The organism is Acinetobacter sp. IK23 (genome assembly GCF_035615275.1).
In the GTDB taxonomy this organism is placed as follows: domain Bacteria; phylum Pseudomonadota; class Gammaproteobacteria; order Pseudomonadales; family Moraxellaceae; genus Acinetobacter; species Acinetobacter seifertii.
The window spans coordinates 57,672-246,025 of sequence record NZ_JANBNX010000002.1 but is presented as its reverse complement, the minus strand read 5'-3'; the positions used below and the strand labels follow the sequence as shown (position 1 = coordinate 246,025).

The following is a 188,354-nucleotide window of genomic DNA, read 5'->3' as shown; positions in this document are numbered from 1 at the left end:
ATATTGAGATTTATTACAATCGGGTCAGAAGACATTCTGCAAATGGCTGGTTAAGCCCTGAAGCCTTTGAGAAGAAATATTTTAAGAATTTAGAGGGATTTGTTGTCCACGATACTGTCTAGGATCAAATTTCAATTTTTAAATCACGAATAAGAGTAGGAAATTTCTTTAAAAATGTTGTTAAAAAACCAGAAGCTAGTGAGTGAACAACACAAAAACGAATGGTAGATTCAGTTTCATTTTTAATATTTTTAATGAGTTTTGCGGTCTCCTCGACCTGCTTTTCAATGTTTTTAGACATTACCAACAAAATTCGTCCAATGTCTGTAAATTCGATATTGTTCTTATTGTTTCTAATAATAACTTCAGCACCAATCATTTCTTCAATTTGCTGAATTCTTCGAGTAAAGGCAGATTGGCTAATGAACCTTTTCTCTGCTGCTTTTGAAATTGAGCGTTCACGCTCTAGAGTGAGGAGATCCTCTACCCAGCGAACTTCTAAATTCATCTTATCTATTCCCTTTTAGATTTATAATTTTATTAATTGATATTTTTGGGAAGTCGTATGAATAAATGTAGAGATGAATAAAAATGGTAAAACATAGGGAGTACCTGCAAAAATGCGAGAAAAGATTGGACAATGCCAAACTATGAAAATGAAGTATTTAATAATTCTGACATAGAAAACAAGATAAGAGAATAATAGGTTTTGTTTTAACACGTTAAGAGATGAACATAAGTACGATCTAATAAAAAAATTTTTTGAAATCAATGAATAAAAGAACATCAGAAAAATAAATTATTCAGTTCAACCAAATAAGTTTTAGAAATAACTATTGGCTTTTATTTAATCATTTTTTATAAAAAATATAGCTTCAGGAATCAAGTAAAAATTGGATAAAAAAAGTCCGCACCTTGGGGAAGAATGCGGACTATGAACTGTTTCAATAACCCATTGTTAAGTTATTGACTAAATTTTGATGCTATTAAATTAATACACTATTCAACTTTAAAAGCAATCATAAAATCTGATTAAACAACTTTTTCCATTTTCATTTCACCAAGAAATAAGAATGTTTTATTTACTCTTACAATAGCTTATAAAGTAAAAATAAATTTAATGAATAATTACTACAACTTATTTTCAAGTTCTATGTAGTGATAATAATTAATTGTATTTCATACAATATTTATAATGAGTATAAGGTGAAAATTCAATTCCGACTATTATACTAAAGTATCGTTTGCTTATTTTGAACTTATAAAGTCATCATTCACAATAATGACTTTATGGAAAAAGGCGATATTCAAAGCAAACTAATACTCTCCAATTAAGTAGTATAATTTTCTTGAAATTTCAACCATCATATTTGCAGTATATTGACTAATTTCAAATATTTGTTTTTTTTGTGGATTAAATACCATGTTGTCTTTTTCATCGCTAAAAAAAACATAAGTTGTATATTTATCCATGTGATGAACATGCTCTTTTAAGCTTAATTTTTCACCAGAATTAGGGTCATATGCAATAAACTTCATTCTCATGCATTTGTCTCTTACAGCGCTTACATCTCAATAATTTTGAATCAAGAGATTATTTAATAGACAACAATCTCAAGCTATAACTCATCGATACGATGCAGTTGGAATATTTTGCTTTGCTTTTTGAATGGATAGCTCAGCATTTTTTATTGATTGCTCAGCCTCTTTAAGCATGTGTGAACTTTTGGTTTCAGCTTTTTCTTCAGTGCCCCAAAGAAGATAGCAAGCGAAACTTCCCAATATTAATAATCCAGCAGTTACTTTTAACATAAACTTAATAAATCAAAATTTTCTGTATTATATGTATTTTTATGTGAAATGCATCACAATTTTATTAAAATTTATTAAACAAAGCTCATTATTTATTCTTTAAAATTAATATTCACATGAAATTTCAAATAATTTAATAGTCTTTGTGAATAGAAATCATTGTTTAGCTTGCTGGAGAATTTTTAATTTATTTAATCTTTAGTGACTTATTCTTCATCAAAAAAAGACATAAATTATTGAATGTATTTAATTTTATTAAAATTATGTTTTCTAGATATTCACTACTATTCCATATCCATTTTAGTAAAGCTCAATTCTAATTATGCAAAAAATGCATAATTGCTTTAATAAATGCATTAGAAGTGAAGCATTTCGAATTCTAAGATGAATCATCTTTAATGAATCGAAGTTTAATGATGAACGCTGATATTACTACCCGTATTGAGAAGGATCTTATTGGTCATCGAGAAATCAACAATGACCATTATTACGGAGTTCAAACATTACGTGCTTTAGAAAATTTCAACTTAACAAATAGCAAAGTTGGAAATTTTCCTAATTTAATTAAAGCATTAGCTATGGTTAAACTAGCTTGTGCTGAAGCAAACTATAATCTTAAAAACCTAGATCAAACTAAATTCGAAGCAATTGAATACAGCTGTAATCAGCTTATTCGTGGTAATTTCCATGACCAGTTCCCAATCGACATGATGCAAGGCGGTGCTGGTACTTCAACTAATATGAATGCAAATGAAGTATTAGCAAATGTTGCTTTGGAATATATGGGCCATTCTAAAGGGCAATATCAATACTTGCATCCAAATAACGACATTAATATGTCGCAGTCAACAAATGACGTATACCCTACTGCAATCCGTTTAGGTCTGTTATTAAGCTTAGATGAGTTAAATCTTCCATTTAACAATTTAATTTTAAGTTTTCTTAACAAATCTCAAGAGTTTGCGCACATTTTAAAAATGGGCCGTACTCAATTACAAGACGCTGTACCTATGACTTTAGGTCAAGAGTTTGGTGCATTTGCAGTTACCTTGCAGAAAGATCTTGAGCAAATTAATACGCTTATTCCAAATGTTTTAGCTTATATGAACCTTGGTGGTACAGCAATTGGTACGGGAATTACGACTGAATATAATTACCGTGAACTGGCTATTCAGGCACTTGCAAAAATCTCTGATAAGAAAATTAAGTCAGCTCCAGATTTAATTGAAGCAACTTCAGACATGGGTGATTTTGTTCTTTTATCTGGTTTATTAAAACGTACTGCTACAAAACTTTCAAAAATTGCTAATGACTTGCGTTTACTTTCAAGTGGCCCACGTACTGGCATTAATGAAATTAACTTAGAAGCGCGTCAACCTGGTAGTTCAATTATGCCGGGTAAAGTAAACCCTGTTATTCCTGAAGCGATGAACCTTGCTTGCTTCCAAATTATTGCAAACGATTTGGCTGTAACTTTAGCTGCTGAAGCAGGCCAACTACAGTTAAATGCAATGGAACCGCTTATTGCATTCAAACTATTTGAGTCTATGGACTTACTTGGTAGAGCAATGGCAATGTTCCAAAGCAAGTGTATTGATACGATTACAGCGAATCCTGAACACTGTAAAGCTTTAGTTGAAAACTCAATTGGTATTGTGACTGCACTCAACCCATACCTAGGTTATGAAACTACAACTCGTATTGCTAAAACTGCAAACGAAACTGGACAAAGTGTATTGGCTTTAGTTCAAAAAGAAGGTTTATTATCAACTCAAGTGCTTGATGATATCTTGTCGATTAATAATATGGTTAAACCAAAAATGTCGGCTTAATTCCTGAAAAATAAAAAGGAGCTTTTAAAGCTCCTTTTTATTTTTCCATAATTTTTAAAAACTAAACGTTGTAGAGAACTGGGCTGTACGTGGATTACCTAAGAATAAATAGTCATCACCCATAAATGCCCCTACATCACGCCAATACTTCTTATTAAATAAGTTATCAATATTGAGTCTAAAAGTTGTTTCATGCCCAGCAAAATTTGTTTTATAGGCAGCACCAATATTAAAGACACTGTACCCACTTACTTTTGCCGTTGCATCTTTATTTGCATATTTACTGCTGCTGTATTGCATACCAGTCAGTAATCTTAAACCTTCGACTGACGGAACTTTATAAGATAGTTGCGCAGTTGCGCGGATTTTCGGCACATTTTGAGTCTGATGGCCTTTGTAGCTGTCAGTATCAATATCAACAAGACGAGATTTGGTATAGGTAACACCTGAACTTACATCGAGTGTATCGGTTAAAGCGCCCGTTAAACCTAATTCAATACCTTGATTGTGTTGCTCACCTTGTTCAACAAAATCGAAAGTTCCATCTGCATTTACTTTGCTATATTGATTATCTTGTTTTAAATCAAAAATAGCTGCTGTTACCAAGAAGTTGCGTATTTGTTGTTTAACACCAATTTCATATTGTTCAGAATTTTTAGGTGATAGAACTTCTAAAGCATTATTAGCAAACCAAGGTGCTTCACCACCATCCGATAAACCTTTGGCATATGAAGCATAAAGATTAGTCGTAAGAGTTGGGCTATACATGAGTGCTAATTGCGGTAAAAATTTATTTAAATCGGTATCTCGGCTTTGCTGACCATTTGGATCATAAGCTTGCTCATCAAGGTGAATAAGTTTTCCACCAAGTAGAGTTGACCACTGATCATTAAATTGAACTCGGTCAGATACAGTAAATGCAGTCTGATCACTTTCTAAAGCTTTAAAGCGATTACCTAATTTTTCAGTTGGCATTGGAAAGTCTGGTTTATCAACATAAATATTGCCAATTTCATTCTCAATAAGTTGATTGCTCGGATCATAACGCTTTAAGTTTTTACGTGTATTTTGCAATTCAAACGCTATTTGGTGCTGAAAATTGCCAGTATTGAACTGACCATTTAACCCAGCAGCAAACTGATTAGTTATACGTGTGTCATCTGGGCTACGATAGTCATAAAGGTCATAATTTCCATCTTTGTCAAATACTGCAAGTGGATTACCCGATGAATAATAACTTCCATAAGGAAACACAATATAATCATCAATCACAACACGGCTTTGAGACGCACTTAAGCTACCATTCCATTGATCATTAAAAGCGTATTGATATTTTAAACTCGCATTTACACTGTTATTTACAACAGGCTTACTCCAAGACTGATAACCCAATAAACGGTCTTGATCTACATTTGTTGGTACTTCCTGCCCATCAAGCAGTTGATAGCCTGGTACTGAGCGTTCGCTTTGACGCTGAGCTTCAATATCAAACAGTAATTTAGAGCGATCATTAATTTTCCAGTCTAAAGCAACTGAACCAAACTCACGTTTACCATTTGCGTGATCAACGTTTGGGTGGATACTTTCATGCGCTAAATTAACGCGATAACCAAAATTGTCATTAACAAAGCCGCCTACATCCGTTGCCAGTGTATAGCCGCCTTCTGAATTTGCATCGACCGTAATAGTTTTAATATCGGCAGGTCTTTTGGTCACGTAGTTAACCACACCACCGGGTGTCGACATTCCACTTTGAATCGCAGAAATGCCTTTTAAAATCTCAACTTGTTCTTTATTTTCTAAAGCTACATTTTGCTCGCCACGTATACTATGACCATTAATGAGATAACTTGAACCTAAATCGAGTGCGAAACCACGAGCGACAAAGTTTGGATAATAGCCAATAGCAGCGTAGCCATCGCCTAGCGATGAATCATTTTTAATAACATCGGTGAGTGTTTTTGCGTGCTGATCTGCTAGACGCTCAGAAGTAATGGTTGTAATGGAGGCAGGAACTTTCTTTACATCGCCAGTTTGAAAACCAGATAGATTAACTTTCTTTGAGGTGTATAGCGCATCACTATTTTGTGTGGCATTCACAGTAATGGTTGGGAGCTGCGAAACCTCCGCTTCATTTGCATAAACTACAGAGCTTATAAGTGCAATAGATGAAGCCAATGCTGTTTTAGAGCATGTCATGAAGTGAAGATTTAACGCGCGTCTTTCCATTGAATAGTTACCTGCCATAGCGAGCATAATTTATAAAGCTAAAAAACGGTTATGTGCCCTATTTTTCAGCCACGCAAGAATACAGGCACCCATATTGAGAAACAACACATTCTGTATTTTTTCGATTAAGTGAATTTGATGCAACTTTTATGTACTTACTTATCAATATATAAATTTCTTTTATTTTCTTGGAAATTGAGGTTATAACTTTTTAAGTATTACAAGATAGCAAAAATGAAACTAAGCTCAAAACTAGAGGAGTCAGGAGAAATTTAACAATAGATATATTTTTAAAATTAGCTCAATGATTTTAAATGCAATTCATTATCAAATTGAATGAAAGGAAATGTTCGATCATTGGTTAATTTATCTTTAAATCGAACAAAAGGACGTAATTTTACTAGAATCGAATTTTAAAATTAGAAAAAATGAAGGGTTAGGAATTTTAAGGAAGTGCTCAAGGTCGAGTGATTTTTATTGTTTCATTCTATTTTCTGTATAGCATACCTAAAAAATTCCTAGTTTTTGTCTACAAAACGATGGAATAAATATGACATATACTCAGGAAGAAAAACGTAGCCGGATACGTGGGATTGTAGGCGCAGCCTCTGGTAATTTAGTTGAATGGTTCGACTTTTATATCTATGCAGTATTTGCTGCCTACTTTACTCAAGCCCTAACTGCACCAGATATGGATAGTACGACTAAGTCTATTTATGTTTGGGGTGTGTTTGCTGCAAGTTTCTTTATGCGTCCGATTGGTAGTTGGGTATTTGGACGCATCGCAGACCGACATGGTCGAAAAAAGTCGATGATTATCTCAATCTGTCTGATGGCCCTAAGCTCATTTTTGTTTGCAGCTTTGCCAACTTATGACCAAGTTGGTTTATTTGCACCCTTTCTTTTACTTGTAGTGCGATTACTTCAAGGCTTATCTGTGGGTGGCGAGTATGGTGCAGTTGCAACTTATATGAGTGAACTAGGCTTAAAAGGTCAGCGTGGTTTTTACTCGTCTTTCCAATATGTCACCCTCTCTGGTGGTCAGTTACTCGCAAGCTTACTTGGCGTTATTTTGTTGGCATTTTTAAGTGAGCAACAATTACATGACGGCGGTTGGCGTATTCCATTTGTGATTGGTGGTATCGCGGCAATTTTATCTTTACTTGCCCGTAGTCGTTTAGAAGAAACGCTTTCTCATCAAGACAGCGAACGTAAAGAGTCTGGTAGTTTAAGAGAACTCTTTAAAAAGCATTGGAAAACCTTTTTATTGGTGGTCGGATACACTTCTGCCGGTTCCTTAACATTTTATGTAGAAACTGTTTACTCAAAAACTTATTTGACTAATTTAGGGATGGATGGAAAAACTGTTGGTTATATCATGACCTTCGCGCTATTTGTCTATATGTGTGCTCAACCTGTATTTGGTGCAATATCCGATCGTATTGGGCGCCGCTCTTCAATGTTGGCATTCAGCTTATTGTCCGCCATATTTATCTATCCAGTCATGGTGGTCGGGATGCGAGCCAATATTGACTCTCCGATTATTATTGCCCTGCTACTCATCTTTATGATGATGTTACTCAGTTTCTATACCTCTATTAGTGGTTTGGTAAAAGCTGAAATGTTCCCACCTCATGTACGAGCTTTAGGCGTAGGTTTTTCGTATGCAGTAGGTAATGCGCTGTTTGGTGGTTCTGCACCTTCAGTTGCCTTACAGTTCAAAGCTGCTGGAATTGAAAATACTTTCTTTATTTACGTCATTGTCATGCTGATTATCTGTTTCTTATGTAGCCTTGCGCTTCCGAAAAATCCAGATTATTTAGAACATGATCACTAAAAACTAAAAGTTAGATATTCTTCTAGAGCTTTTTTTAGAAGAATATCTTTTTAAAATAATAAGAAATTCATTTTTGTTCTGTATCTTATAACTACATAGTACAACGCACCTGCTTAATTCATTAGCAATTTTGAGTTTGATGCTGCTGATCAATATAAATTAATTTTTTGATGGGATAAAAATGGAAAACGAAAAATCCCCTTTACCTGAAAGTATTATTCAAGTCACCTTCTGGCAAGCCTTTTTATTTTGGCTCAAGCTTGGCTTTATTAGCTTTGGCGGGCCAGCTGGACAAATCGCTGTGATGCATCAGGAACTCGTTGAACAAAAGCGCTGGATATCTGAAAAAAGATTTCTCCATGCACTTAACTACTGCATGCTGTTACCCGGCCCTGAAGCGCAGCAATTAGCAACCTACATTGGTTGGCTTATGCACAGAACTGCGGGAGGATTAGTCGCAGGCATTCTATTTGTCCTACCGTCTTTATTTATTTTAATTGGGTTGTCTTGGGTTTATATAAAATTTGGAGATGTTCCCGTTATCGCAGGTATTTTTTACGGGATCAAGCCTGCCGTCACCGCAATTGTTTTCCATGCAACTTACCGTATAGGCAGTCGTTCACTTAAAAATAGATTTTTATGGTTCGTCGCAATAGCTGCGTTTTTTGCCATCTTTGTCTTAAAACTTCCTTTCCCGCTTATTGTGCTATCTGCTGGTATTGCAGGTTATTTAGTTAGTAAAAAGTACCCTGAGCTACTTTCCTCAGCAGCTGGACATAAAACTAGTCAGAAAGATTATGGTCCAGCATTTATTGATGATGATACCCCGACACCAGAGCATGCTAAATTCCATTGGTCACGATTAGCTAAACTTATTTTTGTGGCCATTGCGTTATGGTTATTGCCAATTTTAGCTTTAGGCGCATATTTTGGATGGCATCATTCTTATACGCAAATGGCGTGGTTTTTCACTAAAGCTGCGCTGCTTACGTTTGGGGGCGCTTACGCAGTTTTACCTTACGTCTATCAAGGGGCTGTGAATCATTTTGGCTGGCTTTCACCTACGCAAATGATTGATGGATTGGCACTTGGGGAAACTACCCCCGGTCCACTGATTATGGTCGTTGCCTTTGTTGGTTTTTTAGGAGGCGTCAATCATTCATTACTTGGGCCTGAACATCTATTTTTTGCTGGAGCACTCGGTGCTGTCATTGTGACTTGGTTTACCTTTCTTTTTTCATTTGTATTTATTTTTGCTGGTGGTCCTTTTATTGAATCTACCCACAATGAAATTAAGTTTACCGCACCACTCACTGCAATTACCGCGGCTGTGGTCGGTGTCATTTTAAATCTAGCATTATTTTTTAGTTATCACGTGCTATGGCCGCACGGTTTTTCCGGTCACTTTGATGTTATCTCGGCGATCATTACTGTGGCTGCATTTATTGCCTTATTCCGCTTTAACATTAATGTACTCTATGTCATTTTTGCATCAGCACTAATTGGTTTAAGTATTTATCTTTTATAAAAATGAGCCATGAGTCCTTTAACGTAACTGCGAAGGACTCATGCCATAAAATTGTTTAAAGCGATGGCTTAAATGGCTTGCTGAACTAAAACCACATACCAAAGCAATATCTTGTAAAGAAAGCTGAGATGACTGAATTAACCCTTTTGCCTTAGTTAAGCGTCTTTGCATGACATATTGATGAGGCGCCATATTCATGGATTGCTTAAACATTTGAGCAAAATGGTATTCGCTTAAATTCACAACATTTGCCAAGTCTGACAAAGTGAGTGCTTGGTCTAAATGCCCTTCAATCCATTCCTGAATATATTTAAGTTTATGAGGAGCAAGGCCTCCTTTAATGGCAGGCTGTTGCCATTGAACACTACTGTATCTTCGAATTAAATGATTCAACAATAAACTGGCTGTAGTACTCATTTGTAAGTGGTTTGCTGAATCGCTCCAGTCACAATCTAATAGGAAAAACTGATATAACGCTCGAATCTTTTCGTCATCGTTAAAAACAACTTCGTTTAGTTCAATTTGATTGGGTTCTTTGTCCCATATTTTTTCGGCGACATCACGCAAATGTTGGTCGGTATAATACAAATGGACAAATTTAAGCCCACCACGTATATCCCAAGTCGACTCCTGATGTTCAGGCAACAAACAAAAACGACCCGGCCCGCCACCATTTTTCCAGCCTACAGGGGTTTTTTGATAGCTTTCATAGCCATCTTGAATATAGAGACTTAAAGTGTGGTGATCGCTACAGACACTTACACGATCTTGCTGATTAGACCAAAATGCAAGTTGCATATTCTCATCAAGCACCACAGTTTCGTGGAGCTTGGCTTTAGATTGCTGTAGCTGTTCTAAAGTTTGATAGGCCATGCAAAATTAAAACGAATATCATTGAGCTTAAGTTAAACATATTCAGCAAAATTCAGCTAGTTTAGATCTATAAAAAACGCAAGATCTTGCATGTACAACACAAGAATATATACGTGAAAAATGAAGCAATCCTAGATACTTAAGTTTGGTAATCGAGGATGAAGTTATGAATATTTTACTCTATGTTGCGGTGGTGTTGATTTGGGGAACAACATGGATTGGAATTGCCGTTCAGAGCCATTATGCAACACCCATCGTCGCAATTTTATGGCGTTTTGCTATTTCAGCCTTATTACTTTGGGTTGTTTTACTATTTTCAGGAAAATTACAGCGAATTGCTTTAAAAGATCACTTGTTTTGTATGCTACAAGGACTCTGTGTTTTCGGCCTAAACTTTATTTGTTTTTATACCGCCGTTAAATATGTAAATAGCGGTTTAGAGTCTGTCATTTTTTCAATGGCCGTTTTCTTTAATGCCATTAATGCGCTTATCTTTTTTAAACAGAAACCTTCTCCAAACTTTGCGCCAGCTGCAATTTTAGGACTCATAGGTATTGTTTTACTGTTTTGGCATGACCTGATTAATAGCCAGTTTAATGCACAGTTATTAATGGGTATTGGGCTATGTGCAATAGGCACTTACGGTTTTTCTTTAGGAAATATGATTAGTGTTAGACACCAAAAACGTGGTCTAAATATCTTTTCAACAAACTGTTATGCCATGAGCTATGGGGTATTGGTAATGTTAAGCCTAGCTTTATTTACAGGACAAGATTTAATGCCGCCGATGAATTTCCCATTTTTAAGTTCGGTACTTTACTTGGCTGTATTTGGTACGGTTATTGGGTTTTCTGCTTATTTTTCTCTGGTTGGGCGAATTGGCGCAGCCAAAGCAGCTTATAGCACGTTGCTCTTCCCTTTAGTTGCTCTAACAGTTTCTACTTTCTTTGAAGGATATGAGTGGACCTTAAATGCTGCATTTGGAATTTTATTAATTTTACTTGGCAATTACTTGATGTTTAGTAAGTTAGAAATTGGAAAAAAGTTATTTAACAACCAAAAAAGTTGTGAGAAGCAGGCTTAATAGCCTGCTTTTTTTATAAATCATAATTAATTTTAGTAACCCGTTTTTAACATCAGCTCAAAATCTTTTAAAGCTGCGGCTGCTGTGGCTAAAGGCGCAGAAGCCCCTCCACTGACCACAAACTCACCCATCTCTTGCGTTAACACTCGTATGCATTTATTAGAACCTTGCAGATGAGCAAAAGGATGATTTGCTGCAACTAGTCTTAACTCAACACCCGTTTGAATTTGCTGATTTTTAATATGAATAAAACCGACCAGACGAGGAATTACATTTTCATTTTTCCAATCACGAATATGATCGGCAGTTACATGACTGATTCCTTGTTTTGGAATATCTTTAATTTTTACATCAGCTCCCAAAACAGTATTGGCTAGTATGGTAATTTTAGCAGCGGTATCCCATCCATCTATATCGAAAGAACTGTCAGGTTCCGCAATACCTTTTGCTTGAGCTTTTTCAAGAGATTCTGCAAACGCACATTCATGTTGCAACATATCGTTTAAAATGAAATTTGTAGTGCCAGTAAAAACACCTTCTATTTCTAAAATCTGACAGCCAGCTAAGTTATATTCAAACAAATCAACAGTTGGTAAGGCAGCAGCAGTCGCACCGCTAAAAAATAGTTTTTTATTGTGCTGATGCGCCAAGTTAATTAATTTTTTGCCTTCTACGACTAACGCACCTTTAGATACTGCTATCGCATTCATGCTATGTGTTAAAGCATAATTTAAATAAAATAGGCCCTTTCCACCTGTCACATAGTCACTTGGCCCTGCCTCAATAATGACATCCGCCTGAACCTGTTCTAAAAACTTTTGTTCAGTGAGACCTGCTTGATATTGTGCTTTATCTAGCCACTTTGAAGCTTGTAAACCATCTTGGTCAATTAAACCTGAAGATGAATTACACACACCGACTAAACGGGCATCAACTTGATATTTTTGTTTATAGTAGGCCGATCGACTTAAAAGAAGCTCTGCAATTTGTTGCCCAATCCGTCCAAAACCACAAATTGCCACGTTAACTCGCTTCATATCGCTTTCTCAAAAATTTATATGATTTAAATCAAAAAGTTTCCATAGACAATTTCAATGCATCATCTCTGGAAACTTTGTATTTATATAGATAAGTTAAAATACTATATCGCTCAGATATTTGTTAGATTAACAATCTTAATAACCATATAAATTGCGACAGCAAAAACCATTAAAGCAAAGACTTTTTGTACAATCGCAGGTGGAATAAAGCGAATGGCTCGGCGACCTAATAGCATGCCTGCTACACATGCGAGAGCAAATGTACTGGTAATGGCGACTGGATAATGAAAACCCTCTGCAATATGCATTACAATACTTATGCCACTAATGAGAAAAATAATCATAAGTGAAGTTGCAACAATGCTATGCATATCCAAATTTGTGACTTTTCTAAGCGCTGGTACAATTACAAAGCCACCACCAACACCTAGCATACCAGTTAAAAGCCCCGCAATAATTCCAATGCCGGCAAGTACACCTCTAGTTTTAAAATTCCAGATAAATCGCCCTGTACTTGGGTTGACCTGACACGGCGGGTTATGGAAATCTGAAACTCGGTTACTGATGAGTCGATAACCCACTGTAAACATAACCAAGCTAAACATTAACATGAGCCAAACAGGTGAAATCGTATTGGATATTAAGATTCCAATATGGGCCATTGGAGTACCAATAATTGCTATCCAGATTGCAGCGCGATAGCGCACAATCTTTTTAAATAAGCCTTCAATGGTCCCAATCAGGGTAGATAGCGCGACAGCCAGCAAACCAATAGGCGCTGCTTGAGCCACTGTCCAGCCTTGACTTGTCATGAGTGCGGGTACAGCGAGAATACCGCCACCCGCACCAGTAAGACCAAGTAAAAAGCCAATCACAATGCCTTCAACGACAAGTAGTAACATATCAAAAGCCTAAAATTGCATATATTTCATTTGCTGTGAGCTGCCATTTGATGAGTAAGCAAATTCTCATCTTCTTGCGAAGCTTCACAGGGTAAGGCGCTGCTTTGTTTATCCTCTTAACTCGAACATAGCTTTCGCTTTCTTGCGAAGCTTTAGCCGCTTCTCAGGGCAAAGCTTTCCTTTGTTTATCCTCTTAACTCGAACATAGCTTTCTTGCGAAGCTTCAACCGCTTCTCAGGACAAAGCGTTGCTTTACTTATCCTCTTCCGCTCAAGCACAGCTTTCGTCTTCTTACGAAGCTTCAACCGCTTCTCAGGATAAAGCGTTGCTTTACTTATCCTCTTTCGCTCAAGCACAGCTTTCGCCTTGCGCTCGGGTAAAGCGTTGCTTTACTTATCCTCTTTCGCTCAAGCACAGCTTTCGCCTTGCGCTCGGGTAAAGCGTTGCTTTACTTATCCTCGCTCAGGTTTGACCATCCACTCACGGCCTTTGAGCATGCCTTGCCAGTAAATCGGTGGCAAAATCTGTTCTTTAAGTAACCAAGCCAAACGAGATGGCTTTTGTCCATCAATCACCCATTTTGGAAAACTAGGAAGCAATTTACCGCCGTAACCAAACTCGGCTAGAACGATTTTTCCACGCTCTACTGTGAGTGGACATGAGCCATACCCATTGTATTCACAGAAGTTTTGTTCACCCTTGAGCTGCGTTATCACATTCACAGCGACGATCGGAGCTTGTGCGCGTGCAGCAGCAGCCGTTTTGGCATTAGGCGCATTCATCACATCACCTAAAGCGAAAATATTGGCATGCTGTATGTGTTGTAAGGTTTGAGGATTCACACTTACCCAGCCTGCGTCATCAGTGAGTGTGCTAGCACGAATAAAATCTGGGGCTTGTTGGGGTGGAACAACATGCAACATATCGAAATCGGTCTCGACTAATGCTGCATTTTCATCGTTTACTAACTTAAACCATGCTTTTTTTGCAGGCCCATCTACTTTGACCAGTTGATGATTAAAATGAAGTTCAGCGCCATATTTTTCGACGTATTGCATGAGTGCAGGCACATATTCTTTCACGCCAAATAAAACACCGCCGGTGTTATAAAAATGTATAGAGATATCTTTGAGTTTGCCTTGCTTTAACCAGTAATCGGCTGAAAGGTACATTGCTTTTTGAGGAGCACCAGCACATTTAATCGGCATAGGCGGCTGAGTAAAGATTGCCTTTCCACCGTTTAGCTGTTGCACCAGTTCCCATGTATACGGTGCTAAATCATAACGATAGTTAGACGTTACCCCATTTTTACCTAAGGTTTCGACTAAACCTTCAATTCCATGCCAATTCAGTTTTAAACCGGGACAGACGACTAAAGCTTTATATTGAATGGGCTGACATCCTTCCAAAATAACCTGATTATGCTCAGGGTCGAATCCAGCAACCGCAGCTTTCATCCATTTCACTTTTGAAGGAATCACACTTGCCATGGAGCGTGCAGTAACTTGCGGTTTAAAAATGCCGCCTCCCACCATGGTCCAACCCGGTTGATAATAATGGGTATCTGCCGGATCAATAATGACAATATCCAAATGAGGTTCACGAGACAGTAAACTCGATGCTACAGAAATTCCAGCTGCTCCAGCTCCTACAATTACAACGCTATAGCAAGGAACTGAGCTTGGTTCATGATCTCTTTTTAAAATACGTGGAACTAGGCCTTTTAAGTTAAAACCAAGTTTATTACCAGATTCAACTAACAGTGCTGCATCTTTTGGAGCAACTTCGGCCAAAGCCCATAAACTGATTGCACGCATACCAGAACGGCAATACGCTAAAACAGGTTTTTGGGCATTCTGATAAAGCTGTTTAAACTCGGCAACTTGTTGATCGGTAATTTTGCCACTGCTAACAGGTTGATAAATTACCTTTAGGCCATGTCGCTGAGCTGCTTCTTCAATTTCAATCACATTGGGTTGGTCTGCACCTTCTCCATCTGGACGGTTACATATCAGAGTTTTTACCCCCTGATCTGCAATTTTTACGACATCATCAGCGGTGATTTGAGCAGCAACATAAAATTCTTGATTAACTCGTTTAATTTCCATATTGCCACCTTATGATTGTGAAATTGAGCCGCAGGCCTGATTAGCAGGAAGTGCTTTATCGATCTGCTTTGGATATGGAAGATTTAAATTATTCATTAATTTAATAAAATCTTCACGCGAACGATTCTGGCCTAAACGTGAGTTATTTAAACGTTCATTGCCAATGGTTGAAGATAAACGACCTTTATAATCGTGTCCCGGATACACAATAGTGTCGTCAGGCAAGCTAAAAAGTTGTTTATGAATACTGTCATAAAGTGTGCCCGCATTTCCCTGCTGGAAGTCGGTTCGACCGCATCCATCAATTAATAATGCATCGCCAGTGAAAACCATATTTCCCACCAAATAACTCGTACAAGCATTGGTATGACCTGGTGTATAGCGTGCTTCAATACTAAGTTTGCCTAGTTTCAGCGTACAACCATCTGTAATAAGAATATCTCCGCAACTTACATCTGAGTTTCTATGTAAAACCGATTTACAATGAAAACGTTCACGCAGTAAATTTGCAGCAGTAATATGATCTGCATGAACATGTGTATCTAAGGTATAGATGAGCGTAAATTGATGCTTTTCTAATTCTTTTGCATAGATTTCTATATCTGATGCAACTGGGTCAATTAAAATAGCCTCTCGTGTTTCTTCGCATCCAAGCATATATGTATAAGTCGAACTTTCTTGTTCAAAAAATTGCTTAAAGAACATGATTTATACCCCGATAATTTATTTCTATCCTATATTTTGCAAATACAATGCCAATTATTTTTATTTAAATAATAAGCTTAAAAATCATATAGTTAATTAAAAATTTAAAATTAAAATGAGAATATAAACTTTTCTTGATGTTTCTGTGAAACTCAAGTATGTTTCAATGAAACGATTGTGAAACATATAAAATGGCAAAGCTAAATTTTGAGTCAGAACAAGATTTTTATATTTTATTTGAGCAACTTAAGGCTTTATTCCCAAATGCGAGTCTGTTTTTAGCAGACACAACGACTCACGCAATTTACTATAAATTTAACACAGATGATATTTCTGTCGAGAGCATGGGAGCGCTTACTCAAGATCATCACAATCAATATCTCGAAATTAATACTCCTAAAGTTAGAAAGCGATTTATCTATCAAGAACATGATATTTATATTGCCGAGCATCGGATTATTGGGAAGCTACATATTTTACAGCCGATAAGCAATGAAAATGACATTACAGAACCGTTAGAAATAACAGAGCAATTGAAAGACTTAGCCAAAGTTTTTAATAGCTGCTCACCAGAAATGGCTCGTATGTTTTCGATTATTCAAAGAGTAGCTATAACTGAGTTTCCAGTGCTTGTCCGCGGTGAATCTGGCAGTGGTAAAGAATTGGTAGCAAAAGCCATTCACGATTATAGCCAGCGCAAAAACAAAATTTTTGTGGCGATTAACTGTGCTGCTCTTAATGCCAACATTTTAGAAAGTGAGCTGTTTGGACATGTTAAAGGTGCTTTCACAGGAGCAATTCGTGACCATAAAGGCGTGTTTGAACGTGCCGCTGGCGGAACACTGTTTCTGGATGAAATTGCCGAGATTCCTTTAGAGCTTCAAGCTAAATTATTACGAGTGTTAGAAACAGGTGAATTTACGCCTGTAGGTGGTGAAAAACCGATTCAAGCAAATGTCCGAATTATTACTGCAACACATAAAGCTTTACGCGAAGAAGCTAAAGCCGGACGGTTCCGTCATGATTTACTCTACCGTTTACGCGTAATTCCAATTTTTATACCACCACTCAGAGAACGAAAAGTCGATATTCCACTCATTGTCGATCAGATTTTAAAAGAAAGCTCAACTCAACTCGACACCATGCCTCATCATGTCAATCAAAAAGCTATGCAAGTTCTTTTAAATTATGACTGGCCAGGAAATGTTCGTGAGCTTAAAAACACCCTACTTTATGCGTTAACGATGGCAAATGGTAAGGATGAGATTGAAGTTGAAGATTTACCAAATGAACTTTTAAATGCTGACGATTACGTTAAATTGCCTGAGACAAATACCGAGCTTAGTCCAGAAAATGTGCAAGCTGCTTTAGAAAAATATGACCATAACCTAAATATGGTTGCTAATATTTTTGGCATTAGCCGTACAACGCTTTGGCGATATAGACAAAAACATAAGCTTTAGCTAGGTATTTGTTAGATCTAAGGCGTATCATATTGCAGTTGGTTAGTTCCATTAAATTCAAAGGCTTTCTATGATTGTTCGCGATAAAAGCAACGTTTTTAAACTCTTATTTGCATGGAAAGGAACAGTTCTGCCCAAGGTCTTGCCAGCATTGAGTTTTGTTGTATTTATTTCAGCATGTGTAGTTTGGCTTTCTTATTATCATTGGATTCAAATTCCTACTGTACCCGCAATTGGATTTACAATCTTTGGTGTGATTCTTTCCATTTGTACGGGTTTTAGAAATAACGCCTGTTATGACCGTTGGTGGGAAGGCCGCAAACTTTGGGGTGCATTAATTGCTAATGCCAGACATATTGTTAGAGACAGCCATGTTCTATCTAATGAACAACGTGAACATTTAATTCATCAGGTCTTAATTTTTAGTAATTTACTACGTGATCGACTGCGCCAGCAAACCGCTGAGCCGACCAAATTTCTTGAACATGCTTATTTAAATAACTCTTCACTCGATTATTTAAATGATCATATTAATGCACCGCAGTTTGTACTCGAAAACATTCAAAAAGATTTAGTTAAAATACTAAAAGACGGCGAAATTAGTGACATTATCTATAGCACGCTAAATCGACATATTATTGAGCTAGGCAATATTCAAGCGGGTTGTGACCGTATTGCTGGTACACCTTTACCCTACTCTTATTCTGTACTTTTACATCGCGCTGTTTATTGTTTCTGTTTCATATTACCGTTTAGCCTTGAAGCAGCTTTAGGTATTTGGACACCGCTTATTGTTGGCTTAATCGCTTATATGTTTTTAGGGCTAGATGCTTTAAGTGCTCAAATTGAAGAACCTTTTGGTTTGCAAGAAAATGATTTACCGCTCGATTCTATTGTACGTTTGATTGAACGTGAGTCTCTAAGCTCTTTAGGACAGCCATTACCTCCTATTATTGAAGCCAAAAACAATAATTTACTTTAATAAAAAAGAGCGATGATTCGCTCTTTTTTACAGCCTTAAGTTTCTATTTAGGGTTGTACAATAATCTTAACTGCCGACTCATTGTTATGAATTAAGGTTTCAAAACCTTGTGAAATCAAATCATCCAGTTGAATACGCTGCGTAATAAAAGGTTCAAGATTTATTTTACCTTCTTCAACGAGTTTAATCGTCTCCTGATGGTCATTTACGTAGGCAATTGTGCCTCGTACATCAAGCTCTTTCATTACTATACTATGCACATTAATTGATGCTGGGTGGCTCCAAATGGAAACAATAACGATAACGCCTGTTGATTTGACTGCTGCAACCAAAGTATCTAAAACTTTGTTAACGCTACTACATTCAAACGCAACATCGACGCCATCGCCATTAGTAATTTTCATGACCTCAGAAACAACATCAACTTCAGATGGGTCTAAAATATAATCTGCGACTCCCGACTCTTTGGCTTTTTCTTTACGTTTGGCACTTAATTCGGTAATGATGACTTTAAGACCTTTCGCTTTTAAAATTGCCGAAAGCAATAAACCAATTGGCCCAGCACCGCCAACCAGTGCAATATCACCAGCCTTTGCACCACTACGTACGTAAGCATGATGACCTACCGATAACGGTTCAATTAAGGCTGCCTGATCCAGTGGAATTTTATTGGAAATTGGGTGTACCCAACGGCGTTTAACCGCAATTTTTTCCGATAAACCACCACCACGACCACCTAAACCAATAAAGTTCATATTTTTGGAAAGATGATAATTATCGCCCGGTCCAGTCGGTACATCATCGGCCACAATATAAGGCTCTACCACCACATGATGACCAATTTCAATGTCATCAACACCGTCACCTACAGCATAGACAACACCTGAAAACTCATGGCCCATGGTAATCGGTGCAGATTCACCTGAAATAGGATGTGGATGTCCACATGGTGGAATAAAAATTGGCCCTTCCATAAATTCGTGCAAATCTGTACCACAGATTCCACACCAAGCTACCTTAATGCCTACAGTGCCGGGACTGACTTCTGGTTCAGGGATATCTTCAATACGAATATCGCCTCTGTCATAAAAACGCGCTGCTTTCATTATTATCTCCCTCAAATCAGGATGTTGTTTTAGCGATAGACTATTCCGCCGTCTGTTAAAATGGATTGACCCGTAATATAGTCCGAATCTTCACTTGCCAGAAAAGCAACTAATGCAGCTACATCATCTGGTGTTTGGGCTCTACCTAAGGCAATGCCTTCCACATATTTTTTATAAGTTTCACCGATTGCTGCACCGGTAATTTCAGCAAAACGTTTATCGATTTCAACCCACATGTCTGTTCCGACAATTCCGGGGCAATATCCATTTACCGTAATACCATGACTGGCATATTCTTTTGCCGCAGCTTGCGTAAGTGCCCGTACTGCAAATTTGGTTGCCGAGTAAATACCGAGTAAAGCAAAACCATCATGGCCTGCAATTGAACAGGCATTAATGATTTTACCTTTATGTTGGCGTTGCTTAAATTTTGCAGCAGCCGCCTGAATACCCCACAGTACGCCACCAATATTGATATCGACTATTTTTTGAAATTCATCAGGTGTGATTTCCGCAATCGCCTGAACTTGAGTAATTCCAGCGTTATTAATCATGACATCAAACCCACCAAGGCTTTGCTCAGCATGATTGATAGCGGCGTATACTTGCTCGCGGTCACTTACGTCAGCAATAAATGTGCTCGCATTTACACCTAAAGCGTGAATTTCCTGCTGCACATCGTTCAGTCGATCTTGTTTCATATCAACTAATGCAATATGTGCCCCTTCTTGCGCCAAGCGTAGGGCAATCCCACGGCCAATGCCTTGGGCTGCCCCAGTCACTAAAGCGACTTTATTTTTTAATCCCTTAACCATGTTCAACTCCTGTAAATGCAGAATTTCTACATATGAATCGCTCGTTGCATTGAAGCTAGAATGGATTCATGCATAGCTTCTGATAATGTTGGATGCGGGAAAATCACTTGAGCTAAACTTTCATCAGTTGCTTCAAGATATTTGGCAATCGCAAAGCCTTGGATATGTTCGGTTACTTCATGGCCTACCATGTGTGCACCAAGTAATTCACCCGTTTCAGCATGTATCACCGTTTTAACGAAACCTGACGCATCTCCAATTGCCAAAGCTTTGCCATTTGCAGTTAAAGAAAACTTTCCGATTCGTATAGGTAAATTCTGAGCTTTTGCTGCATTTTCCGTTAAACCAACACTCGCCACTTGTGGATGTGTAAAAATGCAACCCGGTATCTGACTACGGTCGAGTGAATGGACGTTTAGCACACCAGCGATTTTCTCGACACATATCATGGCTTCATGGCTTGCTTTGTGGGCAAGACACGGTACTCCAGCCACATCGCCAATCGCATAAAGCCCTGCTACATTGGTTTTACAATAGTCATCAATTGCCACAAAACCTTGTGGATTCAGTTCTACACCTAAACGTTCTAGTCCTAACCCTGTGGTATTCGGCTGTACACCAATTGCCGAAAGCACACGGCCAAAAACAAGCGTTTGAACGTCATTTGCCGTTTCAATTACACAGTGGACTTGCTCATTTTCAATTTGAATACTTTGAACGACAGCATCGGTTAAGACCTTCATTCCTTTTTGTTCAAACTGTTTTCTGACAAATTGAGCTACTTCCGCATCTTCAGTCGGTAAAATTTGCTTGGCTAAATCAATAAGCGTGACCTGACATCCCAAATCTTGGTAAAGGCTAGCAAACTCACTACCAATTGCACCTGAACCTACAACCAGTAAACTTTTCGGTAATTGCTCTGGTACAAGCGCTTCTTTATAACTCCACACATACTTTCCATCGACAGCAAGCTGAGGAACATGTCTAGCTTTAGCTCCAGTTGCCAAAATAATATGCGGTGCACTTAAAGCTTGACTGTTCCCTTGAGCATCAGTCACTTCAAGTTTTTCTTTTGCCGTAAGCTGAGCACGACCATTAAATACAGTCACCTGATTCTTTTTCAGTAAGTAATCGATGCCTTGTACTAACTGAGCTGACACTTGTCGACTATGTTGCACAAGCTTTTGAATATCAAAATCGAGTTGGGATACTTTAAAACCAAATTGTCCAGCATGTTTAAACTGGTTTGCAAGCTCTGCCCCTGCAAGCAAAGCTTTAGTTGGAATACAGCCCCAATTTAGACAAATTCCACCTAAATGTTGCTCTTCTACAATTGCGGTTTTTAACCCGAGCTGGGCTGCACGAATTGCAGCCACATACCCACCCGGTCCCGCGCCAATCACAATTAAATCAAATTGAGCTTCTGACATGCGGGTTCTCCTACACCAAAATTAAAGCAGGGTTTTCAACAAACTGCTTAAAGCTGGCCAAGAATTTCGCCCCAACTGCACCATCAATGACTCGGTGATCACATGACAATGTCGCTGTGACAATCTCACGAACCACTACATTGCCATTTTCAACAACAGCACGTGATTCAGAAGCACCTAATGCCATAATTGCACCTTGCGGTGGATTAATAATGGCGTCGAACTGTTTAATACCTAACATTCCTAAGTTTGAAATGCTAAAGCTACCGCCCTGAAACTCATCAGGCTGTAACTTGCCAGTCTTAGCACGGGTTGCCAAATCACGCATGTCATCGGAAATCTGTGCTAACGACTTCTGATTTGCTGCTTTTACAATCGGTGTAATTAAACCGTTTGGAATCGCTACAGCCACTGAAATATCCGCTTGAGAGAACTGTAAAATTGATTGAGTTGCCTCATCAAATTGAACATTCACCTCAGGTACTTTAATCAGCGCCGCTGCTGCTGCCTTAATGAGCATGTCATTAATAGAAAGTTTCACTTGTGGAACAGTCTCATTAATCTGCTTACGTAAATTTTGCAAAGCTTCTACGTTTAGATCGACCACTAAGCGAAAATGTGGTGCATTACGTTTTGCAGCCTGTAGCCTTGAAGCAATCGCCTTACGCATCCCATTCATCGCTACAGTAGTAACGGTCGATTGTTGTTGAACAGCACATTGAGTAGATTGTTCATTTACCGATGCAGGGTTATCACGATAGTAAACCGCTTCAACATCTTCTTTACAGACACGGCCACGAGTACCTGAAACACGGCAGTCATTTAGATTGATGCCCCATTGCTTTGCTAAACGGCGTGCTACAGGTGTCGCTAAAACTTGGCTATCATCGGCAGTAGATTTAACCACTTTAGCTTGAGTTTGCTGCTTAACATCAGGCCATTGACCACCAGCAGCTTGTACAGCCTTCTGGATGTCTTGAACACTAATACGTCCTTCACGACCAGAACCTGTGACTTTTGCCAAGTTTACATTGTGCTTTTCTGCAAGCTTTAACGCATGTGGTGTTGCAAACAAATCATCAGATGTTTGATAGCCTTGTAATGGCTCTGGTACAGCGTAGTCACCTTTAGCAGCCTTTACTGGAGCTGAAGCACTTGCAGCTACAGACTGTGGTTGTTCTGTTTTTTCAACAACAGGTGCAGATGTTTCCGCCTTACTTTGCTCCGAAGGTGCTTCCGGGGCTTTAGGTGCTGAACCACCTAGTGATGCAATAAACTTTTCAACTTCTGCATCAGAAACTTCACTTTCAGCACATACAGCAATAAGTCCACCAACAGGTAAAGTATCACCATCTTTCGCTAAAATTTTACGGAGCGTTCCAGCAAAAGGCGCTTCTAATACATTGACGATTTTTGTGGTTTCAATTTCACAAATTTCATCGCCTTTATTAAAGCTATCGCCTTCTTTAATCAACCATTGGGCAATCGTGCCTTCTTCCATGGATAATCCCCATTTCGGGATCTCCAGCGTTTTAATTTCGCTCATCCTAAGCCTCCAATGTTTTTCGTACAGCTTGCTCAATACGCTCTACACTTGGAATCCATTCTTTTTCTAAAACTGGAGAGAATGGAACAGGCGTATGTGGTGGCGTTACGAGTTCAACAGGTGCTTTCAAATAGTGGAAACCTTTTTGAGCAATCAGTGCAGCCACATCATGACCAAAACCACAGCGTGCTGCTGATTCATCCACAATGACCACGCGTCCAGTTGATGCAACAGACTCTAAAATTCCTTCTTCATCCAGAGGTGAAATTGTGCGAGGGTCTACTACTTCAACTGAAATACCATCTTTTGCCAGTTTGTCTGCTACTTCATTGGCGCGGTGTACCATCAGGCCTAAAGCAATAATGGTCACGTCTGTCCCTTCACGGGTGTAATTTGCTACACCAAAAGGAATGGTATAGGCCTCATCAGGAACTTCGCCTTTAATGTCATAAAGCATTTTATGCTCGCAGAACACCACAGGGTCATCATCACGAATAGCTTGAATTAACAGCCCTTTCACATCATATGGGCTAGATGGAACCACAACTTTTAAGCCTGGAACTGCGGCGAATACGTTATATGGCGACTGAGAATGCTGAGCTGCCGCAGAAAAACCTGCGCCAATCATGCCACGGACAACTATTGGCGCTTTTGCTTTTCCACCGAACATATAACGGAATTTAGCGGCTTGGTTATAAAGCATGTCATGACAGACGCCATAGAAATCCATAAACATTAAGTCAGCAACAGGACGTAAACCTGTTGCAGCTGCACCAGCGGCCATACCAATAATTGCAGACTCGGTAATTGGCGTATCAATCACACGTTCCGAACCAAATTCTGTCCATAAACCTTTGGTTACACCCAATACACCACCGAAACCTTCCAACTGGTTGTCTTCAGTGTTTTTACCGCCGTGTCCACCGCGAACATCTTCACCAACAACAAATACGGTTGGGTCGCGGCGCATTTCTGATTCAATGGCTTCTTTAATTGCATTACGAAAACTTTTATTTGGCATCTTTACTATTCCTTTAGTAAGAGACATAGACGTCGGTAAGGAGTTGTTCTGGTTTTGGATATGCCGCAGCACGAGCTTTTGCAACGGCATCATCAACATTTGCCTTTGAAGCTGCATCAATCTCGTCTAGTTTGGCATCATCAATTTTGCCTTTGACTTTTTCGCGGAAGATTTTCAAAGGATCTTTATTTTCTTTAATGAACTCGACTTCTTCTTTAGAACGAATCAAGCCAGGGTCACCTTCGAAGTGGCCATAAAAACGGTTTGTGATGGTTTCAATCACGCTTGGGCCTTCACCACGGCGCGCACGTTCAATCGCAGTTTGAGCGGCTTCATAAACGGCAAAGAAGTCTGTACCATCAACTTTGACTGCAGGTAAACCAAAACCTGCTGCACGACCAGCTATGTCCTTACTTCCTACAGCGTAATCATGCCCTGTTCCTTCACCAAAGCCGTTATTTTCGAAAACGAAAATCACTGGAAGTTTAAGAACAACAGCCATGTTCATCGCTTCAAAAGTAAGACCTTGGTTTGAGCCACCGTCACCTGTAAAAGACAGTCCGACGCCACCAGTCTTTAAGGTTTTCGCTGTCAACGCCGCACCAATTGCTAAAGGAGGCCCACCGCCCACAATCCCGTTGGCACCGAGCATACCTTTGTCTAAATCGGCAATATGCATAGAACCGCCTTTTCCACGGCAGAGTCCGTCATCTTTACCAAAAATTTCCAGCATCATGCCATGAATGTCACAGCCTTTTGCAATACAGTGTCCATGTCCACGGTGTGTTGAAGTGATATAGTCTTTGTCGGTTAAGTTTTCGCAAATCCCAACTGCAACAGCTTCTTCTCCGCTATATAAATGAATAAAACCGGGAATATCACCATTGGTATTTTCTTCGTGAAGTCGATCCTCAAATTCACGAATATCACGCATGCGTTTGTATGCTGCGAGTAATTGCTCTTCCGTTAATTGCATATCCTTTTCCTTTATTATCTTGATTATTGAAAATCAACCAAGTTTCAGCGAGAGATATATATTTCGCTATAAATAATAAAGCTCAATTTAATTTAATATGCTATTAGACTAAAAATTTTAAAATAATATTTTTAACTATTAATTTTTATTTTTCACAAACTTACAATGCAAAAATAAAATCAAAAAATTTTAATTCATTTCATTAACTTATAAAACAAACCTTTAACCAACCTTTGTTAATTTATAATATTTGCTGTGCACTGTGTGTATTAATAAATTCATTTTTTATTATTTTTATAAATTAAGATTCTATTATACACAACCTAGTTTTAAATAAATTTAATATAAAACGGAATTTTATATATGAACTTAAAAAGGCAAATAGAGACAGGTATTAAATTAAGAGGAGCGGATAAAGTTTCTCGTATTCCGATTAAGATTTTACCTACCGAAGAATTACCGAAAAAACCTGAATGGATTCGAGCAAAAATAACCGATTTCGAAGAAACTCAACGTATCAAAAATTTACTGCGCCAACAAAAGTTGCATAGCGTTTGCGAAGAAGCGGCATGTCCAAATCTACCTGAGTGTTTTGGTGGCGGTACGGCAACATTTATGATTATGGGCGATATTTGTACAAGACGATGCCCTTTCTGCGATGTAGCTCATGGTCGTCCAATGCCTTTAGATGAAAATGAACCTAAGCATCTGGCAGAAACGGTCGCCAACCTAAACTTAAAGTATGTCGTGATTACTTCTGTAGACCGCGATGATCTACACGATGGTGGCGCAGCACATTTTGTGAAGTGTATTGAAGAAATTAGAAACCGTTGTCCAGACACGCTGATTGAAATTTTAGTCCCTGACTTTCGTGGTCGTTTAGAAACTGCACTTTCGACATTAAGTTTATCGCCACCCGATGTCTTTAATCATAATATTGAGACAGTACCGCGTTTATATAGAGCGATGCGCCCTGGTTCGGACTATCAGCATTCGTTAAATTTATTAAAACGTTTTAAGAAATACTGTCCAGATATTAAAACCAAATGCGGTCTAATGGTTGGATTAGGAGAAATTGAGGCTGAAGTGCTTGCTCTACTCAATGATTTAAAAGATCACGATGTAGATTTAGTGACTATTGGGCAATATCTACAGCCCTCAAAGTCACATGCCCCTATTCATCGTTTTGTCCATTTAAAAGAGTTTGAAAGATACACTCAGCATGGAAAGCGTTTAGGCTTTAAAAATATTTGGAGTGCACCAATGGTACGTTCTAGCTATTTTGCCGATCGGCAATACTTTGGTGAACCTGCACCGAAGCCATTTTCAAGAGAAGATGTTTTGTCTTAGCGCAATCCGAAATAACAAAACTTATCCAATTGGCTAATGGTCAAACCCATTAAAACTATTTAAGGTAAATGAAATAAGAGGAAATTGTCACAATAATAAAGTTAAAGCTGTTGAGCGGCTAAGGATACGCCATTTAAACGATAAAGGAATTTCGATATGGATATGTCAAAACAACTATTATTGCCTTCTACAGATAACCTTCTGTCTTTCTTTAGAACGGAAATAACCTCTGAAACAGCCTATTCAGTCAAAAGGCCGTCACTCGATTTAGATGCGGCCCCTATATTTGATCTTGATCAGGAATGGCAACATTCCTTATTTGGTCGTTCAATCCAAGAGTGCCATAGAAATTTGATGCATATTGCTGAAGATGCGGATATGGCAATTGGCGTGACAGATCCTCACGGTACTTTACTCTGGACATGGAGTAGTACACCTATGCGTTCATCTGCTGAACAAGTCCACTTTGTTGAAGGTGGGCAATGGTCTACTCAAGCGGTTGGTCAAAATGCAATTGGTCTTGCTCTAAATACACATTCAGCAAGCTGTGTTTATTCACACGAAAACCAGATGAACAGCGTTAGAGACTGGGTATGTTATGCAGCCCCAATCACCGATGCAAACACAGGCCAGTTTTATGGCATTATGAACTTATCAACTAAGTATCAAAAGCATAATTCACTTGGAATTTTAGCGGTTGAACGATGTGCAGATATTGTAAAACAAGCCATTCAACTTCATCAAAAAAACATTTTATATATTAAGGCTCTAGGCACACCTAAAGTTCAATATAATCAACAAGGCTTAACACTCACACAGCGCCAAATCGAAATATTATGTATTCTTGCCTTGTGTCCAGAAGGTATAAACTTAGAAGAACTACACTACGCTTTATATGGCGACCGCCCAGTGAGTACAACCACACTAAAATCTGAACTCTCTCAACTTCGAAACTTAATTCCAGATGTTATCGAGTCACGGCCATATAGACTCAACTGTGAAATTCAATGTGACTTTCTTATGGCAGAGCAGGCGTTAAACCTAGGGTTTACTGCAACCACTTTAACACTCTACAGAGGTAGTTTTTTAGCCAAATCAGAAAGCCCATTCTTATGCGCTTGGAGAGATTGTTTTGATGCTCGATTGAGTCATGTGATTTATCAAATTGATGATATAGATCAACTATTACGGGTAGTCAGTCGTGTGCCTGATCGAGTTGATGCTGTTGAACGTTTACTTGAATTATTACCTGAGGATACACCTTATAGAGTAAAGCTTTTAAAATTGCTTGAATAAAATAAAAGGGAGAATATTGTATAAATATTCTCCCTTTTCAAGATCAGCTTAAGCAGAAGCTTTAAGCTGTATCCTATAGCAATCATCTAAAGCCAGCTCGTAATAACGCAATCCTTCTTCAGCAGCATGAAATGCTTTTTGCTGCCAATCGGGTCGGTCATTCGACAAACGTTTAATCAACTCCATGGCTTCATAAGGATGTAAATCATCATAATGCGCATGGGCCCGCAACCAAGCTAAAGAGCGCTTATCAATCGTGACTTCAGGGTGATCTGTATAAGCATGAATACCTTTATAGACTTGAATAGACCAGTCACCTGTCGCCCATTCAATTGCTAAGTTGGTGGCAGCTAAACATTCAGCTAAATTACCACGATGACTCATATTCCATAGAAAATGGTTCACCGCATTCATTGCAGCCGGCGGTCTCACGCTATCAAGCTGTTCTATAGTTAATCCAAAACCTTTAGCCCAATCACGATACCACCGCAAATGGCGTTCTTCGACTTTAATATTTTGAATTAACCAGTCTCGTGCTTCCGTTACACCTGGTTCAGCAAAAGCAGTCGCTTTAGCTAATGCACCAGCCATATATGATGGAAAGTGCGCTACTAATGGATAGAAATTAAGTAATGCATAACGGAAACTCTCTAGGCTCAATCCCCCATTGGCCATTTCAGTAAAAAATGGATGTTTACTGACTCGCTCCTTAACTGGTAAAAGATCATCCCAAAATCGCTGAGACCATTCATTATGCGCTGTAATTTCTAAATTCATTCCATATTGATTTAAAGCAGTCATTGCTAATTTTCCTATTTATATGACAGCAATCATCTGTACTTCACGGCTATAAGTCTATCCGAAAATGATAAAGATACAATCTTTAATCGACCATTTGTCATTTTTTCTCAAAGGTTTGGGGTCTTTAGATAATTGTGACGCTAATCATTGAAATGTCGTGATTTTTATCACAATTAGAGAGTATAAAAATCATTACTTTTTTAAAAAATCTGTATTATTATTTTAAATAATCCACACATTATATAACCAATACTTTTAGATGGAACTTTAATAAACCAAGTCTCATTTTATGCCAACTTCCAATATAGAGAGCATTAATTATGAAGTTGCAAGGTTCCAATATATTGGGACAGGAACAAATAGATTTATTAACCACACGCGGATTAAATTTCCTCAGGTTTCCAAAGCAACTTGAAACGATTTATCGTTTTCAATATCAAGAAGGTGCGGCCTATGAGTTTCGCTATAGAGCACCTATTATTTTAATATTATATTTATTTTTAAGCTTTGGTATATACCAAGTTTTACCGACTGAACAAGTTTTATCCTGGTTAAACTATTATTCTTGGGTAGGTATAATAGTTTTAATTGCATGGATTTTATCATTTATTAAAAAATTAAATCAGTGGTTTGATTATTATGTCGGAATTGGCTCTGCTTCTGCCGTTGCTATCACCTTTATTTTAATTAACGTTTTAGAAAATGGCCAAGATAATGTTCTTTTTCATGCAGCGATGATGTATGCAATTGTGATTATCTACGGTGCTGTAGGTATGCGCTTTTATACTGCCATTATTGCTGGATGGGTTGGTGGTTTTGTTGGTATTTTAGTCAGTACTTATGTAAAAGGTGACATTGATTGGACCTTTTTAAACCGTACATATACGTTTAGTAGTTTCTTAGGAATGACCCTTGCTTACGCGACAGACCGTCAACACCGAGAAAACTATTTACAAAACTGTATGATTGAGCTCAACCGTATTGAACTTATGCAACAAGCGCAACAGCTATCTTTGCTTTCACAACAAGATGCTTTAACTGGGCTTGCTAACCGACGTTATCTTGATGAAACACTAGATAATGAATGGCGACGTGCACTACGTCATGAGACATCACTTACCATTATGATGGTTGATATCGACTTTTTTAAGTCATATAACGACACCTTGGGCCATCTTAAAGGTGATCAGTGTTTAAGAGATATTGCTACTGCAATTTCATCTATTGCCGCTCGTAGTGGAGATTTGGTTGCTCGTTATGGTGGTGAAGAGTTTTTACTTCTTTTCCCTATGACAAACACACAACAGGCTCAAATTCAAGTTGAAAGATTAATGAATGCAATTAAAAAAATTGCAATTGCTCATCCATGTAGCAGTGTTTCACCGTATGTAACCATTAGTGTGGGTGTGGCAACTACTGTTCCGCGTCTAAATGATTCAATTTCTGCCTTTGTTAGCCGTGCTGATCATGCACTCTATCAAGCAAAAACAAATGGTCGTAATCAATATCAAATTGCTGTAAATGAAGAACAAATTGTAGACTTAACTTAATTATTCATAAGTCTATATAATTAAAAAAATTGCTATCAATAAATAAAAAGCCACATACTTTAAATTATGTGGCTTTTCTTAATTCAACCAGAGCTATACTTAAGGTTCAATCGGAGCAAATGGAGGAACAACATCTGCATTTTGAGCACGATGGCGTAGGAAATGATCCATTAAAACAATAGCCAGCATTGCTTCCGCAATTGGAGTTGCTCGAACGCCGACGCACGGATCATGACGGCCTTTAGTTAATACATCAGTATCTTCACGATTTAAATTAATCGTTTTCCCCGGAGTTGTGATACTTGCTGTTGGTTTTAGGGCAATCGCTACACGAATGGTTTGACCACTTGAAATACCACCCAAAATTCCACCAGCATGATTTGCTAAGAAGCCATGACTCGTCAATTCATCACGTGTTTCATGACCAAACTGTCCAGCAACTGCAAAACCATCACCAATTTCCACACCTTTCACCGCATTAATACTCATCATTGCATGTGCAATATCAGCATCTAAACGGTCAAAAACAGGCTCGCCCCAACCCACAGGAACTTTCTCAGCTAAAATTTCTAGTTTAGCGCCACAGCTTGTGCCTTGTTCACGTAAAGAAGTAACCAATGCTTCAAATCGAGAAACAGCATCTACATCGCCACAGAAAAATGGATTATTTGGAACTTCATTCCAATCTAGTTTCTCGGTAACTTCATTACCAATTTGAGTGACGTGACCACGAATCAAGACACCAAATTTTTCTGCTAAATATTTCTTCGCAATAGCACCTGCTGCAACACGCATAGCAGTTTCACGAGCACTTGAACGACCGCCACCACGATAATCACGGAAACCATACTTTTGTGTATAGGTATAATCCGCATGACCCGGTCTAAAGGTTTGCGCAATATTTCCATAATCTTTCGATTTTTGGTCAGTATTACGAATGAGTAAACCAATTGGAGTACCTGTGGTTTTCCCTTCAAATACCCCTGAAATGATTTCAACTTGATCAGGTTCTTTGCGTTGAGTTGCAAATTTCGATGTACCAGGCTTACGGCGGTCCAAATCTATTTGCAGATCTTCTTCGGTCAATGCAAGGCCCGGTGGCACGCCATCAACAATTGCCATTAAGCCAACACCATGTGATTCACCACATGTAGTTACACGAAAGAGTTGTCCAATAGTGTTCCCTGCCATACGTACAACTCCTTAAGATTGTTCTGCAAATAATTTTCTATAACGACGACATTGTTCAGCAGTCAAAGCAAAAATACCTGAACCGCCTTTTTGGAAAGTAAGCCAGTTGAAGTCAATTGTATTGAAGTTCTGACGCATTGCCCATTCAGAGTTACCCACTTCAATGACAATTAAACCATCTTCTGTCAAATAATCTGCTGCTTGAGCAAGCATTTTACGTACTAAGTCTAAACCATCTTGACCTGCTGCCAATGCAAGTTCCGGCTCATGTAAAAACTCTTCTGGTAGGTCAGCCATATCTTCGGCATCAACATATGGCGGGTTACTTACAATTAAATCGTACTGATTTTCAGCTGGAATCTTGGCGAATAAATCAGATTCAAGTAACGCAACTTGATATTGCTTATTGTGGTGTTCAACATTAATTGAGGCTACTTCTAAAGCTTCTTTAGAAATATCTGTTGCATCCACTTCAGCATCTGGATAAGCATAAGCTAAAGCCACAGCAATACAACCAGAACCTGTACACATGTCTAAAATACGTTGTGGAGTCTTAGGTTTGGTATTTTCTGGTAAGTTGTTGAGCGCTTCACGCATTTGACCATTTTCATCTAAGCAATATGGTGCAAAACGTTGCTCAATTAACTCTGCAATTGGTGAACGAGGAATAAGTACGCGTTCATCAACATAAAATGGCTTATTGAAGAAGTAAGCTAAATTTAATAAATAAGAAGTTGGAATACGGTCATTAATACGACGCTCCAGCAAGCTTAAGAATTCTGCTTTTTCACTTGGTAAAAGCTTAGCATCTAGAATTTCTGCATCTGCTGACCATTCAAGAGATAAGGTTTGTAAAACTAATGCAGAGCTTTCTGCAAAATAATCTTCAGTACCTTGTCCTAAATGTGCATCATGTTGACGTAATGCTGATACCCCAAAACGAATAAAGTCTCGAATTGTTGATAAATTTTCAGCAGCTTCCTGTAAATGTTCAGGGCTAATCGTCGGTCGCTCCACTTAGGCGTCTCCAAAGGCAAATTTTGCAAAGTGACTATTCTACTGAGTGAGACAAAGCAACGCAACGCTTTGCCTTGTGAACCAGTGTTTTACATCTCAATCTATACAAATCACGGCTTTAAATTAGAATACTTTGTTTTAATTAAGAAATAATGAACTTTATAAGTAGCGCAATATGTAGTCTCTGAAACAAAAAAGCGGCCTTTAAATATTGACCGCTTATGAACTCTAGTTGGCTTAAAGCTTAAGCTTTTCTGCAACATAATCGGAGTCTTTATCTCCACGACCCGACAGATTCACCACAATCATGGTTTCTTTCGGTAGCTTTGGTGCTTCACGAATTGCCCAAGCCACCGCATGTGAGCTTTCTAGTGCAGGAACAATTCCTTCTACACGAGATAATGTCATAAAAGCATCTAAACATTCTTGGTCGGTTGCAGTGCTATATTCAACACGACCTAAATCTTTTAAAAAACTGTGTTGTGGCCCAACACCCGGATAGTCTAAACCGGAAGCAATAGAATGCACAGGTAAAGGTTCACCAGCCTCATTTTCAAGCACATAACACGCCATACCATGAATTTGACTTGGTTTACCTAAAGTTAAGGTTGCCGAGTGCATATTGGTGTCTAACCCATGCCCAGCTGGTTCAACCCCAACGAGTTTTACATCCGAATCATTTAAAAATGCCGTAAACGCACCGATAGCATTTGAACCGCCACCAACACATGCCACCACATAATCTGGATTTTTACCAAAGCGCTGGTGCGTTTGATCTTTAATTTCATTGCCTATAACCGATTGAAAATCTCGAACCATTTTAGGAAAAGGATGTGGTCCAACCACAGAACCAATCGCATATATAAAGTTTTGAGGATCTTTTAAATATTCTTCAAATGCGCTATCTACCGCATCTTTTAAGGTTGCTGTACCACGAGTGACCGATACCAAATGTGCACCCAAAATTTTCATTTTGACAACATTTGGATGTTCTTTTTCAATATCAACTTGACCCATGTGAATTTCACACGGAATACCCACTAAAGCACACGCTGTTGCCAAAGCAACTCCATGTTGACCTGCTCCAGTTTCAGCAATGACTTTCTTTTTGCCCATATATTTAGCAAGTAAAGCTTCACCTAAGCAGTGATTAATTTTGTGGGCACCCGTATGATTTAAGTCTTCACGCTTTAAATAAATTTGTGCGCCGCCTAGCTGTTCTGAAAGACGTTTTGCATAAAATAAAGGACTAGGACGACCTACATAATTCGTAAAGAGGTCTGATAGTTCATTTTGAAATTCAGCTGTATGGCGAATTTCTTCATAAGCAACATTAATTTCATCCATTGCTTCTTTTAAATGTGGAGGAATAAATTGCCCTCCATACTCACCAAAAAATCCTTGTTCATTCGGTAAAGCAATACCATTAATTTGATGTTGCATATCATCCCTCTTTTTAAATTATTAAAGTTATCAAGTTTATCGAGAAAGGTAACGCGTTAAATCCTCAATGCCTTTTAGGGTCATTGGATACATATGGTTTTCAAAAATCTCTTTAATCCAACCAATTGTTTGTGTGTAATGCCAATACCCTTCTGTTTCAGGATTTAACCATGCTGTTTTATCAAAATGCTGACGTAGGCGGCGTAACCAAATTTCACCTGCCTCATCATTCATATATTCAACCGAGCCACCTACCGATTTCAGCTCATACGGTGCCATACTGGCATCACCTACCACAATTACACGATAGTCGCGTCCGTAAGTATGAAACAAATCCCATGTATTCATACGCGTAGCTGTTCTTCGGTAGTTATCTTTCCAAACATAGTCATAAAGACAATTATGGAAATAAAAGTATTCAAGTGTTTTGAATTCTGTTTTAGCTGCGCTGAATAACTTTTCACATTGGGCAATATGAGCATCCATTGAACCGCCCACATCAAACAACATCAATACTTTGATTCGATTACGGCGCTCTGGCACCATCTGAACATCCAAGATACCTTGCTTAGCTGTTTCCCGAATTGTTCCATCAACATCTAGCTCTTCAGCAGCCCCTTGACGGGCAAATTTGCGTAACCGTCGTAAAGCAATTTGCATCTGACGAGTTCCAAGAACTTGGTCGTCATCTAGGTTTTGGTATTTACGCTGTTCCCAGACTTTAACCGCCGAACGTTTACGCCCCGGCCCACCAATTCTGACGCCTTCTGGATGGTCACCAAAAGCGCCAAAAGGTGATGTTCCACCTGTGCCAACCATACGGTTACCACCTTGGTGTTTTTTATGCTGTTCGCGTAAGCGTTCCTCTAGCATTTTCATCAGTTCTTCTAAAGAGCCTGCTTTTTGAAGTTCAGCTCTTTGCTCTGGTGTTAAATGCTTTTCGAGAAGTTCTAAATCGAACCAGTCTTTTGGTAATTTATGGACTTGCTTGAGTAACTCATCGATATCAAAGGTTTCTATGCCATCAAAATAATCTTTCATGGCACGGTCAAACTTATCAAAAAAGCGCTCATCTTTGACTAAAATGGTTTTAGCAAGCTGATAGAACTCTTCCTGATCGGCAAAAACTAAACCTTCACTTACTGCACGGTTTAAGTCAATGAGCTCACGTGTAGTAACTGGAACACCGTATTTACGTAAGGTGTAAAATAACCGCACAAACATGGGTTATTCCCTCCTTTAACGTCGTGACATGAAAGCCAAACGTTCAAGCAGTTGCACATCTTGCTCGTTTTTAATGAGTGCGCCATACAAAGGTGGAATCGCTTTTGATGTATCTCGATTACGTAATACATCTTCAGGCATATCATCTGCCATAAGCAGACTTAACCAATCGATTAATTCTGAAGTAGATGGTGGTTTCTTCAAATTAGGAATTTCACGGAGTTTGAAGAAAACTTGAAGTGCTTCATTTACTAAGGTTGCAGAGATACTTGGGAAATGTACCGAGATAATTTCACGCATAGTTGCTTCGTCTGGAAACTCAATGTAGTGGAAGAAGCAACGACGCAGGAACGCATCTGGTAATTCTTTTTCATTATTTGAAGTAATAATTACGATTGGACGTTGAGTAGCCGTAATCGTTTCGCCTGTTTCATAAACATAAAAAGACATCTTATCAAGTTCATGTAACAAGTCATTTGGAAACTCGATGTCCGCCTTATCAATTTCATCAATTAAAAGCACACAGCGCTCTTCACTGGTGAAAGCTTCCCACAGTTTACCGGGCTTAATATAGTTCTTAATATCGTAAACACGATCATCACCGAGTTGACTATCACGCAAGCGGGACACAGCATCGTATTCATATAAGCCTTGCTGTGCTTTAGTCGTTGACTTGATGTGCCAAGTGATGAGTTTTAAACCTAGACTTTCTGCAACTTGCTCAGCAAGTAAAGTTTTACCTGTACCTGGCTCACCTTTAACCAATAAAGGCTTTTGCAAAGCACGAGCTGCTTTTACAGCAAGTTTAAGACTATCAGTCGCGATATATTGATCTGTACCGGTAAAATGTTGGGTATCAGCAGACATGTAGAGACCTTATTTTTCTATTTCAATGGTTAGATGGAACGCATGCTCTTGTTTGTTGAATATTTTGACCAACAATAGCCAATAACCAAACCTAGACCAACCACAAACAGAATTAAGGATAAATTTGACCAGATTAAAGGACTGTCTTTAGTTAACACACCAAACAGTAAACCAAAAATAGCTGGTGCTACAGATGCATTAGGCCCTTCCGAAACGGTTGGCGTCAATAAAATAGCAAACACAACTAACCAGCTTATTGCGCCAAAAGTAGTAGGTAAGCGACGCATTAAACGCCACCAACACCACAAAGCAATAAGAGCACCAACGCCATAAGCTGTTAAAGCAATGATTTCCTCAGGAATTGCATCGAGAGAAGAAAGTAATTGATTTAAAACTCCAGCTTGATCTTCACGCACCACGTAAGCCCTCTGGTTCAACTGCATTTGGGTTAATTAACCCTTCTGGCGGCATCTGAATAAAGAAACCTTTTGTTTGTAATGAGTCTAGAACATGTAAAACATTTACACGCGCTAATTTACGTGTTGGAGCCAATTCTAAATGCATGACAAATGTTGCACGACCAAATGCTTGTAAAACAGCTTCTGGAACTTTTTCAAACGGATCGGTTTGCTCCGTATCATCAGGATAGTTTGGACGAGCAATATAAATGTACATTTCATCTTTTTTGCTCGATCTATAAATATCACAGTGCATTTCAAATCAACTCTTGAACTAAGGACAGCATACATGAAAAAAAACAACAGACACACGCAGGTTTGTTTACGCATCAGTCGTTTTTTCTTTTCTTGCGAAATATTAACCCACAACAATCATTAAGGTCGACAAATAACTTTTAATTTTCTAAAGTTTTAAATTTTCTACCTTTAATAACCTATTAATTTTACATAAAAAATCCTTTCAACTACTTTTATAAAATGAAAAAATTACATTTTGAAAACAATCAAACTTTAATTTAACTGAAGTTAAACCAGTTTAATTTATTGAAAATTATAAATTTAATTTAAATTCTGCTTTAAATTAAACATTGATAAGCTTTAACTTATGCATACAGGATAAGACATTATTTAACCGATTATAAATTCGGATGTGTTTCAATAACTATAGATCTATAAATAGGAGGTCTATGCTATGTCTCGTGGCGATAAATCATCTTATACAGCAAAGCAAAAGCGTCAGGCTAAACATATTGTTGAGAGTGAGGTAGATAGAGGTCATTCTCAAGAAGAAGCTGAACGTATTGCATGGTCTACCGTCAATAAACAAGATGGTGGTGGTAAGAAAAAATCACATTAAAATTACCACTGGATACTTCTTTGGTTAACTTGATGACTAAAGAAGTATCCTATTAACAAGCTAAACAAAGATTTTAAAAGACTCTTGAGCCTTGCATATAATCATTACTCACCTGATTTAACGCACTCAAAATTAAGCTGTCATCTTGAGTAAGTAAGGCCTCATTTAAATGACTCATGTAATCCATTAATGTTTCTTTTGAAGCTTGCGCAAACTCGGTAGTCACTGCTTCATCTTCATATAAGATTACATAACTACGAGCAAACCCATAAATAAGATAAGTCGCTGATTTTTGGTTTAGATCTGGAGATTGTTTTAGATACTGCTCACACGCATTTTTTAAGTTTTTAAATGCATCTGTACCAGTAGATTGATTTTTGAAAGATGAAAGTATTGTCTGGAAGTTCATATCCATATTCCACTCAAAAAGTAAAGCTACAGAAGAAGTACAAGCCTGTCAAACAATATATTGATTTTTATAAGTTTAGATTGTAAAAAAATATAAGAAACGCCCTAAAGTATGGGCGTCTGATAAAAAATTTAGAAACTAACTTCAATATTGACCGTTGTACCAGACTGTTCAATATTGGTTGAAATATTAAAACCTCGAGCCTTTAGCTCTTCTTCTACTTGAGTAATATGTTCAGGATGTAAGGCATCTATTGGAAATTGAAACACTGCTCGGCGTTTACCTTCTTTGGAAATTTCCTCGGTTCCAGATAAGATTTTTTCTAACAATATTGTTTGATCAATTTTTACATCTTTAGCATTTTTTCTTGCTTGTTCAGCATTAAAATTATTAGTCATGTTTATCTCTCTAGTTATTAGTAAGCTTTATTTATAGCATAAAAAATTAATTTCAATATTAACTTATTATTGATTTTAAAAACTTTTTAAGATTGCACAAATAAAATTAGAGGCCTCCTCTCCCCGAGAAGGCCTCTATATTTCTGCACCGAAACAAACTTATAGTCATATATTATTTATTTTGAAATTGTTTTTCTTGCTGCCAAGAATATACAGACCTGTATATATACGCAATTGAATTTTTCTCATGAATAAAGTTAATTTAATTCAGCATAGGTATATATAATTAAGATTAACTCATATTTATAGTAATTAAACTTTAAAAAAGCCTACTAATATAAAGCAACGCTAAATAAAAAATTAAGTTCATAAAGCTGAACTTATAAAATAGTCTTATTTTAAAGTAATATTAACAAGCATTATTTGAATAAATATCAACCAATCAAACTATTTCTTAAATACAAGGAGTTTATTTGAACTAAAAACACCTTTATAAATTTAAAATAAGAGACTTGCCTTCTCTTCTGTAAATAGTTCAATAAGCGGTTTGGTGAGTAATTCGTAACGCCATCCCAACAAGTAATCAGGTAAATCCTGTTCGTCACCTTTAGAAAGCACATGCTGATGAATCGCATTTAACCATTTCTTACGAAGCAAAACTTCTTTTGGAATGGAGGTCTGCTCTATAGCATTAGCAATTAACGCATCCATTTTATCTAAAGTTTCTTTTGAAGTAATTTTAAAAGGTTTAGCAATTTTAGCTGGCCATTGCCCTTCTACTGGTAAGTCTTTTAAAAGATCCAGAATAATCTTCCCATATTCACGAACAACATTTGGACGAATATCTCTGACTTGAGATAATTGGAAATTATTACGCGGATTCTTTTCGACTAAATCAATCATTGTCGAGTTTCTAAGAACAAAACTACGTGGCTGGTTAGTTGCTTTAACTATATGTTCGCGCCATTCACTCAAATTCTGCAACTGCATTAATTGACGACGCGAATGTCGATAATTCCCTACATCTGTATAAAGCAATGAAGTTGGTGTTTCACTAATAATTTCTTTGGTGAGACTACTGCAATCTTCAACAACATAGTCGTAAAGCCCTTTTTGCTTAAGCTGCTCCTGAATATGGGTAGCCAATTGCATAAGATATAAAACATCATTTGCAGCGTAACATAGCTGTTGAGGAGATAAAGGTCTCGCCAACCAGTCTGAACGTGTTTGATCTTTTTCAATGTCAATGTCTAAACAAAGCTTTAAAGCACCTTGATAGCTGACTTGTAAACCATGTCCGAGAAAAGAAAGTCCAACTTGAGTATCAAAAACATTTAACAGGTTTTGTTCATCGGCATAGTGGTAAATTAAATCGATATCTTCACTACATGCGTGAAAAATATTTTGTTGAGCAACAAAGATTTTTTTCCAAAACTCAGTTAAATCTAACGATACCCCATCCAACAAATATACGTTTTCGTTGACATTGACCTGACATACTCCAAGTTTAGGCCAAAGGGTGTCAACCTTAATAAATTCTGTATCAAGTCCATATGTTGAACATTGATCCATTTGTTGAAGAACATCAACCAATTCGGTTTGCTGTTGGATAAACTGAAACATGCTTTCTCAAGTAAATGCAAAGAGTGCTTTAAACTCTGGTATATATAACATAGCAATAGAAAAATGCTACTGAATCTCGGATGAATAATCTATTTTTGAACAATTTCCCTAAAAAGAGATAATTTTTTGATCATTATTTTAAAGTTTTTCAATTTAACACCCTTATAAAATTTATTTTTGCACAACCGCTTCTTTTTAATTTATATATTCACTAAGTAATTTTTAAAATTTTGTCTTTTAAAACTATTTTTAATAATAGGATTGATTTTAAAAACTTTGAAATAAGCACCGAAGTACTTATTTCATACGCATGCGGTTATGAACAGCCTGACTTAATGTATGACTATCAACATATTCAAGTTCACCACCTTGTGGTACACCCTGAGCAATACGTGTCATATGAATAGGTAAATGTTTCGTGGCTTCGACCAAATAGTGTGCTGTCGCCTGACCTTCCACTGTAGCATTAGTTGCCAAAATAACTTCTTCAATAGTACCTTGGCTTAAGCGTTGAATTAGGTAAGGAATACCGATTTCCTCTGGCCCGATCCCATCTAATGGAGAAAGATGACCACCTAATACATGGTATTTGCCACGGAAACTACCACTTTGCTCAATTGCCATCACATCTGCCGGAGACTCAACTACACAAAGCAGTTGATCTTCTCTTTCTGTTGAGGCGCAAATGTCACAAATTTCGTGCTCTGTTAAAGAGTGGCAAACACTACATTCATGAATATAACTTGATGCTTCATGTAGAGCATGCGCTAAAGCAAAGGCACCTTCACGATTTTTCATCAACAGATGTAAAGCCATACGTTGGGCCGACTTCGGTCCAACGCTAGGCAAAATACGTAAAGCTTGAACGAGTTGTTCAAATCTATCACTAAACACTGAATTTCCTTAGAACATGCCTGCTAAACCAGGAGGTAAACCCATACCTGAGTTAGCTTTTTGCATTTTCTCTTCAGAAATTACTTCTGCTTGACGCACAGCGTCATTAACCGCCGCAGCAATCAAATCTTCAATCATGTCTGGTTCATCTTGAAGTAATTCTGGATTAATTTCGATACGTTTTACGATATAACGACCAGTCATTGTTACTTTAACTAAACCACCGCCAGCTTCAGCATGTACTTCAGTTTGAGCAAGCTCTTCTTTGGCCTTTTTTATATTTGATTCCATATCTTTTTGCATGCGCTGCGCTTGCTGCATGAGCATATTGATATTCATAAACCTAACTCCGTATCTCTATCAAATATGATTGATAGTCACATAACACTTCGGAACTTAAACTCTTTTATTACCCCGACCGATCATCAAGATCATTGAGGTCATTACGTTTAAATCAAAATTAATCCGCAATTCTGACACAATAAATTAATGTTTTCTATTGGTATCTATGAAACTATTTTCGTTAACTCATCCATTTAAAGTTTTCTATACAAAAGTTTTGAGACTTAGGAACCGGTTCTCTAATTTAACTGACACTACTGTGAAGCTTGAAGATTTTTATTATCGGGTTTGTATTCATTTAAAGGCATTTTTTGAAAAGAGGCATTTGCTTTTTCAATTGAATGATCGGCATCCTCAACTGATTTGTTCGCATCCTTAATCAACAACACAGTTTCGCTGATTTGAGTTGGTTCATCTTTTTGGGCAAATACTCTATATCCAATTAAACCAATTGCCCCTATAGCGACTAAAAAAATTATAGGTTTAAGCATGGTTAAAACTCGCTTTGTTATTTTTATTAACTTTAGAACTTTTTTACGTTTCGATTTTAAAGTCATTTATAACAAAATGTAGTTTTTTTATTTCAATGGTTGGTTAAAAGTAAAAGTGAATTTAAAGAAAAGCCATACTAAAATAAGTATGGCTCAGTCTTAAATATATAAATTATTTAGATTAAATCTAATCCGCGTGAGATATCACCAATAATATCATTAATATCTTCTAAACCAACTGAAACACGGATTAAACCTTCTTGAATTCCTGCTGCTTGTTTGGCTTCAGCAGAAAGTTTGCCGTGTGTTGTTGTCGCAGGATGGGTAATTGTTGACTTCACATCACCCAAATTACCAGTAATTGAAATAAATTTGGTGTTATCAATTACTTTCCAAGCGCCTTCACGTTCACCTTTAACAACGAAAGAAACAATCCCACCAAAACCATTTTGCTGTTTTGCTGCAAGTTCATGTCCTTCGTGAGTTGGAAGGCCTGCGTAATAGACTTTTTCTACTTTGTCATGAGTAGACAACCATTCGGCAAGCTTTTGAGCACTTTCACAATGGGCTTTCATACGTAAACGTAAGGTTTCTAGACCTTTTAGGAATACCCATGCATTAAATGGACTCATAGATGGGCCCAAAGTACGGACAACACCAAAAACTTCTTCTAAAAGTTGATGTTTACCAACAACTGCACCGCCTAATGCTCGCCCTTGTCCATCTAAATATTTAGTTGCAGAGTAAATGACAAGGTCTGCGCCAAATTTTAATGGTTGCTGTAAAACAGGTGTACAAAAACTATTATCAATCGCAAGCAATGCGCCATTTGCATGCGCAATATCTGCAAGTGCCTGAATATCAGCAATTTCAGCTAATGGATTTGATGGTGACTCAACAAATAAAAGTTTAGTTTCGGGACGTACTGCATTTTTCCATGCATCTAAGTCACGTAAATCAACAAATGTAATATCTACACCAAACTTGGCAATATATTTCTCAAATAGAGCGACAATTGAACCAAAAACTGCTCTTGAACAGATGACATGATCACCCGCTTTTAGATAAGCCATAGCAATCGACAGAATTGCGCCCATACCAGAACTTGTCGCAACAGCACGTTCAGCACCGTCTAAAGCTGCTAAGCGTTTTTCGAACATCGATACAGTCGGATTGGTAAAACGTGAATAGATATTTCCTTGAACTTGACCAGAAAATTTTGCAGCCGCTTCAGCAGCATTTTCATATACAAAAGATGAAGTCAAAAAAATCGGTTCACCATGCTCACCTTCAAAACTACGAGTATGTCCGGTACGAATGGCTAAAGTATCAAGTTGGTATTCTAAATCATCAGACTGGTTCATTAAATGTTCGCCTTTACTGGTCATGTACTAAAAACTATCATCATTTTGAGTGCCTAGGGTATTTAAGGTCAAGGTAAACCTGAAAATTATCGCTTAGACTTCAATCAATCTTTAGTATAGTTGGTAAAACAAGATGAAACGCTTAAAGTCCCTTGTCTCTGAACAAAGTCAAATCAAGCACCTCTCTACCCGACTATTCCACCCCAAAACACTGGTGTTGTCTCAAAGCACGCATTACGAAGTTATTGGTCAATTTAATGAAACTCGCATTCGTTACTATGCGGCTGCTCAAAAGCGCTTTAAAGAACCTTTAGTTTTTGTTGCACCTTTAGCGATTAATATGGCGATCTATGATTTATATCCTTATCGTTCTCTTATTAAACATTTCCAGAATGCAGGTTTCGACGTGTACCTTGTCGATTGGGGACGTTTAGGATTTAAAGATAGACATCTAAACTTTTTATCATTTATTGAAGATTTTATTCCTAAAGCCATCGAGGTAATACGAACGCATTCAGGTAGCAATCAAATTTCGCTACATGGGTGGAGTATGGCAGGCATATTCGTTACTTTATATACGGCACATAACCAACCTAATTATGTCAAAAACCTTATAGTGTTAGGCAGCCCTATCAATAGTTATGCATCTGGTTATATTGGAAAACTCTACAGAACCATAAATAATGCTATTGGTCATAATAAAAAACTTCAGCAACGTATTTATTCTGGTTTACCAAAGCGGTTGATCCATACTCCAGGTATTTTAAATTCTCTAGGATTTAAAATTCTTGACCCTAAAGGCTGGTTCGACGGTCATATTCAATTACTCAAAAACCTTCATGACCTTCAATTTGTACAAGAGCACGCCACATTAAGTAGTTTTTTAAACAATATGATTGATTATCCTGGTGGTATTAATCAGGACATGTTATTCAACGTATGGCTACAAAATCCGTTGAATCAAGGCTCTATTCAATTAAAAGATAAAAAAATTGAATTAAAAAATATTGATTGTTCTCTTTTAGTCGGTGCAGGTCGTAGCGATCAGTTGGTCACAGCAGATGCTGCTCAACCATTAAGCCAATTAACCAGTAGCCAAGATGTAACCTTTACTCTTATTCCCGGAGGTCATTTAGGACTGATGTCTAGCCAAGCAAGTGCACAAGAATTTTGGCCTAAACTGGCTGATTGGTTGACGGAACGTTCGACTAAAATTTAAAAACAACTACGAAAAAGCCCTGATATAAAGGGCTTTTTCATTTTTTATAAACCATAACTGTATATTTGATCAGTTTCGAAGATTGCTAATATTAGAAATCTTCAACATACAACTGAGTTAAAAAGATATCTTTTTAAATACAAAATACCCTACCTTACTTTCGAAACTCCCGTCTTTTTGAAGGTTGAAATATTTTCTGACGATATCTGATGCATTTTCTTGTAGATATTTAAGCGTTTTTATCTGATCTTCAGGTGTTTTCATACGCTGTACCCAACTATCAAAATCTAGCATGAGTGATTGTTTGTCTAAAGCAGTTAACTCAAAGCCAGCGTCCTCGATAAAGTAAACCCATTCTTTAATACTGTAATTTCTTACATGACTCGGGTCTCGAATCACTTCTATAGTTTGCAAAAAGGTATCTAATATGGGAAAACTTGAGCTAACAATATCAACAAAAATAACGGTACCATTAGGTTTTAAAACCCGGTTTATTTCTTTCATGGCCGTCGGTACATGTTGCCAGTGATGAGCAGAATATCGACTAATGACTACATCAAACTGCTCATCTGTAAAAGGCATATCTTCAGCTATACCTTGTTGTACAAAGATATTCTTTATTTTTCGGTCATTGGCAGCTTTTGAAACAGTATCGAGCATTTCATGAGATAAATCATAAGCAAAAACCAGATCAGCATGATGAGCAACGTTATAAGCCACATGACCACCACCACAACCTAAATCTAAAACAACCGCATTTGGGTATTTCTCAATTTCTTTAATAAATTTATCAAATTCAACCCCTTCAGAATGAGCGGTGCTATTCAAATAACTTAAAGATTTATTGTGGTACTGCTTTAAATTAATCTCATGTTGATTCAACATGGCTTATTCCTCTTTTTCGATAAACTAAACATAGAAGAAAAAGCTGATAAAAAATAATGATTAGTTTTTAAATAATTAATAACTTAAAGTTATTAATAGATCGTAAAATTCACTATAAAAACAAAGAAACCACCTGCCGGTGGTTTCTTGAAGTAAAGAACAAGTTCATATTAAAAAATTTACTTAGATATAAATTTTATATTGAATTTTCTAGCTTGTTTTCGAACCTCAGGATTAGAAGGTAAATTAAATGGACTTGAACGCCATATAGCTTTTTCAATACTTGATTTAAACTTTAGGTCTTCTTTATCAAGAAAAATAATTTGCTCAATTTGACCTGTGTCAGTTAAAAAAACTTTAACACTAGCACTCATACCAGATGAAGATGACGGGACATCCCAAGTTCGAAAGATTTTTTTCTGATATTGTTGCTTATATTTTTCAGCTTCTAATATCGTTTTATCATCATTACTTTTTGGTGATGATAATGACTTAGTATTAATTGCGCACCCGCATAATAAAAATATAGAAGTAAAAATAATGATACTTTTCATTTATAAAACCAATTTTTTCAATGATTAAAATTTAACATTTTATCTTTTTAAAAACCACCAAACTGGTGGTTTTATACTTAGCAGCTTTTACTAAATAGTAATGCTAGTAAATTTAATATTTCAGCTAATTGACCAGTTTATTTAGTTTAACTATTCAATTTCAAATTTTGTTCACTTATTAAAATGCTACCTCATAACGTGAATTGATATTTGAATGTTCAGGCATGTTAGCAATATCTTGCTCAGTAAAAATTCCATGCTCAGGTACTTTCGTTCCATTAAATGCGGTATTCACCGGAGTAACTGGTGACTTGCTAACATAATTTTCATCAGCTTTATGAGTGAGTGATGCACAACCATTCAGCGTCAGTACCACAGCAAAAGCGAATAACAATTTTTCCATATAACCTACCCATTGTTGTAAAAAATAAAACAATCTATCAAATTAAACAAAAATTGTCATATATTTAAAACGATCAGGCTTTGATCGAGTTTTAACAAATCTTAATAAAATGCAAACCAATTTGCATAAAATGTTAAATTGTGTAAAATACCTAAATAATTTAACGATATGCTTTAACTTATGGCTTTTCTACTTTTTTTATTTTTATTATTTACATTCGTGCTTCTTTTAAATGCTCACTATAAATAAGTGGAGTATTTAGCTGTAAGCTATTATTTTGATGTATATTTTATTAGTTTAAAAACAAGAATATTTTCTTCTCAGTAAGCCAACTTTTCAGTTTAAAGTTATACAAAAAATAAAAAGCCCGCTTTGTAAGCAGGCTCTACCCTTTTTGATTTTTTGCGCTGATCATTCAGGACTTTTGCTGTTTGTGACAGCGATCGGAAATTACACTTATACTTAAATATTAAAAAGAATAATATTATTTGAATTGATGTTTTTACTCATCAAGTTCTATCGGATCACCGTCTTCAGGACGAATATGTCTTGTTCCGTCATCGGCAGGATCAACACTAGATCCATCCTTAGTGATCGAGTTATACATTTCATCCTCTTTTTTATCGTCTATAAATTCTTCATCTTCAAAATCAAGAGGCTCTTCATCATCTTCAAAGTTTAAAGGCTTTTCTTCATCTATCATGTGATTCATCCTTTTTAAGTTATGTCATTTCATGCTCAATTAAATACAGGATATATTCAACAGTTAACACACATCATTTATGTAACGAACACTTAAGAAATATTAAAAGATATAAAATTAAAAAGATGTTATTCGAAGTACTTTAAAAATTCTTTAATAACAGGCAAACATTCAAAACTTTCATGAGCCTTCGCTAACCTCCCCATTCATGTTTTGACTTTATACAAAAAGCTTTCTTCGACCAAAGTCCCGCATTCGCTCTCGTACCCGTTTGTTTTCGCCATAAACTGCAATGACAGTAATAAATAGTTTTCATTTAAAGAAATATAGAAATTTTCTTGATTACATAAACAAGAACCGATGTTACTCATATAGCGTATTTAATTCATCACTATGAAATTTTAATAATCGTTTAAAATATTTATTATGTATATATTTTTATTATTTAATCTAAAATAAAATATAACTAATTGATTTAATTTAAATTTTAAAAAAGATATTGATATGTAAAGCTTTTTTGTATTATAAGATAAAACGTGATTTTTAATAACACTTGAGTAATTAATAGTCATTGAAATATTGGGAATAAACCTTATATTGAGTACAGGTTCATACCTTAACTGAGGAAAAGCTCATGAATAAATTATTGGTTGCAGTATTCACTGGAATGGTATCTCTTGCCGGCTTCAGTGCTCAAGCTGCAACACCTGAGCAAGAATGTCAAAAATTGCAAGATGATTACAATTTGATTTATGCATCAAAAGGCTTTTGCTTTAAAGACCAAGATGCTAAAGAAAAATATGGTAATGAAAACTGTCATACGACTAAGCCAAAATTCTCTGATAAAGAGCAGCAACGTCTAGACGCAATTAAAGAACGTCAAAAAGAATTGAAGTGTAAATAGTACTTAAAGGAATAATTCATGGCATATGATGATCAAAATATCTTCGCAAAAATTTTACGTGGTGAACTTCCAGCGATAAAACTCTATGAAGATGATCAAGTTCTAGCTTTTATGGATATTATGCCCCAAGCCGATGGTCATGCATTAGTTATTCCAAAAACTCCTGCAGTAACTTTACTTGATTTACCCCCTGAGGCAGCAGCTTACACCATCCAGATTGTGCAAAAGATTGCGAAAGCAATGGAAACAGCACTAAACCTAGATGGTATTGTTCTCATGCAATTATCTGGCGCCGCTGCTGGACAAACTGTCCCTCACGTTCACTTTCACCTAATTCCAACAAATGTTCACCAGCTTGGTAAACATGCTGCGCAATTAGGAGATCAAGATAAAATCAAGGCTTTAGCCGAAAAAATTAAAGCAGCTCTTTGATTTAAAGAGTTAAAAGCGGAGCTTAGGCTCCGCTTTTTTTATTTAAAAAGTGTAATAAAATCAAAACAAAATAAAGTATTTCTAATTCTTATTTGTCATAAAACTGTCATTTCTTCTTCACTCCACTGTCACAAAGTTTACAGATACTTCTTAGCAAGTTGGTGAGCTTCTGTAACTTTTTGTACATAAGCCAACTACAAAATAAAAGTTAGCTAGGCATACGCCATTTAAAAATACCTTTTGGAGAAATCTCAATGAAGAAATTGCTTCTCGCTGCCGCAGTTGCAACTCTAAGCGTAAACGCGGTGCAAGCAGCGCCAACTTTGTACGGTAAACTCAATGTTACCATTGACCAAGTTGACAACAAAAATTTCGATGGTAAAAGTGACGTTACCGAAGTTAACTCTAACGCGTCTCGTATTGGGGTAAAAGGCGAAGAGAAATTGACTGATAACTTGTCAGCAGTTTATTTAGCTGAATGGCAAATTAATGCTGATGGTGATGGTACAGATCTTGGTCAACGTAACCGTTATATCGGTATCAAATCAAATAATGTTGGTACATTGAAAGTTGGTAAATTTGACTCTTACTTCAAAAATGCCGCTGGTAACTACCAAGACATCTATAACGACCACACTATTTTAGATATTACCAACACAATGTATGGTGAAGAACGTCTAAATAACGTTATTGGTTTTGAATCTGATCCTAAACTTCTTGCTGGTGTAACATTCAACGTAATGTTCCAACAAGGTGAAACGCCTGCTGATCCAACTCCAGGCGCATCTGGTAACGATGACAAACGTAATGGTTTTGGTGACTCAGTTTCAGGCTCTCTCGGCTACGAAAATAAAGACATTGGTTTAGCATTGGCTGCTGCTGCTAACTACAGCGTACAAGGTAAATACAATGCTTATGGCCTTAGCAATATTTTCTCTGATGCTTACCGCGTAACTGGTTCTTACGATTTTAGCAAGCTTGGTGCAACTGGTCTTGTGTTGGGTGGTTTATGGCAACATGCTGAACCAACTGATGAGTTGACTAAATATAAAGGCTTACAAGAAGATGCATGGGTTGGTGCTATAACTTACAAAATCGGTGAAACACCTTTTGTTGTAAAAGGACAATACCAATCATCTAAAGCTTCTGTAGATGGTCAACAAGATCGTAAAATTGATCAATACGGCGTAGGCTTAGACTACAAAATCAATAAACAAGCACGTTTCTACGGTATTGTTGCTCAACAAAAACGTGACTGGCTTGCTCAAGACGACAAACGTACTGTTGTAGGTGCTGGTATGGAATATAACTTCTAAGTTATTAACCATCCTTCATAAAGTAAAAGGGCGCAAGCCCTTTTATTTTATTGTACGTACTAAAAAAGCCGATATAAAAATGATCGGCTTTTTTTAAAGTATATCTCTTATTTTAAGAAACCACTGACCAGATTCATCACATTTTGAATGTCATGATTCGCTTCTTGATGATTTGTACTGTCACCCTGAGGTGTTAAAGAGTCAATAACCTGAGGTAACACAGATGCGATCGCACCATAAACTTGTTCTTTTGGCGCTTGAGCCTGCTGGGCAACTTGCTCAATATCTGCTGGGTTAAATAGGCTTTGTAATTGCTGGGTAGGAACTTCACTATTACTTTGATTTGGGTCAACCCAACTTTGAACTTGGCTACCTAAGCCAGCGCCTTTTAACTTTTCTAAAGCAGCTTGTAATCCACCTTGTTGTTGAACCCAACCTAAAATTAAAGGTACAACAGCAATTAATAAACTTTGTACGCCACCACCTGTTTGAGGTGCATTGTTGTTGCCTGTCACTTGTCCCAATACCGAACCTAATACACCACCTAGACCGCCTTGAGCACCAGAAGAAGTATTACCGCCCATTTGTCCCAATACAGAACCTAAAATTCCACCCAAACCACCTTGACCTGATGCTTGCTGGTTCCCACCTAAAGCTTGCTGAGCCAAAACTTCTACAATACTGCTTAAATTTGTCATGTGTATCTCTTATGCATGATTTATACATGAGCATACGCGGATTCTTATGAACACAGCAAAAGCCAAATTGTTAAATTTTGAAAGAGATTTGCTTACCTTTTACCAGCGAAATTTATTCCAGTTCTCTGGGTTCGCCCAAAATTTTGAATTAAACCAGTCTGGCACATGTTTATAGGTCAAAATGTTAAATTGCCATAAAGCAAAATCACTATCATGTGATGTTTTATCAATAAGTTGCGTGAAGCCTAAAGAACGTAATAGCTGTTCATCACTGCGTTTGCTTACCACAACAATCCGTTTTGCCAACAAATCTCTTAGCTTCACTAATAATTGTGACTTTTGAACATCGCCAATGTTTTGCATTTCATCTGTATCAAACAATACAAAACCCAAGTCATAACGCTGAGTAAAAGGCAGACTTAAAAGCTCAGTTACGGTAAAATAGTGCCATTGAATTGCGTTATTCTGGTCAATTTTCTGGCCAATACAAAGTGCAGTATGAATGGGCTGTTCGTTTGATAAATCGTCTAGCATAGAAGTGATGACATTATGTTCAGCCATAACTGCAACCCTTAATTGAAAGATGTGAGTTTAAACTTTATGGAACTACAAGGCATTTGCCATAAAATGCATGCAGGCCTAAAAGATGCTAGTGTAACTGATCAACAGACAACCAAGGCAAATGTTGAATACAAATTTGTATTAGACCGTTCAGAAATTGATCTTCCTTTTAATTTAGGACAAGAACTAGAAATCGAATGGACAGGTAATATCTATTGCACTTCATGTGGCACTAAAACACCGAAGTCTTATTCTCAAGGTCACTGCTTTAAATGTTTTAAAACAAAAGCTGAATGTGACCTATGCATTATGAAACCAGAAACATGCCACTACCATTTAGGTACATGTCGTGAAGATGACTTTGCCCATAATGTTTGTTTCCAACCCCATATTGTGTACTTGGCAAATTCGAGTGCTTTAAAAGTAGGTATTACTCGTGTTAGTCATATGCCAGGTCGTTGGTTAGATCAAGGAGCAACTCAGGCTTTACCAATTATGAAAGTTGGATCACGCCGTTTATCTGGTCAGCTTGAAACGATGTTTGGTTCTTTAATTGCTGACAAAACTGATTGGCGTAAACTCCTTAAGGGTGAAGCTGAACCTCTTAAACTGACAGAACAACGTGATCAATTAATCGAAGAATTTGCACCAAAAATTCAAACGATTCGTGAGGAATTTAGCCAAAATCTTGAATTTAACGAAACTGTTGAATTATTTGAAGATGAGTTACCGCGCGAATTTGTCTACCCAGTAGAACAATATCCTGAAAAAATTAAATCTCTAAACCTAGATAAAACACCAAAAATTCGCGGTGTGTTACAGGGTATTAAAGGCCAATATTTAATCTTTGATATTGGTGTGATCAACATTCGAAAATATACAGGTTACGAGCTTATTATACGTGCCTAGATAGGTTTTAAAGCCCCTAAAAGGGGCTTTTTTACTTTTCAAGTACTTTTAGGATTTCTTGAACTGGATCTTCTGTATTTCCAGAAATAAGCTGTTTATGCATAGTTAAATGTTGCATCACTTGAATTTGAGCCGTTTCAACGTTCATTAGTTTTTCTATTTCAGCGGCTAAATTTTCTGGTGTTGCATCGGCCTGAATCAGCTCTTCAATGACTTTCTTACCAGCAATAATATTCGGTAAAGAATAATAAGGAATTTTGACCAAAAGCTTAGCAATTATATAGGTCAACCAATGCAACTTATAGAAAGTGACCATCGGTCTATGCATGAGCATGGCTTCTAAAGTCGCCGTTCCAGAAGCTAACGCAATAATATCACTTGCATTCATGACCATACGACCAATTTTAGATTCACTATCAGTATTTTCTAAAATATGAATAGAAGCCTTTAAATGAGGTGCTAGTTGTTGAACACTCTGCTCAATCTGTTGCTTACGGGCATCATTAATTGCCGGAATTAAAAACTGGATGTCTGGATATTTTGTATGCAAAATATTAGCAGCACCCAGCAACATAGGAAGAAGTCGCTCTACTTCACCTTTACGGCTACCTGGTAACAAAGCAATATGCTTTTGATTTTCATTAAGGCCTAATTGCTGTTTGGCAATTTGAATTGGATTTTCAAGTGGTAATTGTCTAGCTAATGGATGACCCACAAATGCCGCTGGAACTTCATATTGTTCATAAAAAACTTTTTCAAACGGAAATAAGCAAAGTACTAAATCGATACTTTGTTTAATGCCGTGAACACGCCCTTGGCGCCACGCCCAAACAGATGGACTGACATAGTGAACTGTTTTTATTGGAAGATTCTTTTCTTTAATACTTTTTGAAAGTCTGAGGTTAAAATCAGGTGCATCAATACCAATAAAAATATCAACCGGATGCTGAGTCCATTGATTAATTAAACCATCTCGTACGGCGAACAATTTTTTTAAGTCTTTTAATACCTCAACAATCCCCATCACAGATAGAGTTTCCATCGGGTAATAACTGTTAAAACCTTCAGCAATCATTTGGGGTCCACCGATTCCCTCAAACTCAGCATCAATTCCTTGCTCGCGGAAATTACGCATAAGTTTGACACCTAGCGTATCTCCAGAAACTTCCCCAACTACAATGCCTATTTTAAGTTTTCGATTTGCCAAGTCGGTTTACCCAAGAATTTGAAATAATGCATTCTAGCATAGAGGTTTATTAATCTTGAACTTGCTAGATACATGCTGGCGAAAGTCTACCTCCGCACGCCATAATCTAGAATTACACTCATTCACTATATTTTAATCAAAATTAACAATGCAATTTGAATTGTAGCTTACATTTACAAACAATAAAATAAATGAGAATTATTTACATTATCTTTATTATTATGACCTTCCCACCTCGACCATTTAAACTTTCTGTAATCGCTTGCGCGATTTGTTATGCAAATCTCACTTATGCTCAAGACACAGATGTACAATCTTTGCAGACGATTCAAGTTAAAGCATCCAATGCTGAGCAGTCTTCTGAACAAACAAAAGCATATAATGTTAAAAACTCTAGTAGTGCAACCAAGCTTAATATAGAAGCTAAAGAAACGCCTCAAACTATCAATGTCGTTACTCGTCAACAAATTGAAGATTTTGGGCTTACTAGCACTCGAGATGTTCTAAACAACACACCCGGAATCACAGTTACCAATCAGGAAACCGAGCGAACTACTTATATGGCTCGTGGTTTCGAGATTTCAAATATATTGACTGACGGCGTAGGTTTTCCCCTCTCAGGTTATAACTACAACAACACCAATCCTGATACTTATTTTTATGATCGTGTAGAAGTCGTTAAAGGTGCTGACTCTTTAACGAATGCATTTGGTGACCCAAGTGCAACCATCAACAATATTCGAAAACGCCCAACTCAAGAATTTCAAGTAAGTGGCGGTGTAAGTTACGGGTCTTGGGACACTCAGCGTTATGAGGCTGACGTCTCTGGCTCAATTCTACCGAGTGGAAAAGTCCGTGGTCGCATTATGGGCTATGAACAAACTGGCGATTCTTACCTTGACCGATATTCTTCAGAAAAAAATGGTTTCGCTGGTATTGTTGAAGCTGATTTAACAGATACCACGTTACTTACCGTAGGTTATAGCCAAGAAAAAAATAAACCGAATGCAAACAATTGGGGCGCTCTACCCTTACTCGATGCCAATGGTAAACAAATTTCTTATGATCGCTCATATAACCCAAACCCTGACTGGGCACATTGGGATAATGAAACGCAAAATGCTTTTGTTGAATTAAAACAGAAAATTAATGATCAATGGGCAGCTAAGCTGACTTATAACTATCTTGATAGTAAACACAATAGTCGCCTTCTTTATTATTATGGTTATCCAAAAGCTGATGGTTCAGGAGTGTCTTTGACACCATGGGGTGGTCAAGAGCATCAAGAACAACATGCTGTAGATTTCAATCTTGAAGGAACTTATAAACTTTTTAATCGAGAGCATGAAGCAACTTTAGGCTATAACTATGTACGTAGTCGTCAGCATGATAATCAATCTACGGGAACAATTAACGACACCAATGTTATCAATTCTACCACTACAAATTGGGAAAGCTGGACACCTCAATCTATAACGTGGTCAGATTTCACGGAAGCAGCGAACTATACGCAAAATATAGATTCAGTCTATGCAGCTACACGTTTACATCTCAATGAAGATTTAAAACTTCTGCTTGGTGCAAACTATGTGCGAGCCGAGAGTAGAGGCGAAAGCTATGGTTCACCCATGGAATATAGTGAAAGTAAAGTTTCCCCTTACGCAGGCCTAACCTATAACTTTACGCCTGAATATACAGGTTATATGAGCTATACCTCTATTTTCCGTCCTCAAACTGGTATCGACCAAAATACCAATCAAGCTTTGAAACCTGTTGAGGGTAAAAGTTATGAAATGGGGGTTAAAAGCTCATGGCTAGACGACCGTTTAACAGGTACTTTTTCGGTATTTAAAACCGAGCAAAATAATTATCCGCTACGTAACTCAGACGGAAATCCATTTAACCGAAAAGTACCAACTAGTGATTTAGAATCACAAGGTGTTGAAGTTGGCTTATCAGGTCAAATCACTGATAACGTCAATCTTGCTTTTGGCTATGCTCAATTTAGTATTAAAGATATTAAAAATGGTGGTGAAGCGAGAACGTATAATCCGAACCAAACCCTTAACTTGCTGACGACCTATACACCATCTGTTTTACCTAAGCTAAAAGTTGGTGCAGGACTACAATGGCAAGACACCGTGAAACTATATGACTCGATAGTAAACAGCACCATTAAACAAGATTCCTATGCCCTAGTGAATTTAATGGCGAGCTATGAGGTGAATAACCACATTACACTTCAAGCAAACGGTAATAATATTTTCGATAAGAAATATTTATATAGTTTCCCTGATGGCCAAGGTTTTTATGGACCCTCAGCTAACTATACAGTTGCTGTAAAGTTTAAATATTAGTCGTGTAGCCAACTCCAATTTAGGCGTTGGCTTTCTTTTTATTTTTTATGTGCCAGTAAAGATGTCCAAAACTTTAAATCTCCCTATGTCATATCGCATAAAAGTTTTCTATCGATTCTTAGTCGTTTTCGGTATGGGTTATGTCTGTATGGCTTATTTAAGTCTTGGTCTTACTGGCATTTTTCATTTGACCCTAGACAAACCTGAAGCCATTTATTTGGCAGCATTTATCTCTATTTTATTTTATGTACTTTTCGTGATTATAGGTTTCTGCATTCAATCACTTTTGAAACTCACTGGACTATCAATTGCGTTATGTCTTCTTTTCTTTTTTGTGACACGGATGGTGAGTTATGCATAAAGGTATACGCCAATCTATGGCATGGCTACATTCATGGACTGGATTAATTTTTGGATGGCTCGTATTTGCTATTTTTTTAATGGGAAGTTTGTCGTATTACCGCCATGAAATTAATTTATGGATGCAACCAGCACTTGCACAGTACGAAATAAAACAAGATGTAGCAGTTAAAACAGCATATCAATATTTACAAGAACACGCTCCAGATGCCAAGTCTTGGTATTTAACTGTTGCTACCGCAGAAAGCCCCGTTAACACCATGTATTGGGAAAAACCTGACGGTGGTTATGGCAATGCCACACTCGATGCAAACACAGGTCAAGAACTAAAACTTTCGGCAACCGAAGGTGGTGACTTCTTTTATCGTTTTCACTATCAACTTTTTGGCGTTCCGATATTCATTGGACGGCTAGTTGTATCTTTAGCAGCTTTTATTATGTTGATCGCCTTAGTCTCAGGCATTATTACCCATAAAAAAATCTTTACCGACTTTTTTACCTTACGCACCTTTAAGTCTCAGCGGTCATGGCTAGATTTTCATAATGTATCATCTGTACTTGCATTACCCTTCTTTTTGACTATTACTTTTACAGGCTTAGCTATTTTCTTCTATTTATATCTACCTTGGGGAATGCAAAAACTCTATCCAGAGAATCCATATCAATATTTTACCGAAATTCGCACAAAGGCTGCGTCTGAAAACCAATCGATTCAACCTGCTCAAAACTTAGCTATTGAGAAGTTATTGAGTCAAGTTCAGCAACATTGGGGAAATCAAACTTTAGCAACTATGAGTGTTAAAAACCCAAATACGAATCAGGCTCAAATTACGTTTATTCAGCAAGAAGACCGCTCCATTACTCGTAATCAAGCGCAAATCATCCTAGATGCTACAACTGGCAAAGTATTAAGTGATACACGTAATTATAGTGCCGTTGCCACACTTTATGCGGGAGTATATGGTTTGCACATGGCAACTTTTGCTCAACCTTTACTTCGCTTAGGATTATTTTTCTCAGGCATTTTAGGTTGTGTGATGATTGCGTCTGGCTTGTTACTTTGGAGCCTTAAACGCCAACTTCAAAATAAAAATACTAAGTTTCATTTCGGGCACTACTTAGTTGACCGTTTAAATGTTGCCACATTTGTAGGCTTGCCTTGTGCAACCCTTGCTTATTTATATGCGAATCGATTGTTTCCCGTCACCATAACTACAATCAATTATGAAATTTATAGCTTCTTTTTAGTCTGGCTCATGAGCCTAATTATTGCATTAACTACTAAAAAGCAGTATTTGTGGCGAACTCAATTGAGTATTTTTATTCTGCTTTGTATTGTACTTCCAATCTTAAATCTAAGTTATTTAATCAAATATGATTATATTCAAAGCCTAGGTGATTATTGGATGTTTGCCCGTATAGACGTATTTTTATGGATATTTGCAGCTTTAGCACTTTTCATATTCTGCAAAATTAGACCTATTCAGCATAAAGCTACACAAAAAATTCAAAAGAAACTGAGTAAGTTAAATATTGAGGTGAATTCATGATGATTATTGTGTTTACCCTGACTGTGCTAGGTATGTATTTACTATTCATATCGAGCGAGAAATATCGCTCACCGAAATCAACTGGTTATTTCAAATCCTTAGCTCAAAAATATTATTCATTGTTAAGAATATCCGCTTATCTGTTGTTTGTTTTGAGCGGATTTATTCTTATCAAAAAAAATGGCTTATCTATTGGTTTTGTGAGCTGGTGGATATTTGCATCACCTTTAACTTTTGCTCTGATACTTTTAATTAATCCACTCAAGCCATCAAAGTAATCTCTTTATTAAAAATAATGATTAAAAATAAAACAAACTAAGTAATATTTGCATTGCTTAGCTTTTTTTTGCATAAGTAAATCATTATTCATGACAAAAGTTTATCTCTAAAAGGAATAAGATATCTGCGTTTCGTGATAAGTGGCGATAAAGATGTCTGGTGCTTTTGAATTTATCTTAGCGGGTATGTTAGTTGGTTTCTGTGTAGGGATTACAGGAGTTGGTGGTGGGTCATTAATGACACCAATTTTAATTGGCCTTTTTAGAATTGAACCTCATATCGCAATTGGTACCGATTTACTTTATGCCGCAATTTCAAAGTTCTGTGGATCAATGGTTCACGCAAAGAAATTGAATATCGTGTGGCCTATCGTTTTATGGCTCGCAGTCGGTAGTATTCCTGCTTCTTTCGTTACCACTTGGGTACTTGAGCACTATTTAAGTCAATCTACGCACTATAAAGCCGTATTAACAATGGTATTAGGCTTTATGCTGACTTTGACGGGTGTTTCTATTATTTTCCGTTCTCGTATTGAGAAGTTTTTTAGTAAATTCCGCAACAAAGAAACTGCTCATAGTGAAAATGAACAATTAGCTATTCAAAATAAGCGTACCTACATTGTGATTATGGGTATCATTTTAGGTGTATTCGTAACACTATCATCTGTTGGTGCTGGTGCCTTTGGAATTATGGCACTCGTGATTATGTTCCCGAACTTGCCAATGATTCGAATTATTGGATCAGATGTTGTACATGCCGTATTACTTACTCTAGTTGCTGGTCTTGGGCATATGAGTGCAGGTAATGTCGACTTTATGTTGCTTACATGGTTATTGGTAGGTTCAATTCCTGCAATTATTGTAGGAACATTAATTAGCTCTCGCATGCCTGAACGCTTAATCCGTAAAATTTTAGGTATCACTCTATTTGCCCTTGGTGTTAACTTTATGGTTCACCCAGTCAAAGCAAAACCGAAAGCACCTGTGGTACAACAACAAGCTCAAGTTGCTGAAAAAACAGGCAACTCGACTGAAAGATAGTAAAATCAATAGGATTTTTCCAAAATGAAATACCATGCGATGTAGTATTTTCATAATTATTTCATGGTATATTCAGTACACAAAACAACCTTTAGTATGATCGAACCAGTGACAGCAATGACTACACATTTAAATTCCGTTTCAAAGCCAGATATCGACGACGTTAATATTAAAAGCATCCAAACTCTTGTAACACCAGCTGAACTTAAGTCAGAACTTCCTTTATCTGATGTTGCTTCACAAACTGTTCTAAAAGGCCGTGAAACTATTCGCGATATTTTGGACGGTTCTGATAAGCGTTTGTTTGTCGTTATTGGTCCTTGCTCTATTCATGATCCTAAAGCTGCTCACGAATATGCCGATCGCTTAAAAGCGTTAAGCGAAAAGGTTAAAGATACTCTCTATTTGGTTATGCGTGTTTATTTTGAAAAACCACGTACGACAATTGGTTGGAAAGGTCTAATCAATGATCCAGATATGAATGACTCATTTAACATCGAAAAAGGTTTACGTATTGGTCGTAAGCTTTTGCTTGAGTTAAATGAAAAAGGTTTACCTTGTGCAACTGAAGCACTTGATCCTAACTCGCCACAATACTACCAAGACTTAATTTCATGGTCTGCTATTGGTGCGCGTACAACCGAGAGCCAAACTCACCGTGAAATGTCTTCTGGTCTATCATCTCCAGTAGGTTTTAAAAATGGTACAGATGGCGGTTTAACTGTTGCAACAAATGCCATGCAGTCTGTTAAATATGGTCATAGCTTCTTAGGCTTGAACGAAGACGGTCAAGTTTCAATCATTAATACAAATGGTAACCCTTATGCGCACGTTGTATTACGTGGTGGTAATGGTAAACCAAACTACGATGCTGGCTCTGTTGCAGAAGCAGAAACTGCTTTAGCGAAAGCAAAAGTTAGCAATAAGATCATGATTGATGCAAGTCATGCCAACTCAAATAAAGATCCGTACTTACAACCACTTGTTCTTAAAAATATTACTGAACAAATTTTAGATGGTAATAAGTCAATCGTAGGTATTATGGTTGAAAGCCATTTAAAAGGTGGTCGTCAAGATATTCCTGAAAACCTTTGTGACCTTGAATATGGTAAATCGGTAACTGATGGCTGTATCGATTGGGAAACTACGGAAAAGACATTGCTTGAAATGCATGAAGCTTTAAAAGATGTTTTACCAAACCGTTAATCCATCTTTTTAAGATTGAAAATTAAGCCCTCATTTTTGAGGGCTTTTTATTTTGCTTGGACAAAATTTAATATCAAGATAAGTAAAAATAACTCACCACAAAAGTAAAAAGCAGTACAGTTTCACTAATCTCAATTGCTGCGCCGACAGTATCGCCTGTAATACCACCTATTCGTTTTATAAATAAGTGTCTTAAATAAACAAGACTGCTTAAAAAGCCAATAATCGCGATAAGCCCTTGCAATTCCCAATACAATGGCAATAGCAGAACAAACCCAGTTATTATCCATGAAGCAATTTTAGGTAAATGATCTGTCAAAGAACGCCCTAAACCTTTTTCACGAACATATGACGTAGTTAAAAACAAAATAGACGGTACAACGCGTCCAACTATAGTTACAAGTATTAAAAATAGTGTTTGATATTGTTCAATCAACACATAGATCAGTACAAATTTGAGTAAACAAATGATAACTAAGCTCAGTACTCCAATTGGACCGCAACTTGGGTCCTTCATGATTTGTAAAGTACGTTGTTTATCACCAAAACCACCTACCCACGCATCGGCAGTATCAGCTAACCCATCTAGATGCAATCCACCAGTCAACCAAATCCATAAAGTGAGTATGATTGAGGCAAGTAGAACAATAGGGAGTTTAGCCAAAAGACAGGTGAAAATAAAAAGTATGCCACCGATAATCAGCCCAACCAGTGGATAAAACAAAATAGCTCGACCATTTTGTTGCGCCGTTGGTATTGTTTTTAACTCAATAGGCAGAACAGTTAAAAATTGCAATGCAATCCAAAAAGGTGTCATATCCCCTCTCTAACTGAACTATATTTAAAAATAAACTGAATTATGAAGAAATAAAAATGGGAATAGCAATCCCTATTCCCATGAAAGACTTTAAAAACTGAAAATCTATTGCATTTGATAGCACTGTTTCAATTTAATGTAGTCATAGTAAAAACTAGTTGGTGTGTAACGTGCATAATTACATGCAGACTTAAATAACATCTCTTTTTCGTTGTAAAGCATCTTCACTAAAGTATTACCTTGGTTATTTTGGTAAATATCCCACTGTACATTGGCTGCCATAGGTGAAACTACTTCACCACGCCATGTGCTTGTTGAATAGTTATAAGTCTGGCGTAGGGGTAAAGGCTGCATCATATTATGCAGATCTAAGCTGGTCGCTAGAGGAATAATAATTTCAGCATGAGCAAAACGTAAAACTGCTTTATATGGTTGGGCTTTATTTACAACTGCATCAACTTGTTGAAATAAATCTTGTTTGAGTCCCTGTGCAATTTCACTGGTAACTTGATTTGACTCGGTAAAACTTGGGCCTTTTTCATAAAAATCATTGGCATCATTAAATTCAGCGTAGAATTTCGCAGCATCTAAAGGCATATATTTATCAAAATCAACACCTTTTAACTCATCTTTCATGCCATCAGAAATAGAATAAAGCTCATAAATATAAGCCGCGGCATCTACTGCACTAGCAATGGTATTTTTACCCTTACCCTTTTCTGTAATTTGTTCGCCTTTAGGTGAAGTTACTGTAAAAGACCCATTATTGCTAAAACTATAACCTGTTGTACCAAGCTTTTTAATAAAGTCTGCTTTAAAAATTGGAGTGAGTACGGTCTGAGCAGTTTTTTCTGCCTGAGGATTTTTTGATAAATCACTTAACTTTTGAGCTAAATCTTTATTGTTTGCTTCAAAATCTTGATAAGTCTGGCTTGCATCATAAATTTTCTGTTGGGTAGCACTTAGTGGTTGAGTTAAGTCTTCAGCCGCATTTAAGCTATGAAAGTAAAGTTTAAAACGGTCAACACCACCATCTAAAATACTTGGAACACTTGTACTCGATAAACTGGTATAAGACGTTGGTACAATCTTATCTTTCAAGAGGGGTTGTTGTTTAATCAATTCAGCAGTGAAGAATTTAGCACTATCCACCGCACGATCTACCCCAGAACTTTGTACCAATATAGATGCTTGAGAGTTTATAAGTGTTGGTAAACGTTGTAATAAGCGATCGGCAATGCCACGGTGTTCTAAAATACCAGTCATAGTTTCATTTCCGTAACCATACTGGCGAATACCTTCAACACCATAACCTAACAGGATATTGGCTTTCATCATTGCTTCTAAGTCAGCACCTAACTGCTCACCTAACGGCGTTAAAGCATTTTCTGCTTTTGCCTGTTTCCATAAATTATAAAGTGCTAAATCATACTTAAGACTTGAGAGTCCTCGTGAACCGTGACGTGCAACTAGCTCTGTAAAAACTGGTTGGAACCCATTGGGTGCTTGTTCATAGCTTTTTAGATCTTGTTGCGGTTGATAAGGTGTTTTGGTTTGATAATATTTGGATGAGTTTGTAGATGGTGTAGTTTGAACTTCTTGATCATCATTGTTATTGCAAGCCGCGAGTAATATGGTTGTGGCAAGCAACGTCGTTTTAAATAAAATATTCATAAGTCAGATGAGGTATTAATAAGAAATGTCCCTAGCTTAGTTTTCAGCAATTACAGTTCTATTAAACGGACTTAAATATCTTTATAAAAATAATAACTTACAATTGTATAAAAATATAAAACCACTATTTCAAGATAAAAGTTAATTGTTCTTCTTCAAAAAATTCGAATGAGTATAATTTTCCAAGTTCTGCCTGCATTTTTAGCAAGTCATCTAAAGGTTGTTGCTGTGCTAAGCAAGACAATAGCTTAATCACGCCTCCATGTGTAACGACCAATGCATGTTGCCAGTTTTGTTTTCTCATCTCTAAGAGTAAATCTTGAAAGCCTTTCAAAATCCTCGTTTGAAATTGCATAAAGGTTTCTGCCTGTGGTGGAGAATATTGACTTGGTTTCTGCCAGAAATTTGCAAGTAGTTCGGGTGAAGTTTCGTAAATTTGCTGAGTTGATACACCCTCCCACTCACCAAAATACATTTCCTTTAAGTCATGATTTAGAAGTAAAGGCAGCTGAGTTGTCTTTGCAAGTTGTTCAGCAAAACAAGCACACCGTTTTAAAGAAGAACTTACAATGACATCCCATGTCTGGTCTGTAACTTGCTCAATGGTTGACTGCATTTGCTGCCAACCTTTTGCGGTTAACTCATCATCCAAATGCCCACGTAGAGTATGGCTATACTGACTTTCACCATGTCTGAGTAAATCGATTCTAAATTTACCCAATTTTATCCCCGCTTACAGCAGCTTGGGCAAAGGTAGCCATTTGATTATGTAATACACATGCCATTTTAACTAATGCCAATGCAGCACCAGCACCACTACCTTCACCTAAACGCAAGTTCATTTTTAAAATTGGGTCAGCATTGAGTTCCTGTAAAATACGTTGGTGGCCATATTCAGCCGATTGATGACCGAATAACATCCAGTCACGTACTTTAGGGTTCATCCGCACAGCACATAAAGCGGCTACAGAACTAATAAAACCATCCACAATAATAGGTAAACCTACTTGTGCGCATCGAATATAAGCACCGGTAATTGCGGCAATTTCCAAACCACCGACGGCGCATAATGTTTTGAAGACATCACCAACGACATGTTTATGATGAAGTTCTATAGCTTTCTCAATGACTTCAATTTTATGTCTTAATTGATCGGCACCTATTCCTGTCCCTACTCCAGTCAATTGCTCGGCAGTATCATTTAGTAAAAGACAAGCTAAGGCAGAAGCAGAACAGGTATTCCCGATTCCCATTTCACCTGCAATATAAATATCTGCGCCGTCGGCTTTAGCAGTATCTACACTATTTTTTCCCAACTCTAGCGCAGCACGGCATTCATCAGCATTCATTGCGGCTTGTTTAGCAAAATTTGCAGTCCCAGCACGAATACAGTGACGTTCAACACCTGCGTATTCATATGCTTCGCCCACTGTGCCACAGTCAATCACTTGTAAATGAGCTTCATGATATTTAGCAAGTACACTAATTGCTGCGCCACCCGTCGTGAAGTTTTGCAACATTTGACGGGTAACAGCTTGAGGATATGCAGAGATATTTTCTTCAACTACGCCATGATCACTGGCAAAAATTGTAATCCATGGATGGTTAACATGAGGATGTGCATTTGATTGTAAACTAGCAAGTGTAATTGCAATCTGCTCTAAATCACCTAAAGCACCTGTAGGTTTAGTGAGCTGGAGTTGATGTTGTTCAGCTTGTTGCGTTGCGTCCAGATTAGGTTGCTTTACAGATTCTAACCACCAGTTCATTTTACTTCTCACCTTTTAAAATCATTGGAAAACCAGCCACACAAAACACAACTTTATCTGCAATTTGTCCTAACGCTTGATGTAGTCTTCCTGCTTCATCGACAAAACGGCGACTAATTTCGCCGAGTGGCACAACACCAAGCCCTGTTTCATTACTTACTAAAATAATTTCTGACTCAAGTGTAGGTAAAACTTTTAATAGTTGCTCACACTCAAATTGTTGAACACTTTGATCTTCTAAAAGTAACAAATTGGTTAACCAAAGAGTTAAACAATCTACCAAAATAATTTGATTAGGTTGATCAATTTTTTTCAGAGCATTTGCTAAAAATAATGGTTCTTCAATTAAGGACCAATGTGCAGGACGCTGATTTTGATGATGTGCAATTCGACTTTGCATTTCTGGATCAAGCGCTTGCGCTGTCGCCACATAAGTCACAGGTAATTGTGTAGATATTGCCGTTTGTTCAGCGAGTCGACTTTTGCCAGAGCGGGCACCGCCCAAAATCAGTTGCAACATGAATCACCTAAAAACAAATGCTGATACGAAAACAGCTTACCTTGTAAAGTTTGAGCTTCATAAAAACCAAACGTTAAATGCTCAACTTTCAGTTCAAATTCAGCGTTTTTGTATTCTACAGGTAATTGAGAAATTTTTTGCAAAATCAAATCACTACTACAGATGTTTTTATATAAGCCTAAGGTGATATGGGGATAGTAATCTAAAGCAGCAATTTCATTAGAAACTATGCCTAATTTTTGACGTATGTGAAATAAAAAATTATCGGTATCTTGGATTTCTACAAATAAAGCACTACTAAAACTATCAACTGAACCAATTTTTAATCGAAATGGTGAAATATTTTCTTTTTTTAAAATTTCTCTTTGTTCTGAGAAATCATGGAAACTAAAGTCATCACTATAAACACTAGGTTCATGGGTTAAAAATCCACATATAAATAATGTGACATGATATTGACGATTATTCGGTTCTAATAAAAATTCTGAAAAATGTGTACGTAAGACATCTAGATAATCAACTAATTTCTGATCAATAATCTCTAGATACCACAAAGCATAATTTTGACGTCCTAGGTGCCATTCCGGATAATCCCGTATAGTCGTTGGCACCATGAACGTCGTAGGTTTTAGCAGCACAGTTTTAATTCAAAGTCACTTAAGTTTTGTATTAAAACATGTTTGCCTTTCAATTGTAGAGTGTTAAATCATTAAATGCCTTCAGACATATTGTGTAGCTGTCATTCTGGCTTTGTTAGTTTTCATATCCACAAGCTGTTGGTCTTGTTCAGAAAACAAATATTGAATGTGTTGGACCAAATCAACTTCAAGCTGCCTTTTCTGAGTCATATTCAGATCTAATTTTAGAATTTGTTGCTGTAAATGCTGAATAGCAGCATTGTCATCAATTTCTAAAAATTGAATCGCATAGGCATAACCTAGAGCAGTACCTTTTAATAAATTTTTATAAGGTAAATCATGACCTATGTTCATTTCAATTGATGCCATGACACGTTCATTATGGTTGAGTTTGCGTAATGGATCTCGAGCTACTCGTTGACACGGATCTTTAAATGCGTATTCACATGAGTCTAGAAAACTTTGAGCCATTCGGTTCAGATCTTTTGCGTAGTTAGGCAATACAATTGCAAGCCCCTGTTTTACTTCTGTAATTAAGTTTTCCGCAAATGCTTTTACTGAATGATCACCCATAGCAATCCCAATAGATTCATAACCCATTAGTGATGCATACCAAGCAAGCATCGCATGCACGCCGTTCCATAGGCGGTTTTTAATAAGTTGAATATCTGTAATTTGTTCAACCAATACAACCTGACGTAGCTTTTCGAGTAAAGGACTGCCTTTTTCAACATAAATTGGCATATCCGTTTCACTGTGGAATAAGATTAAATCCATACTTTGTAAGATATGACCAGGTTGGAAATTACGACGCATGTTTTCAACATAAACCGAGGCGTTGTTTTGCTGATCTGGAGTCAGTTTATTGCAGTCTTCAATTTCAATTTGATCTTCTTGTTCAACATCTTCTAAATGCTGTTCAAGGAAATTATGCTTAATACGAAGTTGACGATATAAATTCTGATTAGAAAGTTTTGAAACCATTCGGTTTACTACAGTGTCGCAAAAGTAATGCTCTTTTAAAATATGCTCAGTCACATCCTCATCATTCGTTAACTCCAATAGAGCTTCACGAAGATGCTTCATCACTAAATATTTAGCACCCACTTTATTTAAAATAATTAAAAAAGTTAGCGGTTCTATACATGTTTCAAGTGGCGAGTTAAAACGGGCGTATAGTCCTTTGGCTATCATTTTTGATTCAGCTTCAATCGCTTGCTCTGGTAAACAAAGTGCAATCAAACTTGAATGAGTATACATCTCTAACATTTGTTGCTCATTGTCCGAGTCAACAATCGTCATATTCTCAATACGTTCATCATAAGAAAATTGTCCATAGCGAATACTATAAGTTCCAAACGCATTTACGGCCTCGCGAAAAAGACTATTACGAGTTGAAGCAATTATTTTTCTTGGTTTTGTATATCCATCCCAATGTGACAATATTTGAGCTATATATCCCCCACCAATAGCACCGAAGCCATGTATACCAACCGTAAGTTGATTCAGGCTCTGTGGAAAAGGTTCTTGTATTTCCGGCATATCCATAATAGGAATGAACTGGTCAAGATCGCTTAAAAAGTCATACATCTGATCATAATAAAAATCTGCTTTTTCGAGCATTTCATCATTTGGCTCTTTAATATCCTTTAATAAAATCGTTAGACCTTCAGATGTGTAAGCTGAGGTTAGACCATTTTCAGAATCTTCAAACATTAAACATTGCTTAGTGTTTAAATTAAGTTGGCTTGCTGCTTTTAAAAATATTTCAGGATGAGGTTTTCCCTGTTCTACTTCATCACCACAAGTAATTACATCAAAGAACTTATAAACATTGGCATTTATTAAATATTCTTCGGCAATTGCTCTACGACTTGAAGTGGCTACAGCCATTCTTAAACCAGATTTTCTTAAACGTTCAAGAACTTGAACTAACCCCTTTTTAATAGGCACACCGTGTTTACGAATATGCTCAAGCTCCATCTCATCAGCTCTTTTTCTTATTTCTTTATACGGAACATCTACCCCATATAAACGTTGTGCTAGTTTTTCTGCTGTTGTCGCACTTAAACCCAAACATTGCATTAAATATTCGTGTGAAAACTCCTGCCCAATCAGCTCTTGAGATGCTTGTTGCAATGTTTGAAACCGTAAGCGCTCAGTGTCAAACATTGTCCCATCCATATCAAAGATAGCTCCATGAACAGGTTTTCCATGAAAAATAAGCACGTTTTTACCTCTTTTTTTGATCATGTTTTATTCAGGGTATACAAAAAATTGATTAAAAAGGCAGGATGATAATAAATGAAACATTACTGGTTATTTTTTAATCAAAAATATAAGTAATCTGTTACTGAGAGAACTTAAAAACTCTAAAAGGTTGAATAATGAAAATAATTCTGAAACCGAGTTCTAATGCAAAGATAGCAAGCTATCCTTGCTTGCTATCTTTACTTGTTCTTTTTATTGCGCTGATCATGTTTATTTTTCTTAGGTCCATTTACTGCTAAACAAACCTGCATTGTTTTTATTATGTCTTGCAGGTCTACCAATACCAGAAATTTATCTAACTCTTGTTATCTTCTGGTAGAACCAAACTCCACACAATAATGATAATCATTTTCATTTAATAAGTCAATTTGATATTGCCCTTATTTTAATCAATCAAGGATATCTACAAATTGCGCCGTCAATATTTGCGCCAGATCATTTGGATTTAGACCAATATCTAATCCTCTTTTTCCACCACTTACATAAATTTTGCCAAGTTCTTGTGCAGAAGCATCTATCACAGTTTTCAAACGTTTCTTTTGTCCTAATGGACTAATTCCACCCACTAAGTACCCTGTTAAACGTTCTGCATCTTTTGGATTTGCCATTTGTAGTTTTTTACAGCCAACCGCCGTAGCCACCTTTTTTAAATTAAGTTGATGATTAACAGGTATAATTGCGACAAAATAATTTTTTTCATCAGTTACAAGTAGCGTTTTAAAAACTTCATTTACATCAAGATTTAATTTTTCGGCAGCTTCTAAACCGAAACTTTTAGCATTTGCATCATGTTCATATTCATGAATAGAAAATTCGATTTTATTACTTTTTAACAGTCTACATGCAGGTGTCATAGGATTTTAGATTTTAATGAAATGGGATTGATTATATTTATTTTAGAGAAAAGTTTAAAATTTGCTTAGGCTATTTACGTCATTTACATGAAAAATCAAACAGACACTGAACAAAAAACAATCTGAACTTGATATTGAGTGGATGACTCCAATATATTTAATTGAGATTTAAAGTCTGAACTGGCAAATTTATGAGTTACAAACACAATAATCTGATGGCAATGCGTCACCGTTTTTGGGATGAATCTTCAGATCATGTATTAAATGAAAAGCAATTTTTACAGCAGACCTTAATTGAACAAGGCATTTTTAATAATGCCACTTTTGAGGATGTTAAGTATTTTTTCTATACACTACCGAGCATCATTATTGTAAAGGCCCATGCACTTGGTTTTATGCATGATTCTGTCAAGCAAATGGTTATTCAACATATTCAAGCTAATCGTATCCACTTAATGCAAAAAGCTGAATTAAAAATTCAGTTTAAAATGTAAGTTAATGATTAATATTTAATGATTTTTTAATCTAGTACCTCTTTCTGGAGAGATTGTATTTTAATTTTCATTATATTGCTTAGGCTATTTTAGAAAATTAAGATATAAAATGATACTTTCAACTCACCATTCAGTCTGAGGGAACTATTTTAATACGTTCAAAACATGTAATATTCGTTACAATTTTAGATCACCAGCGTTTGGCTGCATGATGCGCATAGGATTCTATTTTCATGTCAAATCAGAACGATAAGCTTAAGAGTTTAAAAACTTCTTCCATGGATCGACGCTTATCAATCGCGAAAGCTTCTTTACTGGCAGGAACACGTTGGGCTACTGCAAGTGCCTCTACCCTTTTTTCTAGTGAAGAAGAAAAAGAGAAGAAGCGTAAAAAGGCAATGAGCGAACAAGCTAATTATCTTGTTTCTGAAATTGGCAAACTTAAAGGTTCTATTGTTAAGATTGGCCAAATGATGGCTCTTTATGGTGAACATTTTTTACCAGAAGAAATTACTCAGGCGTTAAATACCTTAAACAACCAAACGGTTGCTTTAGACTGGCCTGCGATTAAGCCACATTTACAAGAACAACTTGGTTCTAAGTTAAACGATTTAACCATTGATCATGAACCTATTGGTACGGCGTCTCTTGCACAAGTTCATCGCGCAATCCGCAAATCAGATGGATTAGAGTTAGTTTTAAAAATTCAATACCCTGGTGTAGCGAGTGCAATTGACTCAGACATGAGTCTATTTAAAAACATGCTTAAGCTTACACGTATGGTTCCTCAGACACGTGAGTTTGATCAGTGGTTTGATGAAGTACGTGAAATGATGCATCGTGAAGTCAATTATGATGTAGAAGCAGCAACCACTCGCCGCTTTGGTGAGCGCTTAAAAGATGATGAACGCTATATTGTCCCTACAATTATAGATGACTACTGCACAGATCAAGTCCTGTGTATGACATTCGAACGCGGCGTACCTATTAATAGTCCTGTTATGCTTTCTCTTCCACAAGAACGTCGTAATCAACTTGGTGAAGCATCATTAGAGATTGCAGTTCGTGAGATTTTTGAATGGGGTGAAATGCAAACTGACCCTAACTTTGGTAACTACCTAGTTCGTTTAGGTAATGGCCAAGATGTTCAGGACAAAATCGTACTATTAGACTTCGGCGCGATTCGTCAGTTCGATGAACACTTACTCTCAGTTGCGCGCAATCTCATACAAGCGGGTTATCAGCATGATAAACATGCGATGGTCCAAGCAATGACTGGATATGAGTTTTTCGATGCGATGCCTGAAAGTATTAAACCCGGCATGGCCGATGTTTTTTTACTTGCGACCGAAGCATTCAGTACCCCTACAAATAATCCAGATATGCCAGTTGGCCTGATGGATGAACATGAACGTTATGACTGGAAAAAAAGCCAGTTACATAGCCGTGTTATGCAACAAGCAAGTAAATCAATGGCGTCACGCTATTTCTCAGTCCCTCCAAAAGAGTTTATGTTTATTAGCCGTAAATTTATTGGCGCATATACATTCATGACTGTAATTGATGCCAAAACAAATGTACGTCGTATGATTCGTAACTTTGCTTAATTTGATCACGACTAGAATGGCTCAATGTCATTCTAGTCAATGCAAACAAAATTATTATTTTTAAGAACTAATTTTTATTTATAAAATCAAAAACATAAAATCAAGTCTATTTTATTTTTACCATTTATCTACTCTTTTTTTGAATGTCAGTAACGACATAGTTTTTTCTTATACTGCATGTCAGCATAAAACAATAACAATGTGTTAGGACACCATAATCATGACAAATATGATCAATAAAGCCCAAGGGTTGGGTTTATCGCTGATCACAAAATTAGCTGGAAGCGATGTACTTGATCAACTCAAACTACGTAAATTTCTTGAAAAGTCTCTTTATCAAGGTTCAAAAGCTGGCTTTAGAGCACTAAGCCAAACTCAAAAAGCATTTAAACCTAAACAAATTCCACAGCAACGCCTACCTCAGCAAAAGAAAAACCTATTTGATTTAAGCCTGACTGAAGAACAACAAATGACTTCTGAAGCAATGTCTCAATTTGCTCAAGAAGTTTTACTAGCATTAGCTCATGATGCCGATCAAGCAGCACAATTTCCAGAAAATCTTTGGCAATATGTTGAAGATTTAGGGCTAAATTATTACGCCCTACCAGAAGCACTAGGTGGCGTTGCTGCTGAACAAAATATTGTAAGCAACTTACTCATCGCTGAAAAACTAGCTGAAGGTGATTTTAGTCTTACAGCGGGATTACTCAGTACCTTTAGCGTTATTAATGCAATCACACGTTGGGGATCTGCCGAGGTTCAGTCAATGTATCTGCCATGTTTTGCTGAAGACTCAGACCTTACAGCAACCTTTGCAGTACAAGAAGCAACTCCAGCTTTTAACCCTTATGTTTTAAAAACAAAAGCTTCTCTTGAAAATGATCAATTTTACATTGATGGTGAAAAAACCTTAGTCATTTTAGGTGATTTGGCTGATGTGTTATTGGTGAGTGCTGACTTTAATGGCAAGCCAGATGTATTTGTAGTGCAAGTGGGTGACACTATTTCCATTAAGAACACTCCGGCAATGGGCCTCAAAGCAACAGAGACAGCTACTTTAAAATTTAGCCACACACCTGCTCTACGACTAGGCACAACAGATTTTGATTACACCGCCTTTTTAGATTTAGGCAATCTTATGTGGTGTGCAATGGCTGTAGGTACATGTGAAGCTGTAAAAGCCTATTGTATTAAATACGCCAATGAGCGAACTGCTTTTGGAGAACCGATTTCACATCGGCAAAGTGTCGCATTCATGATTGCAGATATGGCAATTGAAATTGATGCTATGCGTATGCTGATTCTAAATGCCGCAAGTCTTGCTGAAGCGGGTAAATCTTTCCATCGTGAAGCATATTTAGCTCGTCTTCTTTGCGCAGAAAAATCCATGAAAATAGGAACAGATGGCGTACAAATTTTGGGTGGTCATGGCTTCACAAAAGAACACCCAGTTGAACGTTGGTACCGTGATTTACGTGCGACCGCAATTTTACATTCTGGCTTACATGCTTAAGATCAATCTGAGGACATTTCCATGAATTTACAAAATCCAAAAAAATTCAAAATGATGATTGATCAAGCACATGATGTTGCGATCAATGTATTACGCCCTATTTCCCGTAAATACGATAAAGCAGAACATGCTTATCCCAAAGAGCTTGATATGCTTGCTTCACTCATCGACGGTATGAACGAAGGTGGCGAAGGAATTAATGCAGGTGCTGCTGGTGCAAGCAAACGAGGTGAAACAGATAATGAAGGTGTCCGTAACGGCACCAACATGTCGACAGCACTAGGTATCATTGAAATGTGTTATGGCGATACTGGGCTATTACTCAGTATGCCACGCCAAGGTTTAGGAAATTCTGCCATCGCAGCAGTTGCAAATGATGAGCAACTAGAACGTTTTAAAGGTACTTGGGCTGCAATGGCGATTACTGAACCCGGCTGTGGTTCAGACTCTGCTGCGATCCGTACTACAGCAACTAAAGATGGTAATGACTACATTTTAAATGGTGAAAAGATTTTCGTAACCTCTGGTGAACGTGCAGACTCTGTGGTTGTCTGGGCTACACTCGACCGAAAACTTGGACGTGCAGCCATCAAATCATTTGTAGTGCCTAAAGGCACGCCTGGAATGAAGGTGGAGCGCCTTGAACATAAATTGGGAATTAAAGCTTCTGATACGGCAGTTATTAGTTTTACTGACTGCCGCGTACCAGCAGAAAATCTTTTAGGTAATGCCGAAGTGGACGTTGCTAAAGGTTTCGCAGGTGTAATGGAAACTTTTGATAATACACGCCCGTTAGTCGCTGCTATGGCCATTGGCTGTGCTAAAGCTTCATTAGAACGTATTAAAGAAATTTTTAAAGATCAGTTGGACCCAAATTACTCAACGCCATATTTGCAAACATCCAATCTTGCGGCACAAATTTACCGTATGGAGGCCGAATGGGAAGCAGCACGGTTACTCATGTTGAAAGCAACATGGATGGCTGACAACAAGAAACCAAACTCAAAAGAAGCTTCCATCGCCAAGGCAAAAGCAGGCCGTGTAGGTAATGAAATTACTTTGAAGTGTGTCGAGTTAGCAGCAAGTGTTGGCTATAACGAAGATGAATTACTTGAGAAATGGGCACGTGATTCAAAAATTCTTGATATTTTTGAAGGAACTCAACAAATTCAGCAGCTTATTATTGCTCGACGTGAGCTTGGTAAATCGTCAAGCGAATTAAAATAAGAGCGTTGCAAGTAAGTTAAAACTTCCTTACTGCTTAGTACTACTCTATCTACAAAATAAAAACCCTCTAATCATATGATTAGAGGGTTAGGTATTTCAGGTATATATTTTTTATTTATTTAACTGGCGTAACTTCTAATGACTTATCAACTACACCGAATTTTTTAAAGATTTTTGCACGACGTTTTGGTGAAATATTTGCTTTATTTAAATCACCTTTGTAGTGATCAAATACACGCTTGTCCATCATTTTAAACCACAGTGAAGGAATTAATGCTGGTAGCAACATACTTGCATAACCACTTGGTAACTCAGGTGCTTCATCAAAATGACGCAGTGCTTGGAATGGACGAGTTGGATAAGCATGATGGTCTGAGTGACGTTGTAACTGATATAAGAACAAGTTTGTCACTACGTTGTTATTATTCCAGCTATGCTCTGGCATTGTACGCTCATATTGGCCGTTTTCTTTTTTCTGGCGTAGCAAACCATAATGCTCAATATAGTTAATAATTTCAAAAAGACTAATACCGTAAAATGCTTGCGTCGCTAAATACGGAATCGTACCTTTACCAAAAAGTCCAATCATCGAACTATGAAAAGCAGCAGTCATACCCCAGCCTTGCAGTAATTCATTATCGAGTGACCAAAACTCTTTACCTTTACGTTTTAATCGGTTTTTCTCAATTTCAATTGCTGACTTGAAAGAACCAATAACTGTACGCGGCCAGAATTCATAGAATGTTTCACCCATACGTGAAGAAGCAGGGTCTTCAGGCGTTGCCGCACGCTTATGATGGCCATATGGATGCTCAATACGGAAATGGTTGTAACCTGTAGGCACCAAAGCAAGATGAGATAAAATATGGTCAATACGATCATGCTTATGGCTTAGTTCATGGGCTGTATTAATTGCAATACCATTAATTGCACCCATAGAAATACCAAGCAAAATTTTATCTATAAAAGAAGTAGTTTTGCGGCTTGTTAAATAACATGCATAAACGTTTGCTGCATATTGTAATGGGATGAAGCTCTTCACCAAACGTGAATAATACGGATCTTTTTCTAGAAGTTTAATTTCTTCATCAGTTGGATTACGTGCATCTTTACCAATAATCGTATCAATTGCAGGAATCACAACATGTAATAAAAGTGGGCCACCTAAAGCAAATACTTTCTTTAATAGGCGTGGACCAAAATGGTAACCAGCTAAAATACCTAAACCAATTACAGGTAGAGCTGGACTAATCATCCATAAATAGCGCTTACGATCTATCTCACGCATAGACGCTGGCACTGGCATAAGTTCTTGCTGAACATTTACTGGTGCATTCATAGTCATATTTCCTTTTTCTATATATCTATATAGTTAAAGAAATACCATTTGCTTAACAGTTGTAACCGTCCAAAAAACCTATTTCAAAGTCTTTGGCATTTTCTTCCACTTTTTTGTCCTAAAAACACATGTTGATCTATTCTTACAGCTCACTATAATTTTATTAAAATAATGATTGATCACGTAAACATGGATGCACTAAGTAAATTTTTTGATGATATCCACTTAAATAAGTCAGAATATATCTATATCAAAGCACAAAATGAATGGGCTTTTAAAACACAAGATCAATCTGCTTTACTTGCTTATATTGTTTTAACCGGTTCTGTATATATTCAAATAAATGCTTCAGAAAAAATAACAGCAAGTGCTGGAGATATTATTTTAATTCCCTCTGGAAAAGCTCACCATGCTACAGACTCAAAAGCGACTGCAAGTAAACTTGTAGATCCTGTCGATATTACTCCGTTATTTAACGGACATCGACAAGACCCGATTGAGCTTGGTTCAGCAGCATCTGAAAATACATTACTGCTCTGTTTACGCTGTCAAGTTGATACGCATATGGCAGGGCCACTTATTAATGCATTACCACCTATCATGCATATTCAACGAGAGAACCAAACCACTCCACCTGAATGGTTGCAATTAGGACTTTATTTTTTAGCAGTCGAAACACAAAAAATTCAACCTGGGCATGACAAGATTATCGATCATTTAGTGAGTATTCTTTTAATTGAATGTATTCGTGATCATATTCAACAAATGTCAGATCAGCAAAACTGGTTAGGTGCCTTAACTCACCCTGAGTTGAGTAATGCTCTATCAGCAATTCATAGTCAACCTGAAGCAAGCTGGACTGTCGAATCATTAGCTGAACAATGTTGCATGTCGCGATCTAAGTTTGCCAATCTTTTTAATAGTATTATTGGTGAACCTCCTCTTACATATTTACAGCATTATCGCTTTCGTTTAGCGAGCCAATATCTGCGTACAAGCAATTTATCAATTCAACAAATTTCAAATAAAGTCGGTTATTCTTCAGAAACAGCATTTAGTCAGGCATTTAAAAGAGTATTTGATTTATCGCCTAAACAATATAGACAAAACTATGTTGGGAGTAGTCTAGATCAGTAATAAAAAAAGCGCCGAAGCGCTTTTTTTATTACATAAGTTTTATTTGATTTTAGCGTGTGACTTTAAATATTCGCTGTAATCTTCAAGTATTTGCTGCCCACGAGACTGGCGATAAAGCTGCTGTAATTGCTTTAACTGGTCAGCTGGCATAGCATTTACCGCAGCTGAATTTACGTTAGATACAGCAACAACGACTAACTCATTTGGTAAGTTTGCTGTTGTAACAGACCACATACCAGGTTTTGGCGTAGGAACACTAAATGCTGCACGCTCAATTGCACGTTTCAAACCTTGTGAGCGAGTAAATACACCTGCGGATTCAAAAGGTACCTTATTTTTTGCAACAACCTGTTCAGCTGGCTGAGTTTTGAATTCAGTCAACATTGTAGCAATTTTTGCTTGAGCCGCTTTACGTGCTTTTTCATCAATTACTTTAGCTTTCGCTTCATTCATCGCTTGAGCAATTGGTTTAACACCAGCAGCATGATAGTCACGTACTTTAATCCAAACTGTATCGCCATTCGCTAATTGAATATTTGATGAAGCATTACGATCACCATTTTTCACATCATCGTTAAACAACTTAATTTTTACGTTTGGATCACTTAACTGCGGGTTTTGAGTAGCTAAAGTTACACCATTTAAAGATTCAATTTTTGTACCTTTGACTTGTTGTACAACTGCATCTAAAGAATCATTACCAACAATCGTTTCATTCAAACTATTAACGGTATCTGAATAAACAGTAGCAACTTTATTCTTTTCAACTTCTGCAGTTAAGCGTGCCTTCTCAGCATCAAATGAAGGAATTTGAGTCGCTGGGGTTTCTGCTTCAATAATATGGTAACCATATTGTGTTTTTACTGGCTGTGAAACTTGACCATTTTTCAAACTTAAAACAGTTTTATCAAATGCATCAGAGAAAATACCAGGTGCATATGCCTCAACTAAGCCGCCTTTCGCTTTCGAAGTTGGATCTTCTGAAAAATGGGCTGCTGCTTGAGCAAATGAAAGACCACCTTGGATTTTTGCGTATACATCTTTAGCAAGCTTTTGGGCTGCTGCATCATCACGACCATCAGTCGTAATAAGAATATGTTTAACAACACGTTTAGCATCTTTTTGCTGAGTTTCTACAAACTTCGCATAGGCTTGCTTAAGCTCAGCATCCGTTGCTGGTGCAGGCTTAGCCATTAAAGATGGAGATAAAACAACATAATCCACATCAACTGAAGCAGGCTGTTTAAACTCATTCTGATGTTTGTTGTAATAGTCAGTAGCTTCTTGATTCGATGCAGTTAAGCCAGTTTTATAACTGTCCAACTTGATACTAGCCAAATGTAATGTACGTTGTTCTGTTTGCAAATTCGCAATTTGCATTAAATCAACTTTACTTACTAAAGAATAATCTGAGAAAGTTGAAGTCAACATTTTTAAAGCGTGATCTTGACGCAAGCTCGCAATTAAAGCTTGGCTTGTCATACCAATCGAGCGCAAATAATTTTCATATAATTTTTGTGAAAACTGGCCATTTTCTTGCAAACTTGGCTGTTGAGCCAACATTTGCTCGATTTGAGCATCACTTAAAGAGATACCGAGTTTTTCAGCTTGCTGAATGAGTAAATTACGAGATACCAATATATCAAGTGCTTTCGCTTGAATTACCGGTAAATTAAGTAAACTTTCATCACCCTTTACAGCAGCTAAATATTGTTCTTTATACCTTTGCGTTAAAGTTTCAAGGTCTTTTTTTGATATGTCCTGTCCATTGACAGTTTTTGCGACATCTGCCTTGTTTCCCCTATTAAAATATCCATTAATACCTACAAGCGCTAAAGGGGTCAAAAACAAAATTAAAAGGACTTTGCCTAGCCAACCCTTAATGACTGTACGAAAAGATTCCATAAGTATTCCAATATTTTATTTCGAGGAGAATTTTAACTGAAAAACCACAATGAATGAATGAGCAATATTGGTCAATTCAGATTTTTAATAAAAAACGCGCCTATATTGGCGCGTTTAATCATCTTAAAAGATTAAGCAACTGAATCTTTAAGACCTTTACCAGCTTTAAAGCTAGGTACTTTTGTTGCTTTAATTTGAAGCTCTTCACCAGTTTTAGGGTTACGGCCAGTACGTGCAGCACGTTCTTTAACACTGAAAGTACCGAAACCAACTAAAGTTACTGTGTCACCTTTTTTTAGTGCTTCAGTAATTGACGCAATTGTCGCATCGAGTGCCTTGCCTGCATCAGTCTTAGATACTCCCCCTTTTTCAGCAATTGCATCGATTAATTCTGATTTATTCATGAATAAAACATCCTCTTAATATCGTTTGTTTAAGGTCCAAGGCTATAGTTTAAAAGGCCATGACGCCTTTATAGCAATGCTTTGGGGGAAAACGCAATACTAGAGCAGAGCTTTTAGCAAAAATAAATGCTAAAAAACTGTTATATATTTGCTAAATCCCTACATTTTTTTACTTTTCATTCAATTTTGCCTTCAATTTTTGATTTTCTTCAATTAAAGCATCAATCTTTATATGCAGTTGAACCAAGAGTTGTTCTATGTGCTGTAAGTCCTTAGGAGTAACTAAGCCAATTCTATTTAAAGAATGATTCACACTGGTATCTAAAATTTTTTCAACTTTGTCTTTGGTGTCAGAAACAGACTCTTTGGCTTTTTCGGTTACTTTACCAACAGTTGTATCTGCTAAGTCACCTGTTTTGGACTCAAGCTCTTCACCTACTTTGACTAGCGAGTCAAATAGTTTATTGCCTTCTTCTTCAGCACGAGAAAAAGCACCTAGACCTGCTAACCAGATCTGTTTAGTATACTTTCTAAAATCTAATGCAGACTTCCTAGAACTTTTTGATTTTAATTTATTTTTTTCTCCTTGCTCTTCTACTTGTGTTTCTATATTTGCATTATCCATTGATCTAAGCTCCTGATCGGATGAGACAGACGAAGTCTTATTTAACCACAAAATATTCTTATAATATCAAAGTCAAGACTTGATACATTTATGAAACTGTTCTACAAAACAATCATGTCATGTAAATATATTTAACAGGACATTATGCTAAGTTTGAGATAGGATGTCTCATTCCCTCAATTAATCTCTAATATTTAAGGATAAACTTTTATGAGTGAAACGCAACAAAGACAAAAACATCCACGTCTGTTGCTGAATATTGTTCTAATTATTTTAGAAACTTTTTTCTCATTTATTCTCACCCACGATGGTGTTCTTCGCTTGCAAGCGAAAAAATTTATCGCTAATAAAATCACAATCCGCATTAATAGCTATTTGCCATTTTTCGACTTCTATGTGCAATTTACTGAGAAAGGCTTGCTATTTGATATTCACTCATATGACCGTCGTATTGATTTAGAAATAAATAGTACACTTATCGATCTTATCAAAATTTTCGCTTTCTCAAATCAACGTAGTTTAAACAACATGCGAATTGATGGAGATTCAGAAACTAAAAAAGAGCTCATCGATTTAATTTCACATCTCACATTACCTAAACTTCTAGCGGACTGGAAACAATGGTTCAACGCGCCAGATGACGAAGCTGAGACACTTGCTTCACGCAAAAGAATTGCCCCATTACTTGAAAAAATCGATCAACAACGTTCAGAGATCAATTCATTAAATGTAGAAATTAAACAATATCAGAATCGAATTGCACGTTTAAAGCAACGCCAACGCAATATTAACTTGTGCTTTGGTATAATTAGCCTAATATTTATTGCTTATTTGATATATAATTTATGGGCAGCATAACTCATTTTTTTCTATCTTGATCCTACACTTGAATTAAAAATAAAAAAACTTGACTATTTTAGTCGGGATTCATAAAATCCTATTATCTAGTCTTAACATGTGTATCGAATCATGCGCCTTACAACTCGCGGTCGCTACGCAGTGACTGCTCTACTTGATTTAGCTTTGCAGCCAACTGAACAAACGATCACGCTCGCCGAAATTGCCGCACGTCAATCTATTTCAGTTGCTTACTTAGAGCAGTTATTCGCTAAACTTAAGCGTCATGGGTTAGTTTCTAGTGTTCGCGGTGCAAATGGTGGTTACCATTTGGCTCGAAACGCTGATGAAATTACTGTGTTAGAAATCATTGAAGCCGTAAATGAAACTGTTGATGCAACGCGTTGCGACCATAAAGGTAACTGCCAAAATGGTGCAATGTGTCTGACTCACGATTTATGGCAAGAACTCTCTCATCATATTGCCGACTATTTAGCCAAAATCACTCTTGCCGACCTCATTAGCCGAGACAACGTTCAAACTGTTGCACTACGCCAAAATGTGACTGGCATAGATTCAGCTCTTTTATCGGGTACAGGTATTTGATATGAAACGTCCAATTTATCTTGATTACGCAGCAACCACTCCAGTAGATCCGCAAGTTGCAGAACGTATGATGGAGTGTTTAACTTTCGACGGTACCTTTGGTAATGCTGCATCTCGTTCCCACGCTTATGGCTGGCAAGCAGAAGAAAAAGTTGAATATGCACGTGAGCAAGTCGCAAATTTAATTAAAGCTGACCCACGTGAAATCGTTTGGACTTCTGGTGCAACCGAATCAGATAACCTTGCTCTTAAAGGTGTAGCTCAATTCTACGCTTCTAAAGGCAAACATATCATTACAAGTAAAATTGAACACAAAGCTGTTCTAGATCCTTGTCGTGAATTAGAAGAACAAGGTTTTGAAATTACTTACCTAGAGCCACAGCCACAAACAGGTTTAATTACTCCTGAGATGGTGAAGGCTGCCCTTCGCCCAGATACCATTCTTGTTTCTCTTATGATGGTAAACAATGAAATTGGTACAGTTACAGATGTAGCGGCGATTGGTGAATTAACACGTGCCAACAAAACATTTTTCCATGTAGATGCAGCACAAGCAGCTGGTAAAGTTGATATCGACTTATCTACTATGAAAATTGATCTTATGAGTTTCTCTGCTCATAAAATTTATGGTCCAAAAGGCATTGGCGCATTATATGTACGTCGTAGCCCACGTGTTCGCTTAAAAGCACAAATTCATGGTGGTGGTCATGAGCGCGGTATGCGTTCTGGTACTTTGGCTACTCACCAAATCGTAGGTATGGGTGAGGCTTTTGAAATCGCAGGCAAAACCATGCATGCAGAACAAGAGCGTCTTCGTAAACTTCGTGACAAACTTTGGAACGGTTTACAAGATCTTGAACAAGTGTTCTTAAATGGTCATCCAACTCAAAACGTTGCAAACTATTTAAATGTCAGCTTTAACTTTGTTGAAGGTGAATCTTTAATGATGTCGCTTAAAGATGCTGCCGTATCAAGTGGTTCAGCTTGTACTTCTGCAACTTTAGAGCCTTCATATGTTCTTCGCGCATTAGGTTTATCTGATGAGCTTGCACACAGCTCGATTCGCTTTAGTTTTGGTAAATACACGACTGAAGAAGACATTGACCACGTGCTTACAATTACCAAAGCCGCTGTTGAGAAATTACGTGAACTTTCTCCGCTTTGGGATATGTACAAAGAAGGTATCGATCTTTCTACAGTTGAATGGGCAGAACACTAATTATTGAAATTAGTGTTTTAACCCTCATATTAATATTAGGCTGACCCCGAGGTTTGGAGAAGCGAAATGGCTTATAGCGAAAAGGTAATTGATCATTACGAAAATCCACGTAATGTTGGTGTTTTAGACAAAAACTCTGAAAATGTTGGTACAGGTATGGTGGGTGCACCTGCATGTGGCGACGTGATGCGTTTACAGATCCAAGTAAATGACAGTGGCGTAATCGAAGAAGCACGCTTTAAAACTTACGGTTGTGGTTCTGCAATCGCATCAAGTTCTCTTGTAACTGAATGGTTAAAAGGCAAAACTCTTGATGAAGCTCAAGCAATCAAAAATATTGATATTGCGACTGAGTTAGCTCTTCCGCCAGTAAAAGTTCACTGCTCTGTTTTAGCTGAAGATGCGATTAAAGCTGCGATTGAAGATTATCGTAGTAAAAAGTCAAAAGCTTAATTTGTTACCATTATAAACGTTGGAGTTTTCATGATTCATTTAACTGAAAATGCTGCGACTCATATTAGCAATTACCTTAAAAACCGAGGTAAGGGTGAAGGCATTCGCGTTGGTGTGAAAACTTCTGGTTGTTCTGGGTTGGCTTATGTTCTCGAGTTTGTAGATGAAATCGATGAACATGATCAAACTTTCGAACAGTTCGGCGTTAAGGTTTTTGTAGATCCGAAAAGCCTAGTTTATTTAGAAGGCTTAGAAATGGACTATGTTAAAAATGGCCTTAATGAAGGGTTCGAATTTAACAATCCTAATAAAAAGGGTGAATGTGGTTGTGGTGAATCTTTCACTGTTTAATCCTCTCCTTTCCTTTCCTCATTAAAACAGTGTCTATCAAGCACTGTTTTAATGTATTTAATTAATGCGGATCCCATTTCTAATGAATCATTTTGAGTTGTTCAATTTACCTGTGGCACTCGATATCGATTTGGCAAGCTTAAAATCAAATTTCTTGAGTTTGCAGCAACAATATCATCCAGATAAAGCCTCAGATAAAGATCAAGCATTGATCAAATCAAGTGAAATCAATCAAGCTTTTAAAACACTATCACAAGTAGATAGCCGTGCTGCTTACCTTTTAGCTCTTAAGAAGCAAGATCATCATCTTGATCAATCTATTAGTGATTTTGAATTTCTACAATCTGCTTTAGAACTTCGTGAACAACTTGACGAAGCGACAACAACTGAACATTTACGTACTTTAAAGCTAGAAGTACAACAATGGATTGATGGCCTGGTTCGTGAATTCAAAATTGATTACAGTGAAGAAGATTGGGCTGAAGCACGTGATACCGTACGTAAGTTACGTTTCTTTCAACGTGTTTTGAACGATATTGATAAAGCAGAAGATCAACTGTTAGATGAAGAAGACAGCTTTGATTTAGACGATGATTTTTAATTTTGCTTTTTCTACTTTATTTTCAAGGGATTTAACTCATGGCACTTTTGCAAATTGCTGAACCGGGTCAATCCAGTGCCCCACACCAACATCGCATTGCGATTGGTATTGACCTAGGAACAACACACTCACTAGTTGCGACAGTGTTATCAGGCAAACCTAAAGTACTCAATGATGTTCAAAATAGAAGATTACTTCCTTCTATCGTTCATTATGGGGACAGTACAACTCATTATGGTGAAGAAGCCAAACCATTTATCATTGCAGATCCAAAAAATACGATTGTATCTGTTAAACGATTTATGGGGCGCTCAAAAGCAGATATTAAGTTTCAGCATCCATATGAATTAGTAGGCTCAGAAAATGAGATGCCTGCTTTTGAAACACGTGCTGGGCGTAAAACACCTGTAGAAATTTCAGCTGAAATTTTAAAACAATTAAAAGATCGTGCTGAAGACAGTCTACAAAATCCTGTTAATGGTGCTGTGATTACAGTTCCTGCTTACTTTGATGAAGCTCAACGTCAAGCAACTCGTGACGCCGCTCAACTTGCTGGTTTAAATGTATTACGTTTATTAAATGAACCTACAGCTGCCGCAGTTGCTTATGGATTGGATCAAGAAAGTAACTTAGAGACCGACCGTAACTATGTAATTTACGATTTGGGCGGTGGTACTTTTGATGTATCAATCTTGCGTTTTTCACAAGGCGTATTTGAAGTCTTAGCGACAGGTGGTCATACAGCTTTAGGTGGTGATGACTTAGACCGTCTAATTGTGAAATGGGCAAAAAAACAGCTTAATATTGATGTATTAAGTAATGAAGACTATGCCGTATTTATAGTTGCAGCGCGTCAAGCTAAAGAACAATTATCTACTCAAGATTCAGTTGAATTAAAGCTGATTGATACAACTCTTACACTAGATCGCCCTACATTTGAAAGCATTATTCAAGTGGCTCTAGATAAAACCATTAGTGTTTGTAAGCGTGTACTACGTGATGCCAAGCTTGAGTTAACTGACATTCAAAATGTTGTTTTGGTAGGTGGTTCTACCCGTTCTTATGCGGTTCAAAAAGCAGTCCGTGACATTTTTAATCAAGAGCCTCTTTGCACGATCAACCCGGATGAAGTTGTGGCTATTGGTGCCTCGATTACGGCAAATCAGTTAATCGGCAATAGTCAAGATGGTTCACTTCTTTTAGATGTGACTCCTCTTTCTCTTGGGCTAGAAACAATGGGTGGTTTAGTTGAACGCCTAATTTCTCGCAATACCGCTATTCCTGTAGCCCGTCGTCAAGAATTTACAACTTATCAAGACGGTCAAACTGCCATGTTAATTCATGTAGTTCAGGGTGAGCGTGATTTAGTTGAACATTGCCGCTCATTAGGCAGATTTGTGCTTCATGGTATTCCACCAATGACAGCAGGCCAAGCTCGTATTGAGGTCACTTTCCAAGTTGATGCAGATGGTTTACTCACTGTTTCTGCTCGTGAAACAACTTCTGGTGTACAAGCCTATATTGATATTAAACCATCTTATGGTTTATCTGAAGCAGATACGGAACGCTTATTAATTGAAGGTTTTCAACATGCCGAAGAAGACAAAAATCTTCGTCACTTAAAGGAAACCAAAGTTGAAGCAGAACGTGAACTTGAGGCTCTAGAGCAAGCATTAAAAGTAGATGCAGATTTACTTGATGAAAACCAGCGTGAAGCTCTTAACTCTGCAAAAGAATCCTTGAAAACCCAGCTTGAAGGCAGCGATATCCAAGCGATTGAGCAAGCAGTTCAACAGCTTAAAGTACATAGTGATGCGTTTGCAGCACTACGAATGAATCGACATATTGACCATGCCTTAAAAGGCACAAAACTCGACGATTGGTCAAAATCAAACTAAAAGGTATAGGTGATCAATATGCCACGTATTAAAGTACTTCCTCATGCTCAGATTTGTCCCGAAGGCGCAGAATTTGAGGTTGAACAAAATGCAAATCTTTGCCAGAGTCTGCTCAACAAAGGTATCAAAATCGAACATGCTTGTGACATGTCATGCGCATGTACAACTTGCCATGTCATTGTTCGCAAAGGTTTTGATAGCTTAGAAGAAATGAATGATGTTGAAGCCGATCTTTTAGACCGTGCTTGGGGATTAGAGCCAGACTCTCGTCTTTCATGCCAAGTTAAAATCGTAGATGAAGATCTTGAAATCGAGATTCCGAAATACACAATTAACCATGCATCAGAAAATCATTAAAATATAATAGTGAAAAAGCTGCTTCGGCAGCTTTTTTATTGTTGTAATTTATATTTGGTTTTGCTTTTGATCAATATTTATTTGCTTAACTTCGTCTTCAAGTTTAAGCTGAGCCACACCTTGAGTATTAATCAAAGTTTGTTGAACTTTAATGCGCTGAATCATTTTTTCAAGCACTTCAACCAATTCTGGATACTCATAGTTCTGTACTTCTTCTAAGTTCAGGACTAAATGGAAACCTTTATATTCATAATCAAACCATTGCTGATGATCTGACTTGTTCCCTGTATATTTTTCCATGACTTGCCATGTTTTTACTGCACCTTGAATACCTTTTAAATAAATAGGTGTTTTAGGTGCACATAGAAAATCACTTTTAATAAGTTGATAAGTATCATCAGAAATGAGTATCTCATCGATTTCAGCAGCATATTGTAAACGTGCCGCCAAATTTACATCACGACCTACAATCGTATAAGCCATACGGTGTGTTGCCCCGTAGTTCCCAACGTGGCAATAACCCGTACTAATACCCATACGGATATGTAATGCCGAATATCCCATTTTCTTCCAACGTTCGCGCAACAACTTCATTTGCTGACGCATAGCAATTGCCATTTCTACACATGATTTGGCATCTTGCTCAACACCTTGTGAATTCGGATCTCCAAAAAATATGAGAATCGCATCTCCCATAAATTTATCGACAGTCGCCTCGTATTGCTTCGCAATTTCAGTCATATGACTTAAATAGTCATTAAGCAAGAAAGCCAAATCATCTGGAATTAAGGTTTCGGATAACTCAGTAAAACCCTGAATATCAGAAAAGAATACTGTCATTTTCTTACGTTTATATTCAATTTTTGCCTCAGCCTCACCGCGCATAATAGATTGCCATAGCTGTAATGGCGCATAGCGGCTTAACTGATTAGCAAAAGCGATATAACGTGTCATTTGATCATAATAATGCTGACGTTGCTGACTAATTTTTTTGACCCAGCGATGTTGGTAGTAATTTCCAATGGTTATAAACATAACCAGACCAAGCAAAGTAATTACTGTAAGTTCTTGGCTAGTAGCTTCAAAATATGGATGGAAACCGAATAGGAAAAAAGTACTTAAATAAAAAATAATCGCACCAAGTAAGCTCGTTAAGCAAATCACTGCAAACGAAATACGACTATTAATAGCTGAGTAAAATAAAGCAAAAACTGCAATAAATGTTGGAACAAGATTAAGGTGTACTCCCGCAAGAGTAACTGCCACCACAATCGTGTCTATCGCAAAAAAAACACTTTTTTGTGTTTTCTTATCAAATTGATACTGTAACCAATGTTCTAATTTAGAACTGATAAAAAGTAAAAAAAGGAAAAAAGGAGGAATATAGATTTGATAATTAGTATTTGGTGAGGTGAAAGCATAGATCACTAAAATCAATGACAGAATTGAATACCCCATCAAACGATGAAAATATGCAAACTGTTTAGGTTCTCGATCTATAAACCTCTCTAATTGCACCCTATCCTCCACATTTCAATGTAGCCACACTGAGATGTGGCATTACATTGATTTAATCCATGCGCCAATCAAAAGGCATATCACCTTGACCACGTAAAGCAAGCATAAGGGTCTGACGCATGTGAGCTAAAACATCACTTGTGTATGGCACTGCTGGTGTACCCCACACTGGTTTAGGCCAAGCTACGTCATTTTGATAGCGGACAACATGGTGGAAATGTAATTGAGGTACCATATTACCTAGAGCTGCAACATTCATTTTGTCAGCACGAAAAATACGAGCTAACTGGCTAGATAACCAGCTTGATTCACGTAAAAACTGTTCTTGGTCAGCTTGGCTCAATTCGTATAATTCCGTGATTCCTGGTACACGTGGTACTAAAATCAACCAAGGAAATTGCATATCATTCATTAAACGACATGTTGAAAGCGGAAAATCGCCTACAAAAAAAGTATCTTGAGCAAGTTGTGGATGCAAACTAAACATATCTTTTATAAATGACAATAAACAATAATGGCTAATACTATCACATCAGTTTTGATGTGAATATTATTAGTAGCCTGTTTGCTTACAAATAATAATGATTTTATGCACTTATTCATATCTCAAGGTATAAATAGTGCATAACTTTCAATTGTAGCAATACAAATGTCTTACTCAATTATCGTTTATAAAAAAACATATCTCAGACATGTAGTTCACTCATCAATTTTTGTAGTAGATCATTGATAAATTGAATCCGTTTTTCATACTCTTCGAGCTGAACCATTACTTTTAAACGTTGACCACCTTCCATACGATAATAGGTCGGATTTTTTTGCATCAATTGAATAATACTAATCGCCTGAACTGGGGTATCTGGTGAAAATTCAACATGTCCACCCTGAGTATTAATATCAATTTTTGTAATACCTAAATGTTCTGCTTTTAAGCGAATCTGATGCACACTAAACAAGTGTTTAACTGACTGTGGAGGAACACCAAAACGGTCTATCAGTTCCATTCGGATATTATCTAATTTTTCCTGAGTATCGGTACTACTAATACGCTTATAGAATAATAATCTTTGATGAACATCGCCTAAGTAATCATCAGGGATAAGCGCAGGAATATGTAAATTAATTTCAGCAGTTAACGACAATGGTGCATCAAAATTCGGCGTTTTACCTTGTTGAATTGCTTTGGTCGCTTTCTCAAGCATTTCCATATACAAGCTATATCCTATCGCTTGCATTGAACCACTTTGTTGCTCACCCAATAACTCACCAGCACCACGAATTTCTAAATCTTCAGTAGCAAGCATGAAACCTGCACCCAATGTAGAAGCTCGTTGAATTGCATCAAGGCGTTTTTCAGCATCACCTTTCAAATGTTTGATTGAAGGTACCAATAAATAAGCATAAGCCTGATGATGTGAACGACCTACGCGGCCACGTAGTTGGTGTAATTGTGCTAAACCAAGCTTATCTGCACGTTCAATTATGATTGTATTGGCATTTGGAACATCAATACCCGTTTCAATAATAGTTGAACACACCAGTACATTATATTCTTTGTGATAGAACTGCTGCATGACTTGCTCAAGCTCACGTTCACGCATTTGTCCATGTGCCACAGCTACGCGTGCTTCAGGTACAAGAACACGGATATTTTCAGCGGCTCTTTCAATGGTATCTACTTCATTATGCAAGAAGTAAACTTGTCCACCACGTAATAACTCACGCAAAACTGCTTCTTTAATCGAAGCATCTGTATGCTCTTGTACGAAGGTTTTCACTGCTAAACGACGTGCAGGCGGAGTTGCAATAATTGACAAATCACGCATACCAGAGAAAGCCATATTAAGCGTACGAGGAATTGGTGTTGCTGTAAGAGTCAACATATCAACATCGGCACGTAAAGCTTTAATTCGCTCTTTATCACGTACACCAAAGCGATGTTCTTCGTCTACAACCATTAGGCCTAAATCTTTAAACTGAACATTTTCTTGCAATAGCTTATGTGTACCTACCACAATGTCTACTTTACCATCAGCCAAGTCTTCAATATTTTTCACATGAGTTTTGTTTGAACCAAATCGTGATAACACTTCAATACGAACGGGCCAATCAGCAAAACGGTCTTTAAAAGACTCATAATGCTGTTGAGCAAGTAATGTGGTAGGAACTAAAACTGCAACTTGTTTACCATTTTGTACTGCAACAAACGCTGCACGCATGGCCACTTCGGTTTTACCAAAACCTACATCACCACACACCAATCTATCCATTGGTTTTGCTTGCTGCATATCGTGCAGCGTGGCTTCAATTGCATTAGCCTGATCAAGCGTTTCTTCATACGCAAAGCCGCTTGCAAATTGCATATAAAGCGACTGATCTAATTCAAAAGCAAAGCCAGGTTTTGATTGACGACGTGCCTGTATATGTAAAAGTTCGGCTGCAACATCATGAATTTGTTCTAAAGCCTTACGTTTTGCCTTACTCCAAGCATCTGTACCAATTTTATGTAATGGTGCTAAATCTGGATCACCACCACTATAACGGCTAATCAGATGCAAGTTTGTTACTGGGACATAAACTTTAGCATCTTCAGCATAATCGAGTTGCAAGAACTCATAGTCTTGCCCTTCGATAGCAAGTGTAATTAAACCAGCATAACGCCCCACACCATGATCAATATGCACAACAGGAGCACCAATACTAAGCTCAGTTAAGCTTCGAATCAGAAACTCTTCCGAAACTTCCTGTTGTCGCTTACGACGACGCTGTACAACCCGGTGTTCATAAAGCTGATTTTCTGAAATAACTGTTAATTGATCAGTTATAAGTAAGCCACGGTCTAAAGGTGCATTGGTAATCGCAATTGCAAATTGACTGTTTTTGAATTGCTCAAAATTCTCTACATTCGGAATTTCCCCCAAACTTGAACGCAATGCATCTTTTAAACTTTCTCGACGTCCTGCACTTTCCGCAACCAATAGAACAGGATGGTTTGCTTCATCAATATATTTTTTTACAGCTGTAAATGGTTTTTCTTTTTTTGGGTCGACCGGTAATTTAGGTGGTTGCTCAGTTTTAAGGTTAAGTGCACCAGCTTTTTCTTCAATCGTTTCCGCACTCACAAGCATTCGTGGAAACTGATTTAAAGCACTCAACAAATGATTTGGAGAAATAAATAACTCTTCAGGAGCAAGAATAGGTTGATCAATATTATGACGTCGATCTTCATAACGACGCATAACTTCTTTCCAGAAGTTAGTTAAATCGGTATCAACATCATTGGTTGTAATTACAATGCAATTCTTTGGCAAGTACGTTGTAAACATACTTTGCGATTGCATTTGTTCTTTATCAAAAAATAAAGGTAAATAAAACTCAATCCCAGGAGATGCTATACCATCTAAAACATCTTGATAAATTGGATTTTTCTTAGGGTTTGCTGTCGGAAAAAACTCAGAATAACGATCTCTAAAAACTGACCGTGCTTCTTTTAATGGAAACTCTTTAGCTGGTAGAACAGTAAAACTTTTTAGCGTTGTGGTTGTTCTTTGGGTTTCAGGGTCAAAGAATTTTAAAGAATCAATTTCATCATCAAATAGGTCTATGCGGATAGGAGCTTCTTGCCCAGATGCAAAAATATCCATAATACTGCCGCGTACCGCAAATTCGCCATGATCATATACTGTATCTACCAAGTGGTAGCCAGCCTGAACTAATCTTAATTTTTGCTGTTCTAAATCAAATTTTTGTCCCACTCTTATGTCAAAGTGCTTACCTAAAACCCATGAATAAGGTGCAACCCGTTGAGCCAAAGTACTTGCTGAGATGAGTAATACGCCTTGCTGCGGCATATTCGATAAAATCGCAAGACGCTCCGAGACAATATCCTGATGCGGAGATAACCGATCATAAGGCAAAATTTCCCAATCAGGGAAAATTGTCGGTTTTATCCCATAAAACTCAAGTTCACTTTCTAATTGTGCAACATGTTGGTTATTTCGAGCGACTAAAACGAATAAAGAAGAATGCTGAGTCGCAATTTCTTTAAGCAATAAAGCGGCTGATGAACCTAATAATGACCCCACCCAACGCTTTTCACCGGCCTTGAGCTGTTGCAAATTCAATTGAGAGATTTCTTGTTGAAACATGTATATGGCTTTTATGAGCTAAAAAGATATGAGGTTAATAGTAGCATGATGTTTTTATTGAATTGAGTTATTTTTCTGAAATCAAGCTACTACTTTACGATACTTTTTTATAGTTCTTAAAACAAATGTTTGAACTTATTTATCACGTAGAAACATCACATAATATTGGTTCAATATTTGTATGATTGCTTTAAGTTCAAGTAACTTTTCTTGAGTATTACCCAATCTTTCAACATAGCGTTGGCTTGCAATCTCTAAGTCAATTTTTTCATTAATTTGTGGCGTAATTTGAAATAACTTACGTAAATCATCAAAGTTCTGTAATTTACGATTTGAAAAATATTCAAGATGCTCTGACCATTTCTCGTTAATGACAATATTTTTAATTACGGGTCCACGCTCAGAATCAAAACTAAGTTGATTCTCTTGTAAATATTTTTGCTCTGGTGACTCTTTCGAGCCTTGAAAAAGCTGGCTTAACTTTTTAAACATTTCATCACATCATATTAGTTTCAATGTAAATAATGGAGGCCACCTATTCACCTCCATCACTTATGCTTAATTAATTTCTAGCGACTATTCGTCACCCAAATCATCTAGGAAATCTACAGTCGGTACAAAAAATAAAGTACCAGTTTGCGCAGTACTAAAGTCAAGTAAACGGTCAAGATGACCTTGTGCATTACCTAGGAACATATTTTCAAGCATTTGGCGCGTTGTACTAAATTTACGGGAATAGCCAATAAAAAAAGTACCGTATTCATTTTTTGAAGGATTCGAGAAAGGCATATTGGCACGCATAATTTTTAGTTCATTGCCCTCTGCATCATGCGCTTTACTTACCACATTATGAGCTGTTAAAGGCTTTTCATCATCACCGAGTTCAACATCATTAAACTTATTGCGTCCAATCACTTTTTCTTGTTCTGCATCGCTTAAAGCACGCCATTTTTCCATGTCATGGGTATATTTTTGAATAAATGCATAACTTCCCCCGATAAACTCAGGATCTTCACTACCCACTAGCGCCCACTGCGCAGCAATTACAGGTTCAGGGTTTTCTGTTCCATCTACAAAGCCAATAATCGCTCGACCATCGAAATAACGGAAACCATGCACTTCATCGATTGGGTAAGTCACTTTACCCAACTGTTCATTGATTATGCTTCCCAACTCATAGCAAAGAGCTTGTCGATCAGCACGAATATGAAAGAATAAATCACCAGGTGTTGAAACAGCTGTGTACTTTGGGCCTTTTATTTCTTGGAATGTTTCTAATTCTTGAGGCTTTGCTTGCTCTGGAAATAAAACATCCCATGCATTTGAGCTAAAACCGAATGTGGCATTAAATTTACTTTCTGGATAACGATTAGACAAACTTCGAGTTAACGCTGAAAAATTAGCAGCAAAATCTTTTACTTTTTCTACAACAGAATCACCTTGAGCTAACCCCAATACAATAAATAATGCATTTTCTCCAGGATGACTTGTTACTGGCTGAATTCTCATACATTCCATAAAAACAGGCCTTATTTTTACAATTTACAGTAGTAATTTAGCATACTCATTTTTTTATCGTACGATTTCTTATTCTTTTTATGTCTTGAAAGAGACTGAATTTCTCCAATCTCTTTTAAGTTTTTTTAATTTATCTTAACTACCATATTGTTGTTTTAAATATTTTACAATTTGAGCAGATTCAAACATTTTAACCCCTGTATTGGGGTCAACCAAATAAGGTACTTGCATTTTACCTTGCATAATCGGCAACAACTTTTCTCTTTTCCCATCTTTTAAAGGTACATATTTACCCGGTTTTAAGCGAAGAATAGCAGGTCCCATATCTTGCCATCTTTCTTTTGCAACATTATGCAAAATATAAGGAATTTCAAGTTCACATAACAAACCTCTTACTACTCTTGAATATGGGCTTGCTTCAAAACTCCATAGTTCAAGTTTTTGCTCAGGTGCAACTCTATTTACTATTTTTTTATTAATCCAGACTCCACGTGCACCATTCAATAACGTTCCTGCAAATGCCAGATATGGCATTTTTGGATAATTTGAAAATTTCTGAGGTGTTTGTCCTGTCTTTCCATAATGTTTAAATAAGTGATGAATAATATCTTGTGATTCGTATAGCTTATCGCCTGTATTTTCATCAATAAAAAAAGGAAACTGTAATTTACCGCCTATTTGTTTTACAAGTGAACGATACTTTGTTCCCCCTTTAGGGCACGGATAAATTTCAACATCCAAATTCAAAAGTGTAATCACTTCACGAACACGACGACAAAATGGTGAACCCTCAAATTCATAGAGTTTCAACGCTTTAACAGGTTGATTAGGAAATGCTGTACCTGTAACCCCTCTACCACCCTCAGCAATTGCAGATGCTACTGCTTGCAGTACTTTAATTTGATGATTCACCATGTCATGTTCCTTTATATTGTGGAGCTAAACTAATTTTTCCTTAGCAATCACAATTCCATTGTTATCTGCATAAATGAAATCTCCAGATTGAATTGTGACTCCACCAAAATACAAAGGAATATCTACTTCACCAATGCCCTTACGATTACTTTTTTGTGGAATTGCTGCCAATGCATGTACACCTAAATCCAGAGTTGCAAGTGCATCAACATCTCGTACACAGCCGTAAATAATCACGCCATTCCAGTTATTTTTAACTGCCGATTCAGCAATCATATCTCCCATAAGTGCACAGCGCATTGAAGCACCACCGTCCACAACCAACACCTTCCCTGTACCATCTGTTGCTAATAACTCTTTTACACGTGAGTTATCTTCAAAGCACTTTACAGTTACAACCTGTCCGCCAAAGGTTTGACGCTCACCATAACTTTTAAAGAACTTACCATCCATTGAGGGGATGACCACTTGTAAATCTTTTTCTGGGTTATCATCCAATAAATCACATGTCACAAATGGTACTGTAGACACTTTTATTCTCCCTTATCGAGTTTGCTGTATGCTCAGATTATCATATCGCTTAAATGCTTCAATTTGCGCTAGCGCCGCTACGACCATGGTATGAGCCAATTGCTCAGCACTGACGGGTTTATATTTGAATGGTTTATGCCATTTATTTTCAATGAATTTAAATAGGCTTTGTCCTAAATCTTCAATAAAACGCACATCGCTACGTTTACCAATTAATAAAGATGGTTGGAAAATCGATAATTTTTCAATATCTAAACTTTGAATATAGTCTTCGAGTTGTCCTTTTACTTTATTGTAAAAAACTGGTGACTTAGCATTTGCTCCAAGTGCACTCACAATTAAGAAATGAATATGTTTATCTTGGATCAAGTCGGCAAAATGAGCATTTATTTCATAGTCAACAGCATAAAAGGCTTTCTTTGAACCTGCTATTTTTAGAGTTGTACCTAAGCAGCTAAATGCATGAGTATGATCATTTACGTCTTCGTCATTGAGTAATAAAAAATCCTCTATGACTAGTTGAGTAACTTTTTTATATGTATTAAGTAGTTGCGATTCTTTTCTAACAACAACCGTAATTGCTTCAAATTCTGGTGTTTGCTCAAGCTGCTCTACAAGAGCTAAACCAACAAGTCCTGTAGCACCTACTACAATTGCTTTTTTCTTGCTTATAGTCATTTTTTATCCAACCTTCTTTAAGTTTGTTTCAAATTTAACCTTTTCTTACGCTTTTAGCAGCCCCTAAAACCGCTTAAAATGCTCGCAAGGCTTGACTTCACGGTGTTGATTCATCACAATATGGCACTTGTTTACGGGCTGGTGATGGTTACACCAGTTTACTGGATTGACCACAGCCCGCCCAGACCAACTTATTTTCAAGGAGTGCAAGAGTGGCAAACTCTGCTCAAGCTAAAAAACGTGCGCGCCAAAACGTTACAGCGCGTAAACACAACGCAAGCTTGCGTTCTATGGTTCGTACTTACATCAAGCGTACTTTAAGTGCAATCGCTGGTGGTGATTATGCAGTTGCTACAGAAGCTTATAAAAAAGCTGTTCCTGTAATCGACCGCATGGCTGATAAAGGCATCATCCACAAAAATAAAGCTGCTCGTCATAAGAGCCGTTTAAATGCTCAAGTTAAAGCGTTAGCTAACTAATTTGAAGCATATAAAAAAAGCCCAATAGGGCTTTTTTTATTATCTATATTTTTTGCTTTTACTGTTCATTATGAAATTTTGATACGTCCAACTCGTAAGCCTTGCCTCTCCAAATCCACCTTAATTTACAGTTGGGAAATTCATCCCCTTCAAACCATACAAACAAACCTTCCATCATTGCAGGCCAATCTGCCTTTTGTATCTGATTATTACCCGAAATTACAGCAACAATCGCAGCAATGATTGTGTCATGACTAACAGCTAAACTTAACCCACTTTTCGTTTTAGGATGAGTCTGATAAATTAGCTCCAACACGTCTAAAACACCCGTAATGGGATGTTTCATACCAGGTAATGCGTTATTCACAAAGCTATTAATAAAACCCAAAGCCCCTTGTTTACGAAAATAAGGAGCAGCCTGTTGAATATCGAGTACAAAGCTTCCCGGTTCTACCAATAGGCCTTGTTCAACAATTTCAATTGTATGCGTATTAGGTTCAGGGCTTACACCATCTGCACCTTCAATCATAAGTGCAGCAGTATCTACACAACGTTGGATTGGACTAGATATACAGTGTTGAATCACACGGTCCGTATTTTTAATTAAATAGCTTCCCCATGCCTGCGCTAGCTCACGCCCTTGAGGAGTAAGTTGCAAATCGTATCCTGCCAAGCCTTGCCCATCGACCAACTCTCTCAGCGAGTGCCGTGTAAAAAGGGTTACAGGGGTTGAAGCATCTGGCAATAAATCAATTGCTTCAAACATGCTTTTAGGCAATAAATCGAGTGCCATTTTATCGTGTCATCTTTTTTCAATACTTAGTCACTATAACATGTCTGGCATAACTCTCAATCCAAAACACCCGATTGAGCCAAAGCTTCAAATGCTATTTTTTTGCTTTGTTGATCACGAAATGCGATAAAGCCCCCGTTTAATACGGTATCACGCTGGTTATATTCAAAGGGTTTACCTTTTAAGGTGAGTAACCCCCCACCTATACTCTCTAATAATCCCTGACCTGAGCTGGTATCCCATTCAGAGGTAGGATGAAATCTAGGGTAAATATCAATTTCACCTTCTAACATCATGCAAAACTTATAAGCACTTCCCGCTTCACGTCGAATTACGGTACGTTTTTTTTCAATCGGTTCAATAAATTTATGATATTTCGGATTTTTACTACTATGGCTTAAACCAATTTGTACAGGTGCTTGTGTTGAATACGACTCTTTTTGATATTGGTACCATTGTTGTTGGCTAAAGCTATATTTAAAAGGCAACTCTTTTAAATAACCCAAATAAACAACCTGTTCACAAGGTACAACGATTACAGAAAAGATAGTTTCGCGCCCTTCAATCAAACTCAAGTTTATCGTGAACTCATCCCGCTCATGTATGAACTCTTTGGTACCATCAAGCGGATCTAACATCCAGCAAGAAAACCAATCATGACGAGCGCTATAGTCACTTTCTTCTGATAAGACAGGTAAATCTGGTGTAATTTCCGCAAGTTGTTTTAATAAAAATTGATTTACCTTTAAATCTGCTTGAGTCACAGGTGAATCATCATGTTTTTCTTGAATATTAAACTCATATCCAGCTGAATAGTTCTGATATTCTTGTAATAAAATCTGACTAGCCTCTTCCAAGATTGGTAGCAGCTGTTCAATTAAGGCATCATTGGGGCATGTTGTTGTTATAAACATAAATAAACTCTATTTTCTTTCCTTTTCATTATAAGTGAATTATGACAAATTCAGTATTCAACAAGAGTCTAGTATCCTTAAAAATACATTCTTTTTAATTGAATCATTACAATTTTTTCATAAGCTTTGCTTTAAATCTTAAATTGGTAAAGTACTTATATTCAAAAGAAAACAATATTAATTTTTGTATATAAATACTATTGTAACTTATGAAAAATAAACAACTTAACATAAATTCAAACATTTCATTTTCAAGCATTTCTTGTTATGTTCAATAGCACAATAACAAAACGGAAGACTAAAATATGATGCTATATGGATATCACTTCTCAACAATTGAAAATAACTGGGAAGACTTAACCCCATTAAACGAGTTTTTACAAACATTTGCAGATGATGATGGTGATGTGTCTCAAAGAGACAAAGAATCACTTAAAGAAATTATTGCTAAGTCAGATACTGCTTTAGCTTTGGCTAAAGAAATGGGTTGGGACGGTAGCTATACAGGTTGCCCTTATTTATTTTGGTTACCAAGTAAAAATACGCAATCATTTGAATATGGCTTTGTTTTTAAACAAACCTCAGATAACTCAACTTTTGTAATTTCACCAATTGAATTGGCTTATCTAGCACATGATGATCAGGTACAAACTTTAAGTAAGAATATTGACTAACTATAAAGGGTTATTGACTTAACAATTAAGGCAATAACCTAGCCCCACTATTGCTATTCAAACATACTTAGTTGAGGTGTAGGTTTTACAATTTTCTCTTTGGGAACATGTAAACATTCAAACTCCTCAATAGGAAAACCTTCAATAAAGCTTGAAATATCTGGTGTTTCTAAACTTAACCATTCCTCTAGACGATCATGCGGAATCACAATGACTGATCGTTTGACATCGCCCGGTTCGTGAAAGTCTTTCATCATAGGATGATCAATCGCGTCCATGGTTAACATACTTGCAGAACGGATAATGGTTTCATTCATTTTGCAAATTTCATAAATTGCTGCAATGAAAAAAGCCTGCCCATCTTTACGGCGTACAGCCCATCGTTCAGGTTTATCATTTATATATTTACTTTCATAAAACTCGGTTACAGGGATCACACCAAACTTACATTTAAGAGCAGCTTCTTGAAAACTCGGTTTTTGGAAAATTGTTTCGTGACGCGCATTATAAGTATGTTTTGCTATGTTTGTATCTTCCGCCCATTTGGGAACTAATCCAAACATGACTTCACGCCATTCAAGACCTTGTGGTGATTTGAATAATAGCGGCGTTGTGCCAGCAGGATAAACCTCATCGGCATAGCTAAAGCCGACCACAGGCAACTGAAGTTGCTGTAATTGGGCAAGCGTTAAAGGTTTAAAGTTGGCACACATAGCAAGAATAAAACACTGTACTTTTACTTCTCTTATTTTATAAGCATTTACCACATAAACCAAATGAAAAGGCACTCGAAAGTGCCCTTAACGACATAACTTTACGCTTATGAAACGTGTTGAATGCCTTGTGGAATCGCCTGCAATAATCGCTTAGTGTAGTCATGTTGAGGATGTGCATAGAGCTCGTCTGAGTTAGCGATTTCAACAACCTCCCCATGATTCATGACCATGACTTGATCCGAGATATATTTCACAACCGATAAATCATGTGAAATAAAGATATAACTTAGTCCGAACTCATCTTGTAAGTCCTGTAATAAGTTAAGTACTTGTGCCTGAACTGAAACATCGAGTGCCGAAACAGACTCATCACAAATTAAAATTTCAGGCTTTAGCGTTAAACAACGTGCAATAGCAATACGTTGACGTTGCCCACCCGAGAACTCATGTGGGTATCGATAATAAGCTTGTTCAGGTAAATTCACTCGTTCAAGTAACCCAAGTGCAATTTGTTTACGCTCCGCATCATCTTTACCAATATTATGAATTTGCATAGGCTCTAATAAAATCTGCCCGATGGTAAAGCGTGGGTTAAGCGAAGCATATGGGTTCTGAAAGATAATCTGAATCTTTCTTTGATATTTAGCAAACTCTTTTTCAGTTAACGAAAGAATATCTTTACCCTCAATGAAAGCTTCACCACCTGTTGCTTCATGTAAACGCATGAGCAAAAGTCCCACAGTAGTTTTGCCTGAGCCAGACTCTCCCACTAAACCAAGCGTTTTCCCTTTTGCCAGTTTGAAAGAAACACCTTTTACTGCTTGAAATTCTTCTTTTCCAAATAACCCTTTACGGCTATAAAAGCTTTTTTTCAAATCCTTTACTTCTAAGACGATTTGCTCATCGCCATTTAAACCGCGTTTACGCTGTGGAATTTCTGAAACATCAAAGCTTTGTTCGACCAATACATTGTCTTCTTGACGCATAAAGTCGCTAGTCACAGGCAAACGATAAGGTCGCTGTGACATTTGAGGACGACAGTAAAGTAAGGCACGGGTATATACATCTTTAGGTTGCTCTAGAACTTGTTCTGCAAGACCTTGCTCTCTAATTTCACCATGACGCATCACAATAACTTGATCTGCAATTTCACCCACCAAAGCCAAATCATGCGTAATAAAAAGCATCGACATTTGACGGCGCTGGCGCAATGATTCAAGCAGATCAATAATTTGTTTTTGAATGGTGACATCAAGTGCCGTAGTCGGTTCATCGGCTATCAGTAACTTAGGTTCACAAGCAATCGCCATTGCAATCATGACACGTTGCTGTTGACCACCAGACAGCTGGTTAGGATAAGCATCAATTTTCGTTTCTGGTGAAGGTATCCCGACCTCTTTGAGTAACTCTAAAACACGTTGACGGGCCTGTTTACGACTCATACCCATGTGTAAACACAACACTTCTGCGATTTGATTACCTACCGTAAAAACGGGATTTAATGATGACATGGGTTCCTGAAAAATCATGGCAATATCTTTACCACAGATTTTTCGCATATCTTTACGGGATAAGCTGAGTAAGTCTTGACCTTCAAAAGCAATCTTACTTTTTTCGTCAATTTTACTTTGACCTACAGGTAGTAAGCCCATAGTTGCCAAAGAAGTAACTGACTTGCCGCTACCCGACTCACCAACTAAAGCGACAGTGGTATTTGCTGGAATATCAAAGGAAACTCCTTTAACAGTTTCGATATACTGCTTGTCTTCACCTTTAAAGCTTACACGTAAGTTTTCAATGTGGAGTAATGGGACACTTTTTTGTTGTTCTGACATTAGGTTTTCCTCTTATTTTAGTTTTGGATCTAATGCATCACGCAGTGCATCAGTAAACATTGAAAATGCCGTAACTAAAACAGCCATTGCGACAGAGGCTGCGACAAGCTGCCACCATTTTCCTAAAAGAAGTTCACTTTGCGCTTCATTTAACATACTTCCCCAAGACACTACGCCGACAGGTACACCGAAGCCTAAGAAGCTCAAAATAACTTCAGATTTAATAAAAGAAACCACCAAAATTGACATTTGAACCAAAGCAATATGGCTGACATTAGGAAAAATATGAATGAACATACGGCGGAAATGTCCAACACCAATTGCCTTGGCAGCCAGAACATATTCACGTGAGGTATGTTTCATATACTCAGCACGAATTAAACGGTAAACACCTGTCCAGCCCGTTAAACCTAAAATTAGAACAATAGATAAAATGCCCTTTTGTTGCAGTACGGCAGCTATCGCAAGTACTAATAATAAATATGGAATGGAAGTAAAAATGTTATAAAACCAGTTAAGGATGTCATCTACCCAACCACCAAAGTACCCTGAAATCGCCCCTAGCAGTGTGCCTAAGGTTACTGCGAGCAATGCTGAAACTAGCCCTACAATAATTGAAGTTTCAGCACCTTTAATGGTTTTTTTAAGAACATCTTGCCCCCATTTGTCGGCCCCAAATATAAGCGTACTTTTTAGTTCAGTTTGCTGATCGAGTAAGTGTCCACCTAGTTGCTGATCAATTGCTTTCATATCATCAGCTAGCGGGTCAACTACACCATAATAATCAATTGCACTTCCAGAGCTCTTTTCTTGTTTAATTTCAGCCTTGAGTTGGTGAATGACATCTTTTAAAGGATCGACTGGATTTTCCGGTAATTCCTCATCTACAGCAACTGTCTTTTGCAAAGCTTCATTTGTTTTATCTGCACCTATAAATGTAGGAGGTGCATAACTTACAGCAACTTCTTTATTCCAGTCCGATGCAATCACTCCCGTAAATGATAGTAGTAATACGACCAGATAGAACAGCACAACAATGAGTGATGCAATTGCAATTTTGTCAGCCCGAAGGCGACGCATTGCAAGCCGCCATAAACCCGCTGAAGCAGGCGTTGTCTGGGTTTGTAATTTTCTTTTTGATAAAACACTTAGCATAACCCACCTACTTCAACTGTACACGTGGATCAACCACTTTGTAGACTAAATCGGCAATCAAGTTAAAAATCATGGTTGCAGCTGCAATGTAGACTGTAATTGCTTTAATCACAGGAAAATCACTTCGCTCAACTGCGATAATTACTTCTCGACCAATACCGGGAATACCAAAAAAACGTTCAATTAAAAATGCACCTATGAGCAACGCAGGCAAAGTCGCCATCACATCGGTAATAATAGGAATTGAGGCATTACGTAAAACATGTACACCTAAAATTCGGCTTTCACCTACACCTTTAGCACGTGCCGTTCTAACATAATCTTGGTTAATCTCATCAAGCACAAAACTACGGTATAATCTTAAAGTAGGTGCAATACTCACCACCAACATAATTAAAATTGGAAGTAAGGCGAACTTAAATAAATTATCGGTAAAATTATCGCTCCAGCCCTGCACTGGGAACCAACTTAACTGATAAGCCAGAACATATTGAAAAACAATAATATAAACCAAGATACTAATCGACATCCCAATGGTACATAACATCATGACCATACGATCTGTTAAAGAACCACGTACAGCCGACACAGCCAATGCCAAGCCAATTGAGATAACGGTTTGTAAAATAGTGAGTGGAATCAAAAGCGTTAGTGAAGGCCCCAAGCGGGTTAAAATAATTTGTGAAACCGGTTCTCCCGTACTCCAACTTGCGCCATAGTCAAAAGTGAGAATCTGCTTAATAAAAATCCAGAGCTGAACGTAATAAGGCTGGTCTACTCCTAGCTGTTTACGAATGTTTTCAATCTGCTCAGGATTAGACATCTTACCTGCCAAAATATAAGCTGGATCTCCACCTACCCAGTTAAAAAGAATAAAGATAAACAGTACTACTCCCAACATGGTTGGAATCATCTGCCATAACCGCCGAATAACATATGCCAGCATAGTGATAATTCCTTATTTAACCCGTTGTCCGGTAATTTCATTAAAGAATGCTTTATTGTCAGGATCACGACCAAGGAAATCTTTAACCAACTCAGCTGCCGGTTTTTGGCTACCCTGCGATAAAATCGTCTGACGGTAACGTTGCCCGACTTGTGGGTTATTTAGGTTGTCACCATAAGCAGAAAGCATATCGAGAGCTAAAACCTCAGACCACATATAACCGTAATAACCCGCTTGATATCCACCCATTAAGTGTCCAAACTGTCCAGGAAACTCTGTTGTTGGTACATATCCCAAGGCCGTAGCTGCTTCCATTTTTTGCCAAGTTTCTAAAGGTTTTACTTTTAAGGCATCAGCCGTATGAAGTGCCATATCGTACTGTGCATAAAGCGTTTGACGTGCATAACGTAAACCGCGCCCATAGTTATGTACTGCTTTTAAACGGGCAATTAATTCATCATCAACTCGTGGACATGCTGGATCACAATAATCAGCTACTTTAGACAAAGTTTCCTTACGGCGTGCCCACTCTTCATACATTTGAGACGGCGCTTCTACAAAATCACGCTCTACAGAAGTTCCAGACTGACTTGCATAACGGGTATTAGATAAAATGCCATGTAAGGCATGACCAAATTCATGAACAAAAGTTTCTAACTCGTCACTATTTAAACCTTTACGGTTAAAGTTTGTGACAAGTACTGACACGGGTAAGCGGTTAGTTAAAGTGCTACCACCATATACTCCCCAAACGGCAGCATGACCATATTTCCCTTCGCGAGGGAATTTATCCATATATAGAGCACCGAGAAGCTTTCCTGTCTTTTTATCGACTACATCGTAATACTCAACTTCGCTTTGCCATGCTTTAACTTTGACAGGTTTAAAATAAATACCATAAAGGTCAGATGAAATTGCAAATAACCATTTTTGTGCCGCTAAAGTCGGGAAATAATCACGAAGCTTTTCCTGATCAATTTGATATTTGCTCTTACGAAGTTTCTCACTCCAGTAAGCTTCACTCCAACGCGTTATCTCGGTTTTATCTAATGATGTTTTTAAAGTTTGTGCTTTAAATGCTCGGAGCTCTTCTACTTCTTTGCGCTCAAGTGGTGCAACCGTTTTTTGTACTTCTGCCAAAAACTGATTTACAGCTTCAGGCGTTTTTGCCATACGCTCCTTTAACGCCCAATCTGCATAACTTGCTTTTCCAAATAACTGCGCCAGTTCATAACGTAAATCTATTGCCTGTTTGAGTAATTTTAAGTTTTGTTCAGTACCACGTCGTGTAAAGGCGATTTGGTATCTTTTTCGGGCATCATCATTATCCGCGAGTTCCATAAATGGGCGATATTCAGGATACTCAAAACCTAATAGATAGTTACCATTGGCATTTTTCTTTAACCCTGAAATATAACTTTCCGGCAGACCTTTCATCTCTTCAGGCGTAAATTCAAGTTTTTCAGGGTTATCACGAATATTTCGGCTATATTCTTGTTCGAGTTTAGTCAATTCATCAAGAATCGCTTTCATTCTTGCACGTTTAGCTGGTTCTAATTGAACCCCTGTGTCCTCAAACTGATCCAAAATATCCTGACGGTATTTTTTATCTATCGGATCAGTCGCTTTTGTATTTTTAATTACATTATATAATTTTGAGTTTTGAAATATATCGGTATGTAACTGATTAATTTTGATTTCACAGTCTTCTGCTGCTTTACGTAATTTTGCATCTGGATCTACATTACTATATAAACCGACAGGTCCTGAAAAATCTTCAAGGTGAGCAAAAATTTTGTCCCACTTTGCTAATATCGGAGCGGCGGTAGCATCAGTTTTAACAGGTGTTTGTTCGAAATTTGAAATCTCTTGCTGGATTTTTTTTAAATTAGAATCGCACCATGTGGGAAGTTGCTCTGCTTTAAGTAATGGTAACGTCGCACGTGTCGTCTCTGCCGATGCAAACTGACTTATACCTATCGTCAACATACATAAACTAGTCATTTTCAGTGTGTTATTTTTCATCGTATCTCCAATTTTTTTCATTTAATGATTAGATTTCGTATTTGTATCAATATCGAAGTACATCCATTCAGCATGTAAAATCGGATGCTTCTTATATCCAATGATTCGTGGTTGAGCCAACATATTTCTATAACGTGCGTACAACACTTGCACTGGCATATACACTTCTAACAAACGTGTCATTTTTCGATAAATCACATCTCGTTCTGGGCCAGGCTTAACCTGCTGAGACTGACGATATAATTGATCAAACTCTGGTATTGAACCGCAAGACCAGTTGGTCATATGAGTGTTCGGGCCATAAAAATTCTGCATAAAATTATCCCCATCTGGATAATCGGCAATCCATGCAGAGGAACCAAACATTCCATCACACTGTTTTTGCGCCCGAATGAGATCTGAAAAGAGCATTGGTTTGTAAACCATACGAATATTCAAACTGTCAAAGTTCTTTTTCCAAAGCTCAGCGCTTTGCTGACCAATACTGTCATTGCGCGCCATATATTCAATAACAAGGGGCTTACCATTTGGTTGTGTCCGCCAACCTGATGCATCTTTTTTATAGTTATATTTATCTAATAATAAATTTGCTGCTTTGACCGAATATGGGGTACTGCTTCTATATTGAGGTTCAGCCCCTACTACACCTGGTGGAACTGGAAAATGTAGACGCTCAGCATCACTATTACGTACTAATTTAATTTCTTGATCTATTGAACGAGACATTGCTATTGCACGGCGTAAAGCGATTTTTTCTTTGCTCATTCCTCCAACAACAGGATTCTTAAGATTCCAATAGTTATAACTAATTTCCGGATCAACAATACGAGATAAATGCACCCCCTCTTTTGCAAGCTCAGTACTTAATTTACCGTCTTTAATCGCTTTCGAGACTAATTGCCCTTCAAGTTGAATGATATCAACTTCACCACGCTGAAATGCTAACCATCGTGACTGGTTTTCTTCCATTACCTGAATATCAATTGTGCCGATTTGAGGCATTTGTTTACCTTTAAGGCGTTTTACAATTGCTTGGTCCTCAGCACTACTGGCTACAAAGTTCCAAGTAAAACCGCGATAATCAGGATTCGCTTTTAAAACAATACGCGAAGCAGGCACCCACTTACTGAGCATATAAGGTCCTGTCCCTACTGGATGCCCCATAACAAAGCCAGATTTATCTTTATATTTTTCGATAACTTCACGTGCTACAGCCCCTGTAGGGTCATGTGCTAGTAATAAAGGAAAGTTATAATCAGGCTTCACCAACCGAATAACCAAAGTGTACTTATCAGGTGTTTGTAAACCGCTCACACTTTGATCGTAGTTAAACTTTCCTGTTTTACTGGCTGATTGTACTAACGCATCCATACCTTCAATTTTGTTCTCCAACAACCAGCTATTTGGCGAACGTAAATTTGGGTCCAATAAACGCTTAAAAGAGTACGCATAATCGTAAGCCGTTAACTCTCTAGGTTTGCCTTTAAAAACAGGGTCTGGCGTAAAATAAATACCTTTTTTAAGGTGAATAGTATAAGTCAGACCATCTGCACTCACTTCTGGCATAGCGGTTGCGATTTGGGGAATAAGCTTTGCTGGCCTTGCTAAATAGTCATAGGTATATAAAGTTTCAAATATCGACGTGGTTACATGTGCCGAATATAAGTCATGGATATACGCTGGGTCGAAACCTGTTTCAGCAGTGGGGAACGTATAATGGAGAACTTTATTTGGATCGGCTGGGCTTTTTGCAAAAATAGTCGTGGTACCCGTTATTGCCATACTGGCAAATAATAGACCTACACTACAATGCTTGAGCTTTTGTTTTAAATTTTCAGTCATGATGATCTTTATCTAAATTTATTTTTTAATAGGGGTAATATCAAGATATTGCCAGTTTGTATTCATCATAGGGTGAGGTTTAAAACCCTGAACTTGTGGGCGTATCAACCAATTACGAATTCGAGTTACATGAATAATCCAAGGATTATCAGCTTCTATCTGGCGATTAAGCTTTTCATAATATGGTAGACGTTGTTGCGGTGGTAAATGAATGGCCTGAGTGTAAAGAGCATCATATGTTTTAGACTGATAACACGCATGGTTCCCTTGCCCAGCATTTGGTCCATATAGTAATTGTGCAAAATTATCTCCTTCGGGATAGTCAGCAATCCATGCCCCACTCCACATCATATATTTACATTGAGTTGCGGCTTTTAAGTTATCTGCAAAATTACTTACTTTAAAATCAGCACGAATGCCAATCACATCTAGATTTTTTTTCCAGAGCTCTGAATGAATAACGGATGCTGAGCTATTTTCATTGTTAATTTTTAAAACTAAAGGCTTGCCATTTGGTAAGGTCCGATAGCCATCGGCCCCTTTTTTATAACCATAATAATCAAGTAATTTATTTGCTAGAACTGGATTGTACCCAACACTACTTTTATATTTTGGGTTATATCCATTTACACCTTCAGGTATAAACATTTCCGCTCTGACAGCCTGACCTTTATATGCCTGTTTTATGCTTTCTTTTTGATCATAAGCTAAAGTAATTGCTCGACGAAGCGCTATTTTTTCAGGACTAAAACCACCAATGACAGGGTCTCGCATATTCATCATGGTATAAGTAATTTCAGGTTCTTTATATGGGAAATGTTTAATGCCTCTTTTCTGAAAAGAAGCTTTAAGTTGATTGCCATCTAAAGCTTGCGGAACTGCATCTGCTGTAAGTCTATCAAAATCTAATTGACCAGACTGGAAAGCTAACCATCTTGATTGTTGTTCTTCAATGATACTGACCACCACCTTGCCAACTTGCGGCATTTTCTTTCCAGACATTTCCTTAACAAGTTGGTTATCCCAAGGCGTTCCTGTTGACTTAAAATTCCAGACAAAACCACGATAATCAGGATTGGCAACCAACTCGACCTTACTTCTTGGAACATATTTACTTAACATGTACGGTCCAGTACCTACTGGATGCATACCGATACGGTCACCATAATAATCAACAACCTCTTTGGCAACGCCGCTAAATGTAATATAGGCAAGAATATAAGGAAAATTAAAGTCTTGGCGAGTTAAAGTAAATTGTAGAGTATAGCGATCAGTCGCTTTAAGCCCTGCAATTGGCGCAGCATAATCAAATTTTCCTGCTTTTTTTGCTTGAGCTATCACTGCATCGGCACCCACCAATTTTCCATCCAGAAAAGAAACGGAAGGCGCTCTGTTTTTAGGGTCTAAAATACGTTTAATTGCATAGACATAGTCTTCAGCTACCAACTCGCGGCGTTTACCTTTAAATGCGGGATCATCTGTAAAATAAATACCTGGCTTAATTTTAAATATATAAACTTTACCGTCTTGTTCAACCTTAGGCATGCTTTCAGCCGTATAAGGAACCAGTTGTACTGGACGTGCCAAATAATCATATTTAAGTAGAGGTTCAAAAATAGCTTCTGCAATACTTGCACTATAAAAATTAGTGGTTTTAACCATGTCAAAACCATCATCTGGTGCTTCATAGGCAACATGCAAAATCTTGTTGGGTTGTGCTGGCGTAATTGCGTAAGCACATGGAACTGATGTAATAGCCAAACTTAAAATGGCGAGCTTAAAAAATTTTAATTTCAAGTTCATATCCACATAACTAATTTTTTTAAAAGACATTAACCTTTTGAGTAACATCTAAACCTGCATAAGAAAAGTTCTTTTTCAGCAGATAGGCCTATTTGGGATTTGTAATTTACTTTCCTTTATCATCATTTTTATTTGATCAAATGGAAAAAATAAACTTAAGCACCCAGTGTTTGTAACTACTGAATATAAAGCGAATTTCATGCCATCTATTGGCAATCATCATAAAATATTTGAGATTATAAGAAATTCATATTTTTATTAGGTACTTAAATTCATTTGAACTATATAAATAAAAGTCACTTTTTGCCAAATATTATATTTGCATAAGTTAATCATTGAACACCTTAAATGCACAATAAAAACACACAAATGTATCATTATGAATCACAAAAAAGCATGCATACAAAATTACTAATTTCAACTTAATATACTAATATTATTAAAAATATTAGAAATAAATAATGATTAAAAACAGTATAACATTACATACAAGAAAGTTCTAAAACAGCACATTTTTCTGTATTAAGCATGTGAAGAATCTAGCAATGTATATTTTTTATACAAATTTATTTGGAACTTTTAGCCACCATTAAAAAAATTACCAAATGGAAAACTTTTTATCCCTATAAAAAATCAAAAGCACTGTTCGCAACCATAATAAAATCAATATTTATCAATATTTTGCATAAACTAAAAAAAGAAAAATATATAGTTGGCACTTGCTTTGCTTAAAAACTTTCCAGCAATATCGCTAACTACAACAAAAAGGGATCAAATCCACGATGAAAAAAAAATACAATGTTCGATCTCAGGTAACCCCCAAGATCGGCAAGACAATACTTAAATTAAGTACCCTTAGTTTAAGCATGATGTGTCTTACCATGGCACAAGCAGCAGAAACAGAACAATCAAGCAATGATGATAAACCTGCAAAAGTCGTAAAAGTTGCTGTTACAGGTTCTTCGATCAAAGGTGTTGCAGCACAAAGTGCTTCTCCTATTACCATTATTAAAGGCGAAGATCTCGCTAATGCTGGCGTTACTACAGTTGAAGAAGCATTAAACCGTGTAAGTTCCAATCAGGCAGGTTTTTCAACTGACCAAAATGTGGGTGCTAGTAATACTGATGGTTCTACCGCTAACCTTCGGGGTTTAGGTAGCGATAAAACACTCGTTTTACTGAATGGACGACGCCTCGCAGCGAACCCTTTTGGTACTTCCACCGTAAACCTAAATATTATTCCTTTGGCAATGATTGACCGTATTGAGATTTTACGTGATGGTGCATCGGCTGTGTACGGAGCCGATGCTGTTGCGGGGGTTATCAACTTCATTACAAAAAAAACATATAAAGGAGTTGGCATTAGTGCAGGCTTACTACAACCAGAACAAAGTGGTGGTGACAAACAAGATGTTTCTATTTTTGGTGGCTACGGAGACTTAGATGAAGATGGTTTTAATATTTTTGGTGTCGTAGATTATCGTCGTACTAACGGCATTATGGCAAAAGACCGAACAATTTCAAAACGTGGAGATGTATTACCGGAACTTGGGCTAGATGGCCGCTCTGCTAACTCTTTTACTGCAAATTTTTATGATCCTGTCTCTGGAGTTTCAGGAAATCCATATGCTCAAAATGGGCAATGTCTTGGAGGAACATCTGAATCAGCTGAGGACGGCTTTTGTTATACAAATACTCGTTCTTTAATCGGGATTAAACCAGATTTGGAAAATGTATCTGTGTTAGGACGTGGTACATTTAAAATTAATGATAATTTAAATGCTATTGGTGAATATATTTATTCGCGCAGTGAAGTTGTCACTTCCGTTGCTCCAGATCCTTATAGCCGTAGTAATCTTGCGACTCGTGTTACTATCCCGAGTGACAGCCCATATTATCCAGGAAATGGTATTGTTCCTAATGTTGAAGGATTAAGTGGCTCACCACTTGAACTTTATTTGCGTTCCCAAGCAGGAAATCGTATAGCTAAATCTATTAACCAATCTCATCGTCTTTTTGCTGGTTTAGAAGGTGAAGTGTGGGGTTGGGATTTAAACACTGGTATAACATATGCAAAAAGTGAAGCATCTGATAATTTCGTTAATGGGCAATTAAGCAAATCTAAATTACAAGATGCTTTAAATAACGGAACATTGAACCCATTTGGTGAAAGTAGTGATCCAGATATCTGGAATACTTTATCAATTAAAGGCAAATACAATGAGGCAACTTTAGAATCTACTACTGCAGATTTCAGTATCAGCCGTCCTATTTTCAGTTTACCTGCTGGTCAGGTTGGTTTTGCTTTAGGAGGAAGTTTTACAAATCAAGATTGGAAGCAACACATTAATGCAGATTTAGTCCGTCAAGCTCCTAGTAGTGGTACAGACCCTGATAAACCCGATAATTCTGGTGACCGTGATATTACATCTGCATTTGCAGAATTACAAATACCTATAACTAAAACAATTGAGGCACAACTTGCGGCTCGTTATGACAACTATAGCGACTTTGGTGACACCTTTAATCCTAAATTCGCGATCCGTTGGGAACCATTAAAACAACTCATGTTCCGTACCTCATATAGCACAGGTTTCCGTGCACCAAGCCTATATGAGATTAATGCGGCTCAAAGCAAAACTTATACTGGCGCAAGATATAATGATCCACTTTACTGCCCAGGCGGTGAGGTTGTAGAAGGGAAAAATAAAAACGATTTTTGTAATAGACAATTTATGAAATTACAAGGTGGCTCACAAGATTTACAGCCAGAAGAATCAAAATCATTTACTGCGGGCTTTGTTTTTGAACCAATCAAAAACTTAGTACTTACCGTTGACTATTTCAATATTAAAATTGATGACCTAATTGCTCAAGTAGGCGAAGCTACAATCTTTGGCGAACCTGAAAAATACTCATCTCTTTTTGTAAGAAATTCTGATGGTACTATCGATTATGTAAAAACTAATTTATTCAACTCGGGTGGTATGAAAACAGAAGGTTTTGATATTAGTCTAAACTATTTAACTCCAATGACATCCACAGGCCGATTTGGCTTTGGAATTGATGGAACTTACGTATCCAAATTAGATTACCGTGACTCAAAAGCTGAACCATGGACTGGTCGGGTTGGCCTATATGAAGACCCAGCCGTTGTACGCTGGAAGCACACAGCTAATATTAACTGGGCATATGAAAATTGGAGATTAGTTTTCGAACAACAATTTATACGTGGTTATGATGATCAAAATCAGATAGGTGAAGAACAATACGATCATCACAAAGTTAGTGATTATACGCTTTACAATATTTCTGGGACATATAAAGGCTTTAAGAATCTTGAGCTAACAGCCGGTATTAAAAATATTTTTGATGAAGACCCATCTGCTTCAAATGTTTTAGATAATTTCCAATATGGATATGACCCTCGGTATGGTGACCCAACAGGACGTACATACTACTTACGTGGTACTTACAAGTTCTAACTGGTTATTTTGTAAACACGAGTTTACAGCTCGTGTTTGCAGAACAAATACTCATTCTTAGCCAAACAGTCATTTTAAAAATTGTTTGTCTACAGTTTCAGGAGTAACTATGGGCATGACTTTTACAGACATAGAAAATAAATCTGCCAAACGCCTAATTGGTATTGCTGCAGTCATTTTTCTGCATCTTCTTGTTGCCTATATTCTGATGTCAGGTTTAGCAAACAATATTCAAAAACCAGCGGAAAAACCTGTGGAATTACAAATTATTCAGGATATTAAGCCGCCTCCTCCACCAAAGCCGGAAGAGCCGAAACCAAAGGAAAAACCACCTGAACCACCAAAAATGGTAGAAAAAGTTGCCAAGGTTCCAGAGCCTCCTAAACAGGTTGAGAAAGTTGTGACTCCTGTGCAAAAAAACACTCCAATAGCTCAACCAACTAAAGTTGCGACTCCTGCTCCAGCAGCACCGGCTGCACCTAGTGCACCATCACTAAGTCCAGTTGCGGCACCTGCTCCAGCTGCGGCTGCTCCAGCACCTAAACCAGCTGGCGTAACTCGTGGTGTTTCAGAAGGTTCCGCAGGTTGTGAAAAACCAGAGTATCCACGTGAAGCACTGATGAATGAAGAACAAGGTACGGTGCGCATACGTGTTTTAGTTGATACGAGTGGCAAAGTGATTGATGCGAAGGTGAAAAAATCGAGTGGCAGCAAAACCTTAGATAAAGCAGCAACTAAAGCTTACAGCCTATGTACATTCAAACCAGCAATGAAAGATGGTGTGCCTCAGCAGGACTGGTATGAAATTGAATATCCTTTCGTAATTGAATGAACAAATTGAATTAATCAGAAATTAAAAATATTGGAGAAAATATGATGAAAAAATCAACTCAAGCGCTAGTACGTTTCACTTCTGCAAGCCTAATCGCAGCTTGCTCACTGCTCCCATTAAGTACAGCTTTTGCAGAAGAAACGAGCAATACTCCTGTTGCAACCGCAACGACTGAAGCAACCTCAAACTCAAGCACACCGACTCCACCGCCAAAGCCTGCAACGAGTGAAACCATTAAAAACCCTTATGGTTTAGAAGCACTTTGGCGTGAAGGTGATTTAGTTGCAAAATCAACCCTATTCATATTAGTACTTATGTCTATCGGTACATGGTACATCATCGTTTCTAAACTATTACAACAAGGAAAAGTTAAACGACAAGGAAAAGAAGCTGAAAGACATTTCTGGGAAGCTACTTCTCTTGATAATGCTGCTGAAGGTTTAGAACAAAGTAGCGCTTATCGATTTATTGCAGAAAAAGGAATTAACTCAACTAAGTCACACGGCGGTTCTTTACTTGAACGCATTGACTTCAATACTTGGGTAAGCATTTCAATACAACGTTCAATTGAAAAAGTACAAAACCACTTAAGTGGAGGTTTAGCCTTTTTAGCAACGGTTGGATCTACAGCCCCTTTCGTAGGTCTATTCGGAACAGTATGGGGAATCTATCACGCGTTAACAGCTATCGGGATTTCAGGACAGGCATCTATTGATAAAGTTGCAGGCCCAGTTGGTGAAGCACTGATTATGACAGCTATTGGTCTGGCAGTCGCAGTACCAGCGGTGCTTGGTTATAACTGGTTGACTCGTCGCAATAAAGCAGTGATGGAAAACGTACGTTCATTTGGTTCAGATTTACATGCAGTTTTATTAAGCGGAGAAATTAATACTAATAATTCAGTTAATCGCAGCATTAAATAATCAGGAGCAAACATTATGGGTATGAGTGTTGGTTCTGAAGATGAAGACGAAATGATTGGAACAATTAACACGACTCCTCTGGTGGACGTCATGTTGGTTTTACTTATTATTTTCCTAATTACCATTCCAGTAGTTACACATACAGTACCTGTGAAACTACCTGAAGAAAAAAATACGCCGTACGCAACTACGCCTGAAAATATTCAACTCTCAGTCAATAAGAAAGGAGATATTTTCTGGAATGAAAGTTATGTACCAAATAAAGAAATTTTATTAGCGAAATTACAGGCTGTGGCGCAAAAAAGACCGCAGCCAGAGGTACATATTCGAGGAGATCAGCTTACCCATTTTGAAGCGATAGATCAGGTCATTAGTACGACCAAACAAGCTGGTATTGGCAAAATTGCCTTTGTTACTACCCCTCCAACCTCCCCATAACTATTTTAAGGAGAATCTTATGGGTATGAATGTCGGTTCAAATAATGATGATGATGTGATGTTGGAAGTCAACATGACACCGCTTATTGATGTCATGTTGGTACTCATTATCATGTTTATTATTACCATACCTGCACCAAACAACGCGATTAATATTAATTTGCCAAATGGCACACCACCACCAACAAATGAAAAGCCACCCGAAGTGATTGATGTAAGAATTGATTCAACTGGTCAAGTATTTTGGAATAATCAAAAGGTTTCTGACCGCAAAGCACTGGAGACTTTATTTCAAGGTGTTGTTGCCAAAAAAGATCAAGACCAGATCAAACTCAAACCAGACCAAATGGCTGAATATAAAAATGTAGCTATGGTGATGGCTACAGCACAGCGTTTAGGTGTCACTAAAATTGGAATTGTAAGCAGTAACTAATATTACTTTTAATCTATTTAACTCTATTAACTCCTGCGCTAACTTGAATTTTCAGTTAGCGTTTTTTTTTGAAGCGAAATATTCAAGCCTCACCAATAGAATATACATTTGGTGCAACATAGTCCTTTTGAGATTCATGCAATGACAACTTTGCACATTGAATCCAATTCTTACGGTCGAGATTTTTTAAGTTAATCAAACTTGAAATCCTTTATTTATAAATTCACGCCTTATCTATAAGCACAAAATATACCGAAAATAAAAAAGCCCCCGAAGAGGCTTTTTTCAAAACAGGTTAAAATTAGTCACCTGTATAACCTTTTAACTTTAAACGAGCAGCATGAAGTAACGGCTCAGTATAACCAGAAGGCTGTTCACAACCTTTAAAGATAAGGTCAGAAGCTGCTTGGAAAGCAATATTCGTTTCAAAGTTAGCTGCCATTGGTTTATACAATGGGTCATTCGCATTTTGCTCATCAACAATTTTTGCCATGCGTTTAAGCACTTCTTCAACTTGTTCACGAGTTACAATACCGTGACGTAACCAGTTCGCAACGTGTTGAGAAGAAATACGTAATGTTGCACGGTCTTCCATTAAACCTACGTTGTTGATATCAGGAACTTTAGAACAACCCACGCCTAAGTCAACCCAACGAACAACGTAACCTAAAATACCTTGGCAGTTATTTTCAAGTTCATTGTTGATCTCTTCTGCTGACCAGTTTGTTTCTGGCGCAAATGGAGGAGTTAATAAGTCATCTAATGACAACATTTCTTCAGCTTTTAACTGATCTTGACGTGCTTTTACATTTACTTGATGGTAATGCATCGCATGAAGTACAGCACCAGTTGGTGATGGAACCCAAGCACATGAAGCACCAGCATTTGGATGAGCAGCTTTAGTTGCTAACATATCTTTCATGCTATCTGGTTTTGGCCACATGCCTTTACCAATTTGAGCTTTACCTTGTAAACCACATTTCAAGCCAATGGCAACGTTACGATTTTCGTAAGCAGCAATCCATTTTTGTGTTTTAACCGCTTCTTTACGAACAACTGGTGCAGCTTCCATAGAAGTATGGATTTCATCACCTGTACGGTCCATGAAACCAGTGTTAATAAAAATCGTACGGTCTTTTGCAGCAGCAATACAGTTTTTCAAGTTTACAGATGTACGGCGTTCTTCATCCATAATACCGATTTTTAGAGATTTCGCTGGTAAACCTAGTGCTTGCTCAGCACGTTCAAATAATTCAACAGCAAAAGCAACTTCTTCTGGACCATGCATTTTTGGCTTAACAATATACATAGATCCTTTACGAGAGTTTTTATTTTCGTTCGTACTACGGATATCAGCAACTGATAACAATGGAGTTACCAATGCATCCATAATACCTTCGAAAATTTCTTCACCATCTACCAAAATAGCTGGATTCGTCATTAAGTGACCTACGTTACGAAGTAACATAAGTGAACGACCATGAAGTTTTGTTGTTCCACCAATTAAGTTTTTAATTTCGCGGTCTTTGCTTAACGCACGGACAATTGTTTTACCATTTTTTTCGATAGATTCTTGAAGTGTACCCTTCATTAAACCTAACCAGTTACGGTAACCTTCAACTTTTTCTTCAGCATCTACAGCTGCAACAGAGTCTTCAAGATCTTGAATCGTCGTAACCGCAGCTTCAAGTGTTAAATCTTTAACACCCGCTAAATCAGTTTGACCAATTGGGCTATTCGCATCAATTTCAATAATGACATGCAAACCATTACTTAAAAGTACAACTTCTGAAGGATTTGCTTCTTCACCATTAAAACCAACGAACTGAGCTTCATGAGCTAAATTTGTTTGAGTACCATCTTTTAAAGTCACAACAAGTTGATTTTGCTCAATTGCATATTTAGTTGCATCTGCGTGTGAGCCTTGTGCAAGCGGGAAAACCTCATTTAAGAAGTTTTTAGCAAACTCAATTACCTTGGCACCGCGTACAGGGTTATATCCTTTCCCTTTTTCAGCACCGCCTTCTTCTGAAATTACATCAAAGCCGTAAAGTGCATCATATAAAGAACCCCAACGTGCGTTTGCTGCATTTAAACAATAACGTGCATTACGTACAGGTACTACTAACTGCGGCCCTGCTAATAATGCAATTTCTTCGTCTACATTTTCAGTTGTGATCTGGAAATCTTCAACTTCTGGTAATAAATAACCAATTTCAGTTAAAAACGCTTTATAAGCACCTAATTCAAATTTGTTATTACGGTGCCATTCATCAATTTTTGCTTGTAATTCATCACGCTTAGCCAATAACGCTTTATTTTTTGGGCTAAGATCGACAACAACTTGCTCAAAGTTCTTCCAGTAAGTTTCACTATCTAAACCAGAACCTGGTAAAGCTTCATTTTCGATAAAATCGTAAAGTTCTTTAGCAATCGCTAACTTGCCTTTTTGAATACGTGCAGTCATTGTCTTTCCTGAAGTTGCTACTTTTTATACCAAGAGAAACCTAGTATACCGATTTAAATTAAGCTGAATACTAATATCACATTCCTAAATAGTAAGCATTTTCCCTTGCGAAACTATTGACAAAGATAAATTTTTCTATATAGGAAAATATTAAAATTCTAACTAGGTTTCTCAACAATTTATTCAATATTTAAAAATACTGAAACTAGACTTTTTGTTAACAAACAAAAAAATTTCAGTATCTGATTTTTCTAAAGCGTATTTAGTTATATCAAACTTTAAGCTGTGAAAAAGCACTATTTAATTAAATTTATCAATTTTTTGTTATAAAAAAGCGCTCTATCTAGAGCGCTTTTCACAACTATCGTCTTAAGAAGTTTTAGCTTCATCAATTTGTCGGTGTTCTGAATGCAAATAATCATCTGACTGCATTTCCAACAAACGAGAACGCGTACGCTCAATTTCAAAAGCTAATTTCTCGCCTTGATAGATATCAATGATACTATCTTGAGAAGTTAAGAGTAATTTCACGCCACGGTCATAAAACTCATCGACTAGATAAATAAATCGACGCGTTCCTTCTGACAAGAAGTCAGTTAAGTGCGGAACATTGCTGACCAGAACTGTATTATAAATATTAGCAATTTCAATAAAATCTGCTGGGCTGCGCGGCTTTAAACAAAGTTCAGAAAACTCACACCATAAAACATCTTCGGTGTGACCTAGCGTTTCAACAACACGGTTATTGATCACAATTGGTTCTTGAGAATTTGCTTGCGTATGCGTTAAGGCAGTATAACGTTCAGATATCCAACTTTGCGCTTCATTTCCTAAAGGCGATTTGAACAATTGAGCTTGTTTCAAAACACGTAAACGGTAATCTACGCCCGCATCTACATTTAAAATAGCACAATTCTTTTTAACCATTTCAATGGTAGGTATAAAACGGTCGCGATGAATGCCATTTTTATATAAACCGTCTGGTGCAATGTTCGAAGTAGCAATCAGTGTTACTCCACGAACAAATAACTTCTGGAATAAATCACTCAAGATCATTGCATCTGTTACGTTTGAAACGAAAAACTCATCAAAACAAATAACAACAGCATCTTTATAAATTTGATCAGCCACGATATCAAGTGGATTACGTTGACCAGAAAGTTTATTTAATTCTTTATGAACATGCTGCATAAAGTGATGGAAATGCATACGTGTTTTACGACGAAATGGCACAGACTCATAAAATTGATCCATAAGCCAAGTTTTTCCTCGACCTACACCACCCCACATATACACGCCTTTTGGAGAGGTTTGGCGACGAAAGCGACGGAAAGCTTTCTTAGAAGCTTTATAGCGGTTTAAAAGTTCCTTCCAAACACGATCTAATTCTTGCACTGCCTGTGCTTGTGCTTCATCTGCCATAAACTGGCCTGAAGCCAATGCCTCAGCATAGCGCTCTGCTGGGGAAGAAGGAGTAAAAGCAGTACTATGAGAAGATTTTAAATTTAACATATCATTTTATTTCAATTTTAACTGAAGAGAGTATAGCGAACATTTTGTCCGACCACATTAGCTTTTAGCATCAAGAGTTATGCTCAGTAAAACTCTTTTCCATATTGCCGAGGGCTCTGCCCAAACCATCTTTTAAACGCATGATTAAAAGCTGCAGGTTCAGAATAGCCAAGCGACTCAGCAATAACTTCTATTGAATATTCTTTATATTCCATAAGTTTAAGCGCCTTATTCTTAATAATCTGTTCACGAATTTGTTTATAACTCGTATTAAGCTGCTGCAATTGATGCCTTAATGTCCTTTCAGGCATTTTTAAAGCGAAAGCGGTTTCCGCCATGCTCGGGATAATTCCTTGTTGTAGCTCTAGATAATCTTGTACATATTGAATAATGGGTGGTATTTGATGATCTTGCTCATTTAATCGTTTTATTTCTTTAATACATTTAGCTTCATAGATACGATGAGTAATGATATCCGCTGAAGGAACTTTTATTTCAAGCACATTCTTACTTAGGCTAAATGCTGCATGTGTAGAATTAAAATGCAGATCATCTCCATAATATGAGAAATATTGAGCAATGGTATCTGTATTATTTGGTTTGGGAAATGGCAAATCTATACGCATAAGAGGCATTGTTAAACCCATCATGGTGTAAATATCTTGAATAAATTTATAAGTCCCTGAAATTTCACACTGGGCACGAAGTAAACCAATTTCTGTTTTTAAGTCGACAGGTAAATAGTTCAGAATGATGTGATTTTCAGTTTCTTGTAAACTTAAAGTACCAAATAAATGAGTGAGTTTTTGATACTGTATGCCTTTTTCCAATGCAGTTTGTATATCTTGGCTTGTTACAAGTAACATTAATAAAGGACCATAACCTGCTAATGCATAGTGCTGTCCGATGAACAAACCTTTTTCAGGATCAACATTTTCACTAATAATTTGTTGAATATCCCACTCTAAACTATCGTGAATTGTTGAACTTGGGTCCAAAGAATCTACTTTAATGCCTATATTAGCCAAACGTGAGTCGACATCAATGCCCGCATTGCGCATTCCTTGAATTAAATAGATTAAACCAAGTGCCGATCGTTTCATTCTTCTATCAATTTCCCTAGACTGAAATGTTTTACTATAAAGAAGTAATAAAATTAATTGCCGAATATATCAATTTTCACGTCGGTACAATCATGTTTAAACTGATCAAAAAACGTTAGTCTTTCTTGCAATCCTCTTTACGGTATATGCAGGGTTTACAATGCACAGTGCAAAACAAAACGCTATTCAAAAAACTAAAATCGCAATTATTGGTGCTGGATTCGGTGGCCTTGCAATGGCTATTCGTCTATTACAGAACAAGCAAACAGATTTTCTTATTTTAGAAAAATCTAATGATGTGGGTGGAACTTGGCGCGAAAACCGCTATCCAGGAGCTGCATGTGACGTTCAGTCGCATATGTATTCTTTATCTTTTGCACCTAAAACTGACTGGTCAAAACGCTATGCAGAAGCACCGGAAATTTTTGATTATATTCAAGATATAACCCAAAAATATCAAATTAAAAACTACTGTAAGTTTAATCATGAAGTTACTCATGTTCAGTATGATGAAACTCGCCATGTATGGACGTTAGACTTTACAAACCAACCTTCTCTCGAAGCACAATTTGTAGTATTTGCTTCTGGGCCCTTACATATTCCACAAATTCCTCATATTCATGGTATCGAAAAGTTTAAAGGTAAGGTATTTCATTCATCACAATGGGAACATAACTATAACCTTATAGATAAATCAGTTGCCTCTATTGGTACAGGTGGTAGTGCAATTCAATATATTCCAGAAATTGCAAAAGATGTTAAACAACTATATGTGTTTCAAAGAACAGCCGCATGGGTGATTCCAAGAGATGAGCGCAAATACTCAAACTTAAGTAAAGCCCTATTTAAAACGTCTAATCTTTATAGACAAGTTCATCGCAGTCGCCTTTATTGGAGTAACGAATCCCGCGTTGTGCCAATTGTCCAGCCTCAAATCATGAAATATGGGCAAAAATTAGCTGAGGCTTTTATACGTTTTCAAGTCAAAGATAAAGAATTAGCTAAAAAACTTACACCAGACTTCGTGATGGGTTGTAAACGCATTCTTATTTCAAATAAATACTTTCCGACATTTAACCGTAAAAATGTTGAATTAGTGACAGATGGTATTCAAGAAATTAAAGAGCACAGCATTATCACAAAAGATGGAAAAGAAAGGCCTATCGATTGCTTGATTTATGGAACTGGTTTTATTACCGACCCGCGTATTTACTTAAAACATTTTACTTGTATTGGCCGAAATCAAATTGAATTAAAACAAGCTTGGAAAGATGGTGCAGAAAGTTATTATGGCATTATGACCAAGAATTTTCCTAATTTATTCCAACTCGTTGGGCCAAATACTGTTTTAGGTCATAACTCAGTTATTTTTATGATTGAGTCACAAGTTAATTATATTTTACAGCTGATTGAACTTGTCGATAAATCTGGTCAACACGCGATAGAAATTAAACCGGAAGTCCAAGATGCTTTCAATGAAAGAATACAGAAACAACTTCAAGGGACAGTATGGCAAGCTGGGGGCTGTAATAGCTGGTATCAGGCTGCCGATGGAAAGAACTTTTCCTTATGGCCAACTTACACTTGGAAGTATTGGCTAGAAACCCGTAAAGTGAATACCAAAGATTATTTGCTGCTAAATAAATGCTCTAAAAGCTATGCAGCATAGAATGTTCAATACATAATAGATAGGTTGATAACAATCTATCTATTATATGCAATCTGTTAGCCTCATTATTCAAATTTTTATTGTCATAGCTTTTGGTTACTTTTTAGGCCCTAAACTTTCGTTAAATATTCGAAAATTTATTTTCAAAGTTTTGCCCTATTTTTCATATATTTTACTCACAAGTGTTGCTTTAGAATTAACGCTTGCGCTTGATCAAATTAACAATCCTTCTACCATACTGCCACCTGCCCTATTAATTGCAGTCACGACATCACTCGGTTCCTTTTTTACATGTTTATTGGCTTATACAGTTTTTGATAAAGAAAGTGTAAAAGGAAAAATTTCACTTCAACTTTTTATAAATGCTTTAAAAAATATTGCGAAGGCATTTTTGGCTTTAGCTGTAGGTATCATTTTAGGTATTTTTTTAACTCGATTAAATGTACATATTCCATTTAATAGCTGGTACTTGCTATTAGTTTTTATTTTTCTGATTGGTATCGAATTAGCTTTTACTCATTTTAATCGAACATGGTTAAGCTGGAAAATCCTTATTGTGCCATTGGCTGCTTTTATAGGTTCATGTATAGCTGGGTTTCTCAACTATTTCTTACTAGGTAACCATTTTACACTCAACGAAATGCTAGCCTTGGCTCAAGGCTATGGCTGGTATTCAATGTCAGGTATTTTATTTACACAGTTACATTCAGCCGAGTTAGGCGGAATTGCTTTACTTACAGATCTATTTAGAGAAATAGTGGCAATTTTACTGATGTATACAATGGGATGGCGTTTTCCGCGTCCAGCAATCTCAAGCGCTGGCGCTACGTCAATGGATGTAACATTAGCTATGGTAAAACAGTCATGTGGCACACATTATGTACCACACGCCATGATGAGTGGCTTACTTTTAAGCCTGCTCGCTCCACTTTTAATTACTGTGTTTTTAAACTTTTAAGCAATTGAAGCAAGAATTGATTTCAACATCTCAGTTGGATCTTCTGCTTTAGTAATCGGGCGACCAATAACTAAATGAGTAGAACCATCAAGCATTGCTTGTTTTGGAGTCACAATACGTTTTTGGTCATCGGCATTGCTACCTTCTGGACGTATTCCTGGAGTAACTAAAGAAAAATCTTGTCCAATTAATTCACGGAGAATTTTAGCTTCTTGAGCAGAACAGACTACACCATCTAAACCACTGTCTTTGGTAAGTTTAGCCAATCTTTTAACTTGTTCTACAGGTTCGATATCTAAACCAATATCTTTTAAGTCCTCACGTCCCATTGAAGTTAAAACTGTTACTGCAATTAGCTGAGTTTGATAATTACCTGCCTTTAAACGCTCAACACAGGTCTCCATCATTTTACGACCACCTGATGCATGTACGTTCACCATCCATACCCCCAAATCTGCTGCAGCACATACAGCTTGAGCAGTCGTATTAGGAATATCATGGAATTTTAAATCAAGGAAAACTTCGAAATTTTCATCTTGAAGTTTTTTTACAACAGATGGGCCTTCATGAGTAAAAAGCTCTTTACCTACCTTTACACGGCATAACGTAGGATCGAGTTGTTCAACAATTTTTAAAGCGTCATATTGGCTTTTAGCATCCAACGCAACAATGATACTCAAGAGACTTTCTTCCATCACATAAAATCAGCGCTATTATAATAGACAAGTCAGCTACTAATAAAGAAATCTATTGAGACAAGTTTTTGAATAAGAAAATATTGATTTTGAATTTATTTAGTAATTGAAATATAGAAATGAAAAATACTACTCTTTATAACTGGATAAAGAGTAGTATCAAAAATAATTATAACGGAGTAGAGTTTTTATCTTGCGGATAAATATCTACAACAGTTTTTTCGTGTCTTACATTTGCAGCTGCTTCTGCCGCTGCCAATTGAGCAGTTTGAATTTGTTCTTTTCTCAAATGATCAATATCTTTGCGAAGACGTTTGATTTCCCAGCCTTTTTGAAAGACTCGGAAAACTTGCACACCTAATAAAAGTCCAACCACAATTCCAAGCGCTAAGGTAAGCAACAATAATAGCCCTAAACGCATTGCTGGAACTTGAGTAAATAATAAATCAACAGGAAGTTCTGTTGGGTTCTGCAAAACGAGTGCTAAAGAATAGCCAAATAAAATAATGAGTAATGCAATTAGAATATAACGCATAGGCACCCCTTATGAGTTTTTATTTATTTTCCAGATTCATTCACTGCATCACGTAGTGCTTTACCTGGTTTAAAGTGCGGAACAGCCTTTGCTGCAACATCAACTGACTTACCAGTTTTAGGGTTGCGACCAACTCTAGGTTCACGGTGATGTAAAGCAAAGCTACCAAAACCACGGATTTCAATACGGTTGTCCGTCGAAAGAGCTTCAATCATTTGATCAATCATGATTTTAACCGCTTCTTCCACTAAAGGTTCAGCCAAGTGTGGATTTTTTAGCGAAATGCGTTCGATTAAATCAGACTTATTAAGAGCTTCAGTAGTCATCTACGACCTCGTTATTTATTACTACTCTAAGTCGTTTGATAATAACCTGTTTAAATACAAAACGGTAGCGCAGTATGTTGAATACTACGCTACCGTTTACAGTAATTTGTATAAAAAGTACAATTTCGTTACATGAAACTGTACTTTGTTAACTTATTACTTCATTTGTGCTTTGATCAAGTCACCAATAGTCTTAGGACCATTTTCTTGAGAAGCTGATGCTGTACGTAAGTTAGCAACTGCTTCTTTCTCTTCAGCTTCGTCTTTCGCTTTGATAGACAAGTTGATAGAGCGAGATTTACGATCAACGTTGATGATTTTCGCTTCAACTTCTTGACCAACTTCCAAGAATTTAGTCGCATCTTCAACGCGGTCACGGTTGATTTCAGAAGCTTTAAGAGTTGCTTCAACTTCGTCAGCTAACTTAACAGTTGCGCCACGAGCATCAACTGCAGTCACAGTACCTTTAACTAAAGCACCACGTTCGTTAGCAGCTAAGAAATCATTGAACGGATCGCTGTTCAATTGCTTGATACCAAGGCTGATACGGTTACCTTCAGCGTCTACAGACAAGATAACAGCTTCAACTGTGTCACCTTTCTTGTAACGACGGATAGCTTCTTCGCCTTGTTCGTTCCAAGAAATATCAGACAAGTGAACTAGACCGTCGATACCGCCATTTAAACCAATGAAGATACCAAAGTCAGTGATTGACTTGATTGTGCCTGAAACTTTTTCGCCTTTCTCATGAGACTTAGCAAACTCTTCCCATGGGTTAGCACGAGTTTGTTTGATACCAAGGCTGATACGACGACGTTCTTCGTCAACTTCAAGAACCATAACATCAACTTCGTCACCGATCTGAACAACTTTAGATGGGTGGATGTTTTTGTTAGTGTGGTCCATTTCAGAAACGTGTACTAAACCTTCAACGCCTTCCGCGATTTCAGCGAAACAACCGTAGTCAGTTAAGTTAGTAACACGTGCTTTAACGATAGAACCTTTAGGGTAACGGCTCATGATCGCTAACCATGGATCTTCGCCTAATTGCTTAAGGCCTAAAGATACGCGGTTACGTTCACGGTCAAATTTAAGTACTTTAACAGTAACTTCTTGACCAACTTCAACAACTTCTGAAGGATGCTTGATACGCTTCCAAGCCATATCTGTGATATGAAGAAGACCATCAATACCGCCAAGATCAACGAATGCACCGTAATCAGTAAGGTTTTTGATAGTACCTGTAACTGTTTGACCTTCTTCAAGTTGAGCAAGTAATGCTTCACGGTCAGCAGAAGATTCAGCTTCCATAACAGCACGACGAGATACAACAACGTTGTTACGTTTAGCATCAAGTTTGATTACTTTAAACTCTAACTCTTTACCTTCAAGATGAGTAGTGTCACGGATAGGACGAGTGTCAACTAATGAACCTGGTAAGAATGCACGAACAGGACCGATGTCAACAGTGAAACCGCCTTTAACTTTACCAGAGATAACACCAGTAACGATTTCGCCATCTTCAAAGATTTTTTCAAGTTTAGTCCAAGTTTCAGCACGTTTAGCTTTTTCACGTGATAAAACTGTTTGACCCATACCGTTGTCAAGAGCTTCAACAACTACGTCAACAGTATCGCCAACCTGAACTTCAAGTTCACGTTGTTCATTTAAAAATTCAGCACGATCAACAATGCCTTCTGATTTAAGGCCAGTGTCAACAGTAACCCAGTCGCTATCGATGTTTACAACAACACCTTGGATGACTGCACCCTTTTCAACGTTGAGGTTTAATTCACTTTCTTCAAAGAGGGCTGCAAAAGATTCGGTCATGATATACCTGATAAATTCAGCGGTCTTGGATCAGACAAGGCCGGTTTAGTTAAGTATCAACATAGTCTTTATAGACTGATCAAGCTATGCGTCAACTGATAATCTTAGTTGCTAACAGTACGGCTATTGACATAATCAACCATTAACTTAAATACTTGATCGATCGTTAATTCCGAACTATCAATAATATAGGCATCTGCGGCTGGCTTGAGAGGAGCAACTTCTCGCTCCATATCTCTTTTGTCACGCGCTTGTATATTAGCTAAAATGTCGTTTATTTTAGCATCTAGCCCCATGCCCTGCAACTGTTTTACTCTTCGCTCAGCACGCGACTCAGCCGAAGCTGTCAGATAAATTTTTGCATTAGCTTCTGGGAAAATTGATGTTGCCATATCTCGGCCATCTGCAACTAAACCTGGAGTTTGTGCAAATGCTCTCTGACGATCAAAAAGTGCTTGTCTAAGTTCAGGAATTGCTGCAACTTTAGATGCATATTCACCAACTCGCTCTGTGCGGATGGTTTGCGATACATCTTCTCCATCAAGGAAAACTAATGTTCCCTCAGGTGAAGTTTCAAACTTGATATTAAGCTGACGAGCATAATTCACACACTCATCTAAATGGCTATCTAATTTTTCTAACAAATCATGTTTATGTAATGACAACCCTAACAAACGATACAAGGCACCAGAGTCAAGTAAATGAAATTGATAATACGCAGCAAGTTTAGCTGCTAATGTTCCTTTACCCGAACCGCTCGGACCATCAATAGTAATAATTTGAACTGTCATTGAACTCTCACTAAGAAGCAAATGCTTTAGCTAATCTCGAAAAGCCTAGTGTAATCGCTAGTTTTAGCTGTGCAAGAATTAATTTACTTACAACAGGAGCTTTTGCTGTTAATTCGATACGATAAGTGACCAAAGTAATATAAGGGGTAATTTCAGAAAACTCGATACGACCTAAATGATGTTTAATTAAAGGATTATCAATCAATTTATATTCAATACGCTTGTTTTCTTCGAGATGAGTAATTTCTTCTTTAAGCGGTTTAATTGCACCAAATCCCATACGACGAATAGAACCAACCCCATCTGGTCTTTCAGGATCTGTTGAGTCTTTCACACGTACAACTTGTAGTGGAGCAAATGCCTTGTTGTAAGTTGCATGTTTAGAAAGCAGGTTAAATACATCACACAGCGGAGCATTAAATTCTTTTTGTATAGTAATTACATTACGCATGAAAGTTCCTTATTTAAATAAATCATGTCAATGAAACGGCGCTAGTTTGCCATAACCCCATGACATTTTTTAATCATTTAAGGACGTTTTTTGTTGTTTCTCTTTTTTCTTTTGTTCACGTCTTTGCTTAAAAAAAAGACTTAACTGTTGAGCACATTTTTCATGTAAACACCCTTGCTCAAAAGTAAATTTATGATTGTAATAACCATTTTCTAATAATTGACGCGCACTGACAAGTGAACCAGCTTTAGGTTCTGTTGTACCAAACACAACATGTTTAATCCTTGCATGTACTAAGGCCCCTACACACATCGTGCAAGGTTCAAGCGTAACATACAAAGTTGCGTCGTCTGGTAAACGATAATTTTTCAATGAGTCACAAGCCGCACGAATAGCTTGAATTTCCGCATGGGCAGTAGGATCAGATAAACCAATTGGAGCATTAAAACCTGCTCCAATTAATTTATTTTGACTTACGATTACAGCACCTACAGGAATTTCACCCTGTTCAGCCGCTAACTCAGCTTGCTCGTAAGCAAGCTGCATCCAATACTCGTTACTAAATTTGGACATTTATTGACTATGAAACTACGCCATATTGTCTAAGTAAGGCATTCCAGCTATCAATAGACGTTATTGGTGGATCATCAGCCAAAATACCTCTTAAGCTAAGGTCTTCACATGCTTTCCATTCTGGCGATAAATCTTTATCAACTAAACGGGCACGAACACCTTCGACAAAATCAGGATGACGAATTTTCCATTCAGAGATTTGCGCTTCTAAATCAAAAACTTCGTTCCAAGAATGTACTTGCTTACCCCATTGCCATAATAACCAAGTAATGGCTGCTGTGCTCGGTGAACCCTTTTGCAAGTTTTCGCTGGCTTGACGCAACCAATCACTGCTTGCATCTCGTAAGCTAACAATTGATTGATAGTCTTGTTCAAAACTTGAACCACGACAAACACTATGGATAACATCTAACGAATTTTGTAATGGCCCTGCTGCAACCGGGCGATGCAAACTATTTAAAGTATCATCAATCGCGCGGAAATCACCTGCCGGATAGTGAGCCCAATTAATATTAAGTACTTTTTGCAGGACATTATCACGTTGTGCTTCACAAATATGTGTCGCCCAACCAATGCTAAATGCCCCAGCAGCAGTCATAATTGAACCAGTCAAACCAGTAAATAAACCAATTTGCCCACGGTCAGCAAGGAAACGGCTTGCTCCAACATCCGGATATAGGCCAATGTTAATTTCAGGCATTGCTAAACGTGAATATGGCGTAACAAGCCGGAAAGGCGCCGCCATGAACAAGCCTAGTCCACCACCCATTACATAACCTTCGCCCCACACCACAATAGGTTTGGCATAGTTATGCAACAGTAAATCCAAAGCATATTCTTGCTGGAAAAACTTATTTGCTGTTTCTACTTCTTGATTGATCACCAGCTGACGTAATTTGCGCACATCTCCGCCTGCACAAAAAGCTTTTGGTGTTGTCGAATCCAACCAAATTGCTTTTACTCGCTCATCATCACGGAAGTCTTCAAATACTCGTAATAAAGCCGTTACGATTGATTCATCTAAAGCATGTAATGATTTAGGTCGATTCAAACGTACAATACGCCAACCATTTTTCGCTTCTTCAACTACCAAATCCGGATGATAGCTATTTACATTGGGAGAGTTCATCATGCGTCCAATTGCCAGTCTATGGGCTCAATGCCATGTTGTTTCAAATATTGATTTGTTTTTGAAAACACTTTACACCCAAAGAAACCACCACGATTAGCCGCAAGTGGTGATGGATGTGCAGCTGTTAAAACCAAATGTTTTTCTCTATTTATACGTTGTCCTTTACGTTGTGCATAAGCACCCCATAAAATAAACACGATGTGCTCACGTTGTTCATTTAAAACATCAATTACTGCGTCAGAAAATTCTTCCCAACCTTGTTTTTGATGTGATGTTGGTTGTCCTGCTTCTACAGTAAGTACACTATTTAATAAAAGTACACCTTGCTCGGCCCATTTAGTTAAATCACCATGACGCGAAACAGGTACACCTAAATCAGTGTTTAATTCATGAAAAATATTACGTAAAGAAGGAGGTAATGCAATCCCTTTTTGTACAGAGAAACTTAACCCATTCGCCTGATTAGGGCCATGATATGGATCTTGCCCTAAAATAACGACCTTTACATGATCTAAAGGCGTAATATTTAAAGCACTAAAAATTTGTTTGCTTGGTGGATATATTGTTTTCTGAGCTTGCTTCTCTTGGAAGAGAAAGTCTCGCAAACTATCCATATAAGGGCTCAGCAAAAATGGAGTTAATGAGCTTTTCCAGCTTTCTTCTAATTGAACTTTACTGAGTTTGTCTTGCTGTTGCTCAGTTAATTGCATTAATGTCATCCTAGATCAATTTTCATTTCTAAAAACAAAGGGAAGTTAACTTACACTTCTACTTGTAAGTTAACATGCGGATTATGAAATTTAATCCCTTGTTTTAAATTTTCATACATTTGTGGATCAGTCCACTCAGATTGAACTTGTTCTGAAAAAACAATTCCTTCAAGGTTTAACAAACCCATTTGCTCATTTTGAATATCTTCAAGGAAACTTTGGGCATATCCCGTATCGGTTTCATGAACAATCACTGAATAAACTTCAACATCGCCTTCCCCATTTTGGGTAACGGTCGATTGTAATACCTGTTGAGCTAAGAAATAGAAGATACGAGAAAATTGTTCGGCAGATGGAGACACTGGTAAAGAAATCCAACGTGCACTAAAAGTCTTACAAGCATCGATATATTGAGGATCATCTTTTTCCCAGAAACAAATCGCATGATCAAAACTATCAAAAAGGTCTTTAATTACACCTTTTAACAGTCCAAAATCATATACCATTTGTCCATGATCTAATTTCGAAGCTTTAAGTAATAACTCGACTTTATAACTATGCCCATGAATCGATCGCTTACAACGATCCGATGTACAGTTACGTACAACATGTGCATTTTCAAACTTAAATAACTTACGAATTAACATGTGCCAAATCGATCATTCCTTCTAAGAACATTATTATAAAGCAAAAGACAAAAACTTCGCACCACTTTTCAAATAGAAACAATTAGCAAAAAGTATGATAAGAGATGTGAAGGAATTTTGAAGATATTGATTTTTACTTTAAATACTGTCTATGCAGAAATATGACCCCATCCCTTTTATTAATAAGTTTCAAGTATTACAGACTCAAAAAAAATATCAATAAATTTATTTAGTTAAATGGAGCCAAGCTTCTGGAATATACATATACTTGCTTGTCTTTTCGCATTAAAGCACTGGTAAACTGACGCTTTCTATTGTTTAGAACAACTTCAATTTGAGCTTGAAAGAAGTTGGATTTAACATCAATAAAACCACTCACCTGCTTTTTCTTCTCACTATCAACCGCTGAAAAAGCATTCAATTGCCAAAGTTCATCAACATTTTGAAAGAACTTTAAGTTTTGCTGTCGTGCTTGTAATTCTTTTTCTATAGTTCCCATATCTAGTTTTTCATCAATACTTGCTAAAACCAATGGTGAAGCAGTATTAATATTTAACTTCGTATTTTCAGGTAAGGCAGAAATATATGGAGAGATAAGGTCATATTTTTTACCTTCAAAGCCTCTGACCAGCTTTAACTCTTCAATACGATGAAATTTAGTATTTGCAGTCATATAGCTTGGATCTAAACCTTGATAATAACTACTTTCTGCTCCCATTGGTCCAGCTGGTTCATCATTTGGGTCTTGCCAATCAATAACAGCTTGACTTAACTCAGCGGGTAAACCTACTCGTACAAGCAAACGCTCGAACCAATTTTTAGCATCTTCATTAACAGCGCCTTCCCCGTTGGTCAAATTATTTAGATTAAACTTCCCCGACTCATCAAGTAAACGCCCTGAGACAGAACCATCTTCCACTGGGAACGGTGGCATAGGTTGCGCCCATGTTTCCTTTAAATGATCCACTCCACCAGCATTATTTGCATCTTGAATTAATAATTCCGAAAAAAAAGCTTCTGCACTTTTTGCATAGAGCAAAGATTGATTTTGCCGCATTAAGTAAGCTGTATTTTCCATAGTATTATTTTGATGCTTGGCAATTGAAGCAGCTAAAATTGTAGCCAAGGCGACCATAATAAGTATTGTCAATAAAGCCACGCCCTGTTGGTGCTTATAACGAATAACCATTATGAACCACCTTGCTGAGAAAGTGCTAAGTTGCTTTGATTTAAGCTATAAATCCATTCATAACTTACTCCTGCAACTGTAACTTGGATTTTTATTCCTTTCGGTAATTTTTTTAACTCGTTAGGTTTTGTTGGATCAATATTAACTTCGGGCCATTTTGTTACTTCTTGCGGAGTTAAAACCATGATCTGATATTGGTCAACTTGACTTAGCAAGGTACTTGATAAAGGTTGCTCGTTATTCGAGGTATTTAAATTTGTATATTTAAGACGATATAGTTTTTTTTGATCAGCATCATAACGATATTCAATTCGTTCAAATGGTGACAAACCCTGTTTTAAAGGATCAGTTACGCCTGCTTTGCTAAAACGTAAAATTTGATTATCGATTTCTAAAGCTGGATGGAGTTGCCCACCTTGATTTGCAGATAAAGGAATAATTTGCAGAGTATCACGAAGAATTTGTTGATAAGCATCTTGTAATTCAAATAAATGCACTTCATGTTCAGCATTACGATCACGAACCTTGAGCAAATAATCGAATATTTTCCACCCCAATAAAGATAAAACCGCGAAAATAGCAATCGCAACCAATAACTCAACCAACGTAAATCCTGAGGCGCGAGCTAATCGAGCACTGCTCGATCGCGCCGCAAGATAAGAAACAGTGTTTCGGGTGCAAAAGTACTTATTTTTTATCATTATTTTGCTTTCACTGGATAATTAAAAAAGACCATATGCGTAATACCGTTTTGTACTTTTCCCTTATCCGGATCATATAAGCTAATTTGTACATCAATTTTTTGAACATTAGGGCTAACAGTCGATTCAGCTGATTTATCAATCTGCCAAGTCTCACCTTGGGAAGTTACTTGCTTACTTTGAGTACCCTGCAACCACTCTTGGTTAATCTCCATCATAGCAATTTCATTCATTGCTACAAATTGAGCTTTAGTTCGTAAAATCGCATTAGAAGTAGACTGTGTGTACTGCATAGCCACTTTAGTTAAAGCGACAGCTGCTACTGCAAAGATTGCAAGAGCTACCATAACCTCTAATAGGGTAAAGCCTTTAGATTTCATTAATTTTACCCAAATGATCTATTTGTATTTCTGAACCAATCGGTTTTTGTTCTAGATAAAATTGTATTTTAACAGTCTTGGCTTCACCATTGCCAAACCAAATGAGTTGAGGCGTTTGCCCTCCCACTAAATCGGTATTTTTAGCTTTAGAATAATTCTGCCCATCTATCGGTTGCACAGAGAAAGACACATGCGTAGGAAGTTGCCGTGTTTTAAACTCAGCATATTTCTGCCATTGGTTTTTTATATCTTGTACTTGCAAGGTACTTTGATCGTGATATTCGTATAATTCATAAGAAAATGGTGAGACATCTGTCTCACCATGAGTTTCTAAAGCTAATACACGCGATTGATCAAGTGATTCTTTATTAATTTTCTGCAAATCTAATAAAAATAACTCTCGTGCCTGCATTGCCTTCTTTTGGTCTATACCGCCGATGTTCAATACAACAAGTGAGGTCATAATTGTCATAATCACGATGACCACCATCACTTCTATGAGGGTAAAGCCTTTTTGTGATTGAAATGATTTCGATTTCATATCGACCTATTAAGCGTATTGCTCAACTGCTTGTTTCGGTAAGGCCAATGCCTGATCAATATAAGCTACCCTTAAAGTATCTCTTGAACCCAAATAACGTTGGTAAAAACTTGAGTTCAGAATTGCAGCAGCTCCATGAGTGAGCGACCAGATTGAAGCCAAGTAATCGCGCGTAGTCATATGACTCTGGATTGACTCTAAATAATGGTCCGTCATACGAATAATGATACGTAAGCGCTGTTTTCTTACCTGATACAACTCATTAAAAAGATGGTGTACACCTTGAGCAGTAATCGAAAGCTTTTCTTCAATTTGATGAAACAAAACTGTTCGTTCTGGGTGGTGCAAATGATGCAACATAAAGAAAGCCAAATGTTCTGGAAAAGCTTTTTCAGTGTCTTGGACCATTTCAAGTAGCATGCGCTCATTACGAATAATTAACAGCATGTACAATTCATCTTTACTTTGAAAATGTTTATACAAGGTACCTTTTGCCAAATCAAGCTCAGCAGCCAGCACATCAAGTGTCATTCCGGCTTCGCCATTTTCTAACAACAACTGTTCCGCAACTTGAAATATTAACGCTTCTCTTGCTCGGAACTGAGCTTGACGGTCCATCTTCACGCAATTACTCTCTTTATATAGTTTCTATAAGTTAAATCGCTTTGAGTAAATTTTCAAAATTTTGAGAAGTGATTCTTGCAATTTCCTCAACCGACTTATCATATACATCACTAAGTGCTTTCGCTACATAGGGCACGTATTTTGGTTCATTTGTTTTACCACGATATGGCACTGGAGCCAAATAAGGACTATCTGTTTCAATTAAAAGTCGATCTAAAGGCACTTGCTTGGCAACATCTCGTAAATCTTGAGCATTTTTAAATGAAACAATCCCTGAAAAGGAAATATAGTAACCGCAGTCTAATACGGCTTTTGCTGTTTCCCAGTCTTCAGTAAAACAGTGCAAAATACCATGTGTAGATTGTTCAGCTCGAATAATATCTACCGTATCATGTTTGGCTGAACGTGTATGAACAACTACTGGCTTTTTGACATTTTTAGAGGCTTGAATATGTCGAGCAAAACAAGCCTTTTGCTCATTAATAAAGTCAGTGCTGTGGTAATAATCTAAACCTGTCTCGCCTAAAGCCCACACTTTTTCTGATTGAGCTAACTCAGTCAAATACTCAGTGGTTGCTCGGGCCATGATATCTACATCCTCACAAGGATGCACACCAACGGTATACCCAACGTCTTCATGACGCTTTGCGATTTCAGCTAAAGCAATATGATCATCAAGGTCAACTGAAATTGCCATAAACTTAGAAACGCCTTCTGCTCGCGCAGCAGCGAGGGCAAGATCTAAATCACCGTTATAAGGTGTTAAATCCAACATTGTTAAATGGCAATGGGTATCAACAAACACTGTTCTTTCCTAACTGCTTACATGGTATAACTTGGACGATCTAAAGACATACTACCAGCTAAAATCCGTTCAGCCTCAGCTTTATAGTAAATACCTTTATCACCACTCAATTGAATTGCGAAACCTTGAGGCTTAAAACCACTTTGCTTATGTGAAATCCACACTACTTTACCAGTTAAAGGAATTTTTTGTGATTGTTCTGGTAACGTAGCTAAAATAAAAATTTCTTGGCCCATCTTCACTTTTTGCTTTGATGGCACAAATAAGCCCCCACCTTGCACATATCCCATATAGCTTGCTTGTAAGGTTGCTCTATCAGGAATATTGACCTGAATAATTCCACCCATTTGTGGCTGCATTATAGTTTCCCCTTAAACGTTCATTAATTTTATAAAAAGTTGATCTGTGATGAGTTGTGTTTGTACATTTTGTTCAACCAATCTTTTAGATTGCTGTAATTCCTCATAAAGACTGAATAAGCTTTCTAAATTATAGTTTTGTGCCAATTGATCAAATTGTAAATCAATATTTTTCTGCGGCTGGTTCAGCTTGACACAAATTAAATCCCCCAACAAGTACTCAAGAAGCATCATAAAATCACTAAAGTTGAGCTCTTTTTGCCACTTAGCCGAATAAAATAAAGGCATGTTTTTTTGATGAACTACCTTAGTCCAGTCTTCTAAAAAGAACTGTCTTTTCGCAAACCAATCACTAGTGGCAATTTCGACTGCTTGCAAAGGCATATCATTAGAAAGACCTAACAATAATTCAGGTGGCACTGACGCAATTTCAGCCAAATGCTCATTTAGATAAGTTGTTGCCTGCTCATATGAAATACGGTCTAAAGCAAAATGCTGTAAACGACTTCGAATGGTAGCTGGTAATTTCAAATAGTGATCAGCCAACAAAATTAAAACAACACGCTCACCAGGTTCTTCTAAAGTTTTTAACAGTGCATTTGATGATGCAAGATTTAAAGCTTCGGCTGGTTCAATAACAATAACACGCCATCCTTCACCAGTTTGCTGGACAAATGGCAATAGATCTCGAATTTTTTCTATTTTAATTTTTGCATTCTGTTTTTTATTTTCTTCATCAGTCGTGATATGAACATAGTTTGGGTGCGTATCTGACTTTAGCCATTGACAGCTACTACATTCACCACAAGCACCGTGAGGTTGTTTATTTAAACAAAGTACCCACGCTAAGAAATGCTTAGCAAAAGCATGCTTGCCACAACCTTGTTTACCATAAAATAATAAGCCATGCCCAATATTGGGAAAACGTGTTGTTAACGTTTCCCACATTGTCTGTTGCCACGGATAAACCTTAGAAGTCACATTCTGATTCATTAAATTAACACTTACTCAAAAGACTCAACAGGCATATTATTTAGACGGTCAAGATCTGCTTGAGTATCAACACCTGGCGGTAAATTCGCTTCTGCTACAGCAATAGCAATACGGTGCCCATTTTCTAAAACACGTAATTGCTCAAGACTTTCTAGCTTTTCAAGTGTACCCATGTCCCATGTAACATATTCTTGTAACAAGTTCACACGATAAGCATATAAACCTAAATGACGAAATGCTTGGCTATGTAAAGTTGGTTCAGCTTGTTTAGCACCATCTCGATCATAAGGAATAGTTGCACGACTAAAGTACAAAGCTTCATTTTGATTAGACATAACCACTTTCACAATGCTGTCACGCTGAAACTCATCTAAAGCATAAATAGGCTCACATAATGTGGACATTGAACAATTTGGTTTTTCAACTAGAAGCTTAGCAACCTGCTGAACAAGTTGAGCTGGCAGTAAAGGCTCATCACCTTGTACATTTACAATAATGTCATCCGCATCCCAACCTTTAATACGAGCAACTTCACTTAAACGGTCTGTTCCCGATGGATGTTCAGCACTTGTTAAAACAACATCAACGCCCTCTGCACGGCATATTTCAGCAATACGGTCATCATCGGTTGCTACACACAGATCATCGAAACCTTCAACTTTCTTTGCCTGATCTACTACGCGTAAAATCATAGGACGATCATGAATAAGTAACAATGGCTTACCTGGCAAACGCGAGCTTGAGAAGCGTGCTGGAATAACGATGTGTTTCATTTTTTCTTCCTAAGATATTTGAATATCAAGCTTTTGCAATTGCTGATTTAAAACCTGATAGCACTCTTCAGACAAAACAGCTTTAACAGGTACGACCCAAATAGGCCGTTTAAATTCTGGATGCTTTTCGAGTAACGGTAACAACTTAACCGCATCTTTTTCAGTCGTAATGATAGGTTGGTCATCATTAAATACAAGGTCATCAATAACGTAATCATGATGATCACGAAAAGCATGCTCTTGAAATTGGTTTATACCTAAACCTTTAAGTGTTTGGTAAAAGCGCTGAGGAAAACCAATACCAACTACTGCATGGTAATTATTTTGAATATTAAATGATAACTCAATTGCTGAAGAAACATTCAACAAGTAAGGTTGGCCTGCATCCAAATGCATATGCATTGCTGTTGAAGGGGTAAATGCATGTTCGATTACTGTACCCGTTTTTAAACGTTCAGCAGGTTCACGCAAATAGCCTTCTGGTAATAACTTTCTATTTCCAAGGCCACGATTTTGATCAAGCACAATCCATTCTATTTGACGACCTAATGCCCAATGTTGCAAACCATCATCACTAATAATTAAATCTAGTTTTGTTGATGCTAATAATAACTCGATTGCTGATTGTCTATTGGGCCCTACAGCCATAGGAACGCCTGTTGACTGTACAATCAAAGCAGGTTCATCTCCTGCTTCAGCTGCCTGACTAGCTGATGTCACCAACATAGGAAAAGGACCAGCTCCCCCATAGCCTCGGCTAATTACCCCTATTCTTACGTTATGTTGTTTTAGGTAGTTAACCAGTTCTATTAATAATGGCGTTTTGCCACTACCGCCCACTGTAATATTTCCAATCACCATGACCGGTACAGGCGCGTCATAGATTTTTTTTAAACCTGAATTATAAAAATGACGATTCAATAAAAACCCAGCACGGTACAAACATGATAATGGACGCAAAACAACCAACCAATTTGATTGTTTATTCCATGCATTTTGTATGAGCTGGGCTAAAGACATGCTTAGTTGTCCTCAAAATTACGCTGATGTAATTGATGATAAGCACCCTGTTTAGCAAGTAATTCTTGATGAGTACCTTGTTCAACAATTTGTCCACGATCTAACACAACAATACGGTCTGCATTTTCAATTGTTGATAAACGATGCGCAATCACAATCGTTGTACGATCTTGCATCGCTTCATCAAATGCTTGTTGAATAAAATGCTCAGATTCATTATCAAGCGCACTTGTCGCTTCATCTAAAATAAGAATTGGCGCATTTTTCAAAATTGCGCGAGCAATTGCTATACGTTGACGTTGACCACCAGACAAGTTTAAGCCTTGAGCACCTAAGACAGTATCGTAACCATTTGGTAAGTTCATAATAAAGTCATGGGCGTAAGCAGCTTTTGCTGCCGCTACCACTTGTTCATCACTTGCATCATGTAACTGACCATAAGCGATATTTTCACGTACTGTTCGGTTAAACAAAACAACTTGCTGATTTACCATTGCAATTTGTGTACGTAAACTTGAAAGTTCAATATCACGTATTGGTAGATCATCTAAATAAATTTGACCACTTGAGACTTCTTGGAAACGTACCAACATGTTCACTAAAGAGGTTTTACCAGCACCAGAACGCCCTACCAATGCAACAGTTTCGCCTGGGCGAATATCTAAAGAAAAGTCTTTAATCGCCTGAGTGCCATCAGCATAGTTAAGTACAACATGATCAAAACGAATTGCACCTTGCAACTTAGGTTGAAGATGACCGCTGTTTTCTTCTTCTGGTAAATCTAATAATTCAAAAACTGAATGTGCTGCCGCCAAACCACGCTGCAACTTCTCATTGACATCAGTTAAGTTTTTGACAGGTTTAGAAAGTAAGCCAGCCGCCGTAATATACGCGACAAACTCACCAGCACTTGTATTACCTAAAATTTGCGGTCTCAAAGCCAACCATACAATAAGAGCCATTGCGCAAGCCATGACTACTTGAACAACGGGGCTATTCAGGTTTTGTACAATCACCATTTTTAAACCGCGTTTTAAGTTCTCTTCAGATGACTTATAAAAACGCTCTTGTTCTGACTCTTCACCTGCGAAACTTTTAACAACTGCACTACCACTAATACTTTCTTGCACTACATGGTTGACATCACCCATAGTGTCTTGTACTTGCAGTGAAAGTTTGCGCATTCTTTTTGATGCTTTGCGTACTAAAATACCAATAATCGGTAAAAAAACCATGATACAAATAGTCAAACGCCAATTTGTATAAAACAAATAACCCAACAATCCCAAAGTAATCATGCCATCTCGAACGATGGTTTTTAAGGATTCAGATGAAGCAGCCGTCAGCTGTTCAACGTTATACATAATTTTGGCTGTAATATGTCCCGAAGAGTTATCGAGATAATACTGGGCTGGCAATCTTAAAAGTTTTGCATAAACCTCTTGGCGAATGCTAAAAACTAAACTACGAGATATAACAGCAGTATAGTAGCCACCCATAAATAGGCCAAGACCACGGAAAAATACTAATAAAATAATTAGTAAAGGGAACCAATCCAGATCCGCTCTACTCGAATTTTGAATTGCATCAATAATGAATTTAATGAGCTTAGCAACTGAAACCTCTGTTGCTGAGTTCATACCGAATCCGATAAGAACTAATAAGGCCACGCCCCAATAAGGTTTTAAATAAGATATGAGACGCAAATAAACCTTAAAATCTTGATTCACTCAGAAAAACCTCTAGAAGGAACTTTGGTACTAATATTGATGTTAACAAAACCGAGTTGTCCTGCTACATCCATAACACGAATAACATCCTGATGAGACGCTTTTGCATCAGCAGCAATGATAAACATAAAATCACGGCGCTCTTGAGCAATTTGCTTAATTGCAGTACTCAAATCTGCTATATCTTTGGTAGACAATGCCTGACCGTTGACAGCGTAATGACCGCTAGAGTCTACCACGACTTCAATTTTATGATCGTACTGTTTTGGTGGGACGCCTTGCGCATCTGGTAATGTTAAATTAATACGACTGGGCTGGTTAAAAGTAGTAGATAACAATAGAAACACTAAAATAAACAACAAACAGTCAATCATCGGCGTCAGATTGATATGAATATCTTCAACTTGAGAACGTTTAAACTTCATATTGTTCCCTATCCATCAACCAACACGACGGTGTTCTTGAGCAACAGAAGAGCGTTTGTAAAACAGTGATGCGTGAAAGAGTGTAGACTGCTGCTCTAATTCCGCAATGTAGTTTTGTACTACTCTTTGAAAATAGCGATATGAGATAAGAGCAGGAATTGCAATGAGCATACCAACGGCGGTCGTAATTAGCGCTTTTGAAATACCCGGAATCATTAGACTTGGACTACCTGCCGAACCAAAATCAATCACTAGAAAAGACTCAATAATCCCTACAACTGTCCCAAGCAAGCCAAGTAATGGTGCAATCGCACTCAAAGTTCCCAAGAAATTAATATTTTTTTCTAAATAAGAAATTTCTTGAGAAGCGATTGCTTCCATTTGTGCTCGAGCAAACTGCTCACCATGCTCATGATGCTCAAAACCAGCTTTTAGAATATTTCCTAATGCTGTGTTTTGGGCAGCAGTATCCTGCTCCAAACTTGTGATGATATGAGAAACATCTGCACTACCATCACTCATCAGTAATTTGGGCAAAACTTGCGAACGTCTTAAACGTATAAAACGCTCAATACTAATAGCGACCGTTAAAATTGAACACAAAATTAAAGGCAGCATTAACCAGCCGCCCGCTTTCACAAGTTCCCACATATTTTCTTCCCCAAGAATATAAATTAGAAATATATGACCTTACTTAGAATTACTCTGGCAAACAAATATTCAAAATACCATCTAACTCATCGAGTGAATGATAATGAATAACAAGCTTACCTTTACCTTTCTGGTTATGATCAATTTTAACATTGGCACCAAATCGCTCAGATAATTTTTGCGTTAATTGCTCAATGTCTGGTGCAACAGGAGTTTTTTCTTTTTCCTGTTTAGGCTCATTCCAATCGCGCACTAACTGTTCAGTCTGACGAACAGATAATCCTTTTTCGATAACAATTTTGGCAACTTCAAGTTGCTCTTTGCCTTTTAAAGTCAAAATGGCACGAGCATGCCCCATATCAAGCTGGCCCTGTTGCATAAATTCTTTAATATCATCAGCCAAGCTTAATAAACGCAGTAAATTACTCACAGTTGTTCTTGCTTTACCAACAGTATCAGCGATTTCCTGATGACTTAAACCAAACTCATCATGAAAACGTTGCAATGCTAAGGCTTGATCAATAGGGTTTAAATCTTGACGCTGGATGTTTTCAATCAGCGCTAAAGCAATGGCAACTTGGTCATTTAAATCACGAACAATTGCAGGAATTTCAGTTAAACCGGCAATTTGTGCAGCACGCCAACGACGCTCACCTGCAATGATTTCGTAAGGATGAGCTTCATCATCTACAGGACGGATAACGATTGGCTGCATTACCCCATGCTTTTCAATAGATGATGCTAACTCTTGCAAATCATGTTCATGAATAAAACGACGTGGCTGATATTCACCACGTTTCAACAAATTCACATCAATTTGCTTTAATTGACCATGATCAAGCGCTTGAGCTTCGAGTTGTAATTTTTCTTTTTGAATTGAACCAAGTAATGCATCTAAACCACGTCCTTTCGCCAATCCGCGTTTTTTGATGCTCATACTTTACTTCCTTTCTTCACTTTACTTTTCTTTAACATCTCAGCTGCAAGATTTAAGTATGCAACTGCACCTTTAGAACTTTTCTCAAAATAGATAACTGGTAAACCATGTGCAGGCGCTTCTGCCAATCGAACGTTACGTGGAATCACGGTATCGTAGAGTTTTTTACCAAAAAACTGCTCCAACTCAGCTGATACATCACGTGTCAAAGCATTACGTGCATCATACATAGTACGTAACACACCAATGATTTCTAAATCAGGATTTAAAGCTTTTTGAATACGATCGATAGTTTGAGTTAAATCTGCCAAACCTTCTAATGCGTAGTACTCACATTGCATAGGAATGATTACACTATCTACCGCCGCTAAGGCATTTACTGTAATTAAACTTAAGCTAGGTGCACAGTCAACAATAATGTAATCAAATGAATTTCTGATTTCATTTAGTGCATTCTTTAAAATGAATTCACGTCCTTCTTGTTCCGCAATTGCCAGCTCAACGCCTGAAAGCTCACGGTTCGCGCCTAAAACCTTATATCCAACCTCTGCCTTTTGAATTGCTGTTTCGATTGGAACTTCACCCAATAAAACATCAGTAATTGAATAAAGCAGATCATTCTTTTGAATTCCAGACCCCATCGTTGCGTTACCTTGCGAATCTATATCGACAAGTAACACACGTTTTTTCAATACAGCTAGTGACGCTGCAAGATTTACTGCAGTCGTTGTTTTACCAACACCACCTTTTTGGTTTGCAATCGCAATAATTTGAGCCATGGTAACCCTAATACTTTTTATTTAAATTCGTTGAAGTAAAAGTAAATGACGTTGTTCATCAAGTCTTGGTACATGCAGTTCAATCACTTTACATGAAAACTCCTGCTTAAGCTCTTCCATTTCTTCAAATGGAATGAGTCCTTTCATTGCAGCAATTATGCTCTGATCATGTAAATATGGACGCGCAGCATCAACAAAATCAGTTAGTGATGCAAATGCACGACTTGTAATCACATCAAACTGACCAAGCTCATCAATTGTTTCTTGATTTTCAACACGTGTTTGCACAGCTACTACGTTTTTAAGCTTAAGGTCAGCAATAAACTGTTTCAAAAAGCGAATTTTCTTACCATTTGAATCAAGCAATACACAAGAACGTTCCGGCTGACATAAAGCAATGATCATGCCTGGCATGCCACCACCTGTACCTACATCTAGCAAGCGCCCTGCTGGTAAGTCTTTCAAAATACTTAGGCTATCTAACAAATGCTTCACTAACATTTCTTTCGGATCACGAATCGCTGTTAGATTATAAGCTTTGTTCCAAAGTACCAAAGCATCTTGATACTTTAACAATAACGCCAAAGCTTCATCGCTAAGCGATAAACCTAATTTTTGACTACCCTGTTGTAACTCTTGAAAAAACGGATGCATAAACAGATAACATCTAAGTAAAATTTAAAACAAAGTATACCCATTTATGCATCGTGGAACACTATTTAACGATTAGGGATTACGCAGTTAATCGTAGAAGCCTTCACGAATTTGCAAATCTAGCTCCATTAAGCGCTCTGGCGTCCCTACATCTACCCATGCACCTTTAAGCTTTTCAGCGGATACCTTTTGATTTTGCATTGATTGCTTCAATAGTGGAGCTAAAGGACGTTTACCAGGTTCCAATCCATCAAAAAGCTTAGGATGGATAACAGACACACCACTAAAAGTTAGATTCTCACCCTTCACATATTGATCAAATGCAAAAGCGCGCCCATCCAATAATGTAAAGTCGCCTTCAGGATGTTGTTTAGGATTATCAACCAATACAAGGTGTGCTAAATCATCATTTAGCTTAATATCGCACAGAGCTTCAAAATCCATAGTGGTCCAAACATCACCATTCACTAGAATAAAAGGATCCGTTCCAAGTAGTGGCAAAGCATTAATAATGCCGCCAGCTGTTTCAAGACCTTCTTCTTCTCGTGTCCAACGGATGTCCACACCAAATTGAGAACCATCGCCTAAACTACTAATCAGCTTATCAGCCAACCACGCAGAATTGATGACTATTTCAGTCACACCAATTTTCTTAAGTTTTTCGATATGCCACACAATAAGTGGCTTACCGCCTACCTCAAGCAGAGGCTTTGGCGTATATAGCGTGAGTGGACGCATACGATTACCCAAACCTGCAGCAAGAATCATTGCTTTCATTATGCTGCTACCTCATAGCTACCATATTTCTCGATAAACTTAGGCATCACTATGTTATTTACAAATGACATGAACTCTTCAAGTTCAGCGTAACCACGACTTTCCTCAAGTAAATACCACATCACTCGCGGTAAATCTTTTAGGTATCCAGACTTACCATCTCGCTCAAACAAGCGGACAAAAATACCTAAAATTTTGATATGGCGTTGAATTGCCATTAAATCAGCATCACGTTTAAATTGCTCAAAACTTCGGTTTTGTTTAGCAGAGGCTGGTAAAAGCTCATAGAAAACTTTAAACCATTGATAAACATGCTCAGCGTTCCACTGCACATATGCATCACGTGTAATCGAGATTAAATCATATGTATCGGCCCCAATAACCGCATCTTGGAAATCGATTACACCCAATTCGTCTTCGCTTGCAATCTTCATCAAATTACGGCTGTGAAAATCGCGATGTACAATAACCTGAGGTTGAGCTAGTGCTGATTGAGCCAAAAAATCAAAAGCATTATCAATAATTTTCTTTTGCTCAGCCGTTGGATGAATTCCAAGTGATGGCAACATCCAGTCTGTTAACAGGTGCATTTCTGACATTAACTTTTCATAAGAATAAGTTGGAAAATTGTCAGTGCCATTAATCGATTGCAAATGAACGAGCTGCTTAAAGCTTTGTTCATAATACTGATCTACTGTCTCATCATTTAATAATGTAGATAACAGTACATCCCCAAAGTCTTCTAACAAAAGAAAACCTTGAGTAAGATCCTTTGCAATAATTTGGGGTACCCGAACTCCATTATCCGCAAAAAATTCGTCAATCGTCACAAACGGAACACAGTCTTCTTTTTCAGGAGGCGCATCCATAAGCATATATGTTTTATTTTGTAACTGAATGCGAGCATAACGACGGAAGCTCGCATCACCTGCTAAAAAAGCGATCTGAAATTGATCATTTTCAAGAACAGATGTAAGCCATGTATGTATCAATTGTTCACGTTGTGTATTCATTTGCAATAAAATCTAAAACAAGCTGAGATTTTTGAAGTGTTAAGTGTAGCCACTTATAAACTTTTTCTCTATGATGCGACAATAATTAATTGTGAATTAGCATACTTGGTTAATGAGACAATGAAGCATCAGTTTAAATTTAATCCTTTAGCGACCGCTATTTTTACGCTCTTATGTAGTGGCTCCATACAATCAAGTTATGCTGAGTCAGCTGATGTTGTCTCCAACATAGACAATAATCAACTTAAGGCGAGTATTAAGGAAGCCTATCCAGGACAGGAATTCTTTCAACAATATTATGTTGATAAATCTGCACCTGAGGCGCAGTTGCGCAATAATAAATATTTGAGTTCGGCATTTTGTCAAGGAACTTGGATTACCCCTATTAATCCTGAAACCAAAGCGTTAGATGCAGATAAAACCACTTCGGTCGTTACGGCTGATTATGGTCATTACAACCCTGCTGGCGACTCGGTGTTAGAAGGAAATGTGGTAATTGATCAAGAAGGTCGTACGGTTCGTGCCGACAAAGTGACTATTGATAAAACTCAAACATTTGCACATGCAAAAGGTCGAGTACAGTTGGCTCAAGGTGGCTTACTCTCTCAAAGTGACGAAATTGATTACAATCTAAAGACTCAGACTGGTAATTTAGACAATAGTTTTTATATTGCCGAACAACAACATGCCCATGGTCATGCTGGAAAAATCGAAAAAACCTCTCCAAATGTGATGGTTCTTAACGATGCAACATATACCACTTGCCCTCCAGGTCAAAAACCTGCATGGAAGATCCAAGCCAATAAAATTGAGCTAAATCAGGAAACAGGTCGCGGTGTTACGCGTGGAACAAAAATCTATGTTAAAGATGTTCCTGTTATAGCCGTTCCGTATTTCAATTTCCCAATTGATGACCGACGAACTACAGGCATCCTTACCCCCCAGTTTGGATTCTCAAACGATGGTGGTGTTGAACTTTCAGTACCGGTTTATTTAAACCTCGCACCTAATTACGATGCAACCGTGACTCCACGTTATTTAGCTGACCGTGGTGCTATGTTCCAAGGTTCATTTAGATATTTAACTGATGGTTTCGGCTCAGGTCAGATATGGGGCGGTATACTTCCATCTGATAAAAAATACGATGATCAAGATCGTAAAAACTTTAACTTCCTTCATAACTGGGATATTAACGATCAGTGGTCAACCAATCTTGAATATCGTTATGCATCGGATAAAGATTATTTTGCTGATTTAGATAACAGCCCAAACTCTAAAACCGATGTAAATTTACGTAGAGCTTGGGAACTTAACTATCAGCACGGTATTCCTGGCTTAAAAGCGCAGCTTAAAGTTGAAGACTTCCAAACACTAGATCCAACAATTTTGGATGCAAATAAACCTTATGCACGTTTACCACAGTTTTTATTAAATTATGTCACTGGTAACCCACAGGGATTACAATACGAATTTAATAACGATACGGCATACTTTAAAAAATCAATTAATGACGGTTCTGCTCAGGAAAGTAGTGGTACGCGTATTTATAACCAGTTCGCAACACGTTATAACTATCGAACACCATCAGCCTTTGTTATTCCTGAAGTTTCTGTACGTTCTGTCCAAACATTCTATGATAAAGATACTCAATTAAATAACCCTGGTGGATCGGAAAATAAATCAGTCGTTGTACCTCAGTTTACTTTGGACAGTGGTTTAACTTTTGAACGCGAAGGTAAATACCTACAAACGATTACCCCTCGTGCATTTTATGCGTATGCGCCTTACAAGAACCAAGACGATTATCCAAACTTCGACTCGACTTCAGCATCGGTTAATTACGATCAACTCTTTAACCCATACCGCTTTTATGGGCATGACCGCCTTGAAGACAACAACTTCTTATCACTAGGTGTAAGTTATAGTCTTTTTGACACGGTAGGCTTAGAACGTTTGCGTGCAAGTGTAGGACAAAGTTATTACTTTGAAGATCGCCGCGTTACTTTAAACGAACAAGATGAGATTGATACAGAACGTAATACTGGTCCTGTCGTAAGCTTAACAAGCCAACTTAGCCAAAACTTTACGATTGCAGCCAATTCTGCATGGATGTCAAATGGTGATAACGCCCAGAGAGACTTCCAAGTTTACTATACAGGCGACAAAGGCAACCTTTACAACTTAGGTTACTTCTATCGTAAAAACATTCCTGGTCGCCAAAATACTTACGACCAAGTTGTTGCATCGTTTATACAACCAATTAAAGACAATTGGCGTATTATGGGCCACGTACAATATGACATCGATAATGATGTTGCCCGTGAAATTTTACTCGGTGTCAACTACGAATCATGCTGTTGGGGTATCTCAGTCTATGGTCGATCTTACTATAACGATCTAGATGATCCGAAAGCTTCAAATGTTAGTGAAAAACGTGCGATCATGGCTGAAATTACCCTCAAAGGTTTAGGCGGTTTAAACAATAAACTTGCATCTTTACTCGAAAATCGCGTGTTAGGTTTTAACAAAATTAATCAATCTTGGACACAACGTTAATGAAGACAAAGCATCTTAAACAGTTTTTTAAAGCAACAACCCTTGCTGTATTAATATCTTCATCAATGCATAGTTTTGCCCAACCCGCGGATGAAGTTGTGGCAATTGTGGACAATAGCGTAATTTTAAAAAGTGATCTTGAACAAGGAATGGCTGAAGCCACCCATGAATTGCAAGCGCAAAAAAAAGAAGTACCACCTCAACAATACCTACAGTTTCAGGTTTTAGATCAACTTATCTTACGTCAAGCTCAACTTGAACAAGTAAAACGTTATGGCATTAAGCCTGATGAGAAAAGTCTAAATGAAGCAGTACTTAAAGTAGCAAATCAATCTGGTAGCAAAAGCTTAGAAGCATTTCAACAAAAGTTAGATGCTATTGCACCAGGTACTTATGAAAATTTACGTAGCCGTATTGGTGAAGATTTAGCAATCAATCGCTTACGTCAACAACAAGTAATGTCTCGCATTAAAATTAGCGATCAAGATGTTGACAATTTCTTAAAGTCACCTCAGGGACAAGCAGCTCTTGGCAATCAAGTACATGTGATTCACATGCGAATTTCTGGGGACAACCCTCAAGAAGTTCAGAGTGTAGCCAAAGAAGTTCGTTCGAAGCTTGCTCAAAGTAATGACTTAAATGCACTCAAAAAGCTTTCAACTACAAGTGCGAAAGTTGAAGGTGCAGATATGGGGTTCCGCCCTCTTTCGGACATTCCAGCTGAGCTTGCTGCGCGCATTACTCCGCTACAAGAAGGTCAAACAACTGATCTAATCTCTGTACGTGATGGTGTACATGTTCTAAAACTTTTAGAACGTAAGCAAAATGAACAAAAAGCTTTAGTAACACAGTATCAAACTCGCCATATTCTTATTCAACCGTCTGAAGTCGTTAGTCCTGAAAATGCGAAACAAATTATTGATAGCATTTACAAGCGATTAAAAGCAGGACAAGATTTTGCTACACTTGCAGCAACCTATTCAAACGATACAGGTTCAGCACGTGATGGCGGTAGTTTAGGCTGGGTTACACCAGGTATGATGGTTCCTGAGTTTGATAAAAAAATGCAGGAAATTCCTGTAGGTCAAATTAGTGAACCTTTCCAAACTCAATTTGGCTGGCATATCCTACAAGTGACAGACAAACGCGAAAAAGATATGACTCATGAATATCAAGAGCGTATGGCACGTCAAATTCTAGGTGAGCGTCAATTCAACACCGAAGTTGATAGCTGGTTACGTGAAGTACGTGCTAATGCCTATGTAGAAATTAAAGATCCTAGCCTCGACAAGAAGAACTTACCAAAGTAAGTTCTTCTCACCGCTATTAAAACCTGTGTTTATCACAGGTTTTTTTATGAATAAAAATCCAGCTAATAAAAAAACCGGTTATTTACATAACCGGTTTCTATAAATCAAACCCTAACGGGAATTATTTATAACGATCAACCATTTTCTCTAAAGAAATTGGGCGGATCTTATCAGCATTACCAGCTGTACCAAAGGCTTCATAACGATCAATACAAATTTGCTTCATTGAATCTACAGTTTTAGCAAAGTATTTACGTGGATCAAATTCAGCTGGGTTTTCAGCCATAAACTGACGAATTGCACCTGTAGATGCTAAACGCAAGTCTGTATCAATGTTGATCTTACGCACACCATGTTTAATTGCTTCTACAAGCTGTTCAACAGGCACACCATAAGTCTCTTTAATATCACCACCGAATTCATTGATTACTTTCAACCATTCTTGTGGTACAGAGCTTGAACCGTGCATAACAAGGTGAGTATTTGGTAATGCCGCATGAATTTCTTTAATACGGTCAATTGCCAAGATATCGCCTGTAGGTGGACGAGTAAACTTGTAAGCACCATGTGAAGTACCTACAGCAATCGCCAAAGCATCTACATTGGTATCAGCAACAAACTGAGTCGCTTCCTCAACAGAAGTAAGAAGTTGTGAGTGATCAAGTACGCCTTCAGCACCAACACCGTCTTCTTCGCCAGCCATACCAGTTTCAAGGCTACCTAAACAGCCAATCTCACCTTCAACAGAAACACCACATGCATGTGCTAAAGCAACAACATTACGAGTTACATCAACGTTGTATTCGTAAGATGTAGGTGTTTTACCATCTGTACCTAATGAACCGTCCATCATCACAGAGCTAAAGCCAAGCTGAATTGAACGCTGACAGATCTCAGGACTTGTACCATGGTCTTGGTGCATTACCACTGGAATGTGCGGCCATTCTTCAATCGCAGCCAAAATAAGATGGCGCAAGAATGGAGCGCCTGCATATTTGCGAGCTCCAGCTGATGCCTGAACAATCACAGGTGAATTGGTTGCATCCGCGGCAAGCATAATTGCACGCATTTGTTCTAAGTTATTTACGTTAAATGCTGGTACGCCGTAGTTATGTTCTGCAGCGTGATCCAAGAGCTGGCGCATTGAAATGAGTGCCATAATATCCTCCCAGGTAGTGCGGCTTATTCTACCTTGTCATTTATTTCAATTCAGCAACAAATCACAGTATTTCAAAAAAAATCCCTGCATTTGCAGGGACTTTTTAACAAAACACAACAAATTAATGAGTTTCTGAAGCAGCCGGCTCGCTAGAAGCGCTACCTTCAACCACATCGGTATTCTTTTCATCTAAAACTGGCTTATCAAGCGAATCAATTGTAGCTTGCTGTTCAGGAGTTACTTTATCAGCAACTGCTGTAGATGCAGCATCTTGCCCTGCATTAGAAGACTCTTCTTTTTTGCCACAAGCAGTCAACATCACTGGAACAATTAACAAAGCAGCTAAGGTAAGTTTTAAATTCATCACTATTTTCCACAATTGGTGATTTAGTGCTCATTATTTTATTTCAAAAATATGACAATTTAATGACTTATCCATGAAAAAAGGGGTTGAACCCAACCCCTTCTTATTTTTGCATATATCTATTATGCACGTTCTAATAAAACTGCAACTGCTGGCAAAGTTTTACCTTCAACAAACTCAAGGAATGCGCCACCACCAGTTGAAATATAGCCAATTTGGTCAGCAACATTATATTTATCGATCGCAGCAAGTGTATCACCACCGCCAGCAATCGAGAATGCATCAGATTCAGCAACAGCAAGAGAAAGTGCTTTAGTACCTTCGCCGAATTGATCAACTTCAAATACACCAACTGGGCCATTCCAAAGAATCGTTTTAGAAGTAGTCAAAATTTTTGCAAAAGCTTTAGCTGTTTCAGGACCAACATCTAAAATCATATCGTTTGATGTTACATCTTCAACTTTCTTAACAACAGCTTCCGCTGCCGCTAAAGAACTCAAGAAATCTTCAAAATTAATTTGAGATGCATCAGCAACAACAACATCTGTAGGAAGCGGAACACTTACTTTAGCAGCAATTTGTTTTGCAGTTTCAACCAAATCAGCTTCGTATAAAGATTTACCAACGTTGTAACCAGCTGCCGCTAAGAAAGTGTTTGCGATACCCCCACCAACAATAAGTTGATCACAAATAGTAGATAATGAGTTTAAAACATCAAGTTTTGTTGAAACTTTAGAACCAGCAACAATAGCAACCATTGGTTTTTCAGGTGTTTGCATTGCACGACCAAGTGCATCTAATTCAGCAGCTAGTAATGGGCCTGCAGCTGCAACAGGAGCAAAACGAGCAACACCTTCTGTAGAAGCTTCCGCACGGTGAGCAGTACCAAATGCATCCATAACAAATACATCACATAGAGCAGCATACTTTTGTGCAAGCTCAGGATTGTTCTTCTTTTCACCCACATTAAAACGAACATTTTCGAGCAAAACCACTTGCCCAGCCTGAACCTCTACACCATCAAGATAGTCAGTGAATAATTTAACTTCTTGGCTTAATGCTTCAGTTAAATATGCTGCAACTGGTGCAAGTGATTGTTCTGGCTTTGGCTCACCTTCAACAGGACGACCTAAATGCGAAAATACCATTACAGCAGCGCCTTTTTCTAAAGCAGCTTTTATTGTTGGAAGTGCTGCACGTAAACGAGCATCGCTGGTAATCACGCCATTTTTAACAGGAACGTTTAAATCTTCACGAATAAGTACACGTTTACCTGCTAAGTTAAGGTCAGTCATACGCTGAAAATTCATGTAAAGCTCTCTTTATGATTTTAAAAACGCGCCAATTTTAAATGATTACATCAAAAAAGGTTAGTTTTTTTGCATAAAAGCTGTAGAAAGCCAAAGTTTTGATTATGATAGAGGTAGTAATCTAATATTTCATCCATTATGTCTATTCATCCAGATCCACAAATCAATCGTTTAAATGTTTTAGGTGAACCTTTAGCAAGCTGTTGTTTTGATCCTATTACTGGTTATTTTCGAAATGGTTTTTGCCATACGGCGGTAACAGATCTTGGGCAACACACTGTATGTGCCCAAATGACTTCAGAGTTTTTAAATTTTTCACAAAAAATTGGAAATGATCTTATCACCCCTCTACCTGAGGCAGGCTTCCCGGGTTTACAGCCTGGCGACTTCTGGTGCATCTGTGTAACTCGCTGGGTTGAAGCTTATCAAGCTGGGCAAGCACCTCCCATCAAACTCCACGCTTGTCATCAAGCAGTATTAAGCTATGTTCCTTTAGATGTGTTAATGGAATTTGCAGTTTGATGAAGCAACCCAAAATTATCTTGGCATCGAGTAGTCAAACGCGTAAGGATTTGATGAATCGTTTAAGACTCGAATATACCTGTATTAGCCCAGATATTGATGAAAGTCCTTGTGGTGAGAGTCATGCCGACGATTTAGCAAAAAGATTAGCATTTGCTAAAGCACAGCTTATAGCTCAACAGAATCCTCAAGCAATTGTAATTGGATCAGATCAGGTTGCATGGCGAGAACATGCACCTCATGATTTTATTGGTAAGCCATTAAACTTTGAAAATGCCAAAGCTCAATTAACGGCCAACTCTGGTAAAACAGTCTTTTTTAGTACAGCTTTAAGTGTCCAGTGCATTGAAAAGGGTTTTGAACACACTCTCATTGATCACTATCAAGTTAAATTCCGCAATCTAACCCAGTTTGAAATCGAAAGATATATCGAGTTAGACAAACCCTTCCATTGTGCGGGAAGTTTTAAGTGTGAAAGTCTAGGTATTAGTCTATTTGAAAAAATGATAGGCCAAGATCAAACCACTTTAATGGGTTTACCCATGATTCAGCTTTGTCAGATTTTAAGACAGCTTGAACTTCAAATTCCTTAATATTTATTAGCTTATTTATAGGTTATCTCCATGACACAACCTTTAACCGTTTTAGGCGGCATTACTGCTGAACAATTCCTAGCAGAATATTGGCAGAAAAAACCATTACTTGTGCGCAATGCTATGCCTGAAATTATTGGCATGTTAGAGCCAAATGATGTAAAAGAACTTGCTGTAGAAGATCATGTCAGTGCTCGTCTTATTCGCCAAAAAGATAAGAACCCAAATGAATGGCATTTAAAATCATCACCGTTAACCAAAGGTGACTTTCAAAAACTACCAAAACTATGGACGCTTTTGGTACAAGCTGTTGATCATTACTCATTTGATTTAGCCGAGTTATGGAAGAAGTTTCCTTTCATTCCACAATGGCGTCGTGATGATATTATGGTTTCTTATGCCCCTAAAGGTGGTTCAGTTGGAAAACATTTTGACTTTTATGACGTGTTCTTAGTTCAAGGCCATGGACACCGTCGTTGGCAACTAGGACAAATGTGTGATGAAACTACTCAATTTGTACCTAATCAACCTTTAAAGCTTTTACCTGAAATCGATGTTCATTTTGACGAAGTTTTGGCTCCTGGAGACCTTCTATATGTTCCACCTGGATTATCTCACTATGGTGTTGCAGAAGATGAGTGTTTAACCTACTCATTTGGTTTTCGCATGCCTAATATTTCAGGCATGATCGATAGAATTAGCGATCAATTTGCTACCGATGAATTACTACAAAACCCAGTTGTAGATATTGCTCGGAAGAATATTTCTCAAGTTGGTGAAATCAATCCAGAAGAATTAGCTTATTTAAGGGATTTGGTTTTAGCTCAGTTGCAAAACTCATCAGTACTTGATGCTGCTATTATGGCTTACATGACTGAGCCTAAATATCCAGACAATATTCCAGAACCTGATGAAATTGAAATTGAAGATTTAAATGCTATTTTGTCAGAACGCTATGAATTATTGCTAGAACCTGCTTCTCGCCTGCTTTATAAAGAACAAAATGGTGTTTTAAAGTTTTGGGGTAATGGAGAAGATTTACCAATTGTGGAATCTTTTGCCACTCAACTTAAAGCTATAGCTGACGGAAAAAGCATTCCTTTTAATAGCGAACTAAGCAGTTCGGATATTTTAGAGAATATTGTTCAATTATTAAATGATTCAATTATCATGCTTCTACCTCCTGCGGAATAATATTAGCTCATCATCACGAAAGGAGAAATTTATAAATTTCTCCTTTTTTCTTTTATAAATACATGTTTAAATATACCATTCTTTAAACCCATGTTTATGGTTATTCGTTTATGGTATAAATCAATCTTGCTAAGTGAAAAAATGATCTATTACAGACTTTGTAAAATATAGAATTTTTTTTAATAAATATAAAATTTATATTTAGAGCATTTGGCTTTATATCTTTTATTGTTTTCAAAAAACGTATTTTTTTCTATCAATAACAATCAATACAATGTAAAATTGCGCGTTCGTGCTTTTTATTTATGCATTCCACCATTTAGGCTAAGAGCAAAATATTTGTGTGAGGCTATCAAAATATGTCAAAAAAAGATGACATCATTACCACTGCTTTAAGACTTTTTAACTCATATAGTTATAATTCTATAGGAGTAGATCGTATCATCAGTGAGTCTGGTGTAGCAAAAATGACATTTTATAAATACTTTCCTTCAAAAGAGAAACTTATTGAAGAGTGTTTATTGTTGAGAAACTCACTTTTGCAAAATTCTCTTACTGCTGCTATTTCCCATGAAGATGAAAACAATCCATTAGCTCGTATTAAAGCAATATTTTTATGGTATTCAAATTGGTTTAATAGTGACGATTTTAATGGGTGTATGTTTCAAAAAGCCCTAGAAGAAGTATTAAAACAGTACCCTTCTACTCACCAGCCTGCAACCTTATATAAAATATGGTTGACCCAGCTAATGCAAGACCTTCTTATTGAACTTAAAATTGAAGAGTCCCGCCCTTTAGCTTTACTTCTAGTCAATATTTTAGAAGGTATGACCATTCAAGCTCAAGTTGAACATGGTTCAGTAAAAATTTATGACTACTGGAAACGTGTGGAGAGATTAATTGAGTTTGAAAAAACTGCACATTAAAAAATAAAGCGTGATATTATTCTTCTTATGTTGTTGAATCTTCTTCTTATTCATCACGCTGCGTCTGAAAGTCATTCTAGTTTAGAGTTAGACTTCTTTTTGGAATAAGATTCCAAACCAGAATATACAGACCTGTCTGTATGTGTTCCATTATATCTTTAAAAAGTAAAAACTCAATCTTTTTTTATCGACTTTTTTGACATAAATCAGAATTAACTATTGATGAGAGTTAAAACAAGGATTGTTTACTTCAACTTTGTTTCATTTATACTTAACAATTACGCTTCTCACACAACGCAACACTTTCGACACAAAACAACTACAAATTCTTGTTTTGCCTTAATAATGCTATATATTTATCAATTACACTTATAAACCTTTTCAACAAAAACAATTGGATTGATTAGTTTTGCTACATTCATTTCTGCAAGATCAATCTATACTATGCCGGCCATATTGATATAGGTATAAAGTATGAAAGATGGACTCCAAATTGAAGAAATGAAAAATGCGGCTGATTCTGTCGTAGGAACATTAAAGTCTTTAGCTAACACTGACCGTTTATTAATTTTATGTCACTTAGCTCATGAGGAGTTGAATGTCTCTCAGATCGAAGACAAAACACAAATTACCCAGCCCACCCTTTCACAACAATTGATGATGTTACGTAAAAGTGATGTTGTTTCAACCCGTCGTGATGGCAAACAAATTTTCTACTCTATAAAGGATGATAAGATGCATTCAATTTTAAATATGCTTTATCAGTTATATTGCATAAAGTAACTGATCTGCACTTATAAAATTATAATAATATTAATGTATTTCCTGAAATATGCGATTTTTCAACTTGGTAGCGGGTGTAGTTGTTCCAGCAAAGAGGATTGAAAATTCGCGTAGTTTTTCTAGTATTCAAATCTACTGAAAACAAAAATAATCTCTTCTATTTCTTTTTACATTTTTTATCTTTAAACACTCATTTGCTAAACAGCCAAGTCTACATAATTGGTTTATTGATTGTAATGTAAGCAAAACATCTTTCTTACCACTTTAATAATATTATTTTAATATTTTAAAAACATATACTTAATATTACCACAGCTTATAAACTCGATTAGTTGCTATAAAAAAGCTTAAGATTCCGATCACTTAAGTATAAAATACTCCGCTTGTTCAACCTTTAGCCACGAATAGGTTAATAAGGCCTTTATATGCTTGAATTCTTTTCTCGATTAAGCTTAGTCACCAAAATTATTATTGCGATTGTTTTAGGGATAGGCGTTGCACTATTATTTCCAAACGTTACACCCTATCTAAGCTTGTTTGGTGAACTGTTCATTAAAGCATTGAAATCAGTTGCTCCTATTTTAGTTTTTGTATTGGTTCTCTCTTCTATTGCCAACTTCCAAGTAGGTCATAGTGCAAATTTACGTCCAGTCTTATTACTTTATGTTGTGGGCATGCTATTAGCTGCTTTTAGTGCGGTAATTGCTAGCTTGTCTTTTCCAAGTACCTTATTTCTCAACACTGTTTCACATAACAACCTACAAGCGCCAGGTAGCCTCGCTGATATATTAAAAAACTTGCTTTTAAGTTTTATTGCAAACCCAGTACAAGCGATTAGCGAAGCAAACTTTATTGGTATTCTTGCATGGGCAATTGGTCTCGGTTTGGCAATGCGCCACAGCTCAGATACCACTAAGCAAGTGATGCATGATGTTTCACATGCAGTGAGCGCGATTATCCATAAAGTGATTGCATTTGCTCCGGTGGGTATTTTTGGTTTAGTGGCAGTAACTTTTGCTGATGCCGGTTTAGCAACGCTTGAGAGCTATGCACAATTATTAGCTGTTCTACTAGGAACAATGCTTTTTGTTGCTCTTGTAGTTAATCCAATTTTAGTAGGTTTAACAATTCGTGGTAATCCATATCCACTCGTTTTTAAATGCTTAAAAGAAAGTGGTATTACGGCATTCTTTACACGTAGTTCAGCAGCTAACATTCCGGTTAACCTCGATTTAGCTGAGCGTTTAGGCGTTAACCCATCTACTGCAAGTGTTTCTATTCCTTTAGGTGCAACTGTTAACATGGCTGGTGCAGCTGTGACCATCACGGTACTTACGTTAGCAACCGTACATACATTAGGAATTCATGTTGATTTAGCAACCATGATTATTTTATCAGTAGTCGCTACAGTTTCAGCATGTGGAGCATCTGGTGTTGCAGGCGGTTCACTACTTTTAATTCCTGTAGCTTGTAGTTTATTTGGTATTTCATCAGAAATTGCAATGCAAGTTGTTGCGGTAGGTATGATTATTAGTGTATTACAAGATTCAACGGAAACGGCTCTTAACTCATCTACTGATGTTTTATTTACAGCCGCAGTTGATATTCGCTCCAAACAAAACTCTTAGAGAACATGCCATTTCAACGTTTACCAAACTGGTTCCAAATTGGTGCCTTCTTACTGGCGATCAATGCTGGAATGATTAATGTATTAGGGCTAATCACCCTTTTACATCAGTCAGTTTCGCATATGACAGGTAATGTCAGTATGCTAGCGATGAGTTTGGTAAACTGGCAATTTGAACACATCATATATTTAGTACTTGTTATACTGTGTTATGTATGTGGATCATTTTATAGCGGCTTTATTTTAGGTAACAGTCATTTTAAATTAGGCCGTCGATATGGCCTTCCTTTAAGCTTAGTTGCTCTCTTTATTTTTCTCTGTTGGCTATTACTCCCTTATTTTCCCAAATATGGATTATTATGGGCTTGTGTCGCCATGGGATTACAAAATGCCATGGTCAGCCATTATAAAGGGACCATTATCAGAACCACTCATTTATCAGGTGTTTTGACAGACCTTGGTCTTGCTCTTGGTTACATGGCACGTGGTTTAAAAGTTGAGAACCGTCGTATAATTTTGCATCTACTTATTTTTTCAGGTTTTCTGTTTGGTGGTATAATTGCTGCTTTAGTTCACCCCTACTTGAAATTGCAAGCATTTTTGCTTCCAGCAATTTTGAGTTTAACTCTCAGTATTTCGTATTGGGTTGTTTATTTTCACAGTTCTTCTTCAAATTCGGATTAAGTCATGGTTAAAAATGCCTTACAAGCTCAGTTACTCAAAGCTGGTTTAGTTGATAATAAAAAAGCGAAAAAGCTAACCAAACAAGCTCAACACGAGCAACGTACAGGCCAAAGTAATGAGGCAGAAATTAAGGCAAATATTGAAAAAGCTCAAAAAGAGAAACTAGCAAAAGATCAAGCTCTAAATTTAGAAAAACAACAACAACTTGAAGAAAAAGCATTGAAAGCTTCAATCATTCAAATGATTAAGCAACACAAAATTACTGATTTTGCTGGCGATGTCGCTTATCAATTTATTGATGAAAATAAAGTTAAAAAAGTCTACCTATCTCAGCAAGTCTATAATGCCCTTGTAACAGGAAGCTTAGTGATTGCTAAAGATCAAGATCAGTACGCTTACCTTCCAAAGGCTTTAGCTGAAAAGATTGATCAAAAGATGCAAGGCTTTATTTTGATTAATAATGCAGAGAAAAACGAACAAACTACCGACGAAGAAGATCCATACGCAGCGTATGTTATTCCAGATGACTTAATGTGGTAATTTTCTCAAGCCTTTATCAATTATGCGATAAAGGCTTATACTTTTTAAATTAATTATTAATATTTTATCAATTATTAAAAAAACTATAAAAATTACATTCAGGTCAAATTCATTCACCACTTCATCTATTATTATCGATATAATGAATAAAACATTTTGTCTTTACCATGCCTTTTAGGCTTTTCCCGATTCCAACTTTATGTCTTGTCTAAATCATGTCAGTTTTAGCCAAAGATATAAAACATAAACTTTAATGTGTTTTCACACATATCCGAAAGATCAATATCTTTGTCGAGCTTGATCTAACTGACTTTATTGCAAAATTAAATTGCGGAATTTTAATAAACTAGCTGATGTATAAAGGTAGTCATTCATGCTGAAGTGGTTTGAAAAACTTGTCGATCCTTATCCAACCAAAGGTCTGGATGAGCCCTTACCAACACGCTTTTTCCCATTTGTTTGGCAAGCTACTGAAGGCGTACGTCCATACTTACTACTTCTTGTTATCTGTACAGCGGGTGCAGCGACATTTGAAGCATTGCTCTTTTCAAAAATTGGACAACTTGTAGACTGGTTAAGTAAAAGTCAACCTGAAAGTTTTTTAAGCCAACATGCTTCAAATATCCTTATTTTAATAAGTGTCTTATTTGCTAATATTTTATTTGTTAATATTCAATCCATTATAAAACATCAGATTTTATATAGCACTTTTCCAATGCGCTTACGTTGGCGCTTTCACAATCTTTTATTAAAACAAAGCCTAGATTTTTTCCATAATGATTTTGCAGGTCGCCTTTCAGCAAAGGTTATGCAAACAGCTTTAGCCATCCGCGAATTCTGGATTATTCTGGGCGATATGTTGGCTTACGTCAGCATTTACTTTATTACTGTTAGTATTGTTCTTGGTGCAATTTCACCGACTTTACTTATTCCACTTATGGTTTGGTTGGGCTTATTTTTATTAAGTGCTTGGTTCTTTATTCCGCGTTTAAGCAAAGTGTCACAACAACAAGCCGATGCACGTGCCGTAATGACTGGCCGCGTAACTGACGCCTATACAAATATTCAAACAGTTAAACTATTTGCCCATGCAGGCCGTGAAAGCCAATACGCAAAAGCCTCAATGAAAGAGTTTATGACAACGGTCTATGCGCAAATGCGTTTAGGTACTCTTTTTGAAGTTAGTATCAATATGCTTTCTGCTGTTTTATTTGTAGGCGTGATTGGTACCGCAGTTTGGTTATGGACTCAAGGTTTAGCGGCTTTAGGTGTTATTGCTGCAACTACAGCCATGATTTTAAAACTTAATAGTATGGCTGAGTTTATGATGTGGCATATGTCCGCGTTATTTGAAAATGTTGGAACCATTCAAGATGGTATGCAAACACTCGGCAAAAAAATCAATATTCAAGACAAACCAGAAGCAAAACCACTTGCAGTAAAACAAGGTGAAATCGTATTTAAAGATGTCACTTTTGCCTACAACAATAAAAATGTTATCGATCACTTTAATTTACATATTAAAGCAGGTGAAAAGATCGGTATTGTTGGGCGCTCAGGTGCAGGTAAGTCTACTCTCATCCAATTACTTTTACACTTCTATCATCTTAAAGAAGGTGCAATTTTAATTGATGGACAAAATATTGAAGATGTTACACAAGATAGTTTGAGAGCGAATATTGCTTTAGTTACTCAAGACACGTCCCTACTACATCGCTCAGTTGCCGAGAACATTAAATATGGTCGTCCAGATGCAACTGATCACGATATGAAAAGTGCTGTTCATAAAGCTAAAGCAGCTGAGTTTATTCCCCAGCTTGTAGACCTAAAGGGTCGTTCTGGTTATGACGCACAAGTTGGTGAACGTGGTGTCAAACTTTCAGGCGGTCAAAGACAACGTATCGCTATTGCACGTGTTTTCCTAAAAGATGCACCAATTTTAATATTAGATGAAGCAACAAGTGCACTAGACTCTGAAGTTGAAGCAGCCATTCAGTCTAGTTTAAATGACCTGATGGTTGATAAAACGGTTATTGCAATTGCTCACCGTTTGTCTACCATTGCTCAAATGGACCGTTTAATAGTTCTTGATGAAGGTAAAATTGCAGAGCAAGGTACGCATGAAGAATTAATTGCCAAAAATGGTATATATGCACAATTATGGAAACGTCAAACTGGTGGCTTTCTTATTGAGCAAAAAGTAGTACAGGGTCAAGATTAATGCTTTATTTAGAAGATTTAAAAGTTGGTGATCGTTTTATTAGTCGTGAATATGAAATTACACTAGATGAAATTAAACAGTTTGCAAGCCAGTATGACCCCCAACCTTTTCATACAAATGAAGAGCTAGCCAAAGAAGACCCTATCTTTAAAGGTATTGCCGCTAGTGGGTGGCATACTTCTGCAATTACGATGCGCTTATGGACAGAGTGTATGCCAATTCATGGCGGACTAGTGGGTTCAGAGTCTAGTCTGCGGTGGCCACGTCCAACACGACCAGGTGATCGTATTCATGTTGAAGCTGAAATTTCCGCCATTACACCATCCAAAACAAAATTGGATCGTGGTATTGTAAGTTACGTTACACAAGCCTTAAATCAACATGGGGATGTTTTACTTATTTCGACGACAAAAATCGTTGTCTTTAAAAAGAATGTTTAATGAATCGTTGATATGATTGTCTAACAGTTTTTATAAACTCAAATTATATTTCATGACAAGATGTGTAAGAAATGCACGTAGAGAATTGATGAGAGCAACGGAACGCATATGAAAATTACCTCAGCTCGTCAAGATCAAGGTATTCCAGGAGTCTATGGCTTATTGCTTTTAGATGTTGTTTCACGTTGGGGATACAACGATGAGACTTTATTTGCTCCTTTTCATCTTACTAGTGAGCAATTGGCCGACCCTGAGTATCGTATTTCAACACCTGTAGCAAATGAACTGGTTAAACATGCCTTAAATCTCACTGGTGAAAGTACATTGGGGTATCATATTGGCACCCAAATGCGCATTTCGATTCATGGATTTATTGGTTACGCAATAATGACAGCAAAGGATATTACAGAAGCGATTGCTCTTGCTGCTCGTTTTATCCAGTTACGCTTACCTTTTCTACAACTCTATTTTTCTACATTTGGTCCCAAAGCCACATTACAGTTGCAATGTGATATTGAATTAGAGCCACTTCGCACCGAAATTGTTTTAGGCTTAACGATTGGCATTATGACGATGGCAAAAGCAATGACAGGTATTGAAGATTTAGCGGGCGATGTCGACTTAGATTTTCCAGAACCAGCAGGCTTTGATAAATATAAGAGCAAACTAAGCAGTACTATTCGGTTTAATCAGCCTCATTTAATTTCTAGTTTTGATAAAAAATATTTAGGTCTTAAATTAATTAATTCAGATCCAATCGCCAGTCAAATTGCTATTAACCAATGTGAGGCTGAACTCTCTGCTTTAGGTGAACGCCGCCGTTTAGCAATGCGTGTACGTGATATTTTAAGTAATTCGGAACAACATTACTTAAGCATAGAAAATGTGGCAGAATACTTACACATGTCAGATCGCACATTAAAGCGACAGTTGGCAGCGGAAGGAACTTCATTTTCAACATTAGTAGATGAAGTCCGCTATCGTCATGCGACTTCTTTACTTTCACGTACAGATTATAGTCTTGAACAAATTGCGGATGAACTAGGTTATTCTGATGTCGCAAATTTCAGCCGAGCATTTAAACGCTGGAGTGGTCGTAGTCCTAGTAACTGGCGCAAAGACCCCTATTTATAATGTTATTAAAATATTGGACACAAGCTTAAGGAGTTGTCATGAATCACCCTTCAGAATTGAAGTATGCACGTACACATGAGTGGGTAAAAGTTGAAGGTGATCTTGTTATTACAGGGATTACCGACCATGCACAAGATGAGCTTGGAGACTTGGTCTATGTTGAAACTCCAGAAGTGGGCAGCCAAGTAACAGCTGGCGAACAAGCTGGAGTAGTTGAATCAGTTAAAACTGCTTCTGACATCCACGCTCCTGTTTCTGGTACAGTAGTAGAAGTAAATACAAACCTTGAAGATGATCCGGATTTTGTAAATGAAGATCCATACGGGAAAGGCTGGATTTATAAAATTAAGCCAGACAACATGGCAGACGTTGAAAAACTTTTAACAAATGAAGAATATGAAGCTGGCTTATAAAATTTAGCATTGCTTTCAATATTCGATAAAAACCAGTTTACTTTTAAACTGGTTTTTTTATATATGTATAAAATAGTTATAAAACTGGATGCGTAGGATCAATAACATGACAAGACTTGTTGTATTTTCTGGTGCAGGTATGAGTGCAGAAAGTGGAATTAGTACTTTTCGTGACAGTAATGGCCTATGGGAAAATTATGATATACAGCAAGTTGCTACTCCGGAAGCTTGGGATAAAGACCCTGCGTTAGTCCAACGGTTTTATAACGAACGCCGTAAAAATATTTTAGAAGCTCAGCCAAATGAAGCTCATCAATATATTGCCAAATTACAAAACCATTTCGATGTACAAGTCATTACACAAAATATTGATGATTTACATGAACGTGCTGGTAGCCAGAATGTGTTGCATCTACATGGTAATATTCGATTAGCGAAAAGCTCTGGACCAAATTCCGAATATACAAATGAATTTTATGAAATTAATGGGTGGAAATTAGATCTAGAACATGACTTTTGTCCAAATGGCTATCCACTTCGCCCTCATGTGGTTTGGTTTGGTGAAGCAGTTCCAGCATTTGAAGAAGCCATAAAGCAAGTGCATGAAGCAGATATTTTCATTGTTATTGGTTCAACCTTAAGTGTTTACCCTGTTGCTGCTTTAGTTCATGAAATTCCTAACTACACTGAAGCCTACTATATAGATCCCCAAGCAGATCATTCTCGTGTTCCATCTCAATATAAACTATTAAATATGACAGCCACAGAAGGTATGAAAGAGCTATTTCATCAATTGACGAGCTAATATTTCTTTCATTTTTATTGCAAATTTCACCTCTAAAGTTGTCTCTTCACATGAAATTGATGCGAAAACACTCAACTCATGTCAAATTTTTTCTTGAGACATATATTGTCATTGCTAATTTTGTAACCAAACATGCTGATCTATTTTCTAAATTTACTATTTTTATAATTTTCTAAACAATAAATGAATTATTTATACTACATAAACTATTGATTAAATTTAGTTTAATTTTAATTGTAATTAAAATTACATTGGTTTACATAAAAATACACAAAACACATCACAAAGATAACAGAGCAAAAAATTTCTTTTGTGGTTGAATCTCAACCTCTTGAAATGCCGTACAAGAAAACAGCGACCTGGATTAGGTTACAATCACGGATTATGGATATAAGGACACACATCCATTATGAGTTATTTTGATCCCACCCTCATCATGTTTATGGTGTACATCGTAGCAATGGTACTTATCGGCTTATTTGCCTACCGTGCTACAAGCGACTTCTCTGATTATATTCTTGGTGGTCGTAGTTTAGGCAGTTTCGTTACTGCATTATCCGCAGGCGCATCAGACATGAGTGGTTGGTTACTCATGGGCTTACCAGGAGCGATTTATCTTTCTGGTTTATCTGAAGCGTGGATTGCAATTGGTCTAATTATCGGTGCTTGGCTTAACTGGTTACTGGTTGCTGGTCGATTACGCGTTCATACTGAAATCCAAAATAATGCACTCACTCTGCCCGACTATTTTACAAGTCGATTTGATGACAAGAAAAAGATTCTTCGTATTTTCTCTGCCGTTATTATCTTGGTTTTCTTCGCAATTTACTGTGCCTCAGGTATGGTAGCTGGCGCTCGTTTATTTGAAAATTTATTTGGTATGTCATATACCACCGCAATCTGGCTAAGCGCTATTGCAACAATCAGTTATGTTTGTATTGGTGGATTTTTGGCAATTAGCTGGACTGATACTTTCCAAGCTGGCTTAATGATTTTTGCCCTTTTGCTCACCCCAATCGTAACTTACCTTGCAATTGGCGACACAACTCAGTTCGTAACGCTTATTGAAACTGCTCGCCCACATGCATTTAACATTGTTTCAGATTTAAGTGTGGTGGCCGTTTTATCTTCAATGGCTTGGGGTTTAGGCTATTTTGGCCAACCGCATATTCTTGTACGCTTCATGGCTGCTGACTCTGTAAAATCAATTCCTGCTGCTCGTCGTATTGGCATGACTTGGATGATTTTATGTTTAGTTGGTGCAGTCGGTGCCGGTTTCTTTGGTATTGCGTATTTCCAGCAACATCCTGAGCTTGCAGGTGTTGTAAGTAAAAACCCTGAAACTGTATTTATGGAATTGACTAAAATTTTATTCAATCCATGGATTGTCGGTATCATTCTAGCTGCTATTTTAGCTGCGGTTATGAGTACATTAAGCTGTCAACTGTTGGTATGTTCAAGTGCGCTAACTGAAGATTTGTACAAAGGCTTCATCCGTAAAAATGCTTCTCAAAAAGAGCTTGTATGGGTTGGCCGTATCATGGTACTTGCAATTGCTGTTCTGGCAATTGTGCTCGCTGGTAATCCTGACAGTAAAGTTCTTGGTCTTGTTGCTTATGCGTGGGCTGGTTTTGGTGCCGCATTTGGACCACTCATCATCTTGTCATTGTTCTGGAAACGTATGACTTTAGAAGGTGCTTTAGCAGGTATGATCGTAGGTGCAGTTGTTGTAATTGGTTGGAAAAATCTTTTCGCAAGCACTGGTGTTTACGAAATTATTCCTGGCTTTATCTGTGCATTTATCAGCATCATCGTAGTGAGCTTGATTAGCAAAACTCCAAATACTGATGTAACTGATCGCTTCGAACAAGCTGATAAACTCTATAAAGAAAGTGTATAAAAATGAATAAAATAAAAAGGGGCTCTGGCCCCTTTTTATTTATTTTTAGTTTTGATTTTAATTTTTGAACTATCTTTTACAACTTGCATCACAGGGTAGCTACGCGTTTCTTTCACACCTGGTAATTGCCATAGTACCTGTCCAGCAATACGTCTAAACTCTTCCATACTGCCACTTCGTAATTTAATTAAAAAATCAAATCCGCCACTAACCATATGGCATTCAACGATCTCTGGATAATGCACTACTGCGTCAATAAACTCATCTAAAACATTGGGTGTTGTTTTATCGAGTAACACTTCAACAAAAACCAAAAAATTTGCATTTAACTTAACTGGATTTAATTTAGCTTCATAACCCAAGATAAATTCATCCTTCGTCAGCTTCTGCACCCGGGCCATAACCGCAGTTGGAGATAGGTTTACAAGTTCAGCCAATCTACTGTTAGAAATACGCCCATCTGTTTGAAGAATATCCAAAATTTTTAAATCTGTACGATCAAGGCTTAATAAGGGGCCATTCATCTGAATTTTCCTCTAAAAAATGGGCAAAATATAGTGAGTTATTCGGTGTTTCTTCTGTAATGATAAATTATCTAAACCTCTCTACTCAAGATGAGTTTACGAGAGCTGGTTGGCGGAAATAGATATGAACACAATGGATACTTTTCATCAAATGGATAAATCTCACCAAGGCTATATCACCGAATTCAACGATAAAAGTGAGTTTGAACAACGCATTAATACAGCTTGGCGTCGTGCCGAACCTGAAGCTGTAGAAGAGCTATTACAAGCTGCTGCGGTATCTGATGATTTAGATCATAAAATTTATGACCTTGCATTTAACCTTGCCCATAATTTACGTGAACGTAAGACCTCTTCGGGTAAAGCGGGTATTGTTCAAGGGTTATTACAAGAATTCTCTCTGTCTTCACAAGAAGGCGTGGCTTTGATGTGTCTTGCTGAAGCTTTGCTTCGTATACCAGACACAGCAACACGTGATTTGCTCATTCGCGATAAAATCAACCAAGGTAACTGGAAAGAACACGTTGGCCAAAGTAGCTTAATGTTTGTAAATGCTGCAGCATGGGGCCTCATGTTAACCGGTAAGCTTATGGAGACACCTAAGCAGACCAGTCTTTCAAGTGTACTTACTGGCCTTTTAGCCCGTAGTGGTCGTGGCATTATTCGTAAAGCAGTTGATGTAGCAATGCGTATGATGGGTGAACAGTTTGTAACTGGTGAAACCATCGAAGAAGCTGTCGACCACGCAAAAGTACTTGAAGATAAAGGTTTCCGCTATTCTTATGACATGTTAGGTGAAGCTGCCTTAACCGAACATGATGCTGAACGCTACTTTAACGATTACACACAAGCCATTCATGCAATTGGTAAAGCGTCTAATGGTAAAGGCGTTTATGATGGCCCTGGTATCTCAATTAAGCTTTCTGCTTTACATCCACGTTACCAACGTGCGCAAATTGAACGTGTTCATAAAGAACTCTACGGCAAAGTATTTGAGCTCGCTCGTTTAGCTAAACAGTACAACATTGGTTTAAATATCGATGCAGAAGAATCTGAACGTTTAGAAATTTCTCTTGAGTTACTTGAGCGTCTTTGTTTTGAGCCAGAACTTGAGAACTGGAAAGGTATTGGCTTCGTTATTCAAGCTTACCAAAAACGCTGTTTCTTCGTAGTTGATTATATTATTGATCTTGCTAAACGCAGCCAAAAGCGTCTCATGATTCGCCTTGTAAAAGGTGCATATTGGGATAGCGAAATCAAGAAAGCTCAAATCGAAGGTATGGATGACTACCCTGTCTTCACTCGTAAAGTACATACAGATTTATCTTATATTGCTTGTGCTAAAAAATTACTTGCTGCCCCTGAGTTCATCTATCCACAATTTGCAACTCATAATGCTCAAACATTGGCAACGATTTATCATTTAGCTGATCCAAGCAAATATTATGCTGGTCAATATGAGTTCCAATGCTTACACGGTATGGGTGAACCACTTTATGAACAAGTTGTGGGTCCTCGTGAGCAAAATAAATTAGGCGTACCATGCCGTATTTATGCTCCGGTTGGTAACCATGAAACTTTGTTAGCTTATTTAGTTCGTCGTTTACTCGAAAATGGTGCAAACACTTCATTTGTTAACCGTATTGCCGATAAAACACTTAAAGTTGAAGATCTCATTCAATCTCCAATTTATGATATTCGTCATGCAGCTAAGCTTGAAGGTTCAGTTGGTTTAAAACATCCATCAATTCCACTACCTTTAGATATGTACGGAACACTTCGTAAAAACTCTAAAGGTTATGATTTAGCAAACGATACTCCACTCGCTGCTTTAGACAGCACAGCTCAAGAATTACGTAATCGTATTTGGCAAAGTCATCCATTATTGGCAAATAACGAGTCGTTAGAGCAAAGTCACTCTGTTGCAATTACAAACCCAGCACAAAATGATGAAATTGTTGGTTATGTGCAAGAAGCTGATCTTAAGCATGTTGAAATTGCGCTTAATGCAGCTGAACAAGCTCAATCAGAATGGTCAAATACGCCTAAAGAACAGCGTGCTCAACACTTAAAACGTGCAGCTGACCTAATGGAAAGTCGTATTCAAGAATTGATGGTTTTGCTTTGCCGTGAAAGCGGTAAAACCTATGCTAATGCGATTGCAGAAGTTCGTGAAGCTGTAGATTTCCTACGTTACTACGCCACTCAAGTTGAGAATCTTCCTGCAAATACAGCTATTCAGCCTTTAGGTACTGTACTTTGTATTAGCCCGTGGAACTTCCCTCTTGCAATTTTCTCTGGCCAAATTGCTGCAGCATTAGTGAGTGGTAACTGTGTTATTGCTAAACCTGCTGAACAAACCCCATTAATCGCAGCTCAAGCAGTTCAGATTTTATGGGAAGCCGGTATTCCACATGGTGCTGTACAGCTACTCCCTGGCCGCGGTGAAACAGTAGGTGCTCAGCTTAGCCAAGATCGACGCATTGATGGCATCATGTTTACTGGCTCAACTGAAGTTGCAAAAATTTTGCAGAAAACAGTTTCAAAACGTTTGGCTGCTAATGGTCAATCTATTCCTCTCATTGCAGAGACTGGTGGTCAGAATGCAATGATTGTGGACTCATCTGCTTTAACGGAACAAGTTGTACTTGATGTTGTAAGTTCTGCATTTGATAGCGCAGGTCAACGTTGCTCTGCTTTGCGTATTTTATGTGTACAAGAAGATAGTGCTGCAACCGTTATTAAAATGCTTAAAGGTGCAATGCAACAGTTAATTGTTGGTAACCCTGCTATTTTAAAAACGGATATTGGTCCTGTTATTGATGAAGAAGCAAAACAGACAATTGATCAACATATCCAAAAAATGAAGTCTAAGGGTTATCCAGTTCATCAATTGATGTTTGGTGCAACTAACCAAAATGAATTGAGCAAAGGAACTTTTGTTGTACCGACAGCAATTGAGTTACCTAACCTCGATGACTTACAACGCGAAGTTTTCGGTCCTGTTTTACATATCATTACCTATAAGTATGGTGAGCTTGAACAACTTATTTCACGTATTAATGCCAAAGGTTATGGTTTAACAATGGGTCTGCATACTCGTATTGATGAAATCATCCAAACCGTTATTCAACATGCTGAAGTTGGTAACCTTTATATCAACCGTAATATTGTTGGTGCTGTTGTTGGTGTTCAACCATTTGGTGGTGAAGGTTTATCTGGTACTGGTCCGAAAGCTGGTGGTCCGCTTTATATGTATCGCTTAATGCAAAATTGTTCAAATAAAGTATTGGCAACACCATTTGCTATGAAAAATGAACAAACTGCATATGAAGGCTTTAACCGAGAGGTTTATCAGAGCTTACAAAACTGGGCGAAACAGCATTTACCTCAAGCAAATCGTGATATTGAACCATTTGGTGTAGGCAAGTTTTATGAGTTACAAGGCCCTACTGGGGAAAGTAACCAATATATTATTTTGCCACGTCACCGTGTGCTTTCAATTGCTGACACTGAAGAAAATCAATTGCATCAATTGCTCGCAATTTTTGCAGTGGGTAGCCAAGCTGCTGTAATGCCAAATAGTCCATTGTTGGCAAAACACAAACAAACGTTGCCAAAAGATGTACTTGATGCAATTACTACAGTTAAAAACATTACATCAGATAATTTTGATGCTGTTTTACATCATGGCAACCGTGAGGAAGTTCTTTCATTACAGCAAGAAATTGCTAGCCGCTCTGGCGCAATTGTTGGCATTACACATGTTGAATCAAATGAATCGATTCCACTTGAACGTTTAGTAATTGAACGCGCAATTAGTGTGAATACAGCCGCTGCTGGTGGTAATGCAAGCTTAATGACTATGTCTGACTAACGCATAATTTATTTAAAAAGCCCAAATCTCAGTATTTGGGCTTTTTTGTTTAATGAAGTAATCTATTTTTAAATATATAAATTTTATAGATTAGAGAGTTTCGTAGTGATCTTTTTAGAATCAGAGCAATATCAACAAAAATGTATTCAACTTTTTAATTCGTATAAAAAAGATATTTCCACACTTCTCCCATTTGCCAAAGTTGAGCATATAGGTTCTTCTGCAATACCTCATGCAATTTCCAAAGGTGATCTAGATATTTATATCGAAGTTATGCCTGACCAATTTGAATTCGCAATAAACCAGTTAAAAACACTTAATTTTATAGAGAAACAAAATACGCTTAGAACACACGAGCTTTGTATGCTCGAATCACTGAACAACGATGATGTTGCATTTCAAGTTGTAGTAGCCGATTCAGTATTTACGTTTTTCTTAACATTTAGAAATAAGCTTATAGACTCACCAAAGCTCGTAAACGAATATAATCAACTAAAATTAGAGTGTAGTCATTTAGACCATGATCAATATAGAAAAGTAAAATCAGATTTTATTCAAAATGTCTTAAATCATCTCTAATTTAAGTATCCTATTTGTTTATGAATATCTGAGTAAAATTGGCTCCTGCAAGCGCGTTTTTTTTGGTACCATTCACTATTTGATTCTGTTTAAATTTTCTTTGTCTATGACCTCTTCTTATCGTCAACAACTTCAAGCTAAAATTGACCGCATTACTACTCAATTTTCTGAATTTACACCGCCTACATTAGAAGTGTTTGAATCACCTGAACAACATTTCCGTATGCGTGCTGAGTTTCGGATCTGGCATACAGAAAATGATATGTTTTATGCCATGTTTGAACGTAACGATGAAGACAAGCAAAAAACAGTTGTTCGCATAGACGAGTTTCCTATTGCTGATAAAAGCATTAATGATTTAATGCCGAAACTTTTGGAAGAACTTAAAGCAGAACATAAGCTTTCTAACCGTATATTTGAAGTGGATTTCCTCGCAACACTAAGCGGGCAAATGCTAGTTACTCTAATTTATCACCGTAAATTAGATCAGGAATGGGAACAAGCAGCTAAAACACTTGCTGAAAAGCTAAATATTAAAATTATGGGCCGTAGCCGTGGCCAAAAAATTGTGATTGGCGACGACTTTGTTGTAGAAGAATTTGAGCTTTTAAATCGCACATTCAAATATAAACAAATTGAAAGCAGCTTTACCCAACCTAATGCTCAAGTTTGCAAAAAAATGCTGCAATGGGCATGTGATGCAGCGGAAGGTTCGAAAAAACATTTATTAGAACTTTATTGTGGTAATGGTAACTTTACCCTTCCGTTATCACTAAAATTCGAACGCGTACTTGCTACAGAACTTGCTAAATCATCAGTCTATGCCGCTCAATGGAATATTGAACAAAACCAGATTGATAATATTCAGGTAGCTCGTCTATCGGCTGAAGAGTTTACTCAAGCATATCAAGGTGAGCGTGAGTTCCGCCGTCTACAAGAAGCAAATATTGATATTCAGAGCTATGACTTTGACACGGTATTCGTAGACCCTCCGCGTGCCGGAATTGATGATGAAACTTTAAAACTTTTACAAGGTTTTGAGCGTATCATCTACATTTCATGTAATCCCGACACTTTATATGAAAACTTAAAAACACTCACAAAAACTCATCGAGTGACTAAGTTTGCTTTGTTCGATCAGTTTCCTTATACACATCATGTCGAGTCAGGTGTATTACTTGAGAAGATTTAAACAAAATCTTTCAATGTAACCAAATTTTATAAGGAGATTAAATATCTCCTTATTTTTCAATGCATTTCATATAAGCACTTAAATTTTTAAAAAATATCAAGTCATCTATTCGTCATAATTTCGTTTAACTCAACCATTACTATCGAAAATTCTTGAGTTCAACTGGTGGATTTATCACATATAGAGTCTTGTATTTTAATTTAAATTGGCTATATTTCGAGCTATGTTAGGTTGTATATGAAGGCTCTATGAGTTTTTGGCAAAAGCTGTTCTTAGCAGATCAACAGCATAACGAGCATAAGAATCAAACTGCTTGTGTTGAAAATGACTGCTCATGTAAAACTAATGAACAACTTCTAAGTGCGCTTGCACAAGCAACAGATGAAGATGTCATTATGGGAATAAAAAAAGTCCTTATTTCCCGTGGGTATAGCCGAAAAGAGTTAAATGAACTCATTCAAAAACCATCTATTCATTAATAATAAAGCCAGTCTTGTACTGGCTTTTTTGCATTTTATTTGACTGTACAATTTTTACGACTACTCACACCAATAATTGGCCCCATATAAAATTTTCTATCATTACGGTTATTTTTTTTCAAATAAAGACTAGATATAGAACCATCAAGATAAAGAGCTTGTTCTACTTTTAAATTATTTTTGAAAAATTCAGCGAAATTATAAAAATTCACTCTATTTTTAGAAATTACAAAATAAAGCTTATTATTTTTTATACCCACCCCATTTCGTATTTTCTTTGAATCGCTATTTGCTAGAAACAAGGGATTTAGTTTTCCATTAATCACCAACATTGGACCAGATTGTGTCGCATAATCCGGTTGAAAAGCCTTTGCTTCATATTGTTCAGTTGTCCATATAACAGCTTGTCTTTTATTCCAAGCAAAAACTCCGTTAGGCTGTAAGAAGAAGTTCCCCCACCCTTTATCCTGATTTAAAGGTTGGATCTCTTGCCCTTCTTCGATATATAGGCCTACAGGTGAAAAGCCTGAATGGAACATCCCTCCGTTCATTGCAAAAGTAAGTTGTTCACATGACTTGAGCTGGTACTGAATATTATCGAAACTTTTATAATATTCATTCGTTTGTGGCTTCTTCAGAAATAGACGTAATTGATTTAAATTAGAAATTTCAATAACTTCAAATTGATCATCCGTATCATTTTCAATCTGTCGATGCTCTAATGCTAAAGCAGACTGCACAAAGACAAAAAAGTTCATAATACACAGTATTACTATTTTCATTAACAATGAATCTCATAAGTCATTTTATGTTTGTAAAATACACTTTATTAAATTAAAAAAGGTTTCATAAGATGTATACCCGAAAGTCGCTTATTCCACCTAATCAATACACTAGGACACAATCATATTCGCTATAATGCTCAAAGCTTTTAATAAAAGTGATTAAAACTTTATCGGATCAGCGTGAATATGCAACAAACAAATAAACGCTACCCTTTAGGGGCTCATCTTATTGTAAAACATCTCGGTTATAGCCATCATGGTATTTATGCTGGGAGAGGTCGAGTTATTCATTATTCAGGCCTAGCACATTTTATAAAAAAGCGTCCCATTGAAATCACTTCAATAGATGCCTTTTCTCACGGCAAAAAAATTCATGTACGTTCTTATGATGCTCCACGCTACAAAGGCAAGGTTGTTGTACGGCGTATGCGCTCACGCATGCACGAAAATCATTATCATTTGATTATTAATAATTGCGAACATTTATGTAGCTGGGCAATTACAGGTATAGAAAGTAGTACTCAAGTTGAACGCATGATGCATCGCCTAACCACTATCGGTTATGTAAGTTCGATCATGAGTTACATGAATGGCATGATGCTGACGGTAGCAACGACCTGCTTTGCTCTTGTTCTCTATATTAAAAAGAAATTACGTGATCAGGCAAAAATGAAAGTCCCGACATATCAATTTTTAAGAGAAAAAGCAGAGAAAAGAAAAATTGATCCTGCTCAACCTTTAGTTTTTATAGAATCAGATAAAAAAGAACCCATCTAATTAAAAAAAAAGTCCTCACAATTGAGGACTTTTTAGAAAACTCACAACTTATTTTTTAGCTGCAGTTGCTTCAGTCGTAATGTTTACAGTGATCTTATCACCTACGTTTGGCACATAGCTGCCTAGACCAAACTCAGAACGATTGAATGAAGTTGTCGCGTTGAAACCAATCGCGGGAACTTTTGCCATTGGATGTTCGCCCTGTTTATTTAAAACAGCATCAAGCACAACTGGCTTAGTTACACCTTTAACAGTTAAGTCACCAGTAATTTTGAAATGCTTTTTGTCTTTAGTTTCTACTTTCGTACTTTTGAAAGTAATGTTTGGATATTTAGCTGCATTAAACCAAGCTTCTTGTTGGAATTCTTTATCTAAAGCAGGTACGTTTGTATTTACGCTGCTTAAAGGGATTGTAACATCTACAGAAGAATTTGCTGGTTTAGCATTATCAACTTTGATTACACCTTGAATATCTGAGAAGTTAGCACTTGGTGTTGAAAAACCAAAGTGATTCCATGAAAAAACAGTAGCTGTGTGTGTTGGATCAATTTTATAGTCCACTGGAGCAGCCAAAGTAACCGTACTTGCCAATGCCACTGCTAAACCGAAGCTTAATGTTTTAAGATGCATTTTCGTATCCTTTATTGATATAGTCGTTAGTGTATACATCAAGTAATTTAATTCACTATTCTTTATAAAACGATATGTTTCATCCATGCAACAATAAAAGCGTTACAGTTGTTATTCAAAACCCATATTATAAAGTATAGATATTTTTCTATCCGAAACCTTCAGATTTATTGGTTTTTACTTCGATTTTATTGATAAATAACAAGGTAAAACATGGTTAACACAGTCCAAGCACAAAGCACTTCTACTCCTTACCGAGTAACACTTACTGATCCATCTGGTCATCAATGGTTTGGAGATGAACCAACTGATAAAGGTGGACAAGATACAGCTCCAAATCCAGTTCAGCTTTTACTATCGGCTTTAGGTGCTTGTACCACCATTACTTTAGAAATGTATGCAAGTCACAAAGGGATTAAGCTTGAGCATGTGCAAGTCGATTTAGCATTAAATCCAAATGGTGATCCTGAAGCAGGCACAAATAACATTGAGCGTAAAATCACACTTAAAGGTGATTTCACCGAAGATCAACATAAACGTCTTTTAAAAGTTGCTGAAAGCTGCCCCATTCATAAGTTATTGACTTCGAATATTTCGATTCAGAGTGAATTAAGTATTGAGTAAGTGGTCCTTCTTTACACTAAATTTCTATCACATCCGTGTGCCATTCCAATGAGCCACTCATTGAAATATCTATTGCTAGGTCGACAATATTTGTGAGCTCATTTGGAATAAATGAATATAAATTTTCCCCATCGAAATGAATCCAAAATTCAGGAGGTGGTGTATCAGAGCCATCTATAAAGCCACCTGTTTCTTTTTCACCTAAACAGTCAAACATTGATGAGTGCACATCAAATGCTAATATTTTGCCCTTTAACTTCGCGCAACTTGGTATGTAATGATATTTAACCCGAGCTTGAATAGTCTCTTCAAAATAAGTCTGCACACGATAAGCATAATCGCCACCAAATGCTGAGTCACCATTTTCATGTTTGAAACTTTCCTTTAATGCGCGAAATAAAAAATTATATTGTGCACACTGCCAAAACATTTCTTTTTTATTTAAATTTTTCAAATAGTCATATTTAATATCATTTAAGATGTCTTCAAAAACACGAAGTTCAAATTCTTTTCTCATCACAATATCTTAATCTTTCAAGTTTCAATGAAGTACCAGTGATTTAATTATCATAAAAAAAGCGCCCCAATCAGAGCGCTTTTTTATACTACTTAATTAGATTAAGCAGTCAATTCTTTAACCGCAGCTACTACAGCTTCAGTTGTAATACCAAAGAATTGGAACAAGTCTTTCGCTGGTGCTGACTCACCATAAGTTGACATACCAATTACTTTGCCATCAAGACCAACAAACTTCCACCAGTAGTCAACATGAGCTGCTTCAACTGCAACACGTGCACGGATATGAGCTGGTAATACAGCTTCACGATATGCAGCGTCTTGTTTCATAAACTCTTCTGCACATGGCATAGAAACTACACGCACACCATCAAGTTGAGCATAAGCTTCCATTGCTAAAGAAACTTCAGAACCTGTAGCAATAATGATTGCTTTCAATTCGCCTTTTTCTTGAGCAAGAACATAACCACCTTTTGCTGCATTCTGAATTTGCTCTTCATTACGCGTTTGGAATGGCAAGTTTTGACGAGAGAAAATAAGTGCTGTAGGACCGTCTTTACGCTCTAAAGCAGATTTCCATGCAATTGCTGTTTCAACAGTATCAGCAGGACGCCAAGTGTTTAAGTTTGGTGTACCACGTAAAGAAGCAATTTGTTCAATCGGTTGGTGTGTTGGACCATCTTCACCTAAACCAATTGAGTCATGTGTATAAACATGAATTACACGTTGTTTCATCAATGCAGACATACGCACTGCGTTACGTGCATATTCCATAAACATTAAGAATGTTGCAACGTAAGGAATAAAGCCACCGTGCAATGCAACACCATTTGCAATTGCAGTCATACCGAACTCACGTACACCATAGTACACGTAGTTACCCGCTGGGTTTTCTTGAATACCTTGGCAACCTTTCCAAAGTGTTAAGTTAGAACCAGCCAAGTCCGCTGAACCACCTAACAATTCAGGTAATAAAGGACCAAATGCTTGTAATGTGTTTTGACTTGCTTTACGAGTTGCTACAGTTTCAGCTTTAGCATTTGTCTCACGAATAAACGCATCTGCTTGAGCTGAAAATTCTGCTGGTAAATCACCGTTAATACGACGAAGTAACTCAGCTGCTTCTGTAGGATATTTTGCTTGGTATTGAGCAAATACTTCATTCCAAGCTGCTTCAGCTTCATTACCTTTTGCTTTAGCATCCCATGCAGCATATACATCAGCAGGAATAACAAATGCTTCTTCTGTCCAGCCTAAAGCTTCACGGGTTAAGGTAATTTCATCTTTACCTAATGGTGCACCGTGACAATCTTCTTTACCTTGCTTGTTCGGAGAACCTAAACCAATAATTGTTTTACAAATAATGATCGTTGGTTTTTGAGTTTCTGCTTTAGCTTCAACTGTTGCTTGACGAATAGCATCAGCATCATGGCCATCTACACGAAGAACTTGCCAGCCATAAGCTTTAAAACGTTCTTCAGTGTCATCGCTGAACCAACCTTCTACTTCACCATCAATCGAAATGCCATTGTCATCATAATAAGCAATCAACTTACCGAGCTGTAAAGTACCTGCCAATGAACATACTTCGTGAGAAATACCTTCCATTAAACAGCCGTCACCCAAGAAACAATAAGTGAAGTGATCAACTACTTTTAAATCATCTTTATTAAACTGAGCAGCTAAAGTTTTTTCAGCCAATGCAAAGCCAACAGCGTTTGCAATACCTTGACCTAAAGGACCAGTAGTTGTTTCGATACCTGGTGCATAACCATATTCAGGGTGACCAGGAGTTTTTGAGTGTAATTGACGGAATTGTTTTAAATCTTCAATTGAAAGATCATAACCTGTTAAATGAAGCAAAGCATATTGCAACATTGAACCATGGCCATTTGACAAAACAAAACGGTCACGGTTTGCCCATTGTGGATTAGTTGGGTTGTGATTTAAAAACTCGCGCCAGACGACATCAGCAATATCTGCCATCCCCATTGGAGCACCTGGATGCCCTGAGTTTGCCTGTTGCACAGCATCCATTGCCAATACACGAATTGCGTTTGCAATACGACGTTCGTTTAAAGGGGTCGTCATAGATCAGAATCCAATTTTAATAGATTGATGAAAAGAAGAAGATGAATAACCATTCAGTGCCGCTATATTGTCTTAAAAAAACGCCTATGGGTAAACCCCAACACTGTATATTTCTTTATTTTTAACCGTTTCTTGGTTACTCAAAAAACATTTAGATTCTTAAGTTGCATAAAACAATGCATTTTATAGTTCCTCTTTAATCAACAATTGTAGACGTTTAATGACTATAAAGAGCATATAAAGATGAATTTGCGTATGCTATTTATACTTTTCCACTTCACAGTGCAAATTTTATTGATTAATATTTCGCAAAATCAAATGTTTAAAATTTAAACGACTACAAGCAACTCTTGTTTAAAAACAATTAATTTTCAACCTACTATATCAATTTCGCTGATACACTTATCAATTAAAACATAGTAGAAATGAAATAAATTCATGCTTTTTAGTCAGTATGAACTAGTCCTCAAGCTCAAGTCGATGTAACATATTATGTCTTTTTGAAATAACCAAGATAGGACTTTCATGCGCGAGTACGCTGTTTTTACCTCGGAATCTGTAAGCGAAGGTCATCCCGATAAAATGGCCGACCAAATTAGCGACGCTATTTTGGATGCAATCTTAAAAGAAGACCCATACGCACGTGTTGCTTGTGAAACACTGGTAAAAACAGGCGCTGTTGTACTTGCAGGTGAAATCACAACTACTGCGAATATTGATGTAGAAGCTGTTGTTCGCCAAACTGTTAACGGTATCGGCTATCACCACTCAGATTTAGGATTTGATGGTTCAACCTGTGCAGTGATCAATATGATTGGTAAACAATCACCAGAGATTGCTCAAGGTGTAGACCGTCAAAAACCTGAAGATCAAGGTGCCGGTGACCAAGGTTTAATGTTTGGTTACGCAAGTCGTGAAACTGACGTGCTTATGCCAGCTCCTATTTCTTATGCACATCGCTTAATGGAACGCCAAGCTGCACTTCGTCGTTCAGGCGCATTACCATGGTTACGTCCAGATGCAAAAAGTCAGGTTACTTTCGCATATGAAAATGGCAAACCTGTACGTTTAGATGCAGTAGTGCTTTCTACTCAACATGACCCTGAAATTACTCAAGCTCAGCTTAAAGAAGCTGTAATTGAAGAAATTATCAAGCCAATTATTCCTGCTGAAATGTTCCATGCAGCCACTAAATTCCACATTAACCCGACTGGTATGTTCGTTATTGGTGGTCCTGTAGGTGACTGTGGTTTAACAGGTCGTAAAATCATCGTTGATACTTACGGTGGTATGGCTCGTCACGGCGGGGGTGCGTTCTCTGGTAAAGATCCATCTAAAGTAGACCGTTCAGCTGCATATGCTGGCCGTTATGTAGCTAAAAATATTGTTGCCGCTGGTCTTGCTGACAAATGTGAAATTCAGGTGAGTTATGCAATTGGTGTTGCAGAACCAACTTCTATTTCAATCAACACTTTTGGTACTGCAAAAGTTTCTGATGAATTAATTATCCAATTAGTACGTGAACATTTTGATTTACGTCCGTTTGGTATTACTCGTATGCTTAACTTGATTCAGCCAATGTATAAACAAACAGCTGCTTATGGCCATTTTGGTCGTGAAGGTTCAGATTCTGCATTTACATGGGAAAAAACTGACAAAGTTGAAGTACTTAAAGATGCCGCGGGCCTATAAGCCTCATATATTAAAAGCCCGCTTAATGCGGGCTTTTTTATTATTTTTATATGCTGTTAATATTAAACAATAAGCTTTTCGATACACTTTGTTTAAAGGTATTTAGCAACAACTTAAGTCATACTATTGTTTAGTGGTCTTATCACCTTCATTTAGCACGTCCAACAAAGTCGACTGCGTAGGTGTATCTTGATGATTTTGAATATAAATATGAACAACTTTAAATACAACAACCACAGCCAGACATGCCATCACACAGAACATCCATAACCCATACGGGCTTCGAATATGGTGTGAACCACAATATGGACATGATTTGTCAGTTGATGCCACGACTTTGTCACAACATGCACAATGATATTGATATAGCATAGGTAACCCTCCTTCCCTCACTTCAACCGTTGTTGTTTTAATAGGTTTGCTACAATTTTTACTTTATACATCCTTTATATTTATCCTATGTGAAATGAAAAGAGAATTCAATCTGAATGAACAATGCGTTCATTTTAAAAATATTTAATTTATACAATGAGATAAATTAAATATTATTTTTTATGTACTATTTTTCTTATTTTGATATTTTGCTGAATTTGCTAAAATGCATGAATAGTTTATTTTCTAGGCCAGTCTATGTCACACACACAGCTCATTAATAAAGGTGGCTTTCGTGAAAGAGCCAATAGAAGCCGAAAATATCAACAATCTGAAAACAAACAAACAGCCCTACCTTCAAATAAATATCAGCCTCAGACGAAGTTGGAAGAAAATCCAACTGCAATAGCTCAAGCTGGAACCGATAATACTGATTCTTCAAATTCATAATCGATAGAATATGAAAAAGGCCTAAACATTTAAGATTTAGGCCTTTTATCTTTTATATAAGGAATTAATTAATCCTTATTTTTATGTTCAATTTTCTTATGGTCTGGGGTAACTTCTCGTGCTTCACCATCAATAATGCTTGAATCTCCACGGTATGGGCTACCACCTTGTGGGTTCTGCATATCCTGCATTTGACGCATTAAATCAGCAAATGGATTTTGACCACCACCTGCACCGCCCATGCCACCCATCATTTTTTCCATCATGGCTTGCTGACGCTTCGCAAGTGTTCTCATTGCGATATTACGGAACGCAGTTTGCACGCCCGGAATTAGAATTAGAAGCGCTAAAACATCTGATACCAACCCAGGCACCATCAATAAAAAACCTGCAAAAGCATATGCTAGTTTTTTAGTCACCGTCGGATCGCTACCTAATTGTCCAGTCATCTGCATTTGTTGTAATTGCGGCATAATACCAGCCGTACTCTTACGAATAAGCGTTAGACCAATAAAGAAGGCAATGATGAACCAGAAGAACACATACCATCCACTGATGAACTGTGCTACGCCAATCCATACGGCAATTTCAAGAATCGCGCCAAGAACCACAATAAGAAGTAAATTCATGTAAAACTTTATCTATCTCAAAAAGAAAATTCATTGCAGATTTCATTATCTAACCTATGAACCATTTTCAATTGAAAAAAAGGTTGAATAGGTTGTAAAGCTTAGACAATATTTTCTTGTAACTTAACTAAAATCGTCGCTAAGCTCAAACTCTGCAATACTATCAATAAGACTGATTTCAAATTAATAAAATAGCCATACTTCATTATTAATGAGTGCTATAAAAACTTTATCAAGTGTTTTTTCTACAAGATTGCAATTTTTTCTTAAATTAACCCCTTTTGTTAGATTAAATACTTAGTTTTATACGAAAAGAGATTACTTTATAAAAGTTTAGAAAAATTAAGTATTCTATATATCTACCATATGACCCAGATCAATTATCTAAAAATTGATATGAGTCATTGTGTGCCCAAGACTTTTATAATTTAGCCATCAATAGGTTCAAATGGGGTATTTAAAATTAACTGATAAAAAGTAGCGTCTAACCATTGTCCAAATTTAAAACCTACCTGTTTAAAAGTACCAGCATGTGTGAATCCCATTTTTTCATGGAGGCCTATACTCGCTTGATTTGTCGCATCAATACACCCAATCAATACATGAAGCTGGGCTTCTTGAGCTCTCTGAATTAATGCTTGCATTAAGACTTTACTCAAACCAGCACCACGATGTTCATGATGTATATAAATACTATGTTCAACTGTATATTTATAAGCTGGAAAAGCTCTGAAAGTTCCCCAACTAGCAAATCCTAATAATTTACTTGATTCATCTAACACACCAATAATAGGAAAACCATTTTCTCTTTTTACAGAAAACCACGTTTTCATTGAATTAAGCGAACGCGGCACATAGTCATATAGTGCTGTTGAGTTAATAATTGCATCATTCAAAATCTCTAAAATAGCCACAGCATGTTCTGCTTCATTACAGTCAATTAAACGAAAACTAGAATCGAGGGAATAGTTCATAAAGATTCCTTAGGAGCAGACACGAGTTGATTAGAGACAACTAAAATATAACGTGCAACTTGTGATGAATTGTTACTGTATATGACAGGTTGATCTAGTTGCATAGCCAAGCAATCGCCTTGGCCTAATGCATAAGAATTTTTTCCTAATTGAATATCAATTTGCCCTTCAACTACCCAAAGTTGCTGTTGTACCACTTTAGAGCTTTCACTAATTTCATAAGTAACTCGAGAATGGGGCGGGAACTCAATTTCAACAATCTGAAATGGTAGCCTTAAATTGGGTGGCGAAACGGTACGGCGAATATAACCAGTTTCCGGATCTCGCCATTCAGCTTGTTCATTTCGGTGAATAAGCGGTTGAGGAGATGAACTACTTGTTTCATTGATAAAAATTTGGGTTAAAGGTACTTCAAGTCCATTTGCTAGTTTTTCAAGCACAACTGCTGTAGGACTTGTTTCCCCTCTTTCAATTAAAGAAATAGCTGAACGGCTAACTTGGCATCGAGTGGCAAGCATCTCTAATGTATATCCACGCGCCAAACGTAACTCTCGTATTCGATGTGCAATCCTGATATTGATATCATCCATCGAGTAAACTCAATTCCATATTTATAGATAAGTATTCCATTAAAATAGAATTACATCAAATCATTTCACATTATGGTTTATAAGTATTTATAGACTTTTAAACAATTATAAATTAGACCAGTTAAACCCGAAAAATAACCATTTACAGCAGCATTCTTTAAATTACGCATGCAGAACCGTTTTGGCTATGTAACAATACTCTCTAAACTAATTATATAAGTCTTCACATGGCATTGATTATTGGAATTGACCCAGGTTCACGCTTAACAGGTTATGGAATCATTGAAAAAGATGGTAGTAAACTGCGTTTTGTCGATGCTGGTACAATCCGAACTGAAACTCAAGAAATGCCAGAGCGCTTAAAGCGTATTTTCGCTGGCGTTGAGCGAATTGTGAAATTTCACGGCCCTACTGAAGCTGCGGTTGAACAAGTTTTTATGGCTCAAAACCCAGACTCTGCCTTAAAACTAGGACAAGCCCGTGGTGCTGCCATAGCTGCTTTGGTTAATTTAGATCTACAAGTTGCAGAATATACTGCCCGTCAAATCAAACAATCTGTAGTGGGTTATGGCGCTGCCGATAAAGAACAAGTACAAATGATGGTTATGCGTTTACTCAATCTAACCATTAAACCGCAATCCGATGCAGCCGATGCCCTTGCAGCAGCGATTTGTCATGCTCATGCATCGGGAAGTATGAGTAAACTTTCGGTCTTAAATGCTTTAGGTGGTATGGCACGTGGACGAAGTCGCTCGAGTAGCCGTAGACGTTAAAGCTTTATTGATTCACGACTTGAGTAATTGCCTGATTCATTTCATAAGCCTGTAAACCACGCATGCCCTGTTTTGCAAGTTCATCACCTGCCTGAGCATGCAAAGTCACTATCTCATGTAATGCAATATCTTTGTGGAACTGAGCTTTTAAACTCGCGATCATACCTGCCAATATATCTCCCATGCCACCAGTACCCATACCTACATTACCTTGGGTACAAATGTACAAGTTATTCTCTAAAATTAAGCTACCAGCACCTTTAAGGACCCATTGCCCACTATATTTTTGCTGCAACGTATAAATTGCATCAATTCGGTCATTTTCAATTTCCGCTGTAGAAGAACCCAGTAAGGTAGCAGCCTCTCCTGGATGAGGCGTCGCATAAACATGCAGACCCAATTTCTCAGGCTGCTTGGCAAGAAACCATAATGCATCCGCATCTAATACAACTTCCAAGTGTGAAGCCTGATTTAAGAAATTAAACCATTGTTGATAAATTTGCTGTGACCAGTCATCACGGCCTAATCCCATCCCAAAACATACGGCATCAACTTGAGACAAAATATCTTTAATGCCATTTTCATCAAGTCCATTAACATCACGAAGCATAATATTAGGTGCTCGTGACAAAATAGCCTGATGATGGTTGCGATGACAAATCACTGTCACTTTACCTGCACCTGCATGAAACGCAGCTTCCGCAGCCATAATGACAGCTCCACCCATTTGCTCATGCCCACCAATCACCAAAACATGCCCATAACTTCCTTTATGCCCAAAAGCCAAACGTTTAGGAAGTCTGATATGTGTTGGTGTCAAATAAGCTAAAGGTTTCAGCTCTTGGTCTATTGGAATTAAATTAACTAAATGAATTTGTCCCGTGTACTCTTTACCTTGACCAGTAAACAGTCCTGCCTTAAGACCTAAAACAGTAAATGTATGATCTGCCTTTACAGCTGAGGGTAAAATACACCCTGTATTTGCTTGCAAACCACTTGGTATCTCAATTGAAATTTTTAAGCCAGCCTGCTCATTAAATTGTTGAATAGCATGTTGCCAATAATCATTTAACTCTCGGTTTAAACCAATCCCAAATAGTGCATCAATATGGCAATCAAAGGTTTTACTCACCTCAAAATCTTGGTGAACCTGAACATTATTTTCTTTCGCAAAATCGACAGCATATTGTAAATCAGTTGAGTCACCCAACTCAGCCGCAAATATCTCTACATAAAATCCAGCTTGCTTTAAATAACTTGCTATAAAATAGCCATCACCTGCGTTATTACCCTGTCCGCACCAGACCGCAATATTCTTAGTGGCATGATTTTCAAAAAGTACCATGAGCTGTTGAGTGATTGACCAAGCTGCCTGCTGCATTAAGCCTAATGATGAGTTTTGCGCAGCAAACCATCGCTGCTCCCATGCTCGAATATCATCGCTATGGTAAACTACCGCCTGCATATTATTATCCTCTTGCATTTTGGTTTATGACATCTTCCGACACATCACGCATTGCAGTGCAACAAATTGATCCTTATGAACTAAAAGCATGGATCAAAGCTCAAGCATTAGACTTGGGTTTTGCTGATTGTGTCATTGCTAAACCAGATGCTCAAGAGCAAATGCCACGTTTTTTAGAGTATCTTGAACGTGGTTATCATGCAGATATGAGCTATTTAGAAGAAAACCTAGAAAAGCGAGCTGATCCGACCTTATTAGTTCCGGGCACAAAAAGTATTATTTGCGTACGCATGAACTATTTGGTGGAATCTCCAAAACCACGATATGTCCCATTTGAACCGAACTCAGCGATTATCGCGCGTTATGCACGTGGCCGTGATTACCATAAGGTGATGCGTGGTAGATTGAAAACTTTAGCAACACGAATTCGTGAAAAAGTCGGAGATTTTGAATCACGCCCTTTTGCAGATTCGGCACCTATATTTGAAAAATCACTGGCTGAAAGTGCTGGAATGGGCTGGACAGGTAAACATACTTTGCTCATTCATAAAAAGTCAGGTTCATTTTTCGTTCTAGGAGAGCTATTTACATCACTCGACCTACCTTTTGACGAACCTGCAACAGCACATTGTGGTTCTTGTAGCGCGTGTATCGACATTTGCCCAACGCAAGCGATTGTCGAGCCTTATATGCTAGATGCAAGACGCTGTATTGCATACCTAACTATCGAATACAAAGGAATTATTGCTGAAGAATTACGTTCAGGTATTGGTAACCGAATTTTTGGTTGTGATGACTGTCAGTTAATCTGCCCTTGGAATAGCTTTGCAAAAAAAGTTTCTATTACCGATTTTAACCCTAGACATGGTTTAGATAACATTAGTTTGCTTGATATCTGGGAGTGGGATGAAGCTACTTTTTTAGCAAATACCGAAGGTAGTCCGATTCGCCGAACAGGCTATCAATCGTTTAAACGTAATATTGCCATTGGCTTGGGAAATGCCCCTTATTCAAAAGAAATTGTAGATCAGCTACACAACGGTAAAAATTTACATGACGAAATCGTCAATGTGCATATTGATTGGGCAATTGAGCAACAACTTAATCAACTTGAGCTATCAAATTAAAAAAATGATGTTTTTTGCCCTATAGCTTTAATACGAATTCTGTATGATTATGTACAGTGAATTAATGCCATCATCATGGATATGACAATGACTCTACGTAATGATTGGAATCGTGAAGAAATCCAAGCTTTATATGAACAACCTTTTTTGGATTTAGTTTTCAAGGCTCAGCAAGTACATCGTGAGCACTTCACTGCCAATACAATTCAGGTCAGTACCCTTTTATCTATTAAAACGGGTAAATGTCCTGAAGATTGCAAATACTGCTCACAATCGGCACATTACGAATCAAAACTAGAAGCAGAAAAGCGTATTGCTGTAGAAAAAGTAATTAGTGAAGCGAAAGCTGCAAAAGATTCAGGTTCTTCACGTTTTTGTATGGGTGCTGCTTGGCGTAACCCACATGAGCGCGATATGCCTTATGTTTTAGAAATGGTACGCGAAGTTAAAGCATTAGGTATGGAAACCTGTATGACTTTAGGTATGCTTAATCAATCTCAAGCTGAGCGCCTAAAAGTTGCTGGTTTAGATTATTACAACCATAACTTAGATACCTCTCGTGAATACTATTCTCACATTATCAGTACTCGTACTTTTGATGATCGTTTGAATACACTTGATTATGTTCGTCAAGCTGGTATGAAAGTTTGTAGTGGCGGTATTGTGGGTTTAGGTGAAAGTCGTGAAGATCGTATTGGTCTATTGCATGAACTAGCTACTCTATCGATTCATCCTGAATCTGTGCCAATTAACATGCTTGTTCCAATCGAAGGAACACCTTTAGCTGATGTTGAAAAGCTTGATGTAATTGAATGGATCCGTACTATTGCGGTTGCTCGTATCATTATGCCACATAGTTATATCCGTCTCTCTGCAGGCCGTGAATCTTTAAGTGATTCAGATCAAGCTTTAGCATTTATGGCAGGTGCGAACTCTCTGTTCTCGGGTGATAAATTGCTTACCACTCCAAATGCTGGTGAAGGTAAAGACCAAGCATTATTTAACAAACTTGGTTTAACTGCTGAAAAGCCAAAACCAACTGTTGCTGATCTATCAGTAGATGCGATGAGTGCTTAATAGCATCAAGAATTTAAAAGCCCTGATCATTCAGGGCTTTTTTTATATAGATGTTACTAGTATTCCATAAGTCGCATTCAGAAAAGTTCCAACTCGAATAATATCCCTACCTGCTGCATGTGTAACCGATAACTCTTGGCTCAGCACATCAAAGTGGAAAGTTTCAAAAACATCTTGGTGATGCATGAGCCAAGTCACTGTATCTGCTACGTTCTCATCCGCAATATAAGTTAAGGCTTTAAAGTCTTTACTCATAAATCACTCTTAAAAATAAATATTTATGAATTCTATATGAGTTAACCCTACCTTAAAAGAGAGTCTAAGCAGCTTTAGGATTCACAAGCGAATGTCCCGATAACAAACTTGCTAAAGCCTGAGGAGAAAACTCCAAAGATAGCACATGATTCTTAAGATTGATTGAATGCTTACTAATCAATGGAAGTAAGCCTTCTTCAGTTTCAAACACGTATTCATCCGCAATATTTAGAATACCCTCAAGATTCGTTGTACTAGACGCTAAATCATGACTAAAGATGTCATAAATTGTTTGTAAATTAAACGTCGTATTCTGTTCTGTGGGATGTTTAAGTAAATAGTCCTTTAAGAATAAGACTAATTTATGGGCAAAGAAAAAATAATTTGGTTTATAACTGTATTTCATGCTGTTCATGGAAATAAACTCCAGACGATCTTTTATTGAATCACAACTAAAACACTAGGAATTAAACCTTAAAAAATTCTTAAAAAAACAAATATCTTCATACAACATAAACAAATTATTTTTATTAATAAAAAACAGATACTTAAGAAAAAATTTTATAAATAATTTATATTGTTTTCTAAAGAAAAACTTAAATTGCTTAAATTCAACAACTTAAATGAAAATTATTATCAATTTTATTTTAATAAAATAAAATTTAATTATTTTACCATCTGATATAAATTAGATTTTAAAACAAAATTTCACATAAAAAACAACCAATCAAAATACATAAGAATATAATGTAATTCTTGTTTTTTACTTGAAAGGTGCTATATTTCCACGGCATTACTTGATCAGTATAAAAGCACTGAAGAGTAATAAATCTACTTTATAAAATATTCTGGGGAATTTATGAAAAAGCTTATTTTTATAGCAGTAACTTCTATTTTTAATATTGCCACTGTACAGGCTGCGGATGGCACAATTACTATTAATGGTTTAGTAACCGATAATACTTGTACGATCGATACAGGTGATAAAAATCTAACCGTAAATTTACCTACAGTATCATCTCAATCTTTAAAAAATGTTGGTGATATTGCTGGACGTACTCCCTTCCAAATCAATTTAACGAATTGCGCTTCAGCTGGTAAAGTTGCAACTTATTTTGAACCCGGTGCAACAGTCGATTTTAATAGTGGACGCTTATTAAACCAAGCAACAAATGGTGCGGCTACTAATGTCAATATTCAGTTATTAGGAAGTAATAATGCAGTAATTCCTGTACTTGCTAAAGGTGCTTCAGGCGCACAAGATAACTCACAGTGGGTAGATGTTTCAGCTGGTGGTAATGCTGACCTTAATTACTATGCTGAATATTATGCGACGGGTGTATCGACTGCTGGTACCGTAACTTCACAAGTTAAATACACCATTATTTATCAATAAACTAAAAATCAGCTTCTATTATCAAATAGAAGCTATATCTCATCTATTATTTATTATATTGAGAATATGACTCATGCTTTTTAGTGGTCGTAAATTTTTTTGGGGAATGGCTTGTCTTCAAGCAGCTATTGCTATTACAGCACATGCTGAAGTAGTACTACATGGTACGCGTGTAGTATATCCATCGGATGCTCGAGAAGTTAGCTTACAGCTAAGCAATAACGGAACAACACCTTCACTGATTCAAGCTTGGATTGATGATGGAAATCCAAAATCTACACCAGATGAGTCGAATGTACCTTTTATTATTACACCTCCTATTTCAAGAGTCGAACCGTCTAAAGGGCAAACTTTAAGAATTACCGCATTACCCAATGCATCACAATTAAATCAAAATAAGGAAAGTATATTTTGGCTTAATGTATTAGATATTCCCCCAAGACCAGAAGGGAAAAAACAAGAAAATAATGAAATATTAACCAATAATTTCCTTCAATTAGCCATACGCTCTCGAATTAAATTCTTTTATCGACCTGTAAATTTAAAAGAGAGTATTGATACAGTGGGTGAAAAAATTCAATGGATAAAAAATGAAGATAATTTGCTTATTAAAAACCCAACACCTTTTCACGTTACATTAAGTTCCATTTTTCAAGAAGTAAATCATCAAAAAATAGATTTGTTAAAGCAAGGTTTAATGCTTTCTCCTTTTTCTGAAGATCACATAAAACTTAAAAATAGCAATATAACAAATATGCGTTTTGTTTACATAAATGATTACGGTGGTCGAGTTGAACAAGTAATCAAGTTCTAATTTTATTTACCATTTTTAAATTTAAACACCTATCCATGAATAGGCATAAAGATGATGTCAGAGTGGTTCATACCCCATATTTGCTTAAAAAAGCGAAGTACATATTATTTAGTGTTAAGCATCGCAATTAATGTGCCTTTGGCTGTATATGCTTCTGACAATATGAATAGCGAAAATGTGTTAAAAGCTGACTTTGATACTAATTTTTTAGTAGGAAATGCGCAAAAAATTGATATTGGTCGATTTAAATACGGCAACCCTATTTTACCTGGCGAATATAGTCTTGATGTATATATTAATGGACAATGGTTCGGTAAACGAAAGTTTCTCTTTAAGACTTCAAACTCCAATGAAAATGCAAAAACCTGTTTTACGGCAGATATGCTTTTAGAATATGGGGTTAAATCAGAAATTCTTGATAGAGAAGCAAATAATTTACCTATTTGTAATGATTTAGAAAAATGGATTAAAGATGCCTTTTATCAATTTGATACGGCTCGTCTTAGGCTTGATATTTCAATCCCACAGGTCGCTTTGCAGAAAAATGCTCAAGGATATGTCGATCCACGCTTATGGGATCGTGGCATAAACGCCGCTTTTTTTTCATACAACGCCTCTGCTTATCGCATTGTAAATAATGATCATGAAACAAATCATGCTTTTATGAGTACATATGTTGGGATAAATTTGTACGACTGGCAATTACGCCACACTGGACAATGGAAATGGCAAGATCATAATGAAATACAAAATAAGAATTCTTCTTATACATCAAATAACACCTACGCCCAAAAAGCCTTTCCTCAATTAAATAGCGTCGTAACTGTAGGAGATTATTTTACAAATAGTAATTTTCTTGAGGCTCTTCCTTATCAGGGTATTAACCTATCAAGTGATGACCGCATGCTTCCGAACAGTATGCTTGGATATGCTCCTCAAATTCGAGGTTATGCAAGAACCAATGCAAAAGTAGAGGTACGCCAACAGGGAAATTTAATTTATCAAACTACCGTTACCCCGGGAAGTTTTGAAATCAACGATCTTTATCCCACAGGTTTTGGTGGTGAACTCCAAGTTTCTGTACACGAAACAAATGGAGAGATTCAAAAGTTCTCCATTCCCTATGCATCTGTAGTAGAAATGCTTCGTCCTAAAATGAGTCGATATTCTTTTACCTTAGGGCAGTTTAGAGATGCGAATATCGATTTAAAACCGTGGTTGATACAAGGTAAATACCAAAGAGGTATAAACAACTATTTAACAAGCTATGCA

184 protein-coding genes and 3 pseudogenes (1 of these 187 only partly in view) are annotated in these 188,354 nt (G+C 37.2%); 74 read left to right on the top strand and 113 right to left on the bottom strand.

Annotation, left to right across the window (positions count from 1 at the left end; all coding sequences use genetic code 11):
- Window positions 1–122 (top strand): annotated as a pseudogene (locus tag MSG95_RS03120) (IS3 family transposase); the annotation flags it as partial.
- A 5-nt stretch (window positions 123–127) separates the two neighbouring features.
- On the opposite strand, the pseudogene MSG95_RS03115 reads toward MSG95_RS03120, so the two are convergent.
- The 3 genes and pseudogenes from MSG95_RS03115 to MSG95_RS03105 form a co-directional block, all read right to left on the bottom strand.
- A pseudogene (locus MSG95_RS03115) lies at window positions 128–508 on the bottom strand (LysR family transcriptional regulator); the annotation flags it as partial.
- A gap of 809 nt (window positions 509–1,317) precedes the next feature.
- Window positions 1,318–1,539, bottom strand: coding sequence for a hypothetical protein (locus MSG95_RS03110; RefSeq protein ID WP_077164232.1), 222 nt, complete (start codon window positions 1,537–1,539; stop codon window positions 1,318–1,320).
- A gap of 87 nt (window positions 1,540–1,626) precedes the next feature.
- On the bottom strand, window positions 1,627–1,812 hold the full coding sequence (locus MSG95_RS03105; protein WP_004701766.1) for a hypothetical protein: 186 nt from the start codon (window positions 1,810–1,812) through the stop codon (window positions 1,627–1,629).
- 413 nt (window positions 1,813–2,225) lie between these two features.
- Between MSG95_RS03105 and MSG95_RS03100 the strand changes: the two genes are divergently transcribed.
- Entirely contained in the window at window positions 2,226–3,644 is a 1,419-nt protein-coding gene (locus tag MSG95_RS03100; protein ID WP_019459095.1) for an aspartate ammonia-lyase, read from the top strand.
- Window positions 3,645–3,698: 54 nt separating this feature from the next.
- Here MSG95_RS03100 and MSG95_RS03095 read toward each other — a convergent pair whose 3' ends face one another.
- Window positions 3,699–5,900 (bottom strand): TonB-dependent siderophore receptor, encoded by a 2,202-nt coding sequence (locus MSG95_RS03095; protein ID WP_151819518.1) that lies wholly within the window; start codon window positions 5,898–5,900, stop codon window positions 3,699–3,701.
- A gap of 523 nt (window positions 5,901–6,423) precedes the next feature.
- On the opposite strand from MSG95_RS03095, the gene MSG95_RS03090 reads away from it, so the two are divergent.
- Window positions 6,424–7,710, top strand: coding sequence for an MFS transporter (locus MSG95_RS03090; RefSeq protein ID WP_004701769.1), 1,287 nt, complete (start codon window positions 6,424–6,426; stop codon window positions 7,708–7,710).
- 181 nt (window positions 7,711–7,891) lie between these two features.
- Complete coding sequence (gene chrA / locus MSG95_RS03085) at window positions 7,892–9,238, top strand: chromate efflux transporter (protein WP_039251255.1); 1,347 nt, start codon at window positions 7,892–7,894, stop codon at window positions 9,236–9,238.
- Window positions 9,239–9,256: 18 nt separating this feature from the next.
- Here chrA and MSG95_RS03080 read toward each other — a convergent pair whose 3' ends face one another.
- On the bottom strand, window positions 9,257–10,111 hold the full coding sequence (locus MSG95_RS03080) for a helix-turn-helix domain-containing protein (RefSeq protein ID WP_324644948.1): 855 nt from the start codon (window positions 10,109–10,111) through the stop codon (window positions 9,257–9,259).
- 166 nt (window positions 10,112–10,277) lie between these two features.
- On the opposite strand from MSG95_RS03080, the gene MSG95_RS03075 reads away from it, so the two are divergent.
- Window positions 10,278–11,195: a DMT family transporter gene (locus MSG95_RS03075; protein WP_077165380.1), complete on the top strand. Its 918-nt coding sequence runs from the start codon at window positions 10,278–10,280 to the stop codon at window positions 11,193–11,195.
- A gap of 32 nt (window positions 11,196–11,227) precedes the next feature.
- Here MSG95_RS03075 and MSG95_RS03070 read toward each other — a convergent pair whose 3' ends face one another.
- From MSG95_RS03070 to MSG95_RS03050, 4 genes are all read right to left on the bottom strand, one after another.
- A complete protein-coding gene (locus MSG95_RS03070) occupies window positions 11,228–12,232 on the bottom strand; it encodes a homoserine dehydrogenase (RefSeq protein WP_077165379.1) in 1,005 nt (334 codons plus the stop codon).
- 113 nt (window positions 12,233–12,345) lie between these two features.
- Window positions 12,346–13,137 carry a sulfite exporter TauE/SafE family protein gene (locus tag MSG95_RS03065; RefSeq protein WP_077165378.1) on the bottom strand — a complete coding sequence of 264 codons (792 nt, stop codon included), beginning with the start codon at window positions 13,135–13,137 and terminating at the stop codon, window positions 12,346–12,348.
- 452 nt (window positions 13,138–13,589) lie between these two features.
- Window positions 13,590–15,245 (bottom strand): bifunctional protein tyrosine phosphatase family protein/NAD(P)/FAD-dependent oxidoreductase, encoded by a 1,656-nt coding sequence (locus MSG95_RS03060; RefSeq protein WP_081410237.1) that lies wholly within the window; start codon window positions 15,243–15,245, stop codon window positions 13,590–13,592.
- A 9-nt stretch (window positions 15,246–15,254) separates the two neighbouring features.
- A complete protein-coding gene (locus MSG95_RS03050) occupies window positions 15,255–15,950 on the bottom strand; it encodes an MBL fold metallo-hydrolase (RefSeq protein ID WP_077165376.1) in 696 nt (231 codons plus the stop codon).
- A gap of 191 nt (window positions 15,951–16,141) precedes the next feature.
- Here MSG95_RS03050 and MSG95_RS03045 point away from each other — a divergent pair, with 191 nt between their 5' ends.
- Window positions 16,142–17,413: a sigma-54 interaction domain-containing protein gene (locus MSG95_RS03045; RefSeq protein ID WP_077165375.1), complete on the top strand. Its 1,272-nt coding sequence runs from the start codon at window positions 16,142–16,144 to the stop codon at window positions 17,411–17,413.
- A gap of 70 nt (window positions 17,414–17,483) precedes the next feature.
- Window positions 17,484–18,395, top strand: a complete 912-nt coding sequence (locus tag MSG95_RS03040) for a bestrophin family protein (protein ID WP_039251268.1) — start codon at window positions 17,484–17,486, stop codon at window positions 18,393–18,395.
- Between the two features lie 47 nt (window positions 18,396–18,442).
- On the opposite strand, the gene MSG95_RS03035 is transcribed toward MSG95_RS03040, so the two are convergent.
- The 6 genes from MSG95_RS03035 to MSG95_RS03010 are packed head-to-tail and all read right to left on the bottom strand — an operon-like array spanning window position 18,443 to window position 25,289.
- Window positions 18,443–19,501, bottom strand: a complete 1,059-nt coding sequence (locus tag MSG95_RS03035) for a 2,3-butanediol dehydrogenase (RefSeq protein WP_324624889.1) — start codon at window positions 19,499–19,501, stop codon at window positions 18,443–18,445.
- 29 nt (window positions 19,502–19,530) lie between these two features.
- Window positions 19,531–20,316 (bottom strand): acetoin reductase, encoded by a 786-nt coding sequence (locus tag MSG95_RS03030; RefSeq protein WP_024436038.1) that lies wholly within the window; start codon window positions 20,314–20,316, stop codon window positions 19,531–19,533.
- Window positions 20,317–20,342: 26 nt separating this feature from the next.
- On the bottom strand, window positions 20,343–21,746 hold the full coding sequence (gene lpdA / locus MSG95_RS03025) for a dihydrolipoyl dehydrogenase (protein ID WP_324624888.1): 1,404 nt from the start codon (window positions 21,744–21,746) through the stop codon (window positions 20,343–20,345).
- Between the two features lie 10 nt (window positions 21,747–21,756).
- The gene (locus MSG95_RS03020; RefSeq protein WP_077165373.1) at window positions 21,757–23,292 is read right to left on the bottom strand and encodes a 2-oxo acid dehydrogenase subunit E2; all 1,536 of its coding nucleotides are present in this window, start codon (window positions 23,290–23,292) and stop codon (window positions 21,757–21,759) included.
- A gap of 1 nt (window position 23,293) precedes the next feature.
- The gene (locus MSG95_RS03015) at window positions 23,294–24,313 is read right to left on the bottom strand and encodes an alpha-ketoacid dehydrogenase subunit beta (protein WP_024436041.1); all 1,020 of its coding nucleotides are present in this window, start codon (window positions 24,311–24,313) and stop codon (window positions 23,294–23,296) included.
- Between the two features lie 13 nt (window positions 24,314–24,326).
- Complete coding sequence (locus MSG95_RS03010; RefSeq protein WP_024436042.1) at window positions 24,327–25,289, bottom strand: thiamine pyrophosphate-dependent dehydrogenase E1 component subunit alpha; 963 nt, start codon at window positions 25,287–25,289, stop codon at window positions 24,327–24,329.
- Between the two features lie 363 nt (window positions 25,290–25,652).
- Here MSG95_RS03010 and lipA point away from each other — a divergent pair, with 363 nt between their 5' ends.
- Together lipA and MSG95_RS03000 are read left to right on the top strand one after the other, a co-directional pair.
- Complete coding sequence (lipA, locus tag MSG95_RS03005) at window positions 25,653–26,639, top strand: lipoyl synthase (RefSeq protein WP_024436043.1); 987 nt, start codon at window positions 25,653–25,655, stop codon at window positions 26,637–26,639.
- A 156-nt stretch (window positions 26,640–26,795) separates the two neighbouring features.
- Entirely contained in the window at window positions 26,796–27,935 is a 1,140-nt protein-coding gene (locus MSG95_RS03000; protein ID WP_024436044.1) for a helix-turn-helix domain-containing protein, read from the top strand.
- Window positions 27,936–27,983: 48 nt separating this feature from the next.
- On the opposite strand, the gene MSG95_RS02995 is transcribed toward MSG95_RS03000, so the two are convergent.
- A complete protein-coding gene (locus MSG95_RS02995; protein ID WP_019459076.1) occupies window positions 27,984–28,736 on the bottom strand; it encodes a TenA family transcriptional regulator in 753 nt (250 codons plus the stop codon).
- A gap of 320 nt (window positions 28,737–29,056) precedes the next feature.
- Between MSG95_RS02995 and MSG95_RS02990 the strand changes: the two genes are divergently transcribed.
- Window positions 29,057–30,286 carry a GGDEF domain-containing protein gene (locus MSG95_RS02990; protein WP_077165372.1) on the top strand — a complete coding sequence of 410 codons (1,230 nt, stop codon included), beginning with the start codon at window positions 29,057–29,059 and terminating at the stop codon, window positions 30,284–30,286.
- A gap of 99 nt (window positions 30,287–30,385) precedes the next feature.
- Here MSG95_RS02990 and aroC read toward each other — a convergent pair whose 3' ends face one another.
- The 7 genes from aroC to MSG95_RS02955 form a co-directional block, all read right to left on the bottom strand.
- Window positions 30,386–31,477: a chorismate synthase gene (gene aroC, locus MSG95_RS02985; RefSeq protein WP_004701801.1), complete on the bottom strand. Its 1,092-nt coding sequence runs from the start codon at window positions 31,475–31,477 to the stop codon at window positions 30,386–30,388.
- A 12-nt stretch (window positions 31,478–31,489) separates the two neighbouring features.
- Entirely contained in the window at window positions 31,490–32,494 is a 1,005-nt protein-coding gene (prmB, locus tag MSG95_RS02980) for a 50S ribosomal protein L3 N(5)-glutamine methyltransferase (protein ID WP_019459074.1), read from the bottom strand.
- A 237-nt stretch (window positions 32,495–32,731) separates the two neighbouring features.
- On the bottom strand, window positions 32,732–33,937 hold the full coding sequence (trpB, locus tag MSG95_RS02975; protein WP_077165371.1) for a tryptophan synthase subunit beta: 1,206 nt from the start codon (window positions 33,935–33,937) through the stop codon (window positions 32,732–32,734).
- 36 nt (window positions 33,938–33,973) lie between these two features.
- The gene (locus tag MSG95_RS02970) at window positions 33,974–35,161 is read right to left on the bottom strand and encodes a vWA domain-containing protein (RefSeq protein WP_004701805.1); all 1,188 of its coding nucleotides are present in this window, start codon (window positions 35,159–35,161) and stop codon (window positions 33,974–33,976) included.
- Between the two features lie 15 nt (window positions 35,162–35,176).
- The gene (locus MSG95_RS02965) at window positions 35,177–36,028 is read right to left on the bottom strand and encodes an AAA family ATPase (protein WP_004701808.1); all 852 of its coding nucleotides are present in this window, start codon (window positions 36,026–36,028) and stop codon (window positions 35,177–35,179) included.
- Window positions 36,029–36,057: 29 nt separating this feature from the next.
- Window positions 36,058–36,444, bottom strand: a complete 387-nt coding sequence (locus tag MSG95_RS02960; RefSeq protein WP_019459071.1) for a hypothetical protein — start codon at window positions 36,442–36,444, stop codon at window positions 36,058–36,060.
- Window positions 36,437–36,742 carry a YcgL domain-containing protein gene (locus MSG95_RS02955; RefSeq protein WP_004701812.1) on the bottom strand — a complete coding sequence of 102 codons (306 nt, stop codon included), beginning with the start codon at window positions 36,740–36,742 and terminating at the stop codon, window positions 36,437–36,439. Before MSG95_RS02955 ends, MSG95_RS02960 begins: the two co-directional genes overlap by 8 nt.
- Before the next feature lie 435 nt (window positions 36,743–37,177).
- On the opposite strand from MSG95_RS02955, the gene MSG95_RS02950 reads away from it, so the two are divergent.
- Window positions 37,178–37,342: a hypothetical protein gene (locus MSG95_RS02950; protein ID WP_000086293.1), complete on the top strand. Its 165-nt coding sequence runs from the start codon at window positions 37,178–37,180 to the stop codon at window positions 37,340–37,342.
- A gap of 73 nt (window positions 37,343–37,415) precedes the next feature.
- Here MSG95_RS02950 and MSG95_RS02945 read toward each other — a convergent pair whose 3' ends face one another.
- From MSG95_RS02945 to MSG95_RS02915, 7 genes are all read right to left on the bottom strand, one after another.
- A complete protein-coding gene (locus MSG95_RS02945) occupies window positions 37,416–37,751 on the bottom strand; it encodes a hypothetical protein (RefSeq protein ID WP_077165423.1) in 336 nt (111 codons plus the stop codon).
- A 131-nt stretch (window positions 37,752–37,882) separates the two neighbouring features.
- Window positions 37,883–38,149 carry a hypothetical protein gene (locus MSG95_RS02940; RefSeq protein ID WP_068934500.1) on the bottom strand — a complete coding sequence of 89 codons (267 nt, stop codon included), beginning with the start codon at window positions 38,147–38,149 and terminating at the stop codon, window positions 37,883–37,885.
- A 498-nt stretch (window positions 38,150–38,647) separates the two neighbouring features.
- Entirely contained in the window at window positions 38,648–39,772 is a 1,125-nt protein-coding gene (locus MSG95_RS02935; RefSeq protein ID WP_068934503.1) for a ribonuclease D, read from the bottom strand.
- A gap of 297 nt (window positions 39,773–40,069) precedes the next feature.
- Window positions 40,070–40,666: a recombination mediator RecR gene (recR, locus tag MSG95_RS02930; protein WP_004701819.1), complete on the bottom strand. Its 597-nt coding sequence runs from the start codon at window positions 40,664–40,666 to the stop codon at window positions 40,070–40,072.
- 9 nt (window positions 40,667–40,675) lie between these two features.
- Window positions 40,676–41,005: a YbaB/EbfC family nucleoid-associated protein gene (locus MSG95_RS02925; RefSeq protein WP_002113538.1), complete on the bottom strand. Its 330-nt coding sequence runs from the start codon at window positions 41,003–41,005 to the stop codon at window positions 40,676–40,678.
- Window positions 41,006–41,262: 257 nt separating this feature from the next.
- Window positions 41,263–41,499: a hypothetical protein gene (locus tag MSG95_RS02920; protein ID WP_039251311.1), complete on the bottom strand. Its 237-nt coding sequence runs from the start codon at window positions 41,497–41,499 to the stop codon at window positions 41,263–41,265.
- Window positions 41,500–41,675: 176 nt separating this feature from the next.
- Window positions 41,676–42,863 (bottom strand): O-succinylhomoserine sulfhydrylase, encoded by a 1,188-nt coding sequence (locus MSG95_RS02915; protein ID WP_213033555.1) that lies wholly within the window; start codon window positions 42,861–42,863, stop codon window positions 41,676–41,678.
- Between the two features lie 133 nt (window positions 42,864–42,996).
- Between MSG95_RS02915 and MSG95_RS02910 the strand changes: the two genes are divergently transcribed.
- On the top strand, window positions 42,997–44,082 hold the full coding sequence (locus MSG95_RS02910; protein ID WP_077165369.1) for an alpha/beta fold hydrolase: 1,086 nt from the start codon (window positions 42,997–42,999) through the stop codon (window positions 44,080–44,082).
- 117 nt (window positions 44,083–44,199) lie between these two features.
- Here MSG95_RS02910 and MSG95_RS02905 read toward each other — a convergent pair whose 3' ends face one another.
- The 4 genes from MSG95_RS02905 to MSG95_RS02890 all read right to left on the bottom strand — a co-directional run bounded on the left by MSG95_RS02905 (window position 44,200) and on the right by MSG95_RS02890 (window position 46,627).
- Complete coding sequence (locus tag MSG95_RS02905) at window positions 44,200–44,967, bottom strand: class I SAM-dependent methyltransferase (protein WP_077165368.1); 768 nt, start codon at window positions 44,965–44,967, stop codon at window positions 44,200–44,202.
- A gap of 179 nt (window positions 44,968–45,146) precedes the next feature.
- Window positions 45,147–45,521, bottom strand: coding sequence for a TonB C-terminal domain-containing protein (locus tag MSG95_RS02900; RefSeq protein ID WP_077165367.1), 375 nt, complete (start codon window positions 45,519–45,521; stop codon window positions 45,147–45,149).
- A gap of 178 nt (window positions 45,522–45,699) precedes the next feature.
- Window positions 45,700–45,924: a hypothetical protein gene (locus tag MSG95_RS02895; protein ID WP_077165366.1), complete on the bottom strand. Its 225-nt coding sequence runs from the start codon at window positions 45,922–45,924 to the stop codon at window positions 45,700–45,702.
- A 502-nt stretch (window positions 45,925–46,426) separates the two neighbouring features.
- A complete protein-coding gene (locus MSG95_RS02890) occupies window positions 46,427–46,627 on the bottom strand; it encodes a hypothetical protein (protein WP_019459061.1) in 201 nt (66 codons plus the stop codon).
- A gap of 634 nt (window positions 46,628–47,261) precedes the next feature.
- Between MSG95_RS02890 and MSG95_RS02885 the strand changes: the two genes are divergently transcribed.
- From MSG95_RS02885 to MSG95_RS02875, 3 genes are all read left to right on the top strand, one after another.
- On the top strand, window positions 47,262–47,531 hold the full coding sequence (locus MSG95_RS02885) for a YARHG domain-containing protein (protein ID WP_004701840.1): 270 nt from the start codon (window positions 47,262–47,264) through the stop codon (window positions 47,529–47,531).
- Between the two features lie 18 nt (window positions 47,532–47,549).
- On the top strand, window positions 47,550–47,963 hold the full coding sequence (locus MSG95_RS02880) for an HIT family protein (protein WP_000312749.1): 414 nt from the start codon (window positions 47,550–47,552) through the stop codon (window positions 47,961–47,963).
- 254 nt (window positions 47,964–48,217) lie between these two features.
- Window positions 48,218–49,279 (top strand): porin, encoded by a 1,062-nt coding sequence (locus MSG95_RS02875; protein ID WP_004701846.1) that lies wholly within the window; start codon window positions 48,218–48,220, stop codon window positions 49,277–49,279.
- Window positions 49,280–49,386: 107 nt separating this feature from the next.
- Here MSG95_RS02875 and MSG95_RS02870 read toward each other — a convergent pair whose 3' ends face one another.
- Together MSG95_RS02870 and MSG95_RS02865 are read right to left on the bottom strand one after the other, a co-directional pair.
- Window positions 49,387–49,977 (bottom strand): YidB family protein, encoded by a 591-nt coding sequence (locus MSG95_RS02870; protein ID WP_077165487.1) that lies wholly within the window; start codon window positions 49,975–49,977, stop codon window positions 49,387–49,389.
- Between the two features lie 99 nt (window positions 49,978–50,076).
- The gene (locus tag MSG95_RS02865; RefSeq protein WP_077165486.1) at window positions 50,077–50,538 is read right to left on the bottom strand and encodes a DUF6231 family protein; all 462 of its coding nucleotides are present in this window, start codon (window positions 50,536–50,538) and stop codon (window positions 50,077–50,079) included.
- 39 nt (window positions 50,539–50,577) lie between these two features.
- Here MSG95_RS02865 and MSG95_RS02860 point away from each other — a divergent pair, with 39 nt between their 5' ends.
- Window positions 50,578–51,447: a DUF2797 domain-containing protein gene (locus tag MSG95_RS02860; protein ID WP_324624577.1), complete on the top strand. Its 870-nt coding sequence runs from the start codon at window positions 50,578–50,580 to the stop codon at window positions 51,445–51,447.
- Window positions 51,448–51,478: 31 nt separating this feature from the next.
- Here MSG95_RS02860 and lpxB read toward each other — a convergent pair whose 3' ends face one another.
- Window positions 51,479–52,654, bottom strand: a complete 1,176-nt coding sequence (gene lpxB / locus MSG95_RS02855; RefSeq protein ID WP_077165485.1) for a lipid-A-disaccharide synthase — start codon at window positions 52,652–52,654, stop codon at window positions 51,479–51,481.
- A 221-nt stretch (window positions 52,655–52,875) separates the two neighbouring features.
- Between lpxB and MSG95_RS02850 the strand changes: the two genes are divergently transcribed.
- From MSG95_RS02850 to MSG95_RS02825, 6 genes are all read left to right on the top strand, one after another.
- The gene (locus MSG95_RS02850; protein ID WP_077165484.1) at window positions 52,876–55,011 is read left to right on the top strand and encodes a TonB-dependent siderophore receptor; all 2,136 of its coding nucleotides are present in this window, start codon (window positions 52,876–52,878) and stop codon (window positions 55,009–55,011) included.
- Between the two features lie 61 nt (window positions 55,012–55,072).
- Entirely contained in the window at window positions 55,073–55,372 is a 300-nt protein-coding gene (locus tag MSG95_RS02845) for a hypothetical protein (protein WP_139344663.1), read from the top strand.
- Window positions 55,365–56,921: a PepSY-associated TM helix domain-containing protein gene (locus tag MSG95_RS02840; RefSeq protein WP_213033561.1), complete on the top strand. Its 1,557-nt coding sequence runs from the start codon at window positions 55,365–55,367 to the stop codon at window positions 56,919–56,921. Before MSG95_RS02845 ends, MSG95_RS02840 begins: the two co-directional genes overlap by 8 nt.
- Window positions 56,918–57,199: a hypothetical protein gene (locus MSG95_RS02835; RefSeq protein ID WP_039251334.1), complete on the top strand. Its 282-nt coding sequence runs from the start codon at window positions 56,918–56,920 to the stop codon at window positions 57,197–57,199. Before MSG95_RS02840 ends, MSG95_RS02835 begins: the two co-directional genes overlap by 4 nt.
- A gap of 153 nt (window positions 57,200–57,352) precedes the next feature.
- A complete protein-coding gene (locus MSG95_RS02830; RefSeq protein WP_077163982.1) occupies window positions 57,353–58,240 on the top strand; it encodes a sulfite exporter TauE/SafE family protein in 888 nt (295 codons plus the stop codon).
- 96 nt (window positions 58,241–58,336) lie between these two features.
- Window positions 58,337–59,446, top strand: coding sequence for a 3-deoxy-7-phosphoheptulonate synthase (locus MSG95_RS02825; protein ID WP_019459045.1), 1,110 nt, complete (start codon window positions 58,337–58,339; stop codon window positions 59,444–59,446).
- Between the two features lie 73 nt (window positions 59,447–59,519).
- On the opposite strand, the gene MSG95_RS02820 is transcribed toward MSG95_RS02825, so the two are convergent.
- From MSG95_RS02820 to ybaK, 8 genes are all read right to left on the bottom strand, one after another.
- Complete coding sequence (locus tag MSG95_RS02820) at window positions 59,520–60,263, bottom strand: adenosylcobinamide-GDP ribazoletransferase (RefSeq protein WP_077165483.1); 744 nt, start codon at window positions 60,261–60,263, stop codon at window positions 59,520–59,522.
- 105 nt (window positions 60,264–60,368) lie between these two features.
- On the bottom strand, window positions 60,369–61,937 hold the full coding sequence (locus tag MSG95_RS02815) for a histidine-type phosphatase (protein WP_077165482.1): 1,569 nt from the start codon (window positions 61,935–61,937) through the stop codon (window positions 60,369–60,371).
- A 124-nt stretch (window positions 61,938–62,061) separates the two neighbouring features.
- Window positions 62,062–62,658: a histidine phosphatase family protein gene (locus MSG95_RS02810; RefSeq protein ID WP_324624578.1), complete on the bottom strand. Its 597-nt coding sequence runs from the start codon at window positions 62,656–62,658 to the stop codon at window positions 62,062–62,064.
- The gene (gene cobT / locus MSG95_RS02805; protein ID WP_077165480.1) at window positions 62,651–63,706 is read right to left on the bottom strand and encodes a nicotinate-nucleotide--dimethylbenzimidazole phosphoribosyltransferase; all 1,056 of its coding nucleotides are present in this window, start codon (window positions 63,704–63,706) and stop codon (window positions 62,651–62,653) included. The genes MSG95_RS02810 and cobT overlap by 8 nt, the downstream gene beginning before the upstream one ends.
- 1 nt (window position 63,707) lies before the next feature.
- Window positions 63,708–64,226 (bottom strand): bifunctional adenosylcobinamide kinase/adenosylcobinamide-phosphate guanylyltransferase, encoded by a 519-nt coding sequence (gene cobU / locus MSG95_RS02800; protein WP_039251341.1) that lies wholly within the window; start codon window positions 64,224–64,226, stop codon window positions 63,708–63,710.
- Window positions 64,214–64,840: a 2'-5' RNA ligase gene (locus MSG95_RS02795; protein WP_077165479.1), complete on the bottom strand. Its 627-nt coding sequence runs from the start codon at window positions 64,838–64,840 to the stop codon at window positions 64,214–64,216. Before MSG95_RS02795 ends, cobU begins: the two co-directional genes overlap by 13 nt.
- A 105-nt stretch (window positions 64,841–64,945) precedes the next feature.
- Window positions 64,946–67,093 carry a bifunctional mannitol-1-phosphate dehydrogenase/phosphatase gene (gene mtlD / locus MSG95_RS02790; RefSeq protein ID WP_139344770.1) on the bottom strand — a complete coding sequence of 716 codons (2,148 nt, stop codon included), beginning with the start codon at window positions 67,091–67,093 and terminating at the stop codon, window positions 64,946–64,948.
- A 431-nt stretch (window positions 67,094–67,524) separates the two neighbouring features.
- Window positions 67,525–67,989, bottom strand: coding sequence for a Cys-tRNA(Pro) deacylase (gene ybaK, locus MSG95_RS02785; protein WP_004701891.1), 465 nt, complete (start codon window positions 67,987–67,989; stop codon window positions 67,525–67,527).
- 191 nt (window positions 67,990–68,180) lie between these two features.
- Here ybaK and MSG95_RS02780 point away from each other — a divergent pair, with 191 nt between their 5' ends.
- From MSG95_RS02780 to MSG95_RS02765, 4 genes are all read left to right on the top strand, one after another.
- Window positions 68,181–68,483, top strand: coding sequence for a hypothetical protein (locus MSG95_RS02780; RefSeq protein WP_039251345.1), 303 nt, complete (start codon window positions 68,181–68,183; stop codon window positions 68,481–68,483).
- 233 nt (window positions 68,484–68,716) lie between these two features.
- The gene (locus MSG95_RS02775) at window positions 68,717–70,090 is read left to right on the top strand and encodes an ABC1 kinase family protein (protein WP_077165477.1); all 1,374 of its coding nucleotides are present in this window, start codon (window positions 68,717–68,719) and stop codon (window positions 70,088–70,090) included.
- Window positions 70,091–70,319: 229 nt separating this feature from the next.
- Window positions 70,320–71,603, top strand: coding sequence for an acyl-CoA dehydrogenase family protein (locus MSG95_RS02770; RefSeq protein WP_171499897.1), 1,284 nt, complete (start codon window positions 70,320–70,322; stop codon window positions 71,601–71,603).
- Between the two features lie 21 nt (window positions 71,604–71,624).
- The gene (locus MSG95_RS02765; protein WP_004701900.1) at window positions 71,625–72,830 is read left to right on the top strand and encodes an acyl-CoA dehydrogenase family protein; all 1,206 of its coding nucleotides are present in this window, start codon (window positions 71,625–71,627) and stop codon (window positions 72,828–72,830) included.
- Between the two features lie 115 nt (window positions 72,831–72,945).
- On the opposite strand, the gene MSG95_RS02760 is transcribed toward MSG95_RS02765, so the two are convergent.
- Window positions 72,946–74,169: an alkane 1-monooxygenase gene (locus tag MSG95_RS02760; RefSeq protein WP_077165475.1), complete on the bottom strand. Its 1,224-nt coding sequence runs from the start codon at window positions 74,167–74,169 to the stop codon at window positions 72,946–72,948.
- Window positions 74,170–74,358: 189 nt separating this feature from the next.
- Between MSG95_RS02760 and MSG95_RS02755 the strand changes: the two genes are divergently transcribed.
- Window positions 74,359–75,306, top strand: coding sequence for an AraC family transcriptional regulator (locus MSG95_RS02755; RefSeq protein ID WP_416202332.1), 948 nt, complete (start codon window positions 74,359–74,361; stop codon window positions 75,304–75,306).
- A gap of 39 nt (window positions 75,307–75,345) precedes the next feature.
- Here the strand turns inward: MSG95_RS02755 and MSG95_RS02750 are convergent, their stop codons facing one another.
- The 3 genes from MSG95_RS02750 to MSG95_RS02740 form a co-directional block, all read right to left on the bottom strand.
- Window positions 75,346–77,211: a SurA N-terminal domain-containing protein gene (locus MSG95_RS02750; RefSeq protein WP_324624580.1), complete on the bottom strand. Its 1,866-nt coding sequence runs from the start codon at window positions 77,209–77,211 to the stop codon at window positions 75,346–75,348.
- 131 nt (window positions 77,212–77,342) lie between these two features.
- Window positions 77,343–77,615, bottom strand: coding sequence for an HU family DNA-binding protein (locus MSG95_RS02745; protein WP_001043034.1), 273 nt, complete (start codon window positions 77,613–77,615; stop codon window positions 77,343–77,345).
- A gap of 169 nt (window positions 77,616–77,784) precedes the next feature.
- Window positions 77,785–78,240, bottom strand: coding sequence for a phasin family protein (locus tag MSG95_RS02740; protein ID WP_077165473.1), 456 nt, complete (start codon window positions 78,238–78,240; stop codon window positions 77,785–77,787).
- A gap of 210 nt (window positions 78,241–78,450) precedes the next feature.
- Between MSG95_RS02740 and MSG95_RS02735 the strand changes: the two genes are divergently transcribed.
- From MSG95_RS02735 to fdx, 8 genes are all read left to right on the top strand, one after another.
- Window positions 78,451–79,098 (top strand): hypothetical protein, encoded by a 648-nt coding sequence (locus tag MSG95_RS02735; protein WP_077165472.1) that lies wholly within the window; start codon window positions 78,451–78,453, stop codon window positions 79,096–79,098.
- A gap of 111 nt (window positions 79,099–79,209) precedes the next feature.
- Window positions 79,210–79,683, top strand: coding sequence for an Rrf2 family transcriptional regulator (locus tag MSG95_RS02730; protein ID WP_004701912.1), 474 nt, complete (start codon window positions 79,210–79,212; stop codon window positions 79,681–79,683).
- 1 nt (window position 79,684) lies between these two features.
- Window positions 79,685–80,902, top strand: coding sequence for an IscS subfamily cysteine desulfurase (locus MSG95_RS02725; protein ID WP_004701914.1), 1,218 nt, complete (start codon window positions 79,685–79,687; stop codon window positions 80,900–80,902).
- A 66-nt stretch (window positions 80,903–80,968) separates the two neighbouring features.
- Complete coding sequence (gene iscU / locus MSG95_RS02720; RefSeq protein ID WP_002049835.1) at window positions 80,969–81,355, top strand: Fe-S cluster assembly scaffold IscU; 387 nt, start codon at window positions 80,969–80,971, stop codon at window positions 81,353–81,355.
- Between the two features lie 30 nt (window positions 81,356–81,385).
- Window positions 81,386–81,706 (top strand): iron-sulfur cluster assembly protein IscA, encoded by a 321-nt coding sequence (gene iscA, locus MSG95_RS02715; RefSeq protein ID WP_004701917.1) that lies wholly within the window; start codon window positions 81,386–81,388, stop codon window positions 81,704–81,706.
- An 82-nt stretch (window positions 81,707–81,788) separates the two neighbouring features.
- On the top strand, window positions 81,789–82,307 hold the full coding sequence (hscB, locus tag MSG95_RS02710) for a Fe-S protein assembly co-chaperone HscB (RefSeq protein WP_004701919.1): 519 nt from the start codon (window positions 81,789–81,791) through the stop codon (window positions 82,305–82,307).
- Window positions 82,308–82,345: 38 nt separating this feature from the next.
- The gene (gene hscA, locus MSG95_RS02705; RefSeq protein ID WP_077165471.1) at window positions 82,346–84,205 is read left to right on the top strand and encodes a Fe-S protein assembly chaperone HscA; all 1,860 of its coding nucleotides are present in this window, start codon (window positions 82,346–82,348) and stop codon (window positions 84,203–84,205) included.
- An 18-nt stretch (window positions 84,206–84,223) separates the two neighbouring features.
- Window positions 84,224–84,562: an ISC system 2Fe-2S type ferredoxin gene (gene fdx, locus MSG95_RS02700; protein ID WP_002049779.1), complete on the top strand. Its 339-nt coding sequence runs from the start codon at window positions 84,224–84,226 to the stop codon at window positions 84,560–84,562.
- A 48-nt stretch (window positions 84,563–84,610) separates the two neighbouring features.
- Here the strand turns inward: fdx and MSG95_RS02695 are convergent, their stop codons facing one another.
- From MSG95_RS02695 to MSG95_RS02660, 8 genes are all read right to left on the bottom strand, one after another.
- Window positions 84,611–86,080: an adenylate/guanylate cyclase domain-containing protein gene (locus tag MSG95_RS02695; RefSeq protein WP_019459027.1), complete on the bottom strand. Its 1,470-nt coding sequence runs from the start codon at window positions 86,078–86,080 to the stop codon at window positions 84,611–84,613.
- Between the two features lie 52 nt (window positions 86,081–86,132).
- Window positions 86,133–86,567, bottom strand: coding sequence for an HIT domain-containing protein (locus tag MSG95_RS02690; protein WP_077165470.1), 435 nt, complete (start codon window positions 86,565–86,567; stop codon window positions 86,133–86,135).
- Between the two features lie 199 nt (window positions 86,568–86,766).
- Complete coding sequence (gene mfd / locus MSG95_RS02685; RefSeq protein WP_077165469.1) at window positions 86,767–90,228, bottom strand: transcription-repair coupling factor; 3,462 nt, start codon at window positions 90,226–90,228, stop codon at window positions 86,767–86,769.
- Window positions 90,229–90,363: 135 nt separating this feature from the next.
- Complete coding sequence (locus MSG95_RS02680; RefSeq protein ID WP_077163997.1) at window positions 90,364–90,720, bottom strand: hypothetical protein; 357 nt, start codon at window positions 90,718–90,720, stop codon at window positions 90,364–90,366.
- A gap of 84 nt (window positions 90,721–90,804) precedes the next feature.
- Window positions 90,805–91,737 carry a Dyp-type peroxidase gene (locus MSG95_RS02675; protein WP_077165468.1) on the bottom strand — a complete coding sequence of 311 codons (933 nt, stop codon included), beginning with the start codon at window positions 91,735–91,737 and terminating at the stop codon, window positions 90,805–90,807.
- A 144-nt stretch (window positions 91,738–91,881) separates the two neighbouring features.
- Window positions 91,882–92,661: a glutathione S-transferase N-terminal domain-containing protein gene (locus tag MSG95_RS02670; RefSeq protein ID WP_039251363.1), complete on the bottom strand. Its 780-nt coding sequence runs from the start codon at window positions 92,659–92,661 to the stop codon at window positions 91,882–91,884.
- A 24-nt stretch (window positions 92,662–92,685) separates the two neighbouring features.
- On the bottom strand, window positions 92,686–93,192 hold the full coding sequence (gene rraA / locus MSG95_RS02665; protein ID WP_039251364.1) for a ribonuclease E activity regulator RraA: 507 nt from the start codon (window positions 93,190–93,192) through the stop codon (window positions 92,686–92,688).
- Between the two features lie 12 nt (window positions 93,193–93,204).
- Window positions 93,205–93,870 carry an NAD(P)H-binding protein gene (locus MSG95_RS02660; RefSeq protein ID WP_039251365.1) on the bottom strand — a complete coding sequence of 222 codons (666 nt, stop codon included), beginning with the start codon at window positions 93,868–93,870 and terminating at the stop codon, window positions 93,205–93,207.
- Window positions 93,871–94,082: 212 nt separating this feature from the next.
- On the opposite strand from MSG95_RS02660, the gene rpsT reads away from it, so the two are divergent.
- The gene (gene rpsT / locus MSG95_RS02655; protein ID WP_002117906.1) at window positions 94,083–94,349 is read left to right on the top strand and encodes a 30S ribosomal protein S20; all 267 of its coding nucleotides are present in this window, start codon (window positions 94,083–94,085) and stop codon (window positions 94,347–94,349) included.
- Between the two features lie 58 nt (window positions 94,350–94,407).
- Here rpsT and MSG95_RS02650 read toward each other — a convergent pair whose 3' ends face one another.
- Together MSG95_RS02650 and MSG95_RS02645 are read right to left on the bottom strand one after the other, a co-directional pair.
- Window positions 94,408–95,142, bottom strand: a complete 735-nt coding sequence (locus MSG95_RS02650; protein WP_151819411.1) for a histidine phosphatase family protein — start codon at window positions 95,140–95,142, stop codon at window positions 94,408–94,410.
- Between the two features lie 56 nt (window positions 95,143–95,198).
- The gene (locus MSG95_RS02645; protein ID WP_077165466.1) at window positions 95,199–96,056 is read right to left on the bottom strand and encodes a 3'(2'),5'-bisphosphate nucleotidase CysQ family protein; all 858 of its coding nucleotides are present in this window, start codon (window positions 96,054–96,056) and stop codon (window positions 95,199–95,201) included.
- A 305-nt stretch (window positions 96,057–96,361) separates the two neighbouring features.
- Here MSG95_RS02645 and MSG95_RS02640 point away from each other — a divergent pair, with 305 nt between their 5' ends.
- The gene (locus tag MSG95_RS02640) at window positions 96,362–96,730 is read left to right on the top strand and encodes a hypothetical protein (protein WP_039251368.1); all 369 of its coding nucleotides are present in this window, start codon (window positions 96,362–96,364) and stop codon (window positions 96,728–96,730) included.
- Between the two features lie 53 nt (window positions 96,731–96,783).
- Here the strand turns inward: MSG95_RS02640 and MSG95_RS02635 are convergent, their stop codons facing one another.
- From MSG95_RS02635 to MSG95_RS02605, 7 genes are all read right to left on the bottom strand, one after another.
- Window positions 96,784–97,443 (bottom strand): SOS response-associated peptidase family protein, encoded by a 660-nt coding sequence (locus MSG95_RS02635; RefSeq protein ID WP_213033562.1) that lies wholly within the window; start codon window positions 97,441–97,443, stop codon window positions 96,784–96,786.
- 107 nt (window positions 97,444–97,550) lie between these two features.
- Window positions 97,551–99,281 (bottom strand): ABC transporter ATP-binding protein, encoded by a 1,731-nt coding sequence (locus MSG95_RS02630; protein ID WP_077165464.1) that lies wholly within the window; start codon window positions 99,279–99,281, stop codon window positions 97,551–97,553.
- A gap of 12 nt (window positions 99,282–99,293) precedes the next feature.
- Window positions 99,294–100,436 carry an ABC transporter permease gene (locus tag MSG95_RS02625; RefSeq protein ID WP_077165463.1) on the bottom strand — a complete coding sequence of 381 codons (1,143 nt, stop codon included), beginning with the start codon at window positions 100,434–100,436 and terminating at the stop codon, window positions 99,294–99,296.
- Between the two features lie 7 nt (window positions 100,437–100,443).
- On the bottom strand, window positions 100,444–101,382 hold the full coding sequence (locus tag MSG95_RS02620; RefSeq protein ID WP_004709076.1) for an ABC transporter permease: 939 nt from the start codon (window positions 101,380–101,382) through the stop codon (window positions 100,444–100,446).
- A 12-nt stretch (window positions 101,383–101,394) separates the two neighbouring features.
- On the bottom strand, window positions 101,395–103,428 hold the full coding sequence (locus MSG95_RS02615) for a M3 family metallopeptidase (RefSeq protein ID WP_077165462.1): 2,034 nt from the start codon (window positions 103,426–103,428) through the stop codon (window positions 101,395–101,397).
- A complete protein-coding gene (locus tag MSG95_RS02610; protein WP_077165461.1) occupies window positions 103,429–105,252 on the bottom strand; it encodes an ABC transporter substrate-binding protein in 1,824 nt (607 codons plus the stop codon).
- A gap of 15 nt (window positions 105,253–105,267) precedes the next feature.
- The gene (locus MSG95_RS02605; RefSeq protein ID WP_077165492.1) at window positions 105,268–107,058 is read right to left on the bottom strand and encodes an ABC transporter substrate-binding protein; all 1,791 of its coding nucleotides are present in this window, start codon (window positions 107,056–107,058) and stop codon (window positions 105,268–105,270) included.
- Window positions 107,059–107,834: 776 nt separating this feature from the next.
- Here MSG95_RS02605 and MSG95_RS02595 point away from each other — a divergent pair.
- The 5 genes from MSG95_RS02595 (at window position 107,835) to MSG95_RS02575 (ending at window position 113,163) form a co-directional block, all read left to right on the top strand.
- Window positions 107,835–110,537, top strand: coding sequence for a TonB-dependent receptor (locus tag MSG95_RS02595; RefSeq protein WP_077165460.1), 2,703 nt, complete (start codon window positions 107,835–107,837; stop codon window positions 110,535–110,537).
- Between the two features lie 109 nt (window positions 110,538–110,646).
- Window positions 110,647–111,369, top strand: coding sequence for an energy transducer TonB (locus MSG95_RS02590; RefSeq protein ID WP_077165459.1), 723 nt, complete (start codon window positions 110,647–110,649; stop codon window positions 111,367–111,369).
- 41 nt (window positions 111,370–111,410) lie between these two features.
- A complete protein-coding gene (locus MSG95_RS02585) occupies window positions 111,411–112,292 on the top strand; it encodes a MotA/TolQ/ExbB proton channel family protein (protein WP_077165458.1) in 882 nt (293 codons plus the stop codon).
- A 15-nt stretch (window positions 112,293–112,307) separates the two neighbouring features.
- Window positions 112,308–112,730, top strand: coding sequence for an ExbD/TolR family protein (locus MSG95_RS02580; RefSeq protein ID WP_077165457.1), 423 nt, complete (start codon window positions 112,308–112,310; stop codon window positions 112,728–112,730).
- Window positions 112,731–112,749: 19 nt separating this feature from the next.
- A complete protein-coding gene (locus MSG95_RS02575) occupies window positions 112,750–113,163 on the top strand; it encodes an ExbD/TolR family protein (protein WP_004701952.1) in 414 nt (137 codons plus the stop codon).
- Between the two features lie 85 nt (window positions 113,164–113,248).
- On the opposite strand, the pseudogene MSG95_RS02570 reads toward MSG95_RS02575, so the two are convergent.
- The 4 genes and pseudogenes from MSG95_RS02570 to MSG95_RS02555 all read right to left on the bottom strand — a co-directional run.
- Window positions 113,249–113,362: pseudogene (locus MSG95_RS02570) on the bottom strand (GNAT family N-acetyltransferase); the annotation flags it as partial.
- 102 nt (window positions 113,363–113,464) lie between these two features.
- Entirely contained in the window at window positions 113,465–115,630 is a 2,166-nt protein-coding gene (locus MSG95_RS02565) for a malate synthase G (RefSeq protein WP_077165455.1), read from the bottom strand.
- Window positions 115,631–115,999: 369 nt separating this feature from the next.
- Window positions 116,000–117,142: a cell division protein ZapE gene (zapE, locus tag MSG95_RS02560; protein ID WP_004701955.1), complete on the bottom strand. Its 1,143-nt coding sequence runs from the start codon at window positions 117,140–117,142 to the stop codon at window positions 116,000–116,002.
- Window positions 117,143–117,225: 83 nt separating this feature from the next.
- The gene (locus MSG95_RS02555) at window positions 117,226–118,245 is read right to left on the bottom strand and encodes an AraC family transcriptional regulator (RefSeq protein WP_213033502.1); all 1,020 of its coding nucleotides are present in this window, start codon (window positions 118,243–118,245) and stop codon (window positions 117,226–117,228) included.
- 160 nt (window positions 118,246–118,405) lie between these two features.
- Here MSG95_RS02555 and MSG95_RS02550 point away from each other — a divergent pair, with 160 nt between their 5' ends.
- Window positions 118,406–119,914, top strand: a complete 1,509-nt coding sequence (locus tag MSG95_RS02550; protein ID WP_077165454.1) for a flavin-containing monooxygenase — start codon at window positions 118,406–118,408, stop codon at window positions 119,912–119,914.
- Between the two features lie 46 nt (window positions 119,915–119,960).
- Window positions 119,961–120,872, top strand: a complete 912-nt coding sequence (locus tag MSG95_RS02545) for a lysine exporter LysO family protein (RefSeq protein WP_039251393.1) — start codon at window positions 119,961–119,963, stop codon at window positions 120,870–120,872.
- Here MSG95_RS02545 and pyrF read toward each other — a convergent pair.
- The 28 genes from pyrF to MSG95_RS02405 all read right to left on the bottom strand — a co-directional run bounded on the left by pyrF (window position 120,869) and on the right by MSG95_RS02405 (window position 142,913).
- Window positions 120,869–121,567, bottom strand: a complete 699-nt coding sequence (gene pyrF, locus MSG95_RS02540) for an orotidine-5'-phosphate decarboxylase (RefSeq protein ID WP_049063992.1) — start codon at window positions 121,565–121,567, stop codon at window positions 120,869–120,871. The genes MSG95_RS02545 and pyrF overlap by 4 nt on opposite strands.
- 169 nt (window positions 121,568–121,736) lie before the next feature.
- Window positions 121,737–122,102, bottom strand: coding sequence for a lipopolysaccharide assembly protein LapA domain-containing protein (locus tag MSG95_RS02535; protein WP_004701960.1), 366 nt, complete (start codon window positions 122,100–122,102; stop codon window positions 121,737–121,739).
- A gap of 23 nt (window positions 122,103–122,125) precedes the next feature.
- Complete coding sequence (locus MSG95_RS02530) at window positions 122,126–122,428, bottom strand: integration host factor subunit beta (RefSeq protein WP_004701961.1); 303 nt, start codon at window positions 122,426–122,428, stop codon at window positions 122,126–122,128.
- A gap of 156 nt (window positions 122,429–122,584) precedes the next feature.
- Window positions 122,585–124,258, bottom strand: coding sequence for a 30S ribosomal protein S1 (gene rpsA / locus MSG95_RS02525; RefSeq protein WP_002050239.1), 1,674 nt, complete (start codon window positions 124,256–124,258; stop codon window positions 122,585–122,587).
- Between the two features lie 104 nt (window positions 124,259–124,362).
- A complete protein-coding gene (cmk, locus tag MSG95_RS02520; protein WP_019459000.1) occupies window positions 124,363–125,049 on the bottom strand; it encodes a (d)CMP kinase in 687 nt (228 codons plus the stop codon).
- Between the two features lie 10 nt (window positions 125,050–125,059).
- Window positions 125,060–125,500, bottom strand: a complete 441-nt coding sequence (locus MSG95_RS02515) for an SRPBCC family protein (RefSeq protein ID WP_077165453.1) — start codon at window positions 125,498–125,500, stop codon at window positions 125,060–125,062.
- A gap of 69 nt (window positions 125,501–125,569) precedes the next feature.
- A complete protein-coding gene (tadA, locus tag MSG95_RS02510; RefSeq protein ID WP_031944964.1) occupies window positions 125,570–126,073 on the bottom strand; it encodes a tRNA adenosine(34) deaminase TadA in 504 nt (167 codons plus the stop codon).
- 7 nt (window positions 126,074–126,080) lie between these two features.
- Window positions 126,081–127,205, bottom strand: coding sequence for an enoyl-CoA hydratase/isomerase family protein (locus MSG95_RS02505; RefSeq protein WP_324644943.1), 1,125 nt, complete (start codon window positions 127,203–127,205; stop codon window positions 126,081–126,083).
- Entirely contained in the window at window positions 127,202–127,915 is a 714-nt protein-coding gene (ung, locus tag MSG95_RS02500; RefSeq protein WP_004701973.1) for a uracil-DNA glycosylase, read from the bottom strand. Before ung ends, MSG95_RS02505 begins: the two co-directional genes overlap by 4 nt.
- Before the next feature lie 50 nt (window positions 127,916–127,965).
- The gene (locus MSG95_RS02495) at window positions 127,966–128,562 is read right to left on the bottom strand and encodes a 6-pyruvoyl trahydropterin synthase family protein (RefSeq protein ID WP_039251397.1); all 597 of its coding nucleotides are present in this window, start codon (window positions 128,560–128,562) and stop codon (window positions 127,966–127,968) included.
- A 229-nt stretch (window positions 128,563–128,791) separates the two neighbouring features.
- Window positions 128,792–129,751 (bottom strand): type II secretion system minor pseudopilin GspK, encoded by a 960-nt coding sequence (gene gspK / locus MSG95_RS02490; RefSeq protein WP_039251398.1) that lies wholly within the window; start codon window positions 129,749–129,751, stop codon window positions 128,792–128,794.
- Window positions 129,751–130,452, bottom strand: a complete 702-nt coding sequence (gspJ, locus tag MSG95_RS02485; RefSeq protein ID WP_077165452.1) for a type II secretion system minor pseudopilin GspJ — start codon at window positions 130,450–130,452, stop codon at window positions 129,751–129,753. The genes gspK and gspJ overlap by 1 nt, the downstream gene beginning before the upstream one ends.
- The gene (gene gspI / locus MSG95_RS02480; protein ID WP_019458993.1) at window positions 130,452–130,832 is read right to left on the bottom strand and encodes a type II secretion system minor pseudopilin GspI; all 381 of its coding nucleotides are present in this window, start codon (window positions 130,830–130,832) and stop codon (window positions 130,452–130,454) included. The genes gspJ and gspI overlap by 1 nt, the downstream gene beginning before the upstream one ends.
- Window positions 130,822–131,373 carry a type II secretion system protein gene (locus MSG95_RS02475; protein WP_004701984.1) on the bottom strand — a complete coding sequence of 184 codons (552 nt, stop codon included), beginning with the start codon at window positions 131,371–131,373 and terminating at the stop codon, window positions 130,822–130,824. Before MSG95_RS02475 ends, gspI begins: the two co-directional genes overlap by 11 nt.
- 9 nt (window positions 131,374–131,382) lie before the next feature.
- Window positions 131,383–131,991, bottom strand: coding sequence for a TetR/AcrR family transcriptional regulator (locus MSG95_RS02470; RefSeq protein ID WP_000375838.1), 609 nt, complete (start codon window positions 131,989–131,991; stop codon window positions 131,383–131,385).
- Between the two features lie 37 nt (window positions 131,992–132,028).
- A complete protein-coding gene (locus MSG95_RS02465; protein ID WP_039251402.1) occupies window positions 132,029–132,802 on the bottom strand; it encodes a TatD family hydrolase in 774 nt (257 codons plus the stop codon).
- 17 nt (window positions 132,803–132,819) lie between these two features.
- Window positions 132,820–133,161, bottom strand: a complete 342-nt coding sequence (locus MSG95_RS02460; RefSeq protein WP_001183024.1) for a PilZ domain-containing protein — start codon at window positions 133,159–133,161, stop codon at window positions 132,820–132,822.
- Between the two features lie 12 nt (window positions 133,162–133,173).
- Window positions 133,174–134,154, bottom strand: a complete 981-nt coding sequence (locus tag MSG95_RS02455; protein ID WP_077165451.1) for a hypothetical protein — start codon at window positions 134,152–134,154, stop codon at window positions 133,174–133,176.
- An 11-nt stretch (window positions 134,155–134,165) separates the two neighbouring features.
- Window positions 134,166–134,927 carry a 3-deoxy-manno-octulosonate cytidylyltransferase gene (gene kdsB, locus MSG95_RS02450; protein WP_077165450.1) on the bottom strand — a complete coding sequence of 254 codons (762 nt, stop codon included), beginning with the start codon at window positions 134,925–134,927 and terminating at the stop codon, window positions 134,166–134,168.
- Window positions 134,928–134,936: 9 nt separating this feature from the next.
- Window positions 134,937–135,947 (bottom strand): tetraacyldisaccharide 4'-kinase, encoded by a 1,011-nt coding sequence (gene lpxK / locus MSG95_RS02445; protein WP_077165449.1) that lies wholly within the window; start codon window positions 135,945–135,947, stop codon window positions 134,937–134,939.
- A gap of 2 nt (window positions 135,948–135,949) precedes the next feature.
- A complete protein-coding gene (gene msbA, locus MSG95_RS02440; protein WP_077165448.1) occupies window positions 135,950–137,677 on the bottom strand; it encodes a lipid A export permease/ATP-binding protein MsbA in 1,728 nt (575 codons plus the stop codon).
- Window positions 137,674–138,102, bottom strand: a complete 429-nt coding sequence (locus MSG95_RS02435) for an ExbD/TolR family protein (RefSeq protein WP_004701995.1) — start codon at window positions 138,100–138,102, stop codon at window positions 137,674–137,676. The genes msbA and MSG95_RS02435 overlap by 4 nt, the downstream gene beginning before the upstream one ends.
- Window positions 138,103–138,117: 15 nt before the next feature.
- The gene (locus tag MSG95_RS02430; protein ID WP_324644941.1) at window positions 138,118–138,753 is read right to left on the bottom strand and encodes a MotA/TolQ/ExbB proton channel family protein; all 636 of its coding nucleotides are present in this window, start codon (window positions 138,751–138,753) and stop codon (window positions 138,118–138,120) included.
- A 49-nt stretch (window positions 138,754–138,802) separates the two neighbouring features.
- Complete coding sequence (locus MSG95_RS02425; RefSeq protein ID WP_049063485.1) at window positions 138,803–139,690, bottom strand: ParB/RepB/Spo0J family partition protein; 888 nt, start codon at window positions 139,688–139,690, stop codon at window positions 138,803–138,805.
- Window positions 139,687–140,469, bottom strand: coding sequence for a ParA family protein (locus MSG95_RS02420; RefSeq protein ID WP_004702001.1), 783 nt, complete (start codon window positions 140,467–140,469; stop codon window positions 139,687–139,689). Before MSG95_RS02420 ends, MSG95_RS02425 begins: the two co-directional genes overlap by 4 nt.
- 21 nt (window positions 140,470–140,490) lie before the next feature.
- Complete coding sequence (gene rsmG / locus MSG95_RS02415) at window positions 140,491–141,123, bottom strand: 16S rRNA (guanine(527)-N(7))-methyltransferase RsmG (RefSeq protein WP_004702003.1); 633 nt, start codon at window positions 141,121–141,123, stop codon at window positions 140,491–140,493.
- Window positions 141,124–141,210: 87 nt separating this feature from the next.
- A complete protein-coding gene (gene murU / locus MSG95_RS02410; RefSeq protein WP_077165446.1) occupies window positions 141,211–141,900 on the bottom strand; it encodes an N-acetylmuramate alpha-1-phosphate uridylyltransferase MurU in 690 nt (229 codons plus the stop codon).
- Complete coding sequence (locus tag MSG95_RS02405; RefSeq protein WP_324624583.1) at window positions 141,900–142,913, bottom strand: aminoglycoside phosphotransferase family protein; 1,014 nt, start codon at window positions 142,911–142,913, stop codon at window positions 141,900–141,902. The genes murU and MSG95_RS02405 overlap by 1 nt, the downstream gene beginning before the upstream one ends.
- Window positions 142,914–143,033: 120 nt before the next feature.
- Here MSG95_RS02405 and MSG95_RS02400 point away from each other — a divergent pair, with 120 nt between their 5' ends.
- Both MSG95_RS02400 and MSG95_RS02395 read left to right on the top strand, forming a co-directional pair.
- Entirely contained in the window at window positions 143,034–145,469 is a 2,436-nt protein-coding gene (locus MSG95_RS02400) for an LPS-assembly protein LptD (protein ID WP_077165491.1), read from the top strand.
- Window positions 145,469–146,779, top strand: coding sequence for a peptidylprolyl isomerase (locus tag MSG95_RS02395; RefSeq protein ID WP_019458981.1), 1,311 nt, complete (start codon window positions 145,469–145,471; stop codon window positions 146,777–146,779). Before MSG95_RS02400 ends, MSG95_RS02395 begins: the two co-directional genes overlap by 1 nt.
- Before the next feature lie 121 nt (window positions 146,780–146,900).
- Here the strand turns inward: MSG95_RS02395 and fba are convergent, their stop codons facing one another.
- The 3 genes from fba to MSG95_RS02380 all read right to left on the bottom strand — a co-directional run bounded on the left by fba (window position 146,901) and on the right by MSG95_RS02380 (window position 149,612).
- A complete protein-coding gene (gene fba / locus MSG95_RS02390; RefSeq protein WP_004702014.1) occupies window positions 146,901–147,938 on the bottom strand; it encodes a class II fructose-bisphosphate aldolase in 1,038 nt (345 codons plus the stop codon).
- A 121-nt stretch (window positions 147,939–148,059) separates the two neighbouring features.
- On the bottom strand, window positions 148,060–148,302 hold the full coding sequence (locus MSG95_RS02385; RefSeq protein ID WP_039251422.1) for a hypothetical protein: 243 nt from the start codon (window positions 148,300–148,302) through the stop codon (window positions 148,060–148,062).
- Between the two features lie 122 nt (window positions 148,303–148,424).
- Entirely contained in the window at window positions 148,425–149,612 is a 1,188-nt protein-coding gene (locus MSG95_RS02380) for a phosphoglycerate kinase (RefSeq protein ID WP_077165444.1), read from the bottom strand.
- Between the two features lie 138 nt (window positions 149,613–149,750).
- On the opposite strand from MSG95_RS02380, the gene MSG95_RS02375 reads away from it, so the two are divergent.
- The 14 genes from MSG95_RS02375 (at window position 149,751) to putP (ending at window position 163,394) form a co-directional block, all read left to right on the top strand.
- Window positions 149,751–150,134, top strand: a complete 384-nt coding sequence (locus MSG95_RS02375) for a DUF2237 family protein (RefSeq protein ID WP_004702019.1) — start codon at window positions 149,751–149,753, stop codon at window positions 150,132–150,134.
- Window positions 150,134–150,727 (top strand): Maf family protein, encoded by a 594-nt coding sequence (locus MSG95_RS02370; RefSeq protein ID WP_039251424.1) that lies wholly within the window; start codon window positions 150,134–150,136, stop codon window positions 150,725–150,727. Before MSG95_RS02375 ends, MSG95_RS02370 begins: the two co-directional genes overlap by 1 nt.
- A 30-nt stretch (window positions 150,728–150,757) precedes the next feature.
- On the top strand, window positions 150,758–151,921 hold the full coding sequence (locus MSG95_RS02365; protein ID WP_077165443.1) for a cupin domain-containing protein: 1,164 nt from the start codon (window positions 150,758–150,760) through the stop codon (window positions 151,919–151,921).
- 359 nt (window positions 151,922–152,280) lie between these two features.
- Window positions 152,281–152,847, top strand: coding sequence for a TetR/AcrR family transcriptional regulator (locus tag MSG95_RS02360; protein WP_004702025.1), 567 nt, complete (start codon window positions 152,281–152,283; stop codon window positions 152,845–152,847).
- Window positions 152,848–153,321: 474 nt separating this feature from the next.
- Window positions 153,322–153,630, top strand: coding sequence for an ArsR/SmtB family transcription factor (locus tag MSG95_RS02355; RefSeq protein WP_004702027.1), 309 nt, complete (start codon window positions 153,322–153,324; stop codon window positions 153,628–153,630).
- Between the two features lie 425 nt (window positions 153,631–154,055).
- Complete coding sequence (sstT, locus tag MSG95_RS02350) at window positions 154,056–155,258, top strand: serine/threonine transporter SstT (RefSeq protein WP_019458975.1); 1,203 nt, start codon at window positions 154,056–154,058, stop codon at window positions 155,256–155,258.
- Between the two features lie 5 nt (window positions 155,259–155,263).
- Window positions 155,264–155,941 (top strand): YoaK family protein, encoded by a 678-nt coding sequence (locus MSG95_RS02345; RefSeq protein WP_077164029.1) that lies wholly within the window; start codon window positions 155,264–155,266, stop codon window positions 155,939–155,941.
- Window positions 155,942–155,944: 3 nt separating this feature from the next.
- Window positions 155,945–156,481, top strand: coding sequence for a DUF2058 domain-containing protein (locus MSG95_RS02340; RefSeq protein ID WP_004702033.1), 537 nt, complete (start codon window positions 155,945–155,947; stop codon window positions 156,479–156,481).
- A gap of 373 nt (window positions 156,482–156,854) precedes the next feature.
- On the top strand, window positions 156,855–158,702 hold the full coding sequence (locus MSG95_RS02335; protein ID WP_077165442.1) for an ABC transporter ATP-binding protein: 1,848 nt from the start codon (window positions 156,855–156,857) through the stop codon (window positions 158,700–158,702).
- Entirely contained in the window at window positions 158,702–159,142 is a 441-nt protein-coding gene (locus MSG95_RS02330; RefSeq protein ID WP_019458972.1) for a MaoC family dehydratase, read from the top strand. The genes MSG95_RS02335 and MSG95_RS02330 overlap by 1 nt, the downstream gene beginning before the upstream one ends.
- 108 nt (window positions 159,143–159,250) lie before the next feature.
- Window positions 159,251–160,276: an AraC family transcriptional regulator gene (locus tag MSG95_RS02325; RefSeq protein ID WP_000705529.1), complete on the top strand. Its 1,026-nt coding sequence runs from the start codon at window positions 159,251–159,253 to the stop codon at window positions 160,274–160,276.
- 38 nt (window positions 160,277–160,314) lie between these two features.
- Window positions 160,315–160,689, top strand: a complete 375-nt coding sequence (gcvH, locus tag MSG95_RS02320; RefSeq protein ID WP_004709154.1) for a glycine cleavage system protein GcvH — start codon at window positions 160,315–160,317, stop codon at window positions 160,687–160,689.
- Between the two features lie 97 nt (window positions 160,690–160,786).
- Entirely contained in the window at window positions 160,787–161,494 is a 708-nt protein-coding gene (locus MSG95_RS02315) for an SIR2 family NAD-dependent protein deacylase (protein WP_077165489.1), read from the top strand.
- A gap of 409 nt (window positions 161,495–161,903) precedes the next feature.
- The gene (gene putP, locus MSG95_RS02310; protein ID WP_004709158.1) at window positions 161,904–163,394 is read left to right on the top strand and encodes a sodium/proline symporter PutP; all 1,491 of its coding nucleotides are present in this window, start codon (window positions 161,904–161,906) and stop codon (window positions 163,392–163,394) included.
- Window positions 163,395–163,429: 35 nt separating this feature from the next.
- On the opposite strand, the gene MSG95_RS02305 is transcribed toward putP, so the two are convergent.
- A complete protein-coding gene (locus MSG95_RS02305; protein WP_001014235.1) occupies window positions 163,430–163,918 on the bottom strand; it encodes an Lrp/AsnC ligand binding domain-containing protein in 489 nt (162 codons plus the stop codon).
- A gap of 124 nt (window positions 163,919–164,042) precedes the next feature.
- Here MSG95_RS02305 and putA point away from each other — a divergent pair, with 124 nt between their 5' ends.
- From putA to MSG95_RS02285, 4 genes are all read left to right on the top strand, one after another.
- Window positions 164,043–167,795 carry a trifunctional transcriptional regulator/proline dehydrogenase/L-glutamate gamma-semialdehyde dehydrogenase gene (gene putA, locus MSG95_RS02300; RefSeq protein WP_213033559.1) on the top strand — a complete coding sequence of 1,251 codons (3,753 nt, stop codon included), beginning with the start codon at window positions 164,043–164,045 and terminating at the stop codon, window positions 167,793–167,795.
- Window positions 167,796–167,900: 105 nt separating this feature from the next.
- A complete protein-coding gene (locus tag MSG95_RS02295) occupies window positions 167,901–168,374 on the top strand; it encodes a GrpB family protein (RefSeq protein ID WP_077165440.1) in 474 nt (157 codons plus the stop codon).
- A gap of 106 nt (window positions 168,375–168,480) precedes the next feature.
- Complete coding sequence (gene trmA / locus MSG95_RS02290) at window positions 168,481–169,566, top strand: tRNA (uridine(54)-C5)-methyltransferase TrmA (protein WP_077165439.1); 1,086 nt, start codon at window positions 168,481–168,483, stop codon at window positions 169,564–169,566.
- 248 nt (window positions 169,567–169,814) lie between these two features.
- The gene (locus MSG95_RS02285; RefSeq protein WP_002050077.1) at window positions 169,815–170,045 is read left to right on the top strand and encodes a hypothetical protein; all 231 of its coding nucleotides are present in this window, start codon (window positions 169,815–169,817) and stop codon (window positions 170,043–170,045) included.
- Between the two features lie 35 nt (window positions 170,046–170,080).
- On the opposite strand, the gene MSG95_RS02280 is transcribed toward MSG95_RS02285, so the two are convergent.
- Complete coding sequence (locus tag MSG95_RS02280) at window positions 170,081–170,827, bottom strand: phosphodiester glycosidase family protein (RefSeq protein ID WP_151819423.1); 747 nt, start codon at window positions 170,825–170,827, stop codon at window positions 170,081–170,083.
- 189 nt (window positions 170,828–171,016) lie between these two features.
- Here MSG95_RS02280 and MSG95_RS02275 point away from each other — a divergent pair, with 189 nt between their 5' ends.
- On the top strand, window positions 171,017–171,607 hold the full coding sequence (locus MSG95_RS02275; protein ID WP_039255209.1) for a lecithin retinol acyltransferase family protein: 591 nt from the start codon (window positions 171,017–171,019) through the stop codon (window positions 171,605–171,607).
- A 48-nt stretch (window positions 171,608–171,655) separates the two neighbouring features.
- Here MSG95_RS02275 and MSG95_RS02270 read toward each other — a convergent pair whose 3' ends face one another.
- Entirely contained in the window at window positions 171,656–172,237 is a 582-nt protein-coding gene (locus MSG95_RS02270; RefSeq protein WP_019458961.1) for a YceI family protein, read from the bottom strand.
- A 213-nt stretch (window positions 172,238–172,450) separates the two neighbouring features.
- Here MSG95_RS02270 and MSG95_RS02265 point away from each other — a divergent pair, with 213 nt between their 5' ends.
- Entirely contained in the window at window positions 172,451–172,861 is a 411-nt protein-coding gene (locus MSG95_RS02265; RefSeq protein ID WP_004702064.1) for an OsmC family protein, read from the top strand.
- A 16-nt stretch (window positions 172,862–172,877) separates the two neighbouring features.
- Here the strand turns inward: MSG95_RS02265 and MSG95_RS02260 are convergent, their stop codons facing one another.
- On the bottom strand, window positions 172,878–173,378 hold the full coding sequence (locus tag MSG95_RS02260) for a hypothetical protein (RefSeq protein ID WP_077165437.1): 501 nt from the start codon (window positions 173,376–173,378) through the stop codon (window positions 172,878–172,880).
- Window positions 173,379–173,479: 101 nt separating this feature from the next.
- Window positions 173,480–175,468 carry a transketolase gene (gene tkt, locus MSG95_RS02255; protein WP_077165436.1) on the bottom strand — a complete coding sequence of 663 codons (1,989 nt, stop codon included), beginning with the start codon at window positions 175,466–175,468 and terminating at the stop codon, window positions 173,480–173,482.
- A 525-nt stretch (window positions 175,469–175,993) separates the two neighbouring features.
- Between tkt and metK the strand changes: the two genes are divergently transcribed.
- Window positions 175,994–177,160 (top strand): methionine adenosyltransferase, encoded by a 1,167-nt coding sequence (gene metK / locus MSG95_RS02250; RefSeq protein WP_077165435.1) that lies wholly within the window; start codon window positions 175,994–175,996, stop codon window positions 177,158–177,160.
- 123 nt (window positions 177,161–177,283) lie between these two features.
- Here the strand turns inward: metK and MSG95_RS02245 are convergent, their stop codons facing one another.
- Complete coding sequence (locus MSG95_RS02245) at window positions 177,284–177,532, bottom strand: hypothetical protein (RefSeq protein WP_004702072.1); 249 nt, start codon at window positions 177,530–177,532, stop codon at window positions 177,284–177,286.
- Window positions 177,533–177,790: 258 nt separating this feature from the next.
- On the opposite strand from MSG95_RS02245, the gene MSG95_RS02240 reads away from it, so the two are divergent.
- Window positions 177,791–177,982 carry a hypothetical protein gene (locus MSG95_RS02240; RefSeq protein WP_004702073.1) on the top strand — a complete coding sequence of 64 codons (192 nt, stop codon included), beginning with the start codon at window positions 177,791–177,793 and terminating at the stop codon, window positions 177,980–177,982.
- A gap of 68 nt (window positions 177,983–178,050) precedes the next feature.
- Here MSG95_RS02240 and MSG95_RS02235 read toward each other — a convergent pair whose 3' ends face one another.
- The 3 genes from MSG95_RS02235 to MSG95_RS02225 all read right to left on the bottom strand — a co-directional run bounded on the left by MSG95_RS02235 (window position 178,051) and on the right by MSG95_RS02225 (window position 180,175).
- Window positions 178,051–178,611 (bottom strand): FxsA family protein, encoded by a 561-nt coding sequence (locus MSG95_RS02235; protein WP_077165434.1) that lies wholly within the window; start codon window positions 178,609–178,611, stop codon window positions 178,051–178,053.
- A gap of 428 nt (window positions 178,612–179,039) precedes the next feature.
- Window positions 179,040–179,585: a GNAT family N-acetyltransferase gene (locus MSG95_RS02230; protein ID WP_077165433.1), complete on the bottom strand. Its 546-nt coding sequence runs from the start codon at window positions 179,583–179,585 to the stop codon at window positions 179,040–179,042.
- A complete protein-coding gene (locus tag MSG95_RS02225; protein WP_004702079.1) occupies window positions 179,582–180,175 on the bottom strand; it encodes a helix-turn-helix domain-containing protein in 594 nt (197 codons plus the stop codon). The genes MSG95_RS02230 and MSG95_RS02225 overlap by 4 nt, the downstream gene beginning before the upstream one ends.
- A gap of 227 nt (window positions 180,176–180,402) precedes the next feature.
- On the opposite strand from MSG95_RS02225, the gene ruvC reads away from it, so the two are divergent.
- Window positions 180,403–180,948: a crossover junction endodeoxyribonuclease RuvC gene (ruvC, locus tag MSG95_RS02220; protein WP_002121356.1), complete on the top strand. Its 546-nt coding sequence runs from the start codon at window positions 180,403–180,405 to the stop codon at window positions 180,946–180,948.
- A 4-nt stretch (window positions 180,949–180,952) separates the two neighbouring features.
- Here the strand turns inward: ruvC and MSG95_RS02215 are convergent, their stop codons facing one another.
- Window positions 180,953–182,413 carry an NAD(P)H-hydrate dehydratase gene (locus MSG95_RS02215; RefSeq protein ID WP_077165432.1) on the bottom strand — a complete coding sequence of 487 codons (1,461 nt, stop codon included), beginning with the start codon at window positions 182,411–182,413 and terminating at the stop codon, window positions 180,953–180,955.
- A 26-nt stretch (window positions 182,414–182,439) separates the two neighbouring features.
- Between MSG95_RS02215 and queG the strand changes: the two genes are divergently transcribed.
- Together queG and bioB are read left to right on the top strand one after the other, a co-directional pair.
- Entirely contained in the window at window positions 182,440–183,540 is a 1,101-nt protein-coding gene (gene queG / locus MSG95_RS02210; protein WP_213033558.1) for a tRNA epoxyqueuosine(34) reductase QueG, read from the top strand.
- Window positions 183,541–183,627: 87 nt separating this feature from the next.
- Window positions 183,628–184,617 carry a biotin synthase BioB gene (gene bioB / locus MSG95_RS02205; RefSeq protein ID WP_077165431.1) on the top strand — a complete coding sequence of 330 codons (990 nt, stop codon included), beginning with the start codon at window positions 183,628–183,630 and terminating at the stop codon, window positions 184,615–184,617.
- A gap of 42 nt (window positions 184,618–184,659) precedes the next feature.
- Here the strand turns inward: bioB and MSG95_RS02200 are convergent, their stop codons facing one another.
- Both MSG95_RS02200 and MSG95_RS02195 read right to left on the bottom strand, forming a co-directional pair.
- The gene (locus MSG95_RS02200; protein WP_004702086.1) at window positions 184,660–184,872 is read right to left on the bottom strand and encodes a hypothetical protein; all 213 of its coding nucleotides are present in this window, start codon (window positions 184,870–184,872) and stop codon (window positions 184,660–184,662) included.
- 64 nt (window positions 184,873–184,936) lie between these two features.
- Window positions 184,937–185,287 carry a hypothetical protein gene (locus MSG95_RS02195; protein WP_004702088.1) on the bottom strand — a complete coding sequence of 117 codons (351 nt, stop codon included), beginning with the start codon at window positions 185,285–185,287 and terminating at the stop codon, window positions 184,937–184,939.
- A 444-nt stretch (window positions 185,288–185,731) separates the two neighbouring features.
- Between MSG95_RS02195 and MSG95_RS02190 the strand changes: the two genes are divergently transcribed.
- The 3 genes from MSG95_RS02190 to MSG95_RS02180 all read left to right on the top strand — a co-directional run.
- A complete protein-coding gene (locus tag MSG95_RS02190; protein WP_151819344.1) occupies window positions 185,732–186,268 on the top strand; it encodes a fimbrial protein in 537 nt (178 codons plus the stop codon).
- Window positions 186,269–186,341: 73 nt separating this feature from the next.
- A complete protein-coding gene (locus MSG95_RS02185) occupies window positions 186,342–187,082 on the top strand; it encodes a molecular chaperone (protein WP_077166250.1) in 741 nt (246 codons plus the stop codon).
- Window positions 187,083–187,136: 54 nt separating this feature from the next.
- A protein-coding gene (locus MSG95_RS02180) for a fimbria/pilus outer membrane usher protein (protein WP_139344827.1) crosses the window boundary here: on the top strand, window positions 187,137–188,354 show its start. 1,320 nt of this gene lie beyond the right edge of the window; 1,218 of the gene's 2,538 nt are visible here — the first part of the coding sequence; it begins with the start codon at window positions 187,137–187,139; its stop codon lies beyond the right edge, outside the window.

Coding starts and splice junctions, on each gene's coding strand:
- MSG95_RS03110 (WP_077164232.1), bottom strand. CDS start 1,539: ATGAAGTTTATTGCATATGACCCTAATTCTGGTGAAAAATTAAGCTTA.
- MSG95_RS03105 (WP_004701766.1), bottom strand. CDS start 1,812: ATGTTAAAAGTAACTGCTGGATTATTAATATTGGGAAGTTTCGCTTGC.
- MSG95_RS03100 (WP_019459095.1), top strand. CDS start 2,226: ATGATGAACGCTGATATTACTACCCGTATTGAGAAGGATCTTATTGGT.
- MSG95_RS03095 (WP_151819518.1), bottom strand. CDS start 5,900: ATGCTCGCTATGGCAGGTAACTATTCAATGGAAAGACGCGCGTTAAAT.
- MSG95_RS03090 (WP_004701769.1), top strand. CDS start 6,424: ATGACATATACTCAGGAAGAAAAACGTAGCCGGATACGTGGGATTGTA.
- chrA (WP_039251255.1), top strand. CDS start 7,892: ATGGAAAACGAAAAATCCCCTTTACCTGAAAGTATTATTCAAGTCACC.
- MSG95_RS03080 (WP_324644948.1), bottom strand. CDS start 10,111: ATGGCCTATCAAACTTTAGAACAGCTACAGCAATCTAAAGCCAAGCTC.
- MSG95_RS03075 (WP_077165380.1), top strand. CDS start 10,278: ATGAATATTTTACTCTATGTTGCGGTGGTGTTGATTTGGGGAACAACA.
- MSG95_RS03070 (WP_077165379.1), bottom strand. CDS start 12,232: ATGAAGCGAGTTAACGTGGCAATTTGTGGTTTTGGACGGATTGGGCAA.
- MSG95_RS03065 (WP_077165378.1), bottom strand. CDS start 13,137: ATGTTACTACTTGTCGTTGAAGGCATTGTGATTGGCTTTTTACTTGGT.
- MSG95_RS03060 (WP_081410237.1), bottom strand. CDS start 15,245: ATGGAAATTAAACGAGTTAATCAAGAATTTTATGTTGCTGCTCAAATC.
- MSG95_RS03050 (WP_077165376.1), bottom strand. CDS start 15,950: ATGTTCTTTAAGCAATTTTTTGAACAAGAAAGTTCGACTTATACATAT.
- MSG95_RS03045 (WP_077165375.1), top strand. CDS start 16,142: ATGGCAAAGCTAAATTTTGAGTCAGAACAAGATTTTTATATTTTATTT.
- MSG95_RS03040 (WP_039251268.1), top strand. CDS start 17,484: ATGATTGTTCGCGATAAAAGCAACGTTTTTAAACTCTTATTTGCATGG.
- MSG95_RS03035 (WP_324624889.1), bottom strand. CDS start 19,501: ATGAAAGCAGCGCGTTTTTATGACAGAGGCGATATTCGTATTGAAGAT.
- MSG95_RS03030 (WP_024436038.1), bottom strand. CDS start 20,316: ATGGTTAAGGGATTAAAAAATAAAGTCGCTTTAGTGACTGGGGCAGCC.
- lpdA (WP_324624888.1), bottom strand. CDS start 21,746: ATGTCAGAAGCTCAATTTGATTTAATTGTGATTGGCGCGGGACCGGGT.
- MSG95_RS03020 (WP_077165373.1), bottom strand. CDS start 23,292: ATGAGCGAAATTAAAACGCTGGAGATCCCGAAATGGGGATTATCCATG.
- MSG95_RS03015 (WP_024436041.1), bottom strand. CDS start 24,313: ATGCCAAATAAAAGTTTTCGTAATGCAATTAAAGAAGCCATTGAATCA.
- MSG95_RS03010 (WP_024436042.1), bottom strand. CDS start 25,289: ATGCAATTAACGGAAGAGCAATTACTCGCAGCATACAAACGCATGCGT.
- lipA (WP_024436043.1), top strand. CDS start 25,653: ATGAACTTAAAAAGGCAAATAGAGACAGGTATTAAATTAAGAGGAGCG.
- MSG95_RS03000 (WP_024436044.1), top strand. CDS start 26,796: ATGGATATGTCAAAACAACTATTATTGCCTTCTACAGATAACCTTCTG.
- MSG95_RS02995 (WP_019459076.1), bottom strand. CDS start 28,736: ATGACTGCTTTAAATCAATATGGAATGAATTTAGAAATTACAGCGCAT.
- MSG95_RS02990 (WP_077165372.1), top strand. CDS start 29,057: ATGAAGTTGCAAGGTTCCAATATATTGGGACAGGAACAAATAGATTTA.
- aroC (WP_004701801.1), bottom strand. CDS start 31,477: ATGGCAGGGAACACTATTGGACAACTCTTTCGTGTAACTACATGTGGT.
- trpB (WP_077165371.1), bottom strand. CDS start 33,937: ATGCAACATCAAATTAATGGTATTGCTTTACCGAATGAACAAGGATTT.
- MSG95_RS02970 (WP_004701805.1), bottom strand. CDS start 35,161: ATGTTTGTGCGGTTATTTTACACCTTACGTAAATACGGTGTTCCAGTT.
- MSG95_RS02965 (WP_004701808.1), bottom strand. CDS start 36,028: ATGTCTGCTGATACCCAACATTTTACCGGTACAGATCAATATATCGCG.
- MSG95_RS02955 (WP_004701812.1), bottom strand. CDS start 36,742: ATGCACTGTGATATTTATAGATCGAGCAAAAAAGATGAAATGTACATT.
- MSG95_RS02950 (WP_000086293.1), top strand. CDS start 37,178: ATGTCTCGTGGCGATAAATCATCTTATACAGCAAAGCAAAAGCGTCAG.
- MSG95_RS02945 (WP_077165423.1), bottom strand. CDS start 37,751: ATGAACTTCCAGACAATACTTTCATCTTTCAAAAATCAATCTACTGGT.
- MSG95_RS02940 (WP_068934500.1), bottom strand. CDS start 38,149: ATGACTAATAATTTTAATGCTGAACAAGCAAGAAAAAATGCTAAAGAT.
- MSG95_RS02935 (WP_068934503.1), bottom strand. CDS start 39,772: ATGTTTCAGTTTATCCAACAGCAAACCGAATTGGTTGATGTTCTTCAA.
- MSG95_RS02925 (WP_002113538.1), bottom strand. CDS start 41,005: ATGAATATCAATATGCTCATGCAGCAAGCGCAGCGCATGCAAAAAGAT.
- MSG95_RS02920 (WP_039251311.1), bottom strand. CDS start 41,499: ATGCTTAAACCTATAATTTTTTTAGTCGCTATAGGGGCAATTGGTTTA.
- MSG95_RS02915 (WP_213033555.1), bottom strand. CDS start 42,863: ATGAACCAGTCTGATGATTTAGAATACCAACTTGATACTTTAGCCATT.
- MSG95_RS02910 (WP_077165369.1), top strand. CDS start 42,997: ATGAAACGCTTAAAGTCCCTTGTCTCTGAACAAAGTCAAATCAAGCAC.
- MSG95_RS02905 (WP_077165368.1), bottom strand. CDS start 44,967: ATGTTGAATCAACATGAGATTAATTTAAAGCAGTACCACAATAAATCT.
- MSG95_RS02900 (WP_077165367.1), bottom strand. CDS start 45,521: ATGAAAAGTATCATTATTTTTACTTCTATATTTTTATTATGCGGGTGC.
- MSG95_RS02895 (WP_077165366.1), bottom strand. CDS start 45,924: ATGGAAAAATTGTTATTCGCTTTTGCTGTGGTACTGACGCTGAATGGT.
- MSG95_RS02890 (WP_019459061.1), bottom strand. CDS start 46,627: ATGATAGATGAAGAAAAGCCTTTAAACTTTGAAGATGATGAAGAGCCT.
- MSG95_RS02885 (WP_004701840.1), top strand. CDS start 47,262: ATGAATAAATTATTGGTTGCAGTATTCACTGGAATGGTATCTCTTGCC.
- MSG95_RS02880 (WP_000312749.1), top strand. CDS start 47,550: ATGGCATATGATGATCAAAATATCTTCGCAAAAATTTTACGTGGTGAA.
- MSG95_RS02875 (WP_004701846.1), top strand. CDS start 48,218: ATGAAGAAATTGCTTCTCGCTGCCGCAGTTGCAACTCTAAGCGTAAAC.
- MSG95_RS02870 (WP_077165487.1), bottom strand. CDS start 49,977: ATGACAAATTTAAGCAGTATTGTAGAAGTTTTGGCTCAGCAAGCTTTA.
- MSG95_RS02865 (WP_077165486.1), bottom strand. CDS start 50,538: ATGGCTGAACATAATGTCATCACTTCTATGCTAGACGATTTATCAAAC.
- MSG95_RS02860 (WP_324624577.1), top strand. CDS start 50,578: ATGGAACTACAAGGCATTTGCCATAAAATGCATGCAGGCCTAAAAGAT.
- MSG95_RS02850 (WP_077165484.1), top strand. CDS start 52,876: ATGACCTTCCCACCTCGACCATTTAAACTTTCTGTAATCGCTTGCGCG.
- MSG95_RS02845 (WP_139344663.1), top strand. CDS start 55,073: ATGTCCAAAACTTTAAATCTCCCTATGTCATATCGCATAAAAGTTTTC.
- MSG95_RS02840 (WP_213033561.1), top strand. CDS start 55,365: ATGCATAAAGGTATACGCCAATCTATGGCATGGCTACATTCATGGACT.
- MSG95_RS02835 (WP_039251334.1), top strand. CDS start 56,918: ATGATGATTATTGTGTTTACCCTGACTGTGCTAGGTATGTATTTACTA.
- MSG95_RS02830 (WP_077163982.1), top strand. CDS start 57,353: ATGTCTGGTGCTTTTGAATTTATCTTAGCGGGTATGTTAGTTGGTTTC.
- MSG95_RS02825 (WP_019459045.1), top strand. CDS start 58,337: ATGATCGAACCAGTGACAGCAATGACTACACATTTAAATTCCGTTTCA.
- MSG95_RS02820 (WP_077165483.1), bottom strand. CDS start 60,263: ATGACACCTTTTTGGATTGCATTGCAATTTTTAACTGTTCTGCCTATT.
- MSG95_RS02815 (WP_077165482.1), bottom strand. CDS start 61,937: ATGAATATTTTATTTAAAACGACGTTGCTTGCCACAACCATATTACTC.
- cobT (WP_077165480.1), bottom strand. CDS start 63,706: ATGAACTGGTGGTTAGAATCTGTAAAGCAACCTAATCTGGACGCAACG.
- cobU (WP_039251341.1), bottom strand. CDS start 64,226: ATGTTGCAACTGATTTTGGGCGGTGCCCGCTCTGGCAAAAGTCGACTC.
- MSG95_RS02795 (WP_077165479.1), bottom strand. CDS start 64,840: ATGGTGCCAACGACTATACGGGATTATCCGGAATGGCACCTAGGACGT.
- ybaK (WP_004701891.1), bottom strand. CDS start 67,989: ATGACACCTGCATGTAGACTGTTAAAAAGTAATAAAATCGAATTTTCT.
- MSG95_RS02780 (WP_039251345.1), top strand. CDS start 68,181: ATGAGTTACAAACACAATAATCTGATGGCAATGCGTCACCGTTTTTGG.
- MSG95_RS02775 (WP_077165477.1), top strand. CDS start 68,717: ATGTCAAATCAGAACGATAAGCTTAAGAGTTTAAAAACTTCTTCCATG.
- MSG95_RS02770 (WP_171499897.1), top strand. CDS start 70,320: ATGATCAATAAAGCCCAAGGGTTGGGTTTATCGCTGATCACAAAATTA.
- MSG95_RS02765 (WP_004701900.1), top strand. CDS start 71,625: ATGAATTTACAAAATCCAAAAAAATTCAAAATGATGATTGATCAAGCA.
- MSG95_RS02760 (WP_077165475.1), bottom strand. CDS start 74,169: ATGAATGCACCAGTAAATGTTCAGCAAGAACTTATGCCAGTGCCAGCG.
- MSG95_RS02755 (WP_416202332.1), top strand. CDS start 74,359: ATGGATGCACTAAGTAAATTTTTTGATGATATCCACTTAAATAAGTCA.
- MSG95_RS02750 (WP_324624580.1), bottom strand. CDS start 77,211: ATGGAATCTTTTCGTACAGTCATTAAGGGTTGGCTAGGCAAAGTCCTT.
- MSG95_RS02745 (WP_001043034.1), bottom strand. CDS start 77,615: ATGAATAAATCAGAATTAATCGATGCAATTGCTGAAAAAGGGGGAGTA.
- MSG95_RS02740 (WP_077165473.1), bottom strand. CDS start 78,240: ATGGATAATGCAAATATAGAAACACAAGTAGAAGAGCAAGGAGAAAAA.
- MSG95_RS02735 (WP_077165472.1), top strand. CDS start 78,451: ATGAGTGAAACGCAACAAAGACAAAAACATCCACGTCTGTTGCTGAAT.
- MSG95_RS02730 (WP_004701912.1), top strand. CDS start 79,210: ATGCGCCTTACAACTCGCGGTCGCTACGCAGTGACTGCTCTACTTGAT.
- MSG95_RS02725 (WP_004701914.1), top strand. CDS start 79,685: ATGAAACGTCCAATTTATCTTGATTACGCAGCAACCACTCCAGTAGAT.
- iscU (WP_002049835.1), top strand. CDS start 80,969: ATGGCTTATAGCGAAAAGGTAATTGATCATTACGAAAATCCACGTAAT.
- iscA (WP_004701917.1), top strand. CDS start 81,386: ATGATTCATTTAACTGAAAATGCTGCGACTCATATTAGCAATTACCTT.
- hscB (WP_004701919.1), top strand. CDS start 81,789: ATGAATCATTTTGAGTTGTTCAATTTACCTGTGGCACTCGATATCGAT.
- hscA (WP_077165471.1), top strand. CDS start 82,346: ATGGCACTTTTGCAAATTGCTGAACCGGGTCAATCCAGTGCCCCACAC.
- fdx (WP_002049779.1), top strand. CDS start 84,224: ATGCCACGTATTAAAGTACTTCCTCATGCTCAGATTTGTCCCGAAGGC.
- MSG95_RS02690 (WP_077165470.1), bottom strand. CDS start 86,567: ATGTTTAGTTTGCATCCACAACTTGCTCAAGATACTTTTTTTGTAGGC.
- mfd (WP_077165469.1), bottom strand. CDS start 90,228: ATGTTTCAACAAGAAATCTCTCAATTGAATTTGCAACAGCTCAAGGCC.
- MSG95_RS02680 (WP_077163997.1), bottom strand. CDS start 90,720: ATGTTTAAAAAGTTAAGCCAGCTTTTTCAAGGCTCGAAAGAGTCACCA.
- MSG95_RS02675 (WP_077165468.1), bottom strand. CDS start 91,737: ATGAGAATTCAGCCAGTAACAAGTCATCCTGGAGAAAATGCATTATTT.
- MSG95_RS02670 (WP_039251363.1), bottom strand. CDS start 92,661: ATGGTGAATCATCAAATTAAAGTACTGCAAGCAGTAGCATCTGCAATT.
- MSG95_RS02660 (WP_039251365.1), bottom strand. CDS start 93,870: ATGACTATAAGCAAGAAAAAAGCAATTGTAGTAGGTGCTACAGGACTT.
- MSG95_RS02650 (WP_151819411.1), bottom strand. CDS start 95,142: ATGGCACTCGATTTATTGCCTAAAAGCATGTTTGAAGCAATTGATTTA.
- MSG95_RS02645 (WP_077165466.1), bottom strand. CDS start 96,056: ATGTTTATAACAACAACATGCCCCAATGATGCCTTAATTGAACAGCTG.
- MSG95_RS02640 (WP_039251368.1), top strand. CDS start 96,362: ATGATGCTATATGGATATCACTTCTCAACAATTGAAAATAACTGGGAA.
- MSG95_RS02635 (WP_213033562.1), bottom strand. CDS start 97,443: ATGTGTGCCAACTTTAAACCTTTAACGCTTGCCCAATTACAGCAACTT.
- MSG95_RS02630 (WP_077165464.1), bottom strand. CDS start 99,281: ATGTCAGAACAACAAAAAAGTGTCCCATTACTCCACATTGAAAACTTA.
- MSG95_RS02625 (WP_077165463.1), bottom strand. CDS start 100,436: ATGCTAAGTGTTTTATCAAAAAGAAAATTACAAACCCAGACAACGCCT.
- MSG95_RS02620 (WP_004709076.1), bottom strand. CDS start 101,382: ATGCTGGCATATGTTATTCGGCGGTTATGGCAGATGATTCCAACCATG.
- MSG95_RS02615 (WP_077165462.1), bottom strand. CDS start 103,428: ATGAAAAAAATTGGAGATACGATGAAAAATAACACACTGAAAATGACT.
- MSG95_RS02595 (WP_077165460.1), top strand. CDS start 107,835: ATGAAAAAAAAATACAATGTTCGATCTCAGGTAACCCCCAAGATCGGC.
- MSG95_RS02590 (WP_077165459.1), top strand. CDS start 110,647: ATGGGCATGACTTTTACAGACATAGAAAATAAATCTGCCAAACGCCTA.
- MSG95_RS02585 (WP_077165458.1), top strand. CDS start 111,411: ATGATGAAAAAATCAACTCAAGCGCTAGTACGTTTCACTTCTGCAAGC.
- MSG95_RS02580 (WP_077165457.1), top strand. CDS start 112,308: ATGGGTATGAGTGTTGGTTCTGAAGATGAAGACGAAATGATTGGAACA.
- MSG95_RS02575 (WP_004701952.1), top strand. CDS start 112,750: ATGGGTATGAATGTCGGTTCAAATAATGATGATGATGTGATGTTGGAA.
- MSG95_RS02565 (WP_077165455.1), bottom strand. CDS start 115,630: ATGACTGCACGTATTCAAAAAGGCAAGTTAGCGATTGCTAAAGAACTT.
- zapE (WP_004701955.1), bottom strand. CDS start 117,142: ATGTTAAATTTAAAATCTTCTCATAGTACTGCTTTTACTCCTTCTTCC.
- MSG95_RS02555 (WP_213033502.1), bottom strand. CDS start 118,245: ATGAAACGATCGGCACTTGGTTTAATCTATTTAATTCAAGGAATGCGC.
- MSG95_RS02550 (WP_077165454.1), top strand. CDS start 118,406: ATGCACAGTGCAAAACAAAACGCTATTCAAAAAACTAAAATCGCAATT.
- MSG95_RS02545 (WP_039251393.1), top strand. CDS start 119,961: ATGCAATCTGTTAGCCTCATTATTCAAATTTTTATTGTCATAGCTTTT.
- pyrF (WP_049063992.1), bottom strand. CDS start 121,567: ATGGAAGAAAGTCTCTTGAGTATCATTGTTGCGTTGGATGCTAAAAGC.
- MSG95_RS02535 (WP_004701960.1), bottom strand. CDS start 122,102: ATGCGTTATATTCTAATTGCATTACTCATTATTTTATTTGGCTATTCT.
- MSG95_RS02530 (WP_004701961.1), bottom strand. CDS start 122,428: ATGACTACTGAAGCTCTTAATAAGTCTGATTTAATCGAACGCATTTCG.
- rpsA (WP_002050239.1), bottom strand. CDS start 124,258: ATGACCGAATCTTTTGCAGCCCTCTTTGAAGAAAGTGAATTAAACCTC.
- cmk (WP_019459000.1), bottom strand. CDS start 125,049: ATGACAGTTCAAATTATTACTATTGATGGTCCGAGCGGTTCGGGTAAA.
- MSG95_RS02515 (WP_077165453.1), bottom strand. CDS start 125,500: ATGCGTAATGTAATTACTATACAAAAAGAATTTAATGCTCCGCTGTGT.
- tadA (WP_031944964.1), bottom strand. CDS start 126,073: ATGTCCAAATTTAGTAACGAGTATTGGATGCAGCTTGCTTACGAGCAA.
- MSG95_RS02505 (WP_324644943.1), bottom strand. CDS start 127,205: ATGATGAACTCTCCCAATGTAAATAGCTATCATCCGGATTTGGTAGTT.
- ung (WP_004701973.1), bottom strand. CDS start 127,915: ATGCAATTAACTGAGCAACAGCAAGACAAACTCAGTAAAGTTCAATTA.
- MSG95_RS02495 (WP_039251397.1), bottom strand. CDS start 128,562: ATGTTAATTCGTAAGTTATTTAAGTTTGAAAATGCACATGTTGTACGT.
- gspK (WP_039251398.1), bottom strand. CDS start 129,751: ATGGTTATTCGTTATAAGCACCAACAGGGCGTGGCTTTATTGACAATA.
- gspJ (WP_077165452.1), bottom strand. CDS start 130,452: ATGATAAAAAATAAGTACTTTTGCACCCGAAACACTGTTTCTTATCTT.
- gspI (WP_019458993.1), bottom strand. CDS start 130,832: ATGAAATCTAAAGGCTTTACCCTATTAGAGGTTATGGTAGCTCTTGCA.
- MSG95_RS02475 (WP_004701984.1), bottom strand. CDS start 131,373: ATGAAATCGAAATCATTTCAATCACAAAAAGGCTTTACCCTCATAGAA.
- MSG95_RS02470 (WP_000375838.1), bottom strand. CDS start 131,991: ATGGACCGTCAAGCTCAGTTCCGAGCAAGAGAAGCGTTAATATTTCAA.
- MSG95_RS02460 (WP_001183024.1), bottom strand. CDS start 133,161: ATGCAGCCACAAATGGGTGGAATTATTCAGGTCAATATTCCTGATAGA.
- MSG95_RS02455 (WP_077165451.1), bottom strand. CDS start 134,154: ATGAATCAGAATGTGACTTCTAAGGTTTATCCGTGGCAACAGACAATG.
- kdsB (WP_077165450.1), bottom strand. CDS start 134,927: ATGAAACACATCGTTATTCCAGCACGCTTCTCAAGCTCGCGTTTGCCA.
- lpxK (WP_077165449.1), bottom strand. CDS start 135,947: ATGTCTTTAGCCCAGCTCATACAAAATGCATGGAATAAACAATCAAAT.
- MSG95_RS02435 (WP_004701995.1), bottom strand. CDS start 138,102: ATGAAGTTTAAACGTTCTCAAGTTGAAGATATTCATATCAATCTGACG.
- MSG95_RS02430 (WP_324644941.1), bottom strand. CDS start 138,753: ATGTGGGAACTTGTGAAAGCGGGCGGCTGGTTAATGCTGCCTTTAATT.
- MSG95_RS02425 (WP_049063485.1), bottom strand. CDS start 139,690: ATGAGCATCAAAAAACGCGGATTGGCGAAAGGACGTGGTTTAGATGCA.
- MSG95_RS02420 (WP_004702001.1), bottom strand. CDS start 140,469: ATGGCTCAAATTATTGCGATTGCAAACCAAAAAGGTGGTGTTGGTAAA.
- rsmG (WP_004702003.1), bottom strand. CDS start 141,123: ATGCATCCGTTTTTTCAAGAGTTACAACAGGGTAGTCAAAAATTAGGT.
- murU (WP_077165446.1), bottom strand. CDS start 141,900: ATGAAAGCAATGATTCTTGCTGCAGGTTTGGGTAATCGTATGCGTCCA.
- MSG95_RS02405 (WP_324624583.1), bottom strand. CDS start 142,913: ATGAATACACAACGTGAACAATTGATACATACATGGCTTACATCTGTT.
- MSG95_RS02400 (WP_077165491.1), top strand. CDS start 143,034: ATGAAGCATCAGTTTAAATTTAATCCTTTAGCGACCGCTATTTTTACG.
- MSG95_RS02395 (WP_019458981.1), top strand. CDS start 145,469: ATGAAGACAAAGCATCTTAAACAGTTTTTTAAAGCAACAACCCTTGCT.
- fba (WP_004702014.1), bottom strand. CDS start 147,938: ATGGCACTCATTTCAATGCGCCAGCTCTTGGATCACGCTGCAGAACAT.
- MSG95_RS02385 (WP_039251422.1), bottom strand. CDS start 148,302: ATGAATTTAAAACTTACCTTAGCTGCTTTGTTAATTGTTCCAGTGATG.
- MSG95_RS02380 (WP_077165444.1), bottom strand. CDS start 149,612: ATGAATTTTCAGCGTATGACTGACCTTAACTTAGCAGGTAAACGTGTA.
- MSG95_RS02375 (WP_004702019.1), top strand. CDS start 149,751: ATGTCTATTCATCCAGATCCACAAATCAATCGTTTAAATGTTTTAGGT.
- MSG95_RS02370 (WP_039251424.1), top strand. CDS start 150,134: ATGAAGCAACCCAAAATTATCTTGGCATCGAGTAGTCAAACGCGTAAG.
- MSG95_RS02365 (WP_077165443.1), top strand. CDS start 150,758: ATGACACAACCTTTAACCGTTTTAGGCGGCATTACTGCTGAACAATTC.
- MSG95_RS02360 (WP_004702025.1), top strand. CDS start 152,281: ATGTCAAAAAAAGATGACATCATTACCACTGCTTTAAGACTTTTTAAC.
- MSG95_RS02355 (WP_004702027.1), top strand. CDS start 153,322: ATGAAAGATGGACTCCAAATTGAAGAAATGAAAAATGCGGCTGATTCT.
- sstT (WP_019458975.1), top strand. CDS start 154,056: ATGCTTGAATTCTTTTCTCGATTAAGCTTAGTCACCAAAATTATTATT.
- MSG95_RS02345 (WP_077164029.1), top strand. CDS start 155,264: ATGCCATTTCAACGTTTACCAAACTGGTTCCAAATTGGTGCCTTCTTA.
- MSG95_RS02340 (WP_004702033.1), top strand. CDS start 155,945: ATGGTTAAAAATGCCTTACAAGCTCAGTTACTCAAAGCTGGTTTAGTT.
- MSG95_RS02335 (WP_077165442.1), top strand. CDS start 156,855: ATGCTGAAGTGGTTTGAAAAACTTGTCGATCCTTATCCAACCAAAGGT.
- MSG95_RS02330 (WP_019458972.1), top strand. CDS start 158,702: ATGCTTTATTTAGAAGATTTAAAAGTTGGTGATCGTTTTATTAGTCGT.
- MSG95_RS02325 (WP_000705529.1), top strand. CDS start 159,251: ATGAAAATTACCTCAGCTCGTCAAGATCAAGGTATTCCAGGAGTCTAT.
- gcvH (WP_004709154.1), top strand. CDS start 160,315: ATGAATCACCCTTCAGAATTGAAGTATGCACGTACACATGAGTGGGTA.
- putP (WP_004709158.1), top strand. CDS start 161,904: ATGAGTTATTTTGATCCCACCCTCATCATGTTTATGGTGTACATCGTA.
- MSG95_RS02305 (WP_001014235.1), bottom strand. CDS start 163,918: ATGAATGGCCCCTTATTAAGCCTTGATCGTACAGATTTAAAAATTTTG.
- putA (WP_213033559.1), top strand. CDS start 164,043: ATGAACACAATGGATACTTTTCATCAAATGGATAAATCTCACCAAGGC.
- trmA (WP_077165439.1), top strand. CDS start 168,481: ATGACCTCTTCTTATCGTCAACAACTTCAAGCTAAAATTGACCGCATT.
- MSG95_RS02285 (WP_002050077.1), top strand. CDS start 169,815: ATGAGTTTTTGGCAAAAGCTGTTCTTAGCAGATCAACAGCATAACGAG.
- MSG95_RS02280 (WP_151819423.1), bottom strand. CDS start 170,827: ATGAAAATAGTAATACTGTGTATTATGAACTTTTTTGTCTTTGTGCAG.
- MSG95_RS02275 (WP_039255209.1), top strand. CDS start 171,017: ATGCAACAAACAAATAAACGCTACCCTTTAGGGGCTCATCTTATTGTA.
- MSG95_RS02270 (WP_019458961.1), bottom strand. CDS start 172,237: ATGCATCTTAAAACATTAAGCTTCGGTTTAGCAGTGGCATTGGCAAGT.
- MSG95_RS02265 (WP_004702064.1), top strand. CDS start 172,451: ATGGTTAACACAGTCCAAGCACAAAGCACTTCTACTCCTTACCGAGTA.
- MSG95_RS02260 (WP_077165437.1), bottom strand. CDS start 173,378: ATGAGAAAAGAATTTGAACTTCGTGTTTTTGAAGACATCTTAAATGAT.
- tkt (WP_077165436.1), bottom strand. CDS start 175,468: ATGACGACCCCTTTAAACGAACGTCGTATTGCAAACGCAATTCGTGTA.
- metK (WP_077165435.1), top strand. CDS start 175,994: ATGCGCGAGTACGCTGTTTTTACCTCGGAATCTGTAAGCGAAGGTCAT.
- MSG95_RS02245 (WP_004702072.1), bottom strand. CDS start 177,532: ATGCTATATCAATATCATTGTGCATGTTGTGACAAAGTCGTGGCATCA.
- MSG95_RS02240 (WP_004702073.1), top strand. CDS start 177,791: ATGTCACACACACAGCTCATTAATAAAGGTGGCTTTCGTGAAAGAGCC.
- MSG95_RS02235 (WP_077165434.1), bottom strand. CDS start 178,611: ATGAATTTACTTCTTATTGTGGTTCTTGGCGCGATTCTTGAAATTGCC.
- MSG95_RS02230 (WP_077165433.1), bottom strand. CDS start 179,585: ATGAACTATTCCCTCGATTCTAGTTTTCGTTTAATTGACTGTAATGAA.
- MSG95_RS02225 (WP_004702079.1), bottom strand. CDS start 180,175: ATGGATGATATCAATATCAGGATTGCACATCGAATACGAGAGTTACGT.
- ruvC (WP_002121356.1), top strand. CDS start 180,403: ATGGCATTGATTATTGGAATTGACCCAGGTTCACGCTTAACAGGTTAT.
- MSG95_RS02215 (WP_077165432.1), bottom strand. CDS start 182,413: ATGCAGGCGGTAGTTTACCATAGCGATGATATTCGAGCATGGGAGCAG.
- queG (WP_213033558.1), top strand. CDS start 182,440: ATGACATCTTCCGACACATCACGCATTGCAGTGCAACAAATTGATCCT.
- bioB (WP_077165431.1), top strand. CDS start 183,628: ATGACTCTACGTAATGATTGGAATCGTGAAGAAATCCAAGCTTTATAT.
- MSG95_RS02200 (WP_004702086.1), bottom strand. CDS start 184,872: ATGAGTAAAGACTTTAAAGCCTTAACTTATATTGCGGATGAGAACGTA.
- MSG95_RS02195 (WP_004702088.1), bottom strand. CDS start 185,287: ATGAACAGCATGAAATACAGTTATAAACCAAATTATTTTTTCTTTGCC.
- MSG95_RS02190 (WP_151819344.1), top strand. CDS start 185,732: ATGAAAAAGCTTATTTTTATAGCAGTAACTTCTATTTTTAATATTGCC.
- MSG95_RS02185 (WP_077166250.1), top strand. CDS start 186,342: ATGCTTTTTAGTGGTCGTAAATTTTTTTGGGGAATGGCTTGTCTTCAA.